Raw genomic sequence first — 221,208 nt, forward strand, 5'->3', positions numbered from 1 at the left:
AGGGTATAATTTGGCATTTGACAATGTGCACGCTGTTGAGTTCTCAAGGACCAAACGCACCCGAAACCCGGCCCATGAAGACCATCGCCCGAAGCATTTCTGTAACCTTTTGCACTGACCGATGATGTCGAGTTCGTGCCGAAGTCCCTTGCGGAACGAGCCGTAACTCTACATCACTTTGATCAGTGTTCGCAACTCGCTTGGTCCGAGGCTGTGAAGCAACTCGAGGACTTGGAAGTTGGTCCCGCTTGAGGGCCGGGGAAGCTTCGCTCCGCCGCACCTTTGGGGTGACGAGGGATTACTTTACGCAGCCCCCGACGGATATGGCCAAATGTGCTGCATCCCGGGCGTGTCGCGCGTGACGTCCCGAAGAGGGGAAGGGGCTGCTACCCCAGGGGCAGCACGAGCACGGCGCCCAGGGACACCGAGGCGATGACGATCCACGAGGCCAGGCCCACGAGGAAGGCGCGACCACCGGTGCGGACGAGGCGCTCGAGGCGGATGCCCGACCCGAGGCCGACGAGCGCGAGCCCGAGCATGACCGACTGGACCGTCCCCGCGGTGGCGAGCAGCGCCTCCGGGACCGGCACCACCGTCCGGACGACGACCGCGACGGCGAAGCCGACGACGAACAACGGCACGATGGGCGGTCGGGTGCCGGCGCCGTCACCCCGTCGGCGGACCACGGTCGACGTGATCGCCACGATCGGCGCGAGCATCAGCACCCGCGTGAGCTTGACGATGACCGCGATCGCGAGTGCGGTCGCTCCGGCGGTCTGCGCCGTGGCGACGACCTGACCGACGTCGTGGACGCTCGCTCCGACCCAGGCTCCGAACTCGAGGTCGGTGAGACCGACCCACCCGCCGACCAGGGGCAGGACGGCGATCGCGAGCGTGCCGAACAAGGTGACGAGGGCCACGGGGGTCGCCGCGTCCTTGCCCCGGTCTCGGGTGACGGCACTCATCGCCCCGATGGCCGACGCCCCGCAGATCGAGAAGCCGGCCGCGAGCAGGAGAGGCTGGTCGCCGGGGAGTCGGGCCCATCGGCCGAGCAGGTAGGTGACACCGAAGGTGATCGCGAGGATCGCGATCACCACGACGACCGTCACCCACCCGAGACCGGCGACATCGATCAGGCTGAGCTGGAGGCCGAGCAACACGACGCCGATGCGCAACAGTCTCTTGGAGGCGAGGGTCAGTCCGGGCTTCCAGCTGCCGTCGAGCACCGGACGGAGGGGCCGGACCTGGGCGACGGCGATGCCCAGCAGGACGCACCAGGTCAGGACGGGCACCGCCGGCAGCACGAGATGCAGGCCCCACGCCACCCCGTACGCGGCCCCGGCGACGAGGAGCCCCGGCACCAGACGCGCGGGCGAGGGCGTGTCGACGGCGCCGGGGCTCACAGGACGGACCTAGACCCGGTTCTTGGCGGGGTTGATCAGCGAGCCGAGGCCCGAGATCGCGACCTCGACGGTCTGGCCCGACGTGAACGGACCGATGCCGGCGGGCGTGCCGGTCAGGATGACGTCGCCGGGCAGAAGGGTGAACACGTCGGTGACGTACTCGATCAGCTCGGGGATCTTGTGGATCATCTGCATCGTCGACTCACGCTGCATGACCTCGCCGTCGACCCGGGTCTCGATGGTGGCGTCCGCCCAGTCGAACTCGTTCTCGATGTAGGGCCCGAGCGGCAGGAACGTGTCGTAGCCCTTGGCGCGGGTCCACTGGCCGTCGGCGTTCTGCACGTCGCGGGCCGTGACGTCGTTGGCCACGGTGTAGCCGAAGACCACGTCCTGGTAGTCCTCGGCCTTCACGCGCTTGGCGATCGAGCCGATGACGATGGCGAGTTCACCCTCGAAGTCGACCCGGCCGACGTCGGGCGGCAGCTGGATCGAGTCGCCGAAGCCGATGACCGTCGTGTTGGGCTTGAGGAACAGGACGGGCGCCTCGGGCGCGGACTGGCCGAGCTCGTCGGCGTGGTCCTGGTAGTTCAGGCCGACCCCCACGACCTTGGAGCGCGGGATGACCGGCGCCAGCAGTTTGGCCTGACGCAGGGACACCCGCTCGCCCGTCGTCTCGTACCCGCTGTACATCGGGTCACCGGCGAGGACGATGAGCTCGCGCTCGTCGACGATGCCGTAGCGGGGGTCTTCTCCGGGCGTGGCGAAACGGGCGATCTTCACGCGTCGAGCCTAGTCATCCAGCCGTGGACGTCGGGACGCCGGCCGTACTGGATGTCGGTCAGCTCTTCACGCAGTGACATGGTCAGTTCGCCGCCGGACGCGGCAGGCGACCCGATGTGGATGCCCTCACCCTTGAGCTCGGCGATGGGGACGACGACCGCGGCCGTGCCGCAGGCGAAGACCTCGACGATGTCACCGGACTCGACGCCGTCCCGCCACTCGTCGATCGTCACGCGACGGCGTTCGACGCGGTGCCCCCGGGCCTCGGCCAGCTCGAGGATCGAGTCGCGCGTGATGCCCTCGAGGATCGAGTCGCTGTCGGGCGTGACGAGGGTGCCGTCCTTCTTGACGAGCACCACGTTCATGCCGCCGAGTTCTTCGATGTAGTTGCTCTCGGACGAGTCGAGGAAGAGCACCTGCTGGCAGCCGTTCTCGTAGGCCTCTTGCTGGGGAAGCAACGACGACGCGTAGTTGCCGCCGGTCTTGGCGGCACCCGTGCCGCCCTTGCCGGCGCGGGCGTAGTTCGTGGTCAGCCAGATCGAGACGGGAGAGACGCCGCCGCTGAAGTAGGCGCCGGCCGGGCTCGCGATGACGTGGTACGACACCTCGTGCGCGGCCCGGACCCCCAGGAACGCCTCGGTGGCGATCATGAACGGTCGCAGGTAGAGGCTCGTCTCGGGGGCCGACGGCACCCACCCGAGATCGGCCCGGACGAGCTGGCGGACGGACTCGACGAAGTCGTCCGTGCTGAGCTCGGGCAGCGCGAGTCGGCGGGCCGAGCGCTGCAGGCGGCGACCGTTGGCGTCCGGCCGGAACGACCAGACCGAGCCGTCCGCGTGCCGGTAGGCCTTCATGCCCTCGAAGATCTCTTGCGCGTAGTGCAACACCGACGCCGACGGATCGAGCTGCAGCGGACCGTACGGGTGGACGGACGCCGCGTGCCACCCGTCGGCGAGGGTCCACTCGATGGTCACCATGTGGTCGGTGAAGTGCTTGCCGAAGCCGGGATCGCTGAGGATCGTCTCGCGTTCGGCGTCGTCGCGAGCCGTCTCGGACGGCGTCAGCTCGAACTGCAGCGGGAAGTCGGCCGAGTCGTCGGTCGGGGCGGAGACGTTGTCGGTGGTGGTCATGATGCCCTTCAGGCGGAGGCAGACGGGGACAGGGTGCGCACGCGGTCGGCGATCGCCGTGCCGATCTCGGCCGTGCGGCGGGCGGGGACGGACGCGTCACGCGAGGCGCGGTCGGCGATGTCGGCGTCGACGGCCAGGGTGACGCGGGCCGCCGCGTCGGACAGGCCGAGGTGGTCGAGCAGGAGCGCGACCGAGAGGATCGCCGCCGTCGGGTCGGCCTTCTGCTGACCGGCGATGTCCGGAGCCGAGCCGTGCACGGGCTCGAACATGCTCGGGAAGGCGCCGTCGGGGTTGAGGTTGCCCGAGGCCGCGAGCCCGATGCCGCCGCTGATGGCGCCGGCGAGGTCGGTGAGGATGTCGCCGAAGAGGTTGTCGGTGACGATGACGTCGAATCGGGAGGGGTCGACCACGAGGTGGATGGTGGCCGCGTCGACGTGCTGGTAGTCGACGGCGACGTCGGGGTACTCGGTGGCCACGGCGTCGACGGTGCGCTGCCAGAGGCTGCCCGAGAACACGAGCACGTTGGTCTTGTGCACGAGGGTCAGGCGACCACGACGGCTGCGGGCCTTCTCGAAGGCGAAGCGCACCACGCGCTCGACGCCGTATGCCGTGTTGACGCTGACCTCGTTCGCGATCTCGTGCGGCGTGCCCTGCCGCAGCACGCCTCCGTTGCCGACGTAGGGGCCCTCCGTGCCCTCGCGCACGACGACGAAGTCGACCTCGCCGGGCGCCGAGAGGGGCGAGGCGACGCCGGGATAGACCTTGGTCGGGCGCAGGTTGACGTAGTGGTCGAGGGCGAAGCGCAGCTTCAGCAGCAGGCCGCGCTCGATGATGCCCCCGGCCAGCCGCGGGTCGCGGGGGTCTCCGCCCACCGCGCCGAGCAGGATCGCGTCGTGCGAGGCGACGGCCGACAGGTCGTCGTCGGTGAGGATGTCGCCCGTCTCGAGGTAGCGTGCCGCACCGAGCGAGAACGTCGTGACGTCGAAGGCCGCGTCGTCGCCCGCCGCGACCTCGAGCACCTTGAGCGCCTCGGCGACGACCTCGGGGCCGATGCCGTCTCCGGGGATGGCGGCGAGTCTGACGGTGCGGGGCATGGTTCTCCTGGCGTCTCGGGGGGGGGCTCGCCACACTTTACCCGTGGGCAGTAGGGCCGCGCGGGCCGGGCGGCCGGGTCGGTCCACCCGTGCCGGGGTGGCCCGGCACGGCCCGGGCCTCAGTCGGCCGAGGAGGCGCGGCGGAGGGTCGTGAGCGCGACCACCACCGCGGCGACCATCACCAGTGCCCCGACCCCGGCCGTGGCGACGAGGCCCTGGTCGAAGGCGTCGGTGGCGGCGCGCAGCAGGGGCCCGGCGAGCGACTCGGGCAGCCCGTCGGAGACCGCCACCGCGCCTCCCAGGGTCTCGCGGGCGGCCTCGCCGGCCTCGGCGGGGACGCCGGCGGGGACGACGAGTGCACCCCGGTAGATGGCGGTGAGCATGCTGCCGAGCACCGCGGTGCCGAGCACGGCGCCGACCTCGTAGGCGGTCTCGGACACGGCGGAGGCCGCCCCGGCCCGGTTCGCGGGCACCGCCGCGATGATCAGGTCGTTCGAGATCGTCTCGGCAGCGCCCACGCCCAGACCCACGAAGGCGAAGGCCACGACGAACACGACCACCGGGGCCCCGGCGCCGGTGGCGAAGACCGCCCCGTAGGCCAGCGCGGCGGAGGCGAGGCCGATCGCGACGATGGTGCGCGGGCGCAGCCACCGGACGACCCGCACGACGCCGAGACCGGCGAGGATCATGACGACGAGGCCGGGCACCAGCGTCAGCGCGGCCTGCAACGGCCGCAACCCCACGACGAGCTGCAGGTGCTGGGTCGTGAAGAACAGGAAGGCCACGAGCGCCACCACGGCGAGCAGGTTGACCATGACCGAGCCGGCGAACACCGGGTTCGTGAAGAGCCGCACGTCGAGCAGCGGACGCGGGCGGGCGAGCTGGCGCCTGACGAACAGCCAGCCCGAGCCCACTCCCACCACGGCCAGGGCGGCGACGGGCCAGACGAAGCCGTCGGTCGCGAGCAGCTTGATCGCCGCCACGACCGGCGCCATGGCCGCGAGCGACAGCAGCACCGAGAACGGGTCGGCGGGCCCCGGCGCGGGATCGCGACTCTCGGTCAGCAGCAGCGGGCCGGCGATCAGCAGGGGGACGAGCACGGGCACCGCGATGAGGAACACCGAACCCCAGGCGAAGTGCTCGAGGAGCACGCCGCCGACGATCGGGCCGAGGGCCGACCCGGCGGCGAAGCCCGAGGCCCAGACGGCGATCGCGAGCCGGCGCTGCTCTCGGTCGAGGAAGGTGCTGCGCAGCAGCGAGAGGGTCGCCGGCATGATCATCGCGCCGAAGAAGCCCAGCACGGCTCGTGCCGTGATGAGCTGCTCGGCGCTCGTGGAGAACGCTGCGAGCACCGAGACGACGGCGAATCCGCTCGCACCGATCAGCAGCAGCTTGCGGCGGCCGAACCGGTCGCCCATCGACCCCATGGCCACGAGCAGGCCGGCGAGGACGAGCGAGTAGACGTCGACGATCCAGAGCTGACCTGCGGCGCTCGGCTGCAGGGCGGTCGAGATCTCGGGCAGCGCGAAGCTCAGCACCGTGTTGTCGACCGAGACGAGCAGCACCGGCAGCATGAGCACGACCAGCGCGGCCCACTGTCGTCGGCCGGCACGCGGCGGGACGCCGGTCGGGGTCGTGGCGGTGACGGTGGCGGGGCGGGTCATGGCGTTCTCTCGCGGTCGGTGGAGCGGCGGGTCGGTCGATGGTGCGCCACCGCCGTGCGTCGGCGGCCCGACGAGGGCAGGAGGCGCGCGTGCCGACCGTCCGGACGGTACAGTTACACCGTCCAGACGGTACAGTAACAGAATGAGCCCTCGACCGTCAGCCCGGGAATCGATGCTCGACACGTTCGAGACGCTCGTCGTCGACGACGGCGAACGCGCCGCGACCTTCGACGCCGTGGCCGCTGCGGCCGGAGTCTCGAAGGGCGGCCTGCTCTACCACTTCCCCACGCGCGAGGCACTGGTCGACGCCCTCGTCGACCGCCTCACCGCACTGCTCGACGACGACGTCGCGGCGATGACCAGCGCACCGGAGGGCGTCGTGGACTACTTCGTCCGCACCTCGTCACCCGCGGCCATCCCGGCCGACGACCCGCTCGACCGCTGCATCACCGCCGTCTCGAACCTCGCGTCGAGCGGACGCCACCCCCGGGCGCTCGAGGCCCTCACCGCCATGCAGTCCCGCTGGCACCAGGTCGTGCTCGACGCCGTCGGCGACCCCGCGGTCGCCCGGGTGGTGTCGCTCGTGTCCGACGGGCTCTACTTCACGCCGCGGCCCTTCTCACCGGTGGACTCGGGCGGCGACCCGCGCCACGACACGTCGATCGACGACGTCATCGCCGTGCTGCAGCGGCTCGTTCCGCGACGCTGACCCGCGCCTCCTGCGGCCCGGTCAGACGGCGACGATGCAGGCGGGGCTGACCCGCGCCTCCTGCGGCCCGGTCAGACGGCGACGATGCAGGCGGGGCTGCCGAGGGTGAACAGGTCGACGGGAGCGCCGGGCAGACCGGTCGTCTCGTCGAGCGGCAGCACCGAGACGGTGTCGGAGCCCTGGTTGGCGCAGTAGAGCAGGCCGTCGGCGATGGCGAAGTGTCGAGGCCAGTCGCCACCACAGGGCACCTGCCCGACCAGGCGGAGCCGCGACGGCTCGCCACCGTCGGAGCCGCCCTCGGCGTCGACCGAGGTCTCGAGCACGCTGATCGTGTCGCGGCCGCGCGTGGCGACGTAGACCCGCGAGCCGTGCACGGCCAGGTGCGACGGGAGGTCGCCCCGCTCGTTCGGCTCGCCCTCGACGACCGCCACCGAGTACGGGATGACGAGCTCGTCGCCCTGGCGGCGGACGACGTACAGCCGGGCGTCGAGCTCGCCCACGACGAGCAGGTCGTCGCCGAGCCAGGCGAGGTGTCGCGGGCCCGAGCCGGGGGGCATCGGGTGGACGGCGACGATCGACGGCTCGAGCGTGACGACGTCGACGGCGACCTCGATCAGTCGGTCGGTGCCCAGGTCGCTGACCAGATGCGTGCCCCACGGCGTCGCGACGACCTGGTGGGCGTGCGGCCCGCCCTGGCGATCGGCGACCGGGCCGGAGCCCGACGGGAGCGCGACGGTCGCGGTGACGCGCGCGGGATCGGTGGCCTCGGAGCTCAACACCCCGAAGGTGCCGCCGACGTAGTTCGCGACGAGCAGGGCGTTCGAGGCCGGGTCGTGCGCGATGTGGCAGGGCGAGGCACCGCCGGACGCGGCGACGCCGGCCTCGACCAGGCGGCCCGCCGCGATCGTGTACGACAGCACACGGCCCTCGTTCGTCTCGGCGACGGCGTGCAACGCCCCCTCGGTGACGACCAGGAACGACGGGTCGTCGGCCTCGACGACCTGCCCGGCCTGCCAGCGCCCGTCGGCCCGCGACCGCTCGAGGACGGTGATGCCGACGCCGTGGCCACCGCTGACCGCGGTATACGAGCCGACGTAGAGGCGCGTCGGGGCGGACGGGTCGGGGTCGCTCACGCGCGGCCCGCCGTCGGGTCGTCGCCCGCGGCGATGCGCTCGTGGTGGTGGATTACCTCGGCGACGATGAAGTTCAGGAAGGACTCGGCGAAGGCCGGGTCGAGGCGGGCCTCTTCGGCCAGGCGGCGCAGGCGCTGGATCTGCACGCGCTCACGTTCGGGGTCGCTCGCCGGCATGCCCGCCGCCGCCTTGAGCAGGCCGACGGACTGCGTGTACTTGAACCGCTCGGCGAGCATGTGGACGAGGGCGGCGTCGATGTTGTCGATGCTCTGGCGGATGCCCGCGAGTTCGTCGATCGCGCCCTGGTCGGCCGAGCTGAGGGGGCTGTCCGCCCCGAGAGGACTGTCGAGTGCCATGCCCCGACCCTATCGGCGCGCCCGTCGGTGAGACCACCGACGGACCGCCCACGCACGAAGGAGGCGCGTCCCGCTCTCGCAGGACGCGCCTCCTTCAGGCCGGGTCGGCCCGGGTGGGTTCAGTCGACCAGCGTGAGCGTGACCTCGACGTTGCCGCGCGTGGCGTTCGAGTACGGGCACACGTGGTGGGCGGCGTCGGCGAGCTCTTGACGACGCTCGGGGTCGACGTTCGGGGTGTAGATGTCGAGCTCGACCGCGAGGCCGAACCCGCCCTCGCCGTTGCCGCCGATGCCGACGCTCGCCGAGACCTCGGCGTCCTTGGTGTCGACGCCGAGCTTCTTGCCCGCGCCGTGCATGGCGCTGAGGAAGCAGGCGGCGAAGCCCGCGGCGAACAGCTGCTCGGGGTTGGTGCCCTCGCCGGAGCCACCGAGTTCTTTGGGGGGCCGCGTGTCGAAGTCGAGTCGGTCGTCTTCGCTGCGGACGTGGCCGTCACGACCCCCACCGGTGGCGTGGGCGATGGCGGTGTAAGCGATGTCGAGTGTCATGAGGAGAAGACCATACCTAGATTCTGGGAGTTGGCTCGGTGGCGGGTGAGTATGGTAGCGCGGCTCAGCCCAGCAGGTCGTGACGCTGCACGATGGCATCCCGGCCCGGGCCCACGCCGATCGCCGAGATGCGGGCGCCGCTCATCGCCTCGACGGCGAGCACGTAGTCCTGCGCGGCCTTCGGCAGGTCGTCGAAGTCGCGGGCCCCGGTGATGTCTTCGGTCCAGCCGGGGAACTCTTCGTAGATGGGCGTGGCGTGGTGGAAGTCGCTCTGCGAGACGGGCACCTCGTCGTGGCGGACGCCGTCGACGTCGTAGGCGACGCAGACCGGGATCGTCTCGAGGCCCGTGAGCACGTCGAGCTTGGTGAGCACGAAGTCGGTCACGCCGTTGATCCGCGCCGTGTAGCGCGCGATCGGGGCGTCGTACCAGCCGCAGCGGCGAGGACGGCCCGTGGTCGTGCCGAACTCGAAGCCGTTGGCCCGGAGGAACTCGCCCGAGGCGTCGAAGAGCTCGGTCGGGAACGGCCCGGCGCCGACCCGGGTCGTGTACGCCTTGACGATGCCGATGACGCGCTCGATCCGGCCGGGCCCGATGCCCGAACCGGTCGAGGCGCCTCCTGCGGTGGCGGACGACGAGGTGACGAACGGGTAGGTGCCGTGGTCGACGTCGAGCATGGTCGCCTGGCCCGCCTCGAAGAGGACGGTCTTGTCGGCCTCGAGCGCCTGGTGGATCTCGAGCGCCGTGTCGGCGACCATCGGCTTGAGTCGCTCGGCGTACGACAGCAGCGACTCGACGACCTCGTCGACCTCGATCGCGCGACGGTTGTAGATCTTGACCAGCAGGTGGTTCTTCTGGTCGAGGGCCGCCTCGACCTTCTGCCGCAGGATGCCCTCGTCGAAGATGTCCTGCACGCGGATGCCGACGCGGTTGATCTTGTCGGCGTAGGTCGGGCCGATGCCCCGACCGGTGGTGCCGATCTGGCGCTTGCCGAGGAAGCGCTCGGTCACCTTGTCGAGGGTGCGGTGGTAGTGCGTGATGACGTGCGCATTGGCGCTGACCCGCAACCGGGAGACGTCGATGCCGCGCGCGATCAGCGCGTCGAGCTCGTCGAAGAGCACCTCGATGTCGACGACGACGCCGTTGCCGATGACGGGCGTGACGCCCGGCGAGAGGATGCCGGAGGGCAGCAGGTGCAACGCGTACTTCTGGTCGCCGATCACCACGGTGTGGCCGGCGTTGTTGCCGCCGTTGAACTTGACGACGTAGTCGATGCGGCTCGACAACAGGTCGGTGGCCTTGCCCTTGCCCTCGTCGCCCCACTGGGCTCCGATGATCACCACTGCTGGCATGGGTTTCTCCTCATGTCGGGGAACGCACCGGGTGAGGTGCACTTGAGTCTACCGACAGGCTCGTCCGGGCCGCCCGGACGGTCGGGGACCCGCCGAGGAGGCGCGGCGCGAGACCCACGGAACACCCCCGGTGGCCATTTGTGGTCACGTACGACAAACTGTGCCCATGAGTCTCGTCGCCGGGGTCGACTCATCGACCCAGAGTTGCAAAGTCGTCGTCCGTGATCTCTCGACGGGCGAACTCGTCCGGCAGGGGTCGGCAGGGCACCCCGAGGGCACCGAGGTGCCCCCGGCCGCCTGGTGGGAGGCACTGCTCGCGGCGATCGCGGACGCCGGCGGACTCGACGACGTCGCCGCGCTCTCGGTCGCCGGTCAGCAGCACGGCCTCGTCGCCCTCGACGCCGAGGGACGCGTCGTGCGCGACGCCCTGCTCTGGAACGACACCCGCAGCGCCCCGGCGGCCCGCGACCTGATCGACGAGCTCGGGGCCGACGAGTGGGCCCGACGCACGGGCTCCGTCCCCGTCGCGTCGTTCACCGCGACCAAGCTGCGCTGGCTGCGCGACGCCGAGCCCGAGAACGCAGCGCGAGTCGCCGCGGTGGCCCTGCCGCACGACTGGCTGACCTGGCGCCTCCTCGGTTTCGGCCCTGCCGACGAGAGCCCGCTCGGACCCGACCTCGACGCCCTGGTCACCGACCGCTCGGACGCCAGCGGCACGTCGTACTGGAGCCCCACCGACGAGGCGTACGACCTCGACCTGTTCGAGCAGGCCTTCGGCCGCGGGGCACGCGAGGCCACCGGCTCCCCCGCGGGCGACGACGACCGCATCGTGTTGCCGCGGGTGCTGCAGGCCGACCGGGCGGCCGGGACGACGGTCGCGGACGGCCCCGTGCCCACCGGCATCGTGGTCGGGGCCGGTGCGGGCGACAACGCCGGCGCTGCCCTCGGCCTCGACGCCACGGTCGGCGACCTCGTCATCAGCATCGGCACCAGCGGCACGGCCTTCGCCGTCACCGACCGGCCCGTGACCGACCCCAGCGGCACGGTGGCCGGCTTCGCCGACGCCGCGGGCGGCTACCTGCCCCTGATAGCCACGTTGAACGCGGCCCGGGTGCTGTCGTCGATCGGCGGGCTGATCGGCGTCGACCACGACGAACTGGCCCGCCTGGCCCTCGCGGCCGAGCCGGGCGCCGGTGGCGTCACGCTCGTGCCCTACTTCGAGGGCGAACGCACCCCCGACCTGCCCGACGCCACCGCGACGCTCTCGGGCCTGACCCTGGCGAGCTCGACCCGCGAGAACCTGGCCCGCGCCGCCGTCGAGGGCATGTTGTCGGCGCTGTCCGACGGTGCCGCCGCGGTCCGCCGTCAGGGCGTCGAGGCGACGCGGGTCCTGCTCATCGGCGGGGCGGCCCTCAACCCGGCCGTGCAAGAAGTCGCGCGGCAGGTGTTCGACCTGCCCGTGGTCGTGCCCGAGCCGGGCGAGTACGTCGCCGACGGTGCGGCACGGCAGGCGGGCTGGGTCCTGTCGGGGACGCGACCGGCCTGGGCTCCGGCGACCAGCGCCTCCTTCGCGGCCGACCTGCGACCCGCCGTCGGCGAGCGCTACCGGGCCGCGCAGGGTCTGGGGTCGCTGCCGAGGCCCTGACGCCGGGGCACGGGGCCCGGGCGACGAAGGAGGCGCGGGTGACGCCGCCTAGGATCGGACCATGCCCAGCGACCCGGCCAGCACGCGCACGACCATGGCCGAGGACTACCTCAAGGTCATCTGGAAGGCCGAGGAGTGGGCCGAGGCCGGCAGCGACTCCGGCATCTCGACCAACGAGATCGCCGCCACGCTCGGCGTGAGCGCCTCGACCGTGTCGGGCAACCTGCGCAAGCTCGACCGTGACGGCTACCTCGACTACGAGCCCTACCGGCGCATCGCCCTGAGCGACCAGGGCCGGGCGATCGCCGTGTCCATGGTGCGTCGCCACCGCCTCATCGAGACGTACCTGGTCGAACGACTGGGCTACGGCTGGGACGAGGTGCACGACGAGGCCGAGGTGCTCGAGCACGCGGTCAGCGACCGGTTGCTCGACCGGTTCGACCTCGAGCTCGGACACCCCACGGCCGACCCGCACGGCGACCCGATCCCCTCGGCCGACGGCACGGTCGTGCGGCCTCCCGCCCACCCGCTGGGCGACTTCGTCGAGGGCGAGTGCGGCTTCGTCGTCCGCGTCTCGGACGACGAACCCGAGCTGCTGCGCTACCTCAGCTCGCTCGACCTGCGGGTCGGCGCGCACGTCCGCGTCGGCGAGCGTCGCGACTACGCCGGCTCGCTGCAGGTCGTGCTGACCGACGCGCACGACCGCGCGGTCGGCAGCGTCGAGCTGGCCGGCGTCGCCGCGGCGTCGGTGTGGGCGAACTCCGAACCGCACACGCACGCCTGACGCGGCGGCGAGCGGCCCCGGCTGCGGGCGGCCCCGCCTGCTCGCCTGCCCGCCTGCCCGCCTGCCCGCCTGCCCGCCACGAGGTAAACAACCCGCCACCCGTTTGCGTGGCGGGTTGTGTACTTCGTGTCGGGTCGAACGCCACGAGGACGACGGCAGGAGGCGCGGGTCGGGTCAGGAGGCGCGGGTCACGGACGCCGGGTCGGCCAGCACCTCGGCGAAGGCTAGTTCTGCGGCACCGATCGTCAGCCGGTCCACGCCGAGCGCGGCTCGGGTGATCCGCACGTCGTCGCGGGCGCCGGGCAGGGACTGACCGCGGACCCGCTCGGCGAGCCGGCCGGGGTCGGCCGCGTGCAGCGATCCGAGGAAGCCGCCGAGCACGATCAGCTCGGGATTGAACGAGTTGACGACGCCCCGCAGAGCGACGGCCAGGAAGTCGATCTGACGCCGCACCTCGACGGCCACGGACGAACCGGGACCGGCACCGGCGAGCGCCGCGTCGAGCTGGTCGGCCTGACCGCGGTCGAGTCCGGTGACGGCGAGCAGGCGCGCCTGCCCGACCTCGGTCTCGAGGCAGCCCACGGCGCCGCAGTGGCAGAGCTGACCGACCGAGTTGACGAGGGTGTGCCCGATCTCGCCGGCGAAACCACCCACGCCGGTCACCGGGCTGCCACCGATCAGGACTCCCCCGCCGACACCACTCGCACCGCCGTTCAGGAACACGAGGTCGTCGACGCCCCGCCCGGCTCCGAAGCGCCCCTCGGCGACCGCACCGAGCGACGCGTCGTTGGCGGCCTGCGTCGGCAACCCCGTCGCCGACGCGACGACCGCCGCGAACGGCTCGTCGATCCAGCCGAGGTGCGGGGCGAGGCGCACCACTCCCCCGTCGGAGCCGACCAGGCCGGGCACCGCGAGACCCACTCCGAGCACCCGCACGTCGGGAGACAGCGCGGTGGACCGCAGCTCGGCGATCACCTCGGCGGCGAGCGCCGCGGCCTGGGGCGCGCTGGGCACCCCGTCGGTCTCACGACGGACGCGGTGCTGCACGACGCCGTCGAGCCCCACGGCCCCGACCGTGACGGCGTCGATCTCGGGGTTGACCGCGATCGCGACGACACGGGGGCTCGGGGCCACGACGGGGCTGGGACGCCCGACCCGGTTGGTGCCGACCGGGTCGGTCTCGACGACGAGCCCCCGGTCGACGAGTTCGCCCACGAGCGCCGCGATCGTCGACCGGTTGAGCCCGGTCGCCTGCGTGAGGGCCGACCGCGAGGTGGCCCCGTCGGTGTGGACGATGCCGAGCACCGTCGCGAGGTTGTCGCGCCGGACCCGGTCGAACCGAGCACCGAGGTCGGGTGTCGCCTCGGTCTCGCCACCGCCCTGCTGTGTCGTCACGCCCCCACCCCTCCGTCGATCGAGGCTACCTCGACCTCGACGGGCGGCGCATCGACGGGGTCGTGACGCCCGTCACGGTGCCGCCCGCCGCCGCCCGGCGTCAGACCTCGTCGACCTGCCAGCCGGTGGCGGCGGTCTCGACCGACACCGCGCCTCCTGACCGCCTGACGACGAAGTCGGCGGACTCGCCACCGGGCGTCGTCACCGTGAGCGAGCGGGTGCCGTCGCCGCCGGGGAACACCTTGAGCACGAGACCGTCGAGGTAGTCGTGGTCGGGGCGGTCGTCCCGCGCACCGACCGGGATCACCGCCCCCTCACGCACGTAGAGCGGCAGGCTCAGCACGTCGTGCACCTCGGTGCGCCAGACGCCGGCGCCCGCGTCGACGACGTCGCCGGTCCACCAGTTCGTCCAGCGTCCGGCCGGCAGGTACACCTCGACGGTGCCGTCGGCCGAGAAGACCGGCGCGACGAGCAGGTCGTCGCCGAGCAGGTACTGCGTGTCGACGTGGGCGGCGCCTCGGTCGTCGGGGAAGGCCAGGGCCATCGGACGCATGACCGGCAGTCCCGAGCGCGACGACTCGAGCCCGGCGGCGTAGAGATAGGGCATGAGGGACAGCTTCAGCTTCGTGAAGCGGCGGGTGACCTCGACGGCCTCGTCGTCGAAGGCCCACGGCACCCGGTACGACGAGCTGCCGTGGAACCGGCTGTGGCTCGACAGCAGACCGAAGGCCGTCCACCGCTTGTAGACCTCGGCGTCGGGAGTCCCCTCGAAGCCGCCGATGTCGTGGCTCCAGAACGAGAAGCCGCTCATCGCCAGGGACAGTCCGCCGCGGAGGGTCTCGGCCATCGACTCGAAGGTCGACGTCGAGTCGCCACCCCAGTGCACGGGAAGCGCCTGACCGCCCGTCGTCGCCGAGCGGGCGAAGACGACGGCGTCGCCCTCGCCGCGCACCTCCTCGAGCACCTCGAAGACCGCCCGGTTGTAGAGCTGTGTGTACCAGTTGTGCATGCGCTCGGGGTCGGAACCGTCGTGCCAGACGACGTCGGTGGGGATGCGCTCGCCGAAGTCGGTCTTGAAGGCGTCGACGCCCTGGGCCTGCAGCCGACGCAGGTGCCCCTGGAACCAGGCCGTCGCCTCGGGGTTCGTGAAGTCGACCAGGCCCATGCCGGCCTGCCAGAGGTCCCACTGCCAGACGCTGCCGTCGGGGTTCCGGACGAGGTAACCGGCCTCGGCCGCCTCGCGGAACAGCGCCGAGCGCTGACCGATGTACGGGTTGATCCAGACGCAGACGCGCAGGTCGCGCTCGTGCAGCCGGGCGAGCATGCCCTCGGGGTCGGGGAACACGCGGGGGTCCCACTCGAAGTCGCACCACTGGAACTCGCGCATCCAGAAGCAGTCGAAGTGGAACACGCTGACCGGCATGTCACGGCGGGCCATCTCGTCGACGAAGCCCGTCACCGTCGCCTCGTCGTAGTCCGTCGTGAACGACGTCGACAGCCACAGGCCGTACGACCAGGCCGGAACGTGAGCCGGGCGGCCGGTCAGCCGCGTGTAGCGGTCGAGCACGTCGGCCGGGGTCGGGCCGGCGATCACCAGGTAGCGCAGGGTCTCGCCCGCGACCGAGAACTGCACCCGTTCGACCGACTCGGAGCCGATCTCGTACGAGACGTGGCCCGGGTGGTCGACGAGGACGCCGTACCCGCGGTTCGTCACGTAGAACGGGACGTTCTTGTAGGCCTGCTCGCTCGACGTGCCGCCGTCGGCGTTCCACACGTCGACCGTCTGGCCGTTCTTGACCAACGGGCCGAACCTCTCGCCGAGGCCGTAGACGAGCTCGCCGACGCCCAACGAGAGTTGCTGCGAGACGTAGCTCGGTGCGAGGACGCGTCCGGTGCCGGCCCGGGCGTTGCCGAGCATCGCCCCGTCGACCTGGGCATCCGCGGCGACCCGGTGGTAGCCGACCGACTTGTGGCCCGACCGGGTGAGCACGGTGTCGCCGTCGCGGAACGTCAGCTCGAACGGTGCCCCGCGACCGACCGTGGCGGTGAGGCGTCCCGAGGTCAGGGTCGCGCCTCCTTCGCTCGTCTCGACCACCCCCACTCCGGCGGGGCCGCCCTCGGAGCCCACCAGGTCGAACCCGATCTCGTCGCGACCACCGGCGAAGTGGGTGACGTCGACGGCGATGACACCCTCCATCGGTGAACTCAGCGTGATCGTGAGCGTCGGGCGGTTGAGCGTGTCGCCCCGCGAGGCGATCACCTTGGTGGGCGCGGTGACCTCGATCGAGCGTCCGTCCTCCCGGGCCTCGACGTCGTGGGCCTCCTGGGCGAAGAGGGACTCGACCCCCGGTCGGATCTGCCAGAAACCGTCGGTGAACTTCATGTGGAGCCTTTCGGGGTGGAACGCGTCACTTGACCGCGCCGGCCGTGATGCCGCGGGTCAGGGTGCGCTGGAAGATCAGGAAGAAGACGAGCGTGGGGATCAACCCGAGCAGGGCCGACGCGCTCGTCGTGGTGACGTCCATCAGCCGGTCGCCCTGCAGGGCGGTGATGGCGACGGGGACCGTCTGGTTGCCGTTCGAGACCAGGAAGGTGAGCGGGATGAGGAACTCGTTCCAGGTCCAGATGAAGAAGAAGATCGCGAGCACCGACAGGGTCGGCCGGCTGATCGGCACGATGACCCGCCAGAGGATCTGCCACCGGCTCGCCCCGTCGAGCGACGCCGCCTCGAGCACCTCTTTCGGGAACGTGCCGTACACGCTCGAGAGCAGGTAGGTGCCGAAGGCGCTCTGGATCACCGTGAAGATGATGATGACCGCCCAGATGTTGTCGTAGAGGCCCACCTGTTTGAACATGAAGTACAGCGGGTAGAGCAGGGCCTCCTGCGGCAGCATGTTCGCCAGCAGGAACAGCACGATGATCCAGGTGCGACCGCGCACCCGACCGATGCCGAGCGCGTAGGCGTTGAACACCGAGATGACCACGGCGAACAGGGCCACCAACCCGGCGATGACGAAGCTGTTCCAGAGCTTGGCGGGGAACTCGACACGGTTCCAGAAGTCCACGAGGCCGTCGAAGTACAGCGACGTCGGCAGGCTGAGCGGCCCACCGGCCGTGTAGTCGGCGGGCGACTTGAACGAGTTGACGAGGATCAACAGGAACGGCAGGGCGATCAGCACGCCGAAGGCGATCGCCGCGCCGAGGATCAGCCAGTCGGTGGCCGTCTTCTTGCGCCCCCGTTGCCTGGCCTTCGGGAGGCGCGGGCTGGGCACCGCGGGACGGATGCGGTCGTCTTTCACCGGCGGCGCGACGGTCGTGGCCATCAGCGGTCCCTCTCTGCTCGTTCGACCCGGTTCTGAGCCCGGATGAAGAAGATCGTGATGACGACGATGACGAGCGTCAGCGCCGTCGCGATGGTCGCGCCGTAGCCGACCTGCTGGCTCTGGAAGAACTCGCTGTACGCGTAGTAGCTCGGCACGATCGTCGAGTCGCCGGGGCCGCCACGGGTCAGGGCGTAGATCGGACCGAACACCTTGAGGGCCGCGATCGTGCAGGTCAGCACGACGACGAAGATCTCGGGGCGGATGATGCTCACCGTGATCGCCCGGAACCGCTGGAACCAGCCGGCGCCGTCGAGTTCGGCGGCTTCGTACAGCTCGGGGTCGACCCGTTGCAGGGCGGCCATGAAGATGACGACGGGATAGCCGAGCTGCACCCAGACCATCACCACCATGATGCTGAGCAGGGCGGTGTCGGGGCTGCCGAGCCAGTTGTGCTGCAGGGCGCCCAGCCCCACCGCGTCGAGCACGGTGTTGAGGGCGCCGTTCTCGGGTCGGAGTATCCAGCCGATGACGATCGCGGCGATCGCCACGGGCAGGATCTGCGGCAGGTAGTAGGTCGCCCGCAGGAACGACGCGAGACGGCCGCCGAACTTTCGGCCGATGAGGTCGAAGAGCATCGCGGCGAGCAGCAGGCCCAGCACCGTGGGGACGACCACCATCGCGATGATCAGGAAGACGCTGTTGAGGAAGGACGTCCAGAACCGGTCGTCGCTCATCAGCTCGCGCCAGTTGTCGAGCCCCGCCCAGGTCGGCGGGCGGATGCCCCGGTAGTCGGTGAAGCTGAGGTAGACGTTCCAGATCAGCGGGACCAGGATCACGACGGTGAACAGGACGAAGCCGGGGATCAGGTACAGCCAGAAGCCCGCGCGGCGGGCTCCGGGCAAGAGGCTCTCCTCCGGCGGGAGGGCCGACGACGTGCGTCGGCCCTCGCGACGGGGGCGCGCCTCCCTGGCACCGGGTCGGGTGTCGAGGGAGGTCACGGCTACTTCCCGGTGATGTCGTCGACGCCGCTCTGGTACTGGTCGCCCAGGGTGGTCAGCATCTCGTCCGGCGTGGTCGTGCCGTTGACGAGTTCTTGGGTGCCGGCGACCAGCTGGTCGTAGAAGGTCGGCGTGGGCCAGTCCGGGTAGAACGCCAGGCCGTCGCGGTCGAGCAGGGTGTTGAAGTTCGCGATGAGTTCCTGGCTCTTCGGATCGGTGATGTCGGCGGGGTCGGCCTTCACCGGCACGCCGCCGTTGTTCCCGATGAGGTTCTGGATCTCGGGGCGCATCGTGATGTCGATGAACTCGTACGCAAGGTCCTTGTTGGCCGCGTTCTCGGGGACGACCCAGAGGTTGCCACCCGACCCCGGTGCCATGTCGCTGCCGGGGAACAGGAAGGTGCCCCAGTCGAAGGTCGCCTCGTCGGCGACCCGCCCGGCCCACCAGCTGCCGGAGACCATGATCGGCGCCCCGCCGCTCATGAAGGTCGTGCCCATGTCTTCCGCCTTGATGCCGGTGACGTCCTTCGAGATCCAGCCGTTGTCGACGTACTCCTTCAGCTTGTCGGCGGCGTAGGTCAGCTCAAGGCCCTGCCAGTCGACGTCACCTTCGTAGAGCTGGTAGTCGTCGACGAACGAGCGATCGGCCTTCGAGAGGGCCAGCTGGTAGAACAACTGCCCGAGCGGGTACTCGCCACCGGCCTCGGCGAGCGGCGTGATGCCGGCGTCGGCGAAGGTCTGCAGGGCCGCCTCGAACTCGTCGTACGTCGTGGGCACCGCGATGCCCTGCTCGGCGAAGGCGTCCTTGTTGTAGTACACCTCGACGTACTCGCCGTAGTTCGGGATGCCGTACCAGCTGCCCGAGCCCATGACGCCCTTCTCGTCGTACTTCGAGGTCGTGGCGATCGACGGGGCGAGGTCGTCGTCCCAGCCGTACTCGTCGACGGCGTCGTCGAGGTTCGCGAGCAGCCCCTGGCTCGCGAGCAGGCCCGCCGTGGCGTTGCCCTTGTTGTACTCGAGGATGTCGGGCGCCTCGTTCGAGTTGAGCACCTGGCTGGCGGTCGAACGGATCTGCTCGAAGCTCTTCTCCTCGAATTCGACCTTCGCGCCGGTCTCTTCCTCGAAGGTCTTGATGGCCTGGTCCCAGGCGACGCCCATCGCGCTGGTCTCGCTCTCGAAGTGCCAGAGCTTCAGCACGTTGGGGTCGGAGGACCCTCCGCTGCCGGCCGAGCAGCCGGTCAGCAGGGCCGCGGTGGCCGCGAGGGCCGTCCCGACGGCGACGATGCGTCGTTTCTTCATGGTGTCTACCTCCTCGTAGAAGCCCCCTGCCGACCGTCGAAGCGTTTCGACGATCGGCGTGGAGCGATGTGTTCTGTCCGTCGGATGACGGTGGTGCGGTGCTGCGTTGTTGCGGTCGGTGGACGCTCAGGAGGCGCGGGCCGGCCCGGAGACCGAGCCCTTCGCCAGATAGGTGGGTGCGATCAGCTCGACGCCCGTGTCGAGACGGCCGTCGATCCGCTCGAAGGCGGCCTCGACCGCCCGGGAGCACATCTCGTCGATCGGCAGCGGGATGGTGTCGAGGGCCGGCTCGAACTCGTCGGCGGGGTAGCTGGCACAGGCCGCCAGCACCGAGAGGTCGCGAGGCATCTCGAGCCCGAGGCGCCGGACGCGCTGGAGGACGGCCTCGGCGGTGGGCTCGCTGCAGTGCAGCACGAGCGCGGTCATGCCCGGCAACCGCTCGCGGAGGTCGTCGAACGCCCGGACGGCCGACGCCCGCCCGAGGTCTGCCGCCACGGTCAGGGTCTCGACACCGCGGCCGTCGGCGCGGGTGGCGAAGGCGTCGTCGAAGCGACGGATGAAGCCGGTGTCACGCTCGCCGTACGACGCCGGGTGGCCGATGACGCCGATGGACCGGTGCCCGGCGTCGGCCAGGCGATCGACGCTCTCGGCGGCAGCTGCGGCGAAGTCGAGGTCGATGCAGGCGAGGTCGTCGACGCCCTGGGGGATGCCGATGAAACCGGCCGGCAGGTCGAGCTCGCGGACGAGGTCGACGCGTTCGTCGACGGTCGCCACGCCGATCGCGACGACGCCGTCGACGAGCGAACTCGAGGCCACGCGACGGATGCCCGACACCTCGTCGTCGGTGGCGAGCAGCAGCACGTCGTAGTCCCGACGACGAGCCGCCTCGACGACGGCGGTGACGAACCGCATCTGGGTGGGCTGGTGGTTGTCGGGCCGGATCGGCGCGCTGAGCGCCAGGATGTTGGTCCGGGCACCGGCGAGCATGCGGGCTCCGGCATGCGGCCGGTAGCCGAGCCGCTCGACGGCGTCGGTGACCCGCTGCCGGGTCGACGCCGCGATCGACCGTTTGCCGGACAGGGCGTACGAGACCGTCGAGATCGACACACCGGCGGCCTGGGCCACGTCGTGGATCGTCGTCATGATGACCTCGCTGTCGGTTGCCGAACGGGTGCGGAAGCGCTTCGACTGCCGCGGATCGAGACACTACGTCAGCCGCGACGGGGCGCGCAAGTCTTTTGTGGGAGCCCGCGACAAATGACCAGCGCCCCTTCCGATCGACGCGACGACCGGATATGTTGAGTCTCACAACATTCGCGCAGGGGCGGGATCGCCCCACGCGACCGACCGCTCGACCCTGGAAGGGACACCGATGTCCACCACCCCCACCCGCGAAGACAAGTTCTCGTTCGGCCTCTGGACGATCGGCTACAACGGCTCGGACCCCTTCGGCGGCCCGACCCGCCCGCAGCTCGACGTCGTCGAGGCCGTCGAGAACCTCGACCGCCTCGGCGCCTACGGGCTGACCTTCCACGACGACGACCTGTTCGCCTTCGGCTCGACCGACGCCGAGCGCCAGAAGCAGATCGACCGCCTGAAGGGCGCCCTCGACGCGACCGGCATCGTCGTGCCCATGGTCACCACGAACCTCTTCAGCGCACCCGTCTTCAAGGACGGCGGCTTCACCTCGAACGACCGCGGCGTCCGTCGTTTCGCCTTGCGCAAGGTGCTGCGCAACATCGACCTCGCCGCCGAGCTCGGCGCGAAGACCTTCGTCATGTGGGGCGGCCGTGAGGGCGCCGAGTACGACAGCGCCAAGGACGTGCAGGCCGCCCTCTCGCGCTACAAGGAGGGCGTCGACATGCTCTCGCAGTACGTGCTCGACAAGGGTTACGACCTGCGCTTCGCGATCGAGCCCAAGCCCAACGAGCCCCGCGGCGACATCCTGCTGCCGACCCTCGGTCACGCCATCGCGTTCATCGAGACGCTCGAGCACCCCGAGATGGCCGGCGTCAACCCCGAGGTCGGTCACGAGCAGATGGCCGGGCTGAACTTCACGGCCGGCATCGCCCAGGCGCTGTACCAGGGCAAGCTCTTCCACATCGACCTCAACGGCCAGCGCGGCATCAAGTACGACCAGGACCTCGTGTTCGGCCACGGCGACCTGCAGAACGCCTTCTCGCTCGTCGACCTGCTCGAGCACGGCTCGCCCCAGGGCGGACCGACCTACGACGGCCCGCGTCACTTCGACTACAAGCCCTCGCGCACCGAGACGATCGACGGCGTGTGGGAGTCCGCGGCCGCCAACATGCGCATGTACCTGCTCCTCAAGGAGCGCGCGCAGGCGTTCCGTGCCGACCCCGAGGTACAGGAGGCCCTGGTCGCGAGCCAGGTCGCCGAGCTCTCGGTGAACACCCTCGCCGACGGCGAAGGCTACGAGCAGTTGCTCGCCGACCGCGCCTCCTACGAGGACTTCGACGCCGACGCCCACTTCGGTGGACACGGCTACGGCTTCGTGCGCCTGCAGCAGCTCGCCCTCGAGCACCTGATGGGCGCTCGCTAGACGGCCACCCTCCGAACGGTGGCGACTCGCCGCTCACGCCAGGACGTGAGCGGCGAGTCGTGTCATCTCGGGCAGGTCCCGTCGTGCGCTACCGTGCAGGAGCACCCCGCCCGACCGAACGGACACCGACCTTGCCCGCACGCCTCCGCCGCCGCCGCCACGCCCCGACCGGCCGTCCGTCGGTCGCCGTCATCGGCACCCGCGGTTACCCCAGCTACTACGGCGGGTTCGAGACCGCGGTGCGCCGGATCGCCCCCGCCCTGGTCGACGCCGGATGGGACGTCACGGTCTACGGTCGCGACGGGTCGACGCGCGACGACGACCCCGCCCGCGACCGTCGCGTGACCTCCCGCCTGACGAAGGGCGTCGAGAGCAAGTCCCTCAGCACCCTGAGCTACGGCCTCACCGCCGTGCTCGACGCCCTCGTGCAGCGGCCCGACGCGGCCCTCGTGATGAACGTGGCCAACGGCTTCTGGTTGCCCCTGCTGAGGCTGCGGGGCATCCCCGTGCTGGTCAACGTCGACGGCATCGAGTGGGAGCGCGCCAAGTGGGGGCGCGCGGCCAAGACCGTGTTCCGTCTCGGAGCCAAGGCGAGCGCACGCTTCGCGGACGGGTTGATCTGCGACGCCCGCGAGATCGTCCGACGCTGGCAGGCCGACTTCGGGGTGGACGGCCTGTTCATCCCCTACGGCGGCGACCCGGTCCGCGACCTGCCGGTCGAGCCGGGCCAGCGACACCGGGGGTACGCCCTCGTCGTCGCACGCTTCGTCCCCGAGAACACCGTGGTCGAGTTCGTCGAGGCGGCCCGCACGATCGCCGAGCGGCACGACGTGGTCATCGTCGGCTCGACCGGCTACGGCGGTGAACTCGACGACCTCGTTCGCCGACTGGCCGAAGAGGACGACCGCGTGACCTGGCTCGGCCACGTCAGCGACGACGACCGCCTGCACGCCCTCTGGCAGCACGCCGGGGCCTACTTCCACGGCCACAGCGTCGGTGGCACGAACCCCGCACTGGTGCAGGCCATGTTCGCGGGCGCCCCCGTCGTCGCGCGCGACACCGTCTACAACCGCGAGGTGCTCGACGGGGCCGGCGTCCTGGTGGCGCCCGAGCCCGCCGCCATCGCCGCCGCCGTCACCGCGCTGCTCGACGACCCCGCCGAGCAGCAGCGCCTCAGCGAGGCGGCCCTCGCTCGTGCTGCGGACGCCTACACCTGGCGGTCCGTCTGCGACGCCTACGAGGAGGCGCTGCGAGCGACCCTGCCCCGCTCGCGCTGACCGACGACCGCGGTGCCGAAATAAGTTGCACAAAGGTGTGCAAGATCGTACGATCAGGGCATGCCTGCCGCCGATGCCCCCGTGCGCGCCACCCGCGCGCCACGCCGTGACGCCACCGCGAACCGCGATGCGCTGATCACCGCCGCGGCGTTGCTGCTCAACCGCGACCCGTCCGTGTCGCTCGAAGCCATCGCCGCCGAGGCGGGCCTCTCGCGTCGCTCGGTCTACGGCCACTTCGCCACACGGGACGACCTGGTGCGCGAGGTCAGCGTGCGCGGTGCCGCCCGCATCGCCGTCGCTGCGCGCCCCGCCCCGATCGCGGACCCGGTCGTGCAGCTCGCCTCCCTGGCCGCCCTGCTCTGGGCCGAGGTCGAACACGTGCGGGTCATGGCCCAGCTGACCGTGCGCGGCCCGATGGCCCACGAGGTCGGCGAGGCCCTCGCCCCGCTGCGGAAGGCCGTGCGCGACGTCGTGCGGCGCGGCGTCGAGTCCGGACGCATGCGCGACGACATCGCTCCGCGCACGCTCGCGCACCTCGTCGAGGGTGCCGCCCTGTCGGTGCTCGACGAGGCCACGACGCAGCGACTCAGCCGCGCCGAGGGCCACCGACTCGTCATGCTCGCGGTGCTCGGCGTCGTCGGCCTCGACTGGCGCACCGCCGGAGACCTCGTCGCGACGGCCCCGGAACTCGCGCTCCCTCCCGAACAGGCGACCGGCGCCTCCTCGACGCCCCCGACCGGAGAACCCGCATGAGACTCGAACTGCACGACGTCGCGATCGGCGACGACCCCGGGGCGGCCCTGCCCCCGCTCAGCGCGGTCGCCGACCGCTGGACCCCCGGCTTCGTGGCGGTCGAGACCGAGAACGCGCCCACCCTGGCATCGCTCGTCGCGGGGGGCCGCATGCGCCCCGAGGCCGGCCGGGTGACGGTCGACGGTCGGTCGGACGACGCGGCGATCCGCGCCTCCTTCGCCCTCGTCGACACACCCACCGTCGCCGAACCCTTCGCCGCCCTCACGGTCGTGCAGGTCGCCCGAGAAGAACTCGCCCTGGCCGGGCTCCGCGCCGACAAGGCCTCGGCCCGACTGCTGCTCGACGAGATCGGCCTGCGCGAACACGAGCGGACGCGCCTGAGCGCCCTGCCCACCGAACTGCGCGTCCGCCTGCTCTGCGAGTTGGCCGTGCTGCGTCCCGAGGTACGCGGGCTGATCGTGACGACCCCCGAACGTCACGGGGGTGACGTCGAGGCCTGGCTCTCGGTCGTCCACGACCTCGTCGGTCGTGACTACACGGTGTTGACGATCACCGGGTTCGCGGCCCTCGCGACGATCGAGTCGCTGCCCACGCCCGAGTTCGCCCCGACGGCTGCGGTCGAGACCGACACCGTGCCCGAGACCGACACCGCCCCTCCTTCCTCCCCCGACGACACCGTGGTCGCCACCACCACCGACACCCCCGTCGAAAGCGACCAGCCGTGAAGATCTACGCCCTCGTCCGTTCCGAGCTGCAGCGCCTCACCGCCACCCCGCTCGCCCGCCTGGCGCTCGTCGCCCTGATGACCGTGCCGCTGCTGTACGGCGGCCTGTACCTCTGGGCCAACCAGGACCCCTACGCGAAGCTCGACCAGATCCCGGCCGCACTCGTCAACACCGACGCCGGCACGACGGTCGACGGCGAGACGGTGAACTACGGCGACGAGGTCACCGACCAGATCACCGACGGCGGCGACTTCGACTGGCACGTGGTCTCGGCGGCCCAGGCCGCGGCGGGCCTGCGCGACCAGACCTACGACTTCACCTTCACGATCCCGAAGGGTTTCAGCGACGACCTGACCTCGGCGAGCGGCGACGACCCGAAGCGGGCACAGATCACCCTCGCGACGAGCGACGTCAACAGCTACCTCTCGTCCACGATCGCCGAGCAGGCCGCGAAGACCATCCGGGCGTCGGTCACCGAGAAGGTCGGCAAAGAAGCAGCGGGCCGACTGCTGGTCGGCCTGGCCGACGTGCGCACGAACCTGGGCAGCGCGGTCGACGGGGCGAACCAGCTCGTCGCCGGCACCGGTTCGGCCGTCGCCGGGGCGAACCAGCTGGCCGACGGCGCGGCCGACGCGGCGACCGGGGCCCACACCCTCGCCGACGGCACGAGCCAGCTCAGCTCGGGCGCGTCCGCGCTGGACACCGGTCTGCAGACCCTGAAGACCCAGACGACGGACCTGCCCGCGCAGACCCAGACCCTGGCGGACGGCGCCGCCCAGGTCGCGGCAGGCAACGACGCGTTGGCCACCGGCGTGGCCGACGCGGCGACGACGAGCGCGACGGCCGCGGCCGCCCTGCCCGCCGCCCAGCAGCAGGCGCAGCAGCAGATCGCCGGAGCCCTGCGGCAGCAGGGGTACACCGACGAGCAGATCCAGCAGATCGCCGCGACCTTCGCCCCCGCGACCGAGTCGCTGACGACCGCCCTCCAGGACGCGAACACTCAGATCCAAGGGCTGAACACCCAGGTGGGGCAGCTCGCCACGGGCGCCGACCAGGTCTCGACCGGTGCCGCGACCCTGTCCGCCGCCACGCCGGCCCTGACCCAGGACATCTCGTCGGCCGCCACCGGCTCGTCGCAGCTCGCCACGGGTGCGGCGAGCGCCGCCACGGGAGCCTCGACCCTCGCGACCGGCCTCGACACCCTGAGCAGCGGCGCCACCTCGCTGCGCGACGGCGTGGTCAGCCTCGACACCGGCACCACACAGCTCCGCGACGGGCTGCAGAGCGGACTCGGCGAGATCCCCTCGAGCACCGAGCAGACGCGTGACGACCAGGCCAGCGCCATCAGCGACCCCGTCTCGGTGAAGGACGCCGCGCTGACCAGTGCCGGCACCTACGGAGCGGGGCTCGCCCCGTTCTTCATCAGCCTCGCGGCCTGGATCGGCATGTACGCACTGTTCCTGATCGTGAAGCCGATCTCGAAGCGGGCGATCACGGCCGTCAAGGCCCCCGTACGCATCTCGCTGGCCGGCTGGCTGACCCCGGTCGTGCTCGGCGTCGTCCAGATGGTGGCGCTCTACGTGATCGTCACGCAGGCGCTCGGTTTCGAGGTCGCCCACCCGCTCGGCATGATCGGACTGATGGCCCTCGCCTCGGCGGCGTTCGCGGCGATCATCATGACGCTCAACGTCTGGCTCGGCAGCGTCGGGCAGTTCCTCGGCCTGGTGTTGATGGTCGTGCAGCTCGTCACGGCCGGCGGCACGTTCCCCTGGCAGACCCTGCCCGCCCCGCTCGCGGCGCTGCACTTCGTGCTGCCGATGAGCTACGCCACCGACGGCCTGCGCCAGGTGATGTACGGCGGCAGCTCGGCCGCGGCCTGGGGCGACGCCGGCGTGCTGGCGGCCTGGCTGCTGGGCGCGCTCGTGCTGACCTGGGTGGCGACCTCCCGGATGACGCGTGCGCGCACGCTGCGCGATCTGCGGCCGTCACTGATCGGCTGAGGCCGGCGCGGCGGCGGTCGCCGTCGGGAACGCAGGAGGCGCGGGTCGGGTGACCCGCGCCTCCTGCGTTCTCGACGTCGGTCGCGCCGGTCAGCCCGCCTGGGCCTCGAGCGTCGGCAGGACGCTCGGGTCGGCGTCACCGAGGAACGTCGTCAGCCGCTCGACCTCGTCGGTCTCGCCGATGGCGGTCGCGCCCCGACGGAGGGCGAAGAGAGACCGCAGCACGCCGCGGTTGGGCTCGTGCGACCACGGCACGGGGCCCTGGCCGCGCCAGCCCGCCTTGCGCAGGGCGTCGAGCCCGCGGTGGTAGCCGACCCGGGCGTAGGCGTAGGCCTCGAGCTCGGCCCCGCGGGCGGCGGCCTCGTCGCTGAGCAGCGCCCAGGCCAGGGACGAGGTGGGGTGGGCCGTGACGACCTCGGCCGTGGTGAGGGTCTCGAGGTCGGCGACGACGGCGGGTTCGGCGGGCAGCCGGGTCTCGGGCACGCCGAGCAGGTTCGTGGAGGTCATGCACCCATCATCCACGAGTCGTCGCCGTGGCCGATCGACCCCGACCCGAGGGGGTGGATTTAATGCAATACTGCGCATGCCACGCGTGACATGACGCCGTCCCGGTGGCGTGCGGTCACCGCACCTGCCCGTGCGTCCTGCCGATCTCCGAGAGGCCCTCGTGCGACCTCACCGCGCCTTCCGACTGCCCGTCTCCACCGACCGAGCCCCCGCCCTGCTCGCCTACCCCATGCACGGGCAGCACAAGCTGCTGCGCGAGGGCTACCGCACCCGCGACGGCCACCTGATCGAGTGGCTGGGCCACGACCTCGCCGACCGCGGCGGCGTCGCCGTCGTGTCGCGCCCCGAGCCGGCCCTCACGCGGGTCGTCCGACGGCGTCCGCCCGGGCGGCCCGCGACCGGCACCCATCCGGTCGAGACCAGGGTGGCGCGGGTGCCCGACCCGCGCGACCGCCGCCGCTGGTGGGCGACGTCGGCGAGGTCGTACCCGGTGCTGCCCGAATCGGTGGCCGACGTGCCCGCCCTCGTCTGGAACCCCTTCGTCGCCCTCGCCCCGCACGGCGCCAGCCCCTTCGACGGTCGGCGCCGCGTCGTCCTCGACCTGCTCGACGACTGGAGCCGTCACTACGCGTTCGCCGGCGTCCGATCCGCGGTCGACGAGGCGTACGCGGTGGCGTTCGACCGCGCCGACGTCGTCACGGCGAACGGCGCCGGCACGGCCGACCTGGCACGCCGTCACGGCCGCGACGACGTCGTCGAGCTGCCCAACGGCTGCGACCCGCACCGCTTCGACCAGCGGTCGACGGCCATCGGGCCCACGACCGTGGGCTACGTCGGCAAGATCGGACGACGCGTCGACCTCGCGGGAGTCCTCGCGACCGTCGCCGCCCGCCGCGACACGACCTTCGTCTTCGCCGGGCCCGTGCTCGACCGCGAGTACCGGGTGCTCGACCGCGAGCCCAACGTGACGATGACGGGCGACGTCCACTACACGCACGTCCCCGAGCTGCTGCGATCCTTCGACGTCGGGTGGGTCCCGCACCACGTGGGCGAGCGCGAGGTCGGCGGTGACGTGATCAAGACCTACGAGTACCGCGCCGCCGGGCTCCCCGTGCTGAGCACCCCGATCTGCGGCGTCGACCAGAGGGGTCTCGACGGGGTGGTGGTCGAAGACCTCGACCGCCACGCCACCGCCCTCGCCGCCCTGACCAGGGACGGGGCCCGCGTGCCCCGGCGCCCGGCCGCCATCCCGCGCGACGCCACATGGCGCCACAAGGCCGACGTCGTGCTCGCGGCCCTCACCCGGGCCTGACCGCGACCACCTGGAGGAACCCCCGTGGAACTCAGAGCCTTCGTCGCCGTGGTCCGGTCGAGCTGGCAACTCATCGTCGTCCTGGCCATCGGAGCCGTCCTGGTCGGTGCCGTCGCGTCGTTGCTGACGACCAAGACATACTCGTCCCGCACCCAGCTGTTCGTCTCGGTGTCGTCGCTCGGCGCGTCCGACGCCGGCGACCTCGTCCAGGGCAGCAGCGCGGCCCAGGCCAAGGTGCGGTCGTACGTCGACGTCGTCACCTCGGGGCGCGTCCTGCAACCGGTCATCGACGAGTGGCAGCTCGACACCACACCGGCACAGCTCGCCGCACGCATCGAGGCGAGCAGTCCGGTCAACACCTCTCTGATCACGATCCGCGTCACCGACACCGACCCCGCGCGGTCCGCCCGACTCGCGGGCGCGGTGGCGGCGAGCTTCGAGACCGTGGTCGAGGACGAGCTCGAACGGCCCGAGGGCGGCGGCAGCAGCCTGGTCACGGTCGAGACGCTCGACGAGCCCGTCGTCCCCACGACTCCGACCAACCCGCGCCCCGTGCTGTGGATCGGCCTCGCCGCCGCGGTCGGCCTGCTCGGGGGAGTCGTCCTCGCCCTGCTGCGCTCCACCCTCGACACACGCATCCGCGGCAAGGGCGACGTCGAGGCACTCGGCGACACCCCCGTGATCGGTGCCGTCGGATTCCACGCGGACGCCTCGACCACGCCGCTCATCGTCCACGACGAGCCTCGCAGCCCCCTTGCCGAGTCGTTCCGTGCACTGCGGACCAACCTGCAGTTCCTGGCCTTCGAGGGCAGCCGCCGATCGTTCGTCGTCACGTCGGCCATGCCGAGCGAGGGCAAGTCGACGACGGCGGCCAACCTCGCCGTCTGCCTGTCCGAGACGGGGGCGAGCGTGCTGCTCGTCGATGCCGACCTCCGCCGCCCCCGGGTCGCCGAGGTGATGGGCCTCGAAGGAGCGGCCGGCCTGACCGACCTGCTCGTCGGCAGAGCCGAACTCGACGACGTCGTCCAACCGTGGGGGTTCCTCGGACTCCGTGTGCTGCCCTCGGGCAGCGTGCCGCCCAACCCGAGCGAGCTCCTGGGTTCGATGGCGATGGTGAGCCTGCTCACCGAGATCGAAGCCGCGTACGACTTCGTCGTGATCGACTCGCCTCCGCTGCTTCCCGTGACCGACGCCGCCGTGCTCAGCCGGTGTGTGAGCGGTGTCGTCGTGGTCGCCGCGGCACGAAGGTCCACCCGCCACCAGCTGCGCCAGGCACTGACCTCGGTCTCCGAGATCGGCAGCCGCACCCTGGGCGTCGTCCTCACCATGGTCCCGGCGCGGGGGGCCGGCGCCTACGGGTACGGCTCGTACACGGGGTACTTCACGACACAGTCCGCCACCCCCGGGCCCGAAGAACGACACCGATGACGCCTCCCGCACCGACCATCCCGACCCTCGCGACCGTTGCGACCGTCCTGACCGTCTGCACCGGCAATCTCTGCCGCTCGCCCCTCGCCGCGGCCCTCCTCGCCGACGCCCTGCCCGGGGCCGTCCTGCCCGGCGCCTCGACGGGCAGCGCCGGCACCCGGGCCCCCGAGGGTGCGACGCCACCCCGCCCCACCCTCGACCGGGCGCGCGACCTGGGCCTCGACCTCGGACGACACCGGGCCCGGCAGCTCGTCGAAGGCACCCTCGCCGGGACGGGACTCGTGCTGGCCATGGGCCGCGAGCACCGCCGGGCGGTCGTCTCGCTGGTGCCACGCGTCACGCGCGTCACCTTCACCCTGCGAGAGTTCGCGCGGCTGAGCGCGCTCGTCGACCCGGCCCAGGCCGACGACGCCCTGCAGGGCGTGGCCCCCGACGATCGCCTCCGGGTCGCCGTCGCCCTCGTCGCCGCCCGCCGGGGCAGCGGGCCGCTCGTCGGGCCGGAGGACGACGACGTGGTCGACCCGATCGGGCTCGACGCCGCGACCTACGACCTGTCGACCCGCCAGATCGTCGACGCCGTCACGCTGGTGAGCCGCTACCTCGGCCCCGTCGTCGGCTGAGCGTCGACGACTCGACGCGGTCGGGCCGGACGCCGTCGTGCCCGACGTCGTCGGAACGGGCGCCGTGGGGCCGGACGTCGTCGGAACGGGCGCCGTCCGTGCGGGCGAGGGCACAGAACGCGAAGGCGAGCCCCGACATCGAGAACCACACGAGGTAGTCGAAGGAGAAGAGCACGGTCGCCATGACGATCGTCACCGCCGTCCCCGTCCTCGAGGTCCTCGTCAGACCGACGACGAAGACGCCGACCACGAGGACGAGTCCGATCAGGCCGAACGTCGCGAGGGTCGTCACGAGCTGGTTGTCGACCACCGTGAAGCCCTCCTGCGGCAGCAACCCCCGGGCGTAGAGCTCGGGCTCACTGCCGAAGCCGCTGCCGACGAGCGACTCGGTCGGCGGTCGGGTCACCAACCCCGGAACGGCCCGCAGCGCGCCGACGCGGTTCTCGTACGAGCCCGACGCGACCAGGACCGCGACGGCCGACACGACCTCGGAGGCGAGCAGCACGCCGGCCACGACCACCACCGAGACCGACGACACGATCTTGACCGCCCGGTGGCGCAGGTCGGTCGTCAGCACCACGTAGCCGAGCGCCAGCAGAACCGCCGTCAGCACGCTGCGGCTGCCCGACAGCAGGATGCCCGTCGACAGCACGGGCACGACCGCCCACCTCGCCGCGCTCGAGAAGACGCCGCGCTCGGCCACCACGACGACGACGAGACAGACCGCGAGCAGGACCGCGTACGGGATGGGATGGCCCACCGACCCCTCGACCCGCATGAGGTCACCCGGCAGCACCTTGTTGTCGCTGACGAACGACCGGCCGGTCGCGAGCACCTTGTGGCCCCACGGCACGGGCCGGTGGGTGACCGTCAGCTCGACGACGCCGAGGACGACCTGGGCGACCCCGATGCCGACGAGCCCGCGCAGGAACACCCGGACGTCGGCACGGGACGACGTGGCGACCGCCCACGACAGCGTCAGCCCCACGACGGCGAGCTGCGCCATGAAGACGATGGTCGACGGTGCGATGGCGACCACGCAGCCGACGGCCCAGGCGAACCAGGCCAGGGTCCACGTCGAGGCTCGTGCCCGTTCGACGGGCCAGTCACGAGGCGAGAGCAGCGCCGCCGCGGTCACCCCGGCTGCCACGGCGACCGCCGCGCCCCGGACGTCGGCCGGGACCGTCAGCGAACCGGCCGCCGTCAGCAGGCCGAACGCGACGACGAGGGCGACGCCGCGACGACGGTCGGCGGGCACGAGCAGCCCTCCGGCGGCGACGGCGAGGAGTGCGGCAAGGACACCGAGCAGGACGGTCACGTCGGCGGCACCAGGTCGTCGGGCCGCCCGTGGCTGCCGGGGCCGTGGCTGCCGGGGCCGTGGCCACCGGGGCGGTGGGCGACGGCGACGAGTTGCACGACGAGGCCGACGGTCTCGGCGGCGGCGAGCGCGGCGAGTGCCCCCGCGGAACCGGCGCGCTCCCCCAGGACCAGCAGCCCGGGCACGCCGACGGCGGCCGAGCAGGACGCGGCGAGGGTCGTGCACCCGGGGCGGCCGGCGCTGACCAGTGCGAGGCCGGCCCCCCGGGAGGCGCAGACGACCCCCGCGAGGACCCCACCCCACACGGCGAGCGTCGGCGTGACGTCGACCGCGCCGGTGAAGAGCAGCCGACCGACCGAGGGCATGAGGGTGGCGAAGGCGACGCCCACGACGAACCCGAGCACGGCGTTGGCGAGCAGGGACCAGAGGCTGCGTCGGCGGGCGAGGCCGGGCGACGGGTGCCCGACCCAGGTCTGCAGACGGTCGGGCACGGCCGAGACGACCTGCAGCCCCATGCGCAGTGGACGGTCGACGGCCGCGAAGCCGGCCACCGCGCCGGGGGCGACACCGCCCAACATCGCGGAGGGCAACGACTTGTAGGTGGTGGTGACGGCCCGCCCCAGCACCAGGACGCGTTGCTCGCGCAAGGTGGCCGGGACTCCGGCGAAGTCCCGTCGGCGAGGTGGACGCGCGGCGTCGTCGAGCAGACTCGCGAGCGCGAGCGCCGCGACGACCGAGACGATCAGCCCGGAGCCGTACACCTCGAGGGGGGCGCCGTGGACGATCGCGACGGCCGACGCCAGCGACGTGACCACCCGCGGAGACGTCTCGGCCAGCAGCACGACGGCCGGCCGGCCGAGACCGATGAAGAACCAGGCCGGGCTGAGCGCCCCGAGCGACACCCCCACCGCGACGAGCACCGCCGCCGGGCGGTGTTCCACGACGACGAGGCCTGTGACGACCGCCGCCAGCGGCGTGGTCAGTGCGACGGCGACCAGCCTGCTGGCGAGGGCGGCGGCGTAGAGCCGGGACCGGGCGGCGGGCTGCCGGACGACGCGCTGGGGGCCGACGATCCCCCAACCGAGCTCGGCCACGACGGCTGCGGCCACCCCGACCGAGAGCCCGACGGCGATCGCGGCCCAGCCCGCGGCACCTGCCGTCGACGTCACGGCGGGGACGACGGCCAGGGGCGCGGCCGCCCCCACGGCCGGGACGAGCACGTGCAACGCGAGCCGACGCATCTGTCGCGCCGCCCGCGCCACACCCCGTGTGCCGGTCATCGGCCCTCGCGATCGCGGCCCGTGCCCGACCTCGCACCACGCCCGTGGCGAGCCCGGCGGTCGCCCCGCACCAGCGCCATGAGGTGTCCGGCGAGCGGCTGCCACGATGCGGCGACGAGTTCGTCGAGCCGTCGGTGCACGTCGACGTCGGTGGAGGGGGTCGACGGGCGCACGTCGACGAGCGCCTGAGCGAGCGACGAGGCGCACCCCGGCTCGGTCTGGACGAGCGACCCGCCGACCACCGCGGCGAGGGGGGCCAGGGCGGACGACCGCTGCGTGATCACCGAGCGGCCGCAGGCGAGTCCCTGCCAGACCTTGTTGGCGACGACGCCGCGGGCCTTGACGGACGTGCCGAACACCCCGAGGACGACGTCGGCACGGGCGACGTACCCCCTCAGCTCGGACTCGGGCACCGCGCCGACGAACTCGCACCGGACGCCGGGTCCGAGCCCGGCGACGCGGGCCTCGATGCGTCCACGATCGGGTCCGTCACCGACGAAGACCATCGAGACGTCCCGGCGGCCGTCGATCGCCGCGAGCGCGTCGACCACCAGGTCGACCCCGTGCAGGGGCACGTAGCCGCCGTAGTAGAGCACGCGCAGGTCGTCGTGCGGCTCCGGCGGGGGCTGCCATCGGGCCCACCCCGGCGCCCCGACGGCGAGGGGCAGCACGACGGCGGCGGGACGGTGCCGACGGACGAGCTCGGCCGCCCGCGGCTCGGTGTCGGTGAGGACGAGGTGGGCGCAGTGCACGGCGAGCGCGTCGAGCACCGCGAGCCGCAGGGCCCCGGGCGAACGCGGTGACGGACGCCCCCAGTCACCGACGGCCGTCTCGTGCGACAGGACGAAGCAGTCCACCAGGAGGCGCGCGCGACGGAGCGACGCCACCGCGCGCACCACGAGCGCCTGGCTGCTGCGGAACTCCGACAGCACCACGAGGTCGGCCCCTGCCGTCGCACGGCAGAGCGAACGCAGGTCGTGCAGTGCCCGCAGGGGCCGGGCCCCAGCCCTCGAGCGCGGGACGACGCGCACCCGGGCGCCCAGCTGTCCCTCGAGGACCGCGCGGAGACGGGAGTTGCGCGGGTAGGAGGGATCGTGCACGCCGTACTGGACCACGCGGAGCGGTCGACGCCTCGCCGCCGTGACGGCTGCCGCGCGGTTCATCGTGCGGACCCGCCGACGCCGAGCTCGACGAGGCGGTCATGGACGGCGTCGACCGACGCGGTGACGGACGAGCGCGACGCGTTGCCCGCCACGTGGTCGGACATCCGTCGCCGCAGGTCGGCGTCGCCGGCGAGGTCTCGCACCGCCGTGATCCAACGTCCCGTCTCGCCTGTGGGCAGGACGAAGCGTCGGCGCAGCTCGGCGTCGGTCACGAGCAGGGGGGCGGCCCCGTACCGGTCGCCGAGAACGATCGGCAGGCCCGTCGCCGCGGCCTCGACGGCACTGCGACCGAACGCCTCGCGCGAGGCCGTCCCGACGAAGAACCCCGCGCCGTCCCAGAGCTCGGACGCGTCCGTCCAGCCGGGCATCGACACGATCGGGGGCAGCTCGGCGCGCAGCCCCGCTTCGAGCGGCCCCTGGCCGTGCAGGCGCCCCGGCACCCCGGACCTCTCGGCGATGTCCACGAAGGCCCGAGGGCGCTTGTCGACGTCGAGGCGGGCGGCCCAGACCATGGGCACCGACCGTTCCCCGAAGGACGTGCGGGCGGGCAGGCGGATGCCCGCGGGCACGAGATGGGGCCGTCGGACGCGCGCGACGTCGGCCCCGAGCACCTCGGTCGTCGCCCACACGTCGTCGGCTCGGCGGAGCGCGGCCGACTCGACGAACCGGAGGGCCACCCGCCGCGCCGTCGACTGCTCACCGGGCGCGGGCCACGGCAGGCCCCGCACCCAGGCCACCCAGAGCCGGCCCCGCCGGGCGGTCGACCGCGACCAGGCGACGTCGCTCTGGGTCACGAGCGTGACGACGACGTCGGCCCGCGCCACCTCGGGCACGTCGTCGAGCACCTCGCGCACCTCGTCGACGACGGCGCGGCCGTGCCGCGTGATCGTCACCTCCCGGACGCCCGGCGTCTCGATGCGTCGGCCCTGCGCCGTGGGACGCGTGCCGAGCACGGCCCGCCAGTCGAGCCCCCGCGATCGGGCCTCGACGACGAGATCGTGCGTCGAGCGGTAGACGCCGCTGCGGGCCATCAACGGGGCGGCGACGAAGCACACCCGCGTCGGGTCGGACGCGGGTCGCGTGGGAATCGGCGGCACGGGGCGCCCTCGCTTCTGGTCGTGTCACTGCCGACGCCCCCTCCGGCCGCCGACACTCCAGAGTTTATGTGTGACATGTCGGGCGCGTCAACGCAACCGGGCAGGGATCAGAAGCGGTGCCGCAGCACCCAGGCGTGCATCACGACGGCCGCCGCCGCGCTCGCGTTGATGCTGCGCGTCGAGCCGAACTGCGAGATCTCGAGCACCGCCTCCGAGCCCGCGATCGCCTCGGCCGAGAGACCGGGTCCCTCTTGGCCGAACAGCAGCACGCACCGCTCGGGCAGGTCGAAGGTCTCGATCGGCACCGAGCCCTCGACGTTGTCGACCGCGAGGACGGGGAGGCGCTGCTCGCGCGCCCAGGCCAGGAACGTCTCGACGTCGGGGTGGTGCAGCACGTGCTGGTACCGGTCGGTGACCATCGCACCGCGCTTGTTCCACCGCCGTCGGCCGATGATGTGCACCGTGTCGGCGGCGAAGGCGTTCGCGCTGCGGACGATCGACCCGATGTTCATGTCGTGTTGCCAGTTCTCGACGGCGACGTGGAAGGGGTGCCGGTGCGAGTCGATGTCGGCGACGATCGCCTCCATCGTCCAGTACCGGTAGCGGTCGACGACGTTGCGCCGGTCGCCCACGCGGAGCAGCTCGGGGTCCCAGTGGTCGCCGTCCGGCCGGTCGGCCTCGCCACCGGGCCAGGGACCGACGCCGTGCTCGGGCTCGACGGTCGGTTCGGGGTCGTCCGGGCGGTCGGGGCGGGCGCGCCCCTCGGGCTCGAGCGGGGGTCGGTCGTCGTCCTGGGGCACCCGACCAGGGTAGGTGTTCTCCACGGACCCGACCCGCGCCTCCTCAGCTCGCAGAGCACCTCGCTAAGGTGACCGCATGGGTTCACGAGAAGACGTCGAGTGCTGGCTGACCGACATGGACGGCGTGCTCGTCCACGAGAACCACGCGCTGCCCGGTGCCGCCGAGCTGATCCAGCAGTGGCAGGACGAAGGCACGCCCTACCTCGTGCTCACCAACAACTCGATCTTCACGCCACGCGACCTCGCCGCACGGTTGCGCGCCTCGGGGCTGCACGTGCCCGAAGAGCGCATCTGGACGAGCGCGCTCGCCACGGCCGACTTCTGCCGCTCGCAGATGCCCGGCGGCTCGGCCTTCGTCATCGGCGAGGCCGGCATGACGACCGCCCTGCACGAGGCCGGCTTCATCATGACCGAGACGAACCCCGACTACGTCGTCGTGGGCGAGACCCGCAACTACTCGTTCGACTCGATCACCAAGGCCGTCCGACTGATCCTCGGCGGCGCGCGGTTCATCGTGACGAACCCCGACGCGACCGGGCCCAGCGCCGACGGCGTGCTGCCCGCGACGGGCGCGATCGCCGCCATGATCTCGAAGGCCACCAACAAAGAGCCCTACGTGGTCGGCAAGCCCAACCCGATGATGTTCCGCTCGGCGATGAACCGCATCGGCGCCCACAGCGAGAACACCGCCATGATCGGTGACCGGATGGACACCGACATCATGGCCGGCATCGAGGCCGGACTGCACACGATCCTCGTGATGACGGGCATCAGCGACCAGGCCGAGATCGACCGCTACCCGTTCCGGCCCAACGAGATCCTGGCCGGGGTGCACGAGCTGGTGCGCAGCGAACCCGTCGAGTCCGACGTGGTGCCGTCCGAGGCCTAGGGGCCCAGGAGGCGCGGGGCGGGTCGACCCGTCAGCCCGCCACCGCGACGAGGCTCGTCGTCAGGGCCTCTCCGCCGCTGCGGTTGACGAAGCACGAATACGTGCGGTCCCCGGCCGCCCAGGCGTCGGCGTCCGCGGGGAAGCTCGCGAGCAGCTGCACGTCGGGATAGGCCGCGGCGGCCTGGCGGTCGAGGGCGTCCGAGCCCGTGCAGAGCAGGTTCATCTGGCTCTGCAGCACGTCGGTCCCGGGGTACGCGGCCGACGCGTCGCCGTCGAGGCTGCCGAGGCGGGTCAGCTGGGCCACGTGCGGCTGAGCACAGTCGGAGACCTCGTAGTCCTGCTGCCAGGCCGACTCGAAGCTCGAGAAGCACTCGCCGCCCTGCAGGTCGGCGTACGAGTGCGTGCCGGCCGCCAGCGGGCCGGCCGGAGCGACCTCGGCGGCGGGTGCCGCGGGGGCGGCGGTCACGGTGCGGGTCCCGGTCGGCTCCGCCGCCACGGTCGGGTCGGAGCCCAGGTCGTCGGTCGACGCGAAGAGCGAGCGCGAGATGAAGAACAACGCGACCAGCAACAGCACGATCACGAGGCCGGCGCCGACGGCGGCCAGCGTGCGATGCTCGCCGACCCAGTCGGCCAGCCCCGGCCCGCGGGGTGTCGTGGCAGGCTTCTCGTCCACCGGACGGGTCTGCGGCACGAAGACGCCGGCTCCTCCGACCTCACGGCGCGGCCGCTCACCCTCCGGAGCGGCGGTGGTGCTCATCGAGACGCCGGGCAGCACCGGCGTGGCATCGGCCGGGACGTCCACGGCGTCGCGGGCCTCGTCGCGGGCGGACCGAGGAGGCGCGAACAGGGCGGTCGCGGTCGTCACCTCGGCCGCGTCGTCCAGGCCCTCGTCGTCGTCGTCGACGTCTGACGACAGCTCGACGTCGGGCGACGGCTCGACGTCGGGCGACGGCTCGACGTCGAGCAGGGGCACCTCGCCCGAGCCGGACAGGGACCACGCGGCGGGGACGTCCGCCGAGGGCACGGCGTGCTCCGGCTCGTGCAGGGCATCCGCGGGCTGGGTGTCCTCGGCGGAGGCGGAAGGGACGACGCCGAGGATCTCGGTGAAGGTGGGTTCGCGATCGCCACTCGCAGGAGGCGCGGCTTCGGACTGCGGGACGGGCGGCCGCTCGGCGGCGGGGGCGGGCACCGGCACCGAGGGGGCGCCGGGGACGCCGGACGCGACCCCGCCGGTGGCCGCGGCCGCGGCGGCGGCGGCGGCGGCCTCGGCCAGTCGCCGCTCACGCCGGGTCATCTCGTGGTGCTCCTCGACCCACCAGGGTGCCTCGACACCACCCTCGCGGGCCTCGATGGCAGGCTCGGGCTCGATAGCGACATGGAGCTCCGGCTCCGATGCGGGCTCGGGTTTCGGCTCCGGCTCCGGCTCCGGCTCCGGCTCCGGCTCCGGCTCCGGTACAGGCTCCTGCTCCCGCTCCCGCTCCGGTTCCGGTCTCGGCTCGGGCTCGGGCTGCGGCTCCGGCTCGGGCTCGGGCTCGGGCAGAGCGTTCCAGTCGAAGGTCGCAGGTTCGGCCGACTCGGGCCGGGGCGCCGAGATCAGTGCCGTGAACGGCCCCGGCTCGTCGCTGACGTCGGCAGGGTCCCCCACGTCCGCGGGGACCGGCGGCGGAGCGGCGGGATGCCCGTCACCCACAGGCTCCGGGTCGGGCTGCTGCGACTCGGACGGCGCGGGGAGGTCCGGAGTCGGCACGGACGACGGAGGCTGCAACGGTGGCACGGCACCCGTCAGCGCACCGAGGTCGAGGGCCTGGGGGTGGCCCGAGGTCTTCGGCGGAGGCGTCCCCGCCGGGGACTCGGGCACGACGAACGGCAGGGGGGTCGGCGTCGGCGGCTCCCCGGACGAGTCCGACGATGCCTGCCCGACACCCGGGTCGCCCCGGCGCTCGGTTTCGTCGTCGGGTGGGACCTCGACCGCTCGTGTGACCGGCGGCAGGTCGAACGCCTGGGTGGGGACGTCCTCGGGGGCGACGTCGGGAAGACGACCCGCGCCTCCTGACGGGGTGTCGGCCGCGGCGCCGTCTCGCCCGGCCCCGTCGCCGTCGCCGTCGCCGTCGGAGTCGTCGTCCTCGGTGCCGTCGAACTGCGCCGCGAGCCAGTCGCTGGCGTCGTCCCGCCCGGCGTCGTCGCCGTCGTCACCCCGCCGGTCGTCGGTCACGGCTTCAGCCCGAGGTCTTCCAAGCCGATGGCGGCGTAGTAGGGGTAGCCCGCGGCCTCGATCACCTCGCGGGCGCCGGTGCTGCGGTCGACGACCACGGCGACGGCGGCGATCTCGGCCCCCACGGCCTCGAGGGCCTTGGCGGCCGCGAGGGGCGAACCCCCCGTGGTCGAGGTGTCCTCGAGCACGATGACGCGCTTGCCGGCGAGATCGGGCCCCTCGACCTGCTTGCCGCGGCCGTGGTCCTTGGGCTCCTTGCGCACGACGAAGGCGTCGTAGTCCTTGCCCAGGGCGACCCCCTGGTGCAGGACGGCCGCGGCGATCGGGTCGGCGCCCATGGTGAGACCGCCCACCGCGAACACGTCGGGCACCTCGTCGATCAGGTCGACCATGACCCGGCCGATCAGGGGGGCGACGCGGTGGTCGAGGCTGACCTTGCGGAGGTCGATGTAGTACGTCGCCTTCTTGCCGCTGGTCAGCGTGAAGTCGCCGTGGAAGACGGCCTCGGAGCCGATGTAGTCGATGAGCTGCGTGCGTGCGTCGGTCACGGTGACCCATGGTAGAGCAGGCGGCCCGGGAACGCCGGGGCGGGCCGGCTCAGCGACCGCCCCGGGACGACCGGTCGAGCGATCGCGTGGTCAGCCGGTGCAGGTCGGCCCACGTGCCGGGCGGCAGGAAGAAGTCCTCGTAGCGGACGACCGCCGAGCGGGCGAGCCGGGCCACACGGACGTCCACGGAGACCGGGTGACGCTTCGGGTACGTCTCGATGCGAGCAGGGGTGACCCCGTGCGCACGTTCGTACCGGCTGCTCTGGCCCGGTCGGCCCGTTCCCCCTGGCCCCTCATGCGACATGTGTATTTTCTAGCGCGCCCCTTGCCCTTTGGGAAGGGTTTCGATGCCCTTTAGGCAACGACTCGGCAGAGCCGTCCCGTCTCATGCTCGCCCGGTACCGTGGTCGGCATGCGTGTCGCGACCTACAACGTCAACTCCGTCCGGGCTCGAGTGGGCCGGGTCGTCGACTGGCTCGTCCGTGAGGACGTCGACGTCGCGGGCCTGCAAGAGATCAAGTGCAAGCCCGAGCAGTTCCCCTACGACGCCTTCCGCGAAGCGGGCTACGAGGTCGAGCTGCACGGGCTCAGCCAGTGGAACGGCGTCGCGTTCGTCAGCCGCCTCCCGATGGAGGACGTCGAGATCACCTTCCCGTCGCAGCCGGGCTTCGCGAAGGGCCAGGAAGGCCCGGACCAACCCAAGGAGGCGCGCGCGATCGGCGTCACGGTCGAAGGCGTGCGGCTCTGGAGCCTCTACGTCCCGAACGGGCGCGAACTCGCCGACCCGCATTACGCCTACAAACTCGACTGGCTCGCCAAGCTGGCCGCCGAGACCGAGACCTGGCTGGCCGAACGACCCGACCAGCCGCTCGCCCTGATGGGCGACTGGAACGTCGCCCCCCTCGACACCGACGTGTGGGACATGTCGGTCTTCGAGGGTCACACCCACGTCAGCGCGCCCGAGCGGGACGCGTTCTTCCGCTTCGAGGAGGTCGGCCTCACCGACGTGGTCCGCTCACGACTGCCCGAGGGCTACACCTACTGGGACTACAAGCAACTGCGATTCCCGAAGAACGAGGGCATGCGCATCGACTTCGTCCTCGGCTCGAAGCCGTTCGACGATCTCGTCACGTCGGTCGCGATCCATCGCGACGAGCGCAAGGGCGACGCGCCGAGCGACCACGTGCCGGTCGTCGTCGACCTCGATCTCGAGACCGGGCTCGACGACGACCGGCCCATGATCTTCTGAGGCCGACCGGACGTCAGGGCTCGACGTCGAACCCGAACCCTTCGGTGACGACGGTCTCGCCCGTCCACGAGACCTGCGTGAAGGTCAGGTCGTAGCGCGTGCCCTTGGCGAGCCAGCGACGGAACTCCCACCGGCCGTCGGCACCGATCGTCGTGTCGCCGAAGGCCGTGCCCCACTGGTTGGCCCCGTGCAGGGTCGCGAACGGCGTGCCCGTGCCACGGAACGTCGTCATGACGTCTCCGTCGCCGACCGAGCCGCCCGAGAGATCGGGGGTCGTCACGACCAGGTCGGTGAGCACCGGCACCGTGAGGTGCACGACCGCCGAGTCGACGGCCGGCCCGCGGGTCTGGGTGAAGGTGATCTCGTAGCCGGACGAGGTCGGCCCGAGGTTGCGGTCGAAGGCCCACCGGCCGTCGACGCCGACGCGTGCGGACCCCATCGGGGTGTTCCACTGGTTGACCGCGGTGATCCGGGCACCGACGGTGCCGCGTCCCGAGAAGGTCGCCACCCCCGGGCCGTAGGGGGCACCGTCCCGGTGGCTGTCCACCCCCAGGGGCACGAGCGCCGCCGCGTACTCCAGGTTCAGCGGGACCCGCTGAGGGTCGATGTCGCGCCGCGTCTGCGTGACGGTGAGGCGATACCCGTCGAGGGTGGGGACGAGGTCGGCCCCGACCGACCACCGACCCGAGAGGGCGGTCGTCGTGCGGGCGATCTCACCGAGCCGTGCGTCGACGACCGTGACGAGCGCGTTCGGGGCCCCGTGCCCGGCGAAGACCGTGGGCCCGGCCGAGTAGAGCTGCCCGTCGACGTGGCTGCCGACCGAGAGCTCGACGGACCCCGCGTAGAACAACTCGAGGGCCTGCTGGTCACTCTCGGCCCCGAGCGTCTGCCTGAAGACGAGCTCGTACGACCGGGTGGTGGGCCCGAGGTTGCGGGTGAAGGCCCAGCGGCCGTTGACGGCGACGGTGGCTCGCCCCATCTCGACACCCCACTGGTTGGTCGCGACGACGGTGGCCGTGGGGGTGCCCGAGCCGAAGAACGTGGCGGGACCGGCCTCGTACGACTCGCCGTCCACATGGCTGAGCACCTCGAGGGGCGAGGTCAGCGCGGCGACCCCGGACTCGGCGGTCTGCAAGGCCTCGGTCGCGGCCCCGGTCTCGGCACCGGTCTCGATCCCGGTCTCGGCGCCGGTCTCGGCACCGGTCTCGACGGGGGCTTCGGGTGGGGCCGACGCGGGCGGCTCGGACGAGGGCGACGGGCTCGGAGTCGCTGCGTCCGAGGGCGGCGGAGTCGGATCGTCCGCCGGTGACGGGACCCGCGCCTCCTGCCCCTCGGGGGTCGACGGCGACTCGGAGGTCGACGGGGACTCGGAGGTCGACGGCGACTCGGAGGTCGACGGCGACTCGGGCGCGACGGGGCCGGCGACGGCGGCCGTCGCCGGGAGGTGCGCGGTCAGGACGAGGGCAGCCGACAGGACGGCACCCGTAAGGACGCGTGCCGGCGGTGGGATCGATATCAAGGGAGCACCTTTCGTGGAAAGTGAGCCCTCAGGGTGTCATTAAAAACGAGTGATGTGAAGTTTCGGTGGTCACATCAGGCGAGCAGGGCCGCGACCACCACGAGCACCGGCACCGACAGCACGGTCGTGGCGAGCACCGTGTCGCGAGCCACGACCACACCCGTCTGGTAGCGCTGGGCGTAGTTGAAGACGTTCTGGGCCGACGGCAGTCCGGCGAGCACGACCGCGACGAACAACTCGTCGCGGCCGAAGTCGAACACGAACGCGCCGAGCAGCCAGGCGGTGACGGGCATCACGACGAGCTTCAGCACGACGGCGACCACGATGTCGGCACGCCCCTGACCGGCCTGGAACGGCTTCGACCCGTACAGGGACATGCCGAAGGACAGCAGGACGACGGGGACCGCGGCCCCGCCCACCAGCTCGAAGGGCTCGCGGACGGCCTGCGGGATCTCGAGGCCGGTGACCGCGACGACGACGCCGAGGGCGGACCCGATCAGCAGGGGGTTCGTGAACGGGCGCGCGATCGTCCGGCCGATGCTGCTGCCGCGGTTCGTCACGGTGTCCATGACGGCGAGCACGATCGGCGTGAGCACGAGCAGCTGGTAGAGCAGCACCGGAGCGACGAAGGTGGCGCTGCCCAGCACGTAGGTGGCGACCGGCAGGCCGATGTTGTTGGCGTTGACGTACGCGCCACCCATCGTGCCGATGGCCGTCTCGGCGGCGCTGCGCCTGAGCACGAGTTTGAGCACCACGACCGAGAGGACGGCCGCGACGAGCGACGCGATGGCCGACACCACCAGGAGGCGCGAGAACAGCACGTGGACGTCGGCCTGCGAGATGGTGGAGAACAGCAGGCAGGGCGTCAGGACGAAGAAGACCAGGCGCGAGAGCACCCGGTGGCCGGACTCCCCGAGCAGATCGATGCGACCGACGACGTACCCGGTCACGATGATCACACCGATGATCGCGAACCCGATCAGCACTCCACCCATGGGTCCATCCTGTCGCACGCCCGGGGCCCTGCCCAGCTCGCCCGAACGGTGCCCGCGGCGCGACCCACGCCTCCTCGGCCCGTCGTCGACCTCCGCGGCGGTCGGCGGTCGGGCAGAATCGACGGGTGACGCGCCTCCACGATCCCTCGGTCCACACGTTCGCCAGCGACAACTACGCCGGGGCCCACCCCGAGGTGCTGCAGGCGATCGTCGACGCTGCCGGCGGCCACGTCGGCTCGTACGGCGCCGACCCCTACACGCAGCGCCTCTCCGAGGTCGTCGTCGAGACCTTCGGCGAGGGGGCGGCCATCGATCCCGTCCTGACCGGTACGGGTGCGAACGTCGCCGCGTTGCAGGCCCTGACGCCGCGCTGGGCCGCCGTGATCTGCGCGACGACCGCCCACGTCTACACCGACGAGGGCGGGGCGCCCGAGCGCCTCGGCGGCATCAAGCTGCTGACGGTACCGACCCCCGACGGCAAGCTCACGCCCGAACTGATCGACCGGCAGGCCTACGGCTGGGGCGACCAGCAGCGTCCTCAGCCCCTCGCGGTGACGATCACGCAGAGCACCGAGCTCGGCACGGTCTACTCACCCGACGAGATCCGGGCCGTGACCGACCACGCGCACTCGCTCGGCATGCGCGTCCACCTCGACGGCGCCCGCCTCGCCAATGCCGCGGCATCGCTCGGCGTCCCGCTCCGCGCGATCACGCGCGACGCCGGCGTCGATTCGGTCTCGTTCGGCGGCACGAAGAACGGCCTCGTGTTGGGCGAGTCGGTCGTGACCTTCTCCGAGGAGGCGCGGGCCGGCCTGGTCTACCTGCGCAAGATGGACGCGCAGTTGGCCTCGAAGATGCGCTTCGTCTCGGCGCAGTTCCTGGCGATGCTCGACGGCGACCTCTGGCTGCGGTCGGCGACCCGGGCCAACGCGATGGCCGCTCGCCTCGCCGAGGGGCTCGCAGCACTGCCGGGCGTCACCGTCACACAGACCGTCGACGCCAACGCCGTGTTCGTCGTGCTGCCCCGCGAGGCCGTGGAGCCCCTGCGGGCCGCGCACCACTTCTACGACTGGAACCGGGCGACGGGAGAGGTGCGACTGATGTGCTCGTTCGACACCACCGAGGCCCACGTCGACCGGTTCGTCGAGGACGCCCGAGCACTGATCGGCTGAGGCCCGGGTCGCTCAGCCCCGGGCGGCGTCCACGAACGCACGGATCAGGTCGACGCTCTTCACGCCACGACTCGACTCCACGCCCGAGCTGACGTCGACGCCCACCGCGCCGATCGGCCGCAGCCCCGCCAGCAGACCGGCCACGGTGTCGGGCGTGAGCCCGCCCGCGAGCAGCCACTCACGGGTCGGTGGGGTGACCTGCAGCGGGGCGGCGTCGAAGACGGCGCCGGCGCCGGGGTCGATCGCGTCGAGCAGCAGGGCGTCCTCGCGGAACGCGACCCGCGCCTCCTCGGGTTCGGCCGCGTAAACGGCGGCGCTGACGGCGCGGATCACGCGGAAGCCCTCAGCGTGGACGGCGGCGACGTCGGCCGGGGTCTCGTCGCCGTGCAGCTGGACGGTCGACACCGAGGAGGCGCGGGCGAGGTCGAGCACCGTGCCGATGCCCTGGCCACGGAAGACGCCGACCGTCTCGACGCCCTCCGGTACGCGCGCCGCCAACTCGCGGGCACTCTCGGGGTCGATCGTGCGCGGACTGCCTGCCGCGAACACGAACCCCACGGCATCGGCCCCGGCCTCGACGGCCGCGTCGACCGTCTCGGGCGTGGACAGGCCGCAGATCTTCACCCAGGTGCGCATGGTTCCAGTCTGCCGGGATCAGGCGGGCAGGTCGTCCAGGTCGTCGGGCGTGGGCTCGCCGACGTCGTACCGGGCGACACTCAGACCCTCACCTCCGTCCGCCACGTCCACCCGCACCGTGTCGCCGTCGGCGATCTCGCCTCCGAGCAGCGCCATGGCGAGCTTGTCGTCGATCTGCCGCTGCATCAAGCGGCGCAGGGGACGGGCACCGTAGATCGGGTCGTAGCCGCGCTCGGCGAGCCAGGCCCGCGCGTCGGGGGTGACGGCGAGCGAGAGGCGGCGATCGGTGAGCCGCCGGCCGAGGCGGTCGACGCAGAGCGAGACGATCTGGCCGAGGTCGTCGGTGCTGAGGGTCGAGAACACGACGATGTCGTCGAGTCGGTTGACGAACTCGGGCTTGAAGGCCTGACGCACGAGGCCCTGCACGAGTTCTTCCTTCTCGGGGTCGCTGAGGCCGGGATCGGTGATCACCTGCGAGCCGAGGTTCGACGTGAGCACGAGGATCGTGTTGCGGAAGTCGACGGTGCGACCCTGCCCGTCGGTCAGCCGACCGTCGTCGAGCACCTGCAGCAGGACGTCGAACACCTCGGGGTGGGCCTTCTCGACCTCGTCCATCAGCACGACGCTGTACGGGCGGCGGCGGACGGCCTCGGTCAGCTGGCCGCCGGCTTCGTAGCCCACGTACCCGGGAGGCGCGCCCACGAGCCGGGACACGCTGTGCTTCTCGCCGTACTCGCTCATGTCGATGCGGACGAGCGCCTTCTCGTCGTCGAAGAGGAAGTCGGCGAGGGCCTTGGCGAGCTCGGTCTTGCCCACCCCGGTCGGGCCGAGGAAGAGGAACGAGCCGGTCGGGCGGTCGGGGTCGCTGATGCCCGCGCGAGTGCGCCGGACCGCCTCGCTGACGGCCTGGACGGCCGCCTTCTGACCGATGAGGCGCCTCCCGAGTTCGCTCTCGAGGTGCAGCAGCTTCTCGGTCTCGCCGCTGAGCAGGCGTCCGACGGGGATTCCGGTCCAGGCGGCGACGACCTCGGCGATGTCGGCGTCGGTCACCGAGTCGCTGACCAGCCGGTCGCCGGACTTCTCGAACGACTCGGCGTCGGCGAGGCGCTTCTCGATGTCGGGGATGCGTTCGTAGCTGATGCGGGCGGCGTCTTCGTAACGGCCTTCGCGCAGGGCGCGGTCGGCGTCGATGCGGGCGTCGTTGAGGTCGCTGCGCAACGTGCCGACGCCCTGCAGGGCGGCCTTCTCGGCTTGCCACCGGGCGTTCAGGTCGTCGTAGGCGGCCTGCTGCTGGGCGATGGTCTCGCGCAGGGCGGCGAGACGCGCCTGCGAGGCGTCGTCCGTCTCCTTCTTGAGGGCGAGCTCCTCGATCTGGAGGCGCACCAGCCCCCGGTAGAGCTGGTCCAGTTCGACGGGCGACGAGTCGATCTCCATCTTGAGGCGGGAGCCCGCCTCGTCGACGAGGTCGATCGCCTTGTCGGGCAGCTGACGGCTGGGGATGTAGCGGTTCGACAAGGAGGCGGCGGCCACCAGGGCCCCGTCGGTGATCGTGACCCCGTGGTGCGCCTCGTACCGTTCTTTGAGCCCGCGGAGGATGGCCACCGTGTCTTCGACGCTGGGCTCGCCGACGTAGACCTGCTGGAAGCGGCGCTCGAGGGCCGCGTCCTTCTCGATGTATTGCCGGTACTCGTCGAGGGTGGTGGCGCCGATGAGGCGCAGCTCGCCACGGGCGAGCATCGGCTTCAACATGTTCGAAGCGGCGACCGAGCCCTCGCCCCCGCCGGCACCCATCAGGGTGTGCAGCTCGTCGATGAAGGTGATCACCTGGCCGTCGCTCTTGGTGATCTCTCTCAGCACGTCTTTCAGACGCTCCTCGAACTCGCCGCGGTACTTGGCGCCGGCGACGAGGGCGGCGAGGTCGAGGCTGATCAGGCGTTTGTCTTTCAGGCTGTCGGCGACGTCACCCTCGACGATGCGCTGGGCGAGACCCTCGACGACGGCGGTCTTGCCGACGCCCGGTTCGCCGATCAGGACGGGGTTGTTCTTGGTGCGGCGGGTGAGCACCTGGCTGATGCGACGGATCTCGGCGTCGCGGCCGATGACGGGGTCGAGCTTGCCGCGGCGGGCGATGGCGGTGAGGTCGACGCCGTACTTCTCGAGGGCCGTCTTCTGCTTCTCGGTGGAGGCCGGAGCGCCCTGCATGTTCGCCATGGATGTGCCTTTCTCGAAACTTGAGTGGTGCTGGCTCAAGTTTACGCCGACACGCCCGGATCGCAAGCCCTTGCGGTCGTCATGTTGTGCATGCCTTGTTTTGTGTCTAACATTTCACTATCTGTTCGCCTGGCGGCACATCGCGCTGCCCAGACATGAAAGAACACCTCTCTCACATGAAGAAAACTCTCAAGCGCACCGGCGCGATCGGGCTGGCCGCAGCCACGATCGTGACCGGCCTCAGCTTCGGTCCTGCGGCCGTCGCCTCAGCCCCTTCCACCACCAGCTCACCCGTCGACGGATCTCAGGTGCAGTTCGTCGGGCAAGGCGCCGACGGGACGATCTACGGTCAGTCATCGCCGACCGCTTGGAATACCCGCACCTATCAGACCCTCGCTGATGCACGATCCAATTCGATGGTCTTCACGACCACCAGGGTCGGGGACTACTTCTACGCGAGGGCCGTGGATGGCGGCGTCAACGGCTGCCTCCTCTACAATGCCAGCGCGCCCACGCCCCTCGTCGCCCTGGGCGGAAGGTGCGGTTCCGACGCGACTCTGTTCTCGATCGACGGCAACTCCCGTGTCGTGAACAAAGTCACGGGCACGCCGATGAGCACCCCGGTTCGATTCGGTAGTTACTCGTTCTTCGGCCTGTCGAACTCGTCTCCGCTCTCATTCGAGGGGATCGACGCGAAGTCGTATGCCTCGTCGTACAACGCGGCTGACGACACTGTGACGTTGGAGATCACCGGAGGCGAGAACAACGAGGACGTGTTCGTCGAGGACATGGCCGGGGGCAACGGCACGACCGGTCGAACGAACGACGACGGCGACGCGACGATCGCCCTGTCCTCCTTGCTCAGCGCTGGCGAGACCGTCCGTCTGAAGTTCGGCGAGTCGGGCACGTGGGAGACCATCTCCACGGGGCGGCTGCCCGCCATCAGCGACCTGCAGGTCGTGCGCGGCGACGACGGCGAGGTCACGGTCAGCGGCAAGGCGTCCGGCGCGGCCGGCGCCAATGTCTACGTGGGTCCCGACCGCCTCTCGCCCAACGCGGTCCAGATCGAGAAGGCGGCCGCGGACAACACGTTCTCGTTCGTGCTGAACGACGCCGCCGCGGCTCTGAGCACCGGCTACATCTACAGCTACATCCAGGGCGTCCGGACCGAGATCGCCATCAACGGCTTCTCCGGCAAGGTCGACTCGGTCGACATCCCCAACCGGACGGCCGCCATCTCCGGCACCGCCGTCCCCGGGTCGTTCGTCCTCATCGACACCGCCGTCCCGGAACAGGTGCAGGCCGGCACCGACGGACGCTGGTCGCACACGGTGACCGACCTCACGCTGGGGTCGAACCCGATCTCGCTCTCGCAGTACGAGAATGGTGAGAAGACGGGCGAGACCACCCTCGACGTCGTCCTCGACGTGACGCCCGTCCGCGGTGCCGTCTCGTTCCCGACCGATCTGGAGCAGGACGCCGTGCTGTCCGGCACCGCCCACCCCGGCTCCACCGTCGTGATCCGCGACGTCGACGGCGACGAGATCGCCCGCACCGAGGCGCGCCTCGGCTCGGGTGCCTGGTCGACCCCGATCGGCGCCCCCGACGCCGGCGGCGACTACGACGTCCGCGTCCACCAAGAGATCGACGGCGAGGCCAACGGTGAGATCGTCGTCACCGTCGCCTACGGCGCCGGCGTCGCGATCACCGCTCCGGTCGAAGGCGTGGCCCACGACGGCGGCCCGGTCACCCTGCGCGGCACCGGTGAGGTCGGCGCCCAGGTCACCGTCCGCGAACAGGGCCGCAGCACCGTCCTGGGCAGCGCCCAGGTGCTCGCCAACGGTCAGTGGACCATCCGCACCACCGACGTCGACGACCGCAAGCACGTCCTCGAGGCCAGCCAGACCGGCAAGGGCAACAACACCACCGCTTCCACGGTCACGCTGAACCCCGAGAACGACTCTGCCGCACCGGCAGACCTCACGCTCACCAGCCACGAGGACGGCGACACCTTCGCCCAGCCCGGCGCCACCACGCTGAGCGGAAAAGCGACGCCGAAGGCCACGGTCACGGCCTACTGGTTCGGCAAGGACTACCCCCAGTACGCGACGACCACGGCCGCCAACGACCAGGGTGACTACTCGATCTCGCGCAACATGGGCGGAACCCAGCCCTACAACATCACCCTCACCCAGACGGCTCAGGCCGGAAAGGTCAACGAGGTCACCGTGCGCCTGGTGCCCGCCGGAGTCGGCCCTGTCGACCTCACCGTCGGCAGCCACCAGGACGGCGACGCCTTCGCCCCCACCGGTCAGACCACGATCAGCGGCAAGGCGTCCTCCAACGCCACCGTCACGTTCTACTGGTTCGGCAAGGACTACCCCCAGTACGCCACGACCACCGTCGCGAACGCACAGGGCGACTACTCGATCTCGCGTGGCCTCGGCGGGACGAAGCCCTACGACATCGTGATCACCCAGCCCGCCCAGGCCGGCAAGATCAGCGAAGTCACCCTGCGCCTCGTGCCGGAAGCGACCGGCCCTGCCGACCTCACCGTCAGCAGCCACCAGGACGGCGACGCCTTCGCCCCCACGGGCCTGACCACGATCCGCGGCAAGGCGTCCTCCAACGCCACCGTCACGTTCTACTGGTTCGGCAAGGACTACCCCCAGTACGCCACGACCACCGTCGCGAACGCACAGGGCGACTACACCATGGCCCGCGGCCTCGGCGGCACCAAGGCCTACGACATCGTGATCAGCCAGCCGGAACAGGACGGCAAGGTCAGCGAGATGACCCTGCGGCTCGTCCCCACCCCCACCCCGTAACACCGCACCCACCCCACGAGGGCCCGGCACCTCCACGGCTGCCGGGCCCTCGCCTTCTCGACCCCACCGCACCGCCGCCACCGACCGTTCCGGCGCGCACCACACCACGACCAAGGAGATCCTCCGCAATGGCACGACCCACCCGCCGACTGCTCGCCACCGCCCTCTCGGTCACCGCTCTGAGCCTGAGCCTCGCCGCCTGCACCACTGACGGCGGCCCCGAGCCGACCCCCACCCCGACCGCCGTCACCGACCAGGCACAGCAGGCCGAGGCCCAGGCCGAGGCGCACCTCGGCGAGTGCGTCGACGGCTTCGCCCAGATCCAGGCCACCGGCGAGCCCGTCACGTTCGGTGACTGCGAAACGGTCTCGATCCTCGGCAACGCCACGGACGTCACACTGGGCGCCGTGACCACGCTGTCGATCGAAGGCAACGACAACACCCTCACCACCGAGGGAGTGACCAGCTTGTTGTTCGCCGGCACCGGCAACACCCTCACCCACACCGGTGGAGCCCCCGCCGTCGACGACCTCAGCGACGCCCCCGAGAGCAACACGGTCACCGCGCGCTGATCCGCCTCCCCCGACCGAAGCCCGACGACCCGGAAGGGCGTCGGGCTTCGTGCTGTGCCGTGACGGCCGAGGAACAGTCCCTCGTCCGCATCGCTCCGTCAGCACGTGGCATTGCTCATCCATAAGTAAAATGTTAGATTGGATCGAGTCACCGAACGGTGACATCCCGACTTCCTCGCGAGGTGACCATGCCCGTGGCTTCCCCACCCACCGCCCCTGCCCGCCGCGGCTCTCCGGCCGAGCCGGCCCGCGCCTCCAGGTCGTACCCACGCCCTCTCGCGATGACCGTCGACGCCCTCGCGTGGTCGGCGGCGATCACCTCGACCGCCCTGCTGGTCGGACTCGTCGAGCCCGAGACCGGCACCGGGGTCGCCTCGGCGGTCCTGTTCACGGTCGTGGCCCAGCTCGTCGCCGGACTCGCGATCGGCCTCTACCGTCGCCGCTGGCTCCCCGGCAGCCTGGCCGAAGCCCACGGCCTGGTCGCCTCCGCCCTGATCGTCGGCGTCGCGGCATCCGTGGTGCCGCTCGTGCCTCCGGGGCCGGCCATCCCGACATCCGCCTGGCCCCCCTCGCTGCCCCTCGTGGCGTTCCCCGTTGCCGCCCTGATCATGGCCGGCACCCGCACGCTCGTCCGAGGGCGCGTCGAACGCGCCCTGCGACCCCGGCCCGATGCGGCTCCGACGCTCGTCTTCGGCACCGGCGTGCTCGGCGAGCACCTCGTGCGCCAGCTGCTCACCGACCCGACCAGCCCCTTGCGACCCGTCGAGCTGCTGGACGACGATCCGACTCGCCGGGGGCTGCGCATCGCCGGCATCACCATCGCCGGCGGCCGCGACGAACTCGCCGATGCGGCCCGGCGAACCGGCGCCGAGACCCTCGTCCTCGCCGTCGCCCGGGCCGACGCGGCACTGGTGCGCGACCTGACCGAACGCGCGTCGGCGATCGGCCTCCGCATCCTGACCGTGCCACCGCTCGACGACCTGTTGACCGGCGGGTCGAGCACCAGCGACCTGCGCGACGTCTCGGTCGAGGACATCGTCGGACGACGCCCCGTCGACACCGACGTCGAGTCGATCGCCGACTACGTGCGAGGTCGCCGGGTGCTCGTCACCGGTGCCGGCGGCTCGATCGGCAGCGAGCTCTGTCGCCAGTTGTCTCGCTTCGCCCCTGCCGAGCTGATGATGCTCGACCGGGACGAGACCGCCCTGCAATCGGTCCAGGTCACGCTCAGCGGCCACGGCCTGCTCGACACCCGTGACGTCGTCCTCGCCGACATCCGCGATGCCACCGCCCTGACGACCATCTTCCGCGCACGACGCCCCGAGGTGGTCTTCCACGCGGCCGCCCTCAAGCACCTGCCCATGCTCGAGCAGTACCCGGCCGAAGCCTGGCAGACCAACGTGATGGGCACGCTCAACGTGCTCGAGGCAGCGGCAGCCGTCGACGTCGAGACCTTCGTCAACATCTCGACCGACAAGGCCGCCAACCCCACCAGCGTGCTCGGCCGCTCGAAGCGCCTCGCCGAGCGGCTCACGGCAGGCGCGGCCGAGAAGAGCGGGCAACGCTACCTGTCGGTCCGGTTCGGCAACGTCCTCGGCAGCCGGGGCAGCATGGTGCCGCTCTTCCGCGACCTCATCGCCACGGGCCGCCCCCTGACCGTCACCCACCCCGACGCCACCCGGTTCTTCATGACCATCCCCGAGGCCTGTCACCTCGTCATCCAGGCCGGAGCCATCGGAGGGCCCGGCGAAGCACTCATCCTCGACATGGGTGAACCCGTCAAGATCCTCGACGTGGCCGAGCGCATGATCGCCCTGTCGGGTCGCGACGTCGACGTGGTCTTCACCGGGCTCCGACCCGGCGAGAAACTCCACGAAGAACTCAACGGCGTCGGCGAGGACGACGTCCGCCCCGTCCACCCCTTGATCTCGCACGCGACAGTCCCCCCGCTGGACGCGTCGGACCTCGACGTCGACGCCGTCCTCACCGACCCCCCACCGGAGGCGTTCCGCCCCGTCGCCACGACCTGAGCCGGGCACCGCCCGCGCCGGACAGCGCGATTGGGCTGTCCACAGGCGCGAGCATTCCCGTTGTGTCATATCTCTTTCTACGTCTAGCATTTCGGTACCGATGCGTCGGTCTCCCTGCCACGACCAGAAAGACGACTCCATGCACATCACGTTCACGCGCACAGGCGCCCTGGGGCTCGCGGTCGCCACCGCCGTCGCCTCACTGATCCTGGGCTCGCCCGCGGCGACAGCGGCACCGGCTCCCCCCTCTGCCGACGAACCGTCGGCCCAGGCGCCCCTCACCCCCCTCCCTCGATCGACCGGCAGCGCCACCCTCGTCTTCGAAGGCGGGCCGGGGGCGTACTTCACCCCTGAGTTCAGCTACGACCAGGGCGTCGTCACGGGGTACTCGACGCACCCGACGGCCGAGGCCGCCGAGGGGGCAGCCCTCCGCCTCGACGTCCTGCCGTCCCCGGGCGGGTGGTTCCAGTTGCGCGACCCCGCGTCGCGACGCTGCGCATCCTCCGTCGCCGCCGTCGAGCACGCCGCCCTCGAAGTCGTCTACCAGAAGCTCTGCGACGACGACGACGCCCGCCGCTTCCGCGTCGTCGGCGACCGACTCGAGAGCGCGGCCCACCCGGGCCTCACCGTCACGGGGCCCACGACCTTCGTCGAGGCCAGCGGCCTCTACACCTGGAACGTCCTCGGCTTCGGCGCCGAGGGCGGACTGAGGGTCGTCGGCGACGTCGACGACCTCCGGGCGTTCTCCGTCGACGTCGACTCGGTCGACATCCCGAACCGTTCGGCGGTCGTCTCGGGCCAGGCCGCACCCGAGTCCTACGTCGTCGTCGAAGGCCTGCCCGGCACCCCCGTGGGGCCCGAGTTCCGGGCCGGGGCAGACGGGACGTGGTCGGGACCCCTGACCGGGCTCGCCCTGGGCTCGAACCCGCTCACCTTCACCCAGTACGAGAACCAGGTCCCAACCGCCGAGACCAGTCTCGACGTCGAGCTCGCCGTGCGCCCGTTGATCACCCGGGTCACCTTCCCCGCAGATCACGGCGATCGGGCCGTCCTGTCGGGCACCGCACACCCCGGCGCCGTCGTCGTCGTCCGGGACTCCGACGAATCCGAACTCGCACGGGTTCCCGCGTCGTCGGGCGCAGGCATCTGGTCCACGCCCGTCTCCGCCCCCGACGCCGGTGGCGACCACGACGTGTCCGTCCGACAAGAGATCGACGGTGAGGTCGCCGGCCACGTCACGACGACCGTGTCCTACGGCGCCGCGGTGGCCGTCACGACCCCGGTCGACGACGCCGCCCACGGCGGCGGTCGGGTCGAGATGACCGGCACGGGCGAGCCCGGGGCCGGCATCCGGGTCCGCGAAGAGGGGCGCCAGACGGTCCTCGGCAGCGCGACGGTCTTGCAGAACGGTCGCTGGAGCCTGCGGACGACCGTGGACGTCGACTCGACGAGGCACGTCCTCGAGGCGACGCAGAGCGGGCGTGGCCGCAACACGACCGTCGCGACCGTCACCCTCAATCCCGAAGGGACACCCGAACCCCCGGTGATCACCGCACCCACGATCGAGAGCCCGGCCGACGGAACGACGGTCACCACGCCCCGCCCGACGATCTCCGGTCACGGCCACGACGGGGCCACGATCTCCGTCGAGACGGCTCCCGGCCAGGTCATCGGCACCGGCACCGTCGAGGGCGGCACCTGGACCGTCCGGCCCACGCGCGACCTCGCCACCGGCCCGAACACCCTCACGGTCGTCCAGACGACGGGCGACGACGTCCAGAGCGTCAGCATCGCGGTGACCCGCGTCGCCGCCGACCTACCGCTCCGCGTCACCAGCCACGTGGACGGCCAGCTCTACGACGTGGGCACGACGACCTTCCGAGGCACGGCCCCCGTGGGGTCGACCGTCGTGGCCAAGAACCAGTGGAACACCCTCATGGGATCAGCCGACGCCACCGACGGCACGTGGGCGTTCGACCGCAACCTCGGGCCCACCTCGACGGGCTACGAGCTCACCTTCACCGCGACGATGCCCGGCGGGACGCCGCAGGTCACCAGCCTGCGACTCGTCTACGGCGGCAGCCTCGCGTTCCAGGTGACGAGCCCGGCGCACAACAGCACCTACACCGAGGGCGTGACCACCTTCGTCGGTCGTGCCGCCCCGAACACGACCGTCGTCGCCCGCAACCAGTGGAACACCCTCATGGGCACTGCCGTCAGTGGACTCGACGGGTCCTGGTCGTTCGACCGCTACCTCGGGCCCACGGCCGCCGGCTACGACATCAGCTTCGTCGCCACCCGGGGGTCCGACGTCCGCCGATCGATCCTGCACCTCGACCACCGGTCGTCCACGGTGCCGGTCCGCATCACCAGTCACGTCGACGGCGAGATGTTCCGGCCGGGCCCGAACACGTTGAGCGGCGTCGGCACACCGCGCGCCCGGGTGTCCGCCGTGGCGACGGTCGCCGGCAGCCGGGTCGAGCTGGGTGACACCGAGGTGACGACCGAGGGCCGATGGTCCCTGCCGACCCGGTCGTGGTCGGCGACGGGAGACCACGTCGTGACCGTGACCCAGACCAACCCGGACGAGACGACCTCGGAGGCGACCATCACGGTGACGGCGCCGGTCTTCGCCCCCCTGACCCTCAGCACCCCCGAGGTCGGCGACACCTACGAGAACCTCGTTCCCGTCCGTTTCGAGGGCACCGCCACTCCCTTCGCGACGGTCACGGTCCGGTCCGGCGTCAGCGACACCGTCTACCGCACCGTCGAGGCCGACCGTGCGGGTCGCTGGCGGTTCGACCGGGCGTGGGGGCCCGATCACGACTACGTGCTCGTGATCGAGCAGCAGGCCATGAACGGACAGGGCGACCGGTTGCCCGACCTGACCTGGGCTCCCTCACGATGACGTCGACGAAGGGGGACGCCCGGTCGTGGCGTCCGACGCGAAGGAGCCACGCGGGGGTCGCCGGTCTCTGCGGTCTCGCCCTGGTCGCCGGACTGACCGGGTGCACCTCGAACGGGTCTCCCGACGACCGGGGTGACCGCCCCCACGAGACGACCGGCGAGACGACGCCCGAGCCGTTCGTGACCGGCGTGTGCGTCGACGGGACCGCGGCGGTCGTCGTCGAAGCCGGGGCCCCCGAGACCGTCTTCACCGACGCGTGCGACACGGTGAGCGTGATCGGCACGGGCGGGACGGTCTCGCTCGGCACCGTTCGACACCTCGTCGTCGAGGGGACGAAGCTGGCCGTCGTCATCGACTCCGTCGAGCTGGTGGACTTCGCAGGCGACGACAACACGGTGAGTCACGCCGGCGCCGCGCCCGTCGTCAACGAGAACGGCACCACGGGCAGCGTCGTCACGAGCCGGTGAGCGGGTTCGGCCCGTCCCGATCGGTGCGGGCTGCCGGCTGTCAGTCGGCGGGCGCATCATGGTCCGATGTTGAGCATCGACCTCGCCCGCCGACTCCGGCGATCCGGATTGCGTTGGCGTCCCCGCCCCGGCGACCGCTTCGTCATCGACGGGGACGCGTTCGGCGACGAGGTGTTCATCTTGAGCGACATGACCATCGAGGCCCACGAACACCCGACCGGAACGGTCCTGGGCTTCAACGGCACGACCGAATGGGCACTCGACTCGGTCGCCGCGGACGACAGCCTGTGGTTGCCTCGAGAGGACCAGCTACGCGACCTGCTCGGACGCGCCTTCCGGTCCCTCTCGCGAGTGCCCGCGCTGGGCGAGGGACTCGACGGCGAGACGGTCGCCTACGACGTCCGAACGCGTCGCCCCGGTGCCGAGAACGACGAGTCACACCTCTCGGGCGACCCCGAGGACGCCTACGCCCTCTCCCTGCTGTCGTTCATCGACGCCTCGCTCACACCAGACGACTGACCTCTTCCCCGCCGACAGCCTCAACGCCGGGTCGACACCGTCACGGTGAACTTCGCCGTACGGGACACCTGGCGGGTCGGACCGACGACGCGCTCGAGGACGGGCCGGTACGCGAGGGCGCTGTTCCACACGCACCACAACTCGCCGCCGGGGCGGAGCAGCCGCGCTGCTGCGTCGAAGAGCTTGTGGGCGATGCCCGGGTGAACGGTCGCCCCGACGTGGAACGGCGGATTGAGCAGCACCAGGTCGGCGGAGCCCGGGGGCAGCGAGCCTCCCGCGTCGTCGCGCCGCGCCTCCATGCGTTCGCCGAGACCGTTCGCGGCGATGGTGGCGGTCGCCGAGTCGACCGCGGCCCGGGACTGGTCGGTGGCGACGACCGTCGAGGCCGGGTGCGCGCGGGCGTAGCTCACACCGAGGACGCCCGTGCCGCAGCCGAGGTCGACGACGTGACGGGCCCCGGGCGGGGCCGCCTCGAGTGCTGCCAGGAGCACCCGTGTTCCGATGTCGATCGTGGTACCCGCGAAGGCGGCACCGTGGGCCACGATCACGAGATCGCCGTGACGTCCGGACCGGGGCCAGCCCGACACCCCCGAGGGTCGGGGCCCCGCCACGGTGAGCACCCGCGACTTCTGGCGCGCCAATCCCGCCTGCACCTCGCCGAAGTGCCGACGCAGCACCTCGTTCATGGCCGTCGTCATGTGCTTGACGCGTCCCCCGGCGAAGACCTGCACCCCGGGGTGGGCGTGAGCGGCGATCAGCTCGGCGATCTCGTCGAGGGCGTCGAGGCCGCGCGGCAGTTGCACGAGGACCACGCGAGCGCCCGAGACGAGGTCGGGCTCGAGGCCGTGCGACGTCCAGCGAGCCCGCGGGGACACCGCCCGGGCGTTGGCCTCGAGGGCGCGCTCTCCGGACAGGGCGTCCTGGTGGACACGGACCTCCGCGCCGTCGGCGTGCGCTGCCACGACGTCGGCGACGCCGAGGGTCAGGGCGCCGTAGCGGTCGCCGATGACGGTGACGTGTCTCGGGTGGGCGACCAGCGCCTCCTGCGCGGTGTCGAGCAGCAGTCGATCGGTCGCGTCGTGCGCGACGAGCTCGGGCGCCTCGACGTCGGGCCACCGGCGGAGCTGCGCGAAGTCGATCACGCCACCACGGTATCGGTCGGGCCGGGGAGGCGCGGGCCGCCGCCCGTCCGCCCCTGCGGCCTCAGCGCAGCGGCCGCCACACGACCACCGAGGTCTGCCGCGACGGGCGGGTGCCGTGCCGCAGCGGCACGACCCCGCTCTCACCCGCGGCGAAGACACGGGCCCCGGGCCGGTTGACCATCTCGTCGGCCAGGGCCCGCTCGAGTTCGCGGACGCGCGATTGGAGCGCCGTCACCTGGTTCTCGAGCTCGAGGATGCGTTTGATCCCCTCGAGCGAGATGCCCTCGCCGCCGAGTCGTGCGATCTCGCGGAGCTGCACGACGTCGCGCATCGAGTAACGGCGCGACTTGCCCGCCGTGCGCTGCGGAACGACGAGTCCGAGCCGGTCGTACTGGCGGAGCGTCTGCGCGTGCAGGCCCGAGAGTTCGGCGGCCGTCGCAATGGCGAAGAGGGGCGAGTGCTCGTCCATCGGCCACTGGGTGGGGTCCGGTCGGTCCATCTCGTCTCCTGTCTCGTCGCTCGGGACCTGCCGCCGAGGAGGCGCGGGTCGGGTCGGTCTCGTCAGGCCCGCGCGCGGGCGATCAGGTCGTCGCGCGGGTTCTCGGCCGGCAGCGCGGCCGCCAGGGCCTCGACGGCCTCGCGTGCCCTGTCGTTGAGATGGGCGGGCACCGCGACCTGGACGGTGGCGAGCAGGTCGCCGACGCCGTCCTTGGCGTGCACGCCACGGCCCTTGACCCGCAGCACGCGGCCCGACGGCGTGCCCGGCGCGACGCGCAGTCGCACGGGGTCACCGCCCAGGGTGGGCACCTCGATGGTCGCACCGAGGGTCGCCTCGGCGAACGTGACGGGCACGTCGAGCCGCAGGTTCTTGCCGTCGAGCTCGAACACGGGGTGCTTGCGGACGGCGACGGTCAGCACCATGTCGCCGGCCTCACCGCCGTCGGGGCTCTGTTCACCCCGGCCGCGCAGCTTGATCTTCTGCCCGTCGTGGACGCCGGCCGGGATGCGGACCTTCATCGGCTTGCCGTTCGACGCCTGCAGCGTGATGGTCTCGCCGACGATCGCGGTCTGGAAGTCGAGGGTCGTCGTGGCCGTCATGTCGCGGCCCTTCTGTGGTCCGCCGAAGCCGCGGTAGCCGCCGCTCGTCTGGCCGAAGCCGCCGCCGCCGAACATGCCGCCGAAGATGTCGTCGAAGCCACCGCCGCCGCCCTGACGGAACTGCGTGCGCTGCCCGCCCTGGTTGAACATGCCGCCGAAGACGTCCTCGAAGCCGCCACCCGCGCCTCCGGGGCCACCGCTGCCGGCCGCGAACCGGGCACCGCCGCCCATGGCCCGGACCTGGTCGTACTCGCGACGCTGCTCGGGGTCGGAGAGCACCGAGTGCGCCTCGCTGATCTCTTTGAACTTCGCCTCGCTGGCGGCGTCACCCGGGTTGGAGTCGGGGTGGTACTTGCGCGCGAGCTTGCGGTAGACCTTCTTCAGCTCGGCGGGCGTGACGTCTTTGGAGACACCGAGGACGGCGTAGAAGTCCTTGTCGAACCAGTCCTGACTCGCCATGCGGCACCTCCTTCCTTGACTGGAGGTCGCTGCCTGGCAGCGACCGGAAGAGAACGGGGGAGGCGGTGGGCACCTCGTCGAGGAGCCCACCGCCGGTCGCGACTCGCGTCGCCGGGGGTGGTGAAGGGCGGCGCGGGGGCCGACCGTCACCGGGGTGCTACTGGGGGGTGTGCACCGCGACCTTGGCGGCGCGGATGACGCGGTCGCCGATCGTGTAGCCCGGCTCGATCACGTCGGCCACGGTGTTGACCGTGACGTCGGCGCTCGGCAGCTGGACCAGCGCGTCGTGCTTGCTGGGGTCGAACACGTCACCCTTGGCACCGATCTGCGTGAGGCCGAACTTGTCGAGCCCCCCGCGGATCTTCTGCGCGATGACGGTCATCGGGCCCTCGGCCAGGTCGCCGTGCTGCTCGGCACGGGCCAGGTCGTCGAGCGCCGGCAGCAACGACCGGATGACCTCGGCGACCACGGCCTCACGGTTGGCCTCACGGTCACGCTCGACGCGCCTCCGGAAGTTCACCAACTCGGCCTGAGCACGCAGCATGTCCTGTCGCATGTCGGCGACCAGGTCGGCACTGGCCGCGTCGAGGATGGCCTCGTCGTCGGCGCTCAGCGTCTCGGTGCCCTCGGGCGCCTCGGCCATCGACTCGGCCGCGGCCTTGGCCCCGGCCGGGGCCGCGGCGTCGGCCGGGACCTCGACGTCGGGAGCCTCGGCGTCGACGAGCTCGTCTGGTTCGACGACGTCGGCCGTGCCACCGTCTTCGGACGGGGTCGCGGGACGCGGCTCGTCGTCGGGCGTCTTGTTGTCGTCAGTCATGCCGACCGCCTCTACTTCTTGTCGTTGTCGTCGTCGTCCACGACCTCGGCGTCGACGATGTCCTCGTCGTCGCCCTGGGCCTGGCCGTCGGCGGGAGCACCTTCGGGGCCGGCCGTACCGGCAGCACCGGCCTGGTCGGCCTGGCTCTGCGAGTAGATCGCCTGGCCGAGCTTCTGCTGGCTCTCGTTGAGCTTGTCGAAGGCGGGCTTGATCGCGGACTCGTCGTCGCCGGCGAGGGCGGACTTCAGCGAGTCGACGTCGGCCTGCACCTCGGACTTGACGTCCGCGGGCAGCTTCTCGTCGTTCTCCTTGATCAGCTTCTCGATCGAGTAGACGAGCTGCTCGGCCGAGTTGCGGGTCTCGTTGGCCTCACGACGCGCCTTGTCTTCGGCGGCGTTCTCCTCGGCCTCGCGGACCATGCGCTCGATGTCGTCCTTCGACAGCGACGAGCCGCCCGAGATGACCATCGACTGCTCCTTGCCGGTGCCCTTGTCCTTCGCGGACACGTGCACGATGCCGTTGGCGTCGATGTCGAAGGTGACCTCGATCTGCGGGACGCCGCGGGGGGCCGGGGCGATGCCGGTCAGCTCGAAGGTGCCGAGGTTCTTGTTGTCGCGGGTGAACTCGCGCTCGCCCTGGAAGACCTGGATCGCGACGGACGGCTGGTTGTCGTCGGCCGTGGTGAAGGTCTCGCTGCGCTTGGTCGGGATGGCCGTGTTGCGCTCGATGAGCTTGGTCATCGCGCCACCCTTGGTCTCGATGCCGAGGCTGAGCGGGGTGACGTCGATGAGCAGCACGTCCTTGCGCTCGCCCTTCAGCACGCCGGCCTGCAGGGCGGCGCCCACGGCGACGACCTCGTCGGGGTTGACGCCCTTGTTGGGCTCCTGACCACCGGTGAGCTGCTTGACGACCTCGGTCACGGCGGGCATGCGGGTCGAGCCACCGACGAGCACGACGTGGGCGATGTCGCCCACCTTCACGCCCGCCTCTTTGATGACGTCGTTGAACGGCTTCTTGGTGCGGTCGAGCAGGTCGCTCGTCCACTGCTCGAACTGCGAGCGCGAGATGGTCTCGTCGAGGTTGAGCGGGCCGTCGGCCGTCAGCGTGAGGTACGGCAGCTGGATGCTGGTCGAGGTGCTCGACGACAGCTCTTTCTTGGCCTGCTCGGCGGCCTCTTTGAGGCGCTGCTTGGCGATCTTGTCGGTCGAGAGGTCGACGCCGTGGGCGTCCTTGAACTTCTTGATGAGGTGCTCGACGATGCGGTTGTCCCAGTCGTCGCCACCGAGGCGGTTGTCACCCGAGGTGCTGCGCACCTGGATGGTCGAGAAGTCTTCGTCCTTGCCCACTTCGAGCAGCGAGACGTCGAACGTTCCGCCACCGAGGTCGAAGACCAGGATGAGCTCGTCTTCCTTGCCCTTGTCGAGGCCGTAGGCGAGGGCGGCCGCGGTCGGCTCGTTGATGATGCGCAGGACGTTCAGGCCCGCGATCTCGCCGGCCTCTTTCGTGGCCTGGCGCTCGGAGTCGTTGAAGTAAGCCGGGACGGTGACGACCGCGTCGGTCACCTCTTCGCCCAGGTACTGCTCGGCGTCGCGCTTCAGCTTGCCGAGGATGCGAGCGCTGATCTCTTGCGGGGTGTACTTCTTGTCGTCGATCTCGACCTTCCAGTCGGTGCCGACGTGACGCTTGACCGACGCGATGGTGCGGTCGACGTTGGTGACGGCCTGGCGCTTGGCGGTCTCGCCGACCAGCACCTCGCCGTCCTTGGTGAAGGCGACGACCGAGGGGGTCGTGCGCAGACCCTCGGCGTTCGCGATGACGGTGGGCTCGCCACCCTCGAGGACGCTGACGACCGAGTTGGTGGTGCCGAGGTCGATTCCTACTGCACGTGCCATGTGCTTTTCTCCTTCGTGGTGCGGTGTGACGAAAGCCTTGGGGGCCGGCCTTGAGTCGGCCTGGCTCAACTTTACTCACGCTGCGGCCGACGTCAAGCTGCGAACCTGAAAGTTGAGCCAGAAAGACTCAAGTCTCGAACGGGGGTCGTCGCGACCGCCCCGGACGATGAGGCGCGGCCCCCGTCGGCCACGGACGCCCATTAGGTTGACCCCCATGACCGCAGCGCAGACGCTCGCCGACAGCACCCCGATCCCGCGCCGCCGCGTGATCTCGTGGGCCCTCTGGGACTGGGGCTCGGCCGCCTTCAACGCGGTGGTGACCTCGTTCGTCTTCAGCACCTACCTGGCGAGCGGCGCCTTCGTCGACCCGGCGATCGTCGCGGCAGCCGGAGACGACACCCGCAACCCGGCGCTGGTGCTGGCCAAGGCCGAGAACGCGACGGTCATCTCGACGGCCCTGACGATCGCCGGCGTGCTGATCGCCCTGCTGGCGCCCGTGCTCGGCCAGCGCAGCGACGGTTCGGGCCGTCGCAAGCTCTGGCTCGCGGTCAACACCGGCCTGGTCGTGCTCGCGATGGCCGCGATGGTCTTCGTCGCCCCCGTGCCCGACCTCCTCGTCTTCGGCGCCGCCCTGCTGGCCGTCGGCAACCTCTTCTTCGAGTTCGCGAGCGTCAACTACAACGCGATGCTCGTGCAGGTCTCGACGCCCAGGACGATCGGCAAGGTGTCGGGCTTCGGCTGGGGCCTCGGCTACGTCGGCGGCATCGTCCTCCTGGTCTTGCTGCTGGTCGCCTTCCTCCAGAGCTTCGGAACCGAAGGACGCGGCGGCCTGTTCGGCGTCGCCACGGGAACGGCAGGAGGCGCGTGGGACGTCCGCCTCTCGATCGTCGTCGCCGCGGCGTGGTTCGCGATCTTCGCGGTGCCGGTCCTGCTGTCGGTGCCCGAGCTGCCCGCCACCGCCGCGCGGGCCCGGGTGGGATTGTGGCGTTCGTACCGCCTCCTGGGGTCGACGATCGCCAAGCTGTGGCGCACGAACCGCCAGGTGCTGCTGTTCTTGCTGGCCAGCGCCGTGTTCCGTGACGGCCTCGCGGCCGTCTTCACCTTCGGGGCGATCATCGCGGCGCAGGTGTTCGGGTTCTCGCCGAGCATGGTCATCTACTTCGCCGTCGGCGCCAACCTCGTCGCGGGGATCGGCACCTTCGTCGGCGGGTGGCTCGACGACCGTCTGGGCGCCAAGACGATCATCGTCGGGTCGCTGGTGGGGCTCGTGATCGCCGCCTTCGCGGTGCTCGCCATCGGGACGGCGACGAACCTGTTCTGGGTGTTCGGCCTGGCGCTGGCCCTCTTCGTCGGGCCGATCCAGTCCGCGAGCCGGTCGTTCCTGGCGCGGGTGACGCCGCCCGGGCGCGAGGGCGAGATCTTCGGGTTGTACGCGACGACCGGGCGAGCCGTGAGCTTCCTCGCGCCGGGGCTCTTCACGCTGTTCGTGTCGGCGACGGGCGACACCCGGTTCGGCATCGTCGGCATCGCGCTCGTGCTGCTGGCCGGACTCGTGTTGATGCTGCCGGTCAAGGGAGTGCAGCGCTCGATCGACTGAGCCGTGCTCGGAGTCGCTTCTCGGGCGTGTGGAATGTAGAGTATCGGTTGGCCGCCCCGATCGGTCTTCCCTTTCCCCCATCCGGAAGAAGACATGAGCACGATCAGATCAGGCCTCACCGCCGTCGGCCTCGCGGCCCTCGCCGTGGGCACCCTCGCCCCCGCCGCAGCCCACGCGGCCCCCGCCATCACCGACCAGGCCCCGGCCGAGGCGCCGTCCGCGTCGCCCACGGCCCCGTCCGCACCCCGCATCGCGTTCGTCGAACCGAGCGAGGGCGACAAGCTGTCCGTCGCCGGCATGGCGCCGGGCGCCCGACTCGCGGGGGTCATCGTCGAGGGAGGGGGCAGCTACAGCGCCGCCGTCTGGAACGATCGCTTCGCCACGCTCGTCGACGTCGCCGACCGGGGCAAGAAGGCCACACTCGTCTCGTACACCCCACAGGGGAAGGTCGAGGTCGAGTTCGTCCTCGAGACCCAGTACGCCGAGGGCGAGAACGAGGCACCCGGCACGCCCGTCATCCACGCCGTCAGCCAGTACGACGACGGCCACTTCGTGATCGAGGGGACCGTGGCGCACCAGCCCGACCTGTTCTCGAAGACCGAGGTGTGGGCCAACCGTTCCGGCATGTCGTGGGACTTCCCGTCCGAGAACGGATCGTTCTCGCTGACCGTGCCCGCCTCGCGCGCCGGCGAGGTCATCGAGGTGACGGCCTACTACCGTGGCCACGGGAGCGAGACAGCTCAGGTCGAGCTCGTCCCCACCGAACGCAACACCGCCTCGGACGTCCACCCGCTCGAGGTCGCATCGCCCACCGCGGGCGACGTGCTGGCGGCCCCCGAGGCGACGTTCGCCGGGTCCGGCATCCCGAACTCGCAGATCGTCGTGACGCGCGACGAGAAGACGAACCGCGCCTCCTCGACGCTCTGCGAGACCCGCGTCACGTCGCTGGGCGACTGGAGCTGCACGTCGCCCGCGCTGCCCGCCGGTTCGTACCGGACCGCTGTGACCGAGACTCCCACGTGGGCCTCGGCTCCGAAGCAGGAGACGAGCGCGACGTTCACGGTCGCCCCCACGGAAGACGTCGACCCGACGACGCCTGCCCGCCCGCTCCTCTCGTCCGTGCACCGCAGCTCGACGGGCGACATCGTCGTCCGGGTCATCGTGAACCGGGCCCACCAGGCCGAGATCCGGGTCGGCGAGCACCGCGAGCAGGTGTCTGGCCTCCACGGGCGCTTCTCGTTCGTCCTCGACGGCTCGCTGGAGGGCCAGACCGCGACCGTCACCGGCATCGGGTCCCCCGACCGGGGCCGCTCCCTCGACATCCCGCTGACCCCGGCCGAGCTCCCCGCACCCTCGCCCCTCGCCGCACCGCTGGCGCACTCCGTCGGCGTCAACAGCGACGGCACCATGAGCATCCTCGGGACCACGAGCTACTTCGCGAACGAGTTCGACGTGCCCGGCGTCATCGCCCAGTTCGACGGCAGATACATCGGCGGCACGGGCGTCACGTGGAACGGCGCCTACGCGATCACCGTCGACCCCGAGTACGCCGGCGAAGAGATCGACCTGATCACCGTCCGCGGGACCGACATGTCCGAGAAGACCCCCATCGTCCTGGAGGCGACCGACGAGAACACCGCGCCCGAGACGTTCCCGCTCGACGTCGTCTCGCCCGCCGAGGGCGAGACCATCGACGTCGACACGGACGTGTTCACGGGCGAGGGCATCCCCGGCTCGATCGTCACCCTGAGCACCGACGTCGGGGGCACGGACGAGCCCGCAGCGACGCTCGGTGACGCCGACGTCCTGGCCGACGGCACGTGGACTCTCGAGCTGGATGCCACGGCATCCTTGACCCCGGGTGAGCACACGATGACCGTCGTCGAGACGCCCTACTGGGACTCGCTGAAGCCCCTGACCTCGACCCGGACCTTCACCGCATCCGAGAACGTCGAACCGGCCCCCGAGACCCGGGACCTCACCATCGAGGGCGACGGCACCGTCTCGCCCACCGGGTTGACCACCCTCACCGGCACCGGTCACCCCGGCGCGACCGTGACCCTCCACCCCTTCGGTGAAGGCCGCGGCGGCGAAGTCCGCACCGAGGTCCGCGCCGACGGCACCTGGAACATCGCCCGCGGCTTCGGACCGTCGAAGTACAACGCGGCAGTGTTCGTCCAGACCGGCGCCCCCGGCGCCGACCAGACCGTGGCCCACCCGCTCGACGGGACCCGCACCTCCTCGCTGATCATCGACGGAGACGGCACCGTCTCGCCCACCGGACGCACCACCCTCACGGGCGCCGGTCACCCCGGCGCGACCGTGACCCTCCACCCCTTCGGTGAAGGCCGCGGCGGCGAAGTCCGCACCGAGGTCCGCGCCGACGGCACCTGGAACATCGCCCGCGGCTTCGGACCGTCGAAGTACAACGCGGCGGTGTTCGTCCAGACCGGCGGACCGGGCGCCGACCAGAGCGTCCCCTTCCCGCTCGACGGCACCCGCACCCCGTCACTGATCATCGACGGAGACGGCACCGTCTCGCCCACCGGACGCACCACCCTCACCGGCACCGGCGACGCCGGCGCGACCGTGACCTTGCACCCCTTCGGCCAAGGCCGCGGCGGCGAGGTCAGCACCGAGGTCCGCGCCGACGGCAGCTGGAGCATCAGCCGCGGCTTCGGACCCACCACCTACACCGCCGCCGTGTTCGTCCAGACCGGCGGACCGGGCGCCGACCAGAGCATCCCCTTCCCGCTCGACGGCACCCGCTGAGACAGACCCACACCGACCGACGGGCCCCGAGACACCTCGGGGCCCGTCGCCGTCTCGACAGCAGGTCGTCTCGCCGTTGACACGAGGAAACCTAAATATTAGTATATTTCACTGGTACGTCGGCAGGGAGCTGATGGTGCCGACCCGAGACGCGAGGAGTCCCATGACCCGCACACCCACCACCCGCCGCGATGCGACGATCGGTCCGCGACGATGAAGATCCTGTTGATCACCCAGTTCTTCGACCCCGAGCCGACCCTCAAGGGCATGGCCTTCGCCCGCGAACTGACCCGTCGGGGCCACGACGTCCAGGTGCTGACCGGCTTCCCCAACTACCCGAGTGGTCGCCTCTATCCGGGGTGGCGGCAGCGTCCGTTCGCCCGCGAGTCCGTCGACGGCATCACGGTGACCCGCGTCCCGCTCTACCCCAGTCATGACGACTCCGCCGCCCGCCGAGCCCTGAACTACGCATCTTTCGTCGCGAGCGCGTCGCTCGCGGCCCTGCTCGTCGATCGACCCGACGTGGCCTACGTCTACAACCCCACGGCCGGCATCGCCGCCTGGGCGCTCAAACACCTGAGGGGCGTGCCGTTCGTGCTCGACGTCCAAGACCTCTGGCCCGAAACCGTGACCAGCAGTGGCATGATGCGCAACCGAGTGCTCGTGCGCGTCCTCGGAGCGATGACCGCTCGGGTCACCGCCGCCGCAGAGCACGTGGTGACCCTGTCCCCGGGAATGACCCGCGTCGTGGCCGAACGATCGCGACGCCCCGAGGCTGTCTCGACGATCCCCAACTGGGCCCACGAGCCCTCCCCGGCGGAACCTGCGGCCCCGGCCCCCCTGGCCCCGGGCGCCCCCGCCGGCCGGGCCGGCCGGGCCGGCCGGGCCGGCCGGTTCGTGGCGACCTTCGCGGGCAACGTCGGCCCCGCCCAGGGCGTCGACACCCTCCTCGACGCCGCCGCCCTGCTGTCGGACACACCCGACGTCACCATCCGCGTGGTCGGCGACGGCCTCGACGCCGACCGCCTGCGGCGCCGCGCCCAGGTCGAGCGACTGTCCAACGTCGAGTTCACGGACCGCGTGTCCGTCGAGGAAGCCGCGAGGATGCAGCAGTCCTCCGACGCCCTGATCGTGCACCTCACCGACGATCCCCTCTACCGCGTCACGGTCCCGTCGAAGACCCAGGCCTGCCTGAGGGCCGGACGCCCCGTCGTGATGGCCGTCCACGGGGACGCGGCCGAGCTCGTACGACGAGCGGGCGCGGGTCCGGTCGTGCCCCCCTCCGACCCCGCTCGACTGGCCGGCGCCCTTCGGGACCTCGCCCGACTGGACCCCGACGAGAGAGAGCTCCTCGGAGCGGCAGGACGCCGCTTCTACGACGCCGAACTCTCCCTCCGGAGAGGCGTCGACCGGTTCGAGTCGATCCTCGAGCGAGCAGCGTGCGCCCGCCCGCGACTCGACGCCCTCAAGCGGACGGCCGACCTGGTCGCCGCGGCCGTCGGGCTCGCCGTGAGCGCGCCCGTGCTCGCCGTGGTCTCCGCTGCGGTCGCGGTCGACCTCGGTCGGCCCGTGCTCTTCCGTCAGGAGCGCCTCGGGCGCGACGGTCGGATCTTCCGCCTGGTCAAGTTCCGTTCGATGAGCGACGAACGGGGGGCCGACGGCGAGCTGCTGCCCGATGAACGACGAATCACCCGACTCGGAGCCTTCCTGCGCGTCTCGAGCCTCGACGAGGTGCCGAGCCTCGTGAACGTCCTGCGGGGCGACATGTCCCTGGTCGGACCTCGTCCGACCCTGCCCCGCTACTCAGGCTGGTTCACCGACGTCGAGCGCCACCGCTTCCGGGCCCGACCGGGGGCATCGGGCCTGGCGCAGGTCTCAGGACGTCACACCTCGTCATGGGACGAGCGCCTCGCCTACGACGTTCACTACGTCCGCCACCCGTCCCTCCGCGCCGAGCTCAGCATCGTGGCGCGGACCATCTCGACGGTGCTGAGGCGGTCCGATGCCGTCGCGGTCGACGCCGTGAGCCGGGCGCACCTCGACCACGAACGGGCGGCGCCCCCTCCTCAGTCCTCGTGACGAGACTCCGGACGGATGGACGCCGTCCGGCACGCCGCAGCGGGACACCCTCGCGAAGTATATATTTATATTCACTCTTGCCGGATGATGTCTGAAATGCAAGAATAGTTCATGTCCGAGAGGGCAGCCCGAGCACGGTCACCGTGCGACTTCGAGGAGAAGAACATGGATCTGCGCGACTACGCCCGACTGGCTCGACGCTCGTGGTGGATCGTCCTCATGGCCTCCGCGGTCGGAGCCGGCATCGCCCTGGCGATCTCGTCCGTCGTGACCCCGCGGTACGTGTCGACCGCCCAGCTCTACGTGGTCGTCCGTGCCTCGGGCGACGCCACCACCGGTGACGTGGTCCAGGGCAGCACCGCCGCCCAGCAGAAGGTCCTCTCGTACGTCGACATCGCCAGCTCGAGCCGGGTCCTCGGGCCCGTCATCGACGAACTGGGACTCGACGTCTCATCGCGCGAACTCGCCGAGTCCGTGACGGCGACGTCACCCGAGGACACCGCACTCGTCGTCATCGAGGCCGCTGACCCCTCGGCAGAGCAGTCCGCACGCATCGCCGACGCCATCGCCACGACCCTGAGCCGGGTCGTCGACTCGATCGAGAACGTCGAGACCGCCGGCGTCGTGAGACTCGAGCTGGTGCAAGGGGCCGACACCCCCGATTCGCCCGAATCACCCCGGCCCGTCGTCAACACCGCCCTGGGCGCCCTGCTCGGGATCGTGGCGGGCCTGGGGCTCGCCGTCCTGCGCTCGACCCTCGACACCCGCATCCGCACCGCGGCCGCGGCCGAGGCCGCGTCAGGAGCCCCGGCCATGGCCGCGATCACCTACGACCCCGACATCCAGCGTCGACCCCTCATCGTGCACAGCGACCCGCACGACCACCGGGCCGAGGCGTTCCGCACGCTGCGCACGAACCTCCGGTTCGCCTCGGTGGGCGGACACCTGACGACCCTCGTCATCACCTCTCCCAGCCAAGGCGAGGGCAAGACCACCGTCGCGTGCAACCTCGCCATCGCCCTCGCCGACAGCGGCGCGCGGGTCGTCCTGGTCGACGCCGACGTCCGTCGCCCCCAGGTCGCCGATCGAATGGGTCTCGAAGGCGCGGCCGGTCTGACCGACGTGTTGATCGGCCGCGCCGAGGTCGACGACGTCCTCCAGCCCTGGGGTCGTGACCGACTCATGGTCCTGCCCGCCGGCGCCATCCCCCCCAATCCCAGCGAGTTGCTGGGTTCGCAGGGCATGTCGACCCTGCTCACCGACCTCGCCCACGAATTCGACCACGTCGTGATCGACGCCGCACCGGTCCTCCCGGTCACCGACGCGGCCGTCGTGAGCACGGTGGCCGACGGGGCCTTGATGGTCATCGCGGCCTCACGGACGCAGATCTCCGACGCCACCGCCGCCCGCGCGGCCCTCGACCGCGTCGGCGGTCGCGTGGTGGGCGTCGTGCTCAGCATGGTGCCGACCAAGGGTGCCGACGCCTACGCCGCCAACAACTCCTACTACCGCGCCGAGTCCCGACACGAGACGGGCGCGAGCAGCCCCTCGGGGCGCTGACGTGTCAGCAACCCACGACGAACGACCATCAACGACCAACCGGCAGCAGCCGAGCACGGGAGACGCCATGACCACCACGACGCACCACCGCACGCCGACCGGGCCCGACGGGCCCGGTCCACTCGGCGGCCACGCCGGCCGCCGTGTCCTCGTGACCGGTGGCACGGGTTCCTTCGGCCGCACCGTCACGCGCCGACTCCTCGACGGCGACGTCGCCGAGGTCCGCATTTTCAGCCGCGACGAGGCCAAACAGGACGCCCTGCGCCACGAGCTGTCCGACCCTCGGGTGCGGTTCTACGTCGGTGACGTGCGCGACTTCGAGAGCGTGCGCCGCGCCTCCCGGAACGTCGACCACGTCTTCCACGCCGCCGCCCTGAAGCAGGTGCCGTCATGCGAGTTCTTCCCGCTCGAGGCGGTCAAGACCAACGTGCTGGGCAGCGAGAACGTCGTCCGCGCGTCCGAGGAGAACGGCGTGACGTCGCTGGTCTGCCTCAGCACCGACAAGGCCGTGTACCCGGTCAACGCTATGGGCATGACCAAGGCGATGATGGAGAAGGTCGCGCGGTCCCACGGGTTGAACGACGCGAAGGCCACGACGACCGTGTCGTGCGTGCGCTACGGCAACGTGATGTACAGCCGCGGGTCCGTCATCCCGCTGTTCATCTCGCAGATCAAGGCCGGCACGCAGCTGTCGGTGACCAACCCCCACATGACCCGCTTCATGATGTCGCTCGCCGACAGCGTCGACCTGGTCGAGCACGCCTTCGGGCACGCCGAACAGGGCGACCTCTTCATCCGCAAGGCCCCGTCGTGCACGATCGGTGATCTCGCCGTGGCCCTGCAGTCGCTCTTCGGCGTCGACCGCCCGCTCAAGGTGATCGGCAGTCGTCACGCCGAGAAGATCTCGGAAGCTCTCGCCACGCGTGACGAGCTGGCCCGCGCCGAAGAGCACGGCGAGTACTTCCGCATCCCCGCCGACGGCCGCGACCTCAACTACGGCGAGTACGCCGACGACGGCGACCACACCGTCGACGCGGCCCGGGACTACGACTCGCACACGGTCGAGCGGCTCGACGTCGCCGCGGTCCGCCGCATGCTTTTGCAGCTTCCCGAGGTGCGGCGCGAGCTCTCGCGGGCCGGCCTCGTCGACGGGGCGGCCGCCTGATGGACGTCATGACCGGCGCCGGCGGGTTCCTCGGCTGGCACGTCCGCGCGCTCGCGCACCTCCGCGGGCACGACGAAGCCCGGCGCATCCGACTCGGGCGGGACGCCGACCCCGCCTCGATCGCCTCGGCCGTCGACGGGGCCGACCGGGTCCTGCACCTCGCGGGCGTGAGCCGGGCGAGCGACGACGACCTGCGCGACGGCAACGTCCTCTTCGCCGAGCAACTCGCCCGGGCCGTCACGACGTCCGACAGTCCGCCGGCCACGATCGTCTACGCGAACTCCGTCCAGTCGGGCGCCGCCACCGCGTACGGCCAGGGCAAGGAGCGAGCCTTCGAGGTCCTCCAGGTCGCCGCCGACGCGGTGGGCGCCGACCTGGTCGACCTGCGGCTGCCGAACGTCTTCGGCGAGCACGGACGGCCGCAGTACAACAGCTGCGTGGCGACCTTCTGCGACGACCTGACGTCGGGCCGAGAACCGCGACTCCTCGTCGACAACCGTTGTGGTTTCGTCTCGGCTCAGACCTCGGCGGAGTTCGTCCTCGGCGAGCGCCCCGCCTCCGAGCTCGCGTCGGCAGCGCACTGGCGGCTGGTCTCCGAGATCATGAGCGAGCTGATCGAGATCGATCGCGAGTACACGGGAGTCGCCGTGCCCGCCCTCGACGGGGGCTTGCGACGAGATCTCGTCAACGTCTATCGGTCGTTCTCGTTCGCCGGTCGGCCCGTGATCGACCTCGAGGGTCACGTCGACGACCGCGGCGCGTTCCACGAGATCGTCCGCTCCGACGTGGGGGGCGGGCAGACGTCGTACTCGACCACCGCCCCTGGCGTCACGCGCGGCCAACACGTCCACCGCCGGAAGGTCGAGCGCTTCTGCGTCGTCGGCGGCGACGCCGTGATCAGGCTCCGCCGATTGCTGACCGACGAGGTCGTCGAGATCCCCGTGTCCGGCGACCACCCGGTCGTGGTCGACATCCCGACGTTGTGGGCGCACTCCATCGTCGCCGTCGGCGATCGCCCCGTGCAGACCATCTTCTGGGTCGACGAACCCTTCGACCCCGCCCGACCCGACACCTACCAGGAGGACGTATGACCCGCCCGCTCAAAGTGATGACGATCGTCGGCACCCGCCCCGAGATCATCCGACTCGCCGCCGTCATCCGACGGTTCGACGACCACGTCGACCACGTGCTCGTGCACACCGGCCAGAACCACGACCACACCCTGAACCAGGTCTTCTTCGACGATCTGGGCCTGCGCGCTCCGGACCACGTGCTCGACATCGACACGTCGTCGCTTGGCCGCGTGCTCGGCACCGTCGTGATCGAGACCGAGCGCGTGCTGCTCGCCGAGGCACCCGACGCCGTGGTGGTGCTCGGCGACACGAACAGCTGTGTCGCGGCCGTCGTCGCGAGGCGCATGCGCATCCCCGTGTTCCACCTCGAGGCCGGCAACCGGTCGTTCGACGAGAACGTGCCCGAGGAGACCAACCGCCGACTGGTCGACCACGTGGCCGACTACGCCTTGGTCTACACAGAGCACGCCCGCCGCAACCTGCTGGCCGAGGGCATCCACCCGTCGCGCATCCTGCTGACCGGCTCGCCCATGCGCGAGGTGCTCGACTCGGCGGCCGACGGCATCGCCGCGAGCGACGTCCTGGCCCGCGAGGGTCTCGAACCGGGGCGTTACGTGCTGGTCAGCCTCCACCGTGAGGAGAACGTCGACGACGCCGAACGGCTGACCGACTCGCTGGACGCCCTGGTGCACCTCGCTCGCCATCTCGACCTCCCCGTCCTCGTCTCGACGCATCCCCGCACCCGTCGCCGACTCGACGAGCTCGGGGGCGTCGACACGACCGGGCTGGTCTTCCACGAGCCGTTCGGGTTCCACGACTACAACGCCCTGCAGCGATCGGCCGCCGTCGTCGTCTCCGACAGCGGCACCATCAGCGAGGAGGCGTCGATCCTCGGGTTCGCCGCCGTCACCGTGCGCGACCGGATCGAACGTCCCGAGGCCCTCGACTCGGGGGCGATCATCACGTCCACCCTGGGACGACACGCGTTGGTCGAGGCGGTGGGCTACGCGATGGCCCGGGTCCGTGACGGTCACCGTCCCGCCGCTCCGGACGAGTACCGGATCGACGACACCTCTCACCGGGTCGTCTCGTTCGTGCTCGGCACCGCCCGGAGCCACCACGGCCGTCTCGGCCTCCGTCCACCCGTCCGATGACGACCGCCCGCGCCCGCCGCACGAGCTCGCTCGGCGCGTTGCTCGTCGCCGGCGGCGCGGTCGCCACGGCGCGCGCGACGTCCCTGGTGCTCGCCGCCGTGCAGATCCCCCTTGTCGCCCGGCTGCTGCCCGCCGACGAGTTCTCGGTCGTGCCTGCGTCCGTCCAGCTCGCGGGCCTGGTCGGTCTGTTCGTCGCCGACCCGGCCGTCCTGGCGTTCCAGCGGCACCCCGGGGCCGTCGACGCCCGTCGGCACTACCGGTGGGCGGTCCGGTGGACGATCCTCGGTCTCACCGTGGGGGCGGTGGCGCTCGTCGGCGCGGGCGCCACCTCGGGACTGCTCGAGTTGGCCGTCGGTGTCGCGGGGTGGACCCTCGGCGTGACCGTCAACCGCCTCTCGGCAGTCGCCTGGCTCATGTGGGGTCGGGAGTGGCGGTACACCGCTGCCCTGCTGGCCAGCACGGCCACTCGCACCGTCGTGCTGCTCGGCACCCTCGTGGCCGGATGGTCGGCGCCCCTCGCCGTGGCGACGGCGGGCGTGGCCTCCGCGGTGGTCGCCATCGTCGCCGCGCCGCGACGCCGTTCCGCGGACGACGCCGAACCGTCGGCACCGGCCGGTGGCGACGACGTGACCCCCGACGTGCACCGCCCGACGCTGCGGCTCGGAGCAGGCTTGGCCGTCGGCCAACTGGGCATCCAGGTGCAGTCCGTCGCGCCCCTCCTCGTCGCGACCGCCCTGCTCGGCACGGCGGCGACCGGTGCGCTCGGCGCCGCGACGCAGGTCGCCGCCCTCGTTGCCGCGTGTCTCAACCTGGGCACGACACTGGCGTACCCGCGTCTGCGCCGGACGTGGGATTCAGGAGGCGCGGGTGCGGTCCTGACCGTCGCGCGCCTCCTCGTCGGGGGCTGCTTCGCCGTCGGGGCCTGGGCCGTCGTGACGTTGTGCCTCGGTGATCTGGCCCTGCTGCGCTGGGCCCTGCCGTCCGGCCTGGTGGACGGCCGCCTCGTGGTGGCCGTCACGGCCGGCGTCTGCCTCTCGTCGATCGGTCTCGTCTCGTCGTGGCTGCACCAGTTCCGACTGCACACGGCCCTGATCGCGCGACGGTCCCTGCTCACCGCGGGCGTAGCCGTCGGACTCGTCCTCGCCGGAACACTGGTCGGTGGCGTGACCGGCGCCACCGCGGGTGCCGTCGTGGGGCTCTCGGTGTACGCGACCTCGATGCTCGTCGGCAGCGGACTGCTCGGCCCGGGCTCTCTCGCCTCCGTCGTCGGCCTGACCGCCACGGGCCTGGGTGTGATCGTCGCGGGCGACGAGTCCTGGACCCTCGTCGCCACCGTGGCCGCACCGCTCGCCCTGGGAGCCACGGCGCGCCTCGTGCTGCAGGTCCGACGGCTCGCCTCGCGCGACGTGGTGCCCCCTCTCGGCGGCACGGCATGAGGGCGCCGAGGGGAACGACGAGCGAGAGCGTCCTCGTCACGATCGGGCTCCTGGCGCTGGTCGCGACGCTGACCCCCCTCGGCGACAGCACGGTCGCCGCCCTGGGCGTGCGGGTCGTCGGCGTCGCACTCGTCGTGGTGGCCGCGGCTCGAACGCGCGCGCCTCGACGCGACGACGTGGCCTGGCTCGGAGGTCTGATGGCCTCGATCGCCCTCTACGTCGTCGTGGGCACCTTCTTCCACGGCCAGTGGGTCGACGGGATCGTCACCCTCGCCTCGCTCGTGGCCGTCACCTCGGCCCTGCTGTTCGCCCTGCGGCGTCTCGATCCGGCGGTGTTCCTCGTCGCCTGCCGTCGGGTCCTCACGGCGAGCGTCCTGGTCTCGCTCGCCCTGGGCGTGCTGACGCCCGACACGGCACTCGAGATGGGCAGGCTCCGGGGCGCGTTCGAGAACGCGAACTCCACGGGCTTCGTGGCGCTGGCCCTCGGCACGCTGACCCTGCTGCGCCCGCGGGGCACGTCCTCGACGGTGATCGCCGTGGTGGGCGTCACCGCGGCCCTGGCCTGGAGCGGAAGTCGCACGAGCGCTCTCGCGCTGCTGATCGTCGTCGTGATCGTCCTGGTCGCGCGGCGATCGGCGACCCTCGTGCTCGTCGCGTTCGTGGTCGCCGTCGGCGTGGTGTGCCTCTGGGCCTGGCAGCCCGAGGTGCAGACCGCGCTCGACGGTCTCCTGCGTGGCACCGACTCCCGCTCGGCGACGACCGACCTCGCCGTGGAGGTCCTGCGCCGTCGGCCCGAGATCGGCATCGGCATCGGCAACGAGCACGGCACCCACGTGAGCAGCCCGGTCATGGCCTTCGTCCACGCCGGCCTCGCCGGTGCGATCGCGTTCGCCGGGATGGCCGCGGCCTTCGTGCTCCCGGCCGGCAGAGGCGGGTGGAGCTCGTGGACCGTCACGCTCGCCCTGCTCGTCCACAGCACCGGCGAGTCCTGGCTGCTGAGTCCGATCAGCCCGATGCTGCTCGTCTCCCTCTGCGTCTGGCGCGGGGTCGTCGGGACCGACCCGGTGCTGCGTCGACGCGACCCCGCGCCGGACCTCGCCCCGTCGACCGCCCTCTGCCTCGTCCCGTCCGCCCCCTCCCGTTCGAAGGTGACCTCATGACCCCCCTCTTCGCCGTCCTCGCTCCGCACTTCCCGCCGGCCTCGGCCGGGGGCGGGCCGATCCGCAGCCTGGACGCCCAGACGGCCAGCATCCCCGACGGCACGAGGGTGTTGGTCCTCACCCGCGACCGGGACGTCGGCTCCGCGACGCGCCTCGACGTCCCCTCGGGCGAGTGGACCCGTCACGGCGACGTGCCCGTGTTCTTCGCCGACACGACGTCGGTGCCCGCCCTTCTGCGAGCCTTCGCGGCGGTCCGGGCCCGGCGTCCGGACTACGTGTGCCTGAACACCTTCTTCGGCATGGCCCTGTCGCTCGCCCCGCGGCTGCTCGGCCGCGTCGGCTGGTGGCGTGGTGCGCGCATCGTGATCGCACCCCGGGGCGAATTCGGCAGCTGGGCCCTGGGATCGAAGGCCGTGAAGAAGAAGGCCTACATCGCCGCCTTCCGACTGCTCGGTCTGCACCGTGGCGTCATCTGGCACGCCGCCATGCCAGAAGAGGCCGACGACATCCGCGCCGTGTGGGGCCCCACCACCCGGGTCGTCGTCGACACCCCTCGGTCCCCGCTGCCGGCGACCGCCCGACGAACGCCACCGGCACCGGCACCGGTGCTGAGGGCGGTCAGCTACGGTCGCCTCACCCACCTCAAGGGCCTCGACCTGGTGCTGCGAGGGCTGGCCGGGCTGCCCGCGGGCACCCGGCTGCACCTCGACGTGGTCGGCCCGCCCGAGGACGCCGCGTTCGTCGCCGAGTGCCGACGGCTGGCCGCCGGACTGCCCGAAGGCATCACGGTCGCGTTCACCGGGCTGCTCGACCACCACGACGTCCAGACGGCACTGTCCCGGTACGACGTCGCGTTCATGGGCACCCTCGGCGAATCGTTCGGGCACGCCCTGGCCGAGGTGCTCTCGGTCGGCTGCCCCCTGCTCGTCGCCGACACGACCCCGTGGACGAGTGCGATCGCGGGAGGCGCGGGCCTCGTGGTCCCGGACGTCACCGCGGACGCGTGGGCGGCCACGATCGCGCGGTTCGTCGCCCTCGACGAGGACGCACGCCTGGCCCTCCGCGAAGGAGCCGCCGACGCGTTCGAGCGGGCACAGGACGATGCCGCCCCGCACCTGTTCGACCGCGTCCTCGCCGCGGACCGGCACCGCTGAGGCATCGGGGCCACTCGTCCCCCTCTCGCTCGCGTTCCCGTTCCGCACGACGGCCCGCCACGTCAGGTGGCGGGCCGTCGTGCGTCGTCGGCGCGCTGTCGGACGGCGAGACGCCGGGTCGCGCGGGTTCGGGCGGGGTCAGGTCGGGCGCGGTCGGGTCGCGCGGAGGTCCGACGGCGAGACGTCGAGCAGTTCGACGTCGGCCGGTCGCCAGCCGGCACGGAGGTCACTCGACGGCGGGCTCCGGCGCAGGAGGCGCGGTGAGGTACTCGCCGAGGGTGTCGTCCTGCAGGGCCTCGCGCAGCGGATAGAGCGCCTCGACGTCGAGCTGGACGTACGACTGCCCGTCGGCGGCGACGCCTCCACCCGCCGTGGGCAGGGTGAAGGTCTGCACCGCCGACGGTGACAGCGACCGGGAGCCCCACCCGATCTCGACCAGACGACCGAAGGTGAGTCCGGGGTCGACCGAGAGGTGCTCGGTGACGGCTCCGACGAAGTCCGACACGGTGGCCGGTGAGCTGAGCGTGCCCCGGTCGACGACGCCGTCGATCAGACCCCGCATGAACGCCTGCTGGTTGCGCACCCGCTGGTGGTCGGCGTCGGCGAACGGGTGACGGGCCCGGACGAAGTCGAGGGCCTGCCGCCCGTCGAGGTGGTTCGGGCCGGCGACGAAGTCGTGCCCCTTGACCGTGAACGCCTTCTCGGAGACGACGTCGACCCCGCCGAGGGCGTCGGTCATGGCCTGGAACCCGGCGAAGTCGATCTCGGCCACGTGGTCGACCCGCACCTGCAGCAGTTGTTCGACGGTCTGCACCGTCAGGGGGACGCCACCCCAGCTGTAGGCGGCGTTGATCTTCGCCATGCCGTGACCGGGCACGTCGACCCAGCTGTCACGCATGATCGACATGACGTACGCGGCCCGGCGGTCGGCGGGGAGGTGCACGAGCATCATCGAGTCGGAGCGACCCGCGGCCCCGGCCTCGCGGGTGTCGGAGCCGAGCAGGAGGACGTTCAACGCCCCGGTCTCGTCGGCCACCGGGCGATCGACCTCGGCGGGGAAGGCCTGCTCGATGGTCGTCGTCCGGTCGCCGTAGGTCGAGGCGATGTGCCCCAGGTAGCCCGCGACGAACAACGCGCCGACGGTCGGCAGCCCCACGACGACACCGGTGATCCAGGCCGTGACCGCGATCCACCGGCGACGTCGGCGGCGCTGAGTCGCGCCCGACTCGACCTGCTCACGCTGGCGCAGTTCACGCCGCGACCGGGGTTCGCCGAGACCGAGCGTCGCGAGACCGTCGTCGGGGTCGACCCCGTCGACCGGGGTCGGGCCCGAGCGCGTGACGGGGGCGGAGGCGGAGGGCGTCCCGAGCACGCGGTGGGTCGTGGTCGGGTCGCGGTCGTCGCCGGACGACGGGCTTTTCTCGGGCATGGAATCCTCTTGATCATGAATGATTCCTCACATCATATTTCGCATGTCGTAGAACCTCAAGGTGTCGCCCCTCCCCCCACGGGGTCCGTCCTCAGGACGACGACAACGACGGTGCCGATCCGTAGGCTGTGCGGGTGAGCACCCTCGACGACGACTACGACCTCCGCACGTCCGCGGCCGCGCTCGACACCGACGGGACGGACGTGGCCGATCCGGTGGCCGCCGCCGATCCCGCCACCACCGCCACCGCCGCCGACGCCGACGACGCGACTCCCCGCGCAGACGCCGCGACCGCGGCGTGGATCGGTGCCGAATCGATGGGCTTCCACGGCGCCGTCGACGACACGGCCGCCCTGGGTCGTTCCGCGCGCCGCCTCGTCGCCGACGGCCGACGCCTGACCGGCGTCCACCGTCGCGACCCGAACCCCGGCTCGCTCGACGAGCTGGGCTGGCCCGTGGCCACCTTCGCCTCGTTCGACAAGACCCTGCACGTCGGCGGCGGGCGCCTGATCGAGGCCGACCTGATCGCCGGGGTCACCGTGCAGCCGACCCACCGCCGCCGGGGCATCCTGCGCCGCATGATCACCGACGACCTCGCGCGGGCCAAGGCGGCCGGCACCGCCGTGGCGGCCCTGACCGCGAGCGAGGGCACCATCTACCGTCGCTTCGGCTTCGGGGTCGGCGTGCGCGAGCGCACGATCGAGGTCGACGCGCGTCGTGCGGGTGGTCTGCTGAGCGAGCCCGAGGGCAGCACCGAGCTGGTGACGACGGCGTCCCTGGCCGAGGTCGCCCCCGAGGTCTTCGCGCGGTTCCACGTCCGCAGCCCCGGCTCGATCGACCGCCACGAAGGCGCCTGGGACCACGCGCTCGGCCGCGAGCGCGCGCGCGGCACGCCCGACCCGGCCGTCCGGGCCGCGGTGCACCGTGACGCGACCGGCACCGTCGACGGCTACGTCACGTACCGGGTCGAGTCGGTGGGCGGCGGCGAGGGCGCCACGGGCACGCAGACCCTCGTGGTCGTCGACCTCGTGGCCGCCTCGGACGACGCCTACCTCGGCCTCTGGCAGCTGCTGCTCGCGGTCGACCTGGTCTCGACGATCCGGTACCCGAACGCCCCGCAGCACGACCCGCTGCCCCATGCACTCGTCGACGGCCGTGCCCTGACCGTCCGCCACGACGAAGACCACGTCTGGTTCCGCATCCTCGACCCCGTCACGGCCCTGCAGGCACGCCCCTGGGCGGCGGACGGCGTCGTCACCATCGCGATCGGCGACTCCCTGGGGCACGCCGCCGGCACGTACCGCGTCACGAGCGAGGCCGGCGAGGCGACGGTGAAGAAGGCGGCCGTCCGCCGGGCCGACCTCGAACTCGACGTGGCCACGCTCGGCTCACTCTGGCTCGGCGGCTTCGACCCGGTCACGCTGGCCGCCGCGGGGCTCGTCCGCGAGCGTCGCAAGGGGGCCGTGCAGAAGCTCCGCGCGATGCTGCTGCCCGAGCGGCCCCTGCACGGCATCACGTACTTCTAGGCGCGGCATCGGCCACGGGGCCGGGNTGGGACCTACGCCCGAGCCAACCCGTTCGCGCGCGCGACCTCGCCGTACCAGCGGGCGCTCGGCTTGGGCGTGCGCTCGAAGGTCTCGCGGTCCCACCCGATCAGGCCGAACGTGGGGCGGAACCCACTGGCCCACTCGTAGTTGTCGAGCGCGCTCCAGTGCTGGTAGCCGAGCACCTCGATGCCCTCGTCGACGGTGTCGTGGACGTGCTCGAGCGCTCCCTGCGTGTAGGCGATGCGTCGAGTGTCGTCGGCGGTCGCGATGCCGTTCTCGGTGACCATGACGGGCACGTGGCCCGACAGCTCCCAGGCGCTCCGGATGCCCTCGGCGGCGGCCGGCGGGTAGAACTCCCACCCCGTCAGCGTCGTCTCGAGCCCTTCGGCGACCGGACGCGGGCCCTCGGGCCCGACGAACGTCTGCGTGTAGGCCTGCACGCCGACGAAGTCGTCGCCCGCCGCCATCTCGCTGTACCAGTCGTCTCGGACGTAGCCGTACTCGCGCGTCTTCTCGGCGGCACCCGGCTCGTCGACGGCCTTGAACGCCTGGGTCGCGACGGTCCAGCCCGACTTGATCTGCGGCAGCTGCGACAACACCTCGCGGCTGCGCTTGTGCGACGCGAGCAGGGCGTCCGCGACCTCGAGGTCGGGGTTCGGCAGGCCGTAGGCGACGAGGTTCGAGGCGTCCTCTCCCCCGGCCAGCATGGCGGCGATGTTCGGCTCGTTGATGGTGCACACGTACCGGACGCCCTCCGCGACGACCGGCAGCGCGAGCTCGGTGTACCGGGCGAACAGGTCGGCGGCGTCGGGCGCGCGCCAGAAGCCGTCACGCTCGAACCAGCGGGGCACGGTGAAGTGCATCAGCGTGACGATCGGCTCGATGCCGAACTCGTGGCAGGTCTCGACCATGCGGCGGTAGTGCGCGACCTGCGCCTTGCTGACCATGCCGCGCTCGGGCTCGATGCGGGCCCACTCGATGCTGAAGCGGTAGCTGTTCAGGCCGAGCTCGGCGAGCAGCCGGATGTCGTCGCGGAACCTGTTGTAGCTGTCGGCCGCGTCACCGCTCGGCTCGACGATGGTCGTGCCGGGGGCGTTCTCGTGCACCCACCAGTTGCTGTTGACGTTGTTGCCCTCGATCTGGTGGGCGGCGGTGGCGGCTCCCCACAGGAAGCCGTCGGGGAAGGTCAGCACAGGGTGGTTCCTTTCAGGTGGAGCGAGGGAGATGTCAGGAGGCGCGGTGCAACCGGCGCGGGTTCGGCACCGCGTCGAGCAGCGTCACCGTGTAGGGGTCGGTCGGCCGCTGCAGCACCTCGGCCGTGTGCCCCCGCTCGACCACGGCACCGTGGTTGAGCACCATGATGTCGTCGGTGATCAGCCGGGCACTGAGCAGGTCGTGGGTGATGTAGAGCATCGACACGCCCCACTGTTCGCGGAGGTCCTCGAGCAGCGCCAGCACGCCGGCCCGCAGCGAGACGTCGAGCATCGAGACGGGCTCGTCGGCGATGATCACCTGCGGGTCGCTTGCGAGCGCCCGGGCGATCACGACGCGTTGCCGCTGACCACCCGACAGCTGGTGCGGCAGCTTCGCCGCGAACTGCTCGACCGGCGTCAGACCGACCGTCTCGAGCAGCTCGAGCACCCGGCGCCGCGCCTCCTGACCGGTCAGGCCGGTGTAGTTCACGACCGGGCGCGTCAGCGTGTACTCGACCGTGTGCAGCGGGTTCAGCGCGGCGTACGGGTCCTGGAAGACCATCTGCACGTCGCTGCGGAAGCTGCGGAGCGCGCGCCCCCGGAGCTTCGTCACGTCGGTGTCGCCGAACGAGACGCTGCCGCTGGTCGGCTTCTCGACGCCGGTGACGAGCTTGGCGATCGTGCTCTTGCCCGACCCGCTCTGCCCGACGAGGGCCAGCGACTGACCCGGTTCGAGCGTGAACGACACGTCGCGGACGGCGCGCACGGGGTCGTCTCCCCGCCGAGGAGGCGCGTAGGTCTTGGTCACGCCGCTCGCCGTGATCGCGTGCTGCGCCGTGCGCTGGCCGCGCGTGGCGACGGTCGGCACCGAGGTCGTCGTGTCGACGCGGCGGTCGCCCCGGGCCCGACGGACCGAACGGTCCTCGAAGCCGGGCAGCGAGACGACCTCGGCGCGCGGGTCGGCGTAGTGCGACAGCAGCATCTTCGTGTAGTCGTCCTGCGGGTCGGCGAGCACGTCGGCCGAGCGGCCGTCCTCGACGATGCGTCCCTCGTGCATCACGAGCACGCGCTGCGCCGACTCGAGCACGATGCCGAGGTCGTGGCTGATCAGCACGGCCGTGAAGCCCTCGCTCTGCTGGAGCGAGATGATCGTGTCCATCACGGCGTGCTGCACGAGCACGTCGAGGGCGGTGGTCGGCTCGTCGAAGACCATCAGCTGCGGCTCGAGCGACAGGGCGAGGGCGATCGAGACGCGCTGGCGCATGCCGCCGGACAGCTCTCCCGGGAACCGCGCGAGGACGCCCGGGTCGAGTTCGACCTTGGCGACCAGCTCGGCGGCGCGGGCGTGCCAGCGGTCGCGCGGCACGTGGCCGTGGGCCTTGAACACGTCGACGAAGTGGTTGCGGATCGTGCGCACCGGGTTCAGCGCGTTCATTCCCGACTGCAGCACCATCGCGAAGCCACCCTGTCGCTGCTGACGCAGCGCCTCGGTGTCGAGGTCGCGGACGTCCGCGCCGTCGAACCAGATGCTGCCGCCGTTGGTCCGCGCCGGTGGCTTCTGCAACCGGGTCAGTGCGTAGCCGAGCGTCGACTTGCCCGAGCCGGATTCGCCGACCAGGCCGACGAACTCGCCCCGCTTCAGCCGGAACGACACGTGGTCGACGGCCTGCACCGGCTCCGCGCCGGCGCTCTCGTAGACGACGCTGAGGTCGCGGACGTCGAGCAACACGTCGTCGGAGGACGAGGGCGAGGAGGCGGTGGGCTGGTCGGTGAGGTCCGTGGCGGTCACTTGCGCGCCTCCTTCTTCTGCTTCGCGCCTTCGCGAAGTCGGGGGTTGCCGACGGCGTCGACGCCGAAGTTGATCAGGGTCAGGCTCATCGCCAGCAGGGCGATGCAGAGGCCGGGCGCGAAGAGCAGGATCCACTGGCCGGTGAGCAGGGCATTCGAGTTCTGTGCCCAGTAGAGGATCGTGCCCCAGCTGACGATCGACGAGTCGCCGAGCCCCAGGAACTCGAGGCCGGCCTCGGCGAGGATCGCACTGGTCGCGGCACCGAAGAACGAGCCGGTGATCAGCGAGGTCATGTTGGGCAGGATCTCGCGGAACACGATGCGTCCCGCGCTCTCGCCCGAGAACCGTGCCGCCGTGACGAAGTCGCGCGATCGCAGGGACTGCGTCTGGCTGCGCAGCACGCGCGCACCCCAGGCCCAGCCGGTGATGACGATCACCGCGAGGATCACGGTGATGCCGCCGTTCTGCAGGTAGGCCGCGATGACGATCATCAGGGGCAGACCCGGGATGACGAGGAACAGGTTCACGATGAACCCGACGACGTCGCCGCCGAAGCCCTTCATGTAGCCCCAGCTCAGCCCGATCGCGACGGCGACCAGCGTCGACAGCACGCCGGCGACGACGCCGACGAAGACGCTGATGCGGGCTCCGTAGATCAGTTGGCTCAGGACGTCCTCACCGGCGGCCGTGGTGCCCATCCAGTGGGCCCAGCTCGCGTCGGCGTTGCGCTCGAAGCCGTTCTCGCTGCCGCCGTAGGGCGCGAGCAGCGGGGCGAAGATCGAGACGAGGACGAAGACGCCGAAGATGACGACGCCGATCTTCGCCTTGGGGTTCGACCAGATGGTCGCGGCCATGCGGCCGATGGTGAGCCAGCGACTGGGCGCCTTCTGCTCGGCGGGGCCGGTGGGAGGCGCGCCCTCGGGCAGGTGGACGGACACGGTGGAGGTCATCGGCGGGTCCTTGGGTCGAGCACGCCGTACAAGATGTCGACGAGGAAGTTGGCGACGAGCACGCTGACCGTGATCATCAGGAAGAGGGCCTGCATCAGCGGGTAGTCCTGGCCGATGACGGCGTTGAACAGCAGGTAGCCGATGCCGGGGTAGCCGAACACCTGCTCGACGAGGATCGAGCCGCCGACCACGCCGCCCAGGGCGAGGCCGAAGCCGGTCAGGTTCGGCAGGATCGCGTTGCGGGCTGCGTAGCGCACGGCGACCGTGCGGCCCTTGAGCCCGTTGGCTTCGGCGAAGGTGACGTAGTCGTCGCCCAGCGTCGAGATCATCGCGTTGCGCATGCCGAGGATCCATCCGCCGAGACTCGTCAGCAGGATGGTGATGGCCGGGAGCACCGCGTGCTGCAGGGCGTCGCCGACGAAGGCCGGCGTGAACCCGGGCGTGGTCGTCGCGCCGTAGGCCCCCGTGGTCGGGAACCAGTGCAGCACGTAGCCGAGGAAGAACAGCAGCAGCAGGGCCGTCCAGAAGTACGGGAACGTGCTCATGAAGCTGCCCGACAGGGTGGGCAGCGAGTCGAGCCACGTGCCGCGCTTCCACGCCGCGGCGACGCCGATCAGGGTGCCGAGCACGAAGGCGATGATCGTGCAGACCCCGACGAGGATCAGCGTGAACGGCAGGGCCTGGCCGACCAGGTGGCCGACCGTCTCGGGGAAGAACGTGTAGCTCGTGCCGAAGTCGAGACGCACGACCTGGCCGAGGTAGCTGACGTACTGCTGCAGCACGTTGCCGTCCGGCACGCCGAGCTGGGCCTCGATGGCGGCACGGGTCGCCGCGCTGACCGGACCGTTCAGCGACAACTTCGCGATCGCGGCGTCGGTCGGGCTGCCGGGCATCAGCCGCGGCAGGATGAAGTTCAGGGTGACCGCGGCCCACAGGGTGAGCACGAACAGGCCGAGTTTCTGGGCTGCGTACTTCACTGGTCGCCCTCTTTCTGGTCGACGCGCTTGAGCTTCGTGAAGATCAGCAGCGGTGCCTGGTCGTAGTTCTGCGGTGCCATGTACGGGTTCTCGGCGGTGGGCCAGCCGGTGAACTTCGAGTCGTTGAACAGACCCCAGAGCCCGCCGTAGTACAGGCCGATCACGGGCAGCTGGTCGTAGACGACGTTCTGCAGCTGGTAGCTGTACTGCTTCTGCTGCTCGGGGTCGGTCGTGGCCTTCCAGTCATCGAGCAGCTGGTCGACCGCCGGGTCGCTGAACCGCTCGTAGTTGGCCGCCGTGGTCTCGCCGACCGGGGTGGCGAACTGGCTGTTGAGCAGGTTGTTGTAGGCCTGGTAGACGTTTCCGTTGCCCATGCCGCCCATCGCCATGTCGAACTCGCCGTTCGCGATGGCCGACTGGTAGCCGGCCGGCTGGGGAGCCTGGATCTGCACGTCGATGCCGATCGCGCCCAACTGGCTCCGCACCTCCTGCACGGCCCGCAGCCAGTCGGTGTAGCCGTTGGCGGTGAGGATCGTGATCTTCAACTGCGTGCCGTCGGGGCCGACCAGCTCGTCACCCTGCTGCGTGTAGCCCGACTCGGCGAAGGCCGCGAGGGCGCCGTCGACGTCCTGCTCGATCACGCCGGCGTTCGGGATCGACGGGTCGAGGTCGTCCTGCTGGTTGGGCAGGATGAGCCCGGTCTGGCCGGCCGGCTCGAGGTAGCCCTCGGTTGCCGACTCGGCGATCGGACCGCGGTCGAGCGCCAGGGCGATGCCGCGACGCACGTTGACGTCGTCGAAGGGTGCCTTGGTGAGGTTGGGCACGAGACCGATCACGCCGCCCGGCGGGAACCAGAACTGGTTGTCGGGGCTGGCAGCGCCCCAGGTGCCCTCGACGTCGCTGATGAACGAGTACGACCAGTCGTAACCGCGCGTGACGGTGTCGAGCTGGTTGTTCGTGGCGGGCAGGATCAGGTGGCCGATCTCGATCTTGTCCGCCTGCCAGTACGACTCGTTCTTGTCCATAGAGTACTGCTGCGGCGAGTAGTTGCCGAGCGTGAACGGGCCGGTGCCGACCGGGTCGGGGTTGCGGAAGGTCGTGGGGTCGTCGACGTCCTTCCACAGGTGCTCGGGCACGATCGTCGTCTGGCCGATGATCTCCATCGCGGGGACGTCGTCGGTCTGCAGGTGGAAGACCACGTGGTCGCCCTGCTGCTCGATCGTGTCGATGTGCTGCCAGGCGCCCTTGAGGTCGAGTGACGGGTTCGCCTTGATCAGGTCGAACGTGTAGACCACGTCCGCCGGGGTCATCGGCGTGCCGTCGGACCACTCGACGCCGTCGCGGATCGTCATGTCGATCGTGCGCGCGTCGGGCAGGACGGTCTCGCTCGCGAGCCAGGGCGTGATCTCGCCGTCGAGCGGGTTGATCTCGAGCAGGGGCTCGTAGATCCAGGTCGAGGCGGTGCGCTTGTTCGTGAGGAACGGGTTGAAGTTGCGCTCGAACTGCGGGTTGCCCTTGTCGGCGTTGATCAGCATCGTGTCGGCCCCGATGCTGGGGTCGGGCTGGCTGCGGATCTGGATGCTGCAGCCGGTGGCCACGAGCACGGCGGCCGTGGCCGCTGCCAGGGCCGCGAGCGTGCGGAAGCGTCGGCGTGGGTGTCGCCGAGGGGGTGTCGCGTGCGTCATCGCCACGTTCTCTCATTCGTCGTCGAGGTGAGCTGGGCCCACTGTAAGCGCATACATCGCATGGGCGCAAGCAGGGGGAACTCGAGAAGACGCGCCGACCTGCCGCTCGGGTCCGACCGTGAGCGTCACGTCATCGCCTCTCCGGGCCGCGAACCCCGGAGGACGAGGAGGCGCGAGGTCGTTCGACGCCGAGCCAACCGTCAGGGGATGCCCGGGCCCGCACGCCAGAATCGGCGTCGGGTGCCGGTCGCGGTGCCCCGGCCGACCGGAGGGACCCGCATGGCCAGCACGACGCAGCTGCGAGCGCTCCGCGCCTCGCTGCCCGTGGTCGCCGAGCGGTCGCGCGACATCGCCGACGAGTTCTACCGCCGCCTGTTCGGCACCCGACCCGACCTGCTGCGCGACCAGTTCAACCGCGGCGACCTCGCGCAGGGGCGGCAGCAGCGCGAGCTCGCCCGCACGATCGTCGCGCTCGCACAGGCCGTCCTCGACGCGGCCCCGGGGTCGACGCGCGGCGAGGGGACCGACCGGCACCGCGCCTCCTCGGGGGGCCGACCGTCCGGCGCGGACGCCGCCCGCCAGGCCGGGGCGCCGACCCTCGCGCCGGCGACACCCGGCGAGATCGTCTCGCGATTGGCCCAGCGGCACGCGGCACTCGGCGTCACCCGCGACGAGTACGACCTGTTCGAGCGGCACCTCGGCGAGGCGTTCGCGGTCGCCCTCGGCCCGGACCTCACGGCCGACGTCGCCGACGCCTGGGCGGCCGTCTACCGTCAGGCCCGCGACGAGATGGTGGCGACGGTCGAGGCGATCTACCGGCAGGCCGACCTCGAGCCCGGTGACGAGTGGCGCGAGGCCCTCGTCACCGAACACCGCGTGGAGGCCGAGGACGTGGTCGCGCTCACCCTGGTCTCGGCCGACAGCGAGGCCCTGCCCCGGTACCGCGCCGGCCAGTTCGCGTCGGTGCAGGTGCGGCTGGCCGACGGGGCCCGGCAGATCCGGCAGTACAGCCTGCGCGGCGGTCACGACGAGCAGTGGCGCATCAGTGCTCGCTTGCTGGTCGGCGAACCGCCCGCACCCGACGGAGAGGTGTCGTCGCACCTGATGGGCGAGCTGCGGGTGGGCGACGTGGTGAGCGTCTCGCCCCCGATCGGGTCGCTGACCATCGACGACCTCGACGACGCCCCGCTGCTGTTCGTCTCGGCGGGCATCGGCTGCACGCCCGTGCTCGGCATGCTCGACCACCTGGCCCGGACCGAGCCCGACCGCGTCGTGACGGCGCTGCACTTCGAGCGCACGCCCGAGCGGCACGCGCACCGCGTCGAACTCGAGGCGCTGGTCGCGTCGATGCCGAACGCGACCCTGCGGGTCAGCTACACCCAGGGGTCGCTGTCGGCGCTCAGCGCGCTGGCCGAGGCGTCGATCGACGGGCCGGGCGTCTACCTCGACCCGATCGACCTGGCCCGGGTCGACCTGACCGCGTCGCACCGGGTGTTCCTGTGCGGACCGGTGCCGTTCATGGCGATCGCCCGGGCGGCCCTGATCGGCCACGGGGTCGACGCCGAGCGCGTGCACTACTTCGTCTTCGGGCCCGACGACGGGAGCGTCACCGGCGCCGACACCGGGCAGGGCGGGCTCGGGTAGGACGGGCTCGGCAGGGCGGGCTCGGTAGGGGCTGACTCGGACAGGGCGGTTCTCAGAGCGCGGGGCAGCTCTCGCGCAGCAGCACCTCGACCGGCAGGGTGACCCGCTGCGGCGGCGCCCCGGGGTCGGTGAGTCGTCGGACGACCGTGCGGACGGCGATGCGGCCGAGTTCACCCATCGGCTGGCGCACCGTGGTGAGCCGGGGCCGGGAGAACCGGCCGGCGTCGATGCCGTCGAAACCCGTCACGAGCACGCGACCGGGCACGTCGACGCCCTGCTCGCCGAACACGTCGAGCACACCGAGCGCCGACTGGTCGTTCGCGCAGAGGACGGCCCGGGGCAGGTCGCCGGTCTCGAGCAGCGCCGCTGCCGCACGACGACCGCCGGCGCGGGAGAACTCGCCCGGCTCGACCCGGACGGTGACGCGCGCCCCGGCGGCGCGGTGCGCCTCGACGGCCCGGTCGAACCCGGCGTGGCGGTCGAGTTCGTCGGGCGAGTCGGACGGCCCGGCGACGTAGGCGACGTCGTGCACGCCCCGCGTGCCCAGCACGAAGTCGGTCAGGGCGTGCATGCCGGCGACGTTGTCGACGCCGACGTGGTCGAGGTCGTCACCCGGCCTCGAGTCGGCGAGCACGACGACGGGGATGCGTCGCGAGACGTGCGCGAGCAGGTCGCCGGGCACCGTCTGGGCCAGCACCGCGAGCCCGTCGACCCGGCCCGCGATGTCGTTGACCATGACCTCGCGGCTCGACCCCCGGCCGGCGGCGACCATGAGGGCGAATCCCCGCCGCCAGGCCTCGACCTCGGCGCCGCGCAGCACTTCGTCGAAATAGAGGTTCGCCGGGTTCGACCCGTGGTCGGACGCAGGAGGCGCGGTGAGGCTCGTCGCACCGCGGCCCGGCTCGACGACGGTCGACGCCTCCACGCGCTCGCGGTCGTCGATCAGCGGGATGCGCGACGCGTCCGACACCCGAGCCCAGTCGGGTTCGGGGCCGTCGATGCCGTCGTGGCCCGGCAGGAAGAGCCCGAGCACGCCCGTGCGCCGCCCGGCGAGGCCGCGGGCCGCGCCGCTCGGCACGTAGCCGAGGGCACGCACCGACTCGAGCACCCGGCTGCGGGTCTCGGGGCGCACGTCGTCGGGACGGCGCAGCACCCTCGACACCGTCGCGATCGACACGTCGGCGTGGGCGGCCACGTCGTACACGGTCGGGGCCTTGGTCACGAGGGGTCCTCCAGGCGGGCGGCGGCGGGTCGCGGACCATCCTAGGTCGGTCGGCGTCCGAGGCCGGGCCGCGGCTCCGGCCCCGGCCCGGCCCGGTGGCGTGACCGGTGGTGCGGTGCGGCGGTGCGGTGCGGCGCGGTCGTGTGGTGCGGACCACCGTCGGGCGCCGTCGTCGAGGACGTCGGTGACGGACGTCGCCGGGCACCGGTTGCCGGAGCCCGCGATGCCGGGCATACTCGGTATGCACGAGCGCCGCAGGGCGACGTCGCCACTCGATCACAGGAGGCCACGTGACGGCACGACCGGACGGCGGGGCGGCCGCATGACCGTGCGACTCGGCCTCTTGGCGATCCTCGACCAGGGCCCGGGCTACGGCTATCAGCTGCGCAGCGAGTTCGACCGGCGCACCGGGTCCACCTGGCCGCTCAACGTCGGCCAGGTGTACTCCACCCTCGACCGGCTCGACCGCGACGGGCTCGTCGAGCGCGACGAGCCCGCGCCGGACGACACGTCGCCCGAGGCCGAAGGGGCACCCGCAGCCGAGGCCTCGGCGGCGGGCACCACGCAGCCCGCGGGCGAGCAGCAGCGGCTCTGGCGCATCACGGCCGCCGGACGGGCCGAGGTCGCCCGCTGGCTCGGCACGGCCGTCGACACCCCCGACGCCACCCGTGACGAGCTGCCGCTCAAGTTCGCCCTCGCCGCGACCCTGCCGGGGGTGGACGTGGCGACGCTCGTGCAGACGCAGCGCCGCGCCTCCTTGGCGAAGCTGCAGCGGCTGACCCGCACCAAGCACGCCGGCGGCGACCCGGGCGCGCCCGGCGAGTTCGCCTGGCGCCTCGTCGTCGACTCGATGATCTTCGCGGCCGAGGCCGAGGTGCGCTGGCTCGACCACGTCGAGTCGAGCCTGCGTCGTGCGTCCCTCACCGAACGGCAGTGGGCGGTCGAGGGCGTGGCCCCGACGACGGGTGTGCCCCGATCCCCGGCCCTGACGCCGGACCCGGCACCCACCGCGCGAGGCCGGTCGTGACCGGGCGCGCCGAGGTGCTGACCCTGCTCGGGGTGGGGCACGAACACGGAACCGGCGACCTCGCCCGTACCGCCCTCGACGGCGTGAGCCTGACCGTCCTCGAGGGCGAACTGGTCGCCGTCATGGGCGCGTCCGGCTCGGGCAAATCGACCCTCTTGGCGATCGCGGGCGGCCTGACGACGCCGACCGCCGGGCACGTGCAGGTCGACGGCACCTGGCTCGCCGACCTGAGCGCGGCCGAGGTCGCCCGGGTGCGACGCCGGTCGGTCGGCTTCGTGTTCCAGCAGTTCAACCTCGTCTCGACGTTGACCGCGGCCGAGAACGTCGCCCTGCCGCTCGAACTCGACGGCATCGGCACCCGTGCCGCCCGGCGTGCCGCCGACGACGCCCTGGCCGCCCTCGGCCTCGCCGGTCGCGGGCGGGCCTTCCCCGCCGAGCTCTCGGGCGGCGAGCAGCAGCGGGTCGCCATCGCGCGCGCCCTCGTCGGCAGCCGTCGCCTCGTCCTCGCCGACGAACCGACCGGCGCGCTCGACAGCAGCACGGGCGACGAGGTCATGGGCCTGCTGCGCGAACGGGTCGACGCAGGTGCCGCAGGCCTGCTCGTCACGCACGACGCCCGACACGCCGCCTGGGCCGACCGGATCGTGTTCCTCCGCGACGGCCGCCTCGTGGACGAGTCCGCGCCGCGAGGGCCCGAGTCGCTGCTGACCCCGGAGGCGCGGTGACGGTCGGCGGCCTCGTCGCGCGTCGCCAGGTGCTCAAGCGCCTGCGCGAGTACGTGATGGTCGTGCTGCTGATCGCGCTGCCCGTGGCCGGCGCCTCGGGGGCGGCGGTGCTCGTCGCGAGTGCGATGCCGACGACCCGCCAGGAGATCACCTCGACGCTGGGCCACACGGCCGCCCGGGTGCACTGGACCGGCTACGAGACCCGGCAGTCCGTCCGGGGGCTGAACCAGTGGTCGGGCGACGAGGTGACCTACCGCGCGCCGGCCGACGTCGTGCCCGGGGTCGACCGGACGCTCACCCTGCGCACCCTCTGGACCCGGGTCGGCACGTCCCCTGCCGGCGTCGTGATCGGACCGGTGACGGACCCGGCCTTCGAGGGCCGCTACGTGCTCGAGCGGGGGCGGGCCGCCGAGCAGGGTGACGAGGTGCTCGTCACGCCCGCCCTCGCCCGCGACGACGGGCTCGAGACCGGGTCGACCACGAGCCTCCACCGCGTTCCCGGCGCCGACGGTGCACGCGACCTCGAGGTGACGGTCGTCGGCATCATGTCCGAGGTCGGCGGCGGCACGGACGACCGACAGGTGTTCGCCCGTGACGACCTGGCGGCGGGTCTGCCCGACCCGTCGTCGACGGCCTCCTCGTCGTCGACCGAGCAGTACCTCGTGGGCGACGCCGTCGACTGGGCCGAGGTGCGCGAGTTGGGACGCGCGGGATTCGTCGTCTGGTCGGCCGCGGTCGTCGCCGACCCTCCGCCCGACGGCACCCCCGGCCTCGAGAGCGAGGCGGGCTACGGCAGCACGGGCACCTACGCCGCCCTCGGCGTGGTCTTCGCCGTGTTCGCCGGCGCCGAGGTCGCGCTTCTCGCGGGGGCGGCCTTCGGGGTGGGGGCCCGTCGGCAACGCCGCACCCTGGCCGTGCTCGCCGCGGTCGGGGCCGATCAGCGCACGCTGACGCGCGTCGTGACGCGACAAGGGGTGTGGGTCGGCGTCGTCGCCGCCGTCACCGGCCTCGCGGTGGGCGTCGACCTCGGCATCGGCGTCGTGGCCCTCTCCCGGCGAGCCGGTGTCGACGTGGGCCCGTTCGCGTTCTGGGGCGTTCATGTCCCCGGTGTCGCGGTCGCGGGCATCGGGCTCTTCGCCGTCGCGGTGTCGTGGATCGCGGCCGTCGTGCCCGCGCGGCGTGCCGCCCGGGTCGACGTGATGGACTCGCTGCGCGGCGGGACGGCCTCCGGCGCGGTGGACGCCGCGTCGGACCGGGGTCGTGATCGCGGCCGACGAACCGCCGTGCTCGCCGGCCTCCTCGTCGTCGGCGGCGTGCTCGCCTGCTTCGGCGCGGGATGGGTTTCGTACGCCACATCGGTCACGGTCGGCTCACGATGGTGGTGGGTGGCGTTCGTCGGCCTCGCGGTCTCCGCCGTGGCCGCTCTCGTCGGCGTCCTGCTGCTCGTGCCGACGCTCGTCCGTCGGCTCGGGCGCGCGTCCACGCCGGCACCCGTGCAGTTGAGGCTCGCCCTGCGCGACGCCGCCCACGGGGTCGCCCGCACCGCTCCCGCCGTGGCGGCCGTCACCACGGCGGTGTTCGTCGCGGTGTTCGGCGTCTCGATGTCGACCGCGGCCGCACGACAGTCCGAGGACTCCTTCTACCGCCCCTACCCGGCGGGCACCGTGGCGATCTCGTACGACCAGGCGTCCGACCTCCGCGTGCCGGGCGGCTCGACCGAGGCGGCCTCGCTCGACTCCGCGGCCGTCGCCGCCGTCGCGCGCGACCTCCCGGTGGGCGACCGTACCGTGTGGCAGACCCCGGTCCCGAGCGGTTACGACTCGAACGGCGCCCCGGTGGCGGTCGCCGCGATCACGCCGTGGGCCGTGCTGACCGTCCCCGACCGCTGCGACTCGTCGACGGGGCGCCTCGCGGGGTTGTCGTACCGCGAGGCGCAGCGGATCACCGATGCCGACCCGGCCTGCGCCTACCCGCTCGGCTCGTCCACGTCCCAGGACAACATCATCGTGACCGACGAGGACGGCCTTGCCGTGACCCTGGGGGCCGCTCCGTCCACGGCCGCCCGAGCCGCGTTCGAGTCGGGCGGCGTCATCGCCTTCGACCCGTCGCTCGTCGTCGACGGCGAAGCCACCATCGGTCTCGCCACCCCGGCCGAGGTCGCCGACGGCTTCGACGCCTCGGCCACCCCGACCACGTCCGTGTCCCTCCCCGCCGTCGTCCAGCGTCCGACGACGCTCAGCACCGGGGCCGTCCTGATGAGCCCCGCGACCGCCGAGCGACTGGGGTTCGAGCTGACCCAGCGTGCCGTGGTGATGGCCACCGACCGGCAGCCGACCGAGGACGAGGCCGCCGACCTCCGAGCCGCGGTCACCACCGCCACCGACGGCCGGGCGACGTTCGAGACGACCCCCGTCGACCGCAGCCTCGACCTGGCACTCGTGCTGGCACTCGTCGCGACGACCCTCGTCTGTGCCGCGGCAGCCGCGGTCGCCCTGGGTCTCGCCCGCGCCGAGGGGCTGAGCGACCAGGTGACCATGCAGGCCGTCGGAGGCACGGACGCCCAGCGACGCGCCATGTCGTTCTGGCAGGGCGTGGTGGTCGTCGGCACGGGTGCCGTACTGGGCACCATCCTGGGCCTGGTGCCGACGGGGGCCATGGTCTGGGCCTCCGACCTACCGTTCACCCCACCGTGGTGGGTGCTGGTCGTCGTCGTCGTCGGGCTTCCCCTCGTCGTCGCCACCGGCAGTGCCCTGACGAGCCGTCGACCGCGCTCCCTCGTGCGGCGACCCGTGCTGGACTGACGAGCGCGTCGGCGTCGCTACCGGGCCTCGTCGACGGGACGACGCCGCCCGACGCCGACGCCGACGACGCCGACGCCGAACACGACGATCAGCAGGGCCGCGAGAGCCACCGGGCCCGGCTCGGAGCCCGTCCAGGCGAGAGCATCCGAGGAGGCGCGGGCCGGCTCGGCGGCGATCCGGCGTCCCGAGGCACCCGCGTCGAGCACGGTCCCGCCCGGCCGCGCACCCGGGGCGGGCGACGTGGGCCCCTGGCCGGCCGGCGCGGCCTCGGGCCCGACCGGGACGCCGCTCTCGTCACCCGGCACGGGAACGGGGAGCGGGTCGACGGCGAAGAGGACGACGGGGCCGGTGGCCGAGACGACGTCGTCCACCGTCCGGGTGACGGCCGAGACGTGCCAGTCCCCCTCGGCGAGGCCGGAGAACGTCGCGCTGAACGTTCCGTCCTGCTGGGCGCGGACCGTGGTGGACACGGCAGCGGCCGCCACGGCCCGGGTCGACGCGAGAACCTCTGCGGCGGGCTCCATGGTGACGGTGACGCGGGCGGAGTCGATCGAGGTGCCCTCGACGACCACGTCCTGCCCCGAGGGCACCCGTGCCCCGCCGGCGGGTGAGGTGACGACCGGGCCGGCCAGCGCCTCCTGCACCTCGACGTCGACGACCGCGCTCGCGCCCGACGACCCGACCACGGCGAACGTCGAGGGGCCCGGCGGGGTGCCGGGCGAGAGCCGGACGGGCAGCTGGACCCGCCCACGCTCGTCGGCGACGGTCGACGTCGACTCGTCGAACGCGTCCCCCTCGGCCCGGACCGTCTCGCCGGGCACGAAGCCGGTGCCGCGCAGGGTGGCCGCCGCGCCCGCCCGCAGCGTGCCGTCGGGGGCGACGACGACCGGACCGAGCGACAGGTCTTCGGTCACGGCGGCGAAGGCGTCGACCATGCCGGCCCCGAAGTACTCGGCCGGGGTCTCACCGCCGGCCTGACGGGTGAGCAGGTCACGCAGCTGGGCCGGGGTCGCGTCCGGATGCACGCTCGCCAGCAGGGCCGCGACCCCGGCCACGTGCGGAGCCGCCATCGAGGTCCCGCTGAGGGCGGCGAACCCGCCACCCGGCACCGTGCTGAGCACGGCGGACCCGGGGGCCGTCAGGTCGACGACGCCCGCCCCGTAGTTCGAGAAACGGGACTTCTCGATCGAGCCCCCGGTGCCCTGCTGGGCCGACGAGACCGTGACGACGCCGTCGACCTCGGCGGGCAGCTGCGCGCACCCCTGCGAGACGTCACGCCCCGACTGCGGGGTCGAGTCGTTCGGGCTGAGCGAGTCGGTCGTCTTGTGGGCGAGGTCGACGGCGACGGCACCGGTCGCGGCGTTGCCGACGGCCGCCACGTCGAGGACGCCCTCGTGCTGCGACCAGGCGACGGCCCGCGCGACCGCCTCGAGGGCCGGGGCCTGGTCGGGGTCGGCCGAGCACCAGGCGGCCCACGGGTCGACGAAGAGGCTGGCGTTCGTCACGTCCATCTGCTGCTGCGCCGCCCACATGTAACCGCAGATCGCGTACTCGGGGTAGATGAAGCCGTTCGCGTCGACGACCTTGACGCTCGCCAGCCGCACGCCCGGGGCGACGCCGACGACACCCCGGCCGTCGTCGGCCGCGGCGATGACGCCCGCCACGTGGGTGCCGTGTTCGCGCGTGCTCGTCGCGGCGTCGGGTGAGGGCGCCCAGGCGGCGGGGTCGCTGTCGGCGACGCCGTCCACGCTGCAGCCCACCGAGGCGGCCGGGTCGACCTGCGAGGCGAGGTCGGGGTGCGTCGCATCGATCCCGCTGTCGAGCACGCCGACCAGCACGTCGCGGCTGCCGGGCTGCACCGCCCGCGCCTCGGCCGCGTGCACGGCCTGGTCGTTCCACCCTCGCTCTTCGGCGGGGTCGGCCACGTCGGTCACCCGCTCGGCCAGGCCGGTCGACTGCACGCCGACCGTCGGGGCCGGCGCGGAGCCCGCGTCGTCGCGCGGGCCGGCTCCGGCCGTCGTCCGGACGGCGGCCGTCCGCGTCGGACCCGCCGATCCGACCGCCGAGGAGGCGCGGACCCGGTCGACGAAGTCGGCTGCGGTCGACCGCGCGGTCACCACCCCGATCTCGTCCCACCGGGCGAGGACGGTGCCGCCCGCGGCGACCACGGCGGCCGACGCCGCGTCGGTCGCGACGGCACCGGGCGCGGCGTTGACGACGTAGGTCATCGCGTCGACGGCGGTCGGCACCGAGCTCGAGGCGGGCGAGGACAGCTCGGGGACGGCGGTCGTCGGGGCCGGAGACGAGGTGGCGGTCGCCGGGGCGTCCGCGGCGAAGGCCGTGACCGGTGCGAGCACGAGCACCGCGGCGAGCGCCGCCCCACCCAGTGCGCGGGTCGATCGACGAGCGAGAGGACGTCGAGGGCTGCTGATCACCTGGCAACGATAGGCGGCGACGCATCACGACGGGGTCACGATCCTGCCGCCTGGGCAGGACTCGGTCGCACGCCTCGTCCCCACCTTCCGGATCGCCCGCGCGTTACGCAGCGTTGCCCTGCGGCACCCGACGCCGCCGAGCCGCCCGTAGCGTGGGGCGCATGGCCACCAGCGACACCATCTCGAACCTGCTCGACGAGCGACGGACCTTCGCCGCGCCTCCCGCGCTCGTCGAGGGGGCCAACGTCACGTCCGCCGAGCACGCGCGGGCGGCCGCCGACCCCGTGGCGTTCTGGGCCGAGGCGTCGCAGCGGCTCGACTGGCACACGCCGTGGACGGTCGCGCACACCTGGAAGCCCGTGACCGAGGGGCCGGGCGGCGAGCTCACGGTGCCCGAGGCGACCTGGTTCGCCGACGGCACGCTCAACGTCGCCGTCAACTGCGTCGACCGGCACGTCGACGCCGGTCTCGGCGACAAGGTCGCCCTGCACGTCGAGGGCGAGCCCGGCGACCGCCGCGACATCACGTACGCGCAGCTGCAGCGCGAGGTCGTGAAGGCCGCCAACGGCTTGCGGTCGCTCGGCGTGGGGAAGGGCGACCGCGTGGTCGTCTACCTGCCGGTGATCGCCGAGACGATCGTGGTGACCCTCGCCATCGCCCGTCTCGGTGCCATCCACTCGTTGGTCTTCGGCGGGTTCTCGGGCGAGGCGCTGAAGTTCCGCGTCGAGGACACCCGCGCCAAGCTGCTGGTCACGACCGACGGGCAGTTCCGTCGTGGCACCGCGGTGCCGGTCAAGGCGAACGCCGACCACGCGGTCAGCGGCGACAACGAGATCGAGCACGTGCTCGTCGTCCGGCGCACCGGCGAGCAGACGCCCGACGTGCCGTGGACGGACGGCCGCGACCTGTGGTGGCACGATGTCGTCGACGACCAGCCCGACACCGACGAGCCCGAGTACTTCGGCGCCGAGACGCCGCTGTTCATCATGTACACGAGCGGCACCACCGGGAGGCCCAAGGGACTCGTGCACACGAGCGGCGGCTACCTGACGCAGGCGAACTGGACCCACTGGGCCGTCTTCGACGCCAAGCCCGGCGACGTGCACTGGTGCACGGCCGACCTCGCCTGGGTGACGGCGCACACCTACGAGATCTACGGTCCGCTGTCGAACGGCCTGACCCAGGTGATCTACGAGGGCACGCCCGACACTCCCCACCCGGCCCGGCACCTCGAGATCATCGAGCGCTACGGCGTCACCACCTACTACACGGCCCCGACGCTGGTGCGGACGCTGTCGTCGTGGTTCCCCGAAGGATTGCCCGACACCCACGACCTGTCGTCGCTGCGCCTGCTCGGCACGGTCGGCGAGGCCATCAACCCCGAAGCGTGGGTCTGGTTCCACGAGCAGTTCGGCCGGGGCCGGTGCCCGATCGTCGACACCTGGTGGCAGTCCGAGACGGGGGCCGCCGTCATGGCCCCGCTGCCCGGGGCCGACACCCTCAAGCCGGGCTCGTCGCTGCGGGCCCTGCCCGGGCTCTCGACCGCCGTGGTCGACGACGCCGGCGAGCGCGTCCCGAACGGCAGTGGCGGCTACCTCGTGGTCCAGCGGACCGGGCCGGCGCTCGCCCGCACGGTCTGGGGCGACCCCGAGCGGTACCGCGACAGCTACTGGGCGACCTACTGGCGGCAGGGCTGGTTCTTCTCGGGCGACGGCGCGAAGTACGACGCGGACGGCGACATCTGGGTGCTCGGGCGGGTCGACGACGTGATCAACGTGTCGGGTCACCGCCTGTCGACCATCGAGATCGAGTCGTCGCTCGTGTCGCATCCGGCCGTCGCCGAGGCGGCCGTCGTCGGTGTGACCGACGAGCGCACCGGCCAGGCGATCGCGGCCTTCGTGGTGCCTGCGGCACGACCGGCAGGAGGCGCGGTGCGGGACGCCGGCGACGTCGCCGAGCCGTCGGTGTGGGCTCCGCTCGCGGGGTCGCTGTCCCCCGTGCTGCGCGCCCACGTGGCCGATCAGATCGGGCCGATCGCCAAGCCCGCGACCGTGCTCGTCGTGCCCGACCTGCCCAAGACCCGCTCGGGCAAGATCATGCGGCGGCTGCTGGCCGACATCGTCGACGGCCGGCCCCTGGGCGACACGACGAGCCTGCAGGACGAGACCGTGCCCGGACGGGTCGCGGCGATCGTCGCCGAGGCGACCCGCGCCTCCTGACGTCGGGAATCACGCGGGGGCGGGCGGAGTTGTCGTGTCCGTGGCTCGACGGCGCGCCCACCCCCTTGTCACCGAGAAGAAAGAGGCACCATGTCGATCTCCGAGTCCACCGCCCCGTCCACCGTCCGCACCGCCGAGACCAGCGTCCCCCTCGTGTCGCTCCTCGACGAGCGCTGGAGCCCTCGCTCGTTCGACCCGACCGCCGAGATCTCGGACCGTCAGCTCGACGCCCTGCTCGAGGCCGCCCGCTGGGCCCCGTCGGCCCAGAACCACCAGCCCCGCCGCTTCATCGTGGCCCGCCGCGGCAGCGAGTCGTTCGACACGATCGTCGGCACCCTCATGAGCTTCAACGCGATGTGGGCCGGCAACGCCGCGGCACTGATCGTCGCCGTCGCCGAGACCTCGACCGTCGAGGGCGACGCACGCCCGACCGCCGAGTACGACCTCGGCCAGGCCGTCGCCCACCTCACGGTGCAGGCCCACGCCGAAGGCTTCCACACCCACCAGATGGCCGGCGTCGAGTGGGACAAGATCGTCGCCGCGTTCGACCTGACCGACAACCTCAAGCCCGTCACCATCACGGCCGTCGGCGTCGTCGACGAGGCCGACAAGCTGATCGAGGCCCTGGCCGAGCGCGAGACCGCCCCCCGCGAGCGTCTGCCCCTGGGCGAGCTCGTCCTCCGGCGCGACTAGTCCCCGCCGGGATCGGCCCGGGCTGGTGCCTGCCAGCCCGGGCTGGTTGGCTGGGCGCATGTCGATCTCCAGCACGGCCGAGAAGGCCGAACTCCTCCGCTCCCTCCACGTCCCCGGCGACCCGCTGATCGTGACGAACGTCTGGGACAGCATCACCGCGCGCATCGTCGCGGGCGCACCGGGCGTGAAGGCCCTGGCCACCGCCTCCCACTCGATCAGCGAGGCGCACGGCGTCGAGGACGGCGAAGGCCTCGACGTCGACGACATGCTGGCCGCCGCCCGCATCGTGATCCGCTCGGTCGATCTGCCCGTCTCCGTCGACTTCGAGAAGGCCTACGCGACCGACGCCGCCGGCACGCTCGACAACGTCTTCCGCCTCATCGAAGAGGGCGCCGCCGGTCTCAACATCGAGGACAGCATCGGCCAGGCCAAGGCGCCGCTGTACGACATCGACACCCAGGTCTCGAAGATCGCCGCCGCCCGCCGCGCCGGCGACCGCGCCGGGGTGCCGATCGTGATCAACGCCCGGGTCGACGCCCTGGCCGGCGACCCCGATTCGTTCGACGACGCGATCACCCGCGCCAACGCCTACCTCGACGCCGGCGCCGACTGCGCGTTCGTCCTCGGTCTGGGCACCGAAGACCTCGTCAAGGCCGCCCTCGACCAGATCCACGGCAAGGTCAGCGTCATCTCGAACCCGTCGTCCGTCAAGCTCGCCCGCCTGGCCGAGCTCGGCGTCTCGCGGGTCAGCTTCGGCCCGACGACGATGGGCCTGACCCTGTCGCACCTGCGCGACGCCGCGACCACGCTCACCGCGCGCGGCGAGTACCCGTCCGAGCTCGGCTTCGAGTTCTAGCCCGCCTCGGACGCCCAGCCCCTCCACCCCGGTGTGCACTTCGCGACCATCCGAGCACGACACGCCGTCCGCAGCGCCTGTCGGGCGGCGTGTCGCCACCGCATGGTCGGGTTCGGCACGCACATCGCGCACGCGCAGGTCGGGTTCGGCACGCCCGACGAGCACGCGCAGGTCGGGTTCGGCACGCCCGACGAGCACCCGCAGGTCGGATGCGGCACGCCCACGAGCACCTGCAGGTCGGGTGCGGCACGCCGGTCGGGGCGTAAGCGACCCGGTGTCCGTTGCCGCCGCACGAGAGACGACCCGCGCCTCCCGAGCTCGTGAGAGCCGAGGAGGCGCGGGTCGCGTCGTCAGAGGACGTCACCTAGTCGTCGCGGTCGCCCTTCGAACGGTCGCCCTTCGAGTGTCCGCCGTCGGCGCGCTCGTCCTTCTTCCGGTCGGACTCGGACGCCTCGGAGCCGCCCTCGCCGTCCGGCTCGGGCACCTCGTCGCCGTTCCGCTCGATCGTCGCGGCGGCGGCCTGACGCAGTCGCATCCCGGCGAGTTCGTCCTTGGCGAGGGCCGCGGCCTTCTTCTCGCTCTGGGCGGTGTCGCGGGGCGGCAGCAGGATGTCGCGCTCGGCCCGGAGGCCGGCCTGCAACTCGCGGCCACGCTCGAGCTCGGCGTCGAACTCGGCCCCGAAGAGCAGGGCGTTGTTCGTGATCCAGAGCCACAGCAGGAAGACGATGACCGCACCGAGCGAGCCGTACGTCTTGTTGTAGTTCGAGAAGTTCGCGATGTAGAAGGCGAACCCCACGGACGCGACCAGCCAGATGACGAGCGCCACGAGCGACCCGAGGCTCATCCACTTGAACTTCGGCTGCTTGACGTTCGGGGCCCAGTAGTAGAGCACGGCGACGATCACGACGGCGATGATCGCGAGGATCGGCAGCTTCGCGATGTCCCAGACGAACACCGCGGTGCTGCCCAGTCCGACGAGGTCGCCGACCGTCTCGGCCACGGGACCACTGATGACCAGGATGAGTGCCGCGACGACGATGAGCACGACCGTGAACGCCGTGACGCCGAGCATGGTCGGGCGGAGCTTCCAGATCGGACGCCCCTCGTCGATGCCGTAGACGCGGTTCATGGCCCGACCGAAGGCACCCACGTAACCGGAGGCCGACCAGAGGGCACCCAGCACACCGACGATCAGAGCGACCCCGGCGGCCGGCGAACCGGTGAGCTGCATGATCGGGTCCCGCAGCAGGTCGGCGACCTGCGGCGAGCCGAACTGCGAGACGAGGTCGAGCAGCGTCTTGGCGGTCGAGTCCGCCTGCCCGACGACTCCGAGCAGCGACACGATCGCCAGCAACGCCGGGAAGATCGCCAGCACCGCGTAGTACGTGAGCGCGGCGGCGAGGTCGGTGCACTGGTCGCGGGTGAACTCGCGCAGGGTCTTGCCCAGCACGTACCCCCACGATGGCTTGGAGACGTCCGTCAGGTCTTGTGGCTTGCGCGAGTCGTCCTCGTCGGGTGACTGCTGTTCGCGCTCGGTGCTCTTCTGGGCCACGGGTCAGCGCCTGATCGTCTTGACGATGCCGGCGACGAGCGCCACGACGCCGACGGTGCCGGCCGCAGCGGCCGCCACGACGGGCTTCGGGTCGCTGTCGAGGCGCCGCTTGACGCTCGCCTTCAGCCGACGGGCGTGGGCGGGGACGCTCAGCTTGTCCTCGATGGCGTCGAGCGTGGCCGCGAACTCTTCACGGGTGCGGGCGAGGTCGAGCTCGATCTCGGGGATGCTCGCACCGGGGCGGGGCCCGGTGGCGTTCTCGGCGTCCTTGTCGGGCGACGTGCTGCCGTGGGCATCGGCGCGCTCCTCGGCCGCACGGGCCTCGGCGAGCTCGGCACGGGGGTCGGGCTCGTCGCCCTTGCCGCGCTTCGCCGTGCCGTGTGCGTCGTGATCGCTCGCGTCACTGCTTCTCGGAGTCATAGCTGCCCTGCCCTTTCAACGCGCTGACGTCGGCCTTCACGCTGGCGACGGCCTTCTCCGGGGTCGGCGGCACGCCCTTCTTGAGGGCCTTGATGCCGAGCAGTGCCAGCACGGCCGTGATGACGAGCAGGACGGCCGCGACGATGAGCGCCGCGAGCCAGGGAGCGACGACCGTCGCCAGCCCCAACACACCGGCCGTGATGAGCACGGCGAGCAGGAAGAAGCCGAACAGGGCGGCGCCGACCAACAAGCCGACACCTACCCCGGCCTCTTTGGCCTTGGTGGCGAGCTCGGTCTTGGCCAGCGCGATCTCGCCGCGGATCAGCCGCGAGATCAACTCGGGCAGGCTGCCGATCAGCGAGCCGAGCGAACGTTTGGTGCTCTGTTCGGGTGCCTTCAGGTCACTCACCGACCGTCACCCCCGGCAGCTTGTCGTCGTCGGGGCTGGTGCCCGCGGTCTGCTTCTTGACGTCGTCGGCCTTCTCGTTCACCTTGTCGGCGGCCTTGTGCGCCGCCTCGGTCGCCTTGGCGGCGGCCTTGTCGGTGGCGTCCGAGCCCTTGCCCGACACGGACTTCGCCTTGGAGCCGACCGCGTGGGCGGCGTCGTTCGCGACGTCCTGCGCCTTCTTGGCGACGATCGGAGCGTTCTCCTTCACGAAGCCCTCGGCCTGCTGGACGCCCTTCTGGACGGTCGGGTTCTCCCACAGGCTCTCGGCCTGGTCCTTGATCTTGACGTACGCGCCGCGACCCGCGCGGGCTCCGAGGACGTATCCGACGGCCGCTCCTGCGACGAAGAGGATCTTGCCTTTCATGGGTGCTCCTTGGCTCGTGGTGGCAGGTAGGCCTTCCACGGTGGCACGACCCGGCGCACGCGGCCCAGATTGGCCGGGCATCCGTGGACGACGCCGTCCGTCGGCATGCAGGGGACGAGCCACCCCGACGCCGGGGTCAGGAGGCGCGGGTCGCCACCAGCGGGACGCGCACCTCGAGCGCGTCGCTGCGCACCGTGGCGACCGCCAGCCGCACGAGTCGCACCGTGCACCAGCAGAACAACACCACGAGCAGGGCGTTGCGGGCGCCCAGGACGAGCACGGCCACCGGGTCGAGCTCGATCAGGGATCGGTAGAGGATCGGGAAGACCAGCGTCGTGAGCCCCGAGGCCCAGGCGGTCAACACGGCCGGCGTCCGGAACGCCTCGGGGCGCGAGGCGTACCCGACGGCCACGATCGGCACGATCCAGAGCAGGTACTGCGGCGAGCCCACCTTGTTGAAGACGACGAAGGCGAGGGTGAGGGTCAGCGCGCCGAGCAGCACCGTGCCGAACTCGTCGTCGCGGCCACGAGCCGGGACGACGGCCGCGGCGCCGGCGGACGCTGCCGACCCGCGCCTCCGGAGCCCTCCCCATCGGGGCAGGCCGAAGCTGGCCACGGCCAGGACACCCGCCAGCAGCACGAGGACGGCGAGCATGACCTGGGTGCTGTCGTTGATCATCCAGGTGTCGCCGGGGCCCATCACCTCGCGGGTGGCGAGGGCGACGTTCTGGTACACCGAGGCGCCGGGGACGCGCAGCATGGCCATCCAGAGCCAGGGCGTCGAGAGCGTCGCCTCGAGTTGCAGGGCCCGCCCCGACTGCATCGTGACGAAGCTCGTGATGTCGTCGGCCCCCCGGCCGAGCAACACGCACGACACGACGACCATGGTGACGAGCACGCCCCCGCGCAGCACGACCGCCCGGTGACGCGACCCGACGACGACCGCCGCGATGACGGCGGCGGGCCAGACCTTGATCCACGTGGCCGCCGCCAGCAGCAGCCCGGCCACCCGCGGACGCGTCGAGAGCAACATCAGGGCGGCGACGACCAACGGCGCGCTGAACCCCTCGAGTCGCAGGAACGCGACGGGGCTGAGCACGAGCGTCACGAGCAGCCACCACCAGGCGGCCCGGTTGTCGACCGTGCGTCGGCCGCGGTCGGTCAACAGCCAGAGCGCGGCGGCGTCGAGCGCGGTGAGCAGGGCCAGCCAGACGAACTGGTAGTGCTGTTCACCGAAGACGTTCGGCAGCACGATCGGCACGAGGGCCCCGGCCGGGTAGACCCACGAGAAGTCGAGGACGGGCCAGACCCCCTCGCTCAGGGCCCCCGTCGCCCAGAGGCGGTAGAGCGGCAGGTCGCCGGTGACCCCGCCGCCGATCATCAGCGGCGTGAGCGCCAGGAACACGGCGGCGTGCACGGCGACGAAACCGTAGAGCAGGCCGCGCGGATGGGCCTGCACGCGCGACCAGGTGCGGCGCAGTCGCGTGGGGAGGGGCGCAGGCGCGACGGCGCTCGAGGTGGTCACGCCTCGAATGTAAGGCCGCGGCCTTGCCGTTGTCTTTCCGGCAGGTGAATCCATCGGAAGATCCCTCTCGAGGCGGAGGTCCGACCGGTGTACGGTGCCGTCCATGGACCGACGACGTTCCGCAGACGGAGGCGAGGTCACTCCGCCGACCGACGACACGCACGCACCTCACGACCTCGGCAGCGTCGACGACGACCTCGCCGTCGACCGGGGGCGCCCGATCGGCTTCTGGCTGAGGCTCGTGGACGGGCTGATCGACCGGCGCTTCGAGGAGGTCCTCGACGAACACGGGGTCACTCGCCGTCAGTGGCAGCTGCTGAACCTGCTCGAACGGGGCCCGGCCACCCGCACCACCCTCGACGAGGCCGTCGCGCCCTTCCTCGACCCGGCCACGGGCGAGTCGAGTTCGGACCACCTCGCCGAGCTGGTCGAGAGCGGCTGGGTGAGCCTCGCGACCGACGGGGTCGGTGACGGTCGCTACGCCCTCACCGAGCGCGGGAGCCTCGCGCACCGCAAGCTCGTCGACGTCGTCGACGGCATCCGCGACGAGACGGTCCGGGGGGCCGAGCCGGGCGCCCACGCGACCACCGTGCGGTTCCTCCGCACGGCCGCGCTCAACCTCGGCTGGCGTCCCTGATCGCCCGGCCCACCCGACCCGGCGGGACGAGGGGCGACGAGCGCAGGAGGCGCGGCGTCAGTTCCGCAGGAAGACCCACCAGATCATCAGCATCGTCACGACGAACCCGCTGACGAAGTTGAGGGCCAGGAAGCGCCGCCACCCACGGTTGACTTCCTCGGCCCGGTCGTCGGTCACGTTCCACCACGGGGCGCAGCTCATCGCGTAGGGCAGGGTCAGCAGGGCCGCGAGCGGGCCGGGCCACTCGGTGAAGGTCAGCAGAACGCCGGCCAGCAGGTAGGCCACCACCGAGAGACGCACCGTCGAGCGGGCCCCGATCTCGGTCGCGATCGACGAGATGCCGCCCTCGCGGTCGGCCAGCACGTCCTGCACGGCACCGAACGCGTGACTCGCGACGCCCCAGAGGAAGAACGCCCCGAGCAGCGCCCACAGCTGGGGCGTGAACGTGGCCCCGGCCAGCACGAGACCGTAGACGGCGGGGCTGACGAAGTGCGTGCTCGAGGTGATCGAGTCGACGAAGGGGCGCTCCTTGAAGCGCAGGCCGGGGGCCGAGTAGGCGATCACCGCGAAGACGCTGACGGCCAGCACGAGCCAGCTCAGCGGACTGCCGACCGCCACGAGGAACACCAGGAACGGGACGTTCGTGATCACCGCCGCGCGCAACGTCGTGCGGTGCAGGCTGCGATCGAGCAGCGCGCCCTCGACGCCGCCCTTGCGCGGGTTGTGCAGGTCGCTCTCGTAGTCGAAGACGTCGTTGATGCCGTACATCGCGAGGTTGTAGGGGATCAAGAAGTAGAGCGCGCCGACGATCAGTACGAGCCAGTTCACCGGGCCCAGCACGTTCTCGGCCGCGGAGAAGATGATGGCCTCCGTGCCGGCCGGCGTCACGTCGATCTGGGACAGCGGCTGGTACGAGCCCAGGTACCCGGTCGTCGTCGGCGCGAGCAGCGACGTCAGCACGTACGCCGCCGCGAACGGGAACGCCGTGTTGATCCAGCTCAGGGGCCGGGACGAGACGAACAGGGCCTTGAGCGTGTTCACGAGCGCGCCTCCTTCACGGTCGTCGACCCGCCGGCCGCCGGCGCCGCGGGAGCGCGGGGCGTCTTGGGGCCGCCGAGCAGCACCCACACCGAGGGCAGCAGGACGAGCGCCGCGACCGCGTAGGCGAAGTCCTCGAGCGGGGCGATGCCCACGAAGACGCCGCTGATGCGGGCAGCGTCGTAGCCGACCAGTCCGATGCCGATCATGACGTTGTCGAACACGGCGGTCATCACGAGCAGCACGCCCGTCGCGAGGCCCGCCCCCAGCAGCCGTTCGCGTCGCCGCCGTGACGTCTCGGCCGGGGACGAGGAGGCGCGCGCGGCCCGGCCACGCACCCCTGCGGCCACCAGCGCCAGCACCCCGAGCACCGCGACGATCGACAGGAACACCGCGTTGACGGCCCAGTAGCTCACGACGCCACGCCGTCCGCCCGGCGACCGGCCCGCGCGTGGCTCTCGTCACGCCGGTCGAGGACGACCACCGCCGCCATCCGGGCTCCGGCCAGCAGGTTCATCGTCAGGTAGCAGAGCAGCGCCAGGAAGAAGAGCTCTTCGAGCGGCAGCTCGGTCGCCACCAGGACGCCGGTCATGAACGAGGTCTCGCCCCGGAAGAAGATGCCGAGGTCGATGCCCACGACGTCCCAGATCAGGAAGAACACGACGCCGACCAGCAGCGTCACCGCGGCCCGGGGCACGTCGCGCCAGAAGAACAGGTGGAACCTGCGGTCGAGCATCACCATGCCGAACAGCGAGACGAGCAACGCCGCGAGGTAGACGAACCCCATCAGCCGGCGGCGGGCTCGGGGAGCGGCTCGGTGCTGGTGTCGCCGCGCAGGTTCTTGAGCAGGACCTCGGCGCTGATCAGGCACATCGGCAGGCCGATGCCGGGGCGGACCGACCCGCCGGCGTAGAACAGCGAGTCGACGCGGGTCGAGACGTTGCCGGTGCGGAACAGGGCGCTCTGGGCGAGCGTGTGCGCGGGGCCGAGCATGCTGCCGCTCCAGGCGTTGACGTCGTCGACGAAGTCCCGCGGTCCGCGGGTGCGTCGGACCACGACGCGGTCGGCGAGGTCGGGCACGTGCGCCCACTCGGCGATCTGGGCGATGACGCCGTCGGCGAGCCGCTCGATCATCGGGTCGCCGTCACCGTCGACGTCGCCGGAGCCGAGCGCAGGGTCGGCGGGCAGCGGCACCAGGACGAAGAGGTTCGTGTGACCGGCGGGCGCCGTCGACGGGTCGACCGTGCTCGGTTTGCAGACGTACAGCGACGGCGGGTCGGGGATGCGCTTGTCGGCACCGAAGATCCGCTCGAAGTTCTCGTGCCAGTCCCGGGCGAAGAGCAGTGTGTGGTGCTCGAGCTCGGGGATCTCGCCCTCGACGCCCAGGTAGAGCAGCAGGGCGCTCGGCCCGGGGTTCTTCTTCGCCCAGTACGACGAGTCGTAGGTGCGCAGCTCGCGCGGCAGCAACTGCGTCTCGGTGTGGTGCAGGTCGGCCGCGCTGACCACGAGGTCGGCGTCGACGCGGTGCTTCTCGCCCTCGGCGTCGGTCCAGTCGACCCCGGTCGCCTCGGCGGTCGCCTTCGAGCCACGCGGCAGGGCAGCGCCCTCGGCCGCGAGCGGCTGCGTGACGATCTGCGTCACGGCCGCGCCGGTCACGACGGTCACCCCGGCCTCGACGGCCACGTCGCGGATCGCCTCGATCACCGAGATCAGGCCACCCTGCGGGTACAGCACGCCGTCGTCGAGGTCGAGCGTGCTCATCAGGTGGTACATGCTCGGGGTGTCGAACGGCGACGAACCGAGGAAGACCGCGGGGTACCCCAGGATCTGTCGGAGGCGCGGGTCGGTCACCGTGCGGGAGGCGTACGAGTCGAGGCTCGTCAGCAAGAGCCGCGCCAGCTTCGGCAGGCGCACCAGCACGTCGCCGCGCAGCAGCGGCGTGAGGCTGCCGAAGCTCGTGTAGAGGAACCGCCGCTTGGCGATCTCGTAGGTGTCGCGGGCCGAGCGCAGGTACCGGCGCATGCGTTCGCCGCTGCCGGGCTCGACGCGCTCGAAGAGCTCGACGTTCTGCTCGAGCCCGCGGGGCACGTCGATCGGTGCGCTGGCCGCGGGGTCGTCGGGCGTCGGCTCGAACAGCACGCGGTAGCCCGGGTCGAGTTCGACGAGGTCGAGGCGCTCGGCCGCCGACGTGCCCATCAGGCGGAAGAAGTGGTCGAAGACCTCGGGCATGAGGTACCAGCTCGGGCCGAGGTCGAAGCGGAAGCCCTCGTGGCTCCACGACCCGGCGCGGCCGCCGACCTCGTCGTTCTTCTCGAGCAGGGTGACCTCGTGGCCCTCGCGGGCCAGCAGCGCGGCCGAGGCCAGGCCGCTGATGCCACCACCGATCACGACGACGCGGCGGCCGTGGCGGGTGACGCTGAGGCCGTGCGACTCGTCGGGCGCACCGGTGCCGGCCCCCGTGGCCCCGCGGTCGACCGTGTCGCGGCTCATGCGCGGGCCTCGGGCAGGCGCGTGACGCGACCGGCCGCGGCCCCCGCGGCGATGCGGACCTTGACCGGGTTCGGCACGCGCACGCGCGCCCGGACCAGCGAGGAGGCGGGGGTCGCCTCGAGACGCCGGTTCAGCTCGGCGAACAGGCCGTGGGCCAGTGCCACCGCACGGCGTGAGGACGTCGGCAGCACGGGGATGATCTCGCCGCTCACGCGGAGGTCGTCGTCGATGTCTCGCACCAGTCTCGTCTTGGTCTGCTCGTCGAACGTGGTCACGTCGACGCCGGGGAAGTAGCTGCGGCCGAGCTGCTCGAAGTCGGCTGCGAGGTCGCGCAGGAAGTTCACCTTCTGGAAGGCCGCGCCCAGGCGACGAGCCCCCTCTTCGAGCTCGGCGACCGTGCTCGACGGGAAGGAGTGCCCCTGCAGGAACGCCTTCAGGCACATCAGGCCGACGACCTCGGCCGAGCCGTACACGTAGGCGTCGAACGAGGCCTGGTCGTGCTCGCGGGCGCTGAGGTCGGCCCGCATGGAGGCGAAGAAGGGTGCGGTGAGCTCGGCACCGAACCCGGTGGCGCGGGCGGTGCGAGCGAAGGCGTGCACGACCAGGTTGGGGCTGAAGCCCTCGACCAGGGCCCGCTCGGTCTCGGCCTCGAAGCCGTCGAGCAACCGGCCGGCCGCCTCGGCGCCCAGACCGGCCTCGGTCGCGGGGCCGTCGACGATCTCGTCCGCCACGCGCACGAGCGCGTACACGTTCTCGACGTGCTGCCGCACCTCGCCGCCCAGCAGGCGGGACGCCAGGCCGAAGGACGTCGAATAGCGGCGGATCACGCCTCCCGCGGTCGCGTCGGCCACGGAGTCGTACAGCGACAGGCCCGTCATCGCACCCTCTCGAGGACGTCCTGGACGACCGGCGTCAACGCCTCGCGCAACGACTCGGGCACCTCGGCCCGGTCGAGCACGTCGAGCGCACGGCGGGCGTGCTGCTCGACGAGTCCCTCGGCGAAGGAGCGGGCGCCGCAGACCTCGAGGCGACCACGGACGTGCTCGGCCTCGGCCTCGCTGAGGTCGGCCTTGCCGATGAACGGCTGGATCGTGAACCACTCGTCGGTGGTCGCGGCGTGGGCGACGAGCACCGTGCGCTTGCCCTCCCGCAGATCGCCGCGTGTGGTCTTGCCGGTCGCCTCTTCGGTGCCGAAGACGCCGAGCAGGTCGTCCACCACCTGGTACGCGACCCCGACCTCGCGGCCGAAGTCGCCCACCGCCGTGACGACGGCCTCGCCCGCACCGGCCAGGACGGCGCCCGCCTGCAGCGGTGCCTCGAACGAGTAGACGGCCGTCTTGGCGCGCTCCATCTCGAGGATCTCGTCGACGGTCGGCAGGTCGGTGGACAGTGAGAACTCGACGTCGACCATCTCTCCGCCCGCGCTGACGAAGATCGCCTCGTCGAGCAGGTCGAGCAAGCGCGTGCGGACGTGGTCCTGGCAACCGATGCCGAGCAGCATGCGGCTGGCCCCGGTCAGGGCGAGATCGCCGGCGATCACGGCGGCCGACATGCCCCGGTGCTCTGCCGCGGGGGTCGGGATGCCCGCCGTCGTCGCGGTGTCGCGATAGCTGCCCGAGACGTTGGGGATGCCGCGCCGCGAGAAGTCGCGGTCGATGACGTCGTCGTGGACGATCAGGGCCGTGTGCAGCAGCTCGAAGGCCGCGCCGACCCGGGCCACGGCCTCGTCGTCGGTGCCCCCGAGGGCGTCGTAGGCCGTGAAGACCATGCGGGGCCGGAAACGCTTGCCCCCGGCGCTGTTGCGCTCGAGCACCGACCACAGGTCGACGTATCGCCAGCCCACCGACTCGGCGCGGCGCTTGGCCAGCGCGAAGAAGTCGTCGAGGACGGCGTCGACACGATCGTGTCTCGCCCGCGTGCCTGCGTGCAGGTGATCACCGTCCACCAGGGCAGACTACCTCTCATGACCCGTGAGATCTCGACGCATCCCCAGCCGACGTCCGGTGACCGCCCCGGCGCGCACGACGAGCTCGTGGTACTGCTCGACGACGAGGGCACGCCCATCGGCACGACCGCGAAGGCGACCGTGCACACCGCCACGACGCCGTTGCACCTGGCCTTCAGCTGCCACGTCACGGACGACCTCGGCCGCGTCCTCGTCACCCGTCGCGCCCTGTCGAAGAAGACCTGGCCCGGCGTCTGGACCAATTCGTTCTGCGGCCACCCCGCCCCCGGCGAGACGCCGGCCGAGGCGCTGATGCGGCGCGCCCACCAAGAGCTTGGCATGGAGGTCCGCGACGTCGAGGTGATCCTGCCCGAGTTCCGGTACCTCGCCACCGACGCCTCGGGCGTGGTCGAGAACGAGATCTGCCCGGTCTTCACGGCCCGCGCCGTGGGCCTGCCCGACCCCTCGCCCGACGAGGTCGCCGAATGGGCCTGGGTCGAGCCGGCCGAGCTGCGCGACGCGGTCGCGGCCGCGCCGTTCGCCTTCTCACCCTGGTTGGGCTGGCAGCTGGCCGCCTGGCCCGCCTGAGAGCGCCGAACCCTCGACGGTAGCCCCCGCCGAGGGGCCTGACAAGCCCCTCGCGAACGCCCTCGCGCACTCGTATCGTGGCGATCGAGGGACCGGATGCGACGTCCGGCCCGCGACGGGAGGCGACCGTGGGTTCCACCTACACGAGGGACGCGACGACGTCCCCGGTCGCGATCCACCCCTACCCCAAGCACCAGTCCCGAGCGGTCGGGGACCGCGACCACTCCTCGGCGACCCGGGAGGCGGGGGCCGCGTCGGGCGACGCACGTCCCGTCCGCTACGCGGACTTCTTCGGGGACGACGAAGGCGCGAGCCGGTCCGCCTGACCCGGCCCGCGCCTCCTGCGCTCTCTGTGTTCGACGCGGCCTAGCGCGGACGCATGGCGTACGCCGCGGGGCAGTCGAACGGGTCGCGGGCCGAGAGGCCGACGCGGTTGAGGTACCGGATCACGATCGCGTACGACTTGCCGATCGTCGTCTCGGTGTAGGGGATGCCGTGCTCGGCGCAGTGCGCCTTCACCAGGGCGCTGGCCGCGCGCAGGTTGGGACGCGCCATGCTCGGGAACAGGTGGTGCTCGATCTGGTAGTTCAGCCCGCCCATGAAGGCCGTCGAGTGCCGACCCGTGATGTTGCGCGAGGTGAGCACCTGCTTGCTCAGGAAGTCGACCTTCGCACCCTCGGGGATGATCGGCATGCCCTTGTGGTTCGGGGCGAAGGACGACCCCATGTAGAGGCCGAAGACGGCCATCTGCACGCCGATGAAGGCGAAGGCCATGCCGAGCGGCAGGAACCAGAAGACGACGCCGAAGTAGGCGACGAGTCGCACGGCGATCAGCGTGATCTCGAGCGCGCGGCCCTCGACCTTGTCACGGCCGAGCAGCGTGCGGAACGACGTCACGTGCAGGTTGACGCCTTCGCCGAGCAGCAGGGGGAAGAAGAAGTAGCCCTGACGACGGGTGACGAAGCCGAGCACGCCGCGTTGCTTCGCCGCGTCCTCTTCGAGGAACGAGATCGTGTCGAACGCGATGTCGGGGTCTTTGCCCTTGGTGTTCGGGTTGGCGTGGTGGCGGCTGTGCTTGGTCATCCACCACGCGTAGCTGATGCCCACGACGCCGGCCGCGAGGACGCGACCGACCTTGTCGTTGCGCGTGCCCGACTCGAACACCTGACGGTGCGCGGCCTCGTGCGTGAGGAACGCGAACTGCGTGAGGATGACGCCGAGGGCAGCGGCGATCAACAGCTGGAACCAGCTCGAGCCCAACAGGACGAACCCGGTGGCCGCGCCACCGAGGCACGCGACGAGGACGACGAAGACCGTGACGTAGAAGCCGGTGCGGCGCTGCAGCAGGCCCGCCTCGCGCACGGACTTGAGCAGGCTCGAGTAGGTGCTGGTCGGCTTGCCGACCTGGCCCGCGACGGTGGGTCGGAACCCGGCGGGCGCGGCACCTGCGGGCGCGTGGACGATGCGCGGGTACGAGGTTCGGGGGGTCGTGGGGACGGTGGCGGTCATCGGGCTCCCGCGGCTGGTCGACTTCTCAGCCGGGTGGATGGGCCGGAGGCGGCCCGAAGATGCTGCGAACGTAACGGCGTGGGCTGGGAAGGTGTCGGGAGATCGCCGTGTCGTGACGCGCTTGCCCTCACTCGCATGTCACACGTAACCTGTCACACGTGACAGCCAGTTTCGTCGAGCGTCTCAGCGGGGTGGTCCACGACCTCGAGCAGGTGCCCTACCGCACGGGCGAGCGCGACGCCCGACAGGGGCACGGGCTGCGGCACCGCGCCCTCGAGGCCGCGGCCTCGGCCGCACCGGTACGCGAGATCGAGATCTCGGGGCTCGAGGTGCTCGTCGAGACCTGGCCCGACGCCAAGGACGGCCACGGCTCGTGGGTCACGGGGGGCACCGTCGTCGGCACCGGGCCGCGGCCCGCCTCGGTCGTGGCGGGCTACGTCGACCTGCTCTTCATGAGCACCGCGGGCGTCCGGCGCACGTACTACCGACTGCTCACCGTCGACGACCCCGACCCCGACGTCGCGACGGCCCGCCTGATCGAGTGCGTCAAAGAGGTCGGACCCGACTGGCGATCCACCTGGGCCGACACGACGACCGCCTACACCCGGGTCAGCCGCCTGCCGGCCGGCGTGCTGATCGCGGACCAGCTGCACACGGCCGAGGGGCTGGCCTCCACCCGACGCGTGATGGACGGCGTGCTCACCGGGTTGTCGCTCGAGTCCGAGGGGGTGCTGCGGGTGACGCCCTCCGGCATGGCCCGTCAACTCACGACGCTCAGGGGCCGCGGCTGGCCACTGACCTTCGGCACCGCCCGCCGCCTGGCGTTCAGGAGCGCGCGGTAAACTCGGCGGGTCCCCCACCCGTGAAAGAGGTCTCGTGACGCCTGCGCACCACGACTCCGGCGCGACCGCCCCCGTGACGTCGCCCGACCCCTCGGACCGGGGCGTCGACCCCTCGCCCTCCGCGTACTGGCCCGTGCCCGTAATGCGTGCCGTCCCCGCCCTGGCGGCCGCCGCGGCGATCACCTTCACCCCCGATCACTCACCCCAGGTCGGCCTGCTCGCCTTCGGGTCGTCGGCGGTCGTCGGTGGCGTCGTGCTCGCCGCGGGCTCGGCCCTGCGCCTGTCCGACCGATCGAGCCGCACCATCGCCGTGCTCCAGGGTGTCGTCGGGGCCGTGATCGGCGCTCTCTGCCTCGTCTTCTCGCACGGGCAGCTGCCCGTGCTGGTCGCCTTCGTCACGGCCTGGGCCGTGCTGACGGGCGTCCTCGAACTGCTCACCGGCCTGCGCCGTCGTCGTCGCTCGCCGCTCGCCCGTGACTGGACGACCGTCGGCGTGCTCACCCTGGCCCTGGCCGTGGTCTTCCTCGTCGTCCCGCCGGACTACAGCCAGCAGCTCGGCGGCATCGAGCAGATCGAGGGCGAACTGACGTCCTCGACCGTGCTCGTCGGCATCCTGGGCGCCTACGGCGCCCTGGTCGGCGTCTTCCTCGTGATCGCCGGCCTCTCGCTCAAATGGCAGACCGGTCACCCGGCCGCTGCCGACACCCCCGACGACAAGGCACGAACGTCATGACCCACCCCACCTGGCGCGACCGGTTCCGCCCCGCCGAGTTCCTCGGCCTGTCGGGGGTCTTCGCCGCCTTCGTCGGCCTCGTCGTCCTCATGACGACGCGCGACCTGCAACTCGCGCTGATCTTCCTCTGCATCGGCTTCATCGTCGCGCTCGTCACCATCGCCATGCTCGCCCTCGCGGCCAAGCCCAACGACGACGAACGCCACGAGATCGACGACGCCGACAAGCCGCGCGGCCACTGACGCGACGCGGATCGACTGCCGCGGCCTCTCGGCCGCTGCTCCGTCGCGGCCCGCCGGCCGCTGATCCGTCGCGCGGCGCCCTCGGGTGCGCGGGCCGTCCTGACGGGCCGGCCCGCACCTCCTGGGGTCAGGCCAGGTGGTCGACCAGCTGCGACGCGATGCCCGTGTAGGTCGCCGGGGTCAGCGCCACGAGGCGCTGCTTCGCCTCGTCGGAGACGTCGAGGCCCTCGACGAACGCGACCAGTTCGGCCTGCCCGACGCGCTTGCCGCGGGTGAGCTCTTTGAGCATGGCGTACGGGTCGCCGATCGACGATCGTCCGGCGACGACCTCGGCGCGGATCACCGTCTGGATGGCCTCGCCGAGGACCTCCCAGTTGGAGTCGAGGTCGGACTCGAGCGTCACGGTGCCGACGGCGATCTCGCCGAGGCCACGGCGCAGGTTGTCGAGCGCGAGCATCGAGTGACCGAAGGCGACCCCGATGTTGCGCTGGGCCGACGAGTCGGTGAGGTCGCGCTGCTGGCGACTGGTGACCAGGGTCGAGGCCAGCGAGTCGAAGAGTGCCGACGAGATCTCGAGGTTGGCCTCGGCGTTCTCGAAGCGGATCGGGTTGATCTTGTGCGGCATGGTCGACGACCCGGTCGCCCCCGCCTGCGGGATCTGCGTGAAGTAGCCCATCGAGATGTACGACCACACGTCGGTGGCGAGGTTGTGCAGCACGCGGTTGGCGTGGGCGACGCGCGAGTAGAGCTCGGCCTGCCAGTCGTGCGACTCGATCTGTGTCGTCAGCGGGTTGAAGGTCAGCCCGAGGGCGTCCTCGACGAAGGCGCGGGCCGTCGCGGGCCAGTCCAGCCCGGGGTCGGCGACGACGTGGGCCGAGAAGGTTCCGGTCGCCCCGCTGAACTTGCCGAGGAACTCGGTGCCGACGATCTGCGAGCGCAGGCGCTGGAGGCGGTGCGCGAAGACGGCGAACTCTTTTCCGACCGTGGTCGGCGTCGCCGGTTGCCCGTGGGTGTGCGCGAGCATCGGCACGTCGCGCGCGTCGGTGGCCCAGGTGGTGAGGGCGGCGAGGACGGCGTCGAAGGCCGGCAGCCAGACGTCGAACAGGGCCGCCTTGACCGTGACCGCGTACGAGAGGTTGTTGATGTCCTCGCTGGTGCAGGCGAAGTGGGTGAGTTCGGCGATCTCGTCGAGCCCGAGCTCGGCCAGACGGGCCCGGACGAAGTACTCGACCGCCTTGACGTCGTGCCGGGTCGTCGCCTCGAGGCCGGCGAGCTCGTCGATCGCAGCCTGGCCGAAGTCGGTGACGACGGCCCGCAGTGCCCGCTTCTGCTCGTCGTCGAGCGGGGCAGAGCCGAACGCGCCGCGGTCGGTCTGCGCGATGAGCCACTCGACCTCGACGTGCACGCGGGCCCGGTTCAGCCCCGCCTCGCTGAGGTGGTCGCCCAGCGTGCCGACCGACGAGCGGTAGCGGCCGTCGAGCGGGCTGAGGGGCTGAGGAGGCAACGTCATGACTGTCCCTTGCGGAGTGCGGGTTCGATCTGGCGGAAGAGGGCCGAGCAGGCGCGCTCGACCATGTCGAGCACCTCGTCGAAGAGTCCTGCGTCGGAGTAGTACGGGTCGGGGACGTCGAGACCGCCGCCCGCCGGCGCCGCGTCGGGAGCGAAGGTGAGCAGCAGCTGCACCTTCGAGCGGTCGGCGTCGTCGCCTGCCCAGGCCCGGAGGATGCGTTCTTGGCCGCGATCGAACGCCACCACGAGGTCGTAGCGCGCGAAGTCGTCGGCCTCGAACTGTTTCGCCCGGTGCCGGGAACCATCGTAGCCGCGGCGTTCCAGGGCCTCGACGGTGCGGGGATCGGCCCCCTCGCCGACGTGCCAGTCGCCGGTGCCCGCGCTCGTGACCTCGACCCGGTCGCCGAGGCCCGCGTCGTCGGCGAGCGACCGCAGCACCGTCTCGGCCATGGGCGAACGACAGATGTTGCCCGTGCAGACGAAGCAGATGCGGAACCGGTTCACCGCTTCCGGTCACCCCGCCCGACCACGGGGCGGACGACGACGCCGATGGCCCAGGCGAAGACCGCGAGCACGACGGCACCGATCACGCCCCACCAGAAACCGTCGATCGTCAACCCGAAGCCGAAGAGATCCGAGATCCACGCCACGATCAGCAGCAGCAGCCCGTTCACGATCAACGCGATCAGGCCGAGCGTCAGGACGTAGAGGGGGAAGGCCACCACCCGGATCGCCGTGCCGACCACGCCGTTGACGATGCCGAAGACCAGGGCGAGCAGCAGGAAGGTCACGATCGTCTCGGGGGTGCCTCCTGCTCCGTAGGGCGTCACCGTCACCCCCGACACGAGCAGCGTGGTGAGCCACAGGGCCACCGCGTTGATGAGCAGCCTCACGACGAATCGGGTCATGCCCCCATCATGCCGACCTCTCCTCCACGGGCGGTAGTGCCCGACCGGATCCCCCGAGGAGGCGCGGTGCCCTGCCGCGACGCGGCCCCCGCCCCATAGGCTGGCCGCGTGACCACTCCCGTCCGACTCCGTCCCGAGATCGCCGCCCTCCCGCCCTACCGCCAGGGCAAGCAGGCGTCCCCCGACGCCTTCAAGCTGTCGTCGAACGAGAACCCGTTCGAGCCCCTCCCCTCGGTCGTCGAGGCCGTCCGTGGCGCCGTCTCGCTCAACCGCTACCCCGACGCCTCGGCGACGGCCCTGCGGACGGCCCTCGCCACCCGGTTCGGCGTCACCGTCGACGAGGTTCACGTCGGCGCGGGGTCGGTCTCGTTGCTGGCCCAGTTCGTGCTCGCCGCGGCCTCGGTCGGCGACGAGGTCGTCTACGCCTGGCGTTCGTTCGAGGCCTACCCGGGGCTCGTCACGGTGGCCGGTGCGACGAGCGTCCAGGTGCCGTTGCGGGCCGACGGGGGCCACGACCTCGAGGCCATGGCCGCGGCCGTCACCGACCGCACCCGCGTCGTCATCATCTGCTCTCCCAACAACCCGACGGGCACCACGGTGTCGACGAGCGAGTTCGAGTCGTTCATGGCCGCGGTGCCCGACGACGTGCTCGTGCTGCTCGACGAGGCGTACGCCGAGTTCGTCACCGACAGCACGGCCGTCGACGGCGAGACGCTCACCGAGCTGCACCCGAACCTCGTCCTGTTGCGCACCTTCTCCAAGGCGTACGGGCTGGCCGCACTCCGCGTCGGGTACGCGATCGGCGCCTCCTACCTGCTCGACGCCGCGCGGGCCACGGCCATCCCCCTCGCCGTCACCGAGCAGGGCGCGGCCGCGGCCCTCGCCTCGCTCGACCACGCCGACGAGCTGCTCGCGCGGGTCGACCGCATCGTCCTGCTGCGCGACCAGGTGCGACGCGCCCTGATCGACCAGGGGTGGACGGTCCCCGAGGCCCAGGGCAACTTCGTCTGGCTCGCCACGGGCGAGCACACGGCCGCCGCGGCCCAGGTGTTCGCCGACCACGGGGTCGTGGTCCGGCCGTTCGCGGGCGAGGGCGTCCGCGTCACGATCGGCGAGCCGTCGTCGGTCGACAAGCTGTTGCACGCCGCCCAGCAGGTCGCCGACCTCACATCCCGGTGACGGCATATGCCGCGGAATAGATTGGACGCCATGTCTTCCTCCGAAGCGACCGACGCGCCCCCGCCCGTCCAGCTCCTGTCGCCGTCGGGCGAGGTGGTCAAGTCGGCTGCGGCCGACGAGTTCCGCCCCTACGTCGACGCCCTCGGCGACGACGGGCTCCGCGCCCTCCACCGCGACATGGTGTTGACCCGTCGGTTCGACCGCGAAGCCGCGGCACTGGCCCGCCAGGGTCAGCTCGCCCTGTGGGTGCCGAGCCACGGCCAAGAGGGGGCCCAGGTCGGCCTGGCCCACGCCACCCGTCCGCAGGACCACCTCTTCCCGTCCTATCGCGAGCACGCGGTCGCCCTGTCCCGCGGCATCGACCCGGTCGACATCCTGCGCCTGCTGCGCGGGCACACGCACGGCGGCTGGAACCCCGCCGAGCACCAGAACTTCCACATCTACACGCTGGTCATCGGCTCGCAGACGCTGCACGCGACCGGTTTCGCCATGGGGCTCGGCCTCGACGGCAAGAGCGGCACGGGCGATCCCGAGGTCGACCAGGCCGTCGTGACGTTCTTCGGCGACGGCGCGACCAGCCAGGGCGACGTCAGCGAGGCCCTGGTGTTCGCCGCGAGCTTCCAGACCCCCGAGTTGTTCTTCCTGCAGAACAACCAGTGGGCGATCAGCGTGCCGGTCGCACGCCAGTCGCGCACGCCCCTCGTCGCCCGCGCCGGCGGCTTCGGCATCCCCGGCACCCAGGTCGACGGCAACGACGTGCTCGCGAGCTACGCCGTCAGCCGCCGCGACCTCGAGGCCGCCCGCGGCGGTGGCGGGCCCCGCTTCATCGAGGCGCTCACCTACCGCGTCGGCGCGCACACCTCGTCCGACGACCCCACCAAGTACCGCACCGACGACGAGCTGCAGTCCTGGATCGCCCGCGATCCGATCACGCGCTTCGAGGCCTTCCTGCGGAACCGAGGCGAGGGGGACGCGTTCTTCGCCGACCTCGAGACCGAGGGCGACGACCTCGGAGCCGACGTCCGTCGGCGCACGGTCTCGCTGCCGAACCCCGACCGCGGCCTCATCTTCGACCACGTGTACTCCGAGCCGCATCCGCTCATGACCGAGCAGAAGCAGTGGCTGGCGACCTACGAGCAGAGCTTCGGCGGCGCGGGCGAGACCGCGACCACCGACGAGGGGGCAGCATGACCGACACCGTCGAGAACCCGACCGGCACGACCGAGTCGACCCGCGCCTCCGTGCAGTCCATGCCGCTCGGCAAGGCGATCAACGCCGGCCTCCGCAAGGCCATGGCCGACGACCCCCGCGTCCTGCTGATGGGAGAAGACATCGGCACGCTCGGCGGCGTCTTCCGCGTGACCGAGGGGCTGCAGGCCGAGTTCGGCGACAAACGCGTCATCGACACCCCCCTCGCCGAGTCCGGCATCGTCGGCACCGCCATCGGACTCGCGATGGGTGGCTTCCGCCCGGTCTGCGAGATCCAGTTCGACGGCTTCATCTACCCCGGCTTCGACCAGATCACGTCGCAGCTCGCCAAGATGACCAACCGTCACGAGGGTGCGGTCACGATGCCTGTCGTGATCCGGGTGCCCTACGGCGGACACATCGGCGCGGTCGAGCACCACCAGGAGAGCCCCGAGGCGTACTTCGCCCACACGGCGGGGCTGCGCGTCGTCAGCCCGAGCACACCGCACGACGCCTACTGGATGATCCAGGAGGCGATCGCGTCGAACGACCCCGTCATGTTCTTCGAGCCCAAGAGCCGCTACTGGCCCAAGGGCGAGGTCGACCTGAGCGACCCGCAGGCGCCGCTGCACGCGAGCCGTGTCGTCCGGACGGGCACCGAGGTCACCCTGCTGGGGCACGGAGCGATGGTCAGCGTGCTGCTCCAGGCGGCCGAGATCGCGGCAGCCGAGGGCGTCTCGGCCGAGGTCGTCGACCTGCGCTCGCTCTCGCCGGTCGACTACGGGCCCATCCTCGAGTCGGTCCGCAAGACCGGACGTCTCGTGGTGGCCCAGGAGGCCCCCGGTTTCGTCTCGGTCGGCTCCGAGATCGCCGCCACCGTGGCCGAGAAGGCGTTCTACTCGCTCGAGGCGCCCGTGCTGCGCGTCAGCGGCTTCGACGCCCCTTTCCCTCCTGCCAAGCTCGAGACGCAGTACCTGCCCGACGCCGATCGCGTGCTCGAGGCGGTCGACCGGGCCCTGGCCTACTAGGAGTCACGACATGACCAGCGAATTCACCCTGCCCGACGTCGGCGAGGGCCTGACCGAGGCCGAGATCGTCGAATGGAAGGTCGCCCCCGGCGACAACGTCGAGATCAACCAGGTGCTCGTCGAGATCGAGACCGCGAAGTCGCTCGTCGAGCTGCCGTCGCCCTACGCCGGTGTGGTCGAGAGCATCCTCGTCGAACCGGGCACCACGGTCGACGTCGGCACCCCGATCATCAGGGTCGGCGACTCGTCGGCACCCGCGACCCCGTCGGGTCGTGCCGCCGAGTCCGAGTCGCTCGAGTCGGGCGGACTCGCGCGCACGGCGCAGGTGGTGTCGCAGAACGAAGAGGCGCTCTCGGCGCAGCGTGCCCGTCAGGCCGAACCCGCGGCACCCACCGCCTCCGCGTCGACAGAGGGCTCGACCCCCGTCGCCCCGGCCCGCTCGGCCGACGCGGTCAGCGCCGACGGCGACACCGGTTCGGTGGCGCACGCACCCGAGGCCGCACCCGAGACCCCTGCCGACTCCGGTTCGGGTGCCGTGCTCGTGGGCTACGGCGCCGCGGGCGGTCACGGCTCGACCCGCCGCCGTCGCCCGTCGCAGACCGAGGTCGACGCGCGGCAGCTGCGCGTCGCCGAGCAGGCCCGGCGGCGCCCCACCACGTCGGTGCCCGCCGCGCAGGCCCTGCCGATCATCGCCAAGCCGCCGATCCGCAAGCTGGCCAAGGACCTCGAGGTCGACCTCGCCGTCGTCCAGCCGACCGGCCTGGCCGGCGAGGTCACGCGCGACGACGTCATCCGCCACGCCCAGCAGGCCAGCGTCTTCCGCAACATCGAGACGCCCGAGTGGGGCGAGGAGCGCGTCGAGCGCATCCCGGTCAAGGGCGTCCGCAAGGCCATCGCCGCGGCCATGACGTCGTCGGCGTTCACCGCCCCGCACGTCAGCCTGTTCGTCGACGTCGACGCCACCCGCACGATGGAGTTCGTCAAGCGGCTCAAGGCGTCGCCGCAGTTCGCCGGCGTCAAGGTCTCTCCGCTGCTGATCATGGCCAAGGCGATCATCTGGGCCGTGCGCCGCAACCCGATGGTCAACTCGGCCTGGACCGACCGCGAGATCCTCGTGCGCCACTTCGTCAACCTCGGCATCGCCGCGGCGACCCCCCGTGGCCTGATCGTGCCGAACGTCAAAGAGGCCCAGTCGATGAGCCTGCTCGAGTTGGCCCAGGCCCTCGAGCAGCTGACGCTGACCGCGCGCGACGGCAAGACGACGCCCGCCGACATGCGGGACGGCACGATCACGATCACCAACATCGGCGTCTTCGGCATGGACACCGGCACGCCGATCCTCAACCCGGGCGAGGTCGCGATCGTGGCCCTCGGCACGATCAAGCCCAAGGCCTGGGTGGTCGACGGCGAGGTGCGTTCGCGCATGGTGACGACGATCGGGGCGAGCTTCGACCACCGCGTGGTCGACGGCGACGTCGCCAGCCGCTTCGTGGCCGACGTGGCGAGCGTCCTCGAAGAGCCGGCGCTCCTGCTCGACTGACGCCGCGCCTCCTCGTCCGTTCCTGAGAACGGCGCGGTCGGCCGGGTCCTCACCTGGCTGGGGAGGGACGGCGTGGACTAACGTCGAGTGCAGGACGACCGGTCATGACCAGATGGGACCACCCTCGGGCGCGATCGACGAGGGGGCCATGACCGAGCACATCACCGACGGAGCCGTGCCGAAGCACGAGCAGTTGCGCTCCATCGTGCAGCGCCTCGCGGCCGGGTCCCAGCCCGGCTCGGCGATCGCGAGTGAGCGCCAGCTCATGCTCGAGTACGGCGTCAGCCGCATCACCGTGCGCGAGGCCGTGGGGCAACTCGTGAACGAGGGCTGGTTGACCCGCGTCCGGGGCAAGGGCACCTTCGTGGCGCACCGCGTGGTGCAGTCGACGCTGCACCTGGCCTCGTTCACCGACGAGATGACCAAGCTGGGTCACGTGCCGAGCACGGTCGTGCTGGTCAAGGCCGAGACGACTCCCCCGCCCGAGACGGCCGCCGCGCTCGGACTCGAGGCCGGCGCGTCGGCGTTCCACGTCAAGCGCCTGCGACTGGCCGACGGCGTGCCGGTCAGCATCGACGACGGCTGGTATCCCGCGGACCGCCTGCCCGGCCTCCTCGACCACGACCTCAGCAGATCGCTGTACCGCATCCTCGACGGCGACTACGCGACACCGATCACGCGCGCGACCCAGACCGTCAGCGCCGAGGGGGCCGACGCCGACGTCGCCACGCTGCTCGGCACGAGCGAGGGCGCCCCGGTGATGTACTTCGACCGGATCTCGTTCGCCGGCGACGTCCCGCTCGAACACGCCAAGAGCTGGTACCGCTCCGACCGCTACCGCCTGCAGATGCAGGTCGAGTCGGGCACGACGCCCGACTGACTCCCGACCGCGACGCGTCGGCCTCAGAGGTCGAAGAGGGGCTCGCCCGAGGCGACGGTCGTGCCGACGGCCCGCTGCGGGACGCTGTCGGGGGTGCTGTCGAGCACGACGACCGGGATGACCGCCGAGTAGCCCGCCTCGGCCACGACGGCCGGGTCGAAGCGGACGACGAGGTCGCCCGCCGCGACGGTCGCGCCCTCGGCGACGGCGAGCTCGAAGCCCGTGCCGCCGAGCTTGACGGTGTCGATGCCGACGTGCACGAGCAGGCCCGTGCCCGACTCCCCCACCACGACGAACGCGTGCGGGTGCAGCTTGACGATCTCGCCCGCGACGGGCGAGACGACGGCGACCAGGCCACCGGCAGGAGGCGCGCTCGGCTCGACCGCGACGCCCGCGCCCACGAGCTGCCCCGCGAACACGGCGTCGGGCACCTCGGCGAGCGCCGTCACCCGGCCGGCGACGGGTGAGACGACCGTGGTCACGGCAGCAGGTCGTTGATGTCTTCGGCGAGCGAGTCGGCGATCGTGCCGACGATCACCTGGACGCTGCCGCCCGCGTGGACGACGGCCGTCGCTCCCGCGGCCTTGAGGGCGGCGTCGTCGACGAGGGAGATGTCCCGCACGTCGGTTCGGAGGCGCGTGATGCAGCCCTCGATCTCCTCGATGTTGTCGGCGCCGCCGAGTCCGTCGATCATGGCCTGTGCTTTCGACATGAGTTGTTCTCCTCCGTGGGTCGGTCCCTCGCGGTGACAGGGGGTCGTCCTAGTTGACACCACCCGTCGGTCTGAGGAAACTACCACTCACTGGTCATGACCGGACAGGACCGGGCTGGCTCCGCGCTCGACGCGACCCGCGCCTCCCGAACCGCCTCCGCCCGCACGACACCCACCCCGCACCACGGCTGCTCACCGACGAGAGGACCACCTGATGACGACGACGACCGAGTCGGCCCCGACCAAGAAGAGGGGCTCGGCCGCGTTCGCGGTGCTGCAGCGCCTCGGGCGCAGCCTCATGCTGCCGATCGCCGTGCTGCCCGCCGCGGGCATCCTGCTGCGCCTCGGGCAGGACGACCTGCTCGGCGCCATCCCGGGCTTCGAGACCGGCGCCTCGGTGATCGGAGCGGCCGGGCAGGCGGTCTTCACCTGGCTGCCGCTGATCTTCGCGGTCGGCATCGCGATCGGCTGGGCCAAGAAGTCGGACGGTTCGACGGCCCTCGCCGCGGTCGTCGGCTACATGGTGATCGACGGCGTCTTCAAGGCCATGTCGCCGGTCGTGCTCGCCGGCCGCGAGACCCCGACGGGCGACCCCGAGGTCATCAACTACGGCGTGCTGGCCGGCATCGTGATGGGCATCCTCTCGGCGATGATCTGGCAGCGCTTCTACCGCACGAAGCTGCCCGACTTCCTCGGGTTCTTCTCCGGCCGTCGCATGGTGCCGATCCTCACCGCCGTCACGGGCCTGGTCGTCGGCGTCGTCATGTCGTTCATCTATCCCCTGTTCAACAACGCCCTCACCGGCATCGGCCAGGCGGTCGCGTCGAACGACGTCGTCGGCAGCGGCGTCTACGGCGTCGCCAACCGCCTGCTGATCCCCACCGGCCTGCACCACATCCTCAACTCGGTCGTCTGGTTCCTGGTCGGCGACTACACGAACGCGAGCGGCGAGGTCGTGCGCGGCGACCTGAACCGCTTCTTCGCCGGCGACCCGAGCGCCGGGGTGTTCATGACCGGGTTCTTCCCGATCTTCATGTTCGCCCTGCCCGCGGCGGCCCTGGCCATCTGGCGTCACGCCCGCCCCGAGAAGAAGAAGCTGATCGGCGGCATCATGCTGTCCACGGCGCTGACCGCGTTCATCACGGGCATCACCGAGCCGCTCGAGTTCTCGTTCATGTTCGTCGCCTGGCCGTTGTACGTGATCCACGCGGTGCTGACCGGGACGTCGATGATGCTGGTCAACGCTCTCGACATCCACACCGGGTTCACCTTCTCGGCGGGCTTGATCGACTACGTGCTGAACTTCAACATCTCGCAGAACTCGATCTGGCTGATCCCGATCGGGCTCGGGTACGCGGTCGTCTACTACGTCCTGTTCAGCTTCGTGATCAAGAAGTGGAACCTCAAGACACCCGGTCGCGAGGACGACGACGCCGCCGGCGCCGAGTCCGTCGAGGCCGCCACGAAGGCCTAGGTCCGGCGAGACCCCAGGAAGTGACCGAGACCCCCGTGCGCGCACGGGGGTCTCGGCGCATTCCTGGGGTGCCGACCAGCCGAGGAGGCGCGCTCGGCCGACCCGCGCCTCCTCATTTTGACAATCATTATCAGTAGCAATAGCGTGACGGCCATGAAGATGCGCTCGCTGCCGACCCTGCTCGTCCTGCCCGCCGCCGCGGCCCTCGTGCTGAGCGGTTGCGCCACGGGCGCCTCGGGCTCGACCGACTCCACCGACGGAGGCGCGATCTCGGTGGTCACGTCGACCAACGTCTACGGCGACATCGCCGAGACGGTCGGAGGCGACCTGGTCGACGTCACCAGCATCATCAGCGACCCCTCGCAGGACCCGCACTCGTACGAGGCCGACGCCCGCACGCAGCTGGCCGTCTCGAAGGCCGACGTGATCGTCGAGAACGGCGGCGGCTACGACTCGTTCGTCGACACGATGGTCGACGCGAGCGGAACCGACGCCACCGTGGTCAACGCCGTCGACGTCTCGGGGCTCGACCCCGAGGCCGGGCACGACGACCACGCCGACGAGGCCACCGACGCCGCGAGCGACGACGCCACCGCCGAGGCCGACGGGCACGACGACCACGACCACGCCGCGTTCAACGAGCACGTGTTCTACAGCCTGCCGAGCATGGCGAAGCTCGCCACGGCCCTGGCCGACGAGTTCGGCCGGGTCGACACCGCGAACGCCGACACCTTCACCGCGAACGCCGAGGCCTTCGGCACGAAGATCGCCGACCTGGAGGCGCAGGCCGCCTCGATCAAGACGGCCCACGACGGCGACCCGGTCGCCTACACCGAGCCCGTGCCCGGCTACCTCTTCGACGCCATGGGCCTGGTCAACGTGACGCCGGCGGAGTTCTCCGAGGCCATCGAGGAGGGCGACGACGTCTCGCCCGCCGTGCTCAACGACACCCTCAAGCTCTTCACCGACGGGAAGGTCGACCTGCTCGCCTACAACGAGCAGACCTCGAGCCCCGAGACCGAGCAGGTCGAGAAGGCCGCGACCGACGCCGGCGTCGCCATCGTGCCGGTCACCGAGCTGCTGCCCGAGGGGGAAGACTACGTGGCATGGCAACAGAGCAACATCGACGCGATCTCGGCGGCCCTCGGCGAGTGACCGACCCGTCCGGCGCGACCTCCGTCGCCGCCGCCACCCGCGCCTCCTCGGCCGGTGGCGGCGGCGACGCCGTGCTGCGCCTCCGCGACGCCGGGGTCTCGTTCGGCGCCCGCACGCTCTGGTCGGGGCTCGACCTCGACGTGCGGCCGGGCGAGTTCATCGCCGTGCTCGGGCCGAACGGCGCGGGCAAGACGACGATGCTGCGCACCATCCTCGGGCAACAGCAGTTGACCGAGGGCAGCATCGAGTTCCTCGGCCGACCGGTCGGGCGCGGCCACCGCCGCATCGGCTACGTGCCGCAGCAACGGCTGATGGAGTCCGGCACCCCGCTGCGCGCCCGCGACATGATCGCGCTCGGCGTCACGGGTCACCGCTGGGGGCCGCGCCGCGAGTCGGCCGCCGAACGGGCTCGCATCGACGCCCTGGTCGACGAGGTCGGCGCGACGTCGTTCGCGACCTCGCCGGTCGCCAGCCTCAGCGGCGGCGAGCAACAGCGCACGCGCGTCGGCCAGGCCCTGGCCGCCGAGCCGGCCCTGCTGCTCTGCGACGAACCCCTCATCTCGCTCGACCTGCGCCACCAGCGCGAGGTCACCCGCCTGATCGACGAGCAGCGGCGCGCCCGCAACGCCGCGGTCGTGTTCGTCACGCACGACGTCAACCCCATCCTCGACGTGGTCGACCGCGTGCTCTACCTCGCCGGGGGCCGGTTCCGCATCGGAACACCCGACGAGGTGCTGCGCGCCGACGTGCTGAGCGACCTCTACGGCACCCCGGTCGACGTGATCCGCACCATGGGCCGCATCGTGATCGTCGGCAGCCACGACGGGCACGACCACCACGTCGACGAGCACCACGACGACGAAGGGCTCGTCCGATGACCGACCTGTGGTCGCAGCTGTTCAGCTTCCAGGACTTCGGCGAGCTGCTCGTGCTGGTGCGCAACAGCGTCATCGCGGGCGCCGTGCTCGGCCTGGTGGGCGGCCTGATCGGGCCCTTCGTGATCACGCGCAACATGCCCTTCGCGGTGCACGGCATCAGCGAGCTCTCGTTCGCCGGCGCCGCCGCCGCCCTGCTGATCGGCGTCGACGTCGTCAGCGGTTCGCTCGTCGGCAGCCTGATCGCCGCCCTGCTGATCGGGCTGCTGGGCACCCGTGCACGGGAGCGCAACTCGATCATCGCGGTGCTCATGCCGTTCGGCCTGGGCCTCGGCATCCTCTTCCTGGCGCTCTACCGGGGGCGGTCGGCCAACAAGTTCGGGCTGCTGACCGGCCAGATCGTGTCGGTCGACAACCCGCAGCTGGGCTGGCTGGTCGCCATCTCGGCCGTCGTGATCGTCACGCTGATCGTCATCTGGCGTCCGCTGACCTTCGCCAGCGTCGACCCCGACGTCGCCGCGGCGGCGGGCGTTCCCGTGCGCACGCTCGGCATCGTCTTCATGCTCGTGCTGGGCCTGTCGGTCGCGGTGTCGGTGCAGATCATCGGGGCGCTGCTCGTCCTCTCGCTGCTCGTGACACCCGCGGCGGCCGCGCTGAGGCTGACCGTGAACCCGCGACTCGTGCCCGTGCTGAGCGTGACCTTCGCCGTCGTCTCGGTCGTCGGCGGCATCCTGCTCGCCCTCGGCGGCGGCCTGCCGATCAGCCCGTACGTCACCACGATCTCGTTCACGATCTGGCTCGTCTGCCGCCTGGTCAGCTGGCGTCGGACGACCGCCGCCGTGAAGCAGCGCAGGGGCCCGCGGGTACCCTTGGCCTCGACCGGGGTCTGACACAGAGAGGCAGGACGACGTGGTGGTCCGACGCAACACGTGGCAACGCGAGGCCGTGCGAGAAGCACTCGGCACGAGCGAGGGGTTCGTCAGCGCCCAGGCGCTGCACGCCCACCTGCGCGAGACCGGCATCGGCCTGGCCACGGTCTACCGGGCCCTGGCAGACCTCGCCGCCGACGGCTCGGCCGACTCCCTGCAACAAGAGGGCGAGAGCCTCTATCGCGCCTGCACCCCGGGCACCCACCACCACCACCTCATCTGCCGCAACTGCGGCACCACCGTCGAGATCGAGGCCGACGAGGTCGAGACCTGGGCCCAGCACGTCGCCGCGACGCACGGGTTCACCGAGGCGCAGCACGTGGTCGACGTGTTCGGCCTGTGCCCCGCGTGCACGGCCGAGGCCCGTGCGGCGGCCGACGCCTCCGCGATCCGCTGAGCCGCGCCTCCTCGTCCCCGCGCCTCGCGTCCGCACGGCCTCGCCGACCGGGCCGAGGAGGCGCGGGTTGCGTGGGTCCGGGCGTGTCGCGTAAGCTCTCCCTTTGGTTGGGCGCTCTCTGCGCCCATGTGCACCGCCTCCCGGCACCATCGCCCGATCCTTCGATCGAGCAAGGGGGACCGGCGCGCCGACAAGTGACCTTGGGTGAGGGCTCCGGCCCTCACGGTATCTACGGAGGAAAACCATGGCAGCAACCTGCCAGGTGACCGGAGCCGTTCCCGGCTTCGGACACAACATCTCGCACTCGCACCGACGCACCAAGCGTCGTTTCGACCCGAACATCCAGAAGAAGACGTACTACGTGCCGTCGCTTCGTCGTAACGTGACGCTGCAGCTCAGCGCCAAGGGCATCAAGGTCATCGACGCTCGTGGCATCGAGTCGGTCGTCAAGGACCTGCTCGCTCGTGGGGAGAAGATCTAATGGCTCGTCAACAGGACGTCCGTCCCATCATCAAGCTCCGCTCGACGGCGGGCACCGGCTTCACGTACGTGACCAAGAAGAACCGTCGCAACAACCCCGACCGTCTCGTGCTGAAGAAGTACGACCCGGTGATTCGCAAGCACGTCGAATTCCGCGAGGAGCGCTAAAAATGGCCAAGAAGAGCATGATCGCCAAGAACAACCAGCGCGCCGAGATCGTGGCCCGCTACGCCGAGAAGCGTCTCGAGCTGAAGAAGGCCCTGATCGACCCGAACGGTTCCGACGAGAGCCGCGAGGCCGCTCGCCTCGGTCTGCAGAAGCTGCCGCGCAACGCGTCGCCGGTCCGCCTCCGCAACCGCGACTCGGTCGACGGCCGCCCCCGCGGTCACCTCAAGGCCTACGGCATCAGCCGCGTGCGGTTCCGCGACATGGCCCACCGTGGCGAGTTGCCGGGCATCACGAAGTCTTCCTGGTAGGTTTCAACCGGTTCCACAGGGCCCTCGGCTCTCTGGTCTCGATCGCACAGGCATGGTGAACGCCGTGTCTCGTCACACCGAATGAAGTCCGAGGAGGACATTTACATGGCTGACAAGTCACTGAACCGTACCGAGCTCGTCGCAGCTGTCGCATCCGAGTCCGGCCAGAGCCAGGCCGCCGTCAGCGGCGTCGTCGACGCGTTCTTCTCCGTCGTCTCGAAGTCGGTCGCCGACGGCACGAAGGTCACCATCCCCGGGTGGATCGCCTTCGAGAAGACGCACCGCGCCGCTCGCACCGGCCGCAACCCGCAGACGGGTGAGGCCCTCGAGATCGCCGCCAGCGACAGCGTCAAGGTCAGCGCCGGCAGCAAGCTCAAGGCTGCCGTCAAGTAGTCCTCGCTCTCTCGAGCACCCGAGAAGGGGCGTGACGACCATCGGTCGTCCCGCCCCTTCTCTCGTTCCGATCACTCGACGTCGAACGACGTCCCTCACCCCCGCCTGTTCACCAGGCGATCCGACTTACCCTGGTAGACGATGCCCAGACTCGCTCGTACCACGGCGCCCGCACTGCTCGTGCTGGTGGCGTTCGCGTCCCTCCTCGCCGCGCTGAAGTTCGGCGGGGCAGCCGACGCGCCCCTCGTCGTCGACCCCGGCGAGGTCGTGCGCTACGGCCTGCCCATGGCCAAGATGCTGGGCAACATCGGTGCGGCCCTCACCATCGGCACGCTCTTCCTGACGTGTTTCGCACTCACCCGACGCGAAGCGGAGTACGACCGCGCCCTGGACGTCGCCGCCGCCGCGGCGGGTTTCTGGGCCGTCGCCTCGGCGATCACCACCTTCTTCACGTTCCTCAGCGTCGCCAACGTGCCGGTCACCTTCGACGACCAGTTCGGGCGGACGCTCGCGTTCTTCCTGACGAACACCGAGCTCGGCATCGCCTGGCTCATCACGACGCTGATCGCCGCGACCGTCACCGTGCTCTGCTTCATCGTCCGCAACATCTGGTTGATCGTCGCCGTGACGGTGCTCGCCGCCGGCGGGCTCATCCCCATCGCCGAGCAGGGCCACGCGGCCGGCACGAGTGGCCACGACGCCGCCGTCACCGACCTCGCCCTGCACCTGGTCGGAGCGTCGGTCTGGTTGGGCGGCCTGCTCGCCATCGTGCTGCTGCGCGGGCACCTCTCGAGCGGGCGGCTGGCGATCGTGCTCGCGCGCTACTCGAGCGTGGCCATCGTCTGCTTCGTGGTCGTCGCGGTGTCGGGCATCGGCAGCGCCGCCATCCGCATCGGCGACTGGTCGGCCCTGACGTCGGGCTACGGCGTGCTCGTACTCGTCAAGACGTTCGCCCTCGTCGCTCTGGGCTTGTTCGGCGTCGTGCAGCGCCGGTGGCTCGTCGGCCGCCTCGCCACCCACCCCAAGGCGACGGCCAAGCTCTTCTGGTGGTTCGTCACCGCCGAGCTCGCCTTCATGGGGCTCGCCTCCGGAGTCGCCGCGGCACTCGCCCGGACGGCCACCCCGGTCGAGCAGGTCGCGGCGGCCGACCTGGCCGATCCGACCCCCGCGGTCATCCTCACCGAAGAGGCCCTGCCGCCCGAGCTGACGCCCCTGCGCTACCTCACCGAGTGGAACGTCGACCTGCTCTGGGGCCTGCTCTGCGCCTTCGGCGTCTTCTTCTACCTGGCCGGCGTCGTGCGCCTGCACCGCCGCGGCGACCGCTGGCCGGTCGGCCGGACCGTCTCGTGGGTGGCGGGCCTCGTCGTGTTGTTCTACATCACCTGCGGTGCCCCGAACGTCTACGAGGAGTACCTCTTCAGCACGCACATGCTCGCGCACATGGCGCTGGGCATGCTCGTACCCGTGCTGCTCGTGCCCGGCGCCCCGGTCACGCTCGCCCTGCGCACCATCAAGAAGCGCAGCGACGGCACGCGGGGCGGTCGTGAGTGGATCATGATCCTGGTGCATTCGCGGTTCGCGACGTTCGTCAGCAACCCGATCATCTCGGCGGTGCTGTTCGCGGGCTCGCTGTGGGCGTTCTACTACACGCCGTTGTTCAGCTGGGCGACGACCACGCACATCGGCCACTACTGGATGATCGTGCACTTCCTGATCACCGGTTACCTCTTCGTGCAGTCGATGATCGGCATCGACCCGGTCAAGGGTCGACTCCCCTACCCGGCCCGGCTCGTCGTGCTGCTCGGGACCATGGCGTTCCACGCGTTCTTCGGCCTGGGCATCATGAGCGCCACGGGCCTCTTCCTGGCCGACTGGTACGGCGCCATGGGCCGCACCTGGGGGCCGACCCCGATGCAGGACCAGTACGTCGCCGGCGGCATCGCCTGGAGCGTGGGCGAGATCCCGACGATCGTCATGGCCATCGCGGTGGCGATCATGTGGAGCCGCAGCGACGGTCGAGAGGCCGTCCGCAAGGACCGCCAGGCCGAGCGCGACGACGACGCCGAGCTCAGGGCGTACAACGAGCAGCTCGAGGCGCTGTCACACCAGCGCGAGCGCACCCGCTGACGCCCCGAGGAGGCGCGGGTCAGGTCAAGCGAGCATCTCGCGTACCAGCGGAACGACCTTCGTGCCGTACAGCTCGATGCTGCGCATCATGAGCTCGTGCGGCAGGCGGCCCATGCTGTACCGCATGTCGAAGCGCGTCGCGCCGAGCAGGCGCATGTTCTGTGCAATCTTCGTGGCGACGGTCTCGGGCGAACCCACGTAGAGCGCACCGGTCGAGCTGGCGCTGGCCTCGTACTGCGCACGGCTGTAGGGGGGCCAGCCGCGTTCGCGACCGAGCTGGTTCGTCTGCTCCTCTTGGTACGGGAACAGCGCCTCCTTGGCTTCGGTGTCGGTCTCGGCCACGAAACCGGGCGAGTGCATCGCGATCGGCTGCGAGTCGTGGCCGAACTCGCCGAGGGCGCGTCGGTAGAGGTCGGCGTAGGGCGCGAACTGGGCGGGCTGGCCGCCGATGATCGCGAGGAAGAGCGGGAAGCCGTAGTGCGCGGCACGGATGACCGACTGCGGCGATCCGCCGACGCCGACCCAGGTGCGGATCGAGCCGCCCTCGGTCTTCGGGTAGACCTCTTGTGCGTCGAGGCCGGCGCGGACGGTGCCCGACCAGGTCGTCGGCCCCTCTTTCAGCAGTTCGGCGAAGAGCTGGATCTTCTCCTCGAAGAGCACCTCGTAGTCCTGCAGGTCGAGACCGAAGAGCGGGAAGGACTCGGTGAACGAGCCGCGGCCGAGGATGACCTCGGCACGGCCGTTCGAGATCGCGTCGACCGTGGCGAAGCGCTGGAACACGCGCACGGGGTCGTCCGAGCTGAGGACGGTGACGGCCGAGCCCAGGCGGATCGTCTTCGTGCGGGCGGCGATCGCGGCGAGCACGACCTCGGGTGCCGAGACGGCGAAGTCCTTGCGGTGGTGCTCGCCGACGCCGATGAAGTCGAGGCCCACCTCGTCGGCCAGGACGGCCTGTTCGACCAGGTTGCGGATGGCCTGGGCGTGGGTGACCGGGCTGCCGTCGAGGCGGTCGGTGATGTCGCCGAAGGTGTCGAGGCCGAACTCGAGGGGGTGTGCCATGCGGGTGCTCTCCAAATTCATACGTTTGCATCATTCTAGCCGATGGAGGGCGATCGCGGGAGGGGGCGCGATGCACGCGCCCGTGGCCCACCCGGTGCCCGGGCGCGGGGTGCCCGGGCGCGGGGTGCCCGGGCGCCGGGGTCAGAGGCGGTCGAGCGGGTTCGCGGCGATCCGGTCGCGCATGCCGCCCCGGATCGTCCGATCGGCCTCGGACCCGGGCTTCCGGTGCGCCTGCGCGGACATCAGCCCACCGAACTCGACACCGAAGCCGTCGCGGGGCAGTCGGTCGACGAGGGCGGCGACCAGCTCGGTCGGCCAGTCGTCGCCGCCCACCCCCGACACGTCGAGGCTCGTCGCCCGCTCGAGCAGGTGCCCCTCGACGTCGAGGCCGGGCGAGACCGCGGGCCACATGTGCCGCACGACGACCTCGGCCACCCGTTGCGACCGGTCGGACGACCACCCCGCCCCGGTCGCGAACACACGGGCGACCTCTCCCCCGGCCCGCTCGAAGGGCTCGGCATGGCTGTCGAACGGGCCGGCCAGTCCGACGTCGTGCAGCGCCGCCGCCACGAAGAGCAACTCGTGGTCGAACTCCAGACCCTCGAGTCGCCCCAGGGCCACGGCGAGCGCCGCCGAGCGAAGGCTGTGCGCGAGCAGGACCGGACTCGACACGACGGCGGCCGCCTCGAGGGCGCGGGCGGCCACGGGCGTAGGAGGCGCGAGCAGGTCGTCGAGGACGGCGGCGGTCGGGCGGGGCTCGGCGTTCGGGCGGGGCTCGGCGTTCGGGCGGGGCTCGGCGGTCATGGCAGGAACTCTACGAGTGGACACGTCCTGCCACGAGTGGCAGTCTTGCCACCACCCGTCGACATCCCGCCATCCCGCCAGCCCGCCAGCCCGCCAGCCCGCCAGCCCGCCAGCCCGCCAGCCCGCCAGCCCGCCAGCCCGCCACGATGTGGACACGACGCCACGAGAAAAGATGGCGCGGTGTCCACTTCGTGGCGGTGTGCGGCTCGCCCCACCCCAGGAGACCCCATGTCCCCGTTCCGCACCGTCGCCACGATCGTCGCCGACGGCGTCGCGCCCTTCGAGTTCGGGGTGCTCTGCGAGGTGTTCGGCCTCGACCGGACCGACGAGGGCGCGCCTCCGTTCGAGCACCGCATCGTGACCGAGCACCCCGGGCTCGTCCGCACGAACCAGGGCTTCTCGATCACGGTCGACCTCGACCTGGGTGCCGCGGCCGACGCCGACGTCGTCTGCGTGCCGGCCCTGTGGAACCGGCCCGACCAGGCCGAGCTCGTCTCGCCGGCCGTGCGCGAACTGCTCGTCGCGGCCGAGGCGCGCGGGGCGTGGTTGCTCAGCGTGTGCAGCGGGGCGTTCGTGCTGGCCGAGGCCGGGCTGCTCGACGGCCGCCGGGCGACGACCCACTGGCGCTACTCGGACGCCCTGCAGCGCGACCATCCCGCGGTCGAGGTCGACGCCGACGTGCTCTTCGTCGAGGACCGCCGCGTCATCACGAGCGCCGGCACGGCCGCCGGCATCGACGCCTGCCTGCACCTCGTCCGCCGCGAGCACGGCGTCGCCGCCGCGAACGTGATCGCCCGCCGGATGGTCGTGCCGCCGCACCGCGACGGTGGCCAGAGCCAGTTCATCAAGACCCCGCTCCCGGTCGAGGTCGACGACTCGCTGGCCCCGCTCACGGACTGGATGCTCGGACACCTCCGCGACGACCTGAGCATCGAGGGGTTGGCCGCGAGGGCGCACATGTCGCCGCGCACCTTCGCCCGTCGCTTCAAGGCCGAGCTGGGGGCGACGCCCGGGGCGTGGCTCACCCGCCAGCGCCTCCTGCGGGCGCAGGAGCTGCTCGAGGCGACCGGGCTCGGCATCGACGCGATCGCCGACCAGGTCGGCTTCGGTTCGGCGGCCGTCCTGCGCCACCACTTCGCGCGTGTGCTCGGCACGACCCCGCGCGCCTACCGCTCGACCTTCGGCGGCGTCGACGACGTGCGCGACCTCGCGGGGGCGGGAGCCGCCAGCGCCTGAACGGGACGGTCCGTGACGGGACGATCCGTGACGGGACGATCCGTGACGGGACGGTCCTTGACGGGACGGTCCTTGACAGGCCGACCCGCGCCTCCTAGGTTAACTACTCAAGTAGCTAACCAAAGGAGCAGTCGTGCTCGACGACGGGACGCCGATCTTCCAGCAACTCGCTGCGCAGATCGAGAAGGACGTGCTCGACGGCACCTACGCCGACGAGGCACCGGTGGCGTCGACCACCGAGCTCGCCGCGTTCTACCGGATCAACCCGGCCACGGCAGGCAAGGCCGTCAACCTGCTGGTCGACCGCGGCATCCTCTACAAGCGCCGGGGCGTCGGCATGTTCGTCGCGACCGGTGCCCGCGAGCGGCTGGCCGAACACCGACGGGCCCGCTTCGCCGACGAGTACGTGCGCCCGCTGGTGGCCGAGGCACGCGCGCTGGGCATCGACGCCGCCGCCCTCCACCACCTGATCGAAGAAGAGGACCAGTCATGAGCCCTGTGATCGAGATCACCGACCTGAGCCGTCGTTACGGCTCCTCGCGCGCCCTGGACGGCGTCGACCTCAGCGTCGACGAGGGCGTCATCTGCGGCCTCCTCGGCCGCAACGGCGCCGGCAAGACGACGCTGATGGCCTGCGTGGCCGGCCAGGAACGGCCGTCGGGAGGCGCGGTGCGGGTCTTCGGCCGAGAGCCCGCGGACCACGCCGACGTCCTGTCGCGGGTGTCGTTCGTGCGCGACAGCCAGCGATACCCGGACGGCTTCAGACTGAAGCACGTGCTCTCGGTGGCACCGGCCTTCCACCGCGGGTGGGACGCCACCCTCGCCCGCGACCTCGCCGCCGACCTGCGAGTGCCCGAGAAGACCGACCTGAAGAAGATGTCTCGCGGGCAGCTGTCCGCCGCGTCGATCGTGATCGGCATGGCCTCGCGGGCACCGCTGACGATCTTCGACGAGCCCTACCTCGGACTGGACGCCACGGCCCGGCAGCTGTTCTACGACCGCCTGCTCGCCGACTACTCGGCCCACCCCCGGACGATCCTGCTCTCGACCCACCTGATCGACGAGATGGAGGCCCTGCTCGAACGGGTGGTCGTGCTCGACGAGGGCCGGGTGCGCCTCGACTCCGACGTCGACCAGGCGCGGGCCTCCGCCTACCAGGTCGCCGGGACGGCATCCGCCGTCGACCGGTTCGCCGCGGGGCGCCGCCTCCTGTCGCAGCACGCGGTCGGCGGACTGAAGACGGCGGTGGTCGACGGCGTCGCCGACCACTCCACGCGAACCGACGCCGCCGCGGCGGGAGTCGAGCTCTCGGGGGTCTCACTGCAACAGGTCGTCGCGGCCCTCGGCTCGCGCGACACCGAACTCGAAGGGGTCGCCTCGTGAACCGCATCCTGCCCGTCGTCCGACTGCAGTTCGCCCGTCGGCGCAGCGCGCTGCTCGTGCCGTTGCTCATCGTCGCCATCACGTTCGCCGTCACCGTGGTGATCCAGGTCACACTGCAACGCTCGGGCGCCTACGACGACGGCGCCTCGTACGCCACCGGCGCACGCTTCAACCCGGGGGTCGTGTGGGCCCAGTCCGGGTACCTCGTCGCCATGGGCGTGGCCTCGGTCGCGTCGACCTTCCCCCTCGCCGCCTCGTTCGGGGCGACGCGACGGGCGTTCGCGCTGGGCACCGCCGTGACCCACACCCTCGTCGCGCTCTACCTGACCGGGGTGTTCGCCGCCCTGCTCGCGCTCGAGGTGCTGACCGACCACTGGTTCGGCGGTTTCTACGTCTTCGACGTCAACGTCCTCGGTGCCGGCGACCTGGGCGTGCTCGTCCCGATCGTGTTCCTCGGCGCCCTCGTCGCCCAGACGGCCGGCGGGGTGTTCGGAGCGGCCTGGCTGCGGTTCGGGCCGCGGGGCCCGCTGGGCATCTCGATCGGCGTCGTGCTCGTGCTGGCCGTCGCGCTCCTGGCCGCCGGCCCCTCGCTGCCCGCCGTGTTCGCGAGCTACCAGAGCTGGTGGGCGGCGCTCACCGCGGCACTGCTCGCGGCGGCGGCGATCGCGGGGACGTTCGCGTTCTTGCGCCGCGCCTCCGTCCGCTGACGCGAGGGTCGGGTCAGTCGAACGTCAGCTCGTCGGACGTGCTGATGCGCATCAGGTACGTGACGGTGAACGGGACGTCCTCGTCGATCGTGTAGCGCTTGCCGTCGAAGAGCGACTGGGCACCGACGACGAGGTGGGCCGTGCCGGCCACCCCGGGCACCTGCCACTGTCCCGACGGACCCGGCACGATCGAGACGACGGGGTGCACCGGCACCGTCCACGTCGGATCGTCGGTGACCCGGTCGTCGACCTGGCGTCCGAAGGGGCACCCGGCCGGCAACAGCACCTGCTGCGTGACGCACTGCTCGTCGAGCTGCTGGTCGACCATGTCCTGCACGGCCTCGACGAACGCCTCCCGGGGCTGGACCTCGATCGACACCGCCGACGTCGCCCCCACCGTGAGCACGTCGGCCTCGACGGTCGGCGCCTCGAGGTAGCGCGACGAGTGGTCGAGCTCGAACCGCGACGGCGCCAGGACCGTGAACCGGGTCGCGACGTCGGGGGCGTCGGTCGTGACGTCGCGGCCGTCCACCGTGAAGCGGGAGTCGTGCTGGGGCGTCACGTCGAGCTGGGCCGTGGGCGCCTGCACGAAGCGCCACGAGTGGAAGAGCCCGAACCGGGTGCCGACCCGCTGCACGACGAACTGCGACTGCGCGGGGGCCTCGGCCGTGGCCGACGTGCCCTGCATCGAGTACGAGAGCGTGATCGCGTGGGTGTCGTCGCCGAGGTCGACGTCGCCCACCTCGGTCACGTCGTCGACGCCACCGAGCGAGGGCACCTCGAGCAGCGCGTCGGCCAGCTGGTCGGTCGGCGCGACGCCCGCGAGGGTCAAGGCGCTCGACGTGTCGCCGCGGTCGACCGCCGCCACGTAGCCGCGGGCGAACCCGGCGGCGCTGTAGACGGTGGCGTTCAGGGCCACGACGGTGACCCAGAAACCGATCAGCACGAAGAGCAGCGCCCCGCCCCAGATCGCGACGAACGGCCAGCCGAGCGGTGGGCGCGTCTCCTCCCCCACAGACGACGACATGACGACAACAATAGGAGGCGCGGGTCACGAACTCCCGAGCACCACCGCCGTCGCGGGTAGATTGGTGGCCTCCCCCACCCCCTCCCGAAAGGTGCTCGTCGTCGTGAGCGTGGCCCTCTCCGCCGAACAGCAGGCGCTGTACGACGCGATCGAGAACACCCGCGAGCACATCTTCGTCACGGGCCGGGCAGGCACGGGCAAGTCGACGCTGCTGAACCACCTGTCGTGGAACACCTCGAAGCAGATCGTCATCTGCGCCCCCACGGGCGTCGCCGCCCTCAACGTCGGCGGCCAGACGATCCACTCGCTGTTCCGCCTCTCGGTGGGGCTCATCGCCGACCACGACATCGAGCAGAACGCCGAGCTGCGCAAGCTGCTGAACACCATCGACACGCTCGTCATCGACGAGGTCTCGATGGTCAACGCCGACCTGATGGACGCCATCGACCGCTCGCTGCGCCAGGCCCGGCAGCGCAAGCACGAGCCGTTCGGCGGCGTGCAGGTCGTGCTGTTCGGCGACCCGTACCAACTGCCGCCGGTGCCGGGCGACGCCGAAGAGCGCGAGTACTTCCGCGACAACTACCGCTCGATGTGGTTCTTCGACGCCAAGGTCTGGGCCGAGGCGAGTCTGCGCATCTACGAGCTGGCCTTCATCCACCGCCAGACCGAGGGCGACTTCAAAGAGATGCTCAACGCCGTGCGGCACGGTCGGGTCACGGCCGAGATCGCCGGGGCGCTGAACGGCGCCGGGGCCCGCCCCGTGCCGACCGACGGCGGGGCCATCACCCTGGCCACGCGCAACGACACGGTCAACCGCATCAACAAGGTCGAGCTCGATCGCCTGTCGGGCAAGGTGATGACCGCCAAGGCCGAGGTCAGCGGCGAGTTCGGCGGGCGGGCCTACCCGGCCGACGAGGCTCTCGAGCTCAAGGTCGGGGCCCGGGTGATGTTCCTCCGCAACGACTCCGAGCAACGGTGGGTCAACGGCACCACGGGCGTCGTCACCCGGGTGCGCGACACCGTCTTCGTCGAGGTCGACGGCGAGGTGCACGAGGTGCAGCCCGTCGTGTGGGAGAAGCACAAGTACTCGTACTCGGCGACCACCAAGCAGCTCAAGAAAGACGTCGTGGCCGAGTTCACCCAGTTCCCGCTGCGTCTCGCCTGGGCCGTCACGATCCACAAGTCCCAGGGCAAGACGTACGACCGGGCCATCGTCGACCTCGGCTCGCGGGTGTTCAGCGCGGGGCAGACCTACGTCGCCCTCAGCCGCATCACCTCGCTCGAGGGGCTGTACCTCTCGCGCCCGCTGCGGCCGGCCGACATCATCGTCGACCTCGACGTGCGGCGCTTCATGAGCGAGGCGTCGCGCGTACCGGCCATCAAGGCAGCCGCCGACGCCGGCGTGGGCGACGGCACGGCGACCGCCGCCACGGGCTGACCGCCCGGTACGACCAGGCATCGGCCGTCACGGGCGGGCCACCCGGCACGACCGGGCATCGGCCCGGTGGCTCGGGCCGTCGGCCTGTCGGCCCGATGGCTCGGCCCCTCGGCCCGGTGGCTCGGCCCGTCGGCCTGTCGGCGATCGGCTAGGCCGCGGCCTTCGCGGCGGCGAGGTCGGTGAACAGCTCGGTGCTGAAGCGGTACGCGGCGCAGACCTCGTCGAGCACGTGCTCGCGCTCGTCGGCCGACCAGGCCACGGCATCGAGCTGGCGACGGTAGGTCGTCTTGAACGACTTCGGCTCGGCGATCTCGGCGAAGAGGAAGAACCCGACGCCGTTCGTGTCGAACCCGAACCGGCGCTGCAGGATGCTGCGGATCACGTGCCCGCCGGACAGGTCGCCGAGGCAGCGCGTGTAGTGGTGTGCGATGAAGCCGCCGGCCCAGGTCGACGCCTGCTCGATGCGGTCGACGTACGCACGGGTGGTCGGCAGCGGCGAGATGCGGGCCCGCCAGCCGTCACCCAGCAGGAACGCCAGGTCGGCCTCGATGGCCGGCAGCCGGGTCAGCCCCGGGGCGAGGAACGGAGCCACGACCGGGTCGCCCGACCACCGCACGGCGGCGTCCTCGAGGGCGGCGTAGACGAAGTAGTGCTGGGCGAGCAGCTGCACGTAGTCGTCCCGCGTGCCCCGGCCGATCAGCAGGTCGGTCATGAACGAGCAGCCGACGTCGGCGGGGACCCGCTCGGCCGTGCGCTCGCGCACCGCCTCGGAGAAGGGGATGACGACGGTCATGGTGCGCACCTCCTGGGTCACCTGGGTTAGGTGACCCTAACCCTAGCCAGGGAGGCGCGGTGCCGGTAGCCCCCGGGGCCGATCTCGGCAGACGTGCAGCCGGCCCGCAGCCCGTCGAGAGGTGCGGCGCACCGCGGCGCGGGTCAGCGGCGGCGGCGCTCGGCCCCCACGGCGGTGGCGAGCAGCAACAGGCCGCCGACCAGGTGCGTGATGTTGTCGCCGAGGTTGAACGCCAAGAAGTTGACGTCGGTGCCCTCGAGGAAGAAGCCGACGACGCCGAAGATGACGAAGATCAGGCCGATCCAGGTGTTGATGTAGCGGGCGCTGGCCCGCGAGGACGCCCCCGCGATGATCAGGGCGGCGCCGGCCAGCACCCAGACGACGACCAGCGCGGGGTTGAGGTTCCAGACGAACCAGAGCGAGGCGCCCTGCGTGGAGAAGAACGTGCCCATGTCCTCGACGAGGAACCCGATGGCGCCGAGCAGCAGGAACACCGTGCCGACGAACAGCCCGGCCCCGCGGTTGGGCGACTCGCGGATCGTCGGCTCGTAGGGGGCCGGGGTCGCGGTCGTCGTGGTGCCGTGGGTGCTGCTCATGGTGAAGGTGCCTCTCGTCAGGTGGGTCAGCGTCCAGTATGCCCGCCACCCGCGGCGGGCCGTCCGACCCGGACGGGCGCGGGGCTGGCAAGATCGACCCCATGACCCCGACGCCCCTCCGCCTGGTCGTGGCGATCAACCCCGGCGCCTCCGCCGGCGGCCGGAAGCACCTCGCCGACGGGGTGCTCTCCGGGCTCCGCGGTGCCGGCCACACGGTCGTGCCGCTCACCGAGTCGAGCTACGACGACCTCGTGGCCGCCGCCCGTCGCGAGCTCGACCCGGACCACGGCGAGCGACCCGACGCACTGATCGTCGTCGGTGGCGACGGCATGGTGAACCTCGGGGCCAACCTCGTCGCGGGCACCGACGTGCCGCTGGGACTGGTGCCGACGGGCACCGGCAACGACACGGCCCGGGCCTTCGGGCTGCCCCACGACGACGCCGAGGCCGCCACGCGCCTCCTGGTCCGGCTGCTCGAGGGCGAGCCCACCACGATCGACGCCGGACGCGTGCTGCAGGCCGACGGCCGGGCCACCTGGTTCGCGTGCATGGTCTCGGCCGGCTTCGACGCCGTCGTGAACGAGCGGGCCAACCGGCTGAGCTGGCCGAAGGGGCGCCGACGCTACGACGTCGCGCTCGCCATCGAGCTGGTGCGCCTGCCGCGCATCTCGTACCGCCTCGAGCTCGACGGGGTCGCCTCGACCGTCGAGGGCACCCTGATCTCGGTCGGCAACGGCCAGTCGCTCGGCGGCGGCATGAAGGTCACGCCCGACGCCGTGCTCGACGACGGACTGCTCGACGTGCTCGTGGTCGAGCGGCTGACGCGCTGGCAGTTCGTGCGGCTGTTCCCGAGCGTGTTCCGGGGAACCCACCTGAGCCACCCGAACGTGACGGTGCACCGCGTGCGTCGTGCGGTGATCGAGGCCGACGGGGTCGCCGCCTACGCCGACGGCGAGCGCGTCGGGCCGCTGCCCGTCACGGTCGAGGTCGTCCCCGGCGCCCTGCGCGTCTACGCCGCCATCGGTCGCTGACCGTCGGCACGAGCCGAGGAGGCGCGCTCGGCGGCGAGACGACCACACGCCCCGGGCGCCCACGGCCTCAGCCGCGGTGCAGCGTCTCGCGGGGGTACTCGCCGAACCGCTGCTGGTACGCGGCCGAGAACCGGCCGAGGTGGGCGAAGGCCCAGTGCCGGGCCACGTCGGCGACGGTCGTGGCGTTCGGGGCGGCCGCCCGCAGCGCGTCGTGCACGCGCTCGAGGCGGATCTCGCGGAGGTAGGCCGTGGGCGTGGTGTCGAGGTGACGACTGAACGCCTGTTGCAGCCCCCGGGCGGTGAGCCCCGCCTCCCGGGCGATGTCCACGGCCGAGATCGGCAGGTGGGCGCTGGCGTGCATGTACTCCACGGCGAGGCGGAGGCTCGCGTTGCGCGGAGCCAGCAGCGCCGCGGGCATCTGGGTCGAGGTGTGGGCGAAGGTGTCGAGCAGGGCCACCGCGCCCATCCGGGCCATCTCGGTGCGCATCAGGTCGCTCGGTTCACCGGAGCCCAGGTAGGCGCGTCCGATCAGACGGACCGTGGCGTGCCAGGCCTGCACCGCGGCGGACGAGACGGGGGCGGCATGGTCGAAGCGGAGCGTGCCGGGCATGATGCCGTGGCGCTCGGCCGCGACCTCGTCGACGACCGACTTCGAGAGGTGCAACAGGCTCTGGTTGACGTCCTCGGTCGTGAACTCGAACTCGCGCCCCTCGGGGAAGAGGATCGGTCGCCCGACGGCGCCGGCCACCTCGTCGCGACCGTTGTCGACGGTCGATCGTCCGTCGAGCAACCAGTGCACGACGTGCTCGTCTCCGGCGGCTGCCTGCCCGTCGACGCGGCCCATGAACATCGTGGACCGCAGGGTCATCGCGCCGTCGCCGACGATCGTGTGGCGGAACGCGAAGGGGGCCTCGGTCGGGGCGACGTGGAAGTCGCGACCGTTGTACCCGGCGCTCAGGATATCGACGGCCTCGTCCAGGTCACGACCACGCGCGTCGAAGCGGATCTTGTCGTCCTGGGCAGCCATCTCAGCGAATTGTTGCACGCACTCCAAAGTTCGTACCAGTCGACCCGAGGGGGGTTGACAGCGACTGCCGTGCCGTCTAGTGAGCTCCCTTTCCTGCCGACACCCGCACCCGCACCCGCACCCGCACGTGCACGCGCACGCGCACTCGCACTCGCACCCGCACCCGCACGCGCACGCGGCGGCAACTCCTGACCGGTGCTGCGACGCACGCACCAGCATCCCTCGCTCCCGCGCGATCCGCTGCGGGAGGCAGGACTTCTCGACGAGGGGTCGACCCGGTCGCTCCCGTCGGCGACTTCAGCCTTGGCCAGGAGCCGCGGGGTCGAGGCGCACCTCAGACGTTCTCGGCACCCGGGGCAGGGGTGCCGGTCACCCGGGCGACGCGTCGGACCTCAGCCCGGGCTCGGGCGACGCATCCTCCCGAACGGCGTCGCCGAGCCGTCCTTCAACACCCGCGGACGACGGCTCGACCCGAGGCCCGCGTCGTCGACACGCTCGTGGACCATGACAACGATCGCCGAATTCGTCTCAGCGGCTGGAGGACTCCTCCACAAACACGACCTGGTGGCCCTGGGCGCCACCGACCGTCACCTGACCGTCGCGGTCCGTTCACGCACGGTCAGCAGACCCCGGCGTGGGTGGTACTCCACCTGGGAGCGTGGAGATCCCCGATACATCGCGGTCGCCGTGGGTGGTCGACTCACCGGCGCATCCGCGTTGCACCAGCTGGGAGCATGGACGTGGGCCCGTCCGCCGGTCACGGTGTCGGTACCCGTGACGGCTTCGCGGCTTCGACGGCGGCGTGGAGTCCGAGTCGTGTGGGACCCACTCGAACTCTCCGATCGGGGTTCGACCTGGGCCGTCGACCCTCGTGACGCCCTGGCTCGGGCAGTCGTCGAGACCCGATCGTTCGAGGATGCGGTCATCCTCGTCGACTGGGCCAGACGGGCCGGCATCGTCGACGGCGACGACGACGCAGCCGAGGTGCTGTCCCGGAGACGTGCCGACGCTGCCGGCCTCGTCGCGTGGAGCGATCCGGGCGCCGAGAGCATCCTCGAGAGCGCGGCGGGCACGAGGTTGCGACGGGCAGGGCATCACGTCACCCGCCAGGTGCCTGTTTCCGGCACCTCGAAGATCATCGACATGGTCGTCGACGGGGTCGTCGGTCTCGAGACCGACGGACGAGCGCACCACGAGACACGTTTCGACAAGGACCGACTCAAGGACGCCGACATCGCTCGCGACGGTCTGATCCCGTTCCGGGCGGGGACGGTGATGGTGCAAGACAGGTGGGGCCTGACGGTCAGCGCGATCAGGGCTCTGATCCGGACGGCGGGCGGTCCGCGACCCGTCGCGGGCGTCGGGAACTCCTCACTGCCGCGAGTGCTCGGGCCGAGAGGACGCAGGACGTGGCGGCTCGCTCGACCTCGGCGACACACGGGTCAGGAGTTGCCAGCTGCGGCAGGCTGACGAGGCGAGGGGGCGAGGGGGCGAGGCGGCGACCGAGGGGATGGGACAGGTGGCCGCCGCACAGAGCTCGCGGCGGGACGGGGCTGGAGGGAACGGCGGCGCGACCGGGCAGGCTCGCGCCGGCGAGCGGACTCGCAGCGGGCGGGCCTACCGTCGGACGCATGACCCTCGACGACATCACACTGACCACGATCCGCGGCGAGTCCACCACGTTCGGCGCCTACGCCGACAAGGTCGTGATGGTCGTGAACGTGGCCTCACGCTGCGGCCTCGCCCCTCAGTACGAGAAGCTCGAGGCGCTGCAGAAGCAGTACGGCGAGCAGGGCTTCACGGTGCTGGGGTTCCCCAGCAACCAGTTCTTCCAGGAGCTCTCGAGCGGCGAGGCCATCGAGGAGTACTGCTCGGCGACCTGGGGCGTGACCTTCCCGATGATGGAGAAGGTCAAGGTCAACGGTCGCGGTGAGCACCCGCTCTACACCGAGCTCAAGAAGGCCACCGACGCCGACGGCAAGGCCGGCCGCGTCAAGTGGAACTTCGAGAAGTTCGTGATCACGCCCGGCGGCGCCGTGCACCGCTTCCGTCCGACGACCGAGCCCGACGCCCCCGAGGTCGTCGCGGTCATCGAGGAGGCGCTGGCCGGCTGACCGGGCGGCCGCGGTCGGTCAGCGGCCGGCCGCGTACCGGGCCTGGACGGCCGAGGCGGTCTGGGCCGAGTTGTTGTAGATCGTCGTGCCGTCGACCGAGCCGACGAAGAAGCCGTTCGTGGGAGCCGAGGGCAGGCCGCCGAGCGGGGCGTAGCCCACGCGCCAGTAACCGGTGGCCGTCTGCACGGTCTTGTTCGTGGTGTCGGTCACGACCGCGACACCGTCGACGTAGATGACCGTGCTCGTGCCCGAGAGGGTGGCGACCACGTGGTGCCAGGCGCCGTCGTTGTACGAGGCCGGGGTCGTCGTGGCCTTGGTCGTGCTCGAGGTGGGGCGCACGCCGAGGGCGATCTTGCCTGCCGTGGTCAGGTAGAGCGCACGGTCGGCGGTCGTGTTCGTGCCGGTCTGCGCAGCGGTGAACGCGGCCAGGGTCCCTCCGGCGGCGCTGGTCGTCCGGAACCAGGTCTCGATCGTGAAGGCGGCCTGACCGGTGAGGTTGACCGCCGTCGTGACCTGGCCGGTGCCGTCGAGCTGCAGGTAGGGGCTCTGGTTGGTGGCGCACGAACCGGCGACGAACGTCGCCCCGCCGCTCAGGGTGCCCACACGGGCGAACGAGCTGCCGTCGGCCGTGGTCGTGCCCGACGTCTCGTTGTACGGGAAGCCGTACGAGGTCTGCGAGTTGTAGGTGTCCTGCAGGCAGTCGTAGTTCCCGGCACCGAAGCTCGACGTCGGGTTCGCCGTGGGCGCGGCGAACGCCGCGTGCGCGCCGCCCGAGACGACGAGGGTGAGTGCGAGGCCGCCACCGATCGCTGCCAGGCCGATCGCGCCTCCTGCGGTCCGGAGGCGACGGAGGCGCCGCTCGCGTCGGCGCTGCACGCGGCGGCCGGCGGGGACGGTCACCCGCGGCGACGCGGGGCGTTCGTCACGGTCGTCACGCAGCAGGTACCGGTCGTTGCGGCTGAGCAGGACCACGAGGATGAGCAGTCCGCCGGTGACCAGCAGGTGGCCGTACTGGTGGGCCGCGGCCCAGACGAAGGGCGTTCCGACGTACGGCACGCGCAGGAACCCGACGCCGATGACGGCGCTGCGGTCGATCGGCGTCGAGTCGACGCTCGGGTTGGCGTCGCCCTTGGTGACGATCTGCCCGGCCTGGCCGTTGTCGTGGTAACGGTGCAGCCGCAGGTGCCCGGCCTGGTCGGGGTCGTCGAAGAGGAGGACCTGACCGCGGTGCACGTCGGCAGCCGCCACGGGCTTCGCGACGACGACGTCGCCGGGGTGGATGCGGGGCTCCATCGAGCCGGTCATCACGGTGGTGGGGCTCCAGCCGAGGGCGGCGGGGGCGGCCGCGTAGACCATCAGGCCGAGCAGCGAGTACAGCACGACCCGTGACGCGGTGCCGAGGGCCAGGCGCGTCCAGTCGAGCCACGAACGAGAGGCACCCAGGGGCACGGTGATCGAGGCCGCGGCTGCGGCGGCGGGCCGTAGCTTCAGGTCGATCGTGCTCATGGGTGCCTCTGCTCGGGGGATGCGGATGATGCGGTGTCGGGCCGCCTGGTGCGGTGGTGCGGTGGTGCGGTGGTGCGATGCTGCTGCGGTGTCGCCGTGACGCGGGGGTCAGCCGCGGGACGGGCCTCAGCTGTTCTGGGCCTCCCAGGTGAGGCCGAGGCTCGCGGTGCCGCCCTGGGTCGTGTTGGGGGCGGTGTTCGAGACGGTGTAGGTCACCTGGTAGGTGCGGGTCTCGGACGCGGTGCCGGTGGGGGCCCAGGTGCCGACGCCGTTGGAGTAGTTGGTGTAGCTGGTGCCGAAGGCGGCCAGCGTGCCGCTGTAGAGGCTCGAGCCCGACGAGAGCGGGGTGAAGCCGGTGCACGAGCCGAAGCCGCCGCCGGTGCCCTGCACGACGCTCAGCGTGATGTTGGACGCGAGGTTGTTGGTCGTGGCGGCGCCCGTGCCGTAGAGCTTGACGGCCGAGGCGAGCGAGCCGGTGCTGGTGACGGCGATGCAGTTGCTGCCGGTCTGGCCGGGCTTGAGGTTGGTGGCCGTGAAGAGCGCGGTGTTGCTGTCGTCGTCGGTGAGGGCGACGGTGCCGGCGGTCCAGTTGCTGGTGGGGTTGACCGTGGTCGACGAGAAGGCCGAGTACGACGCCGTCGAGACGACGATGCCCGAGGCGACGAGGGCGGCGGGGATGGCGATCCAGGCGGCGATGCGGGCGATGCGGGGCGTGGGACGGGACATGGTGTGCTCCAGGGCGAGAGGGTGGAAGAGGGGGATGTCGGGGGCCACCCCGGCGAGGTGGTTCAGGGGCTTCGCCGGTGAGAAGCTCACCTCCCGAACCGTTCTGGTTTCGAGTGGTCGTTGTTCTCAAGTGGTACGACAATCAAATTACTTGGACTTTGAGAGGCACGCAAGGCGAGCCATGTCCCCAGTGGTGGGGGTGTCACGATCGTCGAGATTCTTGTTGACTGAGCCGGTGCCATGGACGGCACGCCCACATGCGTCACGGAGGACCCTCTTGCTCGTCTCCCCACCCCGGGCCGACCCCGGCCTCACCCCCGAGCCCGGCCTCGCCCCCGAGCCTGGCCTCGCCCCCGGCGACCTCGGCCGCCTGCTCGACTCGTTCCGCCTGTTGATGCTGAACCACTCGCGCGTGCTCGACCACCAGGGCGACCTCTTCGGTCTGGGCGACACCGACATCCGGTTCCTCTTCTACGTGTGGGCCACCGGCGACCTGGTCACCCCCAAGCGCGCGGCCGAGCACCTCGACCTGTCGTCGGGTGCGATGACCAACCTCGTCGACCGTCTCGTCGACGCCGGGCACCTCGACCGGCGGCGCAACCCCGACGACCGCCGCAGCGTCATCGTCAGCCGCACGCCGCGCGGCGTGGAGGTCACCACCGCCATCGCGAGCGCCTACGCCGCCGCGTTCGCCGAGGTCGTGCCGGCGTCGGGACACGGCGCCCTCGCCGACACGCTGCTCGACCTCGGCCGGGCGTTGGACCGGCACGGGGTCCGTGCCGTCGACGCTCCCCACGCCGCCGCCTGACCGGCCTCGGCCGCGGCGCCGGGCGCCAGAACGGGCGAGTCCGTGACGGACGGGCGAGCGCGACGGCCCACCGACGACGAACTCGCCCGTTCCGGCCGTGGGTCGCGGCGCGGGGCCTACGGGATGAGGCGGCGCAGGCGTGCGGCGTCGGCCAGGTCGGCCCGGAAGCGGTCGAGCGTCGACAGCGTGTAGAGCCCGTCGATCTGCTGGTCGACCCAGAGCTGGTGGATGCGCTTGAGGTCGGCCTGGCGGCTCTTCCAGCCGATGCCGTCGATCACGGCCATGACGGTCTGTCGCGGCAGCCGGACGTCGGCCATCTCCTCGATCTCGCGCACGGCGTCGGTCAGCTTCGAGCCGGTCGAGTCGAACCCCTTCGCGGCGACCACGATCGCGGGCTCCTCCGCCGAGGGGATCACGAGGTCGCACGGCGCCGTGCGGTTCGCCCGACCGGTGAACCGCGTCCGCGTGCCGCAGGCGAGTCCGAGGTCGCGGGCGATGGCCTCGATCTCGTCCTCGAGCCTCCGCCCCGACACCCCGGCCCGGATCGCCGACGCCCGCGTGCCGGCCCGGGCCGAGAGCAGGTCGCCGAAGTCGTACGTGCGGTGCCGCTGCGACGCGACGAGGCGCACGAGCTCGAACTCGTCGTCGAGGTGGGCGACCAGCTCGGCGGCCCGCCCCCGCGCGAGCGTCAGCCAGCTCGGGGTGTCGAAGGCGTGCCGCAGCGAGTTGCGCAGCTTCTCCTGCGACAGCCCGACGGCCAGGCCGAGGGCGGGCACCCACGCCGGGTGCTGCCGGGTCCATTCGGCCAGGTGGTCGCGGTCGACGACGGGCAGCTCGCCGAGGCTCGCCGCGGCCCGGCCGAGGTCGGTCGCCGCCGCCGAGGGGGCCGTGGGGTCGACGTGCGGGGTCATGCGGCCGAGCGACGCCACGTACTCGTCGAAGGTGGGGATCGTCACGGTCAGTCCCTCCCGACGAACACGTACTCGGTGGCCGCCGTGCGGGTCGCCGTGCGGTGCGTGCCGAAGCTGTAGGTGTGGTCGACCACGCGCACCTCGACGTGCGGCTTGACCGTGCGCATCAGCTGCTCGATGCGCTCGCGGCTCGGCACGGCGTTGGACGAGTACGACAGCACGAGCGCCCCGGCGTCGGCGAACTGCTCGAAGGTGCGCACGAGGGCGTCGTCGACCGTCCGCGGGTAGGCGAACGGCGTGAACAGCTTGACGATCTTCTTCGTCTTGGTCTCGGTCATGATCGTCTGTCCCCGCCAGTACACGGCGAGCCCCTGCAGGAAGTGGTACCGCTTCATGTAGTCCGCGTCGTCTCGAGGAGGCGCGTAGGGCGGATCGAGGTACACCAGGTCGGCGGGCGGTCGCCTCAGGTCGGCCACGTCGCCCTCGACGGCCTCGTGCGCGAGGCCGTCGTCGAACACGGTCGCGCCGTAGGCCTGCACGGCCGCCCGGAACTGCTCGGCCATGGTCATCCGCAGGTCGCGGCGCCCGTCGTCGTACCGCGCGCCCGTGAAGGTGAAGACGCCCCGGGGCTGCTTGCGCGCCGCGGCGAGCACGAGGCCGGCGATCGCCAGGTCGCGCTCGGCCCCGTCGAGCCGGTCGACGTGCGACCAGGCCGAGTCGAGGAACGCCCGGTCGTCGGCCGAGAAGAACACGCCGTCGAAGGTACGGCGCACGATGTCGCGATCGTCGGCGGGCGGGCCGCAGATCTCGTCGACGAGGTCGTCCGACAGCGTCGTCGACCCGTTGACGACGGAGGCGCGGGCGATGACCGCGGGGAACGCCAGGAAGTCGTTGCTCACGACCCGGCGACCCTCCGCCTTCATCAGGTACGAGACGACGCCCGACCCACTGAAGGCGTCGATCGCGGTCGCGGGCCGCACCGCGCCTCCTTCGCCTTCGGGGTCGTCAGCCGACACGGGCGCGACGCTCGAGAAGACGTCGTGCAGCACGGGCAGCAGCGCGTACTTCGAGCCCATGTAGCGCAGGCGGGGGAAGGCCGCGACGCGGGCGGGCACCGCGGCAGCCACGGGGGCGGCGGCCTCGCTCGCGACGGAGGGCACGAGCTCGACGGTCACCGGGCAAGTCTGCCGCACGTCAGCGGTCGGACGGGCTCCGGGTGCGGGAGTCGAGGTCGACGCGCTCGGCGTGCGGGACGCTGCCGGTGGTCGTGCCCGCGATCCGCAGGCTCTCTTGTCGCAGCTCGAGCTGGGCGACGACGAGGGCCGCGAGGTCGGCGAGGTTGGCGACCTGCTCGTCGCTGGCCGTGCCCGGCTCGCGACCGATCACCGAGAGGGTGCCGATCGTGTGGCCGTCGCGCCGGGTGAGGGGCACGCTGACGTAGAACCGCATGCCGAGCGGACCGGTGACCAGCGGGCTCGACGCCACACGACGGTCGGTGGCGGCATCTTCGATGACCAGCGGCTCGGACGAGTGGACGGCCCCGAGCGAGAGGTCGATGTGCCGGGCGATGTCGCCCACGGCCGGGTCGTAGTGGGTCGTGAACCACGTGCGGTCGTCGTCGATGACGGTCGCCAGGGCGATGGGCGCCGAGAACAGGCGGGCCGCCATGGCGGTGACGCGGTCGAGCGCCTCGTTGGGCAGGGTGTCGAGCACCTCGCTGTGGTCGAACGGCTCGGTGTCGCCCCCGCGCATCGAGCCGTCGCCGGTCGACAGGTCGCCCACGGCGTCGCGGTGCTCGGTCGTCTCGGTGATGACCACGTCGCGCATCATCGCGACGAGCTCGGCCCGCGTCGGCCGTTGCGCGGGATCGCGGCTGGTCATGGCGCGCAGGGCGTGCCGCCAGTGCTCGGGCAGGGGCTCGGGCAGCACCGGGTCGCGCGACAGCCGGGCGACGGCGGACTCGACGAGCGATCCCGGGAACTCGCGCCGGCGGGTGAAGCACTGCAGCAGCACGAGGCCGAGGCTGTAGACGTCGCTCGGGGGGCCGACCTCGCCACCCACGGCCTGCTCGGGGCTGAGGTACGCGGCGGTGCCGGTGGTGACCCCCTCGGCGGTGAGTCGTTCGACGTCCTCGGTGAGGGCGATGCCGAAGTCGGCGAGCTTGGCCCGGGCACGGGCGGCCTCGTGGTCGCCGTAGTCGACGAGCAGGATGTTCGACGGCTTGATGTCACGGTGCACGACCGAGTGGCCGTGGATGTAGTCGAGCGCCTCGGCCATGTCGTAGCCGATCTCGGCGATGTGCCGCGCGGCGAGCGCTCCGTGCCGCAGACGGTCTTCGAGGTTGAGCCCGGCGATCAGCGGCATCACGAGGAAGCGCTGGGGACCGTTCGGCCCCTGCTCGACCCCCGCGTCGAAGAGACCGACGAGGCCGTGGTGCTCGAGGCTCGACAGCACGCCGAGCTCGGCTTCTTGTCGGGCCGGGTCGACCATCGCGCTGTGGAAGACCTTGATCGCGACCGTGCGGTTGAGGCTCTCGTCGACGGCCTTGTAGACGGTCGCCATGCCGCCCCGGCCCACGACGGACTGCAGGCGGTAGCGCTCGGCGAGGACGCGATCGAGCGCGTCGTCCTGCTGTGGCGCGGCCATCGCCTCCCCCTCGTGACTGGTGTGGGGTCCATCCTGTCGCATGCGGGGCCCCGAGGTGACGATGGCGCGGGTGACGATCGCATCACGACGGGGTCACGAGCACGACCCGTCGCCACGGGACGAGCCCTGCGGACCTTGCGATGCCCTGGGAGAAGGGCATCGTCGGGAAGGCATCGAGCGGGCCGCCGGTTGAGTTGCTCATGACAACCTACGGAATCATCGGAGCAGGCAACATCGGCAGCCAGGTCGCCCGGGCGGTCATCGCCCACGGGCACGACGTCGTGATCAGCAACTCGCGCGGGCCCGAGACCCTCGCCGACCTCGTGGCCGACCTCGGCCCGAAGGCCCGGGCCGCCACGGCGACCGAGGCCGGTACGGCAGGCGACGTGGTCGTCGTCACCGTCCCCCTCAAGAACGTCGACCAGGTGCCGGTCGAGCCGCTCGCCGGCAAGACCGTGATCGACACGAACAACTACTACTTCGAGCGCGACGGTCACATCACCGCGCTCGACGAGGGCACCGACACGACCGCCGAGATGCTGCAGCGCCACCTGCCGACCAGCACGGTCGTCAAGGGCTTCAACCACATCCCGGCCGCCGACATCACGACCGACACCGCCCCGGCCGGCACCCCCGACCGCCGCGCCCTGGCCACGTCGAGCGACTCGCCCGAGGCCGTCGCCCTGATGACCGACCTCTACGACGAGCTCGGCTTCGACACCGTCGACGTCAGCCCGCTGTCCGAGAGCTGGCGCGTCGAGCGCGACCGTCCGGCCTACGTCGTGCGCCAGACGAAGGACGAGCTCGTCGCCAACCTCGCGAAGGCGAACCGGGTGCCGCAGGCCTCCTGACCCGGCCGGGCGGTGACGCCGCCCGACGAACGCGACCCGCGCCTCCCGCAGGAGGCGCGGGTCGCGTCGTTCATGGAGGTGCCGGTCAGAGCACCCAGCAGCGGTAGGCCGAACCGGTCACGGCGCGCTCGCTCGTCACGAGCGAGGTCGTGTAGGTCTGGGTGAACGTGTCGACGGCGGGCAGGTCGACGACCTTCCACCCGACCACCGCGCGGTTCTCGTTCAGCGCCTGCACGGCGCAGGCGACGTCCGTGCCGCCCGCGACGTTGATCGTGTACTGCACCCGGACCGCGTCGTCACCCGCGACGGTGAACCCGTAGTGGCTCACCTCGAGCTCGGCCGAGTCGCCGTCGAAGGCGACGAGCACGACCCAGGCCGCGACCACGACGGCCACGGCGGCGCCCGCGACGAGGGCGATCAGTCGCGATCGACGGGTCCGGCCCGGCCGCCGACCGTACCGACTGTCGAGCCGTGAGGCCGGATCGGCGCGGGCCGGGTCGAGGGTCTGCATGGCGTCAAGGGTAGGAGGCGCCGGCTCGGAACCGCATGGACGTCGCGTCCCCGCGGGGTCAGGCCGCGTCGGCCTCGAAGAGCATCGACAGGTCGATGGGTTCGGTGGGGGCGAGCTCGACGTACGTCAGGTCGTCGTTCACAGGAAGAGCCCGTTGCTGAGGAAGAGGGCGGCGACGAGGCTGGCGCTCGCCCCGACGGCCGCCGTGGCGATGACGAACAGGGTCGCCTGGCGTTCGGTCTCGCGGACCTCGGAGAAGGGGCTGCTGCCCGTGTCGGTGCGGCGACGCGACGGCGTGAGGAGTGTCATGGTGTGTCCGTTCTCGGCAGCCCTGTGCTGCCTGCCCGTGGTGCTGGTCCTGAGTCGGCCGCGACTCGGTCGCGGCCCGCACCGCCCGTGAAGTCGGTACACACGAATGAAACCATGGGTTAGTTAGTCCATCTAGCTACTCGGCGAGGCTGTTCGCATTGCGGACAGTGCGTGCCTCCCGCAGCCCCTCGGTAGCCCCTCCCGGCCCGAAATCCAGCCAGTTCGCATCGACCCCTCCCCCAACGGGGGCCTGTCCTCCTTTGGGGGGACCGGCAGACTGTCCCGGGCCTCAGGACGAGGCCGACGGAGGCCGAGCCTCCTGCACTGCACGGATTGCGAACACACATGCCCCTGGTCGAGACCCCGACCCCCCGCCGACACGGCCGCCTGATCGCGGCGGTGGTCCGGGCCACCAAGCCTCTCTTCCACCTGCACCTCGCGCTCTACCGGCGCGAGGTGGCCCGGGCGCCCTACCCCCGCGACGCCCGCCGCATGACCGTCGACGGCCCGGACCCCGTGCACCTGCTCTTCGTCGGCAGCATCGCCGTCGAGGGTTTCGGCGTGCTCGCGCACGACCTGACCTGCGCCAGCCAGACCGCCCGCCTGGTCGGCTCGGCCCGGGGCCGCGGCGTCAGGTGGCGCGAGGTCTCGGCACCCGTGCTGACGGCCGCCGAGGCCGCCCGGGTCGAGCTGCCGGCCGGACGCGCCGACGCGGCCGTGGTGCTGCTCGGCATCTGCGACGTCCTGCTCGCCACGAGCGGCTCGTCGTGGGAGGCCTCGCTCCGTCGCCTCGCCGTCCGGGTGCGCGAGACGGCCGGCCCGGACTGCCGCATCGTCTACGTCGGCATCCCGCCGATGGCGGAGTTCCGACCGATCCCGCCGATCGCGAAGCGTCTGCTGACGCGGCAGATCGAGCGGCTCAACGCCCTGACGGCCCGGGTCGCCCTCACCACGCCCGGCGCCTCGTGGGTGCCGTTCCCCGAGTGGCGCTCGGAGGGGCTGTACCACCAGGAGCTGCTGTCGTGGGGCACCATGCACCGGCGGTGGGGGCAGGCGATCGCGCCGACCGTGGTGACGTCGCTGGTCGGCGCCGAAGCCGCCGACACGCCCTGCGAGAGCGGCGCCGGGCCCGGCGTCCCGGCCTAGACGCCCGAGTCCGCCAGGCTGCCGACGCGGGTCGTGCCGTAGGTGTACGCGTAGCAGACGACCGAGCGCTCGCCGTCGTCCCACCCCTTCTCGGTCGGGGCGAGCACGCCGTAGTCGGCGAGGGACTCGTCGTACGAGGCCCCGACGTAGTCGCCGAAGGCCGCGTCGCAGAGGGCGGCCGCCTCGTCGAGGACCTCGTAGCCGCCGGGGAACGCGCCGCCGTCCAGCTCGTCCACCAGGTAGGCCTCCTCGTCGTGGGCCTCGTCGCAGGAGGCCGTCTCGACGTCGCCCGTGCCCTCGCGGCCGAGGTCGCCGACGGTGAAGCAGGTGCCGACGTCGAGGCCGTCCACGCTCGTCACCCCCGAGAAGTCGAGGGGGTAGAGGTAGTCGCCGTAGACCGCGTCCGAGCCGAAGTACGTGGTGGGGTCCTCGTCGGCGTACGACGAGCCGTCGTCGTAGCCGTAGCCCGCCGACCCGCCGGCGAGCGACATCCCGCCGAGCAGGCCGGCCCCGCCGCCGACGATCAGGGCGACGACGGCCGCGCCGACGATCGCGAGGACCCACGGAGTCTTCGAGGGCTGCACCGGCAAGGCGGGGAGGAAGGCAGGAGGCGCGGCGTAGGGGTCCTGCGTCGGCCACGGCTGCCAGGGCGCCTGGGCCTGGGGCTGCGACTGGGACGGCCAACCGGACGGCTGCTGCTCGGGCTGCGGCCAGCCCTGCGACTGCGGCTGCTGCCCGGGCTGCGGCTCGGGCTGCTGCCACCCCTGCGGTCGGGGCTGCTGGTCGGGCACGCCCGGCTCGATCGGTGTGCTCACGGTCGTTCCCCTTCGTCGACCGGGCCGTCGGATCACCGGGTCACGCCGGATCATATCCAGCGCCGGGCATCCCGCTCGACCCCCTGTCCGGGAAGACGACCGTGATCTGGTTGCCCGCCCTCTCGGCCTGACCTACACTCGATCCGTTCGAACACACGTTCGAACGTGCAGGAGGACGACATGAGCACCCAGACCACCCACGAGCCCGTCGCGCTGTGGTTCGAGCGCGACCTGCCGGCGCGGCTGGTCTGGTCGTGCCGACGGTGGCGGGTGAGCGACACCCCGACCGAGCTGCGGGTCGAGCCGGCGGTCACGCCCGCCTTCATCACGCACCCGCCCCGGCGCTTCGTCGGCTGGCGCTTCCAGGCCACCGACGACGACGGCACCACCCACATGTTCGAGGTCGTCCTCGGCACCGACGGCGGCTGGGTGCTCGGCCGCGTCTACGACTGAGCCGGGACGACGACGAGCGACTGCGAGGATGACGTCATGACGGACCCCCTGCTCGAACGCATCGAGCGCTACATGGCCAGGTCACCGGTGAGCGAGTCGTCTCACCTCACCGCCTGGGCCCGGACGCTCGCCCTCGGCGAGCTGGTCCGCGTCCTGAGGACGGACGAGCCCACCGACGTCGGAGTGCAGACCCTCGAGTCGCAGCTGCGGCTCGCAGCGACGATCACACGGGACTGCGGCGGGGGCCTCGAGGTCGCGGCCTCGCACCACGATCGCCTCGCAGCCGATCTCACCGCCGTGCGACCGGATGCGGACCCGTACTCTCCCGTCCGCAACGCCGCCCGCGCCCATCGCATGGCGGCGGCCATCTGCCGTGGTGATCACTCGGACCTGCGCCGCTTCGCCTCCCACCCGAGGCACGGGACCGACTACACCGCGGCGCTCCGGTTGCCGCCGGCCGAGTGACGGCCGGTCGTCGATCTGCCGGTAGGCGTCGGAGCGCATCGCTGCCCTGTCGAACGGCCTCGTTCAGGACGTCGGCGCCGCCGGCGCCCCGAGCTGCAGCGTCAGCTCCATGCACCGCAGCTGGGCCGGGGAGAACTCGTAGGGCATGCTCCTGATGACATCCGCGGCGCTCCTGGCCTGGGTGGCCACGGCCGGGTCGGGACCGTTCTCCGCGTCGGCGCCTGCGATCGGATGGGACTCGTCCCAGGTGTCGAAGATCGCGTCGTCCTCCTCGAGCTGACCGGACTCCTCGATGACGCGCATGAGCTCGGTCTCGAAGGCATGCCGCTCGGCGGCGACCTGCGCCACCCGGGGATCGTCGACGGCGACCGTGTCGTCGAGCGTCTCCTCGGCGGCGTCGACGCGGTCGGACTCGGCCCGCAGCTCGGGGTGGAGGGCCAGGACGAGGAAGCGGCTCGCCTGCAGGACGGCGCCGAGCGGACCGAAGATGCGCTCGGTGACCAGGAGGGTGTCCAGGTCGTCCTGACGCAGCGAGCCCCCGGGTGCGGCCTCGAGGCGGCCGGAGACGATGTCGTCGAGCAGTCCCAGGCGGCTGCCGAGGGTCCGCATGCGCTGCACCGAGGCACGCTTCCTCCGCAGCTCGGCCTCCTGCGCGGCAAGGGTGTCGTCCAGGCGCGCGAGGACGTCGGCGACCTCGTCCTCGTCGCCGGCACCACCCGGTGCGGTGTCGGTGAACGCGTCGCGGATGTCGTCGAGGGCGATCCCGGCGTCGGCCATGCGTCGGATCCAGAGCAGCCGGATGATCTCCGCGTAGCCGTAGCGGCGGCGGCCGTCGCCGCCTCGCTCACGCTCCGGGAGCAGGCCGACCTGGTGGTAGTGCCGGATCGCCCGCGGAGTGGTGCCGACGAACGCCGCGGCGTCGCCGATCAGGACCTGACGGGGCGGGGTCGGGAACGGATGCATGGCGGACCTCTCGAGGCGGGACGGGGCAGGCGGTACGTCGAGCAGACCACATGACGTAGCGGCAGGTGCAACCCGGTCGAGGCTGAGTCGGGACCACTTCGAGCCTCTTCCGGAGCCGCCCCCGTCTCACGGTCTCAGCGTCCCGTCTCGGCCAGGGCCGCGTTGAGCTCGAGCACGTTCACGGTGGGCTCGCCCAGGTAGCCGAGGTCCCGGCCCTGGGTGTGCTCCTCCACGAGCGCCTCGACGTCCGCGACCGGCAGGTCGCGCGCCGCGGCGACCCGCTCGACCTGGATGCGCGCGTACTCGGGGCTGATGTGCGGGTCGAGCCCGGACGCGGAGGCGGTGAGCGCGTCGACGGGGACGTCCTCCGGGGCGACGCCGTCGCTCTCGGCGATCGCCGCCCGTCGCTCCTCGACGGCGGCGACGAGGTCCGCGTTCTCGGGCCCGTGGTTGCTGCCGCTCGAGGCGGAGGCGTCGTAGCCGTCACCGGCGGCGGAGGGCCGCGACTGGAACCACTCGGGCAGGGCGACACCGTCGGCGTCGGTGAACGACTGCCCGATGAGTGACGAGCCGACGGTCTCACCGTCGACGCGGACGGCGGAACCGTCCGCCTTGCCGCCGAGGACGAGTTGGCCGACCCCGGTGACGACGGCCGTGTAGGCCACGCCGAGGACGACGGTGAAGACGAGCATCGCGCGGAGGGCGACACCGTACTGGCGGAGCAGGGTGCGGGTGTTCATGGTCTCTCTCTCGTTCGTCGTCTGCGTCGGCTCAGAAGCCGGGGAGCAGGCTGACGATCAGGTCGATGATCTTGATGCCGACGAACGGGGCGACGACGCCGCCGAGTCCGTAGACGAGGAGGTTGCGCGACAGGATCGACGACGCCGACGCGGCGCGGTACTTCACACCCCGCAGGGCGAGCGGGATGAGCACGACGATCACGAGGGCGTTGAAGACGATCGCCGAGAGGATCGCCGAGGCCGGCGAGGACAGCTGCATGACGTTCAGCAGCCCGAGCCCCGGGAACACGCCGGCGAACATGGCCGGGATGATCGCGAAGTACTTCGCGATGTCGTTGGCGATCGAGAACGTCGTGAGCGCGCCACGGGTGATGAGCAGCTGCTTGCCGATGCGGACGATGTCGATCAGCTTCGTCGGGTCGCTGTCGAGGTCGACCATGTTGCCGGCCTCCTTCGCGGCCGAGGTGCCGGTGTTCATCGCGACACCGACGTCGGCCTGTGCCAACGCGGGGGCGTCGTTGGTGCCGTCGCCGGTCATCGCGACGAGCGCGCCTCCTTCTTGCTCCCTTCGGATGAGGGCGAGCTTGTCCTCGGGCGTGGCCTCGGCGAGGTAGTCGTCGACGCCGGCCTCGGCCGCGATCGCCTTGGCGGTGAGGGGGTTGTCGCCGGTGATCATGACCGTGCGGATGCCCATGCTGCGCAGTTCGGCGAAGCGTTCGCGCAGGCCGGTCTTGACGACGTCCTTGAGGTACACGACGCCGAGGACGCGAGCGTCCGAGGCCGCGGTCTTGATCGCGACGACCAGTGGGGTGCCTCCGGCGTTCGAGATCTCGTCGATGCGGGTCTGCAGTTCGTCGTGCTCGGTGCCGGCGAGACGGCGGCCTTCCTCGACCCAGGCGATGACGGAGGCGCCGGCACCCTTGCGGATCTGCGTGCCGTCGGGCAGGTCGAGGCCGGACATGCGGGTCTGGGCGGTGAAGGGCACGATCTCGCCCGGTCGACCGTCGGCGTCGTGCCACCCCGTCGTCAGGGCGAGGTCGACGATCGACTTGCCCTCGGGGGTCGGGTCGCTGAGCGACGACCGGGCGGCGGCATCGACGAGTTCGGCCCGGGCGATGCCGTCGAGCGGCGTGAACTCGGCCGCCTGCCGGTTGCCGTAGGTGATGGTGCCGGTCTTGTCGAGCAGCAGCGTGGTGACGTCACCGGCGGCCTCGACCGCGCGGCCCGACATGGCGAGCACGTTGCGCTGCACCAGGCGGTCCATGCCCGCGATGCCGATGGCGCTGAGGAGCGCACCGATCGTCGTGGGGATGAGGCAGACCAGCAGGGCGATGAGCACGGGGATGCTCACCGACGCGTCGCTGTAGGCCGCGATGGGGTTCAGCGTCAGGGTCACGACGACGAAGACGATCGACAGGCTCGCGAGCAGGATGTTCAGCGCGATCTCGTTCGGGGTCTTCTGACGCGAGGCGCCCTCGACGAGGCGTATCATGCGGTCGACGAAGGTCTCGCCGGGCTTGCTCGTGATGCGCACGACGACGCGGTCGGAGAGCACGCGGGTGCCGCCGGTCACGGCGCTGCGGTCGCCGCCCGACTCGCGGATCACCGGGGCGGACTCGCCCGTGATGGCCGACTCGTCGACGCTCGCGATGCCCCAGACGATGTCGCCGTCACCCGGGATCAGCTCGCCGGCGGTCACGACGACCGTGTCGCCGAGCGTCAGGTCAGCTGAGGACACGGACTCCGAGGAGGCGCGCTCGGCACCGGCGTCGGACGTCGCGTCGTACGAGACCACGCGCTGGGCGGTGGTGCTGGTGCGGGTCGCCTTGAGGGTCTCGGCCTGTGCCTTGCCGCGGCCCTCGGCGACGGACTCGGCGAGGTTGGCGAAGACGACGGTGAGCCAGAGCCAGACGGCGATGGCCCAGGTGAACGAGCCGGGGACGGGCGAGCCGCCCGAGGTCTCGGGACCGGTGAAGAGGCCGGCGATCGCGAGGATCGTCGTGTAAGCGGCACCGACCTCGACGATGAACATGACGGGGTTGTGCCACATCTCGCGCGGGTCGAGTTTGCGGAGCGCGCCGGGCAGGGCCGCGACGAGCGGGGCGGCGCCGAACGCGCCTCCTCGGTTCGTCGGGGCGTGCTCGCCTTCGTGGTCGGTGGTGGGTGTGTCGGTGGTGATGGACATGGTCACTTCAGCCCTTCGGCGAGCGGTCCCAGTGCGAGGACGGGGAAGTAGGTCAGCGCGGTGATGATCACCGAGACGCCGGTGAGGAGGCCCACGAACTGCGGGCGGTGGGTGGGCAGGGTCCCGGCGGTGGCGGGGACCTTGTCCTGAGCGGCGAAGGAGCCGGCGAGGGCGAGCACGAGGACGATCGGGAGGAACCGCCCGAGCAGCATCGCGACACCGAGGGTGGTGTTGAACCAGGGCGTGTTCGCCGTGAGGCCGGCGAAGGCGGAGCCGTTGTTGTTCGCGGCGGAGGTGAAGGCGTAGAGCACCTCGCTGAAGCCGTGCAGGCCCGGGTTCCAGATCGACGTGCCCTCGACGTCGGCACGCACCGCGGGGATCGCGAAGCTCAGCGCCGTGAAGGCGAGCACGATGGTCGGCGTGACCAGGATGTAGAGGCTGGCGAGCTTGATCTCGCGCGGCCCGATCTTCTTGCCGAGGTACTCCGGGGTGCGGCCGACGAGCAGGCCGGCGATGAACACCGTGATCACGGCGAGGACGAGCATGCCGTAGAGACCCGAGCCCACACCGCCGGGGGCGATCTCGCCGAGCATCATGTTGATCATCGGCATCATGCCGCCGAGGGCGGTGTACGAGTCGTGCATCGAGTTCACCGCACCCGTCGACGTCAGGGTCGAGGTGGAACCGAACAGGGTCGATCCCCAGATGCCGAACCGCGCCTCCTTGCCTTCCATCGCGCCTCCGGCGAGCTGGGTGGCGGTGCCGGCACCGCGGAGCTCGAACCAGGTCATGGCGGTCAGCGAGACGGCGAAGATCGTCGTCATGACGGCGGCGATCGCGACGCCCTGCTTCGTCGAGCCGACCATGCGGCCGAAGGTGCGCGGCAGGGAGAACGGGATGACGAGCATCATGAGGATCTCGAACAGGCTCGTCCACGGCGTGGGGTTCTCGAAGGGGTGGGAGCTGTTGGCGTTGAAGAAACCGCCACCGTTGGTGCCGAGCATCTTGATCGCCTCCTGCGAGGCGACGGGCCCGCCGGGGATCGTCGCGGTCCCTCCGGTGAGGGTCGTGACGTCGGTGAACCCGGCGACGTTCTGGACGACCCCACCCGCGACGAGCACGAGGGCCGCGACGACGGCCAGGGGGAGCAGCAGGCGGACGAGCGTGCGGGTCAGGTCGACCCAGAAGTTGCCCAGCGTGCCGCTCTTCGCGCGGGCGAGCCCGCGGATGACGGCCACGGCGACCACGATCCCGACGGCCGCGGAGACGAAGTTCTGGACGGCGAGTCCGCCGAGCTGCACCGCGTACCCGAGGGTCACGTCGGGCGAGTACGACTGCCAGTTGGTGTTCGTGACGAAGGAGGCCGCGGTGTTGAACGACAGGCCCTCGGGGACGGCGGGGAAGCCGAGCGAGTAGGGCAGGAACGCCTGGAGGCGTTGGATCGCGTAGACGAACAGCACGCCGACGACGGAGAAGCTGAGGACCCCGCGCAGGTAGGCGGGCCAGGTCTGTTCCGCCGCGGAGTCGACGCCGATGAGGCGGTAGAAGCCACGCTCGACGCGGGCGTCCTTCGCCGTCGTGAAGATCCGCGCCATGTAGTCACCCAGGGGGCGGTACACGACGACGAGGACGACGACGACCGTGAGGATCTGGAGGATGCCGAACAGCGCGTCCATCAGAAGCGCTCGGGCTTCACGAGGGCGTACACGAGGTACGCCAGGGCGGCCACGGCGAGGACGGCGGCTCCGATGCTGAAGACGATCACAGCTTCTCGACCCCCTTCGCGACGAGGGACACCACTGCGAACACAGCGATGACGGCGAGCACGTACACGATGTCGAGCACTACGACTCCAAGGAGGACGATCGACGGGCCGGACGGCCCGGTGCCCGTCGTGGGCACAGCGAGTCAGTAGACACCTCGCCGCAGCGCCGATCGCGGGCCCTTACGACTTCCCTACGCCGATCGGCGTCTTCCTCACGGACACCACACGCCCACCGGGGCACCGTGACCACGGAGCGACGGGATCAACCCGACCGTCGAGCGGCTGGAGGCTCTACTGTCGCTGGGTGCCTTCCTCTTCCCCGCGGGTCCGATGGTGACCGCCGCCGAGTCCTGGCTCGAACGTCGGCAGATCGGCCTCTACCTGGTGGCGATCGCGGCTGCCGGCGTGATCGGCCTCACCGTGCCGGGAGCGCACCACCTCGAGGGAGCGATCGAGCCCGTCCTCGGGCTGCTGTTGTTCGCGACGTTTCTCGGCGTGCCGTTCGCCGCGATCGGGCGGTCCCTCCGAGACGGACGGTTCCTCGCCGCGGTCGGAGTGCTGAACTTCGTCGTCGTCCCGCTCGTCGTGTTCGGGCTGTCGCGGTTCGTCGCGGACGAGCCGGCCCTGCTGTTCGGGGTGCTGCTGGTGCTGCTGACCCCGTGCATCGACTACGTGATCGTGTTCGCCGGCCTCGCCGGCGGTGCGTCGGAACGACTCCTCGCCGCAGCGCCGCTGCTCATGCTGGCGCAGATCCTCCTCCTGCCGCTCTACCTGCTGCTGTTCATCGGCACCGAGGGTGTGGCCGTGGTCGAGGTCGGGCCCTTCGCCCGAGCGTTCCTGCTGCTCATCGTCGTCCCTCTCGCCGCGGCCGGACTCGTGCAGGCCCTCGGCCGGCGACACCGCGCCGGTGCCCTGGTGGAGCGCACGATGCTGGGCCTCATGGTCCCGTTGATGATGGCGACGCTGTTCACGGTCGTGGCCTCGCAGGCCGGGGCCGTCGGAGAGTCCCTGGCGCAGCTTCTCGTGCTGGTGCCGCTCTACGCCGGATTCCTCGTCGTCATGGCGGCACTCGGCCTCGGCGTCGGCCGCGTCGCCCGGTTGGACGTTCCGGCCACGCGGGCTCTGATGTTCAGCGGAGCCACGCGCAACTCGCTCGTGGTCCTGCCGCTGGCGCTGGCCTTGCCGGCGTCGCTCTCGCTCGCGCCGGTCGTCGTCGTGACCCAGACCCTCGTCGAACTCGTCGGCATGATCGTCTTCGTCTGGGTCGTCCCACGCCTCGTCCGTGGTCAGCCGGTGGAGTAGCCGGCTTCGAGGTCCTGGGTCATCCCAGATCAAGGCAGAACGCCATGACCGCTTGCTGGACCGGCAGGAGGGATGCCTTGAAGGCGTGGCCGACGAAGGCGGGGTGCGCGATGGCGTCGGCACTCACCTCGACGCCGCGGAGGAACGGTGGACACGGGTTCAGCCGTGCGCCCGTCGGCGCCGTGTCGAGCAGAGCCGAGGTGATGCGGTACGGCGCGAGGAGTTCCTCGTGCTCGCCCGGGCCGTCCGTGAGGATCACGTCGGCGGATCGGATCGCCGTCTCGAGGTCGTCGGTCCATCGGGCGCCGGGACTCCGGAGCCCCGCGGGGCAACACTGGACGAGATCGAGCTGCAGTGCACGGGCCGCCTCCTGCCAGGCGCCCGCGATGTTGCCGTCGGCCCCGACGAACAGGAACCGCAGGGACCCCAGCTCGCTCTGCTGCCGGAGGGACCAGAGGTCGGAGAGCACCTCGCACGGGTGGTTCCGGTCGGTCATCGCATTGACGACCGGGACCGTGTCCGCTGCAGCCAGCCCCTCCAGGACGGCGAGATCCCCGTGTCGGGCGACGATGATGTCGGCCCAGGCGCCGAGGTACTCGGCCACGTCCTCGAGGGCCTCGGACTTGTCGAGCGTCGTGTCCGGGAGCACGACCGGCTGGAGCCCCATCAGGGCGGCACCGCGTTCGAACGTCACCCGGGTGCGCAGGCTGGCCGGCGGGAAGAACATGACGGCACAGCCCGCTGTCACCGGGCCGCATCCGTCGCGGAAGGCGTCGGCGAGCGCGAACACCCGCTCGATGTCGGAGGGGGCCAGGTCGTCGAGTCTGATCAGGGAAGGCACCCTGCCACCGTAGAAGACGAGCGGGACCGTTCGGGCAGGCCACTCACGAGTGCCGCGAGCTACCGCCGGTCGGCCCGCTGGGTATCCCTTGCCGGGCGGACGCGGGTTGCGAACCAACGGTGCGGTCGCTGACTTCGGTCATGCCACGGGAAGCCACGCGGGAGGCGATCGAGCGGACGGAGGCGGACGGGTTCAGGCCGGTGCTCGGCCCGGGGAGCATCACCACGATGATCCACGTCGTTCACCGAGTCGGTCGGCCTGAGCGCTCTCGCGTCAGCCTCGGCGAACCACCCGCGTTCTTCGAACATGACGACCTCCGTCGGTTGCGAGAAGCATCCCAGTGGGATGGGTCGCGGTCAACGACGCTCATCGAGACGCTGACGCAGGCAGTAGGTTCGCCATGTGGTGGACAACTTTCGACGAGCGCTGCACCAGAGGTGGTTCCAAGGCGCCCTGTGCGTCTGGGCCCTCGTGGGCCTCGTCGCTCTCGGCGCTCCAGTGCTCGACTACTCGTCGACGTGGGTGAGCATGGCACTCGGCGCGGGAGGCATCGCCAGCTCCCTCTTCGTGTTCCGCGGCCTGTGGATCAATTCGGCACCTTCTCGGAGCATGAAGAGCGACGACTGACCGTCACGCCGCCGGAACTTCCTCCCACGCGACGGAGCACCCTGGTGTTCGCCCCCAGGGCTCGTCGTCCTCGCGGCGGCACGGACCACGTCTTTCTTGGCACTGGTCCATCAGGGCGATGAATACAGCACGTCTGCGCGCTCTCGCGGCCTGAACTGGTCGGCGAAATCGCGTTCGTTCGGGCCCCAGACCTCGGCCCACAGCTTTTCGTGGCTCCGTCCGAGTTCCCTGTCGCGGGCCATGCCACGCCGAACAGCGACGTCGAGCTCGACGTCGCACCAAATCGTCACGTCGAGAGCGGGCATGGCCTCAGGGTGGAAGAGGCCGATCAGATCGACGACGAGGACAGGGGCAAGAGGAAGGGGCTCCAGGGCACCGAGTGCCCCGGCCGACCAGTCGTACCGTCGGAACTCGCCCTCTCGCCCGCCACGGAACGGGGACAGGACGCTCGAGACGAGACGTGACCGGTCCACCCCGTCCCAGTCCGCGGAGCGAAGGTGGGAGCGCTCGGGATCGAGGAAATCGTCACCACGCATCCTCACCGACCCCGGCAGAGCTGCGACCATGCTGTGCGCGAGTGTGGATTTCCCCGAGCCGCAGAAGCCGGAGATGCCCACCACGATGGGATGGCCGGCCGATCGAGACCGCAGCGCGATGTGCTCGACCACCTCGCTCTGGTCCATGCAACGACCCCCCATCAGCTACTTCGTCTCAGGCGAGACGGGCACATCCGTCCGTGGAGGGAGGGGCGGCCGGCGACGAAGCTCATCGAGCATCACGGTCGCCTTCGCCGACCCTCTCCAGGAATCGACCGTCGACCAGATCATGGCGACGACGAAGAACACCGTGAAGAGCCACCAGACGGGCCCCTCGGAGAGGGCCAACCAAGCAGTCAGCGCCGCGAAGGCGACGAACGTGACGGGCCCGAACCACCTATTCAACCGGTACTGACGCTCCCACTTCTCGAAGGTCGGAACCCACCTGCTGGGCTCGACCCCGGGAGGGATGCTGCCGGCCTTGAAGGCTGCCCGCATCTCGGCCAGGTCGGTGACTCCGCCGGCGAGACGCCTTGCTCGAGCGATCATGAAACCGAAGACCGCGGTCATCGCTCCCGCGTAGAAGACCGTCCCGATCAGTCGCACGAGAACAGGCTGGTCATCGGGCATCACGATCACACCGATCCCGAACCACAAGGCTCCTGTGACCACGAACAAGACCACGAGAAGAGCCGGCAAAGGCAGAGTACGGAAACGCGCCATCATGAAACTCCCTCGGTCGTCCTGCAAGCATCCCCGGCAGGCCGGCCCGAGCCAAATCAGCCGAAGCGAAACCCCTCTCGTCCTCGGCGTCGGCCCGTGCTCGGCCTCGTCGTCGCAGCCGAGGAGGCGCGGGCCCGGACACCAGGACGGCTCGCCTCGGACGTGCGCGCGCTGACCGAGCCCGCTGGACGATCTTTCGTCAGACGATGAATCGAAGCCAGGAGTCGGCCGGCAACTCCTGTCGAAAGCGGCCACGTTCGTCGGGAAGCGTGCCGGTGAAGGCGGACATTTCGTGGCGGAACATCGTCCAGAGCTGTTCGAGCTCGGGGCGATGCCGATGCCCCACAGGCCGGCCGTGTTCGTCACGTCAGACCCTTTGCCCCACGTGATGGCGAAGACGACGGCTCCTGCCGCGGCGGCGACGACGGTCACAACGGCCGGAATGGGCACGGCAGCTCGATGGCCTGCTCTCCACGCCGCGCGTGAGCTTCTCTGGGGCACAAGGCTCTGCTCGAGTCGAGCGCGCCGGTCACCTCGAGCAGAACCAGCCCGTCATCCGTCGCGGTCGCTCTCAGAGCCCCCGACGCGCGAGGCTGTCCGGTACCGCCCCGGTGGGAGAGAGCGTTCGCGGCTGAATGCTCGACTGAACGCGTAAACGGACGTGTAGCCGACGTCGGCGGCGATCTCGTCGAGCGTGTCCTCGGTGTCCCGGAGGCGATGTGCGGCGAGGTCCATCCGCCAGCGGGTCAGGTACGCGCCGGGCGTGGTCCCGGCGAAGGTCGCGAAGCGGCGGACGAGAGTCTGCTTGGACGTCGCGACCTCGCGCGCGAGGGCCTCCGTCGTCCACGGGCGCCCCGGGGCCTCGTGGATCAGCGTCACGGCGCGCAGGAGGAGCGGGTCGCGGAGGACGCCCCACCACGATGCGTCGACGGGCGGGGCGGAGGCCAGCCAGGTGCGGAGGACCTCGATCAGCAGCACGTCGACCAGACGGTCCAGGAGGAGGTCCGTGGCGAGACCCGGGCGGGCGATCTCCCTGCCCAGGAGCCGGACGACATCGGTCAGTGTGGCCTCGAGTTGCGGGGCACCCAGGTGGACCACCGGCGGGAGGAGCGCGAAGACTGGTGTGCTCCCGGCCGGGTCGTGGGAGTAGGAGGCGCCGAGCACCTGGGTCTGCACGTCACCGTTCCCCAGGCGCAGTTCGCCGCCCTCGCGGCGGGCGTCGGCGGCGGCGACCACGTCGCACGAGTGGATGTCGGCTCCGGGCTCGCTCGAGAGGGAGTGCGCCGCGCCCGTGGCGAGGATCACGACGTCGCCGGTCATCAGCAGGCGTGGGGCCTCCCCGTCGAGGGTCAGCCAGGCGATGCCGGCGGTGACCGCGTAGACGACGGCGTCGCGGTCACGGAGCCACTCGACGCCCCAGTCGCCGCCCGCCGCGATCCGCGCACCGGCGCTCCCCCGCACCCCGGACACGTCGAGCACTTCGGAGAGAACGTCCATCCCGTCACCCTACGGCTGGTCGTGCGAGGAACCCACGACCGGAGCGCAGTTGATCCTTTCGGACATCATCGTGGACCCTCCGCGCATTGAGCGCACCGCCAGCCGCTCCTAGCGTGAATGCCATCCCCGAGCGCATGCCGGGGCGAGAAGACACGAGAGAAGAAGTCACCATGAGCACCACTGAAGACACCGTCCCCGACGGCCTGATGCCCGCCGACGTCCTGGCCTCGACCACTCCGGTCGCCGTCTACGGCTTCGCCCGCGCGAAGGTCGGCAAGGAGCGTGAGCTCGAGGAGGCGATCCGGGCGATCATCCCGGCGGTCCGAGCCGAGCAGGGCTACGAGCAGTACGCAGTCCACACCACTGAGGAGGCGCCGGGCGCGTTCGCGTTCTACGAGCGCTGGTCATCCGGCAAGGACATCGCCCGCCACGTTCAGCAGCCCCACATGCAGGACTACTTCGGCAAGCTCGGCGACCTGGTCGAAGGCGACCTCGAAGCCGAGTGGCTCCGACCCCTGAGCGACTGACCCGGCGAGTCCGCACCGCGAGTCGCCCCCGCCGACTCGCGGCGCTGGGCATCCGGAGCGATTGTCCACCCGTTCTTCAGCCAGAGGCGCTCGAGAGTAGCGAAAACCGGATCATGATCAGTCATCGGGCAGACCGTGGAACTCTTCTACCGTGGACAAGAAGACAACCCGGAAGCCAGTAGCGGCCGCTCTCAGAGCGGGAAGAGTTCACACGCGATCATCTCACGACTGATCGACCGGCACATCAGCCCGAAGTAGTGATCGCGCGCGCAGCAGCGGAGCCGCAGAAGACCATCGTCTAGCGGGGCTGGTGGCAGATCGGTGAATGTGCTCGTTCGCACGGCCCCTTAGCCTTTCGTCCCATGGGGCCTGAGGCGAACGAACATGACGAGGACAGAGACGACGCCTCGGCCCGAACAGGCGCGGTTCCTCGAGGACGGCGGCGGCGCCGCATCGTCCTTTCGGCCGCCGTGGTCGCCCTCGCATCGCTCGCCGTCGCCGCGTTGCTCTTCACGGGAACGCTCTGGCCCACCCGCACGGCGGCCCTCAGGTACCCGGTGCAGGGCGTCGACGTATCCGCCTACCAGGGCACGATCGACTGGGGCGTCCTGGCGGAGGAGGACATCGACTTCGCGTGGATCAAGGCGACGGAAGGCTCGAGCTACCGAGATCCCCGGTTCGAGGACAACTGGGCCGACGCACACGACACCGACCTATTCGTCGGCGCATACCACTTCCTCAGTGTCGACAGCCCGGGAACGGACCAAGCAGCCAACGTCATCGCCACCGTCTCCCGGAACAGGGGCGACCTGCCCGTCGTGGTCGACGTCGAGTGCTACGCCGAGTACTGCGATGCCCCTCCCTCGGCAGCCACGGTCCGGGAGGTGCTGGACCCGCTCCTCCTCGCGATCGAACAGCATTACGGCCGACCAGCTGTGCTCTACGCGACCCGCGACTGGTACGAGCGATACCTCGCCGGGAGCTACCCCGCCAACCCCATCTGGTTCCGCTCGGTCGCCACCTCCCCGCGTCTCACCGATGATCGCGACTGGACTTTCTGGCAGTGGTCCGCGCGCGAGCAGCTCGACGGGTACGACGGCGACGAAGAGTTCATCGACATGAACGCCTTTCGAGGCACCCGAGAAGACCTGGAGTCGTTGCTGCTGCCTTGATGCCCCGCCGTCGCGGCCGCGCTGATGCCCGCAGCAGCATCCCCTACCGAGACAGCGCCGGGGCCTGCGACGCATGAGGTCCCTTGCAACCACGGCGACAGCGGCCCTGATCGCGAGAGACCGTGACGCTACTCGGTGTCGACGTGCCCGATCGGGTCGCCGGCTCGGCGGAGAGCGTCCCGGGCCGCGGGCCAGGCGCCCCCGTCGACGCGGAGAGCGGTGCGGAGGTAGGCGGTGCTCATGCGCTGGATGACGGCGACCCGTTCGGGGTTCTCGTCGGTGGTCTCGGCCACTTCGTAGCCGACGATCCCGCCCAGGGCATGTTCTCCGCCGTGCAGGGTGAGGAGGTCGGTGGCGCCGGGGCTGTGCGTGTAGGCGTCGGTGAACCAGTCCGGTCCGCGGCTGGACATCGTGGATTGGTCGTGGTCGCCGGCGACGACGAGGGTCGGGGTGGTGAGCTCACGGAACGACGGGCGCACGAAGGGGAAGTTCGCCTGCGCGAAGGGGTGCAGGTCGTCGCCGCCGAGACCGGTGGCGGCGAAGAGGATGCCCGCGGTGACGCGGCTGTCGGACATGTCGTCTCCGACGTGGCCCTCCTCGTCGACGATGCGTGCACCGAGGAGTGTCTGCGCTGTCTGGCCGCCCCAGGAGTGACCTGTCGCGGCGATCCGGTCGCGGTCGACGCGGCCGGCGAGACCGGGGACGGCCGCTTCGACGGTGTCGAGCTGGTCGAGGACGCGGGTCAGGTCGGCGATACGTTCGGTCCAGATCGTCGGGAAGACCGGGTGGTCGAACCCGAACCCGTTCCGCCTCGAGTCGAGGTGCGTGGGCTGGACGACGACGAAGCCGCGCGAGGCCCAGAACGCGGCCAGGGGCGCGTACCCGTCGAGGTTCCAGCCGTTGCCGTGCGAGAACACGACGACCGGCAGGTCACCTCCCGTGGCGGGTGCCGACACGCGGACCTCGAGCGGGACGGCGCGCCCCGGGGCCGACAAGGTGACCGGCGCGACGGAGACGACCGGGCCGGCGCCGCCGGCGCCGACGATCTCGTCCAGTGCGGTGACGAGTGATGAGGACATGGAGAGTGCCTTTCGTCTGGAGTCACGCTCTGCGATACTGCTTATCGGAGCGCTGCTCCGCAACATTACGGAACGCTGCTCCGTTAAGCAAGCACCGGTTCGACCCGATCGAGGAGGCGCCATGCCCGACACGCAGGACGGTGACGCCCCAGCCGCACAGCCACGGCCGGTGGGCCGACCCCGCAGGAGCCAGCAGGCTCTCCTGGACGCGGCTGCGGCGGTGTTCGTGGAGTCCGGCGTCGACGCTCCCGTCCGCGAGATCGCGACGAAGGCCGGCGTGGGGGTCGGCACCATCTACCGGCATTTCCCGACCCGGCCTGAGCTGGTCGTCGCGGTCTACCGACACCAGGTCGAGGCCTGCGCCGAGGCCGGGCCGCGACTGCTCGCCGAGAGCGCGACCCCGGAAGGAGCCCTGCGTACGTGGGTGGCGCTGTTCGTGGACTTCCTCGTGACGAAGCACGGCCTCGCCACCGCCCTCCACGGTGACGCTGCTGGCTCCCACGCACTCCACGCGTACTTCGTGGGCCGCCTCGTACCGGTCTGCGGGTCGCTCCTCGCCGCGGCCCGCGCCGATCTCGGCCCCACGGACGACGAAGCGGCCCTGGATGGGTACAACCTCCTCAAAGGCGTCGGCAACCTCTGCATCGGCGCCGCGAGCGACTCTGACTACGACGCCGATCGGCTCGTCCAAGCCCTGATATCCGGCGCACTCACCCCAGAGTCATCACGGCTCGAAGGCCCCCGGTAACCCATCCCCTAGTGCGACGCCCGGCCGTGGCGACAGACCCACATTTCGCAACCTGCCCTGGAACGAAACTGAATAGGCTGTGAGACTCGACGACATGCGTTGCCTATCGAAGAGGTAAGTGGTTTGCCCCAAGAAACTTCCGACCGTCTCAGCCGTTATGCGGTGGCATCCGTCGCTGTAGGTGTCCTGGCGCTGGTCTTGCTCTGGGCGTTTGGTGCGCCAACCCTTGTGACCGCATTTGGTGCCGGGCTGGGACACCTGGCATTGCAGGACATCAAGCGAACGAGATCCCGCGGCATCGCCCTGGCCTCGGTGGGCCTGACACTTGCGTACGGCCTGACGCTCAGCTCGATCATCCGGTTCATTCCATCGGCGATCAATGGGCTCAACTAGGCAGCCCCTCCTTCGCAGCGAGTTCAACAATCGCGCCCCTTCCAGGATCCACGGCACCGACCCGACAGGCACTCAACACCCCTGCGACGGATGAGCTCACGGCGGGTAGTGGCGATCGTCACCTCTACCCGACGCAGCCTCTGGCAGAAGATCCAGTCCGATGATCGATCCCCTATCGGGCGTGTATCAGTAAGCGTCGCCGATGCCCGGTGATTTTTCCGCGCCCTCGATGACAGCGAGCAGCAGTGCGTTGAGCTGTGCGCTCCGCGACGCGTCCAGCCCGAACATGCTGAGGTCGTTCGTCGCCAGGGCCACCTGCTGCACCGCGTCGAGCACGGCCTGGCCGGCTGGCGTGCTCGCGGCGGGGTTCCTCCGGCCGCGGGCGCGGACGCCCACCCGGCGGACGAGACCGCGACGCTCCATCCCGTCGAGCACGTCCGACATGCTCTGCGGGCGAACGAAGACGGCCCGAGCGATCTCCGCCGACGTGAGCTCAGCACCGTCCGCCAGGCACGACAGCACGCCGAACTGCACGAGGCTCACGTCGTGCTCCGCCATCCCCGCGGTGATCTGGGAGCCGATGATGCGGGCGACCTTCACCGCGTTCCAGCCCAGCACGGACTCGAGCCCGCGACCTCCGTCGTCACTCATGCGTGCCTCCTCGTCGCTCACCTCGATAAAACAGGAACCTGTTTTTGAGGCTATGGTGCAGGAACCTGCTTCAGGGACCTCCTTGCAGTGTGCACCACCCCCCCGCGCGAGACCGAACCGACATGACAGGACAGCCACCATGACAACACCCGCACTCCCAGACGACCGAGGCCGCTGGGGCGCCGACGACGAACTCGGCACGCTGAACCTGATCGACGACGCCGCCAGGGCCCGCGCCGCTGAGGAGGTGCGGATCGGCCGGAGCGTGTCGCTCGCGTACCCGGTCGAACCCGCCTCGATGCTCGGCGGACCGTTCGCTCCCCCAGCACCGCCGTCGCCCCCGGTTCAGCAGGCGCTGCTCTACACGGGCACGCCGCCCATGGGGATGTCCGAGGTCCTCGTCGTGACACCGCATCACCCGGCGCTGACGCACATCGACGCTTTCGCCCACATGCCCGTCAACGGCACCGTGTACCCGGGCCGGCCACTCGAGGAGACCGTCACGGCCGGAGGCGTCGCTCACGGTTCCACGACCGCCTTCGCCGCCGGGGTCACGACGCGAGGAGTCCTGCTCGACCTGGCACCGGAGGGACGGCTGCCGTCCGCGCACCCCATCACCTCGGCGGACCTCGACGCTGCCGAGGCGCGAGCGGGGGTCGAGGTGCTGCCCGGCGACGCCGTGGTGGTCCGCAGCGGCTGGGGCTTCAGCTGGGATGCGGAGGCCCAGGCGCCGGGCATGACCGTCGACGCGGTCATGTGGATACACCACCGTGGCATCTCGCTCTACGCCGGCGACGTCAGCGACTCCTTCCCGCCGAGCGACCCGGAGATGCCCATGCCGATGCACATAATCGGGCTGGCCCGCCTCGGCATGCCCCTGATCGACAGCGTCGCCACAGACGACCTCGCCGCGACCTGCGCCGAGCTCGGCCGACACGCTTTCCTGCTCAGCATCGGCCCGCCCCGCCTCCACGGCCTCACCGGCGTGCCCGTGAACCCCCAAGCCATCTTCTAGACCGACACCACGGCCGTGCGCGCCGCAATGACCGATCGGCTATCGGGCAGCGCTCCCGTCGAGAGCTACTGCGGAGGAGGCGGCGGAAAAACGTTGGTGAAGGCGTAGAGCACGATGACCGTCGAGATGATCAGCATGCCGATCCCGCCGACGATCATCAGCCCTGGCGACTGGGTCTGCGGGCCGATCCGGCGCCCCTGATCCTTGCAGGCCCTGCGAGCAGCATCGGAGATGTGCTGGTGGAACACGATGAAGCAGACCCCGAAGATCGCGAACAGGGGCGCAAAGACCACGGCGGCGGCCTGCAGCTCTGTCATCGCCTCATCCTGTCCGCGAGAACGGCCACAGGTCCACATAGGTGCGGCCGCAGGACGGGTGCGCGTCCCCGTCTCAGGCGCCGGCGCCGCCGTCGACGGGCACGATGGCACCCGTCACCGCCGAGGCGCGATCACTGAGGAAGAACCCCGCGACCTCGGCGACTTCGAGAGCGGTTGCCATGCGGCCGATGGGGCTGGCTGCGTTGTTCGCCTCGATGATCCCTGGGGTTTTCCTCTCCCATTCGTCCATCATCTCGGTCGCGGTTCCACCGGGCATCAGGCCGTTCACCCGAATTCCTTCGGCAGCCCAGGTGACCGCGGCGGTCTCCGTGATGCTGTTCAGTGCCCGCTTCATGGCCCCGTACGCCGGCAGCGGCGGCACGGCACGTCGACTGCCGATGCTCGAGGTGTTCACGATCGCGCCGCCGCCGGACTTCCGCATGAGAGTTGCTTCGGCGACCATCGCGACCCAGTGTGCGCGGAAGTTGACGGCGAATTGCTCGTCGGTGTCGGCGTCAGACGTGGTGTCGAGCGGACCGGTCTCTTGCTGGTTCACGCCGCCGTTGTTGAATGCCCCGTCGAGGCGTCCGTGGAGCTCCTCGACGCGATCGATGGCCGCGCGGATGCTGGCTCGATCTGCGAGGTCCATCACGACGGTGTCAGCCGTGCCACCCTGGGTGCGGATCTCGTGGACGAGGGCGTCCAGCGCCCCCGTGCTGCGGGCTGCCAGCACGACAGATGCTCCCTCTCTCGCGAAGAGACGGCCCGCTGCGGCGCCGATACCGCGGCTGGCTCCGGTGATGAAGATGACCTTCCCGGTCAGCAGGCCAACCGGCATGTTCTCGTTGTTGTTCGTCATGTGATGAGCGTCTTCGCCCCGGGAACTCGCATCCAGGCACAAACGGTACGAGGGTCCGCAGCCTGACCGGGCGGAGAATGGCGGCATGGACAAAGGTGAGCTCGCAGCTTTTCTCCGGAGTCGCCGCGAGCGTCTCCACCCCGAAGACGTCGGCCTCTCGTCTGGGTCTCGGCGAAGGACTCCAGGTCTTCGGCGAGAGGAGGTCGCCGTCCTCGCTCACCTCTCGGCCGAGTACTACGCCCGACTCGAACAGGGCCGCGCGCCTCGGCCCTCAGACGTCGTACTCGCAGGCATCGCGGGCGCACTGCGTCTCACCCCCGAAGAGTCCGATCACCTGCACCGGCTGGCCGGCACCGCCCCCACTCCGACGGGACTGCACAGTCGCGATGTACGGCCGAGCATCCTTACCCTGCTCGAACGACTCCCCCACACCGCCGGAATCGTCCTCTCGGCCACCTTCGAAGTGCTCGCCTGGAACGACCTGGCGGCAGCTCTCATGGAGGACTTCTCCCTGCTCGTTCCCCGCGATCGCAACCTCGCGAGGAAGACCTTCCTCAACGGTGGGCAGCAGTCAGAGGCGATCTACGGGATCTCCGACGAGGCCGCATTCCGGGAAGGTGTCGTGACCCAACTCCGTAGCGCCCAGGCTGTCTACCCATCTGACCCGAGCGTCCGCGATCTCATCGACGACCTCCGTTCCGGCAGCGCCGAGTTCGAACAGCTCTGGGAGCGACACGACGTCCAGACACCACCGCCCCTGCAGAAGACCTTCCGCCACACACCGGCCGGGCCGATCACCGTCAACTGCGACTCCCTAGCCATCACCGAGCGGGACCAACACCTCGTGCTCTACACCGCACCAGCGGGCTCCCGAGACGCTGAGAACCTCGCCCTGCTGGAAGTGATCGGCTCCGAACCCCTCATCGGACCGCGGGGCACCTGAACGGCCCATCCAAGCTTTGGCTCCGAGAGATCGACCAACATCGCGGCCGAGTCTCGGTGGCCGATCCCCTAACGGGCGCATTGCCAGAGGTGACCTCGAGTTGTGGCACGCTTGCCGGCGTGAGCGAAGTTGTGCCCTCAGAAGTGGATGATGGGTTCTATGGCCCGAGACATCGGCGTCCGGACAGCACTCGCCACCGTTCGGGCCCCTGGACGCGCGCCTGGCATCTCTCGGTCTACGCCGGGGCCGCTCTAGTAGCGCTGGTCGTCGCTTTAATTCTCGCCTCAGCCGTCCACGACTCGACTCAGGCGCATGTGGCAGGCACGTTCACCGAGGAGAGCTGCGAAGGCGATGGCCGGCACGGCTGCCAAAGCGTCGGCACGTGGACGAGCGACGACGGTGAATTGACCTACCGCAGCGTCGGACTCGACGGGGCAGTGGGGAGGAACGGCACCTCGCGTTCTTACGCGATACCGGATGCCATCCTCGGCGGCACCGACACCGTCCACGACAGCGCCAGCAGCCCCCTCATCGGAATCCTCGTCGCCACCACCCTGCTCGTCGTGCTCGCTCTCGGAGTCCTGCGTGCAGCCGAGAAATGGGGCGACTTAGCGCGTCTGAAGAATTCGTGGAGACGCCGCAAAGGGTCCAGGCCCTGACTCGGACCGAGGAGACAATCGACAGACGCCTCGCCTCCCGAGAGATGCCCGCGACTACGAACGAGCTTGCCCGGTCGCCGATCCCTATCGGGCGGTTTCATCCACGTCGTTAAAGAGGGATCTGGGATTTCTACTCAGGAAGAACGTCGCGAGGCCGAGCAGACCTGACGCTCCGGCGAGCACACCGGTGAAAATCACGGCCCCGTCACCGTCCGCCAATACAAAGCACAACGTCGCCAAGACCAGGCTTAGAACCGACACAACGACCCCGAGCCATCTCAACCCGCCGACACTTCTCATGTGCTCACGCTAGTTACGGGAGCTTGCCCCGGTGACAGATCGGCTAGCGGGCACACGACGGCCCCGTGCCCGCTTGGCGAAGCAATCAAGACTGCGCGAACCAAGCGACCATGCAAACCAGCCCCACAACAGCGATAGAAACCGTGAGCACAGCGAAGCGGAGGCGACGCTGTTTCGACATTGCCTTGCCACCACTGAAACGTGCGGCCGTGACTACGTTCATCCCAACGGCGACGACGACGCACACAAGCCCGAGCGCAAAGAGAAGCTCTGCGGGTGCCATGGCACTCATCTTGCTCTACCACCTCGCGTGCCCGTCCTCGTTCCACCTGCTCATAGCTCACCTCATCGGCGCAAAGCCCGGCAGGCGATCGTCTATCCGTCACGGGGTGGAGACGCTTGCTACGACTTTTCCGCTTCCAAGACGAACTGGCCATCCAGGCTCACCTCGGCGACGCGCATGGTCCTTACCCCAGCCCCGACCCGTTCGTCGAAACCACCGCGGTCGGCTGCTACGACACTGAGGTGTCGGGTGCGTCGGCGCAGGGCTCAGCGAGCGTGGCATGTAAGAGCCCGGAGGCCTCGATCGGCCACTGATCACCGGCCAGGATGCCGAACACGAACGCAGCCGCGACGAGCGCCGCACGATTGGGTACCCGGAACTTCGCTTGCAGCTTGGCGACGTGGTACGCGACCGTGGCTGGTGCAAGGTAAAGCCGCCGACCTATGGAGTCGTAGCCCTGGCCACGCGACAGCTCGACCAGGATCTGAGCCTGGGTGGGGGTCACGCAGTGCGCGCAGCGGGACTTGTGTGCCACGTGGCCCCTTCCGACCGGTCTGTCGGTCACTATACCGATCGCTAGTCCTCAGCAGAACAAGCCGTTTCGCCTTGCGACCTGAGTGCCCGCTGGTCTTTCATGAGCGTCATTGCAGCACCTGGCGAAGGAGGAATGATGGCCACGAAGACCACCTGGACGGGCGCCGTTGCCGCGGTCGTCTGCCTCGCCGGCCTGACTGCGTGCGTCGGCACAACATCGTCAACTGATCCAGTGTTTAGCGACCCGGCACCGACTAGTACGACGTCGTCTCCTGAAAGCGGCGGCACGCTCGTCGACCCCTTGACACGGCTCGAGGACCCCGACTCGGACGACTTCATCGCCACGACGGTCTCGCCGTCGCTACACGAACACGGCATCGGCGGGGCCACCTTCAAGATCGCCCGGCCCGACCCGTCCTTGACGCAACTGCGTTTCTACGTCGCCTGCTCAGCCGGTGATTTCACGGTCACTCTCGGCACGTTCTACTCGGGCGACTGCACACCTGACTTCACCAGCAGCGGAAGCATCCCGCTGCCATCGGGAGAAGACCCTCTGAGCGTCCGCCTGGACGTCTCGGCAGGGACCGACTACTGGATCACCGCCATCCCGGTGCCGTGACCAGCCGACGCGAGTCGGACCAGACAACAAAGGGGTACTCATGAAGAAAAGCCTTGCCACCGTCGCCGTCACGGCCCTGCTCGTCCTGGCGGGTGGCACAAGCGCGATGGCAGCCGAGGGGCCCACCGCGGGTGCCCAGAATGCACCGACAACGACCAATGGGACAGACTCCACTGACGGCACCGACTCTCTCTGCTCGGGAAGCCGGGTTGTCTACAAGTCATCAAGCTCGGCCGGGTCCTTCACCCAGGCGTCCGGGGCGAACAGCTCTGTCACGGGTGGCCCGGGCGTGACCCTCGCCATCAGCACCTCCACCACGTTCACTGTCTCGGGCAGCATCACCGCCACCACGGGAGTCACCGTGAGCAACGTCGTCGCCAGTGTCAAGGCTGATGTGGGCGTGACCATCGGTGCCAGCAAGAGCGGCACGACAACGAATTCGGGGTCATGGACCGTGCCGTCCAGCTACGGATCGGGACGCCTCGCGATCGGTTCGATGAAGTACAGCGGAACGACCACGAAATACATCGAGAACTCCAGCTGCACCCTTGTGAAGCAGGGCTCCTCCGCGACCTTCAACGCCCCGCAGCAGGAGTGGCACTTCCAAACATCGCGAGTGTCCTAAGGCCGAACGGATCACCACTGGACACCACCGATCCCCGTCGACCAGTCAAGTCGGCGGGGATCGGTCTCCCGAGAGTCGCCGCGACATCCGCCTCACCGGGGCCCATTCGCCACCGGGCAAAACCGCAGCTCGAACCGGTAACCGATCGGCAAATGGGACGGTTGTCCACCTTCCTGGCAGCACGACGGTGCAGCTTCAGGAGTTGTCCAAATGTCGCGGCTGCACAAACGCCCAGATTGCTTGGCCACCGAAAACGACGATCGTCACTATTCCGATTCCGATGCCGGTAAAGCCGCTGAGGTCTGTCGTGGCACTAACGATCGCGAAACCGACCACCTCAAGGACGCCGACGACGGCACCGATCAACCCCAGGCGCAGTCGCATGCGGACTTGGTTTGGGTGCGGGCGAGGCCTCATCTCATGAGTATGCCTGGGTTTATCGCGGGGGTCAGCGTTCGTTCCATCGCCTGACTGCCCGGTCTCCGATCCCCTATCGGGCGGAACTCACTAGCGGCCCTCCGGGCCCGAGCTGCTTTGCAAAGCGGCTTTAGCTAGGCGCAGGGCTGCCGCCGCGTCGATACCCAAGCCGCTCATGCTGTTTGCAAAGGAAATGGCGGCGGCATGAGCTCTCTGCTGCACGTCGTCAGCACCCGCTGCCACTACCGTCCCGGCCCGTCGTCGCGTCTCGATAAGGCCCGCTCCTTCAAGCTCTTTGTATGCGCGGGCCACAGTGTTGACCGCGATGCCCAGATCGGTTGCGAGCCGCCGAATGGTTGGCAGACGGGTCCCAACGAGAAGCTCGCCAGCCAGGATCTGCGAGCGGAACTGAGACCGGATCTGCTCGTAGGGCGGCACAGCAGATGTCGCGTCGAGGACGATCACGACGTTGCGCCTCGAACTTTCGCCGTGTTCTCGATCGACTGGTGAGACGTCGCCATCGGCCTAATGGCAATTGCAAGGACGGCAACAGCAGCAGCACTGTTGACTACTGCCCTGTAGGCGGTGATCGTACTGGGCGCCGGAGGGGTCAAGCCGAGCAGTTCGAGCAGCGTCGGCCCTGCAAGGAGAACAGCTAGGCCGCCGGTGAGCACGGCAGCCCACGCGAGGTCACCTAGTGCGTCTCGCCTGATCCGTACTTCCAGAGAGAGCAGCATTACGTCGCTGGCTTTGGTCGAGCGCCGGGCCAGTTTGCGTCCCAATATCTCGAACGCGGTCACAGACACGACCGCCATGACAGTCATGAGCACGTTCGGGTCGAGCAAGAAAGCCCACAGCGGGAACCGGGCGGACAAATACGGCATCAGGCCTTCACGCGAGGCGAGTAGGGCTGTCGTGGCGACGAGCACCGCCATCGCCAAGACGACCATAAGGCGGGCGCCGAGTCGTAATGGACGAGACACCAGGTCCTTGAAGCCGACGTGGCGCGAGTAGGCGACACGCGGACCCGGGCCTTCGGCCCGGACTCGCGGGACACGAACGGCGGCCAGCCCGACGACACTGCCCAATAAGGCGATGGAGATAACTAGCCACACGGCCGGCGACCCGCGATCGACGCCCAAGACCCAGACGTCGCAGCCCGCGAACAAGGCACCCCCAGCGAGACCGAGCCCCAGGCCCGCGACACGACAGCGGCGCCAGAGCAGGGCTGGGGGCGCCTCGTCCGATCCGCTCTCCTCGCCTACTGCCATGGTCCTCCGTTTGAGGAAAGCGCTAGCTGCGACGGTCAACCCCAACACCACAATGCACAAGACCGAAACCGCGGTCGACGAAGCCACACCGAACATGATCTTCCCCCTTTTGTCGCTAACTTTGTCCACTTGTCTTGGTGCATAAGTTGCCACAAATCCAGGTGGTTGTCTATTTCGTGTGCCCCTTCCCGAGCCCGGGGGTAGGTGGGTTGCATCGCGACTGGGCCCGGCCGCCTGGTCACGCGACCGACTGACTAACTCGGTTCTGCGCGCCGAATGGACCGGTAAACGGTCGAACGCGCAACACCGAAGAGCTCGGCGATCTCGCTCGTCGTATGGGCCCCAGTGCGGTTAAGTTGCACGAGGTGCTTCTCCTGCGACGGGGTCAGCTTGGGCTTGCGCCCGCGGAGCTTGCCGGCGGCCTTGGCGATCGCCATACCCTCACGGGTGCGGGCACGGATCAGGTCGGCCTCGAACTCCGCAACCATCCCGAGGACGTTGAACAGGAGCCGGCCGACCGGGTCGGTGGGGTCGTAGACCGCTCCCCCGAGGTTCAGAGCGACGCCCTTCTTCGTCAGCTCGTCCGCGATGTCCGTCGCGTCGCGCAGCGACCGCGCGAGACGGTCGAGCTTCGTGACGACAAGGACGTCGCCGGCACGGCACGCGGCAAGAGCCTCGCTGAGACCGGGCCGGGCCGGGCTCAAGTCGTACCGACAGCCCATCGTCTATCGGGCACCACGGTTGTTCCGATGCGCGACCGCCGTCACTGACGGATATCGTCCTGAGCAACGAAGGAACTTCTTGGGGGTCGACCGTGAACAAGTACAGACGCGTGTTCGCTTGGATTCTTGGGCCCATTGCCATCTTGTTCCTCGGCTTTACGATTTTCGCCGCCGCCACGGGCTTCGTCTCGTGGTTGCCTCCTCTAATCGCGACGATCTGCCTGATCGGCGGTGGCACGGTCATTTGGATCAGTCTTGGCAAAGCGCCCCGGTAGCGAGTCCTGCCGGTCTGCCGATCGATCGGCTATCGGGCACGCAGGCAGCGGAGGCAGATCAGCCGCTGTCACCCGTTATCTGCACCGGGACGAGGTACGCGGCACACGAGCCGCGATCATCACACTCATCCAGCGGACTTCCGGTGACTAGCGCCTGAGCGGCCCCCACCGGGAAGCCGTCAGGAACGGGCAGGTCAGCCTCGAACGAACCGTCCGCTGCAACATCGACGCTCAGCGGTTCGGTTTGCGATGACGGGTCCGCTTCGTTTTGCAGAACCATCGAGTACTTGGCGTCGGCGCCAATGCCGAGTTCGCAGTCGACCGCAGGACTGGACAGTTTCACGATCCCACCGGCGACGACTTCATCCGGAAACGCGACGAGAGCAGCCGGCAGACAACGTTGGCCCCCCCCTCGAGCAGGCCGACGCAGAGTTTGCGAGAAGCGTCGCAACAGCCAGCACGCCCACCAATCTCGCGAACTTCTTCAATGTGGGGCCCGTCCTACTCATCCTCAGCTCGGCCAAGTTTGGCCTCAGCGCTAGTGTCTAGAACCCGCGTGACTAAGCGCAAGACACTCGCGACAACGAAAAGTCAGGGCCGAGCAGGCGTGTATGCGGGCGGGCCCCGTCCTGATTCATTGGCGAGCGGTCTGCCCTCTTGCCCATCCGCAGACGGACGGTCAGCACCGCCGCCATGATGAGGTGCATGCCCCTACTGAGAAGCGACGTCACCCCTGCGGTCATCGCTGCCGGTCGACGTCACTCGATCGGAGTCCAGTCGGACGGGACGGTGGCGGCGGCTGGCGATCTTCGCGCTGAGGAGTGCCAGGTGCAGACCTGGGAACACGTCGTTGCAGTCGCGGTCGGGAACGTGCACACCGCACCGAACACGGGACGTTCCCACACCGTCGCTCTCACCGCGCACGGTGCGCTCCTTGCGACCGGGTGGAACGGAGACGGCCAGTGCGACGTCAGCTCGTGGGCGGGAGTCGTCGCTGTCGCCGCGGGCTGGCGGCGGACTGTAGCGGTCCTGGAGGACGGCACGGCACGAGCCGCGGGCCGTCCGAATGAGGGAGCGTGCAACGTCGAGTCTTGGACGGACCTTCGAGGCGTGGCTGCGGGTGACTGGCACTCGGTCGGTCTCAGGGGAGACGGCACCGTCCTGGCCGTTGGCAGCAACCGCCGAGGACAGTGCGACGTCACCGAGTGGTCGGGCGTGCAAGCCGTGGCCGCGGGATACCTTCACACGATCGCCCTGACCGAGCGGGGGACGGTTCTCGGTGTGGGTGACCAGACAGCCGGCCTCCGTGACCTCGCTCGTTGGAGCAACGTGGTCTCGATCGCGGCCGGCAGTCACCATGCGGTCGGCGTGACGAGTGACGGTCGGGTTTTTGCCGCGGGCGACAACTCGCACGGTCAGTGCGACGTCGGCCATTGGCGCAACGTCGTGCAGGTTTCCGCTGGCTCACAACACACACTTGCGCTGCGGGCAGACGGACGCGTTCTCGCGTCGGGAAGCAACAGCGCCGGCCAGTGCGAAGTCAACGACTGGCTGCTGACCGAGCCGGCCGAGCCGTCTCGATAGCCGATCGATCACCGACCACCGGCGGACGCTAGCCACTCCCCCGCAGCTACGGGGCGCCGGCTGTCTCGATAGGTCAGTCCGAAACTGATCTCGGTGAACGATCCCCTAACGGGCGCCTGATTCAGGGACGAGCGCCTCTAAGGAGCCGGATAATGCCCACCCCGATTGCACCGGCGCCGCTTATCCACAGAAGTCCGACAAGTGCCCAGCCCGGGAGTCCTACCCGGCCCATCGGCTCACCGAGGTCGTGACTCGTGAACCTCATGAAGAGGCCGATGCCGATGAAGAAAACGCCCAGGCAGATGGCGATGATCGCTTCCTCATACGGCGTCGCCTGCGGAGCCTTTGACACGCGTCCTCCTCGTTCGTGAGCCAGAGCCTAACCGGGCTCATTTCCGGACACGCGACTCCTAGGGGTGACGTGGGAACTGTAGATCGTCATCGAGCAGGCATTGGACCGACTCTCACTCCGAGTCAGTAAGCGATCGTCTATCGGAACATCAAGCCGGGACACTCGGCGGCGCTAACCATGCAGCGCGAACAGTCAGGGTCTGTCCGCACGACGGCGCTTGATTGAAGCCCAAATCGCTTGCCCGCCGTAGAGAGCAATCAAGACCACCCCGATCACGATTCCGCCGAAGCTGCTCAAGTCAGTGGTCGCGCCGAGAACGACAGCTCCTACGATCAGGAGTAGGCCCACGCCAACGCCGATCAGTCCTACGCGGAGCTGTGCGCGGAGCAAGTTCGGCTCACGACGGGGACTCATGCCTGAAGTATGCCTCTGCTAGATACCTTTCGGCGGTCGCATGTTGAGAGCTGCCCGGTCCCCACCTATACCTGCTCTGCGCGTTCGACAGCTCGATAGACGGTCGAGCGAGCGACGCCGAAGAGCTCGGCGATGTCGCTGGTCGTGTGGGCGCCGGTGCGGTGCAGCTGCACGAGGTGCTTCTCCTGAGAGGGGGTGAGCTTGGGCTTGCGGCCGCGGAGTTTGCCGGCGGCCTTGGCGATCGCCATGCCCTCCCGCGTGCGCGCACGGATGAGGTCGGCTTCGAACTCTGCGACCATGCCGAGGACATTGAACAGGAGCCGGCCTACCGGGTCGGTGGGGTCATAGACCGATCCCCCAAGATTCAGGGCAACACCCTTCTTCGTCAGCTCGTCCGCGATGTCGGTCGCGTCGCGCAGCGATCGAGCAAGACGGTCGAGCTTTGTCACGACCAGAACGTCGCCGGCACGGCACGCAGCCAGCGCCTCGCGGAGCCCCGGCCGGGCTCGGGTTGTACCCGACAAGCCGTGGTCAACATGCACGTGTTGATCGTCAACACCTAGCGCTGCAAGACCGTCGCGCTGTGCTGCGAGATCCTGTCCGGACGTTGAGACGCGGGCGTATCCGATGAGCATCTGGCGACTGTAGCGTTTACACCCCCATCACCGGGCATTTTTGCGGGACAGGCATGCGGGAATCCGCAGGCCAGGCACCACTTGACCTCACCCGACCGAGAACGGCTCGAGAAGGTGTCCCGATGAACGACCGCCTTCCGGACGGACACGACGCGGGGACCGCCGATCGCGAGGTGCCCGGTGTCGCGAATCGCGCCTCCTGCCGGTGTCGCATCGGGGCCACGAGGGCCACCGGCCCGTCGGCCGCGTCCACGAACACGCATCGAGGGCGGCCGCCCGCGCGGGGCTACGGCGCCGTCGCGACCACAGCGACGGCGGAGCAGGCCGCGGCCGGTGAGGAACGCCGCGTAGCCGAGCAGAGCGACCCCCACGGCCGGCACGAGCCACGTGCGGGCTCCCGCCGAGACACCCGTGTTGAGCCGTCCGAGCCACGGCACCGAATACCAGACCTCGCCCATGACCTGGCCCTCGACCACGGCGTCGCGGTCGGGCTCGGCGTTGGCGTCACCCTTCAGCGTGAAGGTACGCCCCTCGGCACCGACCGTGATGCCCACCACGCGGTGCGAGATGACCCCGGGCACCCCCGAGCGGATCTGGTAGGTCACGACGTCGCCGACCCGGATGTCGGCCGGACGCACCAGGCCACCGGGGCGGCGGGTCGACGGGGTGAGTGTGCCGGGGACCGCAGGAGGCGCGGTGCCGGAAGTCCGACACCGCGCCTCCTGGGGGTGGGTCGCTACGGGACGATGACGGCCCGGCCGCGGACGGTGCCCGCGGCGAGCGCCTCGTAGGCCTTCGGGCCGTCGTCGAGCGAGTACCGCTGCGTGGCGACCTCGACCTGACCGGCACGGGCGAGGTCGAGGACCTCGATCAGCTCGCTGCGGCTGCCCCAGTAGGGGATGCGCACGGCGACGTCGTAACCGATCGTGCCGAAGCCGAGCTCGACGGTGCCGCCGCCGATGCCGACGATGGTCACGTCGGCGTCCGCCGCGGCGACCGCGACCGCCGTGGCCATGGTCGGCCCCGCCCCGACGAAGTCGAAGACGGCCTGGACGCCGAGTCCGCCGGTGATCTCGCGGATGGCGTCCGCGGCGTGCTCGTCGCTGATCACCGTGTGGTGCGCACCGACGTGCTTGGCCAACTCGAGCTTCTCGTCGGTGACGTCGAGCGCGATGATCTGCGCACCCGAGAGCGCCCGCAGGATCTGGATGCCGACGTGCCCGAGGCCTCCGGTGCCGATGACGACGGCGTAGGTGCCGGCGCCGAGCTTCGGCAGCGAGGTCTTGATCGCGTGGTACGGCGTGAGGCCGGCGTCGGTGAGCGACACGTTCGCGACCGGGTCGAGGTCGCCGAGCGGCACGAGGTGGCGGGGGTCGTCGACGATCATGTACTCGGCCATCGACCCGGGGGCGCCGAGCCCGGGAGGCTTGATGCCCTCGGCGGCGGCGTTGACGCAGTAGTTCTCCTTGCCCTGGGCGCACTGGTGGCAGCGCCCACAGCCCCACGGGCCGTAGACGGCGACGGCGTCACCGACCTGCAGGTGCTCGACCCCCTCGCCGAGCTCGGCCACGACGCCGGCTCCCTCGTGCCCGAGGGTGAGCGGCAGCGGGTAGCCCTGCGCCGTGTAGTCCTCTTCACTGAGGCTCATGACGTACTCGTCGGAGTGGCAGACGCCCGCCGCCGTGACCTTGAGCAGCACCTGCCCGGGGCCGGGCGACGGCTTCTCGATCTCGACGACTTCGGGGTGCTGACCGACCTGGGTGTACTGGAGTGCCTTCATGGGGCGCAGGCTACGCCCGGCCGCTGGAGAACGCACGACAGGTGTCGCGTTACTGGCGGGGTCGGGTCGCGCTGATGGCGGGGTCGGGTCGCGCGGGTGGCGGGGATCGACGGTGACGGTGGTCGGCCCTACGATCGACGGCATGGCACACCTGCACCGGGCCGGCATGAGCCCCTCCAAGATCGACCTGCTCGACGCCTGGGTGCCAACCCAGCCGTGGTTCGAGGGCCCGCCCCGGTCCGAGGGCGCCGACGACGAGGGCCTGCGCAGCGTCGCCGCTTTCCGCTTCGACGACCCGGCGGGCGAGGTCGGCGTCGAGACGATCATCGTCGCGACGGCCGACGGCGTGCAGCTGCAGGTGCCCCTCACCTACCGCGACGCTCCCCTGCCCGGCGCGGACGCGCACCTCGTCGGGACGACCGAGCACTCGGTGCTCGGCACGCGGTGGGTCTACGACGGCACGGCCGACCCGGTCTGGGCCGCGGCCCTCGCGACGGCCGTGCTGACCGGCGGCACGCAGGCCGAGGCCTGGTTCGAGGTCGACGGCGAGCGGCAGGTCCGCGAGCCGAACTCGACCGTCGTCGGCAGCGGCAGCCCGGGCACCCCCGTGCCGGACGTCGACCGCCTCACCGTCGACCAGGTCGAGGGCCGCACGGTCGTCACCGGCGCGGCGGTCCGCATCGTCGTTGCCCGCGTGCTCGGCCGTCACGACGCCGGCGCCCTCGCCTCGACCGGCGGCCACACCGGCGACCACGGCGTCGAGGTGCTCACCGGCACGTGGACGGGGCACGACCAGCCCGAGACGCTCGCGGTCGTGCTCACGGCGTAGCGACCTGCGAGAGGCGCGGGGCGCGGGCGTCGCGCACCGCGCCTCCTCGACGTCCGAGCAGGAGGCGCGGGTGGCGTCCTCGGTGTCCGGGCAGGAGGCACGGGTGGCGTCCTCGACGAGGGGGGCCGCGCCTCCTGGTCTCGTCCAGAGCCTCGTCGTCTCGTCCCTGGACCTCGTCGTCTCGTCCCCAGGCGCTCGCCGGGTGACGGGACGGTGAACGATCGTGCACGGGGCTTCGTCGGGAGGCACGCTGCCGCTACGGTGGCCCGATGACGGCGATCGACACCTCCCCGACGACCGCGGCCCCCGCGCCCGGCACGCCCCTCCGGGGCACGACCCCGACGAGCAGCGACCTCTCGGGTTCGCCCCTCTCGGGCACCGTGCTCGCGACGCCGCCGACGGCCGAGCTGCACCTGCACGTCGAGGGCACGCTCGAACCCGAGCTCGTCTTCGCCCTCGCCGACCGCAACGACGTCGACCTGCCCTTCGCCTCGGTCGATGAGCTGCGCGCCGCGTACTCCTTCGGCTCTCTGCAGGAGTTCCTCGACCTCTACTACGCGTGCACGGCCGTGCTGCAGACCGCCCAGGACTTCCGCGACCTCGCCTGGGCCTACCTCGAACGCGCCCACGCCCAGGGGCTGCGTCACGTCGAGATGTTCTTCGACCCCCAGGCGCACACCTCTCGCGACGTCGACGTCGACGAGGTCGTCGACGGGCTGACCCAGGCGCTCGACGAGGCGCGCGAGCGGTTCGGCATCACGGGCGGGCTCATCCTCTGCTTCCTGCGGCACCTGCCGGTGGGCGACGCGGCCGCGACCCTCGAGTCCGTCGCGCACCGCGCCTCCGACCTGATCGGGGTGGGGCTCGACTCGTCCGAGGTGGGGTTCCCGCCGGCCGCGTTCGCCCGCGTCTTCGACCGCGCCCGCGCCCTCGGGCTGCACGTCGTCGCCCACGCCGGTGAAGAGGGGCCGCCGTCGTACGTCACCGACGCCCTCGACCTGCTGCACGTCGAACGCGTCGACCACGGGGTGCGCAGCCTCGAGGACGACGCCCTCGTCGCACGGCTGGTCGCCGACCGGGTGCCGCTCACGGTCTGCCCGCTGTCGAACCTGCGGCTCGCGGTGGTGTCCGACCTGACCGAGCACCCGCTGCCCCGCATGCTCGAGGCCGGGCTGCTCGTCACGGTCAACAGCGACGACCCCGCCTACTTCGGCGGCTACGTGGGCGACAACTACGAGGCGCTGCGCGACGTGCTCGGGCTGGACGACGACGCACTGGCCCTGCTGGCGACGAACTCGGTCGAGGCGTCGTTCGCCGACGCGGGCCGCAAGGCCGAACTGACCGCCGAGGTGCGGGCCTGGCGCGAGGCGCGTCGCACGGCCTGAGGCCCGGGAGGCGGGTGGCGGGCGGCGGGTACTGCCGCACGCGAGGCGGGCGTGTTCCTGGCGACCGGGCCGTCACGACGGACCGGTGTCGACGAACTGGCCCGTCGACGGCACCATCGGCACGACGAGCATCAGCGGCGGCACCACTCGGCGACGGGGCGAACGAGCGGTGACGGGACGGACGAGCGGCCCTGCGGTGGACTGCCATGCGGTCCGGCCCGCCCGGCTGGAGGGTGCGACCGGCTGGAAGGTGCGCCCGGCTAGAAGGTGCGCCCAGCTAGAAGGTGCGGCTGGCTAGAGGGTGCGGCCGGCGTTCGCGTCGAGCCAGGCCTTGGGGTCGACCTGCGTCGTGCCGCCCAGCAACACCTCGAAGTGGAGGTGCTCGCCGGTCGCGACTCCGCTGCGGCCGACCTTGCCGACCAGCTCGCCGACCTGGACCGTCTGACCGGCGACGAGCGGGCTCGACCCGACCTGCATGTGCGCGTACAGGGTGCTGACCCGCTGGCCGTCGATCACGTGGTCGATCACGGCATACTGGCCGAACTGGCCGTGCATGCCCGAGGTCCGCACGACGCCCGCCGCAGCAGCACCGATCGGGGTGCCGCCGCCGGGCGTCATGTCGAGGCCCATGTGCATGCTCGAGCACGCCGCGCACGGTGCCGAGCGCGGGCCGAAGCCCGAGCTCAGGACGACCGAACCCGGGAACGGCCAACGGATGTCGCCGGTACCCGAGTTGACGATGGTGCCGGCCCCCGAGGAGGCGCGGTTCGAGCTCGCCGACCCCGCCACGTTCTTCGACGTGACGACGGGTTCGGGCTCGGGCGGAGGCGGCGGCGGCGGTGCGTCGGTCACCCCGAAGGCGTCACGGTCGGAGACGGTCAGCACGACGAGCGACGCCGCGAGGGTCTGTGTCGGCATCGGGGCGGCACCGGCGGTCGGGATGTTGGACCCGCCCAGGTCGCTGGCCGAGGCCGGAGTGAGGTTCGAGGTGAAGAAGAGCATGACGGCACAGACGCCGAGCACGGGCAAGGTCGCCGCACGGACGCGGGACGAGACCGCGCGCAGCCGGGAACGACCGGGGGTCGCCCGGGGGCTCGGGCCGCCGGCGTCTCGGGTCCGACGCAGCAGGGCCGGCACCGAGGGCCGCGGGCGCCGCGCGACGCGCGTCGCGGGCTCGGCCGTCGCGGGCTCAGCAGCCACACCCTCGCGCAGCGTTGCACCCACTTCCGAACCAGGAACCCGGTTGCTCGTGGGTGCATCGCTCGAAACCGGGTTCATCGCGGGGTCAGTCGTCGCGGGGTCGGCCGTCGCGGGATCGGCGGGAGGCGCGGCGGACGAAGGGAAGGGAGCAGCAGCGGCGGGGGCTGCGGCGGGAGCAGCACCGGCGGCGGCGCGCTCGAGCGCGCGGGCCTCGCGACGCGTCAGCGGCGGGTCGGCTCGGGGCGTCTGCTCTGTCGTCGTCGAGGACTCGGGGGTGTTCGAGGGGTCGGTCATGAGCGCTTCCTGGGACGGACGGCGCAGCGACTCACGGTTCTCCTCGTTCGGGCGGACCGACCCACCTTACGATCGGAGACGCCCGCTGACCAGGGGTGGAGGCGGATTTTCAGGAGCTTCACCCTTCGTGGTCGACCGGCACCGCACCTCCTGACCGGGGTCGATCGCCGTGATGCGGGCGACGCTACCGACCGTCCGAAGGGCCCGTCACACCCAGAACGCGGCACAGGCGGGGCGCGGTCACCCCACCTCGCGGGGCTTCCGCCGGGCCGACGGCACCCCCTACCCTCGGGCCGTGACCTTCGTGCTGGCTGCCCTGCCCCTCCTGCTCATCGTGGGGGCGCTCGTCGACATCGTCACGCGTCCCGAGGGCGACGTCCGCCACCTGCCCAAGGGGCTGTGGATCATGATCGTGCTGTTCCTGCCGCTGATCGGCAGCATCGTCTGGTTCGCCGCAGGCCGCGAGTACGGCCGACGCGTCGAGCAGATCGGCCCGCGCGACCAGAGCCGGTACCACGAGGCCGCGGCCCGCACGCTCGACCACCGCGTCCGCAGCACCGAGCAGCAGCTCGCCGACCTCGACCGCGAGGCCGAGCACTACGAGCGGCTCGCGCGCCTGGCGAAGCTCGAGGCCGAGGTCGAGCAGCGTCGCTCCACGGCCGGCGACGACGTCCCCGCCTGACCGGCACCGCGCCTCCCGGCCTGCGGCGGCCGCGGACGCAGAAACGGGCGGGTCCGCGGCGGGCGGGCGTCCGAGGACGCCCGCCGACCACGAACACGCCCGCTCGACGCCCAGGAGGCGCGGGTCACCGCCCGCGGACGGCCGACGTCAGCCCCGCAACCAGGCCGGCGTCAGCCCCGCGACCAGGCCGCCATCAGCCGCGCAACCAGGCCGCCGTCTCGCCCGGCAGCTGCCCGGCGTCGGTCAGCGGCCCGCTGGAGACCAGCACCTCGCTCGAGCCCAGCCCGAGCGCGGCCAGGTCGACGGGCTCGGTGCCGAACACGCACACCACGTGCCATCCGCCGGGCCGGACGAGGTGCAGCACGTCGTCGCGGCCCTCGACCGGCAACCACTCGAGCGTCTCGTCGGTCTGCAGGTCGCGTCGTGCCGCGAGGGCCGCACGGTAGAGCGCCAGCGTCGAGGTCGCGTCGGCCTCTTCCGCCTCGACCGAGTACTCGCCGAACCAGCTCGGCTGCGGCAGGTGGGCGTCGCCCGGGCCGAAGCCGAACGACGGGCCCGACCGGGTCCAGGGCAGCGGCACGCGGCAGCCGTCCCGACCGATGTCGACGCCGGGGTTGCGGAAGAACGACGGATCCTGGCGCTCGTCGGCGGGGATGTCGGCGACCTCGGGCAACCCGAGCTCCTCACCCTGGTAGACGTAGGCCGACCCGGGCAGGCCGAGCATGAACAGCGACGCCGCACGAGCCCGACGCAGGCCGGTCTCGACGTCGACCTCGGGCGAGGTGCCGCCCGACAGCAGCCATTCGGCGCCCTGCTTGACGTCGCGACCGTCGAGGGCGGGCAGGCCGTAACGGGTCGCGTGTCGGACGACGTCGTGGTTCGAGAACACCCACGTCGTCGACGACCCCGAGGCCTCGGCCGCGTCGAGGTTGTAGGTGATGATGTCGTGGAACTGCGTGGCGTCGAAGTCGGCCTCGAGCAGGTCGAAGTTGAACGCCTGGCCCAGCCCCTCGGCGCTGGCGTAGCGGGCACGACGCGACGGCTCGACCCAGGCCTCGGCCACGGCGATGCGCGGCGGGTCGTACTCGTCGAACACCTCGCGCCACGTGGCGTAGATCTCGTGCACCTCGTCGCGGTCCCACAGCGGGTGGTCGCCGTCGGCCTTGGGCAGCGCCTCGAGCTCGGCCGTGGACGGCAGCACCTCGGGCAGGCTCTTCGCCAGCCCGTGCGCCACGTCGACCCGGAAGCCGTCGACCCCGCGGTCCGACCAGAACCGCAGCGTGGTCAGGAAGTCCTCGCGCACCTCCGGGTTGTCCCAGTCCCAGTCGGGCTGCTCGCTCGCGAACGAGTGCAGGTACCACTGGCCGTCGGCGACGCGCGTCCAGGCCGGGCCGCCGAAGATCGACGTCCAGTCCGAGGGCGGCAGCTCGCCGGTCTCGCCGAGGCCGTCGCGGAAGATATAGCGCGCCCGGGCGGGCGATCCCGCGGGGGCGGCCAGCGCCTCCCGGAACCAGACGTGCCGGTCGGACGAGTGGTTCGGCACGAGGTCGGCGATCACGCGGATGCCGGCCGTGTGCAGCGCGTCGATCATCTCGTCGAACTGCGCCAGCGTGCCGATCTTGGGGTCGACGTCGCGGTAGTCGTCGACGTCGTACCCACCGTCGGCGAGGGCCGACGGATAGAACGGGCTGAGCCAGACCGCGTCGACGCCCAGCCGCTGCAGGTAGGGCACCGCCGCCGTGATGCCGGGCAGGTCGCCGATGCCGTCGCCGTTCGAGTCGGCGAAGCTGCGGGGGTAGATCTGGTAGACCGCCGCCTGGCGCCACCAGGTCGGGTCGTCGGTCAGCAGCTCGGTCGAGGGTGCGGTGCGGAGCGTGTCGGTCATCGTGGAGCGAGGTCCTCTCGGGGGTGGTGGGTTGCCTTGGGGGTCAGGAGGCGCGGGTCGCGTCCCCGACGGACGCCTACTTGATCGCGCCCTGCGTCACGCCCGCCATCACCCAGCGCTGGGTGAAGAGGTAGACGACGATCGCGGGGGCCATCGCCATGAGGTACGAGGCGAAGGCGACGTTGTAGTCGTTGCTGAACTGCGTCTGGAAGATCTGCTGCAGCACGGGCAGGGTCTGCAGTGAGGGGTCGGCGGTGATCAGCGACGGCATCGCGAAGTCGTTCCACGAGGCCAGGAAGGCGAAGATGCCGACCGTGGCGCTCATCGGGGCGAGCAGCGGGAAGACCAGGCGCCAGAACACCTGCCACGTGGTGGCGCCGTCGAGCCGCGCGCTCTCTTCGAGCTCTTCGGGCAACGACCGCAGGAACGCCGTGAACAGCAGGATCGAGAACGACAGCTGGAACATGACGTGCAGCAGGGCGACGCCGGCGGGGTTGTCGAGGCCGACGATGCCGGTCAGCTTGATCTGCGACAGCGCGACGACCGGGAACGGCAGGAACATCGCGGCCAGCAGGTAGAAGAACGAGAAGCGGAACAGCTTGCGGTCCCAGTTGCGCGAGATGGCGTACGACGCCATCGACGCCAGCACGACCGTGCCGACGACGGTGACCGCCGTGACGAGGGTCGAGATGCCGAACGCCCGCGGGAAGTCGGTCAGCTGCCAGGCGGCCGCGAAGTTCGAGAAGTCGATCGGCGCCGGCAGGCTGAACGCGTTGCCGTCGACGGCCTGGGCCGACGTCTTGAGCGACATCGTGATCGTGACGTAGATCGGGATCAGCACGGTGATCGAGCCGAGCACGAGCAACGCGGTGACGAGCCGGTTCGGGCGTTCCCGACCGACGCGACCGCGTCGACGACGGGAGACGGCGTCGGCGTCGCGACCCGCGCCTCCCGGGGTGGGGGCCGCCGAGGCGGCCGGGGTGACGAGTGCGGTGTTCGCCATCAGACGGCCGCCTTTCCGCGGGTGATCCGGAGTTGGACGAGCGCGATCGCGACGGCGATCACGAAGAAGATGGTCGCGTTGGCCATCTGGTAGGCGTAGTCGCCGCCGGTGAAGCCCGTGAAGATCGTCATCGCGATGCTGCGGGTCGACGTGCCGGGGCCGCCGTTCGTCAGGCCGACGATGATGTCGTACGAGTTCAGGAAGTTCTTGAAGCCGATGATCGTGTTGATCAGGACGTAGCCCGCGACGAGCGGCAGCGTGATCGACCGCAGCTGCTTCCAACCCGAGGCGCCGTCGAGGCTGCTCGCCTCGTACACCTCGCCGGGGATGGCCAGCAGGCCCGCGATGTAGATCAGCAGCGTGCTCGGGATCGCCTGCCACGCGGTCACGACGACGATGCCGATCCAGGCGGTGTCGGCGTTCGCGAGGATGCTGTCCTGCAGCCCGGGGATGCCGAGCGAGGCGCCGAGGGCCGGCAACGAGTTCGAGAAGAGGAACTGGAAGACGAAGGCGATGATGATGCCCGAGATGACCATCGGGATCACGAACACGGCCCGCAGCGCGGTCTTGGCCTTGATCTGCGAGGTCAAGCCGATGGCCAGCAGCAGCGCGACGACGTTGACGGCGATCACCGTGACGAGTGCGAAGCCCATCGTGAAGCCGTACGAGCCGAGGATCGCCGGGTCGGTCGCCATCGCGAGGTAGTTGGTGACGCCGACCATGTCGAACTCGCCGAAGCCGATCGAGTTCGTGAAGCTGTAGAACACGCCCATCACGGCCGGCAGGGTGATCGCCAGCGAGAACAGGACGAGCGTCGGCACGAGGAAGACGTAGAAGACCGGGTCGACGCGCCTGCCGCGACGCCTCGGGTTGCCGGCCGTGCTGCCGCTCGACGAGGTGCGGGCGCCTCGCGCGGCCGTGGGGGTGGTGGTGGCCATCGGGTCTCCTTCGACTCGGGCGGTGGTCGGGGTGGCCCGGACGGCCGGGCCCGTGGTGCGTGCCGTTCCGTCGATCGCGCTCATGCGCGGAGCGCCAGACGGCGCCAGTCGGCGTCCATGGTGCGCAGGGTGCCCTCGACGCTGGCGCCCGTGACGATGCCCTGCACGTAGTTCTCGGCCGGGATCGTCAGCGGGATCGCCTTGGAGGCCCCCTGGTAGAACCGCGCGTCGTCGTAGTAGCTCTGCATGCCGGCGATGCGCTCGTCGGTCACGGCGGGGGCCGACCTCGTGGTGCCGAACGCCAGGAAGTCGCGGTTGTAGGCGTCCTGGATCTCGGGCTGCATCAGGTAGGTCAGGAACTCGCGGGCGGCGTCCTGCTTGCGCGACTGCTCGGGCACCCACAGGGCCAGGTCGAGGTTGACCCGCACCTTGCGGTCGGCGGGGTCGTCCGTCATCGGCAGGGGGAACGTCCCGACCTTCGCCTCGGGGTTGGCCTTCGTGATCTCACCGAGTGCCCACGGCCCCTGCATGAGCATCGCCGCCTCGCCCTGGGCCATGGCGAGGTTGCCGTCGCCGTAGCCGCGGCTGTTGCGGTTGGCGTTCGACAGCCGGCCGAGCTGCACCATGCGCTCGACGGGTTCGCGGAAGTCCTTCTCGAACGAGACCGAGCCGCCCTGGCCGACGCTCGTGCCCTCGGCGTTCATCTTCTCGTAGAAGGCCGCGACGTCGAGCGACCCGCCGGTCGTGTAGTCGAACAGGCCCTGCGCGACGGTCCACGGTTCGCGGAAGGTGCTGTAGATCGGCGTGACGCCGGCCGCCGTGAAGGTGTCGCACGCCGCGAGGAACTCGTCCCACGTGGTCGGCACCTCGACGCCCAGGTCGGCGAAGACCTGCTGGTTGTAGATCACCGACGCGGCGGTGATCGAGTACGGCAGCACGCTCGTCCGGCCGGGGTAGGTCGCGTACTGGTCGACCAGCTCCTGCACCTCGGGGCGGATCGTGCCCGCCTCGGGCAGGTCGCCCAGGTCGCTCAACGCCCCGCGCTCCATGAAGCGGGCCATCTCGAGGTTGTACGTGAAGGCCGCGACGTCGGGCGGGTTGCCCCGGACGAAGCCGGCCGAGATGCCCGAGGTCGAGTCGTGGATCACCCGGATCGCCGACTGCGACTCGTTGAACCGCGAGACGAGGTCGGAGAAGTACGGGATCGCCTCGGGCTTGGTCGCGTAGAAGGTGATCTCGGTGCGTCCGCGGCCCGAGCCGGACGGGGCGCAGCCGGCGAGGAGGAGCGCCGCCCCGGCGGCACCGATCCCGCCGAGGAGGGTGCGTCGGCTGAGGCCGGCACCGGAGGGCAGTGGGGGTGTGGGCACGTCGTCGTCTCCCGGGTCGCGACCCCGACGACAGCGTCGGGACCGAGTTGATCTGGTGTGTAGATTTAGACCCTAGATCAATTCGCGGCGTGGCACCATGGGTCGTCGTCGAAAAGATCCGCCGTGTCGCGAGGCACCGGCCACAGCACGAGGAGGCGCGGGTGGCGCTGAGCACCGGGGTGTCGTCGCCGAGCCTGCTCCGCCGCATGAACGCGGCCGAGGTGCTGCGGCACGCGTGGTCCGTCGACGCCGTCACGGCGAGCGACCTGATCGCCCTCACCGGACTCACCCGGTCCACCGTGCTCGGGGTCTGCGACGACCTCATCGACCACGGCTGGATGGTGTCGCTCGCCGACGCCCGCTCGACCGGCGAGTACCGCAAGGGCCGCCCCGCGCGGCGCTACGCCCTGGCACGGTCGGCCGGGCACGTCGTCGGGGTCGACGCCGGTCAGCACCAGCTCACCGCCGTGGTCGCCGACCTGCGAGGCGACGTGCTCGCGCGGGCCGTCCGCCGCATCGACCCCTGCGGCTCGGCCGACGACCGCCGAGGCATCGTGTCGGCCCTGGTCGACGACGCCCTCGCCTCGGCCTCGCTCGCCGACGACGACGTGCTCGCCGTGACCGTCGGCGTCCCCGCCCCCACCGACGCCGAGGGCCGGTCACCGGTCGAGGCCGGCGCCGACTTCTGGGAGCTGATGAACCCGGACTACGTCGGCCTGTTCGCCCTGCGCGGCTGGGCCGTCGTCGTCGAGAACGACGCGAACCTCGCCGCCGTCGCCGAGGCCGCGGCCGCGTCCCGGGCCGACCGCGAGGTCGGTGGGGGTGCCGGTGCCGCCACCGCGTCGTTCGTGACCCTGCTGGCCGGCGAGCGCTTCGGCGCCGGGTTCGTGCTCGACGGAGCCCTCGTGCGGGGCAACCGCGGTGCCGCGGGCGAGATGCGCCTCCTCGACCTGGTCGACGGCGTCGGATCGGCCGACGGCCTCGGAGCCCTGCTGCGCGACTGGGCCCGGGCCGCGCGCGAGCTCGGCACCGTGCCGGCCTCGTCGCCGCTGCGGACGATCCCGCTCGACGAGCTCGAGGCCCCCGCCGTGCTGGCCGCTGCCGACGCCGGCGACGCGACGGCCCTGCGCCTGGTCGAGAAGGCCGCCGAACGGTTCGGACGCGTCTGCGCCGTGCTCAGCGGCATGCTCGACGTCGACCGCATCGTCGTCGCCGGGGCCGTGGCACCTTCGATCGGCCTGCTGCTCGAGCGGACGACGCCGTGGCTCAGCCGGTTCACGCACCGGGCCGCGCCCGAGGTCGTCGCCTCGACGCTGGGCGACGCGGTCGTGACCACGGGCGCCGTCGAGCGAGCCCTGTCACACGTGCGCGGCCACGCACTCGAGCTGACGCTGCCGGGTGCGGCGGACGCGACCCGCGCCTCCTGAGGGCTGCTCGGCTCGGGCTCGGCTCGAGCTCGGCTCGGGCTCGGACTCGGACGGCGATGAACCCGGTTCCGAACGATGCACCCGGTTGCTTCCGGGTTCATCGTTCGGAACCGGGTGCATCGTGCGTCGGGGCGGGGCGGGAGGCGCGGGGCGGCCCGGCGCACGCCGCTAGGCTCGCGGGATGGTCACCGTCGTGCTCCCCTGGCGTCCGCAACCCAGTCGCGTGGCGGCGTTCGAGGTCGTCCGCGACTGGTACGCCGACGCGCTGCCCGAGGCCGAGATCCGCACGATCGATTCGCCCGATCCGGTGTTCAACCTGGCCCAGTGCCGCAACCTTGGCGTGGCCGGCCTGGCCGACGACGAGGTCGCCGTGATCGGCGACGCCGACACCCTGCCGCAACGCGAGCCCCTGCTCGCGGCGATCGAGGCGGCCCGCACGAGCGGCCGGGTGCACCTGCCCTACACCGAGTACCACTGGCTGGGACGCGACGGCACCGCGCAGGCGGCCGCGGGCACCCCCCTCGAGCGGTGCGACTTCGAGCTCGTGCGCGGGGCCTGCTCGGGGGTCTACGTGACCCGCGCCTCCTCGTGGCGCAGCCACGGCGGGCAGGACGAACGCTTCCGGGGCTGGGGCTTCGAGGACGCGGCCTGGTACCTCGCCCACACCACCCTGCTCGGCGAGGCCCCGCGACGGCACGAGGGCATGGTCTTCGCCCTGCACCACCAGGCCGAGGTGCGCGAGGGGCCGCAGTACGACGCCAACGCCGCGCTGATGCAGCGGTACCGCGACGCGGCGGTCGGCGAGGACGCGATGCGCGCGGTCGTCTTCGGCGCCTAGAGCTAGGGGCGACAGAGCCGAAGGGCGACAGCGCAGGAGGCGCGGGGCACGTCCGGCGGACGACCCGCGTCAGTCGCGGCGGACGGTGTGCAACGGGCCGAGCGCGTGGTCGAGTGCGGCCTCGAGCGGCCAGCCCGCCCGCTCCGACTGGCTGAGCAGCAGTCCCCCCTGGATCGCGGCGATGATCGCGGTGGCGACGCGCACCGGATCGGCCGAGGCGTCGACCGACCCCGAGGCCTGCAGCCGCCGGATGCCCGCGGCCAACTGCTCGCGCCAGGCGTCCCAGCTCGCCTTGACGCTGCGCTCGACCTCGGCGTCCGTGGCGGCGACCTGGGCGGCGAGCGTGCCGATCGGGCACGCCCAGCGGCCGAGGCTGATGTAGTACTCGACCAGGGCGGCGCGCCAGCGCTCCCACGACTCCCAAGTGCCGAGGTCGTGGATCTCGGGCTCCTGCGCCTCGAGCAGCTGACGCCCCTCCCACCGGGCGACCTCGTGGATCAGCTCGGTCTTGCCGCCGGGGAAGTAGTGGAACAGCTGGCTCTTGCTGGTCAGCGTCGCGGCCCGCACCGTGTCGAGCGTCGTCCCGCCGATGCCCGCGGCGAGGATCTGCCGACCGGTCTCGTCGATGATCCTCTGGCGGGTGAGCCGTCCGCGCTCGGTGATCTTCGTCTCGTCCACGGAAGGATTCTACGTCGACTGGACCAATTGGTCCACGAACACTGGACTCGGCGGTCCAGTCCGTGCTAGCAATGGACCATGCAGTCCAATGAAGATGTCCTCGACTCCCTGCCCACCGACGACCGCCTGGCCGGTCGCACCGCCCTCGTGACCGGCTCGACCAGCGGCATCGGTGAGGCGATCGCCCGCGTGCTGGCCGCCTCCGGTGCCACCGTCGTCGTCAGCGGTCGCGACGACGCCCGAGCCCGACGGGTGGTCGACGCGATCACCACCCGGGGCGGCTCGGCCCACGCCGTGTCCGCCGACCTCGCCGGCCCGTACGCCGACCTCCGCGCCTTCGCCGCCCGGGCCACCGAGGTGCTCGGCGGCCGCGTCGACATCCTGGTCAACAACGCCGGCGTCTACCCGACGATGCCGACCGACGCCCTCGACGACGCCGACCTCGACGCCATCCTGGCGACGAACGTCCGGGCACCGCACGTGCTCGTCGGGGCCCTCGCCCCGGCGATGGCCGACCGCGGAGCGGGCTCGATCGTCAACATCGGCTCGTGGATGACCCGGGTCGGGGTGCCGTTCGGCGCCATGTACACCGCGTCGAAGGCCGCCGTCGAGCAGATGACCCGCACCTGGGCGGCCGAGTTCGGCCCGCGCGGCGTCCGCGTCAACAGCGTGGCGCCCGGCGCGACGTCGACGCCGGGCAACGCCGAGTCCGCGGCCGTCCTCGACGCCCTGACCGCCGCCACCCCGGCCGGTCGACCCGTGCGTCCCGTCGACATCGCCCACGCGGTGCGCTACCTGGCGTCGGACGAGGCGGCCTTCGTGCACGGGGCCCTGCTCGACGTCGACGGCGGCATCCTCCACACCCGGACGATGTAGGCCGACCCGCGCCTCCTGCCGGTCGGCCCTCGGCCGTCCGGACCAGACGCCACGACGTGCCGCTCACCTGCGAAGGCGAGCGGCACGTCGTGGCATCTCGAGACGCGACGAGCCGAGGAGGCGCGGGCCCGGTCGGTCAGCCGCGCCCGGTGAGTGCCGCGTGGGCTCGTGCCCGTCCGGGCGTCTCGCGCAAGGACGCCGCCAGCCCGGCCAGGCGCCCGGCCGCACCGGGGTCGCGCGTCGGCAGGTCGAGCACGTGCCGCAGCGCCTCCGCCAGTTCGTCGACGGTCGCCGTGTTCGGGGCGAGCGCCACGCCCACCCCCGTGCGCTCGAGGGCGGCGGCCCCGGCGAACTGGTCGGTCGAGAACGGCAGGACGACGACGGGCACACCCGCGGTCATCGCCTCGGTCACGCTGTTGTTGCCGCCGTGCGTGACGGCCGCGGCAGCCGCGTCGAGCAGGGTCACCTGCGGCAGGAACTCCCGCACCAGCCAGTCGGCCGGCACCTCGCCGAGGTCGGACCGGTCGCCCGAGCCGAGCGCGATCGCGGCCCGCACCCCGACGCGACGCAGGGCCTCGGCCACGCGCCCGAGCACGTCCGACCGCACCGACAGGAAGCTGCCGAAGCTGACGTAGACGAACGGGGCGGGCGCGGGGTCGTGGTCTGGCGTGGGGTCCGGCGCGGCACCGGCTGCCAGCCAGGCGGCGACCTCGGCGTCGACCGGCTCGGCACGGACGGCCGAGCCGAGCCAGACGTGCGGCGGCAGCAGGTGCTCACGCTCGGGGTCGGCCAATTCGCCGGGGTAGTTGTAGAGCAGCAGGTCGCCGTGCTCGCCGAAGGCGCTCGTCGACGGCGGCAGGTGCGGAGCGAGCTCGGCCAGGGCGGCGTTCCACTCGGCGGTGAACGAGGAGTCCACCCGCTCGCACAGCTCACGCAGCCCCTCGATGCCCTCTGGCTCGGCCCCGGGTCGCACCACCGATGTGCTGTCGAACCACGCATGTGGGTGGTTCGACACCACATCGGTGGTGCGTCCTGCATCGCCGACGGGCCGTGCAGCACCGGCACCGCCGAACGCCGCGGGCCACTCGGGCGGGCACCCGTAGACCTCGTCGCCCACGGGCAGCGCGGTCGGGTGCCCCAGCACGACGTCGGCGAACGGCACGCCGCCGGCCACGAGCGCGAGCCGGGCGCTGAAGGCGAGGTGGTCCACGACGATCTGGTCGGGCCGGACGGCGGCGACCACGTCGAGCACGGCCCGGGCCGTCGCGACCGGCTGCCACATGAGGTCGGTGAGGCGTTCGCGCGCCTGGTACGAGAGCGTCTCGACCATCCCGAGCCGGGTGGCGTCGAAGAACCCGCGCAGCGAGGCGTCCTCTTCGGCCACCTGCTCCTCGGCGCGGATCACCCCGGGGTTCGAGCCACGCCCGAGCTGCAGGTGCACGCGCTCGAAGCCGAACGACTCGACGATGGCGGCGGTGGCCGGGCCGGTCGCGACGACGACGCGCTCGCCCCGGTCGCGCCACTCGGTGGCCAGGGTCGCGAGCGGCAGCAGGTGCGACGCGTAGTCGGGGCTGATGACGAGCAGGGTCATCGTGCGCTCACGCTCCACTCGCGCTGTTCGAGTTCGTCGTGGTGCACCGTGTCGTAGACGCCGGACAACGACCGCGCCATGGCCTGGATCGTGAAGGACCGCTCGACGGTGTCGCGTGACCGGGCCGCGCGCGCCTCCGTCGTCTCGAGCGAGGCCGCGGTGAGCGCCTCGCCCATCGCCTGGCGCAGGGCGTCGACGTCCCAGGTGCGCGTGAGCCAGCCGGTGTCGCCCTGGCGCACGTAGGTCGAGGGGCCGCCGCCCTGCGGCGCGACGACGAGCAGCCCCGAGCCCATCGCCTCGAGCAGGGCGATGCCGAACTCCTCTTTCAGGCTGCCGCAGACGTAGACGCCGCGCGGCGCCGCGAGCCCCGGCAGGCCGAAGCGGGCCGCCGCGACCCACCGGGCGACCGTGTCGTTCGGCCGGTGGCCGGGCAGCAGCAGTCCGGAGGCGCGGTGCCGGTCGGCCGGGACGATCGCGTCGATCAGGTCGAGCTGTTCGCGTTCGTCGGCGCTCGGGTGCTCGAGGTCGCCGCCGATCAGCAGCAGGTTCGCGCGGTCGCGCAGGGGTCCGTCGGCCCACGCCTCGACGATCGTCGCCATGCCCTTGACCCGGTGCAGTCGTCCGACGCTGACCAGCAGCGGCAGGCCGCGGCGTTCGGGCGGCAGGGTCTCGAGCAGCGCGCACAGCTCGGCGAGCGGCGGGGTCGCGGGCAGGCCCGCGGCGTGCTCGGCGGCCTCGGCGACCGAACGGTCGACCACGTCGAGGTCGATGCCCTCGGGCACGATCGTGTGGCGCTCGGGGTGCGAGGTGACGTCGATGCCGACCAGCTCGCGCATGTCGCGCTCGAGCTCGGGCCGGGGGAACAGCACGGTGTGCGACGCGTTCGAGGCGAGCTGCTGCACGAGCCGGGTGCGGAACCAGAAGTGCTCGACCTCGTCGACGTCGCCGAAGGTCTCACGGGTCAGCGCGCCCGAGAGGTCGAGCGACTGGATGACGGCGTGCGGGTCGGGCGCGACCGTGAACACGACGGGGATGTCGAGCTCGCGGGCGACGTCGGCCGCTGCGAGGCTGCCCACGTCGGCCATCCGCAGGTGCAGCAGGTCGACGCCGCCCGCGGCGCGCAGCACCCGCCGGATGCCGCGCCGGGCCGCGACGCGCAGCGGCCACGCGGTCGCCGACGAGACGGGGTCGCTGAGCAGCGGCACGCGCCCGTAGACGTGTCCGGAGGCGCGGGTCGCCAGGTCGCGGACGCTCGCGACCGCCGCGTCCGCCGACCCGCGCGAGAGGGTGACCACCCGGGCGACCCGGGGGTCGTCGAGGACGTGCGACGCGCCTCCTGCGGGGAGCACGCCGCCCGCGGCGAGCGCGTCGCCGAGCCGGACGAGCAGCGTCGCGATGCCTCCGTTGTCGCCGCTGCCGGCGTGGGTGAGGCCGGCGTCGATGTCTGCGTGCAGGAAGAGCTGCGCGATCGTGAGGCCGTCGCGCCCGGCCGGGTGGTCGCCGTCGGGCCCGTCCTCGACCCCGCGGTCGTGCACCCGGTCGCCGTCGGGCACCTCGTCGGGGGCCGAGAGGTCGATCGCCGAGAGGCGGGCGACGTCGCCGAGGTAGCCGTCGTGCCGGGCGAGTTCGTGCACGACGGTCGCGACGGCCTGGTCGCCACGACGCTGGCCGAGAGCCGAGACGGCGGCGACCCGGACGTGCTCGTCCTCGCCGCGGTCGCGGGCGATCGTCAGCAGCGGACGCGAGGCGATGCGGGCGCGCACGAGGCCCAGCGTCTCGACCAGGCGGTACCGGGCGTCGGGCTCGTGCACGCCGATCAGGGCGCCCTCGAGGGCGACCCCGACGACGGCGGGGGCGGCCGACGACCACTGCTCGAGCGTGCGCTGGGCGACCATGCCGGTGAAGCCTCCGGCCACGACGAGCCCGATCAGCCGACCGACCGTGTCGTAGCGGGGCAGCCGCTGGCTGAGCGCCGACGCGGCGTGCTCGCGGAGGAAGGTGCGGTCGCTCGACAGCAGGTCGCTCAGCACGACGTCGGCCTGCTCGTCGAAGACCTGCGCGAGGGCGTTCGTCGCCGCGATGGCGACGAGCTGGTCGGGGCTGCCGAGGGCGCCACGCAGCACCCGGATGGTCCGGGCCCCGCCCGTGCGGGCGGCGTCGAGCGCGAGGTCGTCGGCGAGGCGCATCGAGTCGACCAGGCGGTCGGCCTCGTGGATCGCGTCGAGCGAGGTCTGGATGCCCATGGCGGTGCCTCTCGGGTGCAGCGGGTGGCGGTGCGGCGCGCGGCGCACCGGGGCGGCCCGGGAGCCCCGGGCCTGGTGGAGCCTATCGCCGCCCGGTGACCGGCCGGTGCGGGGCCGGTGCGTGGTCGGCCGGGTGCTCGGGGCCGCGGGGGTCCGGTACCGTCGTGGGCGGCATCGATCCCGCTGCCGAGTCCCGCAGCGAGAGGCCCCACCCGTGCGAACCGTCACCATCGGAGACGTCGGCGTGCTCGACGGCATGGTCCACATCGGCGACGAGGCGATGTTCCACGAGGCGACCGTGCAGCTGCGCGCCCGAGGCGCCACGATCACCGGCGTCTCGTCGAACCCGGCCGAGACCGCCGACCGGTACGGCGTCGACGCCGTGCCCGCGATCGGCTTCCACCCCGCGACGACCGGCGGCCGGCTCGGCCAGCGCGAGCGTCGCGCCCGCGTGCTGTCGGCGATCGACGGAGGCGCGGGTCACCTCCCCCAGGACGACCCGGCCTGGCAGGTGATCGAGGCCGTCCGCGAGGCCGACGGCGTGCTCGTCGCCGGCGGCGGCAACATGGCCTCGCTCTGGCCGATGCACGTCTACGAGCGGAACACCCTCGGGCTCGTCGCCCGACGCTTCGGCAAGCCGCTCGTCGTCAGCGGGCAGACCATCGGCCCGGTGCTCGAGGGCGAGGACCGCGAGCTCGTCACCGAGCTGCTCGACGCCGCCGCGCTCGTCGGGCTGCGCGAGGGCGCGTCGCTCGAGCTGGTGCGGTCGCTCGGCGTCGACGCCGCCACGACCGTGGGGACGGTGGACGACGCGAGCTTCCTCGGGTTCGACGCCGCGCCTCCTGCCGGGGGTGCCGCGGGTGCGGCGGGCGCGGCCGCGCCCTACCTCGCCGTCAGCCTGTCCGCGCACGTAGGCGACGCCGACCGCGCGGCGTTCGCCACCGCCGTCGCCCGACTGCTCGACCGCGTGGCCGGCGAGGCGGGGCTCGAGGTCGTCTTCCTCGCGCACTGGGCCTCGCTCGACCCGACGGAAGAGCGCGGCGACTCGCTGCTGCACCGGGCCGTGCTCGACCAGCTGACCGTGCCCGCGCGGGTCGAACCCACCACCGACTCCCCCGCCGCGGCCCGCTTCGCCCGGGGTGCGGCGCTGCACCTGACCAGCCGCTACCACCCGGCCGTGTTCGCCGTCGCGGGCGGGGTGCCGACGGTCGGGCTCGCGGTCGACGACTACACGACGATCAAGCTGACCGGGGCGCTCGGCAACTTCGGGCAGACGAGCGTCGTCTCGGCCGCGCAGCTGCTCGCGGGCGAGGCCGACACGGCGGCACTGGCGGCCTGGGCCGGGCGCGACGCTGTGCGCTCGACGTGGGCCGAGCGTCTCGACGGGACCCGCGCGGCGTCGGCCGCGTGGTGGGACCGGGTCGCCGGCGCGCTGCGCGGCTGACGCGACCCGCCGCGCACCGTCGGGCGCAACCCGCGATCCGCGACCCGCGCGCCGTCGGGCGCGACCCGCGTCGGGTGGCGACCCGCGCCTCCTGGGGGCTGCCCCGCGTCGCGCGCACGCCGCCGGGTGATGGGCACAGCGCCAGGACGTGGTCACAGCGCCAGGAGGTGGTCACGGCGCCAGGCTTTCTCGTGGTGCGGTGTCCACCTCCTGGCGTGGTGGCCGGCGGACTGGTCGCACCACGCCCCATCCCGCCATGAAGTAAACGATCCGCCACACGAAGACGTGGCGGACTGTTCACATCGTGGCGGCGTGGCCTGCTCGCGCCGGCGCGGCTGACGGCGCGGCCGACCGCGCGGGGGTCAGCGCTGCAGCGTCGCGCTGGGGTACTCGCCGAAGCGCTCGACGTACGACGCCGTGAAGCGGCTCAGGTGCGTGAAGCCCCAGCGCTGCGCGACGGCGCCGACGGTGGCCTCGCCCGGGGCGAGCTCGATCAGCTCGGCCCGCACGTGGTCGAGACGGATGGTGCGCAGGTACTCGGTGGGCGTCACGCCGAGCTGTCGGCTGAAGGCCTGCTGCAGCCCGCGCGGCGTGAGGTGGACGGACTCGGCCAGCTGGGTCATGTTGACCGGCAGGTGCGAGTGCGTGTGCAGGTACTCGACGGCCTCGCGGAGGCGGGCGTTGCGCGGCACGAGCAGCGCGGGCGGCAGGTCGATCGACCGGTGCGAGAACGTGTCGAGCAGGGCGAACGCCGACTCGCGCTTGAGCTCGGACCGCAGCAGCTCGGTCGACTCGCCGCCGAGGATGGTCTTGGCCGCGTTGGTGATCGTGGCCTGCCAGCGACGCAGGTTCGCCAGGTCGGGCACGGCCGTGTGGTCGAACTGCAGCGGTCCGGCGAGGGCGCCCTCGTGCTCGGCGGCCATGCGTTCGAGGTAGGCGGCGTCGAAGTGCACGAGGTTCTGGCGGTACTCGCGTACCTCGAACTCGAAGGCTTTGCCCGTCGGGAACATCAGCGGGCGGCCGATCTCGAACGCGGCCTCTTCGGCCCCGACGTCGACCCGGCCCTCGCCCGCGGTGATCCAGGCGACGACGTACTCGCGCTCGGGTTGGATCGCCCCGCGGATGTCGCCGAGGAACATCGCCGACCGCAGCGTCATGTCCTCGTCGCCGGCCGTCGTGTAGCGGTAGGCGAACGTCTCTTGCCGCGTGTCGGTGCGGAACCCGGCGCCGTTGTAGGTGTCCTCGAACAGCGCGCGCGCCTGGTCCATGTCGCGGCCGCCCATCTCGGAACGCACCGGGGGCAGGGTCTGTTCGGGTTCCATCACAGTGATCTTGCCACGACCGAGCCCCTGAAAGAACGTCCTGACCGGGCGGAAGCCCCGAAGCGGGGGCGGAGGGACGTGGGGCTCACGCGCCCGTCGGGCTCGTCGCGGGGCCGAGGGCCTTCGTGAAGGCGGCCTTGAGCACGGCCTTGAAGCCGGAGGGCAGGCGCGTGCGGTGCAGCACGTCGGCCTCGACGACGAGGGCGAAGAACGTCTCGCCCTCGACGAGCCACCAGGCCCGCACCGTGTCGACCGAGAACACGGCCTCGCCGTCGGGCTCGTCGGGGCTCTCGACGATGATGCGGTCCTCGTAGAGGGCCACCGCACCGTGTTCGCCGTTCATGGACGCCGAGCACTCGAAGACCAGGTCGGGGTCGAGAGGAGGCGCGAAGTCACCGAAGAACAGGTCGGCAGCCGGCGTGCGGGCCGCGTCGCCGATCTCGCCGAAGTCGCTGGCGACGTTGAAGTCGCCGAACGCGGTGTCGGGGGCCGTCGATGTGTCGGGGCCGGGTACGCGGCGCGACGTGTCGCTCTCTGCGTCCACTGGTTTCTCGACTCTCGTCCTGATCCGGTGCGTACCTTCTCACCGCCGTGCAGCTTCTGCACCTGTTCCATTAGAGCGCCTAGCAATGCGAGCCGCACCTCGACGGGACCTCAGTTCGGTTTGTGGCCATGACGATCGGCGACGCAGGAGGCGCGGGCCGCGACGGTCAGGACACGCGCGTGATGCGCTCCACGGCCTCCCGGGTCAGGGCGCGACTCGGCGGGGACGGGTCGAGGGCGCGGTGGATCGAGATCCCCTCGATCAGGGCGTCGACCTGACGGGCGGTGTCCGGGTCGAAGTGTCGCTCGAGCTCGACCCGGCTGCGGCGCATCCACTCGCGGGTGATCTCGCGGAACCGCGGCTCGCGCGCGGCCAGCGTGTAGAGCTCGTAGCTGAGCACCTGGTCGCGGACCGCGGCAGGGCCGGTCAGGTCGTCGTGGACCAGGGCGACCACCGCCTCCTTGGCCTCGTCGCGAGTGGTCGCGGCGCCGAGCCGCCCCTCGAAGCGCACGATGATCGTCTCGGCGAAGCGCGAGAACGCTTCGTGCAACAGCTCGTCCATGCCGTCGAAGTGGTACGTCATCGAGCCGAGGGGCACGTCGGCACGCGCCGCGATCCTGCGGTGCGAGGCGCCGGCGACGCCGACCTCGGCCACGACGTCGAGCGTCACGTCGATCAGGCGGTCACGACGGTCGGGCTCGGTGCGGCGGGCGGTCCCCATGACTAGATGCTCCTCACCACGCGGGCCGGGTTGCCGACCGCGACCACGTTCGGCGGGACGTCCTTCGTCACCACCGCCCCGGCACCGATCACGCTGTTGTCGCCGATCGTCACCCCGGGCAGCACGATCGCGCCGCCGCCGAGCCAGACGTTGTCGCCGATCGTGATCGGCTTCGCGGCCTCGAGCTTCTCGCGACGGGGCTGCGGCTCGACCGGGTGCGTCGGCGTCAGCAACTGCACGTTCGGGCCGATCTGACAGTCGGCCCCGATCGTGATCGGGGCCACGTCGAGCGCGGTCAGGCCGTAGTTGACGAACGTGCCGGCCCCGATGGTGATGGAGCTGCCGTAGTCGACGTACACCGGCGGACGGACGTGGGCCGTCTCGTGCAGGCTGCCGAACAGCTCACGCGCGACGGCCTGCGCGGCGTCGACGTCGTCGGCGAAGGCCGCGGCGAAGCGCGCCTGCAAGGTGATCGCCCGCTGCTGCCGCGCCGCGATCTCGGGGTCGTCCGCGATGTAGAGGTCGCCCGCGAGCATCCGCTCGTGGTTCGTGCGCGGGTCGCCGGCGAAGTGGTCGGTGGTGGTCATGCACGACACCCTAGACGACGAGCGTACGAACGTACACACTGGACGCATGACGAACCGACCGCCGTTCAGCCCCGAGCTCGCCCGACGCCGGGCGGCGGTGTTCGTGTTCATGGCGGTCGTCGGCGTCTCGCTCGCCTCGTGGGTCGTGCGGACCCCGGCCATCCGCGACCTGCTGCAGGCCTCGACGGGCGAGATGGGCCTCGTCATCTTCGGCCTGTCGATCGGGTCCATGGGCGGCATCCTGTCCTCCGCGCCGATCGTGCGACGCCACGGGGCCCACCGCGCGGTCGCGATCGGCGGCAGCTCGCTGGTCGCCGGCGTGGCCCTCGTCGGCCTGGCCGCGTCGCTCTCGATCACCCCTGGCGTCTTCGTCGGCCTCGCCCTGGTCGGCGCGGGAGTCGGCCTGGCCGAGATCGCCGTCAACATCGAGGGCGCGGCCATCGAGACCGCCTCGGGCCGGTCGGTGCTGCCCGTGCTGCACGGCTGCTTCAGCCTCGGCACGGTGGCGGGGGCCGGCCTCGGCATCCTGCTCACGGCGACGCACGTGCCCGTCCAGTGGCACCTGCTCGGAGTCGCGCTCGCGGGCGGCGCCGCACTGGCCTGGGCGGTGCCGATCGTGCCGCGGACGACCGGACGCTCCGACGAGCGGGCCGAGCGCGCCTCCGGGGTGCGGGCCCGGCTCGCCGGGTCGCTCGCCGTCTGGCGCGACCGCCGGCTCGTGCTGCTCGGCCTGATCGTGCTGGCGCTCGCCCTGGCCGAGGGGTCCGCCAACGACTGGCTGCCGCTGCTCTTCGTCGACGGGCACGGGGTCTCGGCGACCGCCGGCACGGTCGTCTTCACGGCGTTCGCGGCGGCGATGACGGTCGGCCGCTTCCTCGGCGAACCGCTGCTCGCCCGCTTCGGGCACGCCACCGTGCTGCGCGCCAGCGCACTGGTCTCGGCGGTCGGCATCGCCCTCGTCGTCTTCTCGGACTCGGTCGTCGTCGCGGGCGTCGCCGTCGTGCTCTGGGGCCTGGGTGCCGCCCTGGGCTTCCCGGTGTCCGTCTCGGCCGCAGCCGACAGCGACGACCCGACGACGGCGGTCGGAGCCGTCGCGACGATGGCCTACGTGGCGTTCCTGGTCGGGCCGCCGCTGCTCGGTTTCGTGGGCGAGCACGTGGGCCTGCGCAGCGCGATGATCGTCGTGCTGGTGGTGGTCGCGGGTGCCTCGCTGATCACCTCCGCGGCGCGTCCCCGCGAGCGCTCCGCCGCCGCCCGCCCTTAGTGTACGTTCGTACACCATGACGTCATCGACGACCTCTCCCGCGGCCCCGGCCCGCACCGTGCCGACACGCGAGGACCGCCGGGCCCGACTCGGCGTCGCCCTGCTCTTCTTCACCAACGGCGCACTCATCGCGAACCTCCTCCCCCGCTACCCCGCGATAAAGGACGGCCTCGAGTTGTCCAACGCCGACTTCGGCCTGGCGGTCGCGGCGATGCCGGTCGGCGCGCTCGTCGCGGGGCTCGGCGCCGGGTGGCTGATCCGCCGCCTCCGGTCGTCACGGGTGGCCGTGGTCGGCACGGTCGTCACCGGGGTCGCCGTCCTGCTGGCCGGCATCGCCCCGGTCGGTGGGTTGCTCGCCGCGGGCTTCCTGCTCGCCGGTGCCCTCGACGCCATCGTGGACGTCTCGCAGAACTCGCACGGACTGCGCGTGCAGTACCGCTACCGCCGGTCGATCCTCAACTCGTTCCACGCGGTGTGGAGCATCGGAGCCGTCCTCGGCGGACTCATGGGCGGGGCGGCAGCCGGACTCGGCATCCCCATCGTCTGGCACCTCGGGGCCTCGGCGCTGATCTTCGCCGTCGTGGCGCTCGTCGCGTACCCGCTGCTGCTCGCCGGGCCCGAACCGGCCGAGGGCACGGTCGAGACCGCCGACGCGGCGGTCCTGCCCGGCGACGACGTGACCGCGGGCGCCGGGGCGGCGGCCGCACCCGTCGCGACGGGCTCCGTCGACGACGGAGCGCAGGAGGCGCGGGCCGGCTCGACCACCGGGGCGGGCTCCGTCGACGACGCGACCCGCGCCTCCTCGGCTCGTGACGGTCGCCGCGTCTCGCCCGGCTTCGTCGCGAAGTGGGGCGTGCTGCTCGCCCTGGTCGTGATCGCGTCGTCAGGAGCCGTCGTCGAGGACGCGGGCAGCACGTGGGCCGCGCTCTACCTGGGGTCGCTCGGAGCCGGCGTGACGGTCGCCGCCCTCGGGTTCGTCTCGCTGCAGGGGGCCCAGTTCGTCGGACGACTGCTGGGCGACGGCATGGTCGACCGCTTCGGACAGAAGGCCGTCGCCCGGGCCGGAGGCGTGTTCGTCGCGGTGGGCATGGGCGTCGCACTGGCGTTCCCATCGGTGATCGGCACGATCGTGGGCTTCGCGGCGGCGGGGTTCGGCGTCGCGACCCTGATCCCGGCGGCGATGCACGCGGCGGACAACCTGCCCGGGTTCCGGGCCGGCACGGGCCTGACGCTGGTGAGCTGGCTGCTCCGGCTGGGGTTCCTGGCGTCACCGCCCGTCGTCGGGTTCGTCGCGGACTCGGCCGGGCTGCGGTACGGACTGCTGCTCGTGCCCGTGGTGGGCGTGGCCGTGATCCTGCTCGGCGGGGTGCTCGAGGGGCGCCGGGCCCGGGGGTCGGCGCCGCGCGGCAGCTGATCCGGTCCGTGCCGGATCGAGCCGGGTCGCTCACGTCGTGTGCGCGCGGCTGATCCGGTCCGTGCCGCTCCTCCCCGCGTACCGAACCCGACCCGTCCCGCACCTCCCCACGCACCGAACCCGACCCGTCCCACCCCTCCCAACGGACCGAACCCGACCCGTCCCGCCCCTCCCCACGGACCGAACCCGACCAGCCGAGCTCGACACGCCGCTCACGTACGCCCGCGAGGGGCCGATCGCCGACGTCTTGTCGCGATGTGCACACTCGGCGGGCGGGCAGGGCAGGCGGGCGGGCAGGCAGGGCAGGCGGAGCGGGGCGGGCGGGGCAGGGCGGGCAGGGCGCGTGTCAGCGCCCAGAAGTGGGGAGTGCGGCGGGGCCGGACGGCGTGCAGAATCGGTCCAGCCCTGAGCCCGAGGAGGCCCACCCGTGCTGTCCACCGTGTACGTCAGTCGATCGTCGTACCCCTTCACCGACGACGACCTGGCCAATCTGCTGATGACCAGCCGGTCGAACAACGCCCGCCTGGGCATCACCGGCATGCTGCTGCACCGCGAGGGCCGCTTCATCCAGGTGCTCGAGGGGCCCGAGGAGGCGGTCCGCGAGCGCCTCGCCGTGATCGCGCGCGACCCCCGGCACACGGCCGTGCACACCATCGTCGACGAACGCGTCGAGGACCGGCTGTTCCCCGCCTGGACCATGGGCTACCGCGCCGTCACGGACGACCTGGCCACGGTCCTCCCGGGCTACGCCGACGTCTTCGACTCCGGCTCCGGCACGGGCGCCGGCACGGCCTCCCTCGCGGGTGCCGGCGTCCGCGACGACTTCAGCAACCTGTCCCCGTCGTCGTCACACAAGGTCCGCACCCTGCTGCGCTGGTTCCGTGACCAGCCGACCGACGTCACCGACGGGCTGTTCTCGCCCCGCGCCTCCTGATCGGGGCCAGCTGACCGGGGCCTCCTGACCCGCGGTCGGACCCCGCCGGGGTTGTGACGCCCGCGTGACGTCGGAGATACTTTTCGGACGAAAGTATCTGCCGCCGTCTGGAGCATCCGTGTCGCACCCCACCCCGTCGCCCACCGTCGTCGCGCCGTCCCGGGCACCCGACGCGTTCGTCCACCTGAGCAGCGCCGGCGTCAGCCTGCTGCTCGACGTCACCGAAGCGCGCCTGCCGGCGGTCCTGCACTGGGGCGCCGCCCTCGGTCGGCCGACGCTCGACGACGTGCGGTCCCTCGCCGCCGCGGCGGTGCCGCCGTACGTCAACAACCTGATGGACGAGCCGGTGCGACTGGCGATCCTGCCCGAGCACCACGCGGGCTGGTCGGGCAAGCCCGGGGTCGGCGGCCACCGCTCGGACGGCGCCGACTGGTCGCCACGGTTCACGGTCGACACGCTCGACGTGACGGGCGAGGCGGAGGCGACCCGCGCCTCCTCGGGTCCCGAGCTGGTCGACGCGGGAGCCGCCGTCGTCACGGTCGAGGCACACGACGACGTGGCCGGACTCGCGGTCGTGCTCGAGATCGAGCTGACGGCGAGCGGGCTCGTCCGCACCCGGGCCGAGCTGACGAACGTCGCCGGGCGACGCGGGGGCGGGATGCGCGGGGGCGGGGGTGCCACCGGCGACGACCGGACGACGAGCACCGCCGCCGGGGCCGCGAGCACCGCAGCCGACGTCTACACGCTGACCGACCTGCACCTGGCCCTGCCGGTGCCGCCGCGGGCCCGCGAGATCCTCGACTTCGCGGGCCGCTGGGGCAAGGAGCGCACACCGCAACGCCGCGAGCTCGTCGTCGGCGTGCACGAACGCGAGGGACGCAAGGGACGCACCGGCCCCGACGCCGCCACCGTGCTCAGCGTCGGCGTGCCCGGGTTCGGTTTCGGGGCGGGCTCGGGCGAGGTCTGGGGTCTGCACGTCGGGTTCAGCGGCAACCACCGGCACTACGCCGAACGCCTGTCGACCGGAGCGCAGGTGCTGGGCGGCGGCGAGCTGCTGCTGCCGGGCGAGCTGCGGCTCGAGGTGGGCGAGTCGTACCGCAGCCCGTGGATCTTCGGCTCGTACGGCGACGGCCTCGACGACCAGGCCCGGCGGTTCCACCGGTGGCTGCGCTCCCGCGAGCAGCACCCGACCCGCCCGCGCCCGATGACGATCAACGTCTGGGAGGCCGTCTACTTCGACCACGACCTCGCCCGCCTGCGCGACCTGGCCGACCGGGCCGCCACCCTCGGCGTCGAGCGGTACGTGCTCGACGACGGCTGGTTCCGGGGACGACGCGACGACCACGCCGGCCTCGGCGACTGGGTGGTCGACGCCGACGTCTGGCCCGACGGCCTGTCACCGCTGATCGACCACGTCACGGGCCTCGGCATGGAGTTCGGCCTCTGGTTCGAGCCCGAGATGGTCAACGAGGACAGCGACCTCGCCCGCGAGCACCCCGAATGGCTGCTTCAGACCGGCGACCGGCTGCCCCCGCGGTCGCGCGACCAGCAGGTGCTGAACCTCGGCATCGCCGGGGCGTTCGAACACGTGCTCGGCCAGATGACGGCGATCCTCACCGAGTACGACATCGCCTACCTGAAGTGGGACCACAACCGCGACCTCGTCGACGCCGGCACCTGGCCGACCGGTGCCGCGGGCGTCCACGAGCAGACCCTCGCGGCGTACCGGCTGATGGACGAGCTCAAGGCGAGGTTCCCCGGGCTCGAGATCGAGTCGTGCTCGTCCGGCGGCGCCCGCGTCGACCTCGGCGTGCTCGAGCGCACCGACCGCGTCTGGGTCAGCGACTGCATCGACCCGCTCGACCGGCAGCAGATGAACCGCTGGACGATGCAGCTGCTGCCGCCCGAGCTGCTCGGCTCGCACATCGCCTCGGGCGTCAGCCACTCCACCGGCCGCTGGCACGAACTGTCGTTCCGGGCCGGCACCGCCCTGTTCGGCCACCTCGGCATCGAGTGGGACCTCGCCCGGGCGACCGACGCCGAGAACCGTGACCTCGCCGCGTGGATCGCGCTCTACAAGGAGCACCGCCAGCTGATGCACACGGGCGACCTCGTGCGGGTCGACGAGGCCGACCCGTCGCTGCTGGTCTACGGCTCGGTCGCCGCCGACGCGAGCGAGGCCCTGTTCTTCCTCGCCTCCGTCGGACGGTCGGACGTCGCACCGCTCGGCCGCGTGCTGCTGCCCGGGCTCGACCCCGAGCGGCGGTACCGGGTGGCCCCCGTGACCGTGGGATCGCCGGACCACGGCCTGACGCCCCCGCCGTGGTGGGGCACGGCGGACGAGGGCGGCGCCTACCCCGGGGTCGTGCTCGACGGGCGCGCCCTGGCGGTCGCCGGGGTGCAGGCGCCGTCGTCGTTCCCCGAGCGCGTCGTGCTGCTGCGGGTCACCGCCGAGGGGTGAGGGCGGGCGGCTCTCGGTGCCGATGAACCCCGTTCCGTGCGATGAACCACGACGATGCGTGGTTCATCGCACGGAACGGGGTTCTCGACGGGTCGGAGGTGCGGGGGCGCGCAGGAGGCGCGGGTCGCGGGGGCAGGCAGGAGGCGCGGGTCCGGCAGGAGGCGCGGGTCCGGCAGAAGGCGCGGGGCCGGCAGAAGGCGCGGGGCGGCCATGAACCCGGTTTCGAACGATGAACCCGAAAGCTTCGGGGTTCATCGTTCGAAACCGGGTTCATCGAGGGTCGGGCTCAAGGGCGAGGAGGCGCGGGGCGCGTCCCGAGGAGCGCGCGCGGCGCCGGCGAGCGCGCGTGGCGTCAGCGCCCGAGCGCGTGCATCTGGATCGCGACGGCGGCGGCGCCGCGTGCCCACTCGTCGAACCGGAACTCCTGGACGATCAGTCGCGGCGGCGGAACCGCCCCGTGGGTGCCGCGCCCGATCGCGGCGTCGACCGCCGCGCCGCCGACGGTCGCGAGCCGCACGCCCTCGCCCGACAGCAGGACCGCCTCGGGGTCGAGCACGTTCAGCACGCCCGCGATCAGCTGCCCCAGGACGTCGGCGGCGGTGTCGACGACGACCCGCGCCTCCTCGTGTCCGTCGGCGGCGAGGGCGAGCAGGTCGTCGTAGGCGACCGGGCGGCCGAGGGCCCGGGCGGCGGCGGCCTCGACCGCGGCGACGGTGAGGAATGCCCCGGCGCAGTCGTGGTGGCCGAGGTCGCAGGTCGGGGCCGACGCCTCGGCAGGGGGTGCGGCGGGGGCCTGCACCGGCACCGGCACCGGCACCGGCACCGGCACCGGCACCGGCACCGGCACCACGATCCGCTGGTGTCCGATGCTGCCCGCCGACGAGTGCGCCCCGCCGAGCACCTCGCCCGCGGCGACGAGGCCGAGCCCCACGCCGGCGCCGATCGTGACGAGGGCGAACGAGCGCAGCCCGCGTCCCTCGCCGAACCAGAGCTCGGCCTGGGTCAGCGCACGGACGTCGTTCTCGACCCAGGTCGGCAGGCCGGTCGTGGCGGTCAGCAGCTCGGCGAGGGGCACGTCGTCCCAGCCGAGGAACGGCGCGTGCCGCACGTGGGCACGGTCGACGACCTGTCCGCCGACGGTGACGCCGACCGCGCGGATGCGGTCGTCCCGGCCCCGGGCCGAGCTCACGACCCCCGAGACCTGGTCCACCACCGCGGCGGGCGACGGGTCGGGAAGGGCTTCGTCGTGCCCGTCCAGCACCCGGCCCCGCTGGTCGGCCACGACGACGAAGAGGCGGTCTCGGGTCAGCTTGACGCCGACGAAGTGGTGCGCGTCCGGGTCGAGGTCGAGCGGGACCGAGGGCCGACCCGAACCGGACGGCGCGAGGGACGCTCGTTCGACCAGCAGTCCGCTCTCGAGCAGGGGCCTGGTGATGCGCGTGAGGCTCGGGCCCGACAGGCCGAGCCGGGCGGCGAGCTCGGTCCGCGGGCGGGCGCCGTGCACGAGGATGTCGAGCACCACGGCCTGCGCGCTGCCGGCCAGCGGGGACCAGCCGCCGTCGGCGTGGCCGAGGGAACCGTGAGCGGGAGCGGCGTGCCCGGGAGCGTGGGAGTCCGTCACGCGACGATCCTAGGTGGCCGACCCGCGCCTCCTCGTCCCGACGTCGGGCTCCGCCCGGGCCGAGCCGGGGCCGCGGCGAGTCCGCCCGACGCCCGTCGCTGCGTACCCCGCCACCCGAAGTGGGGGACAACTAAGGGGCCTCTCGTGGCCGAACATGAGTCGTGGTGATCCTCATGGACGAAACGCGCGAACTCCCCCTCTGCACGCTGTGCGCGTCGCCGACCCGTCTCGAGCCCAACCCGTTCTACGGCACGGCCCTCTCGGTGCACCGTCACGTGCTCGTCTGCACCTCGTGCGCGACCGTCGGCTTCGCCCCGGCCGTCGCCGACGCCCCCGAGGAGGCGCGGCTCCGGTCCCGCCCCGTCGGCCTGCGTGCCCGCGTGGCCGGCTGGTACCGCGCGCTGCCCTGACTCCAGGGCCGCGCCTCCCGGAGCCTCCCGTGCCGCCGAGCGGTGGGTCAGCCCTGCGGTCGGCCGCCGCGCGTGGCCGCCGCGTGCTCGGCGTCGGCCTGGAACCGGCCGGCCGCCTCGGCGTCGAGCTCGGTGCCCGCGCCGCAGTAGGCGCAGGTGTAGACGTGCTTCGTCGAGTACGGGATCACCGGGATGAAGAACAGCGTGAACCACCGACGGTGCTTGACCAGGCGCTGCGCGGCCTCGTTGCCGCAGACCCGGCAGACGAAGAAGAGGACGCCGAGCAGGGCGCTCGTGCCCTTGGTGCCGAAGATGATCATGCGCTCACCCTAGGCGGCGTCGGAGCAGCCGGCGGGGAGCGGGCCCCGGGGCCTGACGACCCCGGGACCCTGTTCCTAGCCCTTGCGCACCAGGTCGACCGCGAACCGGGCGACGGTCACGACGAGAGTCGCGATCTGCCACCACGGCACGGTCTTCCTGGGCGGGCGGCGGTCGTCCTCGGACATCCGCTCCCTCCTCTCGGTGTTCGCGCCGGCGAACACCGCGAGAGAGCCAGGGACCCACCCCGTGGGATCGACGTTTGCACGTCGATCGTCATGGGATTACACTTCCGATCAGATGAAGCGGGATCTCTGTTGGGTCCCTGGTTCTCTTCACGGAGAGCACATCGAAGCCCGAGATCGGTTGGACGGTCTCGGGCTTCGCCATGCCCGGGGGTCGTTCCGGCGATGACGACACCCGACGACCATTTTACATATCGCTCGTCTGTCTGGCGGTGGCGTAAGGCACCCTGTGGGTGGTCGCACCAAGAACTGAACATCGCACCGCCGAAACGGGCGGTGCGACGTTCAGCAGGCGGTGCGACACGTGCCCGCGCAGCTCACCCGTGGTGCGACACGAGTCGGGCACGCGGAGCCCGCCCCGCCTCACCCGGCGCGGAACCGCCGCAGGCGCAGGCTGTTCGTCACGACGAACACCGACGACGCCGCCATCGCCGCGCCGGCCAGCACGGGGTTGAGCAGCCCGAGCATCGCGACCGGGATCGCCGCGACGTTGTAGGCGAAAGCCCAGAACAGGTTGCCCTTGATGGTGCCGAGCGTCGCCCGCGACAGCCGGATGGCGTCGGCCACCCCGGCGAGCTCGCCGCTGACGACGGTCAGGTCTCCGGCCGCGATCGCCGCGTCCGTGCCGGTCCCGAGGGCGATGCCGAGGTCGGCCGTGGCGAGGGCCGCCGCGTCGTTGACGCCGTCGCCGACCATGGCGACGACGCGACCCTCGGCCTGCAAGCGGGCCACCGCCTCCACCTTCTGCTGCGGGGTCGCCTGCGCCACGACGTCCCCCGCGGCGATGCCGACCTGCGCCGCGACGTGCCGGGCCGCGCCCGCGTTGTCGCCGGTCAGCAGCACGGGCGTCAGGCCCAGACCGCGGAACCGCTCGACGGCTTCCCGCGCACCGGGTTTGACGGTGTCCGCGACGGTGACGACACCGCGCACCCGACCGTCCCAGGCGACGGCGACGGGGGTGGCGCCGGTCGCCTCGGCGGCGGCGAACACCGTCTCGAGGTCAGGAGGCGCGGTGACCGACCACTCGTCGGCCAACCACCCGGGGCGGCCGACCAGCACGAGCGTGCCGTCGACGAGAGCCTGCACGCCGGCCCCGGCGTGGGCGGTGAACTGCTCGACGGCCGGGACGACGACCCCGCGCCGGGCGGCCTCGGCCTCGATCGCGCGGGCGACCGGGTGCTCCGAGCCGGACTCGACGGCGGCGGCCCGGGCCAGGACGTCGTCGACCTCGGCGGCCGCGGCGTCGCCCGCGCGGACATCACCCAGGACGACCTCGCGCACGCTCATCCGCCCCGTCGTCACCGTCCCGGTCTTGTCGAGGACGATCGTGTCGACCGTGCGGGTGCGCTCGAGCACCTGCGGCCCCCGGATCACGATGCCGAGCTGTGAGCCGCGGCCCGTGCCGACGAGCAGTGCGGTGGGCGTCGCGAGCCCGAGCGCGCACGGGCAGGCTATGATCAGGGTGGCGACGGCGGCGGTGAACGCGGTCTGCAGCGACCCGGTGAAGAAGCCGCCGCCCCCGGCCCCGTCGACCAGCCCGCCGAACGCGAGCCAGCCGACGAAGGTCGACACGGCCAGCCCGATCACGACCGGAACGAACACGGCCGACACCCGGTCGGCCAGTCGTTGCACCTCGGCCTTGCCGCTCTGCGCCTCCTCGACGAGGCGACCGAGGCGGGCGAGCTCGGTGTCGGCCCCGACGCGGGTGATCTCGACGAGCAGGCGTCCGCCGACGTTGAGCGTCGCGCCGACCACACGGTCGCCCGGCCCCACCTCGACCGGCACCGACTCGCCGGTGAGCATGCTCAGGTCGACCGCCGAGGTGCCCTCGCGCACGAGGGCGTCGCTGGCGATCGCCTCGCCCGGGCGGACGACCACGAGGTCGCCGGGCACCAGGCCCGCGGTGGCGACCCGCGCCTCCTGACCGTCGCGCAGCACGGTGGCCTCCTTCGCGCCGAGCTCGAGCAGGGCACGCAGGGCCTCGCCCGAGCGACGCTTGGCGCGGGCCTCGAGCCAGCGGCCGAGCAGGATGAACACGGTCACGGCCGACGCGACCTCGAGGTAGAGCTCGGTCGGGCCGCCGTGGGTCGCGACCAGGCTGAACGACATGTGCATGCCCGGTCGGCCGGCGTCGCCGAAGAACAGGGCCCAGAGCGACCAGGCGAAGGCGGCGATCACGCCGACGCTGACCAGGGTGTCCATGGTCGCGGCACCGTGGCGGGCGTTCACCGCGGCGGCGCGGTGGAAGGGCCAGGCACCCCAGACGGCGACGGGTGCCGCGAGGGTCAGTGCGAGCCACTGCCAGTTCGTGAACTGCAGCGCTGGCACCATCGAGAGCACGACCACGGGCAGGGCGAGGGCGGCACTGACGAGGGTGCGGTGGCGCAGGGCGTCGACCTCGCCGGCGCGGGCGTCGGGGGCGTCGCCGGCCGAGCCGTCGGCCGCATCGGTCGAGGACGCAGGAGGCGCGGGCACGGTGGCCCCGTACCCCGCGGCGGCCACCGTGGCGATGAGCGCGTCGACGTCGGGCACGACGGGGTCGCCGTCGCGTGCGTCACCGGCCGCACCGGCCACGACCCGCACGTGCGCCTTCTCGGTCGCGTAGTTGACCGACGCCTCGACGCCGGGGAGCTTGTTGAGCTTGCGCTCGATGCGGTTCGCGCAGGAGGCGCAGGTCATGCCGGTGATGTCCAGCTGCACCGCGTCGGGTGGCAGGGTGCCACCGGTGACGCCTCCGCCCGGCCGACCCGCGCCTCCGGCGGCGGTCATCGTGCGGCGAGCTGGTAGCCGGCCTCTTCGACGGCCGCCCGCAGCTGGTCGTGCTCGACGGTCGCGTCGGCCTGGACCGAGACGGTGGACGAGCCCCCGGGGTTGAGGTCGACCTCGACCGAGTCGACGCCGTCGACCTCGGAGAGCTCTTCGGTGACGCTCGCGACGCAGTGCTCGCAGGTCATGCCGTCGACCTGCAGGGTGGTGATGGTGGTGTCGGTCATGCGCTGTCCTCTCGATCGGGCCTCAGTTTATACCCCCTAGGGGTATCCGTGCCAGGCCCGCCCTTCGGGTGTCCCCCACCTCCGAGAAACCTCCGAGACGACCCGACCCTCAGCGAGGCCGACTACGAACGGAGGAGACCCCGCCAGGACGGCGGGAGAGAGAAGGCACCCGACCATGACCGAGATCACCGCACACCACGGCCTCTTCAAGGACACGAACCTCCACGTCGACGACACCGGCGGCACGGGCCGCGCCGTCGTCCTGATCCACGGCTGGCCCCTCTCGGGCGAGTCGTGGAGCAAGCAGGTCCCCGCGTTCGTCGAGGCCGGCTACCGCGTCGTCACCTACGACCGCCGCGGCTTCGGACGCAGCGACAAGCCGAAGACCGGCTACGACTACGACCACCTCACCGAGGACCTGCACACCGTCCTCACCGAGCTCGACCTGCAGGACGTCACGCTCGTCGGCTTCTCGATGGGTGGCGGCGAGGTCGCCCGTTACTTCAGCAAATACGGCACCGAGCGCCTGCACAGCGTCGTCTTCGCCTCGGCCGTGCCGCCGTACCTGCTCAAGACCGACGACAACCCCGACGGACCCCTCACCAAGGAGGCCGCCGCCGAGATGACGGCCGGCCTGACCAAGGACGAGGACTCGTTCTACGAGGACTTCACGACCGGCTTCTTCTCGGTCGACGGCGTCCTCAAGGTGTCGGAGGCCGACCGCCAGGACGCCCTCCGTCTCGCCAAGCAGGCGAACAAGGCCGCCGCCCTCGAGGCCATGGCCTCGTTCGCGAACACCGACTTCCGTGACGACCTGACCAAGGTCACCGTGCCGACGCTGGTCATCCACGGCGACGGTGACGCGACCGTGCCGTACGAGGGCTCGGGCGCCCGGACGCACGCGGCGATCGCCGGGTCCGAGCTGCACGTGATCGCCGGTGCACCGCACGGTGCGAACGTCAGCGACGCCGACGAGTTCAACCGCGTCGTGCTCGAGTTCCTGAAGAAGTAGAGCGGAACCCGACGCGACCGCAGGAGGCGCGGTGCCGGTCCTCGAGACCGGCGCCGCGCCTCCTGCACGTCCGGCTCGACCCGTCGCGCACCCTCGCCCCTCGTTCGGGGGTGAAGGTCACGGGCGGGTAACGAAGTGACCGAGATCCAAACCTTCTCGCCCCCGGTGGCGAACCCTGTACATCCCCACCGGGACCAACTGACAAGGAGCTTCACCATGAACGCCTTCACCCGCAAGCGCATCACGAAAGCCGCCTTCGGCATCGCCGCCTCCGGCGCCCTGATCTTCTCCCTCGCCGCGTGCTCGTCCAACTCGGGCACCGCGACGGACACCTCCTCGACGTCGTCGTCCTCCTCGTCCGAGCCCAGTGCCGCGTCGACGCCCGCCGCGTCGATCGCCGACCTCAGCAACGGTGTCGACACCCAGGT

Annotated in this window: 209 protein-coding genes and 3 pseudogenes; 100 read left to right on the forward strand and 112 right to left on the reverse strand. The window is 71.4% G+C overall.

The features are described 5' to 3' along the window. Nucleotides 1-386: 386 nt before the first annotated feature. The 5 genes from IFT88_RS13655 to IFT88_RS13675 form a co-directional block, all read right to left on the reverse strand. A complete protein-coding gene (locus IFT88_RS13655; RefSeq protein WP_192121207.1) occupies nt 387-1,403 on the reverse strand; it encodes a putative sulfate exporter family transporter in 1,017 nt (338 codons plus the stop codon). A gap of 9 nt (nt 1,404-1,412) precedes the next feature. Next, nucleotides 1,413-2,183 (reverse strand): fumarylacetoacetate hydrolase family protein, encoded by a 771-nt coding sequence (locus tag IFT88_RS13660; protein WP_043593169.1) that lies wholly within the window; start codon nt 2,181-2,183, stop codon nt 1,413-1,415. Then, the gene (locus IFT88_RS13665) at nt 2,180-3,313 is read right to left on the reverse strand and encodes a branched-chain amino acid aminotransferase (protein ID WP_054146213.1); all 1,134 of its coding nucleotides are present in this window, start codon (nt 3,311-3,313) and stop codon (nt 2,180-2,182) included. The genes IFT88_RS13660 and IFT88_RS13665 overlap by 4 nt, the downstream gene beginning before the upstream one ends. A gap of 8 nt (nt 3,314-3,321) precedes the next feature. Next, a complete protein-coding gene (locus tag IFT88_RS13670; RefSeq protein ID WP_056229759.1) occupies nt 3,322-4,407 on the reverse strand; it encodes a 3-isopropylmalate dehydrogenase in 1,086 nt (361 codons plus the stop codon). A 119-nt stretch (nt 4,408-4,526) separates the two neighbouring features. Next, nucleotides 4,527-6,071, reverse strand: a complete 1,545-nt coding sequence (locus IFT88_RS13675; protein ID WP_056229761.1) for an MFS transporter — start codon at nt 6,069-6,071, stop codon at nt 4,527-4,529. Between the two features lie 142 nt (nt 6,072-6,213). Between IFT88_RS13675 and IFT88_RS13680 the strand changes: the two genes are divergently transcribed. Next, nucleotides 6,214-6,780 (forward strand): TetR/AcrR family transcriptional regulator, encoded by a 567-nt coding sequence (locus IFT88_RS13680; protein ID WP_043593162.1) that lies wholly within the window; start codon nt 6,214-6,216, stop codon nt 6,778-6,780. A gap of 71 nt (nt 6,781-6,851) precedes the next feature. Here IFT88_RS13680 and IFT88_RS13685 read toward each other — a convergent pair whose 3' ends face one another. The 4 genes from IFT88_RS13685 to IFT88_RS13700 all read right to left on the reverse strand — a co-directional run bounded on the left by IFT88_RS13685 (nt 6,852) and on the right by IFT88_RS13700 (nt 10,165). Further along, nucleotides 6,852-7,913 carry a beta-propeller fold lactonase family protein gene (locus tag IFT88_RS13685; RefSeq protein ID WP_192121209.1) on the reverse strand — a complete coding sequence of 354 codons (1,062 nt, stop codon included), beginning with the start codon at nt 7,911-7,913 and terminating at the stop codon, nt 6,852-6,854. Next, the gene (locus tag IFT88_RS13690; protein WP_082452693.1) at nt 7,910-8,269 is read right to left on the reverse strand and encodes a chorismate mutase; all 360 of its coding nucleotides are present in this window, start codon (nt 8,267-8,269) and stop codon (nt 7,910-7,912) included. Before IFT88_RS13690 ends, IFT88_RS13685 begins: the two co-directional genes overlap by 4 nt. Nucleotides 8,270-8,388: 119 nt before the next feature. Continuing rightward, nucleotides 8,389-8,814, reverse strand: a complete 426-nt coding sequence (locus tag IFT88_RS13695) for an organic hydroperoxide resistance protein (protein ID WP_043593160.1) — start codon at nt 8,812-8,814, stop codon at nt 8,389-8,391. A gap of 64 nt (nt 8,815-8,878) precedes the next feature. Further along, nucleotides 8,879-10,165: an adenylosuccinate synthase gene (locus tag IFT88_RS13700; protein WP_043593159.1), complete on the reverse strand. Its 1,287-nt coding sequence runs from the start codon at nt 10,163-10,165 to the stop codon at nt 8,879-8,881. A 166-nt stretch (nt 10,166-10,331) separates the two neighbouring features. On the opposite strand from IFT88_RS13700, the gene IFT88_RS13705 reads away from it, so the two are divergent. Continuing rightward, nucleotides 10,332-11,810, forward strand: coding sequence for a xylulokinase (locus IFT88_RS13705; RefSeq protein ID WP_192121211.1), 1,479 nt, complete (start codon nt 10,332-10,334; stop codon nt 11,808-11,810). A gap of 61 nt (nt 11,811-11,871) precedes the next feature. Continuing rightward, nucleotides 11,872-12,594, forward strand: coding sequence for a metal-dependent transcriptional regulator (locus tag IFT88_RS13710; RefSeq protein ID WP_043593155.1), 723 nt, complete (start codon nt 11,872-11,874; stop codon nt 12,592-12,594). 174 nt (nt 12,595-12,768) lie between these two features. Here the strand turns inward: IFT88_RS13710 and IFT88_RS13715 are convergent, their stop codons facing one another. The 6 genes from IFT88_RS13715 to IFT88_RS13740 all read right to left on the reverse strand — a co-directional run bounded on the left by IFT88_RS13715 (nt 12,769) and on the right by IFT88_RS13740 (nt 20,751). Further along, nucleotides 12,769-13,989, reverse strand: a complete 1,221-nt coding sequence (locus IFT88_RS13715) for an ROK family protein (protein WP_192121213.1) — start codon at nt 13,987-13,989, stop codon at nt 12,769-12,771. A 100-nt stretch (nt 13,990-14,089) separates the two neighbouring features. After that, on the reverse strand, nt 14,090-16,372 hold the full coding sequence (gene yicI, locus IFT88_RS13720) for an alpha-xylosidase (RefSeq protein WP_192121215.1): 2,283 nt from the start codon (nt 16,370-16,372) through the stop codon (nt 14,090-14,092). A 25-nt stretch (nt 16,373-16,397) separates the two neighbouring features. Continuing rightward, a complete protein-coding gene (locus tag IFT88_RS13725; RefSeq protein ID WP_056229774.1) occupies nt 16,398-17,312 on the reverse strand; it encodes a carbohydrate ABC transporter permease in 915 nt (304 codons plus the stop codon). Beyond that, nucleotides 17,312-18,214, reverse strand: a complete 903-nt coding sequence (locus IFT88_RS13730) for a carbohydrate ABC transporter permease (RefSeq protein ID WP_043593177.1) — start codon at nt 18,212-18,214, stop codon at nt 17,312-17,314. The genes IFT88_RS13725 and IFT88_RS13730 overlap by 1 nt, the downstream gene beginning before the upstream one ends. A gap of 98 nt (nt 18,215-18,312) precedes the next feature. Further along, a complete protein-coding gene (locus tag IFT88_RS13735; protein ID WP_192121217.1) occupies nt 18,313-19,608 on the reverse strand; it encodes an ABC transporter substrate-binding protein in 1,296 nt (431 codons plus the stop codon). 126 nt (nt 19,609-19,734) lie between these two features. Further along, the gene (locus tag IFT88_RS13740) at nt 19,735-20,751 is read right to left on the reverse strand and encodes a LacI family DNA-binding transcriptional regulator (protein ID WP_192121219.1); all 1,017 of its coding nucleotides are present in this window, start codon (nt 20,749-20,751) and stop codon (nt 19,735-19,737) included. Nucleotides 20,752-20,980: 229 nt separating this feature from the next. Between IFT88_RS13740 and xylA the strand changes: the two genes are divergently transcribed. From xylA to IFT88_RS13765, 5 genes are all read left to right on the forward strand, one after another. Further along, nucleotides 20,981-22,171 (forward strand): xylose isomerase, encoded by a 1,191-nt coding sequence (gene xylA, locus IFT88_RS13745; RefSeq protein ID WP_043593145.1) that lies wholly within the window; start codon nt 20,981-20,983, stop codon nt 22,169-22,171. A gap of 131 nt (nt 22,172-22,302) precedes the next feature. Next, on the forward strand, nt 22,303-23,448 hold the full coding sequence (locus IFT88_RS13750) for a glycosyltransferase (protein WP_192121221.1): 1,146 nt from the start codon (nt 22,303-22,305) through the stop codon (nt 23,446-23,448). 60 nt (nt 23,449-23,508) lie between these two features. Further along, nucleotides 23,509-24,201: a TetR/AcrR family transcriptional regulator gene (locus tag IFT88_RS13755; RefSeq protein ID WP_192121223.1), complete on the forward strand. Its 693-nt coding sequence runs from the start codon at nt 23,509-23,511 to the stop codon at nt 24,199-24,201. After that, complete coding sequence (locus IFT88_RS13760; RefSeq protein ID WP_192121225.1) at nt 24,198-24,926, forward strand: hypothetical protein; 729 nt, start codon at nt 24,198-24,200, stop codon at nt 24,924-24,926. Before IFT88_RS13755 ends, IFT88_RS13760 begins: the two co-directional genes overlap by 4 nt. Next, entirely contained in the window at nt 24,923-26,926 is a 2,004-nt protein-coding gene (locus IFT88_RS13765) for a YhgE/Pip family protein (protein WP_192121227.1), read from the forward strand. Before IFT88_RS13760 ends, IFT88_RS13765 begins: the two co-directional genes overlap by 4 nt. A gap of 90 nt (nt 26,927-27,016) precedes the next feature. Here the strand turns inward: IFT88_RS13765 and IFT88_RS13770 are convergent, their stop codons facing one another. After that, on the reverse strand, nt 27,017-27,433 hold the full coding sequence (locus IFT88_RS13770; protein WP_056229788.1) for a DUF3151 domain-containing protein: 417 nt from the start codon (nt 27,431-27,433) through the stop codon (nt 27,017-27,019). A gap of 160 nt (nt 27,434-27,593) precedes the next feature. Between IFT88_RS13770 and IFT88_RS13775 the strand changes: the two genes are divergently transcribed. Genes IFT88_RS13775 through IFT88_RS13785 form a run of 3 tightly spaced genes read left to right on the forward strand, consistent with a single transcriptional unit; the run spans nt 27,594 to nt 30,793 of the window. Beyond that, entirely contained in the window at nt 27,594-28,745 is a 1,152-nt protein-coding gene (locus tag IFT88_RS13775) for a glycosyltransferase (RefSeq protein WP_199859280.1), read from the forward strand. Nucleotides 28,746-28,769: 24 nt separating this feature from the next. Then, the gene (locus tag IFT88_RS17695; protein WP_192121229.1) at nt 28,770-30,173 is read left to right on the forward strand and encodes a polysaccharide biosynthesis tyrosine autokinase; all 1,404 of its coding nucleotides are present in this window, start codon (nt 28,770-28,772) and stop codon (nt 30,171-30,173) included. Beyond that, nucleotides 30,170-30,793, forward strand: coding sequence for an arsenate reductase/protein-tyrosine-phosphatase family protein (locus tag IFT88_RS13785; RefSeq protein ID WP_192121231.1), 624 nt, complete (start codon nt 30,170-30,172; stop codon nt 30,791-30,793). The genes IFT88_RS17695 and IFT88_RS13785 overlap by 4 nt, the downstream gene beginning before the upstream one ends. On the opposite strand, the gene IFT88_RS13790 is transcribed toward IFT88_RS13785, so the two are convergent. The 5 genes from IFT88_RS13790 to IFT88_RS13810 form a co-directional block, all read right to left on the reverse strand. After that, nucleotides 30,753-32,111, reverse strand: a complete 1,359-nt coding sequence (locus IFT88_RS13790; protein WP_192121233.1) for a hypothetical protein — start codon at nt 32,109-32,111, stop codon at nt 30,753-30,755. The genes IFT88_RS13785 and IFT88_RS13790 overlap by 41 nt on opposite strands. After that, nucleotides 32,108-33,391 (reverse strand): hypothetical protein, encoded by a 1,284-nt coding sequence (locus IFT88_RS13795; protein ID WP_192121235.1) that lies wholly within the window; start codon nt 33,389-33,391, stop codon nt 32,108-32,110. The genes IFT88_RS13790 and IFT88_RS13795 overlap by 4 nt, the downstream gene beginning before the upstream one ends. After that, on the reverse strand, nt 33,388-34,554 hold the full coding sequence (locus IFT88_RS13800) for a glycosyltransferase (RefSeq protein WP_192121237.1): 1,167 nt from the start codon (nt 34,552-34,554) through the stop codon (nt 33,388-33,390). Before IFT88_RS13800 ends, IFT88_RS13795 begins: the two co-directional genes overlap by 4 nt. Beyond that, complete coding sequence (locus IFT88_RS17700; RefSeq protein ID WP_192121239.1) at nt 34,551-35,651, reverse strand: glycosyltransferase; 1,101 nt, start codon at nt 35,649-35,651, stop codon at nt 34,551-34,553. The genes IFT88_RS13800 and IFT88_RS17700 overlap by 4 nt, the downstream gene beginning before the upstream one ends. Nucleotides 35,652-35,758: 107 nt before the next feature. After that, nucleotides 35,759-36,451, reverse strand: a complete 693-nt coding sequence (locus tag IFT88_RS13810; protein WP_192121241.1) for a TrmH family RNA methyltransferase — start codon at nt 36,449-36,451, stop codon at nt 35,759-35,761. A 76-nt stretch (nt 36,452-36,527) separates the two neighbouring features. Between IFT88_RS13810 and IFT88_RS13815 the strand changes: the two genes are divergently transcribed. Then, a complete protein-coding gene (locus tag IFT88_RS13815) occupies nt 36,528-37,340 on the forward strand; it encodes an HAD-IIA family hydrolase (RefSeq protein ID WP_043593128.1) in 813 nt (270 codons plus the stop codon). Nucleotides 37,341-37,371: 31 nt separating this feature from the next. Here the strand turns inward: IFT88_RS13815 and IFT88_RS13820 are convergent, their stop codons facing one another. The 3 genes from IFT88_RS13820 to IFT88_RS13830 are packed head-to-tail and all read right to left on the reverse strand — an operon-like array spanning nt 37,372 to nt 40,404. Then, complete coding sequence (locus IFT88_RS13820) at nt 37,372-39,552, reverse strand: hypothetical protein (RefSeq protein WP_192121242.1); 2,181 nt, start codon at nt 39,550-39,552, stop codon at nt 37,372-37,374. Further along, a complete protein-coding gene (gene pyrE, locus IFT88_RS13825) occupies nt 39,549-40,100 on the reverse strand; it encodes an orotate phosphoribosyltransferase (RefSeq protein WP_043597383.1) in 552 nt (183 codons plus the stop codon). Before pyrE ends, IFT88_RS13820 begins: the two co-directional genes overlap by 4 nt. 49 nt (nt 40,101-40,149) lie before the next feature. Next, complete coding sequence (locus IFT88_RS13830; RefSeq protein ID WP_156155631.1) at nt 40,150-40,404, reverse strand: hypothetical protein; 255 nt, start codon at nt 40,402-40,404, stop codon at nt 40,150-40,152. 108 nt (nt 40,405-40,512) lie between these two features. On the opposite strand from IFT88_RS13830, the gene IFT88_RS13835 reads away from it, so the two are divergent. Then, nucleotides 40,513-41,349 (forward strand): exodeoxyribonuclease III, encoded by an 837-nt coding sequence (locus IFT88_RS13835; protein ID WP_043597387.1) that lies wholly within the window; start codon nt 40,513-40,515, stop codon nt 41,347-41,349. Nucleotides 41,350-41,362: 13 nt separating this feature from the next. Here IFT88_RS13835 and IFT88_RS13840 read toward each other — a convergent pair whose 3' ends face one another. Both IFT88_RS13840 and IFT88_RS13845 read right to left on the reverse strand, forming a co-directional pair. Continuing rightward, entirely contained in the window at nt 41,363-42,868 is a 1,506-nt protein-coding gene (locus IFT88_RS13840) for a hypothetical protein (protein WP_192121244.1), read from the reverse strand. A 74-nt stretch (nt 42,869-42,942) separates the two neighbouring features. Further along, nucleotides 42,943-43,863, reverse strand: coding sequence for an AEC family transporter (locus IFT88_RS13845; protein ID WP_043597380.1), 921 nt, complete (start codon nt 43,861-43,863; stop codon nt 42,943-42,945). 125 nt (nt 43,864-43,988) lie between these two features. Here IFT88_RS13845 and IFT88_RS13850 point away from each other — a divergent pair, with 125 nt between their 5' ends. Beyond that, nucleotides 43,989-45,035, forward strand: coding sequence for a beta-eliminating lyase-related protein (locus tag IFT88_RS13850; RefSeq protein WP_192121246.1), 1,047 nt, complete (start codon nt 43,989-43,991; stop codon nt 45,033-45,035). Between the two features lie 12 nt (nt 45,036-45,047). On the opposite strand, the gene IFT88_RS13855 is transcribed toward IFT88_RS13850, so the two are convergent. Together IFT88_RS13855 and IFT88_RS13860 are read right to left on the reverse strand one after the other, a co-directional pair. Then, nucleotides 45,048-45,671, reverse strand: coding sequence for a phosphoribosylanthranilate isomerase (locus IFT88_RS13855; protein WP_192121248.1), 624 nt, complete (start codon nt 45,669-45,671; stop codon nt 45,048-45,050). Nucleotides 45,672-45,689: 18 nt separating this feature from the next. Beyond that, nucleotides 45,690-47,882, reverse strand: a complete 2,193-nt coding sequence (locus tag IFT88_RS13860; RefSeq protein ID WP_192121250.1) for an ATP-dependent Clp protease ATP-binding subunit — start codon at nt 47,880-47,882, stop codon at nt 45,690-45,692. A 176-nt stretch (nt 47,883-48,058) separates the two neighbouring features. Here IFT88_RS13860 and IFT88_RS13865 point away from each other — a divergent pair, with 176 nt between their 5' ends. From IFT88_RS13865 to IFT88_RS13890, 6 genes are all read left to right on the forward strand, one after another. Further along, nucleotides 48,059-50,710, forward strand: coding sequence for an Ig-like domain-containing protein (locus IFT88_RS13865; RefSeq protein WP_192121252.1), 2,652 nt, complete (start codon nt 48,059-48,061; stop codon nt 50,708-50,710). Nucleotides 50,711-50,838: 128 nt separating this feature from the next. Continuing rightward, nucleotides 50,839-51,282 (forward strand): DUF3060 domain-containing protein, encoded by a 444-nt coding sequence (locus tag IFT88_RS13870; RefSeq protein ID WP_043597770.1) that lies wholly within the window; start codon nt 50,839-50,841, stop codon nt 51,280-51,282. A gap of 281 nt (nt 51,283-51,563) precedes the next feature. Then, nucleotides 51,564-53,312 carry a polysaccharide biosynthesis protein gene (locus IFT88_RS13875; RefSeq protein WP_192121254.1) on the forward strand — a complete coding sequence of 583 codons (1,749 nt, stop codon included), beginning with the start codon at nt 51,564-51,566 and terminating at the stop codon, nt 53,310-53,312. Between the two features lie 139 nt (nt 53,313-53,451). Continuing rightward, a complete protein-coding gene (locus IFT88_RS13880; protein ID WP_192121256.1) occupies nt 53,452-56,220 on the forward strand; it encodes a hypothetical protein in 2,769 nt (922 codons plus the stop codon). Continuing rightward, the gene (locus tag IFT88_RS13885) at nt 56,217-56,687 is read left to right on the forward strand and encodes a DUF3060 domain-containing protein (RefSeq protein WP_192121258.1); all 471 of its coding nucleotides are present in this window, start codon (nt 56,217-56,219) and stop codon (nt 56,685-56,687) included. The genes IFT88_RS13880 and IFT88_RS13885 overlap by 4 nt, the downstream gene beginning before the upstream one ends. A 66-nt stretch (nt 56,688-56,753) precedes the next feature. Then, nucleotides 56,754-57,206 carry a pilus assembly protein CpaE gene (locus IFT88_RS13890; protein ID WP_192121260.1) on the forward strand — a complete coding sequence of 151 codons (453 nt, stop codon included), beginning with the start codon at nt 56,754-56,756 and terminating at the stop codon, nt 57,204-57,206. Between the two features lie 20 nt (nt 57,207-57,226). Here IFT88_RS13890 and IFT88_RS13895 read toward each other — a convergent pair whose 3' ends face one another. The 5 genes from IFT88_RS13895 to dnaK form a co-directional block, all read right to left on the reverse strand. After that, nucleotides 57,227-58,348, reverse strand: coding sequence for a methyltransferase (locus IFT88_RS13895; RefSeq protein WP_192121262.1), 1,122 nt, complete (start codon nt 58,346-58,348; stop codon nt 57,227-57,229). Nucleotides 58,349-58,409: 61 nt separating this feature from the next. Then, the gene (locus IFT88_RS13900) at nt 58,410-58,817 is read right to left on the reverse strand and encodes a heat shock protein transcriptional repressor HspR (RefSeq protein WP_043597756.1); all 408 of its coding nucleotides are present in this window, start codon (nt 58,815-58,817) and stop codon (nt 58,410-58,412) included. Between the two features lie 92 nt (nt 58,818-58,909). After that, entirely contained in the window at nt 58,910-59,905 is a 996-nt protein-coding gene (locus tag IFT88_RS13905; protein ID WP_056229837.1) for a DnaJ C-terminal domain-containing protein, read from the reverse strand. Between the two features lie 157 nt (nt 59,906-60,062). Beyond that, nucleotides 60,063-60,722, reverse strand: coding sequence for a nucleotide exchange factor GrpE (locus IFT88_RS13910; RefSeq protein WP_249409054.1), 660 nt, complete (start codon nt 60,720-60,722; stop codon nt 60,063-60,065). Nucleotides 60,723-60,733: 11 nt separating this feature from the next. Then, the gene (dnaK, locus tag IFT88_RS13915) at nt 60,734-62,614 is read right to left on the reverse strand and encodes a molecular chaperone DnaK (protein ID WP_192121264.1); all 1,881 of its coding nucleotides are present in this window, start codon (nt 62,612-62,614) and stop codon (nt 60,734-60,736) included. Nucleotides 62,615-62,828: 214 nt separating this feature from the next. Here dnaK and IFT88_RS13920 point away from each other — a divergent pair, with 214 nt between their 5' ends. The 10 genes from IFT88_RS13920 (at nt 62,829) to IFT88_RS13965 (ending at nt 77,764) form a co-directional block, all read left to right on the forward strand. Continuing rightward, the gene (locus IFT88_RS13920) at nt 62,829-64,211 is read left to right on the forward strand and encodes an MFS transporter (protein WP_192121266.1); all 1,383 of its coding nucleotides are present in this window, start codon (nt 62,829-62,831) and stop codon (nt 64,209-64,211) included. Nucleotides 64,212-64,304: 93 nt separating this feature from the next. Next, a complete protein-coding gene (locus IFT88_RS13925) occupies nt 64,305-66,983 on the forward strand; it encodes a hypothetical protein (protein ID WP_192121268.1) in 2,679 nt (892 codons plus the stop codon). A gap of 213 nt (nt 66,984-67,196) precedes the next feature. Beyond that, entirely contained in the window at nt 67,197-69,062 is a 1,866-nt protein-coding gene (locus IFT88_RS13930) for a sugar transferase (RefSeq protein WP_199859281.1), read from the forward strand. Between the two features lie 165 nt (nt 69,063-69,227). Continuing rightward, nucleotides 69,228-70,622, forward strand: a complete 1,395-nt coding sequence (locus tag IFT88_RS13935) for a polysaccharide biosynthesis tyrosine autokinase (protein WP_192121270.1) — start codon at nt 69,228-69,230, stop codon at nt 70,620-70,622. Nucleotides 70,623-70,689: 67 nt separating this feature from the next. Beyond that, nucleotides 70,690-71,787, forward strand: coding sequence for a polysaccharide biosynthesis protein (locus IFT88_RS13940; RefSeq protein ID WP_192121272.1), 1,098 nt, complete (start codon nt 70,690-70,692; stop codon nt 71,785-71,787). After that, a complete protein-coding gene (locus IFT88_RS13945) occupies nt 71,787-72,878 on the forward strand; it encodes a polysaccharide biosynthesis C-terminal domain-containing protein (protein WP_192121274.1) in 1,092 nt (363 codons plus the stop codon). Before IFT88_RS13940 ends, IFT88_RS13945 begins: the two co-directional genes overlap by 1 nt. Beyond that, on the forward strand, nt 72,875-74,014 hold the full coding sequence (gene wecB, locus IFT88_RS13950) for a non-hydrolyzing UDP-N-acetylglucosamine 2-epimerase (RefSeq protein WP_192121276.1): 1,140 nt from the start codon (nt 72,875-72,877) through the stop codon (nt 74,012-74,014). The genes IFT88_RS13945 and wecB overlap by 4 nt, the downstream gene beginning before the upstream one ends. Beyond that, nucleotides 74,011-75,450: a hypothetical protein gene (locus IFT88_RS13955; protein ID WP_192121278.1), complete on the forward strand. Its 1,440-nt coding sequence runs from the start codon at nt 74,011-74,013 to the stop codon at nt 75,448-75,450. Before wecB ends, IFT88_RS13955 begins: the two co-directional genes overlap by 4 nt. Continuing rightward, nucleotides 75,447-76,610 (forward strand): hypothetical protein, encoded by a 1,164-nt coding sequence (locus IFT88_RS13960; protein ID WP_192121280.1) that lies wholly within the window; start codon nt 75,447-75,449, stop codon nt 76,608-76,610. Before IFT88_RS13955 ends, IFT88_RS13960 begins: the two co-directional genes overlap by 4 nt. Next, complete coding sequence (locus tag IFT88_RS13965) at nt 76,607-77,764, forward strand: glycosyltransferase family 4 protein (protein WP_192121282.1); 1,158 nt, start codon at nt 76,607-76,609, stop codon at nt 77,762-77,764. The genes IFT88_RS13960 and IFT88_RS13965 overlap by 4 nt, the downstream gene beginning before the upstream one ends. Before the next feature lie 226 nt (nt 77,765-77,990). Here the strand turns inward: IFT88_RS13965 and IFT88_RS13970 are convergent, their stop codons facing one another. Next, nucleotides 77,991-79,193 (reverse strand): LCP family protein, encoded by a 1,203-nt coding sequence (locus IFT88_RS13970; protein ID WP_192121284.1) that lies wholly within the window; start codon nt 79,191-79,193, stop codon nt 77,991-77,993. Between the two features lie 134 nt (nt 79,194-79,327). Between IFT88_RS13970 and IFT88_RS13975 the strand changes: the two genes are divergently transcribed. Then, nucleotides 79,328-80,719: a GNAT family N-acetyltransferase gene (locus IFT88_RS13975; protein WP_192121286.1), complete on the forward strand. Its 1,392-nt coding sequence runs from the start codon at nt 79,328-79,330 to the stop codon at nt 80,717-80,719. A 32-nt stretch (nt 80,720-80,751) separates the two neighbouring features. Here the strand turns inward: IFT88_RS13975 and IFT88_RS13980 are convergent, their stop codons facing one another. From IFT88_RS13980 to IFT88_RS14000, 5 genes are read right to left on the reverse strand one after another with little or no spacing between them, the layout of a single operon-like run. Then, complete coding sequence (locus tag IFT88_RS13980) at nt 80,752-81,933, reverse strand: family 1 glycosylhydrolase (RefSeq protein WP_192121288.1); 1,182 nt, start codon at nt 81,931-81,933, stop codon at nt 80,752-80,754. Nucleotides 81,934-81,967: 34 nt separating this feature from the next. After that, nucleotides 81,968-83,722, reverse strand: coding sequence for a dipeptide ABC transporter ATP-binding protein (locus IFT88_RS13985; protein ID WP_192121290.1), 1,755 nt, complete (start codon nt 83,720-83,722; stop codon nt 81,968-81,970). Then, entirely contained in the window at nt 83,719-84,672 is a 954-nt protein-coding gene (locus IFT88_RS13990) for an ABC transporter permease (protein WP_192121292.1), read from the reverse strand. The genes IFT88_RS13985 and IFT88_RS13990 overlap by 4 nt, the downstream gene beginning before the upstream one ends. Then, nucleotides 84,669-85,649 carry an ABC transporter permease gene (locus tag IFT88_RS13995; RefSeq protein ID WP_043594062.1) on the reverse strand — a complete coding sequence of 327 codons (981 nt, stop codon included), beginning with the start codon at nt 85,647-85,649 and terminating at the stop codon, nt 84,669-84,671. Before IFT88_RS13995 ends, IFT88_RS13990 begins: the two co-directional genes overlap by 4 nt. Then, the gene (locus IFT88_RS14000; RefSeq protein WP_056230073.1) at nt 85,646-87,334 is read right to left on the reverse strand and encodes an ABC transporter substrate-binding protein; all 1,689 of its coding nucleotides are present in this window, start codon (nt 87,332-87,334) and stop codon (nt 85,646-85,648) included. The genes IFT88_RS13995 and IFT88_RS14000 overlap by 4 nt, the downstream gene beginning before the upstream one ends. Before the next feature lie 279 nt (nt 87,335-87,613). Here IFT88_RS14000 and IFT88_RS14005 point away from each other — a divergent pair, with 279 nt between their 5' ends. After that, on the forward strand, nt 87,614-88,978 hold the full coding sequence (locus IFT88_RS14005; RefSeq protein ID WP_192121294.1) for a globin domain-containing protein: 1,365 nt from the start codon (nt 87,614-87,616) through the stop codon (nt 88,976-88,978). A 52-nt stretch (nt 88,979-89,030) separates the two neighbouring features. Here IFT88_RS14005 and IFT88_RS14010 read toward each other — a convergent pair whose 3' ends face one another. Then, nucleotides 89,031-90,200: a LacI family DNA-binding transcriptional regulator gene (locus IFT88_RS14010; protein ID WP_056230076.1), complete on the reverse strand. Its 1,170-nt coding sequence runs from the start codon at nt 90,198-90,200 to the stop codon at nt 89,031-89,033. 322 nt (nt 90,201-90,522) lie between these two features. On the opposite strand from IFT88_RS14010, the gene IFT88_RS14015 reads away from it, so the two are divergent. The 3 genes from IFT88_RS14015 to IFT88_RS14025 are packed head-to-tail and all read left to right on the forward strand — an operon-like array spanning nt 90,523 to nt 94,753. After that, nucleotides 90,523-91,227 carry a PadR family transcriptional regulator gene (locus IFT88_RS14015; RefSeq protein WP_192121298.1) on the forward strand — a complete coding sequence of 235 codons (705 nt, stop codon included), beginning with the start codon at nt 90,523-90,525 and terminating at the stop codon, nt 91,225-91,227. Next, nucleotides 91,224-91,952: an ABC transporter ATP-binding protein gene (locus IFT88_RS14020; protein ID WP_043594069.1), complete on the forward strand. Its 729-nt coding sequence runs from the start codon at nt 91,224-91,226 to the stop codon at nt 91,950-91,952. Before IFT88_RS14015 ends, IFT88_RS14020 begins: the two co-directional genes overlap by 4 nt. After that, on the forward strand, nt 91,949-94,753 hold the full coding sequence (locus IFT88_RS14025; RefSeq protein WP_192121300.1) for an FtsX-like permease family protein: 2,805 nt from the start codon (nt 91,949-91,951) through the stop codon (nt 94,751-94,753). The genes IFT88_RS14020 and IFT88_RS14025 overlap by 4 nt, the downstream gene beginning before the upstream one ends. A 17-nt stretch (nt 94,754-94,770) precedes the next feature. Here IFT88_RS14025 and IFT88_RS16820 read toward each other — a convergent pair whose 3' ends face one another. Then, complete coding sequence (locus IFT88_RS16820; protein ID WP_342212161.1) at nt 94,771-97,188, reverse strand: S8 family serine peptidase; 2,418 nt, start codon at nt 97,186-97,188, stop codon at nt 94,771-94,773. A gap of 161 nt (nt 97,189-97,349) precedes the next feature. On the opposite strand from IFT88_RS16820, the gene acs reads away from it, so the two are divergent. From acs to IFT88_RS14045, 3 genes are all read left to right on the forward strand, one after another. Next, entirely contained in the window at nt 97,350-99,407 is a 2,058-nt protein-coding gene (gene acs, locus IFT88_RS14035; protein ID WP_192121302.1) for an acetate--CoA ligase, read from the forward strand. Between the two features lie 90 nt (nt 99,408-99,497). Further along, nucleotides 99,498-100,100, forward strand: a complete 603-nt coding sequence (locus tag IFT88_RS14040; protein ID WP_192121304.1) for a nitroreductase family protein — start codon at nt 99,498-99,500, stop codon at nt 100,098-100,100. 58 nt (nt 100,101-100,158) lie between these two features. Further along, nucleotides 100,159-100,956, forward strand: a complete 798-nt coding sequence (locus IFT88_RS14045; protein WP_192121306.1) for an isocitrate lyase/PEP mutase family protein — start codon at nt 100,159-100,161, stop codon at nt 100,954-100,956. Nucleotides 100,957-101,320: 364 nt separating this feature from the next. On the opposite strand, the gene IFT88_RS14050 is transcribed toward IFT88_RS14045, so the two are convergent. The 5 genes from IFT88_RS14050 to IFT88_RS14070 all read right to left on the reverse strand — a co-directional run bounded on the left by IFT88_RS14050 (nt 101,321) and on the right by IFT88_RS14070 (nt 105,265). Next, nucleotides 101,321-102,508, reverse strand: coding sequence for a YhjD/YihY/BrkB family envelope integrity protein (locus tag IFT88_RS14050; protein ID WP_137847394.1), 1,188 nt, complete (start codon nt 102,506-102,508; stop codon nt 101,321-101,323). A gap of 3 nt (nt 102,509-102,511) precedes the next feature. After that, nucleotides 102,512-102,928 (reverse strand): DUF3618 domain-containing protein, encoded by a 417-nt coding sequence (locus IFT88_RS14055; RefSeq protein WP_192121308.1) that lies wholly within the window; start codon nt 102,926-102,928, stop codon nt 102,512-102,514. Further along, nucleotides 102,909-103,337 carry a phage holin family protein gene (locus tag IFT88_RS14060; RefSeq protein WP_192121310.1) on the reverse strand — a complete coding sequence of 143 codons (429 nt, stop codon included), beginning with the start codon at nt 103,335-103,337 and terminating at the stop codon, nt 102,909-102,911. Before IFT88_RS14060 ends, IFT88_RS14055 begins: the two co-directional genes overlap by 20 nt. Continuing rightward, a complete protein-coding gene (locus tag IFT88_RS14065) occupies nt 103,330-103,740 on the reverse strand; it encodes a hypothetical protein (RefSeq protein WP_043594082.1) in 411 nt (136 codons plus the stop codon). Before IFT88_RS14065 ends, IFT88_RS14060 begins: the two co-directional genes overlap by 8 nt. 136 nt (nt 103,741-103,876) lie before the next feature. Then, on the reverse strand, nt 103,877-105,265 hold the full coding sequence (locus IFT88_RS14070) for a glycosyltransferase 87 family protein (RefSeq protein ID WP_192121312.1): 1,389 nt from the start codon (nt 105,263-105,265) through the stop codon (nt 103,877-103,879). Between the two features lie 103 nt (nt 105,266-105,368). Between IFT88_RS14070 and IFT88_RS14075 the strand changes: the two genes are divergently transcribed. Beyond that, nucleotides 105,369-105,902 carry a MarR family winged helix-turn-helix transcriptional regulator gene (locus IFT88_RS14075; RefSeq protein WP_249409055.1) on the forward strand — a complete coding sequence of 178 codons (534 nt, stop codon included), beginning with the start codon at nt 105,369-105,371 and terminating at the stop codon, nt 105,900-105,902. Between the two features lie 57 nt (nt 105,903-105,959). On the opposite strand, the gene IFT88_RS14080 is transcribed toward IFT88_RS14075, so the two are convergent. From IFT88_RS14080 to IFT88_RS14105, 6 genes are read right to left on the reverse strand one after another with little or no spacing between them, the layout of a single operon-like run. Continuing rightward, a complete protein-coding gene (locus IFT88_RS14080; RefSeq protein WP_446718834.1) occupies nt 105,960-106,943 on the reverse strand; it encodes a prenyltransferase in 984 nt (327 codons plus the stop codon). After that, on the reverse strand, nt 106,940-107,356 hold the full coding sequence (locus IFT88_RS14085) for a lycopene cyclase domain-containing protein (protein WP_192121314.1): 417 nt from the start codon (nt 107,354-107,356) through the stop codon (nt 106,940-106,942). Before IFT88_RS14085 ends, IFT88_RS14080 begins: the two co-directional genes overlap by 4 nt. Then, nucleotides 107,353-107,727, reverse strand: coding sequence for a lycopene cyclase domain-containing protein (locus IFT88_RS14090; protein ID WP_192121316.1), 375 nt, complete (start codon nt 107,725-107,727; stop codon nt 107,353-107,355). The genes IFT88_RS14085 and IFT88_RS14090 overlap by 4 nt, the downstream gene beginning before the upstream one ends. Then, nucleotides 107,727-109,430: a phytoene desaturase family protein gene (crtI, locus tag IFT88_RS14095; protein WP_192121317.1), complete on the reverse strand. Its 1,704-nt coding sequence runs from the start codon at nt 109,428-109,430 to the stop codon at nt 107,727-107,729. Before crtI ends, IFT88_RS14090 begins: the two co-directional genes overlap by 1 nt. After that, nucleotides 109,427-110,308, reverse strand: a complete 882-nt coding sequence (locus IFT88_RS14100; protein ID WP_043594088.1) for a phytoene/squalene synthase family protein — start codon at nt 110,306-110,308, stop codon at nt 109,427-109,429. The genes crtI and IFT88_RS14100 overlap by 4 nt, the downstream gene beginning before the upstream one ends. After that, nucleotides 110,305-111,375, reverse strand: a complete 1,071-nt coding sequence (locus IFT88_RS14105) for a polyprenyl synthetase family protein (protein ID WP_342212162.1) — start codon at nt 111,373-111,375, stop codon at nt 110,305-110,307. Before IFT88_RS14105 ends, IFT88_RS14100 begins: the two co-directional genes overlap by 4 nt. Before the next feature lie 18 nt (nt 111,376-111,393). Here IFT88_RS14105 and idi point away from each other — a divergent pair, with 18 nt between their 5' ends. Beyond that, nucleotides 111,394-111,963, forward strand: coding sequence for an isopentenyl-diphosphate Delta-isomerase (gene idi / locus IFT88_RS14110; RefSeq protein WP_043594089.1), 570 nt, complete (start codon nt 111,394-111,396; stop codon nt 111,961-111,963). Nucleotides 111,964-112,091: 128 nt separating this feature from the next. After that, nucleotides 112,092-112,289 (forward strand): hypothetical protein, encoded by a 198-nt coding sequence (locus IFT88_RS14115; RefSeq protein WP_156155486.1) that lies wholly within the window; start codon nt 112,092-112,094, stop codon nt 112,287-112,289. Nucleotides 112,290-112,329: 40 nt separating this feature from the next. On the opposite strand, the gene IFT88_RS14120 is transcribed toward IFT88_RS14115, so the two are convergent. Continuing rightward, nucleotides 112,330-113,472 carry a fatty acid desaturase family protein gene (locus IFT88_RS14120; RefSeq protein ID WP_043594093.1) on the reverse strand — a complete coding sequence of 381 codons (1,143 nt, stop codon included), beginning with the start codon at nt 113,470-113,472 and terminating at the stop codon, nt 112,330-112,332. Nucleotides 113,473-113,630: 158 nt separating this feature from the next. On the opposite strand from IFT88_RS14120, the gene IFT88_RS14125 reads away from it, so the two are divergent. Genes IFT88_RS14125 through IFT88_RS14135 form a run of 3 tightly spaced genes read left to right on the forward strand, consistent with a single transcriptional unit; the run spans nt 113,631 to nt 115,289 of the window. Continuing rightward, entirely contained in the window at nt 113,631-114,314 is a 684-nt protein-coding gene (locus IFT88_RS14125) for a hypothetical protein (protein WP_156155487.1), read from the forward strand. 34 nt (nt 114,315-114,348) lie between these two features. Continuing rightward, nucleotides 114,349-115,047 carry a DUF308 domain-containing protein gene (locus tag IFT88_RS14130; protein ID WP_342212163.1) on the forward strand — a complete coding sequence of 233 codons (699 nt, stop codon included), beginning with the start codon at nt 114,349-114,351 and terminating at the stop codon, nt 115,045-115,047. Then, nucleotides 115,044-115,289 carry a hypothetical protein gene (locus IFT88_RS14135; protein ID WP_043594098.1) on the forward strand — a complete coding sequence of 82 codons (246 nt, stop codon included), beginning with the start codon at nt 115,044-115,046 and terminating at the stop codon, nt 115,287-115,289. The genes IFT88_RS14130 and IFT88_RS14135 overlap by 4 nt, the downstream gene beginning before the upstream one ends. A gap of 127 nt (nt 115,290-115,416) precedes the next feature. Here IFT88_RS14135 and purB read toward each other — a convergent pair whose 3' ends face one another. The 3 genes from purB to IFT88_RS14150 are packed head-to-tail and all read right to left on the reverse strand — an operon-like array spanning nt 115,417 to nt 117,706. Beyond that, nucleotides 115,417-116,799, reverse strand: a complete 1,383-nt coding sequence (purB, locus tag IFT88_RS14140) for an adenylosuccinate lyase (RefSeq protein WP_192121319.1) — start codon at nt 116,797-116,799, stop codon at nt 115,417-115,419. Beyond that, complete coding sequence (locus IFT88_RS14145) at nt 116,796-117,302, reverse strand: low molecular weight protein-tyrosine-phosphatase (protein ID WP_255350958.1); 507 nt, start codon at nt 117,300-117,302, stop codon at nt 116,796-116,798. Before IFT88_RS14145 ends, purB begins: the two co-directional genes overlap by 4 nt. Continuing rightward, on the reverse strand, nt 117,299-117,706 hold the full coding sequence (locus IFT88_RS14150; protein ID WP_043594100.1) for a phage holin family protein: 408 nt from the start codon (nt 117,704-117,706) through the stop codon (nt 117,299-117,301). The genes IFT88_RS14145 and IFT88_RS14150 overlap by 4 nt, the downstream gene beginning before the upstream one ends. A gap of 108 nt (nt 117,707-117,814) precedes the next feature. On the opposite strand from IFT88_RS14150, the gene IFT88_RS14155 reads away from it, so the two are divergent. From IFT88_RS14155 to IFT88_RS14175, 5 genes are all read left to right on the forward strand, one after another. Beyond that, a complete protein-coding gene (locus tag IFT88_RS14155; RefSeq protein ID WP_043594102.1) occupies nt 117,815-118,885 on the forward strand; it encodes a histidinol-phosphate transaminase in 1,071 nt (356 codons plus the stop codon). A 30-nt stretch (nt 118,886-118,915) separates the two neighbouring features. Continuing rightward, nucleotides 118,916-120,076, forward strand: a complete 1,161-nt coding sequence (locus tag IFT88_RS14160) for a thiamine pyrophosphate-dependent dehydrogenase E1 component subunit alpha (protein ID WP_192121321.1) — start codon at nt 118,916-118,918, stop codon at nt 120,074-120,076. Nucleotides 120,077-120,135: 59 nt separating this feature from the next. Next, nucleotides 120,136-121,101, forward strand: coding sequence for an alpha-ketoacid dehydrogenase subunit beta (locus IFT88_RS14165; protein WP_446718835.1), 966 nt, complete (start codon nt 120,136-120,138; stop codon nt 121,099-121,101). A gap of 10 nt (nt 121,102-121,111) precedes the next feature. Then, nucleotides 121,112-122,641: a dihydrolipoamide acetyltransferase family protein gene (locus IFT88_RS14170; RefSeq protein ID WP_192121325.1), complete on the forward strand. Its 1,530-nt coding sequence runs from the start codon at nt 121,112-121,114 to the stop codon at nt 122,639-122,641. A gap of 148 nt (nt 122,642-122,789) precedes the next feature. After that, the gene (locus IFT88_RS14175) at nt 122,790-123,521 is read left to right on the forward strand and encodes a GntR family transcriptional regulator (RefSeq protein WP_192121327.1); all 732 of its coding nucleotides are present in this window, start codon (nt 122,790-122,792) and stop codon (nt 123,519-123,521) included. A 23-nt stretch (nt 123,522-123,544) separates the two neighbouring features. Here IFT88_RS14175 and IFT88_RS14180 read toward each other — a convergent pair whose 3' ends face one another. Together IFT88_RS14180 and IFT88_RS14185 are read right to left on the reverse strand one after the other, a co-directional pair. Beyond that, the gene (locus IFT88_RS14180) at nt 123,545-124,003 is read right to left on the reverse strand and encodes a glucose PTS transporter subunit IIA (protein WP_192121329.1); all 459 of its coding nucleotides are present in this window, start codon (nt 124,001-124,003) and stop codon (nt 123,545-123,547) included. Beyond that, complete coding sequence (locus IFT88_RS14185) at nt 124,000-124,233, reverse strand: glucose PTS transporter subunit EIIB (protein WP_054145886.1); 234 nt, start codon at nt 124,231-124,233, stop codon at nt 124,000-124,002. Before IFT88_RS14185 ends, IFT88_RS14180 begins: the two co-directional genes overlap by 4 nt. 214 nt (nt 124,234-124,447) lie before the next feature. On the opposite strand from IFT88_RS14185, the gene IFT88_RS14190 reads away from it, so the two are divergent. The 10 genes from IFT88_RS14190 to IFT88_RS14235 all read left to right on the forward strand — a co-directional run bounded on the left by IFT88_RS14190 (nt 124,448) and on the right by IFT88_RS14235 (nt 132,539). Next, nucleotides 124,448-125,707: a PTS transporter subunit EIIC gene (locus IFT88_RS14190; protein WP_043594110.1), complete on the forward strand. Its 1,260-nt coding sequence runs from the start codon at nt 124,448-124,450 to the stop codon at nt 125,705-125,707. Between the two features lie 153 nt (nt 125,708-125,860). Beyond that, complete coding sequence (locus IFT88_RS14195; protein WP_192121331.1) at nt 125,861-126,862, forward strand: metal ABC transporter solute-binding protein, Zn/Mn family; 1,002 nt, start codon at nt 125,861-125,863, stop codon at nt 126,860-126,862. Then, a complete protein-coding gene (locus IFT88_RS14200) occupies nt 126,859-127,740 on the forward strand; it encodes a metal ABC transporter ATP-binding protein (RefSeq protein ID WP_369814019.1) in 882 nt (293 codons plus the stop codon). Before IFT88_RS14195 ends, IFT88_RS14200 begins: the two co-directional genes overlap by 4 nt. After that, nucleotides 127,737-128,627 carry a metal ABC transporter permease gene (locus IFT88_RS14205; RefSeq protein ID WP_043595947.1) on the forward strand — a complete coding sequence of 297 codons (891 nt, stop codon included), beginning with the start codon at nt 127,737-127,739 and terminating at the stop codon, nt 128,625-128,627. The genes IFT88_RS14200 and IFT88_RS14205 overlap by 4 nt, the downstream gene beginning before the upstream one ends. 22 nt (nt 128,628-128,649) lie before the next feature. Beyond that, nucleotides 128,650-129,063 carry a Fur family transcriptional regulator gene (locus tag IFT88_RS14210; RefSeq protein WP_054145907.1) on the forward strand — a complete coding sequence of 138 codons (414 nt, stop codon included), beginning with the start codon at nt 128,650-128,652 and terminating at the stop codon, nt 129,061-129,063. 244 nt (nt 129,064-129,307) lie between these two features. Further along, nucleotides 129,308-129,544 carry a 50S ribosomal protein L28 gene (gene rpmB, locus IFT88_RS14215; RefSeq protein ID WP_043595945.1) on the forward strand — a complete coding sequence of 79 codons (237 nt, stop codon included), beginning with the start codon at nt 129,308-129,310 and terminating at the stop codon, nt 129,542-129,544. Beyond that, a complete protein-coding gene (rpmG, locus tag IFT88_RS14220; protein WP_043595944.1) occupies nt 129,544-129,711 on the forward strand; it encodes a 50S ribosomal protein L33 in 168 nt (55 codons plus the stop codon). Before rpmB ends, rpmG begins: the two co-directional genes overlap by 1 nt. A gap of 2 nt (nt 129,712-129,713) precedes the next feature. Next, nucleotides 129,714-130,019 (forward strand): 30S ribosomal protein S14, encoded by a 306-nt coding sequence (rpsN, locus tag IFT88_RS14225; protein ID WP_043595941.1) that lies wholly within the window; start codon nt 129,714-129,716, stop codon nt 130,017-130,019. Between the two features lie 105 nt (nt 130,020-130,124). Beyond that, complete coding sequence (locus IFT88_RS14230) at nt 130,125-130,412, forward strand: HU family DNA-binding protein (protein WP_043595940.1); 288 nt, start codon at nt 130,125-130,127, stop codon at nt 130,410-130,412. 141 nt (nt 130,413-130,553) lie between these two features. Then, the gene (locus IFT88_RS14235; protein ID WP_056229929.1) at nt 130,554-132,539 is read left to right on the forward strand and encodes a cytochrome c oxidase assembly protein; all 1,986 of its coding nucleotides are present in this window, start codon (nt 130,554-130,556) and stop codon (nt 132,537-132,539) included. 24 nt (nt 132,540-132,563) lie between these two features. Here the strand turns inward: IFT88_RS14235 and IFT88_RS14240 are convergent, their stop codons facing one another. Together IFT88_RS14240 and IFT88_RS14245 are read right to left on the reverse strand one after the other, a co-directional pair. Then, complete coding sequence (locus IFT88_RS14240) at nt 132,564-133,598, reverse strand: LLM class flavin-dependent oxidoreductase (protein ID WP_192121333.1); 1,035 nt, start codon at nt 133,596-133,598, stop codon at nt 132,564-132,566. A 141-nt stretch (nt 133,599-133,739) separates the two neighbouring features. Continuing rightward, nucleotides 133,740-134,402: an HD domain-containing protein gene (locus IFT88_RS14245; protein WP_192121335.1), complete on the reverse strand. Its 663-nt coding sequence runs from the start codon at nt 134,400-134,402 to the stop codon at nt 133,740-133,742. 228 nt (nt 134,403-134,630) lie between these two features. On the opposite strand from IFT88_RS14245, the gene IFT88_RS14250 reads away from it, so the two are divergent. The 4 genes from IFT88_RS14250 (at nt 134,631) to IFT88_RS14270 (ending at nt 137,728) form a co-directional block, all read left to right on the forward strand. Beyond that, a complete protein-coding gene (locus tag IFT88_RS14250; RefSeq protein WP_192121337.1) occupies nt 134,631-135,638 on the forward strand; it encodes a GlxA family transcriptional regulator in 1,008 nt (335 codons plus the stop codon). Nucleotides 135,639-135,771: 133 nt separating this feature from the next. Beyond that, a complete protein-coding gene (locus tag IFT88_RS14260) occupies nt 135,772-136,131 on the forward strand; it encodes a GntR family transcriptional regulator (protein ID WP_043595935.1) in 360 nt (119 codons plus the stop codon). Then, a complete protein-coding gene (locus tag IFT88_RS14265) occupies nt 136,128-137,021 on the forward strand; it encodes an ATP-binding cassette domain-containing protein (protein ID WP_192121339.1) in 894 nt (297 codons plus the stop codon). Before IFT88_RS14260 ends, IFT88_RS14265 begins: the two co-directional genes overlap by 4 nt. After that, complete coding sequence (locus IFT88_RS14270; RefSeq protein WP_043595933.1) at nt 137,018-137,728, forward strand: hypothetical protein; 711 nt, start codon at nt 137,018-137,020, stop codon at nt 137,726-137,728. The genes IFT88_RS14265 and IFT88_RS14270 overlap by 4 nt, the downstream gene beginning before the upstream one ends. A 13-nt stretch (nt 137,729-137,741) precedes the next feature. Here the strand turns inward: IFT88_RS14270 and IFT88_RS14275 are convergent, their stop codons facing one another. After that, nucleotides 137,742-138,755: a hypothetical protein gene (locus IFT88_RS14275; protein ID WP_137848138.1), complete on the reverse strand. Its 1,014-nt coding sequence runs from the start codon at nt 138,753-138,755 to the stop codon at nt 137,742-137,744. A gap of 103 nt (nt 138,756-138,858) precedes the next feature. On the opposite strand from IFT88_RS14275, the gene IFT88_RS14280 reads away from it, so the two are divergent. Next, nucleotides 138,859-140,193, forward strand: coding sequence for an ATP-dependent DNA helicase (locus tag IFT88_RS14280; RefSeq protein ID WP_231567133.1), 1,335 nt, complete (start codon nt 138,859-138,861; stop codon nt 140,191-140,193). 148 nt (nt 140,194-140,341) lie between these two features. Here IFT88_RS14280 and IFT88_RS14285 read toward each other — a convergent pair whose 3' ends face one another. Together IFT88_RS14285 and IFT88_RS14290 are read right to left on the reverse strand one after the other, a co-directional pair. Next, nucleotides 140,342-140,986 carry a biliverdin-producing heme oxygenase gene (locus tag IFT88_RS14285; protein WP_192121341.1) on the reverse strand — a complete coding sequence of 215 codons (645 nt, stop codon included), beginning with the start codon at nt 140,984-140,986 and terminating at the stop codon, nt 140,342-140,344. A 143-nt stretch (nt 140,987-141,129) separates the two neighbouring features. Continuing rightward, nucleotides 141,130-141,582: a DUF4383 domain-containing protein gene (locus IFT88_RS14290; RefSeq protein ID WP_082060070.1), complete on the reverse strand. Its 453-nt coding sequence runs from the start codon at nt 141,580-141,582 to the stop codon at nt 141,130-141,132. Nucleotides 141,583-141,683: 101 nt separating this feature from the next. On the opposite strand from IFT88_RS14290, the gene IFT88_RS14295 reads away from it, so the two are divergent. Continuing rightward, nucleotides 141,684-142,613, forward strand: a complete 930-nt coding sequence (locus IFT88_RS14295; protein ID WP_192121343.1) for a diacylglycerol kinase family protein — start codon at nt 141,684-141,686, stop codon at nt 142,611-142,613. Between the two features lie 67 nt (nt 142,614-142,680). On the opposite strand, the gene IFT88_RS14300 is transcribed toward IFT88_RS14295, so the two are convergent. Further along, nucleotides 142,681-143,640 (reverse strand): helix-turn-helix transcriptional regulator, encoded by a 960-nt coding sequence (locus IFT88_RS14300; RefSeq protein ID WP_052505339.1) that lies wholly within the window; start codon nt 143,638-143,640, stop codon nt 142,681-142,683. 816 nt (nt 143,641-144,456) lie between these two features. Here IFT88_RS14300 and IFT88_RS14305 point away from each other — a divergent pair. Both IFT88_RS14305 and IFT88_RS14310 read left to right on the forward strand, forming a co-directional pair. After that, nucleotides 144,457-145,110, forward strand: coding sequence for a hypothetical protein (locus IFT88_RS14305; RefSeq protein WP_192121345.1), 654 nt, complete (start codon nt 144,457-144,459; stop codon nt 145,108-145,110). A 161-nt stretch (nt 145,111-145,271) separates the two neighbouring features. Next, the gene (locus IFT88_RS14310) at nt 145,272-145,754 is read left to right on the forward strand and encodes a glutathione peroxidase (protein ID WP_056049801.1); all 483 of its coding nucleotides are present in this window, start codon (nt 145,272-145,274) and stop codon (nt 145,752-145,754) included. Between the two features lie 18 nt (nt 145,755-145,772). On the opposite strand, the gene IFT88_RS14315 is transcribed toward IFT88_RS14310, so the two are convergent. Both IFT88_RS14315 and IFT88_RS14320 read right to left on the reverse strand, forming a co-directional pair. After that, the gene (locus tag IFT88_RS14315) at nt 145,773-147,260 is read right to left on the reverse strand and encodes a signal peptidase I (RefSeq protein ID WP_192121347.1); all 1,488 of its coding nucleotides are present in this window, start codon (nt 147,258-147,260) and stop codon (nt 145,773-145,775) included. Between the two features lie 126 nt (nt 147,261-147,386). Then, nucleotides 147,387-148,076 (reverse strand): hypothetical protein, encoded by a 690-nt coding sequence (locus IFT88_RS14320; RefSeq protein ID WP_235472360.1) that lies wholly within the window; start codon nt 148,074-148,076, stop codon nt 147,387-147,389. Nucleotides 148,077-148,263: 187 nt separating this feature from the next. Between IFT88_RS14320 and IFT88_RS14325 the strand changes: the two genes are divergently transcribed. Continuing rightward, nucleotides 148,264-148,794, forward strand: a complete 531-nt coding sequence (locus tag IFT88_RS14325; RefSeq protein WP_192121349.1) for a MarR family winged helix-turn-helix transcriptional regulator — start codon at nt 148,264-148,266, stop codon at nt 148,792-148,794. Nucleotides 148,795-148,910: 116 nt separating this feature from the next. On the opposite strand, the gene IFT88_RS14330 is transcribed toward IFT88_RS14325, so the two are convergent. Genes IFT88_RS14330 through IFT88_RS14340 form a run of 3 tightly spaced genes read right to left on the reverse strand, consistent with a single transcriptional unit; the run spans nt 148,911 to nt 152,351 of the window. Then, nucleotides 148,911-149,750, reverse strand: a complete 840-nt coding sequence (locus tag IFT88_RS14330; RefSeq protein WP_342212164.1) for a hypothetical protein — start codon at nt 149,748-149,750, stop codon at nt 148,911-148,913. Nucleotides 149,751-149,752: 2 nt separating this feature from the next. Further along, complete coding sequence (locus IFT88_RS14335; protein ID WP_342212165.1) at nt 149,753-150,880, reverse strand: DNA adenine methylase; 1,128 nt, start codon at nt 150,878-150,880, stop codon at nt 149,753-149,755. A 19-nt stretch (nt 150,881-150,899) separates the two neighbouring features. Continuing rightward, complete coding sequence (locus IFT88_RS14340) at nt 150,900-152,351, reverse strand: protein kinase domain-containing protein (RefSeq protein ID WP_043595563.1); 1,452 nt, start codon at nt 152,349-152,351, stop codon at nt 150,900-150,902. Nucleotides 152,352-152,551: 200 nt separating this feature from the next. Here IFT88_RS14340 and IFT88_RS14345 point away from each other — a divergent pair, with 200 nt between their 5' ends. Then, a complete protein-coding gene (locus tag IFT88_RS14345) occupies nt 152,552-153,202 on the forward strand; it encodes an NADPH-dependent F420 reductase (RefSeq protein ID WP_043595629.1) in 651 nt (216 codons plus the stop codon). A gap of 85 nt (nt 153,203-153,287) precedes the next feature. Here IFT88_RS14345 and IFT88_RS14350 read toward each other — a convergent pair whose 3' ends face one another. Together IFT88_RS14350 and IFT88_RS14355 are read right to left on the reverse strand one after the other, a co-directional pair. Continuing rightward, entirely contained in the window at nt 153,288-153,713 is a 426-nt protein-coding gene (locus IFT88_RS14350; RefSeq protein ID WP_192121351.1) for a DUF4307 domain-containing protein, read from the reverse strand. Nucleotides 153,714-153,851: 138 nt separating this feature from the next. Continuing rightward, entirely contained in the window at nt 153,852-154,022 is a 171-nt protein-coding gene (locus IFT88_RS14355) for a hypothetical protein (protein WP_156155566.1), read from the reverse strand. 345 nt (nt 154,023-154,367) lie between these two features. Between IFT88_RS14355 and IFT88_RS14360 the strand changes: the two genes are divergently transcribed. Continuing rightward, nucleotides 154,368-155,168, forward strand: coding sequence for a GDSL-type esterase/lipase family protein (locus IFT88_RS14360; RefSeq protein ID WP_192121353.1), 801 nt, complete (start codon nt 154,368-154,370; stop codon nt 155,166-155,168). Here IFT88_RS14360 and IFT88_RS17705 read toward each other — a convergent pair. Then, nucleotides 155,165-155,983: a septum formation family protein gene (locus IFT88_RS17705; protein WP_052505298.1), complete on the reverse strand. Its 819-nt coding sequence runs from the start codon at nt 155,981-155,983 to the stop codon at nt 155,165-155,167. The two genes, IFT88_RS14360 and IFT88_RS17705, sit on opposite strands and share 4 nt — an antisense overlap. Before the next feature lie 180 nt (nt 155,984-156,163). On the opposite strand from IFT88_RS17705, the gene IFT88_RS14370 reads away from it, so the two are divergent. Together IFT88_RS14370 and IFT88_RS14375 are read left to right on the forward strand one after the other, a co-directional pair. Beyond that, nucleotides 156,164-156,436, forward strand: a complete 273-nt coding sequence (locus IFT88_RS14370; RefSeq protein WP_071257780.1) for a hypothetical protein — start codon at nt 156,164-156,166, stop codon at nt 156,434-156,436. A gap of 36 nt (nt 156,437-156,472) precedes the next feature. Next, a complete protein-coding gene (locus IFT88_RS14375; RefSeq protein WP_192121355.1) occupies nt 156,473-156,901 on the forward strand; it encodes a hypothetical protein in 429 nt (142 codons plus the stop codon). Between the two features lie 63 nt (nt 156,902-156,964). Here the strand turns inward: IFT88_RS14375 and IFT88_RS14380 are convergent, their stop codons facing one another. The 6 genes from IFT88_RS14380 to IFT88_RS17715 form a co-directional block, all read right to left on the reverse strand. Further along, on the reverse strand, nt 156,965-157,864 hold the full coding sequence (locus tag IFT88_RS14380) for a helix-turn-helix domain-containing protein (protein WP_192121357.1): 900 nt from the start codon (nt 157,862-157,864) through the stop codon (nt 156,965-156,967). Nucleotides 157,865-157,998: 134 nt separating this feature from the next. Then, the gene (gene kdpC / locus IFT88_RS14385) at nt 157,999-158,604 is read right to left on the reverse strand and encodes a potassium-transporting ATPase subunit KdpC (protein WP_192121359.1); all 606 of its coding nucleotides are present in this window, start codon (nt 158,602-158,604) and stop codon (nt 157,999-158,001) included. A gap of 31 nt (nt 158,605-158,635) precedes the next feature. After that, nucleotides 158,636-160,789 carry a potassium-transporting ATPase subunit KdpB gene (gene kdpB / locus IFT88_RS14390; RefSeq protein WP_192121361.1) on the reverse strand — a complete coding sequence of 718 codons (2,154 nt, stop codon included), beginning with the start codon at nt 160,787-160,789 and terminating at the stop codon, nt 158,636-158,638. 2 nt (nt 160,790-160,791) lie between these two features. Continuing rightward, the gene (gene kdpA / locus IFT88_RS14395) at nt 160,792-162,465 is read right to left on the reverse strand and encodes a potassium-transporting ATPase subunit KdpA (protein ID WP_192121363.1); all 1,674 of its coding nucleotides are present in this window, start codon (nt 162,463-162,465) and stop codon (nt 160,792-160,794) included. Further along, nucleotides 162,465-162,554, reverse strand: a complete 90-nt coding sequence (gene kdpF, locus IFT88_RS17710; RefSeq protein ID WP_071257733.1) for a K(+)-transporting ATPase subunit F — start codon at nt 162,552-162,554, stop codon at nt 162,465-162,467. Before kdpF ends, kdpA begins: the two co-directional genes overlap by 1 nt. After that, on the reverse strand, nt 162,551-162,691 hold the full coding sequence (locus IFT88_RS17715) for a hypothetical protein (protein WP_156155567.1): 141 nt from the start codon (nt 162,689-162,691) through the stop codon (nt 162,551-162,553). The genes kdpF and IFT88_RS17715 overlap by 4 nt, the downstream gene beginning before the upstream one ends. A gap of 193 nt (nt 162,692-162,884) precedes the next feature. On the opposite strand from IFT88_RS17715, the gene IFT88_RS14410 reads away from it, so the two are divergent. Next, the gene (locus IFT88_RS14410; RefSeq protein ID WP_192121365.1) at nt 162,885-163,856 is read left to right on the forward strand and encodes an arsenic resistance protein; all 972 of its coding nucleotides are present in this window, start codon (nt 162,885-162,887) and stop codon (nt 163,854-163,856) included. 19 nt (nt 163,857-163,875) lie between these two features. On the opposite strand, the gene IFT88_RS14415 is transcribed toward IFT88_RS14410, so the two are convergent. Beyond that, entirely contained in the window at nt 163,876-164,697 is an 822-nt protein-coding gene (locus IFT88_RS14415) for an ornithine carbamoyltransferase (RefSeq protein WP_342212166.1), read from the reverse strand. 402 nt (nt 164,698-165,099) lie between these two features. Here IFT88_RS14415 and IFT88_RS14420 point away from each other — a divergent pair, with 402 nt between their 5' ends. Beyond that, a complete protein-coding gene (locus tag IFT88_RS14420; protein ID WP_156155568.1) occupies nt 165,100-165,324 on the forward strand; it encodes a hypothetical protein in 225 nt (74 codons plus the stop codon). Between the two features lie 110 nt (nt 165,325-165,434). Here the strand turns inward: IFT88_RS14420 and IFT88_RS14425 are convergent, their stop codons facing one another. The 3 genes from IFT88_RS14425 to IFT88_RS14435 form a co-directional block, all read right to left on the reverse strand. Further along, nucleotides 165,435-166,007, reverse strand: coding sequence for a uridine kinase family protein (locus IFT88_RS14425; protein WP_043595578.1), 573 nt, complete (start codon nt 166,005-166,007; stop codon nt 165,435-165,437). A gap of 18 nt (nt 166,008-166,025) precedes the next feature. Further along, complete coding sequence (locus IFT88_RS14430; RefSeq protein ID WP_192121367.1) at nt 166,026-166,466, reverse strand: hypothetical protein; 441 nt, start codon at nt 166,464-166,466, stop codon at nt 166,026-166,028. 669 nt (nt 166,467-167,135) lie between these two features. Continuing rightward, entirely contained in the window at nt 167,136-168,080 is a 945-nt protein-coding gene (locus IFT88_RS14435; protein WP_192121369.1) for an AraC family transcriptional regulator, read from the reverse strand. Between the two features lie 170 nt (nt 168,081-168,250). On the opposite strand from IFT88_RS14435, the gene IFT88_RS14440 reads away from it, so the two are divergent. Continuing rightward, entirely contained in the window at nt 168,251-168,607 is a 357-nt protein-coding gene (locus IFT88_RS14440; protein WP_192121371.1) for a putative quinol monooxygenase, read from the forward strand. Between the two features lie 470 nt (nt 168,608-169,077). Further along, nucleotides 169,078-169,779 (forward strand): GH25 family lysozyme, encoded by a 702-nt coding sequence (locus tag IFT88_RS14445; protein ID WP_342212167.1) that lies wholly within the window; start codon nt 169,078-169,080, stop codon nt 169,777-169,779. Between the two features lie 128 nt (nt 169,780-169,907). On the opposite strand, the gene IFT88_RS14450 is transcribed toward IFT88_RS14445, so the two are convergent. After that, complete coding sequence (locus IFT88_RS14450) at nt 169,908-170,858, reverse strand: alpha/beta hydrolase family protein (protein WP_192121373.1); 951 nt, start codon at nt 170,856-170,858, stop codon at nt 169,908-169,910. A gap of 121 nt (nt 170,859-170,979) precedes the next feature. On the opposite strand from IFT88_RS14450, the gene IFT88_RS14455 reads away from it, so the two are divergent. Together IFT88_RS14455 and IFT88_RS14460 are read left to right on the forward strand one after the other, a co-directional pair. Next, nucleotides 170,980-171,606 carry a TetR/AcrR family transcriptional regulator gene (locus tag IFT88_RS14455; RefSeq protein WP_192121375.1) on the forward strand — a complete coding sequence of 209 codons (627 nt, stop codon included), beginning with the start codon at nt 170,980-170,982 and terminating at the stop codon, nt 171,604-171,606. 99 nt (nt 171,607-171,705) lie between these two features. Further along, nucleotides 171,706-171,999, forward strand: a complete 294-nt coding sequence (locus IFT88_RS14460; RefSeq protein WP_137847188.1) for a DUF4190 domain-containing protein — start codon at nt 171,706-171,708, stop codon at nt 171,997-171,999. Nucleotides 172,000-172,185: 186 nt separating this feature from the next. Here IFT88_RS14460 and IFT88_RS14465 read toward each other — a convergent pair whose 3' ends face one another. Continuing rightward, nucleotides 172,186-172,650, reverse strand: coding sequence for a MarR family winged helix-turn-helix transcriptional regulator (locus tag IFT88_RS14465; RefSeq protein WP_192121377.1), 465 nt, complete (start codon nt 172,648-172,650; stop codon nt 172,186-172,188). A gap of 139 nt (nt 172,651-172,789) precedes the next feature. Between IFT88_RS14465 and IFT88_RS14470 the strand changes: the two genes are divergently transcribed. Further along, nucleotides 172,790-173,665, forward strand: a complete 876-nt coding sequence (locus IFT88_RS14470) for a cyclase family protein (protein ID WP_192121379.1) — start codon at nt 172,790-172,792, stop codon at nt 173,663-173,665. A 65-nt stretch (nt 173,666-173,730) separates the two neighbouring features. Here IFT88_RS14470 and IFT88_RS14475 read toward each other — a convergent pair whose 3' ends face one another. Both IFT88_RS14475 and IFT88_RS14480 read right to left on the reverse strand, forming a co-directional pair. Then, nucleotides 173,731-173,982, reverse strand: a complete 252-nt coding sequence (locus tag IFT88_RS14475) for a hypothetical protein (protein WP_192121381.1) — start codon at nt 173,980-173,982, stop codon at nt 173,731-173,733. A 73-nt stretch (nt 173,983-174,055) separates the two neighbouring features. After that, entirely contained in the window at nt 174,056-174,841 is a 786-nt protein-coding gene (locus tag IFT88_RS14480) for an SDR family NAD(P)-dependent oxidoreductase (RefSeq protein WP_192121383.1), read from the reverse strand. Nucleotides 174,842-174,926: 85 nt separating this feature from the next. On the opposite strand from IFT88_RS14480, the gene IFT88_RS14485 reads away from it, so the two are divergent. After that, nucleotides 174,927-175,784, forward strand: a complete 858-nt coding sequence (locus IFT88_RS14485; protein ID WP_056230021.1) for a helix-turn-helix transcriptional regulator — start codon at nt 174,927-174,929, stop codon at nt 175,782-175,784. Between the two features lie 119 nt (nt 175,785-175,903). Beyond that, the gene (locus IFT88_RS14490; protein WP_137847186.1) at nt 175,904-176,443 is read left to right on the forward strand and encodes a hypothetical protein; all 540 of its coding nucleotides are present in this window, start codon (nt 175,904-175,906) and stop codon (nt 176,441-176,443) included. A gap of 385 nt (nt 176,444-176,828) precedes the next feature. Here the strand turns inward: IFT88_RS14490 and IFT88_RS16840 are convergent, their stop codons facing one another. Together IFT88_RS16840 and IFT88_RS14495 are read right to left on the reverse strand one after the other, a co-directional pair. Beyond that, nucleotides 176,829-177,026: a hypothetical protein gene (locus tag IFT88_RS16840; protein WP_207110905.1), complete on the reverse strand. Its 198-nt coding sequence runs from the start codon at nt 177,024-177,026 to the stop codon at nt 176,829-176,831. 229 nt (nt 177,027-177,255) lie between these two features. Then, nucleotides 177,256-177,531 (reverse strand): LuxR C-terminal-related transcriptional regulator, encoded by a 276-nt coding sequence (locus IFT88_RS14495; RefSeq protein WP_056230027.1) that lies wholly within the window; start codon nt 177,529-177,531, stop codon nt 177,256-177,258. 165 nt (nt 177,532-177,696) lie between these two features. Here IFT88_RS14495 and IFT88_RS14500 point away from each other — a divergent pair, with 165 nt between their 5' ends. Both IFT88_RS14500 and IFT88_RS14505 read left to right on the forward strand, forming a co-directional pair. After that, entirely contained in the window at nt 177,697-178,179 is a 483-nt protein-coding gene (locus IFT88_RS14500; protein ID WP_137847185.1) for a hypothetical protein, read from the forward strand. A gap of 40 nt (nt 178,180-178,219) precedes the next feature. Next, a complete protein-coding gene (locus IFT88_RS14505; RefSeq protein WP_137847184.1) occupies nt 178,220-178,804 on the forward strand; it encodes a hypothetical protein in 585 nt (194 codons plus the stop codon). Between the two features lie 195 nt (nt 178,805-178,999). On the opposite strand, the gene IFT88_RS14510 is transcribed toward IFT88_RS14505, so the two are convergent. The 4 genes and pseudogenes from IFT88_RS14510 to IFT88_RS14525 all read right to left on the reverse strand — a co-directional run. Further along, nucleotides 179,000-179,188 carry a hypothetical protein gene (locus IFT88_RS14510; protein WP_192121385.1) on the reverse strand — a complete coding sequence of 63 codons (189 nt, stop codon included), beginning with the start codon at nt 179,186-179,188 and terminating at the stop codon, nt 179,000-179,002. 123 nt (nt 179,189-179,311) lie between these two features. Then, the gene (locus tag IFT88_RS14515; RefSeq protein ID WP_192121387.1) at nt 179,312-179,686 is read right to left on the reverse strand and encodes a GntR family transcriptional regulator; all 375 of its coding nucleotides are present in this window, start codon (nt 179,684-179,686) and stop codon (nt 179,312-179,314) included. After that, a complete protein-coding gene (locus tag IFT88_RS14520) occupies nt 179,683-180,621 on the reverse strand; it encodes a hypothetical protein (RefSeq protein ID WP_192121389.1) in 939 nt (312 codons plus the stop codon). Before IFT88_RS14520 ends, IFT88_RS14515 begins: the two co-directional genes overlap by 4 nt. A gap of 125 nt (nt 180,622-180,746) precedes the next feature. Then, nucleotides 180,747-181,184, reverse strand: a pseudogene (locus tag IFT88_RS14525) (recombinase family protein); the annotation flags it as partial. A gap of 122 nt (nt 181,185-181,306) precedes the next feature. Here IFT88_RS14525 and IFT88_RS16845 point away from each other — a divergent pair. Then, entirely contained in the window at nt 181,307-181,489 is a 183-nt protein-coding gene (locus IFT88_RS16845; RefSeq protein ID WP_207110907.1) for a hypothetical protein, read from the forward strand. A gap of 58 nt (nt 181,490-181,547) precedes the next feature. On the opposite strand, the gene IFT88_RS14530 is transcribed toward IFT88_RS16845, so the two are convergent. Continuing rightward, nucleotides 181,548-181,832, reverse strand: coding sequence for a hypothetical protein (locus tag IFT88_RS14530; protein ID WP_192121393.1), 285 nt, complete (start codon nt 181,830-181,832; stop codon nt 181,548-181,550). Nucleotides 181,833-182,194: 362 nt separating this feature from the next. Here IFT88_RS14530 and IFT88_RS17720 point away from each other — a divergent pair. Continuing rightward, nucleotides 182,195-182,551: pseudogene (locus tag IFT88_RS17720) on the forward strand (chromosome condensation regulator); the annotation flags it as partial. 48 nt (nt 182,552-182,599) lie between these two features. Next, nucleotides 182,600-183,073 carry an RCC1 domain-containing protein gene (locus IFT88_RS17725; RefSeq protein ID WP_342212169.1) on the forward strand — a complete coding sequence of 158 codons (474 nt, stop codon included), beginning with the start codon at nt 182,600-182,602 and terminating at the stop codon, nt 183,071-183,073. Nucleotides 183,074-183,194: 121 nt separating this feature from the next. Here the strand turns inward: IFT88_RS17725 and IFT88_RS14540 are convergent, their stop codons facing one another. The 3 genes from IFT88_RS14540 to IFT88_RS14550 form a co-directional block, all read right to left on the reverse strand. Further along, nucleotides 183,195-183,425 carry a hypothetical protein gene (locus IFT88_RS14540; protein ID WP_071257693.1) on the reverse strand — a complete coding sequence of 77 codons (231 nt, stop codon included), beginning with the start codon at nt 183,423-183,425 and terminating at the stop codon, nt 183,195-183,197. 479 nt (nt 183,426-183,904) lie between these two features. Further along, entirely contained in the window at nt 183,905-184,474 is a 570-nt protein-coding gene (locus IFT88_RS14545) for a recombinase family protein (protein WP_192121397.1), read from the reverse strand. A gap of 736 nt (nt 184,475-185,210) precedes the next feature. Then, a complete protein-coding gene (locus IFT88_RS14550) occupies nt 185,211-186,254 on the reverse strand; it encodes an NAD(P)-dependent alcohol dehydrogenase (RefSeq protein ID WP_043595622.1) in 1,044 nt (347 codons plus the stop codon). A gap of 142 nt (nt 186,255-186,396) precedes the next feature. Here IFT88_RS14550 and IFT88_RS14555 point away from each other — a divergent pair, with 142 nt between their 5' ends. Both IFT88_RS14555 and IFT88_RS14560 read left to right on the forward strand, forming a co-directional pair. Continuing rightward, nucleotides 186,397-187,083: a CG0192-related protein gene (locus IFT88_RS14555; protein WP_137847175.1), complete on the forward strand. Its 687-nt coding sequence runs from the start codon at nt 186,397-186,399 to the stop codon at nt 187,081-187,083. Between the two features lie 269 nt (nt 187,084-187,352). Continuing rightward, a complete protein-coding gene (locus tag IFT88_RS14560; protein ID WP_192121399.1) occupies nt 187,353-188,468 on the forward strand; it encodes an adenosine deaminase in 1,116 nt (371 codons plus the stop codon). A gap of 294 nt (nt 188,469-188,762) precedes the next feature. On the opposite strand, the gene IFT88_RS14565 is transcribed toward IFT88_RS14560, so the two are convergent. Beyond that, nucleotides 188,763-189,962 carry a M23 family metallopeptidase gene (locus IFT88_RS14565; protein WP_192121401.1) on the reverse strand — a complete coding sequence of 400 codons (1,200 nt, stop codon included), beginning with the start codon at nt 189,960-189,962 and terminating at the stop codon, nt 188,763-188,765. Nucleotides 189,963-190,257: 295 nt separating this feature from the next. On the opposite strand from IFT88_RS14565, the gene IFT88_RS14570 reads away from it, so the two are divergent. Beyond that, nucleotides 190,258-190,644, forward strand: coding sequence for a PLD nuclease N-terminal domain-containing protein (locus IFT88_RS14570; RefSeq protein WP_043596920.1), 387 nt, complete (start codon nt 190,258-190,260; stop codon nt 190,642-190,644). Between the two features lie 193 nt (nt 190,645-190,837). On the opposite strand, the gene IFT88_RS14575 is transcribed toward IFT88_RS14570, so the two are convergent. From IFT88_RS14575 to IFT88_RS14590, 4 genes are all read right to left on the reverse strand, one after another. After that, a complete protein-coding gene (locus IFT88_RS14575; RefSeq protein WP_192121403.1) occupies nt 190,838-192,529 on the reverse strand; it encodes a glycoside hydrolase family 13 protein in 1,692 nt (563 codons plus the stop codon). A gap of 76 nt (nt 192,530-192,605) precedes the next feature. After that, complete coding sequence (locus IFT88_RS14580) at nt 192,606-193,532, reverse strand: carbohydrate ABC transporter permease (RefSeq protein ID WP_043596911.1); 927 nt, start codon at nt 193,530-193,532, stop codon at nt 192,606-192,608. Beyond that, nucleotides 193,532-194,470, reverse strand: a complete 939-nt coding sequence (locus tag IFT88_RS14585; RefSeq protein WP_192121405.1) for a carbohydrate ABC transporter permease — start codon at nt 194,468-194,470, stop codon at nt 193,532-193,534. Before IFT88_RS14585 ends, IFT88_RS14580 begins: the two co-directional genes overlap by 1 nt. Nucleotides 194,471-194,550: 80 nt before the next feature. After that, on the reverse strand, nt 194,551-195,837 hold the full coding sequence (locus IFT88_RS14590; RefSeq protein ID WP_192121407.1) for an extracellular solute-binding protein: 1,287 nt from the start codon (nt 195,835-195,837) through the stop codon (nt 194,551-194,553). Nucleotides 195,838-195,998: 161 nt separating this feature from the next. On the opposite strand from IFT88_RS14590, the gene IFT88_RS14595 reads away from it, so the two are divergent. Both IFT88_RS14595 and IFT88_RS14600 read left to right on the forward strand, forming a co-directional pair. Further along, complete coding sequence (locus tag IFT88_RS14595) at nt 195,999-197,264, forward strand: ROK family protein (RefSeq protein ID WP_192121409.1); 1,266 nt, start codon at nt 195,999-196,001, stop codon at nt 197,262-197,264. Nucleotides 197,265-197,445: 181 nt separating this feature from the next. Further along, nucleotides 197,446-198,102, forward strand: coding sequence for a hypothetical protein (locus IFT88_RS14600; RefSeq protein ID WP_157489780.1), 657 nt, complete (start codon nt 197,446-197,448; stop codon nt 198,100-198,102). Nucleotides 198,103-198,171: 69 nt separating this feature from the next. Here IFT88_RS14600 and IFT88_RS17730 read toward each other — a convergent pair whose 3' ends face one another. Next, on the reverse strand, nt 198,172-198,780 hold the full coding sequence (locus IFT88_RS17730) for a TetR/AcrR family transcriptional regulator (RefSeq protein WP_056044705.1): 609 nt from the start codon (nt 198,778-198,780) through the stop codon (nt 198,172-198,174). A 78-nt stretch (nt 198,781-198,858) separates the two neighbouring features. Between IFT88_RS17730 and IFT88_RS14610 the strand changes: the two genes are divergently transcribed. Continuing rightward, nucleotides 198,859-199,656, forward strand: coding sequence for an SDR family NAD(P)-dependent oxidoreductase (locus IFT88_RS14610; protein ID WP_192121411.1), 798 nt, complete (start codon nt 198,859-198,861; stop codon nt 199,654-199,656). Between the two features lie 136 nt (nt 199,657-199,792). Here IFT88_RS14610 and IFT88_RS14615 read toward each other — a convergent pair whose 3' ends face one another. Both IFT88_RS14615 and IFT88_RS14620 read right to left on the reverse strand, forming a co-directional pair. Further along, entirely contained in the window at nt 199,793-201,247 is a 1,455-nt protein-coding gene (locus IFT88_RS14615; RefSeq protein WP_192121413.1) for a nucleotide disphospho-sugar-binding domain-containing protein, read from the reverse strand. Next, nucleotides 201,244-203,490 carry a glycosyltransferase gene (locus IFT88_RS14620; RefSeq protein WP_192121415.1) on the reverse strand — a complete coding sequence of 749 codons (2,247 nt, stop codon included), beginning with the start codon at nt 203,488-203,490 and terminating at the stop codon, nt 201,244-201,246. Before IFT88_RS14620 ends, IFT88_RS14615 begins: the two co-directional genes overlap by 4 nt. Before the next feature lie 214 nt (nt 203,491-203,704). Here IFT88_RS14620 and IFT88_RS14625 point away from each other — a divergent pair, with 214 nt between their 5' ends. After that, on the forward strand, nt 203,705-204,934 hold the full coding sequence (locus IFT88_RS14625; protein ID WP_192121417.1) for a polysaccharide pyruvyl transferase family protein: 1,230 nt from the start codon (nt 203,705-203,707) through the stop codon (nt 204,932-204,934). 362 nt (nt 204,935-205,296) lie between these two features. Here IFT88_RS14625 and IFT88_RS14630 read toward each other — a convergent pair whose 3' ends face one another. The 4 genes from IFT88_RS14630 to IFT88_RS14645 all read right to left on the reverse strand — a co-directional run bounded on the left by IFT88_RS14630 (nt 205,297) and on the right by IFT88_RS14645 (nt 208,108). Next, on the reverse strand, nt 205,297-206,256 hold the full coding sequence (locus IFT88_RS14630; protein WP_052505426.1) for an AraC family transcriptional regulator: 960 nt from the start codon (nt 206,254-206,256) through the stop codon (nt 205,297-205,299). A gap of 85 nt (nt 206,257-206,341) precedes the next feature. Beyond that, nucleotides 206,342-206,800 (reverse strand): hypothetical protein, encoded by a 459-nt coding sequence (locus tag IFT88_RS14635; RefSeq protein ID WP_192121419.1) that lies wholly within the window; start codon nt 206,798-206,800, stop codon nt 206,342-206,344. Between the two features lie 166 nt (nt 206,801-206,966). Continuing rightward, nucleotides 206,967-207,521: a TetR/AcrR family transcriptional regulator gene (locus IFT88_RS14640; RefSeq protein WP_043596884.1), complete on the reverse strand. Its 555-nt coding sequence runs from the start codon at nt 207,519-207,521 to the stop codon at nt 206,967-206,969. Between the two features lie 2 nt (nt 207,522-207,523). Further along, nucleotides 207,524-208,108, reverse strand: coding sequence for a sugar O-acetyltransferase (locus IFT88_RS14645; protein ID WP_192121421.1), 585 nt, complete (start codon nt 208,106-208,108; stop codon nt 207,524-207,526). A 46-nt stretch (nt 208,109-208,154) separates the two neighbouring features. On the opposite strand from IFT88_RS14645, the gene IFT88_RS14650 reads away from it, so the two are divergent. The 4 genes from IFT88_RS14650 (at nt 208,155) to IFT88_RS14665 (ending at nt 214,181) form a co-directional block, all read left to right on the forward strand. Next, nucleotides 208,155-209,372 carry an MFS transporter gene (locus tag IFT88_RS14650; protein WP_192121422.1) on the forward strand — a complete coding sequence of 406 codons (1,218 nt, stop codon included), beginning with the start codon at nt 208,155-208,157 and terminating at the stop codon, nt 209,370-209,372. A 16-nt stretch (nt 209,373-209,388) separates the two neighbouring features. Then, on the forward strand, nt 209,389-210,786 hold the full coding sequence (locus IFT88_RS14655) for an MFS transporter (RefSeq protein WP_192121424.1): 1,398 nt from the start codon (nt 209,389-209,391) through the stop codon (nt 210,784-210,786). Between the two features lie 427 nt (nt 210,787-211,213). Next, on the forward strand, nt 211,214-211,720 hold the full coding sequence (locus tag IFT88_RS14660) for a BLUF domain-containing protein (protein WP_052505427.1): 507 nt from the start codon (nt 211,214-211,216) through the stop codon (nt 211,718-211,720). Between the two features lie 118 nt (nt 211,721-211,838). Beyond that, the gene (locus IFT88_RS14665; protein WP_192121427.1) at nt 211,839-214,181 is read left to right on the forward strand and encodes an alpha-galactosidase; all 2,343 of its coding nucleotides are present in this window, start codon (nt 211,839-211,841) and stop codon (nt 214,179-214,181) included. A gap of 352 nt (nt 214,182-214,533) precedes the next feature. Here IFT88_RS14665 and IFT88_RS14670 read toward each other — a convergent pair whose 3' ends face one another. Next, the gene (locus IFT88_RS14670; protein ID WP_192121429.1) at nt 214,534-215,802 is read right to left on the reverse strand and encodes an ROK family protein; all 1,269 of its coding nucleotides are present in this window, start codon (nt 215,800-215,802) and stop codon (nt 214,534-214,536) included. Between the two features lie 173 nt (nt 215,803-215,975). On the opposite strand from IFT88_RS14670, the gene IFT88_RS14675 reads away from it, so the two are divergent. Further along, complete coding sequence (locus IFT88_RS14675) at nt 215,976-216,212, forward strand: hypothetical protein (RefSeq protein WP_148053668.1); 237 nt, start codon at nt 215,976-215,978, stop codon at nt 216,210-216,212. 47 nt (nt 216,213-216,259) lie between these two features. Here the strand turns inward: IFT88_RS14675 and IFT88_RS14680 are convergent, their stop codons facing one another. From IFT88_RS14680 to IFT88_RS14690, 3 genes are all read right to left on the reverse strand, one after another. Beyond that, nucleotides 216,260-216,532, reverse strand: coding sequence for a zinc-ribbon domain-containing protein (locus IFT88_RS14680; protein ID WP_192121431.1), 273 nt, complete (start codon nt 216,530-216,532; stop codon nt 216,260-216,262). Between the two features lie 606 nt (nt 216,533-217,138). Continuing rightward, nucleotides 217,139-219,490, reverse strand: a complete 2,352-nt coding sequence (locus IFT88_RS14685) for a heavy metal translocating P-type ATPase (protein WP_446718836.1) — start codon at nt 219,488-219,490, stop codon at nt 217,139-217,141. Nucleotides 219,491-219,540: 50 nt separating this feature from the next. After that, entirely contained in the window at nt 219,541-219,768 is a 228-nt protein-coding gene (locus tag IFT88_RS14690; protein ID WP_043596620.1) for a heavy-metal-associated domain-containing protein, read from the reverse strand. A gap of 175 nt (nt 219,769-219,943) precedes the next feature. Between IFT88_RS14690 and IFT88_RS14695 the strand changes: the two genes are divergently transcribed. Together IFT88_RS14695 and IFT88_RS14700 are read left to right on the forward strand one after the other, a co-directional pair. Then, on the forward strand, nt 219,944-220,780 hold the full coding sequence (locus IFT88_RS14695) for an alpha/beta fold hydrolase (protein WP_192121435.1): 837 nt from the start codon (nt 219,944-219,946) through the stop codon (nt 220,778-220,780). Between the two features lie 216 nt (nt 220,781-220,996). After that, nucleotides 220,997-221,208: pseudogene (locus IFT88_RS14700) on the forward strand (hypothetical protein); the annotation flags it as partial.

This window comes from Frigoribacterium sp. CFBP 8751, assembly GCF_014841545.1.
GTDB lineage: Bacteria > Actinomycetota > Actinomycetes > Actinomycetales > Microbacteriaceae > Frigoribacterium.

Excerpts from the sequence above, each read along its gene's own strand:
- IFT88_RS13665 (WP_054146213.1), bottom strand. The coding sequence starts at position 3,313 with ATGACCACCACCGACAACGTCTCCGCCCCGACCGACGACTCGGCCGAC.
- IFT88_RS13670 (WP_056229759.1), bottom strand. The coding sequence starts at position 4,407 with ATGCCCCGCACCGTCAGACTCGCCGCCATCCCCGGAGACGGCATCGGC.
- IFT88_RS13675 (WP_056229761.1), bottom strand. The coding sequence starts at position 6,071 with ATGACCCGCCCCGCCACCGTCACCGCCACGACCCCGACCGGCGTCCCG.
- IFT88_RS13680 (WP_043593162.1), top strand. The coding sequence starts at position 6,214 with ATGAGCCCTCGACCGTCAGCCCGGGAATCGATGCTCGACACGTTCGAG.
- IFT88_RS13690 (WP_082452693.1), bottom strand. The coding sequence starts at position 8,269 with ATGGCACTCGACAGTCCTCTCGGGGCGGACAGCCCCCTCAGCTCGGCC.
- IFT88_RS13695 (WP_043593160.1), bottom strand. The coding sequence starts at position 8,814 with ATGACACTCGACATCGCTTACACCGCCATCGCCCACGCCACCGGTGGG.
- IFT88_RS13700 (WP_043593159.1), bottom strand. The coding sequence starts at position 10,165 with ATGCCAGCAGTGGTGATCATCGGAGCCCAGTGGGGCGACGAGGGCAAG.
- IFT88_RS13705 (WP_192121211.1), top strand. The coding sequence starts at position 10,332 with ATGAGTCTCGTCGCCGGGGTCGACTCATCGACCCAGAGTTGCAAAGTC.
- IFT88_RS13710 (WP_043593155.1), top strand. The coding sequence starts at position 11,872 with ATGCCCAGCGACCCGGCCAGCACGCGCACGACCATGGCCGAGGACTAC.
- yicI (WP_192121215.1), bottom strand. The coding sequence starts at position 16,372 with ATGAAGTTCACCGACGGTTTCTGGCAGATCCGACCGGGGGTCGAGTCC.
- IFT88_RS13725 (WP_056229774.1), bottom strand. The coding sequence starts at position 17,312 with ATGGCCACGACCGTCGCGCCGCCGGTGAAAGACGACCGCATCCGTCCC.
- IFT88_RS13735 (WP_192121217.1), bottom strand. The coding sequence starts at position 19,608 with ATGAAGAAACGACGCATCGTCGCCGTCGGGACGGCCCTCGCGGCCACC.
- IFT88_RS13740 (WP_192121219.1), bottom strand. The coding sequence starts at position 20,751 with ATGACGACGATCCACGACGTGGCCCAGGCCGCCGGTGTGTCGATCTCG.
- xylA (WP_043593145.1), top strand. The coding sequence starts at position 20,981 with ATGTCCACCACCCCCACCCGCGAAGACAAGTTCTCGTTCGGCCTCTGG.
- IFT88_RS13755 (WP_192121223.1), top strand. The coding sequence starts at position 23,509 with ATGCCTGCCGCCGATGCCCCCGTGCGCGCCACCCGCGCGCCACGCCGT.
- IFT88_RS13760 (WP_192121225.1), top strand. The coding sequence starts at position 24,198 with ATGAGACTCGAACTGCACGACGTCGCGATCGGCGACGACCCCGGGGCG.
- IFT88_RS13770 (WP_056229788.1), bottom strand. The coding sequence starts at position 27,433 with ATGACCTCCACGAACCTGCTCGGCGTGCCCGAGACCCGGCTGCCCGCC.
- IFT88_RS13785 (WP_192121231.1), top strand. The coding sequence starts at position 30,170 with ATGACGCCTCCCGCACCGACCATCCCGACCCTCGCGACCGTTGCGACC.
- IFT88_RS13795 (WP_192121235.1), bottom strand. The coding sequence starts at position 33,391 with ATGACCGGCACACGGGGTGTGGCGCGGGCGGCGCGACAGATGCGTCGG.
- IFT88_RS13800 (WP_192121237.1), bottom strand. The coding sequence starts at position 34,554 with ATGAACCGCGCGGCAGCCGTCACGGCGGCGAGGCGTCGACCGCTCCGC.
- IFT88_RS13815 (WP_043593128.1), top strand. The coding sequence starts at position 36,528 with ATGGGTTCACGAGAAGACGTCGAGTGCTGGCTGACCGACATGGACGGC.
- IFT88_RS13830 (WP_156155631.1), bottom strand. The coding sequence starts at position 40,404 with ATGTCGCATGAGGGGCCAGGGGGAACGGGCCGACCGGGCCAGAGCAGC.
- IFT88_RS13835 (WP_043597387.1), top strand. The coding sequence starts at position 40,513 with ATGCGTGTCGCGACCTACAACGTCAACTCCGTCCGGGCTCGAGTGGGC.
- IFT88_RS13845 (WP_043597380.1), bottom strand. The coding sequence starts at position 43,863 with ATGGGTGGAGTGCTGATCGGGTTCGCGATCATCGGTGTGATCATCGTG.
- IFT88_RS13855 (WP_192121248.1), bottom strand. The coding sequence starts at position 45,671 with ATGCGCACCTGGGTGAAGATCTGCGGCCTGTCCACGCCCGAGACGGTC.
- IFT88_RS13860 (WP_192121250.1), bottom strand. The coding sequence starts at position 47,882 with ATGGCGAACATGCAGGGCGCTCCGGCCTCCACCGAGAAGCAGAAGACG.
- IFT88_RS13865 (WP_192121252.1), top strand. The coding sequence starts at position 48,059 with ATGAAGAAAACTCTCAAGCGCACCGGCGCGATCGGGCTGGCCGCAGCC.
- IFT88_RS13870 (WP_043597770.1), top strand. The coding sequence starts at position 50,839 with ATGGCACGACCCACCCGCCGACTGCTCGCCACCGCCCTCTCGGTCACC.
- IFT88_RS13875 (WP_192121254.1), top strand. The coding sequence starts at position 51,564 with ATGACCGTCGACGCCCTCGCGTGGTCGGCGGCGATCACCTCGACCGCC.
- IFT88_RS13880 (WP_192121256.1), top strand. The coding sequence starts at position 53,452 with ATGCACATCACGTTCACGCGCACAGGCGCCCTGGGGCTCGCGGTCGCC.
- IFT88_RS13885 (WP_192121258.1), top strand. The coding sequence starts at position 56,217 with ATGACGTCGACGAAGGGGGACGCCCGGTCGTGGCGTCCGACGCGAAGG.
- IFT88_RS13890 (WP_192121260.1), top strand. The coding sequence starts at position 56,754 with ATGTTGAGCATCGACCTCGCCCGCCGACTCCGGCGATCCGGATTGCGT.
- IFT88_RS13900 (WP_043597756.1), bottom strand. The coding sequence starts at position 58,817 with ATGGACGAGCACTCGCCCCTCTTCGCCATTGCGACGGCCGCCGAACTC.
- IFT88_RS13905 (WP_056229837.1), bottom strand. The coding sequence starts at position 59,905 with ATGGCGAGTCAGGACTGGTTCGACAAGGACTTCTACGCCGTCCTCGGT.
- IFT88_RS13910 (WP_249409054.1), bottom strand. The coding sequence starts at position 60,722 with ATGACTGACGACAACAAGACGCCCGACGACGAGCCGCGTCCCGCGACC.
- dnaK (WP_192121264.1), bottom strand. The coding sequence starts at position 62,614 with ATGGCACGTGCAGTAGGAATCGACCTCGGCACCACCAACTCGGTCGTC.
- IFT88_RS13920 (WP_192121266.1), top strand. The coding sequence starts at position 62,829 with ATGACCGCAGCGCAGACGCTCGCCGACAGCACCCCGATCCCGCGCCGC.
- IFT88_RS13925 (WP_192121268.1), top strand. The coding sequence starts at position 64,305 with ATGAGCACGATCAGATCAGGCCTCACCGCCGTCGGCCTCGCGGCCCTC.
- IFT88_RS13930 (WP_199859281.1), top strand. The coding sequence starts at position 67,197 with ATGAAGATCCTGTTGATCACCCAGTTCTTCGACCCCGAGCCGACCCTC.
- IFT88_RS13935 (WP_192121270.1), top strand. The coding sequence starts at position 69,228 with ATGGATCTGCGCGACTACGCCCGACTGGCTCGACGCTCGTGGTGGATC.
- IFT88_RS13940 (WP_192121272.1), top strand. The coding sequence starts at position 70,690 with ATGACCACCACGACGCACCACCGCACGCCGACCGGGCCCGACGGGCCC.
- IFT88_RS13945 (WP_192121274.1), top strand. The coding sequence starts at position 71,787 with ATGGACGTCATGACCGGCGCCGGCGGGTTCCTCGGCTGGCACGTCCGC.
- wecB (WP_192121276.1), top strand. The coding sequence starts at position 72,875 with ATGACCCGCCCGCTCAAAGTGATGACGATCGTCGGCACCCGCCCCGAG.
- IFT88_RS13955 (WP_192121278.1), top strand. The coding sequence starts at position 74,011 with ATGACGACCGCCCGCGCCCGCCGCACGAGCTCGCTCGGCGCGTTGCTC.
- IFT88_RS13960 (WP_192121280.1), top strand. The coding sequence starts at position 75,447 with ATGAGGGCGCCGAGGGGAACGACGAGCGAGAGCGTCCTCGTCACGATC.
- IFT88_RS13965 (WP_192121282.1), top strand. The coding sequence starts at position 76,607 with ATGACCCCCCTCTTCGCCGTCCTCGCTCCGCACTTCCCGCCGGCCTCG.
- IFT88_RS13970 (WP_192121284.1), bottom strand. The coding sequence starts at position 79,193 with ATGCCCGAGAAAAGCCCGTCGTCCGGCGACGACCGCGACCCGACCACG.
- IFT88_RS13990 (WP_192121292.1), bottom strand. The coding sequence starts at position 84,672 with ATGACCTCCACCGTGTCCGTCCACCTGCCCGAGGGCGCGCCTCCCACC.
- IFT88_RS14000 (WP_056230073.1), bottom strand. The coding sequence starts at position 87,334 with ATGACGCACGCGACACCCCCTCGGCGACACCCACGCCGACGCTTCCGC.
- IFT88_RS14005 (WP_192121294.1), top strand. The coding sequence starts at position 87,614 with ATGGCCAGCACGACGCAGCTGCGAGCGCTCCGCGCCTCGCTGCCCGTG.
- IFT88_RS14015 (WP_192121298.1), top strand. The coding sequence starts at position 90,523 with ATGACCGTGCGACTCGGCCTCTTGGCGATCCTCGACCAGGGCCCGGGC.
- acs (WP_192121302.1), top strand. The coding sequence starts at position 97,350 with ATGGCCACCAGCGACACCATCTCGAACCTGCTCGACGAGCGACGGACC.
- IFT88_RS14040 (WP_192121304.1), top strand. The coding sequence starts at position 99,498 with ATGTCGATCTCCGAGTCCACCGCCCCGTCCACCGTCCGCACCGCCGAG.
- IFT88_RS14045 (WP_192121306.1), top strand. The coding sequence starts at position 100,159 with ATGTCGATCTCCAGCACGGCCGAGAAGGCCGAACTCCTCCGCTCCCTC.
- IFT88_RS14055 (WP_192121308.1), bottom strand. The coding sequence starts at position 102,928 with ATGACTCCGAGAAGCAGTGACGCGAGCGATCACGACGCACACGGCACG.
- IFT88_RS14065 (WP_043594082.1), bottom strand. The coding sequence starts at position 103,740 with ATGAAAGGCAAGATCCTCTTCGTCGCAGGAGCGGCCGTCGGATACGTC.
- IFT88_RS14075 (WP_249409055.1), top strand. The coding sequence starts at position 105,369 with ATGGACCGACGACGTTCCGCAGACGGAGGCGAGGTCACTCCGCCGACC.
- IFT88_RS14090 (WP_192121316.1), bottom strand. The coding sequence starts at position 107,727 with ATGGGGTTCGTCTACCTCGCGGCGTTGCTCGTCTCGCTGTTCGGCATG.
- crtI (WP_192121317.1), bottom strand. The coding sequence starts at position 109,430 with ATGAGCCGCGACACGGTCGACCGCGGGGCCACGGGGGCCGGCACCGGT.
- IFT88_RS14100 (WP_043594088.1), bottom strand. The coding sequence starts at position 110,308 with ATGACGGGCCTGTCGCTGTACGACTCCGTGGCCGACGCGACCGCGGGA.
- idi (WP_043594089.1), top strand. The coding sequence starts at position 111,394 with ATGACCCGTGAGATCTCGACGCATCCCCAGCCGACGTCCGGTGACCGC.
- IFT88_RS14120 (WP_043594093.1), bottom strand. The coding sequence starts at position 113,472 with ATGACCGCCACCGTCCCCACGACCCCCCGAACCTCGTACCCGCGCATC.
- IFT88_RS14135 (WP_043594098.1), top strand. The coding sequence starts at position 115,044 with ATGACCCACCCCACCTGGCGCGACCGGTTCCGCCCCGCCGAGTTCCTC.
- purB (WP_192121319.1), bottom strand. The coding sequence starts at position 116,799 with ATGACGTTGCCTCCTCAGCCCCTCAGCCCGCTCGACGGCCGCTACCGC.
- IFT88_RS14150 (WP_043594100.1), bottom strand. The coding sequence starts at position 117,706 with ATGACCCGATTCGTCGTGAGGCTGCTCATCAACGCGGTGGCCCTGTGG.
- IFT88_RS14160 (WP_192121321.1), top strand. The coding sequence starts at position 118,916 with ATGTCTTCCTCCGAAGCGACCGACGCGCCCCCGCCCGTCCAGCTCCTG.
- IFT88_RS14165 (WP_446718835.1), top strand. The coding sequence starts at position 120,136 with ATGCCGCTCGGCAAGGCGATCAACGCCGGCCTCCGCAAGGCCATGGCC.
- IFT88_RS14170 (WP_192121325.1), top strand. The coding sequence starts at position 121,112 with ATGACCAGCGAATTCACCCTGCCCGACGTCGGCGAGGGCCTGACCGAG.
- IFT88_RS14175 (WP_192121327.1), top strand. The coding sequence starts at position 122,790 with ATGACCGAGCACATCACCGACGGAGCCGTGCCGAAGCACGAGCAGTTG.
- IFT88_RS14185 (WP_054145886.1), bottom strand. The coding sequence starts at position 124,233 with ATGTCGAAAGCACAGGCCATGATCGACGGACTCGGCGGCGCCGACAAC.
- IFT88_RS14190 (WP_043594110.1), top strand. The coding sequence starts at position 124,448 with ATGACGACGACGACCGAGTCGGCCCCGACCAAGAAGAGGGGCTCGGCC.
- IFT88_RS14195 (WP_192121331.1), top strand. The coding sequence starts at position 125,861 with ATGAAGATGCGCTCGCTGCCGACCCTGCTCGTCCTGCCCGCCGCCGCG.
- IFT88_RS14205 (WP_043595947.1), top strand. The coding sequence starts at position 127,737 with ATGACCGACCTGTGGTCGCAGCTGTTCAGCTTCCAGGACTTCGGCGAG.
- rpmB (WP_043595945.1), top strand. The coding sequence starts at position 129,308 with ATGGCAGCAACCTGCCAGGTGACCGGAGCCGTTCCCGGCTTCGGACAC.
- rpmG (WP_043595944.1), top strand. The coding sequence starts at position 129,544 with ATGGCTCGTCAACAGGACGTCCGTCCCATCATCAAGCTCCGCTCGACG.
- rpsN (WP_043595941.1), top strand. The coding sequence starts at position 129,714 with ATGGCCAAGAAGAGCATGATCGCCAAGAACAACCAGCGCGCCGAGATC.
- IFT88_RS14230 (WP_043595940.1), top strand. The coding sequence starts at position 130,125 with ATGGCTGACAAGTCACTGAACCGTACCGAGCTCGTCGCAGCTGTCGCA.
- IFT88_RS14235 (WP_056229929.1), top strand. The coding sequence starts at position 130,554 with ATGCCCAGACTCGCTCGTACCACGGCGCCCGCACTGCTCGTGCTGGTG.
- IFT88_RS14240 (WP_192121333.1), bottom strand. The coding sequence starts at position 133,598 with ATGGCACACCCCCTCGAGTTCGGCCTCGACACCTTCGGCGACATCACC.
- IFT88_RS14245 (WP_192121335.1), bottom strand. The coding sequence starts at position 134,402 with ATGACCGCCGAGCCCCGCCCGAACGCCGAGCCCCGCCCGAACGCCGAG.
- IFT88_RS14250 (WP_192121337.1), top strand. The coding sequence starts at position 134,631 with ATGTCCCCGTTCCGCACCGTCGCCACGATCGTCGCCGACGGCGTCGCG.
- IFT88_RS14265 (WP_192121339.1), top strand. The coding sequence starts at position 136,128 with ATGAGCCCTGTGATCGAGATCACCGACCTGAGCCGTCGTTACGGCTCC.
- IFT88_RS14275 (WP_137848138.1), bottom strand. The coding sequence starts at position 138,755 with ATGTCGTCGTCTGTGGGGGAGGAGACGCGCCCACCGCTCGGCTGGCCG.
- IFT88_RS14285 (WP_192121341.1), bottom strand. The coding sequence starts at position 140,986 with ATGACCGTCGTCATCCCCTTCTCCGAGGCGGTGCGCGAGCGCACGGCC.
- IFT88_RS14290 (WP_082060070.1), bottom strand. The coding sequence starts at position 141,582 with ATGAGCAGCACCCACGGCACCACGACGACCGCGACCCCGGCCCCCTAC.
- IFT88_RS14295 (WP_192121343.1), top strand. The coding sequence starts at position 141,684 with ATGACCCCGACGCCCCTCCGCCTGGTCGTGGCGATCAACCCCGGCGCC.
- IFT88_RS14300 (WP_052505339.1), bottom strand. The coding sequence starts at position 143,640 with ATGGCTGCCCAGGACGACAAGATCCGCTTCGACGCGCGTGGTCGTGAC.
- IFT88_RS14310 (WP_056049801.1), top strand. The coding sequence starts at position 145,272 with ATGACCCTCGACGACATCACACTGACCACGATCCGCGGCGAGTCCACC.
- IFT88_RS14315 (WP_192121347.1), bottom strand. The coding sequence starts at position 147,260 with ATGAGCACGATCGACCTGAAGCTACGGCCCGCCGCCGCAGCCGCGGCC.
- IFT88_RS14340 (WP_043595563.1), bottom strand. The coding sequence starts at position 152,351 with ATGGCCGCGCCACAGCAGGACGACGCGCTCGATCGCGTCCTCGCCGAG.
- IFT88_RS14345 (WP_043595629.1), top strand. The coding sequence starts at position 152,552 with ATGACAACCTACGGAATCATCGGAGCAGGCAACATCGGCAGCCAGGTC.
- IFT88_RS14350 (WP_192121351.1), bottom strand. The coding sequence starts at position 153,713 with ATGCAGACCCTCGACCCGGCCCGCGCCGATCCGGCCTCACGGCTCGAC.
- IFT88_RS14355 (WP_156155566.1), bottom strand. The coding sequence starts at position 154,022 with ATGACACTCCTCACGCCGTCGCGTCGCCGCACCGACACGGGCAGCAGC.
- IFT88_RS14360 (WP_192121353.1), top strand. The coding sequence starts at position 154,368 with ATGCCCCTGGTCGAGACCCCGACCCCCCGCCGACACGGCCGCCTGATC.
- IFT88_RS14370 (WP_071257780.1), top strand. The coding sequence starts at position 156,164 with ATGAGCACCCAGACCACCCACGAGCCCGTCGCGCTGTGGTTCGAGCGC.
- IFT88_RS14375 (WP_192121355.1), top strand. The coding sequence starts at position 156,473 with ATGACGGACCCCCTGCTCGAACGCATCGAGCGCTACATGGCCAGGTCA.
- IFT88_RS14380 (WP_192121357.1), bottom strand. The coding sequence starts at position 157,864 with ATGCATCCGTTCCCGACCCCGCCCCGTCAGGTCCTGATCGGCGACGCC.
- kdpC (WP_192121359.1), bottom strand. The coding sequence starts at position 158,604 with ATGAACACCCGCACCCTGCTCCGCCAGTACGGTGTCGCCCTCCGCGCG.
- kdpB (WP_192121361.1), bottom strand. The coding sequence starts at position 160,789 with ATGTCCATCACCACCGACACACCCACCACCGACCACGAAGGCGAGCAC.
- kdpA (WP_192121363.1), bottom strand. The coding sequence starts at position 162,465 with ATGGACGCGCTGTTCGGCATCCTCCAGATCCTCACGGTCGTCGTCGTC.
- IFT88_RS14410 (WP_192121365.1), top strand. The coding sequence starts at position 162,885 with ATGGTGACCGCCGCCGAGTCCTGGCTCGAACGTCGGCAGATCGGCCTC.
- IFT88_RS14425 (WP_043595578.1), bottom strand. The coding sequence starts at position 166,007 with ATGGACCAGAGCGAGGTGGTCGAGCACATCGCGCTGCGGTCTCGATCG.
- IFT88_RS14435 (WP_192121369.1), bottom strand. The coding sequence starts at position 168,080 with ATGGACGTTCTCTCCGAAGTGCTCGACGTGTCCGGGGTGCGGGGGAGC.
- IFT88_RS14440 (WP_192121371.1), top strand. The coding sequence starts at position 168,251 with ATGAGCACCACTGAAGACACCGTCCCCGACGGCCTGATGCCCGCCGAC.
- IFT88_RS14450 (WP_192121373.1), bottom strand. The coding sequence starts at position 170,858 with ATGTCCTCATCACTCGTCACCGCACTGGACGAGATCGTCGGCGCCGGC.
- IFT88_RS14455 (WP_192121375.1), top strand. The coding sequence starts at position 170,980 with ATGCCCGACACGCAGGACGGTGACGCCCCAGCCGCACAGCCACGGCCG.
- IFT88_RS14465 (WP_192121377.1), bottom strand. The coding sequence starts at position 172,650 with ATGAGTGACGACGGAGGTCGCGGGCTCGAGTCCGTGCTGGGCTGGAAC.
- IFT88_RS14470 (WP_192121379.1), top strand. The coding sequence starts at position 172,790 with ATGACAACACCCGCACTCCCAGACGACCGAGGCCGCTGGGGCGCCGAC.
- IFT88_RS14475 (WP_192121381.1), bottom strand. The coding sequence starts at position 173,982 with ATGACAGAGCTGCAGGCCGCCGCCGTGGTCTTTGCGCCCCTGTTCGCG.
- IFT88_RS14480 (WP_192121383.1), bottom strand. The coding sequence starts at position 174,841 with ATGACGAACAACAACGAGAACATGCCGGTTGGCCTGCTGACCGGGAAG.
- IFT88_RS14485 (WP_056230021.1), top strand. The coding sequence starts at position 174,927 with ATGGACAAAGGTGAGCTCGCAGCTTTTCTCCGGAGTCGCCGCGAGCGT.
- IFT88_RS16840 (WP_207110905.1), bottom strand. The coding sequence starts at position 177,026 with ATGGCACCCGCAGAGCTTCTCTTTGCGCTCGGGCTTGTGTGCGTCGTC.
- IFT88_RS14500 (WP_137847185.1), top strand. The coding sequence starts at position 177,697 with ATGGCCACGAAGACCACCTGGACGGGCGCCGTTGCCGCGGTCGTCTGC.
- IFT88_RS14505 (WP_137847184.1), top strand. The coding sequence starts at position 178,220 with ATGAAGAAAAGCCTTGCCACCGTCGCCGTCACGGCCCTGCTCGTCCTG.
- IFT88_RS14510 (WP_192121385.1), bottom strand. The coding sequence starts at position 179,188 with ATGCGACTGCGCCTGGGGTTGATCGGTGCCGTCGTCGGCGTCCTTGAG.
- IFT88_RS14545 (WP_192121397.1), bottom strand. The coding sequence starts at position 184,474 with ATGCTCATCGGATACGCCCGCGTCTCAACGTCCGGACAGGATCTCGCA.
- IFT88_RS14550 (WP_043595622.1), bottom strand. The coding sequence starts at position 186,254 with ATGAAGGCACTCCAGTACACCCAGGTCGGTCAGCACCCCGAAGTCGTC.
- IFT88_RS14555 (WP_137847175.1), top strand. The coding sequence starts at position 186,397 with ATGGCACACCTGCACCGGGCCGGCATGAGCCCCTCCAAGATCGACCTG.
- IFT88_RS14560 (WP_192121399.1), top strand. The coding sequence starts at position 187,353 with ATGACGGCGATCGACACCTCCCCGACGACCGCGGCCCCCGCGCCCGGC.
- IFT88_RS14565 (WP_192121401.1), bottom strand. The coding sequence starts at position 189,962 with ATGACCGACCCCTCGAACACCCCCGAGTCCTCGACGACGACAGAGCAG.
- IFT88_RS14575 (WP_192121403.1), bottom strand. The coding sequence starts at position 192,529 with ATGACCGACACGCTCCGCACCGCACCCTCGACCGAGCTGCTGACCGAC.
- IFT88_RS14580 (WP_043596911.1), bottom strand. The coding sequence starts at position 193,532 with ATGGCGAACACCGCACTCGTCACCCCGGCCGCCTCGGCGGCCCCCACC.
- IFT88_RS14585 (WP_192121405.1), bottom strand. The coding sequence starts at position 194,470 with ATGGCCACCACCACCCCCACGGCCGCGCGAGGCGCCCGCACCTCGTCG.
- IFT88_RS14600 (WP_157489780.1), top strand. The coding sequence starts at position 197,446 with ATGGTCACCGTCGTGCTCCCCTGGCGTCCGCAACCCAGTCGCGTGGCG.
- IFT88_RS14610 (WP_192121411.1), top strand. The coding sequence starts at position 198,859 with ATGCAGTCCAATGAAGATGTCCTCGACTCCCTGCCCACCGACGACCGC.
- IFT88_RS14615 (WP_192121413.1), bottom strand. The coding sequence starts at position 201,247 with ATGACCCTGCTCGTCATCAGCCCCGACTACGCGTCGCACCTGCTGCCG.
- IFT88_RS14620 (WP_192121415.1), bottom strand. The coding sequence starts at position 203,490 with ATGGGCATCCAGACCTCGCTCGACGCGATCCACGAGGCCGACCGCCTG.
- IFT88_RS14630 (WP_052505426.1), bottom strand. The coding sequence starts at position 206,256 with ATGGAACCCGAACAGACCCTGCCCCCGGTGCGTTCCGAGATGGGCGGC.
- IFT88_RS14640 (WP_043596884.1), bottom strand. The coding sequence starts at position 207,521 with ATGGGGACCGCCCGCCGCACCGAGCCCGACCGTCGTGACCGCCTGATC.
- IFT88_RS14645 (WP_192121421.1), bottom strand. The coding sequence starts at position 208,108 with ATGACCACCACCGACCACTTCGCCGGCGACCCGCGCACGAACCACGAG.
- IFT88_RS14650 (WP_192121422.1), top strand. The coding sequence starts at position 208,155 with ATGACGAACCGACCGCCGTTCAGCCCCGAGCTCGCCCGACGCCGGGCG.
- IFT88_RS14655 (WP_192121424.1), top strand. The coding sequence starts at position 209,389 with ATGACGTCATCGACGACCTCTCCCGCGGCCCCGGCCCGCACCGTGCCG.
- IFT88_RS14675 (WP_148053668.1), top strand. The coding sequence starts at position 215,976 with ATGGACGAAACGCGCGAACTCCCCCTCTGCACGCTGTGCGCGTCGCCG.
- IFT88_RS14680 (WP_192121431.1), bottom strand. The coding sequence starts at position 216,532 with ATGATCATCTTCGGCACCAAGGGCACGAGCGCCCTGCTCGGCGTCCTC.
- IFT88_RS14690 (WP_043596620.1), bottom strand. The coding sequence starts at position 219,768 with ATGACCGACACCACCATCACCACCCTGCAGGTCGACGGCATGACCTGC.
- IFT88_RS14695 (WP_192121435.1), top strand. The coding sequence starts at position 219,944 with ATGACCGAGATCACCGCACACCACGGCCTCTTCAAGGACACGAACCTC.